This window comes from Microbulbifer bruguierae (assembly GCF_029869925.1).
GTDB lineage: Bacteria > Pseudomonadota > Gammaproteobacteria > Pseudomonadales > Cellvibrionaceae > Microbulbifer > Microbulbifer bruguierae.
This window is the reverse complement of sequence record NZ_CP118605.1, coordinates 1,153,283-1,383,968: the sequence shown is the minus strand read 5'-3', so window position 1 is coordinate 1,383,968 and position 230,686 is coordinate 1,153,283. Positions and strand designations below refer to the sequence as shown.

The window sequence follows — 230,686 nt, the reverse complement described above, 5'->3', positions numbered from 1 at the left end:
TCCTTTGTGGACATCACCGCGGAGGGATTGACCGAGCTGCTGGAGCTGGCCAAGCAGCATGCGGAGCGCAATGTGGTTCATCCCCGGGAAATTATCGCCGGGCGCTGTTACAGCAACGGCAAGCTGGGGCGACTGTGGAGTGTGCGCCAGGTAGTGGATGAGTCCAGTGAGCCACCGCCGACTCAGGACCGGGTGATCTACAAAGTGCTGGCGGGGGAGGGCGCCTACGATACCGGAATCTGTCTGCGGGATGAGTTCCGTCAGTGGGCCCGTTTCGAGGTCACTCTCAAAAATGGCCACTGGATGAAAACTGGTGAAAGCGTGGACGAAGCGCAGCGATAACTTTCGCCACGCATTCCAGCTTCTGCCTCACACCGGCTTTTACCCCCTACAGAATCCGTGTCAGCTCTACCAGCGGTTGCTGATCCAGAGGGTTTGATAGGGATCCAGGGTAATCGTTGTCAGCATATCCTCGTAGGTAGCCTCGCTGATCAGGTCTTTCCATTCGTCGGTGCCGATCAGATTAATGGCATTCAGCGAAATAGTCTGGGGCTGGTCGGAGATATTGTTGAGGCAGAAGATGCTCTGCCGGCGATCCATACTCTGGCGCCAGAACGCAAACACCTGATCACCAAGGTGCAGTGTGAATTGGGTGGCGTTGGGATGGAATGCCGGTTGTGTGCGGCGGATTTTTATCAGTCGTCGCAGCTGCTGGAATACCACGTGATGGTGGCTGTCCGGGTCCGCGAGTTTTTCATTCAGGTCGTGTTCCTGCCACTGCCGACGGTTGATGGCGCGGTTGTGGCCGTGCTCTTTCATGCGCTCGTAGTCGTTGGTGGTGCCCACCAGACTGTGCAGGTAAAACGCCGGAAGTCCTTCCAGAGCCAACATAATGGCATGGGCGCAGATAAACCGCCGCAGCTGCCATTCGTCCTCCCCTGCGGTGGTGCCCTTGAGGGCGTCAAACAGGGCAATATTGATCTCGTAGGGTTTGTTGCTGCCGTCGTCCAGCGCGCGCCAGGAAACCTGGCCACCAAAATTTTCCATGGTCTGGATCAGCGCTTCCAGCTCGCTGTCGTCCAGCAGCCCCTCTACCGGGCGCAGGCCGATACCGTCGTGGGAGGCAATAAAATTGAAATAGGTGGTGCCGTTCTGGGCCGGCGGCATGCTCATCAGCCAGTTTTTCAGGTAGCGGCAATTGCCGGTGACCAGGGTGTTGACCAGCAGTGGCGGTAGGGAAAAGTTGTAGATGCAGTGGGCTTCGTTGGCGTTACCGAAATAAGACAGGTTTTCCTGATTGGGAATATTGGTTTCGGTAATGATCACCGCATTGGGATTTGCGTGTTCGATCAGGGTGCGCAGCAGACGCACGATTTCGTGAGTTTCTTCCAGATTCAGGCAGTTGGTGCCCAACCGCTTCCAGATAAAGGCAACAGCATCCAGGCGGAATACACGCACGCCCATGTCCAGGTACAGGCGGATGATGTCGACGATTTTCGCCAGCACCTTGGGGTTTTTGAAATCCAGGTCGATCTGGTCATGACCAAAGGTGCACCACACGTGGCGTGTGCCCTGGGGGGTACTGGTGGCGCGCAACAGCGGGGTAATGCGAGGGCGCACCACTTTACTCAGGTCTTCACTCGGGTCCACCTCGACAAAAAAATCACTGCCGGGATCCTCACCCTTCTGATAGTTCAGGAACCAATCGTGTTGCGCGGAGCAGTGATTGATGACGAGGTCCGCCATCAGGTGGAAGTCAGTACTGATGCGCAATATGTCATGCCAGTCTCCCAGCGGCGGGTCCACCTGTTTATAGGCGGCAACGGCAAAGCCATCGTCACTGCTGTAGGGGAAAAACGGCAGTATATGCACCGTATTGATCAGCATCGGGAAGTGCGTCTGCAGAAAATGATGCAGGACTTTCAGGGGGGGCTGATTCTCGCCGAGGATACTGTTGCCGTAGGTAATCACGGCAATGTCGGTCTGATCCCAGAGGTTTTTGTGGGCCAGCGGACTCTGGCAGTCTTCGTCCAGCCGCATGGTGTGGATCAGTTCCTGGGCAATGGACTCGATACCGAGTTCCGGATAAATAAATGCCAGGTGGTCCACCACCTTCTGGTACAGCACTTCTTTAATGGGTAATTGCGCCGTTGAATGACTCACATCCCCTCCCTTTTTTAGGTTTTCAAAAACAGGCGATCAAGCGCTGTACTCTTCATAATCCGCTTCCACCGCCAGCCTCAGCCGCTGCAGAAAACCGGGTTCCGCACTGGTAATACGGTTCCAGCTGGGGATAAACGGCGTTTCCATGGGATTTTCCAGAAAGGCCATCCCGGCCTTGACCAGGTTGCTGGCAAACAGCTCCACAGTCTGCTCTTCTTTATGAATATCAAATTTCAGGCCATTTATGATGGCGTCGTTGCGGTAGGTTTCGACAAAGTCCAGCGCCACGCGGAAATAGGTGGCCTTGATGCTGCGGAATGTCTCGGAAGAAAACACCGTGCCCTGGGTAGCCAGTTTGCGGAAAAACGACTTGGCAATGTCGATGGACATTTTTGACAGACCGCACTGTTCGTCGTCAAAAGATACGTCCTGATGCTTGTGGTCGTAGGCGTGGGCGATATCCACCTGGCACAGGCGGTTGGTGGAATAGTTGCGGTGCATTTCCGACAGCACACCAATTTCCAGTCCCCAGTCGCTGGGAATTCGCAGATCGTTGACCACATCCCGGCGCAGGGAGAACTCTCCGGCAAGGGAGTAGCGGAAGCTGTCCATATACTCCAGATAGTCGGTGTGGCCGTAGATTTTTTTCAGGGTACGGATCAGGGGGGTAACCAAAAGGCGGCAGACGCGGCCATTGATTTTGCCATTGGCTACCCGGGAGTAGTAACCCTTGCAGAATTCGTAGTTGAAATTAGGGTTGGCCACGGGATAGAACAGTCGCGCCAGTAGCATGCGGTCGTAAGTAACGATGTCGCAATCGTGCAGGGCGATGGCCTCGCCGCGACCGGACGCGAGAATATAGCCCAGGCAGTACCAGACATTGCGCCCCTTACCGGCCTCCTTCGGGGCCAGGCCATCGCGTTGCAACTGCTCATCCAGCTCCTGTAGACGCGGGCCATCATTCCATAGCACGCGCACGTGTTGGGGGAGTACCGAGAACTGCTTGAGGGCGTCGCGATATTGGGATTCATCGGCGCGGTCGAGACCGATCACGATCTCCGAGAGGTAGGGGACTTCTGCCAATATTTTGAGAATCCTTGGGAGCGCCTCACCTTCGAGCTCGGAATACAGCGAGGGCAGCAGCAGTGACATGGGTCTTTGCCTGGAAAAACGCATCAGGTCTGCTTCCATGTCCTCCAGGCTGCGGTTCGACAGATTGTGCAGGGTGGTAACGGCACCGTTCTGGAAAAAATCGGTCACTGTTGACTCCTTATGAGTTTGTATTTGGCTGAGCCTCTAGCAATTGCTCATGAATGGCTTGCGACCACCCCTGAGGGCCTGTTTCGCGGGTGACGACGAGATTCGGGTGGCTTCGGAGGGTTGGGGGTGGGTGCGCGGGGGAGCGCACGATAATGGCGACGTCGGAGACTTTCAGCATGTCCAGGTCATTGGGCCCATCGCCACTGGCGATCAGCTTGCAGTCGCGGTCACTGTATTGCTGGTAGATCTTTTTCAGCAGCCGGGTGGCGATGCCTTTGTCGGTCTGGCCGAGCAGGTGCAGAAAGCGCCCTCCCTGCAGTGTTGCGAAGCCGGCGGCATTGGCGCGGGCGATGAACGCGGCCTTTTCCTGTTCGTCCCCCTGCCACAGCAGCGGTTCGGAATAGTCCCGCCGCCCCGCTTTCTCCGCTTCGGCGCTGGTCAGTCCGGTGGCGGTGACGATTTCGCGAGTGCTGGCGGCGGCGAAATTCAGATAGGGCGCGCCGTGGGTGTCAGCGTCGTGGTGTAGAAATTCGAGGATACAGTGACGCGGCACTCCCGGCTCCAGTATCCAGTAGCCGGCTTGGTCTCTTGCGCGGTGCGGTTTGTGGGGGAAATAGCCCTGGGGGATAAAAATCGCCGAGCCGTTTTCCACAATGAAGGGGTGGTGATTGTGCAGGGACTGGCGCAGTTCCAGTATTTCTTCACGGGTTTTGCTGCTGTTGAGGATCACCGGTATATCCAGGGACTCCAGCAGCACCAGTGTCGCGTCTGCAGGCTGGTGTGAGTAGGTGTAGTGATCCAGCAGGGTGCCGTCGAGATCGCTAATGATCAGCCATTGCTGTTCTGGTCTTGTAATTTGCGTCATTCGATTTGGGCTTTTGCACGGTTTTCCGGCACGTTTTTCCCGCGCCTTTTATTTGAATAATCCAAAAATAGTGCCAGTCACCGGAAAGCGTGCTGTTGCACCGGCTGAGGGCAGTCTTTTGGCGCAAATTTTAGTGAGTAGCCCCGGGGGAAATTCTGCGGCCTGAAATATTGCACGGAATTGGTGAGGCCTGTGTGTGGGTGTGCATTGTTTTGCACAAAATTAGTGCGATGATGTTGTCTGACGGAAGGGATCGTTTGCGAATACAGCTGTCGAGGGTCTCGGCAGCTGTATTCAGGTTATGGACGATGAATTAGAAGCTGGCGGAGGGGCTCAGGCTCTGTCCGGAAGTGAAACTGTTGTTGCTGCCGTTTTGCCACTCGATGCCGGCACTGGGGTTCTGCTCTTCCCGCTTCAGGCACTTCCACTCTACCGCCTGATCCGTGGGCAGGTTGATGCTGCCGTTCCAGCTGGGGTAGTTATCCGGATTGAGTTTTTGCGCGCTCGCCGGATTCCAGTTGCCCAGCTCGCTGATATTTCCCACTACATAGACGCTCTGGCCCCAGTAGGTGTAGCCGTTATTACAGGTAAACGCGGTGTCGATCCGACCACCACTGGAGCTGCTGCTGGAAGAGCTGCTTCCAGATGAGCTACCGCCGGAACTGCTGCCAGAAGAGGAGCTGCCCCCAGAACTGCTGCTTGAACCCGGGCAGTCGGAGCAGGGCTCACCTACCCGCGCGCCTACATGAATGGCAGACGCATTGTGGTAGTAGACCTGAAAGGTGCCGTTGCCATTGCCGTCGATGGTGACGGTGGGGCCACTACAGCTGCCGGTGAGAGTATCAAAGTCTCCCTGGAGGATGTCGCAGTAAATCCCTTCAGGCATACCGGTCTGGAAGCTGTGGCTAAGGTCATTTCCCTCCATGTTGATGGCGACGAAACCCAGGCCACCCCGGCCCCACGCCATCTGGTTGTTGCCGTTGTCCCAGTAATCGGTGACCCCCCAGTGTGCGGCGGTGTGGTTGCGGAATCCCACCATATTGGCGATGGCACGGTTGCGGTGTTCGCACAGCCAGCCGTTGTTACAGCTGCTGGCACCTTGGGGCGGGGGGCCCTGGTCGTGATCCTGCCAGTCATAGCTCGACATGATTTTCGGGTAGCCGTAGGGCCAGCCCAGCATAAATACATGGGCCATATTATTGGCATTGTTCCCGTCCTTGTGAGTAATGATATTACCGGTGTTCTGACGCTGGTTGTCGTGGTTGGCAACAAATACCACGGCGTCGGTACTCGGCAACCAGCCGGACCAGGAGCCGATATTGCTGATTTCCCGCAGCGGGCCGCGCAATTTGAAATAGTGCCCGAGGGTGTTGCTGAAATTGAATTCAGTAACATCTCCGATCCAGTTGTAATCCATTGTGGTAACGGGTTCCCCACCGGCACCGATTACTTCCTGAAAAATATACGGATTGCCGGTAAGGCGGCTTTTGATGCCGTTGATATCTGCTGCGGGGATATGTTTGGCGGCGTCGATACGAAAGCCCGCCACACCCAGGCTGGTGAGGTCGTTGAGGTAGTCGGCGATTTTCTGTTGTACGTAATCGGATTCGGTTTTGAGGTCGTTGAGACCCACCAGGTCGCAGTTCTGAATCGACCAGGTATTGCCGTAGTCAATATCGGATGTGCAGTTATGGAAGTCATTCGGACCGTAGGGCACTTCCGGAAAGTTGCGATCCCAGGCGGCCATATGGTTGATCACTGCATCCACGTATATATCGACTCCGACCGCCTTGCAGCGGCTCACCATGCTGGCGAATTGTGCACGGCTGCCGGAGCGCCCCTCAATGCTGTAACTGACGGGCTGGTAGCGGGTCCACCACTGGCTGCCGTCAACGGATTTTTGCGGCGGGGAAACCTGTACTGCGGAAAAACCTTTTGGGCCGAGTTGGTTTTCGCACTCGCTGGCGACGTCGTCCCATTGCCATTCGAACAGATGTACAAACGCCGTCCGCGGCGTTTCCGCTTTCGTGGCAGCGCAAGCGCCCGCGAGTGCCACAGACGCCATCATCGCTAGTATTTTTTGCATTCGGATCACCTTTTTTACGTTATTTTGCTGTGATCGATCCACCTGTGGTGGCTTTCCGGCAGCGCGGATCCATCCCGTTTTTTCCTGTACCGCGTACTTCCCAGGCGCTGCCTCAATCAGAGGCAACACCTGGGAAATTACGTGGCGGGAACCGCTGCAGAAACCCACTGCAGGCAGGGGGAGAGAGGGGAGTAGAAGGGCGATTATCGAATTGGGTGGGGCGTAGAAGAATTTTGCGCAACTTTTATGCGGTTTTTACGTAACTATTACATAACTATTCCGTGGCATTTACGTCGCTTTTACGCGAGTTTCGCGCAACTGGCGTCGCGGGCATAAAGCCCGCGAGGCTCAATAAAGGGAATGCCGCGTTGGCGGTAATCCACTCGCGGCACAGGGCTCTCAGGGCGCCATGCAGCTGAGACAGCGGACATACAGGGCCCGCGGATCTTTGAAGCTCTTCAGCTCCGCCAGTGGTTGCAGTGCCGGCTGAATGCTGCTGAACCAGGCGCCCAGGGGGAGGTTCTGTTCCACACTGGCGGCGATACGGGCGTCGACGTTTTCCGCCAGTGCACGCATCAGTTTTTCGCTCGGGGTCATTTCCCGCTGGATTTCCACCACCTCGTAGGTATCCAGCTTTGCGATCTGTGCAGCGTCGGCGATGGCGTCCTTGAGGTTGCCCAGTTCGTCCACCAGTCCCAGCTCCAGCGCGGCACGACCGGTCCACACCTGGCCCTGGGCAATTTTATGGATTTCCTCGGGGCTGCTGTGACGGGCTTCGGCGACCAGGCGCAGGAACTGTCCATAGGTGTTTTCCACGCTCTGCTGAATGATATCTGCTGCCGCCTCGGGCAAAGCGCGGTCCAGGCGCATGGTGCCTGCCAGAGCCGTGGTGCCGACGCCATCGTTGTAGATGCCGAGGTGTTCCAGGGATTCCTCAAAGGTCGGGAAGGCGCCGAAGACACCGATGGAGCCGGTAATGGTCGATGGAGAGGCCCAGATACGGTCACCACCGGCGGCGATCCAGTAGCCACCGGAAGCGGCCACGCTGCCCATGGAAATGATTACCGGAATGCCGGCCTCACGGGTCGCGAGCAGCTCCTGGCGAATGGCTTCCGAGGCAAAGGCGGAGCCGCCGGGGCTGTCGATTCGCAGTACCAGGGCTTTCACCGCTTTTTCCCGCGCTTCGGCGATCAGGCTGGTCAGTGTTGCGCTGCCAATCTGACCCTCTGGCGCTTCTCCATCAACGATGGCACCGACGGCGCTGATCAGGCCAATTTTGTCGGATTGATGGTGGGGGGCCGGCAATTGTGTGAGCTTGATGTGCCGCAGGTAATCCGTTGCACTGATGGATTTGTACTGGGATTTGTCGGCGCTGCTGACACCTACCAGCTCCTGTAGCTCCGCTTCGACGGCGCGGCGGGTAACCAGCTTGTCGACAAATTTGTTGGTCAACGCAGCTTGTGCCCAGTTGCCGTTTTCGTCGCGCAGTTTCTGCGGCATTTCGGCGATATAGCTGTCCACCGCGTCCGGTGGCAGGTTGCGCAGACCGGTTACCTGTTCGGTGTATTCAGTCCACAGCTGGTGCAGCCAGCGGGCGTTGTTTTCCCGCGAGGCCGGGGACATGTCGTCGCGGGTGTAGGGTTCGATATAGTCCTTGTAATCGCCGACGCGGAATACATGGAAGTTGACTTTCAGCTTGTCCAGGGCGCTTTTGTAGTAGTTGCGATAACTGCCGAACCCGGTGATCAGCAGGGAGCCCATGGGGTTCATGTATATTTTGTCGGCGTGGCTGGCGAGAAAATACTGTCCCTGGGTAAAGTTGTCGCCGATGGCGTAGACCGGTTTTTCACTGGCTTTGAAGCGTTGTACGGCTTCGCCGACTTCTTCCAGCTTGCTCAGACTGGCGCCGCCGAGATAGTCCAGCTCCAGTACCAGTGCGGCAATACGGTTGTCGTTCGCGGCGCGGTCGATGGCGTCCACCAGGTCCTTGACCCGGGTCTCCGGGGCTGTGGAGCGACCGCTGAGAAAGCCCGGCAGGCCGGTGGGTTGGCTCAGCTCGTCCACCAGCGCCCCTGCCGGAGCTACCTTGAGGGCTGCGCCCTGAGGTACGGTGATGCGTTCTTCGCCGCCGAAAATTGCCAGTCCGATAAACAGCAGAACCAGGAGAAACAGGATGTTGGTGAATACCCGGCGCAGCCAGGTGATAGCGCCGCCGATGGCACTAAAAATACGACGGACAGGGCCGCGTTGACGGGTTACTTCGCTCAAACCTGAAACTCCTTGTCGGTCTGTCTTTTACCGGTAAGTAATGTGTTTATGCACTTGGCTCGTGCAATGGCGGTCCCCTTAGCGGGTACCTGTAGGGGAATGCATATTCCGTCCAATTGCCGATCTAAGTGTTTGTATTCTGTAGCTGGACCTGCCAGCGACTGCTCATCATTGAGGAAACAAACAGGATAAGGCTGAGGACAGCCAGGACGCCATGCTGCCAGCCGCGTGTAGGCATCATTACGTCGACAATACCGGCGGTGATATACAGCAGCAGGATAAAACACAGCCAGAGATAGCTGCGCTGGTTCTGTTTGAGCAACCCCGGAAGTACCAGCAGCAGGGGGATGGTCTGTAGCAGCCACCATTTCACGGACCCGTCGAGAAACAGATTCCACACCGCGAACAGTAGCAGAAGGCCGCCGTAACAGACCCAGTTGAGTTTTCTGGCGGCTTCCAGCTTGCGGGCGACCTGTACGGTGTCGATGGCCTTGGTTTTTTTCGCCACGTTCAATCTCCCAGCTGCTGTGCCAACTTGCCGATGCGATTGCCAAGGGCACGGCACAGACTGATTTCATCGTTACTCAGTTCGCCGCCGTTGCCGGCAGCCCAGTGGGAGGCACCGTAGGGGGTGCCGCCGGTGGTGGTGTGCATCAGCGCGGCTTCGGAATAGGGAATCCCGGCGATCAGCATGCCGTGATGCAGCAGGGGCAGCATCATGGAGATCAGGGTGCTCTCCTGTCCACCGTGCAGGCTGCCGGTGGAAGTGAATACGGCGGCGGGTTTACCGGTGAGGCTGCCATCGAGCCACATGTCGCTGGTCTGGTCGAGAAAGTAGCGCAGGGGCGCGGCCATATTACCGAAACGGGTTGGGCTACCGAGTAACAGGCCGGCACAGTGGCGCAGGTCGTCTGCGGTACAGTAGGGCGCGCCGCTGTCGGGCACCGCTGGCAGGCTGGCTTCGCTGTCCGGAGAAACCGGCGGCACTGTGCGCAGGCGTGCGCTGAGCCCGGATGCTTCCACGCCGCGGGCCAGCTCTGCGGCTATTTTGGCAGTGGCGCCGTTGCGGCTGTAATAAAGCACGAGTACATAGGCCTCGGAGGCGGTCGGTGAAGCCATTTATAGCAGCTCCAGCGCGTTTTCCGGCGGGCGGCCGAGTACCGCCCGGTCGCCCTTGACCACGATGGGGCGCTCGATCAGCTTGGGGTGGGCGACCATGGCGGCGATCAGTTCGTTGTCACTCAGCGCATCGTCTTTGAGATTCAGCTCCTTGTAGGCGTCTTCCCCCTTGCGCAGCAGGTCGCGGGCCCCGATACCGAGTTTGCCGAGCAGAGCGCTTAGGGTGGCGGCATCCGGCGGCGTTTCCAGATACAGCACGATTTCCGGTTCGACGTTATTGTCCTGCAGGAGTTGCAGGGTCTGACGGGATTTTGAACAGCGCGGGTTATGGTAGATCGTCCACATCGAGGGGGTATCCTGTTAAGGTTTGGCGTATTCTAACAGGTGACTGTTGGTCGTCCATGAACCTGTCAGTTTGGTGGGCTACGCTGGGGTATGGCGTATTTTATAGACAGGTTGCACGGCGTTTTCCGCCGGGTTCGTTCGAGAATCCGGCGCACATGGCTATATAACAAACTGAGAAGACCCATGACTGAAATGGTGCACCGCTGGCGTCGTTTTTTTACCTCCCTGTGGAAGGTGTTCAACGAAAAGAATTGCCGGCAGAATGCTGCTGCTCTTACCTATATGACACTGTTTGCGATAGTTCCACTGGTGACGGTGAGCTACGCCATGCTGTCACTGTTTCCGGATTTCGCCGGCTTGGAAAGTAAAATCCAGCAGCAGATCTTCTCTCATTTCGTGCCCGAGAGCGGTCGTGAGGTACAGGAGTACATCAATAGCTTCTCTGTGCAGGCCCAGCGGCTGACCGGTGTCGGTATCGCCATACTGCTGCTGACCGCGGGCTTTATGCTGAAAAATATCGAGACCACCTTCAACGCCATCTGGGATATCCCCAAGGGGCGCAAGGGGGTTTCCAGCTTTCTGTTGTACTGGGCAATCCTGAGCCTTGGCCCCATCCTTCTGGGGGCCGGGATGGCCGCCACCACTTACCTGTTTTCGCAGAAAGTCCTCGCCCAGAACGACAGCCTTGGCCTGCTGCCGGTGGTGCTGCGGGTGCTGCCGTTCATTTTTACCGCCATCGCGTTCACGCTGCTGTTTGTGGCGGTACCAAACTGCCGGGTGCCGCTGCGGCACGGGTTTGCCGGTGGCGTGATTACCGCAATGGCGTTTGAGGCGGCCAAGTACCTGTTTGGCGCCCTTGTTTCACGCAGTTCCGTACAGGCGATTTACGGTGCTTTCGCCTTTGTGCCGATGTTTCTGATCTGGATCTACACCATGTGGATGATCGTGCTGGCCGGGTGCGTACTGGTGCGGACCTTGTCCGCATACCACGCCGCTGCGCAGGGGAGAAATTATTCCGATCTGGTGGCGACACTGGTGCTGTTGTCGAAATTCTTTACGAATTATCAGAAGGGCCTGTCAATTAGCGAGCAGGATATTTCCCGTGCGGGTATTGGACCGGTCCAGTGGCGGCGCATTCGCGAGATTTTGCAGGCTCACAGTGTGATCGCGCAAACCGATCGCAACGACCATGTGCTGGTGCGCGACCTGGATTCGGTGACCCTTGAACAGTTGCTTGACTGGCTGCATCCCATGCCGGTGCCTGCGAGCGGCCACCGCGAACTGAATTCGCGTCCCTGGTTCCGGGAAGTGGACGCGCGTTTCCGCGAGGCGCGGGACTTTTCGCATGAGCACCTCTCCCAGAGCCTGGGCGATCTGTTCCGCGAGTCCATGGCGGCGGAAATACTGGAGAAGACAGTGGAGCCGGTTGCAGAACCCGCTGAGTTGCCTCCGCCAGACAGAATCAACGACGACAACTCTGCCAATAAAGGAAGCCGCCGCGATGCCCGCAGCAAATCTTCGAGTCGTACCGCGAGTTCCTGAAAAATTTGCCCTGTTGTTTGCGCTGTGTCTCGCTACCCTGCTGGCGGGTGGGTGTGAAGGCCGCAACGGTGGCCTGCAGACCCTCGAAGGTGATTCGCTGGATACCGCCGGCAAGGTTCTGGTGGTGAATTATTGGGCGGAGTGGTGCGCCCCCTGCCGGGAGGAGATCCCCGAACTTAACGCCTTCTACCGTGAGCAAAAGGGGCGGGCAATCGTTGTGGGGATCAATTTTGACCAGCTGACATCGGAGCAGGTGACGGAGCAGGCGCGAAAGTTCGAAATCGAATTCCCATTGCTGGCGGCGGCGCCACCTGGCCGCTGGGGGCAGGCGGTCCCTCAGGTGTTGCCGTCCACCTTTATCATCGACGACCGCGGGCAGTGGCGACAGACCCTGGTCGGCCCGCAATCGGTGGCGTCTCTGGCTGAGGCGGTAGCCGCTGTTCATCCGCAGTAGTCTGCCGGTGTCATTTTCGGCACGGGTCGGCTGCTGACCCAACTCTCTCTTCTAAAACTATAACTAAAGCGTCTTTAAAGGAAATGCGCGCCAACTGATAGGATGCGTTCGGTTTTTTGTCGGTAAAAACAGCAAACTGGAACTAAAAATACATGCAATTGAGTGCATTGCTCCTTCTGGCGTTTTACTTTTTCCTGATGTGGCCACTGGCGCGCTGGCATCGCAGTCGCAATTCACTGGCTCCCGCAGTATTTGCGGGCCTGTTGCTGGGGGTTCTGTTGGGTGGGTTCATGCATCTGGCGGAAGGCTGGGGTGTGGATATTCCCTTCGTTCTTGACTGGGTCGGGTTGATTGGCGAAGGCTATGTCAACCTGCTGCACCTGCTGGTAATGCCGCTGGTGCTGGTCTGTATCCTGGGGGCAGTGGTGAAGGTCAGCAACACCCGCTCCCTCGGCAAAATCAGTGTGTCCGTCCTCGCTGTGTTGCTGGGCACCACCGCTATTTCAGCAGTGATGGGTGTGCTCATTGCGCAATTGTTCGGGCTGACCGCAGACGGGTTGGTGGAAGGTGCACGGGAAGCCGCGCGGGTGGAAGTGCTGAACGAGCGCATCGGTCGTGTTGCCGATCTCAGTATTCCGGAAATTCTCACTTCATTTATTTCACGCAACATTTTCGCCGACCTGGCCGGGCAGCGGGATACCTCGGTGATCGCCGTGGTGATTTTTGCCGTACTGCTTGGGTTGGCAGCGCTCGCGGTGCGTCGGGATAATCCAGAGCAGGGCGCGGCTATTGAACAGTTTGTGTCGGTGGCCCAGGCCTGGATCATGAAACTGGTGCGCCTGATTATGGCGTTTACCCCTTATGGGGTGATGGCGCTGGTGACGGCGCTGATTGCCAAATCCAGTTGGGCCGACATATTCAACCTGTTCAATTTTGTGCTCGCTTCGTTTGTGGCCATCGCCTTGATGTTCGTAGTACACGGATTGCTGTTACTGGTGAACGGGATCAGCCCGTTGCACTTTTTTGCCAAAGTCTGGCCGGTGCTGGTGTTTGCATTCAGCTCCCGCTCGAGCGCGGCGACCATTCCTCTGAATGTCGAAACCCAGATCGATGAGCTGAAAATCTCCCCGGCCATCGCCAACTTTTCCGCCTCCTTCGGTGCCACCATCGGCCAGAATGGCTGTGCCGGTATCTACCCGGCGATGCTGGCGGTCATGGTGGCCGTGCCCCTGGGTATCCATGTGTTTGATCCTGTGTGGCTACTGTCGCTGATTGCAGTGATTGTGATCAGCTCTTTCGGTATCGCTGGTGTCGGCGGCGGGGCCACCTTCGCTGCCCTGGTCGTACTGCCTACTATGGGACTGCCTGTGCAGATTGCGGCACTGCTGATCTCCGTAGAACCCATGATTGATATGGCTCGCACCGCCCTGAACGTCAACGGTGCCATGACCGCGGGTACCCTGACCCAACGCTGGTTGGGCGCGCGCGCTACACAGACCGGTGGTCCGCAAAGTTTCCCGGATTGAATACAGATACCGGGTCGCACATAGATAAATGTGTCTGAGTTCAGGAAAGATTCAGCCACACCGCCGTACATTGCTCCCATCGGCCAAACAGGCCAGTAAAAGGCGCCCGCCCCAACTGCAGGAACTGCCGGGGCGTTAGCAGCAGGGTGCCGCAGTCCGTTACAGGGAGCATCGAACATGGTCAAGATTCACAAACTCTTCAAGCGGTTGGCCTTTGTGGGCCTGACTGCCTCACTGGCGACCGTCAGCATCCACAGCGTCGCCGGCGACAGCGGCTACTACGAAGGCCAGGATGGCTACGACTATGCCATCGTGACCAGCGTTACCCCCATCTACCAGGATGTACAGATGGTAGAACCCCGCACCCAGTGCTGGGACCAGACTGTCTCTTACCAGCAGCCTTCCCCTGCAGGCGCCATTATCGGCGGCCTGATCGGCGCAGCCGTGGGCCGCGATGCCGCGCGGGGATATCGCCACGGCTATGGTCGCCACAGACATTACCACTCGGGCAACAAGGGCGCGGGTATGGCCGCGGGCGCCGCGGTGGGTGCGGTGATCGGCAGTGCTATCAGTCGTCACAATACGCCAGTGACCTACGGTACCGAGCAGCGCTGCCAGGTTGTCGAGCAGGTGAGCAGTCGCCGGGAGTTGGTCGGATATGACGTAAACTACCGCTACAACGGTCAGGAATTTCTGATTCGCACTGACCGCCATCCAGGAGATAGAATCCGGGTTCGTGTCGACGTAACGCCGGTTCTTTGATAAAGCCTGGCGGGCACTTTCAAAATAACAGGAGCTGCATTGTGAAATTCTCCGCTGCCCCTCTGGCCGCGTATGCACTGATTACCGGATTGTTTGCCGCATTATTGGCTGGCCCGCTGCTCGCCGCCGGGCCGGACACAAACGGCTATCGGCCGGGGCATTCACTGAATGTGCAGCCCCTGGCCACCATGCGTGTGCAGAATAAGGGGATTTCCAGGGACCAGGCCGCGGCGTTGGTGAAGCGCCGATTCGGTGGCAAGATCCTGGCGATCAAAGAGGTGCAGCGAGATGGCCGCTCTGTATTCAGAGTGAAGGGACTTTCCGAAAAAAGTCAGGTCTATGTGGTGTTCGTGGACAAGCAGACAGGGCAGATATCCCGCTGATCACGGTACCCGTTTCTTTGCCGTCCGCACCTGACCATCTGGACAAGAGGATAATGTATGCGCGCACTTCTGGTTGAAGACGAACACCTTTTACGTGAGCAGCTGGCGGCGTCACTACGTAAAGCCGGCTACACCGTAGATGAAGCACCGGACGGTGAAGAGGCTCTGTATCTGGGCCGGGAATATCCCTACGATGTGGCGGTATTGGATCTGGGCCTGCCGAAAATCGACGGTATCAACGTTATCGAAACCCTGCGCAAAGAAGCGCGGCACTTTCCCATCCTGATTCTCACCGCTCGCGGCCACTGGCAGGAGCGGGTGCGCGGCCTGGAGGCGGGCGGTGACGATTACCTCACCAAACCGTTTCACACCGAAGAATTACTGGCGCGGCTGAATGCGCTGGTGCGCCGCTCTGCTGGCTTTTCTTCTCCCACCATCACCGCCGGGGCTATCCAGTTGGACACCAGTTCCCAGCGGGTGAGTGTTTCCGGTAGTGAGCTGGAACTTACGTCCTTCGAATACAAGGTACTGGAATACCTGATGCTGCACCCGGATGAAGTGGTGTCCAAAACCACATTGACCGAACACATTTACGAACAGGACTGCGACCGCGACAGTAATGTGATTGAAGTGTTTATCGGCCGTCTGCGCAAAAAACTGGATGCCGCCGGTGGGATGAAACCCATTGAGACGCTGCGTGGTCGCGGCTACCGATTCAGCGCTGCGGACTGATTCCTTGTTGACGCGCGGGCTTCAGGTTCTGTCTCGCTGGTGGCACCGTTTATCCCGCTGGTGGCACCCGTTATCCCGCTGGTGGCACCCGTTATCCCGCTGGTGGCACCCGTTATCCCGCTGGTGGCACCCTCTATCCCGCTGGTGGCACTCGCTGTCCGGGCGCCTGTCCCTGATGGCGACGCTGGTGCTGCTGGTTTTTCTCGCGGTACTTTCCGGTGTGCTTGAGCGGGCTTACCGCACTTCCCTTGACGAGGCCAAAGCCCGTGAACTGCAGGTGCATATCTACACCCTGCTGGCCGTTGCCGAGCCGGACGGGGACAGCCTGCAGCTGCCGTACATTTTACCGGAGCAACGTTTCAACCAGCCGGATTCCGGTCTGATCGGCGCGGTGATCGATGCACGCGGGCGGGTGATCTGGCGCTCGCAATCGGCACTCAGCCTGCCCAACTTTTCCACTACACCGCTGCCGTTGCCCCTGCGTCAGGGGCAACAGGTTTTCGCAGAAATTCATTTGCCGGGTAACACTGCCGCCTACAGCAGCTTTCGTCAGGGTATTGCCTGGGGACTGGACAGTGAACTGCAATTCACCTTCATGGTTCTGGAGGATGCGACACCACTGTATGCCCAGGTCAACCAATTCAACAGTACCCTGTGGCGCTGGCTGGCCCTCGGTTCCCTGGCTTTGATCGCGGTGCAGTTGCTGGTGTTGCGCTGGGGGCTGGCACCACTGCGAGGGGTCGCACGCGCGCTGAAAAATATGCAACAGGGCGGCAGTGATACCCTGCAGGGCAATTTTCCCCGGGAGCTGGTACCACTCACCGACAACCTCAACCTGTTGATCGAAAATGAACGTCGCCAGCGGGAAAAGACCCGGCATACACTGGCGGATCTTGCTCACAGCCTGAAAACACCGCTTGCCGTGCTGAAAGGCATGGACGTAACGCGTGATCCCCGAGGTGCACAGTCAGCGCTGGCGGAGCAGGTTCAGCGCATGGACAGCATCATCAGTTATCAACTGAAACGCGCTGTGGCGGGTTCCCCCAAATCCATTCTGCGAGGCGTGGCCGTGCAGCCGCTGGCAGAAAAAATTTTTACCGCCCTCGACAAGGTCTATCGCGAAAAGCACGTGGATGCGGAGCTGTTGTGTGACGATGCCGTGCTGTTCTATGGCGATGAGGGGGACCTGATGGAAATGCTCGGTAATCTACTGGATAACGGTTACAAATATGGCGGTGGCAAGTTACTGGCAAAAATCAGTAACGGTGCCAATGACCGCGGCCTGGAAATTGTTATTGCCGACAATGGTCCCGGGCTCAGCGAAGCTCAGTGGCAGCAGGTAATTCAGCGAGGGGTGCGTGCGGACCAGCAACAGCAGGGACAGGGTATCGGACTTGCGGTGGTGGTAGATATCGTAGAGAGTTACCACGGCGAAATTGCCATAGTGCCTCCCGCGCAACGAGGCCTCGAAAATCTCGGAGGGCTTACCCTGCGGGTTGTGTTGTAAGCGGATATAACATCAATAATAAATAGGGATATCGCATGTTTTCTCCAGCAAAAAGGGCACTCCTCAGCGGTTTTTTGCCGGTATTTTTTGCAGTTCTGACCTCAACCTCAGGCACATTTGTGGATGCCTCACCAGCGATCTCCCCCTGGCCCGGTGGTGCGGACGTGGCGGTGGTGCTCACCTATGACGATGCACTGGACTCGCATCTGGATATCGCCATTCCTCAATTGAATCAGCGCAACCTGCCTGCGACCTTCTACGTCAGCGGAGCGCGCCCCGCCATTCGCATGCGCCTGGACGAGTGGCGCCAGGCTGCCCGGCGTGGGCACGAGCTTGGCAACCACATGCTCTATCACCCGTGTCGCAAGTCAATCTCCAATCGCGATTGGGTCAAGCCCTGGCAGGATCTCGACGGGTATACCCTGGAACAGTTCCTGGATGAGGTGCAGGTTACCAACAGCATGCTTGAGGCTATCGATGGCCAACAACAGCGCACCTTTGCCTACCCCTGCGGCGATATGATCGCGGGTGGTGAGGATGTGATTCCCGGACTTAAGAAACTGGTGTCCGCGGCGCGATTGTTTTCCATCGACGGTCAACACCAGCCCGGCAACAGCGACTTTTATCGTATCGCTTCTTTCGATGGTGCGGAAAAAAGTGCAGCGCAGCTGATCGCAGTTGTGGAAGCGGCGCGGGAAAATCACAGCCTGGTAGGCTTTATGTTTCACGGCGTGGGAGGCGATTACATTACTGTTTCTGCCGATGCCCATCGAGCCTTGCTCGAACACCTGGCGGCACACCCTGACCGCTACTGGGTGGCGACCATGCGCGAAGCGGTGGCGCACCTGCAGCGGGAGCAGTCGCGCGGGGAGCGCTAGTCTTTTACGCGAAGACTGGTTTAGAACCAATCCTCCTGCATCTCAAATGGCACCGGATTGCCCGATTGCAGCAGCGCAATTTGTGGCTGAATTTCCGGGAGCTCCCACTCAATATAGAAATGTGCGGCTTGTAGTTTGCCCCGGTAGAAATTCTGCTCTTCATCGCTGGGTGCGGTTTCCGCGTGTAGTTTTCGTGATGCGATAACCGCCTGACGGAGCCAGATCCAGCTCACCACCACCCGGCCGAACGTATCCAGATACAGGCTGGCATTGGCCAGTCCCCGATCGGTATTCGCTATCATCTGCCCCAGCAGATTTTCCGTGACGCCGTTCAGTTGGCTCAGCGCGTTTTTCAATGCGTCTGCCAGTGTTTCCAGGGTGCTGTTGCCGGTACATTCCCGCAGCGTTTTTTCAATCGCTTCCACCAGCAGTTTGTAGCCGGCCATATCGTTGCCGGGCACCTTGCGTCCCAGCAGGTCCACTGCCTGAATACCTTCAGTGCCCTCGTGAATCGGGTTCAGCCGGTTGTCGCGGTAGAGCTGTTCCAGCGGGTATTCGCGGATATAGCCGGAACCGCCGAGAACCTGAATCGCCAGATCGTTGGCTTTTAGGCAGTACTTGGATGGCCAGGACTTGACGATGGGCGTGAGCAGGTCAAGCAGGGTTGCGGCCTGCTGTCGTTCGCTTTCTGATTCCGCGGTGTGCGCATCCTCAAACAGGGATGAGGCGTAAAAGCACAGCGCCAGCCCTCCCTCGACGTAACTTTTCTGCATCAGCAACATACGTCGTACATCGGCGTGCTGGATGATGGACACTTGTCTCGATTGCGGGTCGCGGTTGGAGGGCAGGCGGCCCTGGGGGCGTTCTTTGGCATATTGCAGTGCATGCTGATAGCCGCGGTAGCCGAGTACTGCGGCACCGGTACCAACGCCGATACGCGCTTCGTTCATCAGCTGGAACATATAGCTGAGGCCCTTGTGGGCTTCGCCCACCAGGTAGCCCACGGCACCGCCGTTTTCACCAAAACTGAGTACCGTTGAGGTGGTATTGCGGTAGCCCATCTTGTGCAGCAGGCCTGCAAGCTGTACATCGTTGCGGGTTGCTTCGCTTCCGTCAGCCGCGGGTATAAATTTCGGCACCAGAAACAGTGATATCCCCTTAACGCCCACCGGTGCGCCTTTGATGCGCGCCAGTACCATATGCACGATATTTTCCGTCATCGACTGGTCGCCACCGGATATAAACATTTTCTGTCCGTGAATACGGTAGCTGCCATCGTCCGCGGGGGTGGCGGTGGTGCGGATATCGGCGAGGGCTGAACCCTGGTCCGGTTCGGTGAGTGCCATGGTGCCAGCGTAGCGGCCGTCCATCATCGGCGGCAGGTAGCGCTCCTTGAGTTCGGTACTGGCAAAACTGCGCACCAGGTTGGCAGCACCGAGTGTAAGGAAAGGGTAGGCCGCACTGCTCACGTTGGCAGCGTTGATATAGGCCATGGCGCTGCGCAGAATAATCTCTGGGAGCTGCATACCCCCTTCTTCGAAATCGTAGTGGGCAGCGAGAAAACCGGCGTCGGTAAACGCCTTCCATGCCTCGCGTGTTTCCGGGATCAGGGTGACCGTGTCGCCATCGAAGGTGGGCTCGCAGGCGTCGCCCTTGGCGTAGTGGTTGGCAAAATATTTTTCCGCGATGGCCTGGGCGGTGAGTAGCGTCGCGTTGAACACTTCACGGGAGTGCTCGCGGTAACGGGGGCGTTGCAACAACGCCTCGGTATCGAGAAATTCGTACAGCAGAAACTCGATATCCCGCTCTTTAAGGTACTGCTCACTCATAATTGCTCCACTGTATTCGAGTTACATCTTCAGTGGTTTCAGAGTAAGCAGGGGCGGTGCGGAGTGGCAATGATCTTTCAGGTAATGGCTATACAGGCCGCGATGGCTGCGTAGCCGGAGCGATTATGAAATTCCTCGTCTCTGGTCACTTTCGGTCAAGTGCTTTCGCTGCCTTCGATGCCATTCAGTTTTTCCTGCTTGGGGGTGTCGGTATTTTGTGCAGTGCGCCTGGCGCGGCCGGGTACTACCGACTCCCAGAGACTGTCGGCGAGTATCTGCGGGGTTGTCGGACGGCCTTCCGCTACCCAGTTGACAATGGCTGCCGCCACATCCGGCCATTGGATACGTACACCGAGAGGGTTGCCCGTCAGCCAGTGGGTGATGGTGGCAGCGTCGATATTGTCCACTACCCTGGCCAGTTGCAATTGATCCAGGGCCATTGCGTTGGCTTCCTGCTCAAACTGTCCTTTGAGCGGGCGGGTGAGGATCGGTTTGCCCAGGGTCAGGGTTTCCGCAATCAGCTCAAAGCCGCTGTTGCAGATGACTGCTTTGGCGGTGGCAACATCGCCGCGGAAGCCTTCCACAGAGGGTGCCTTGAGGGTGATGTTGTCGGCGCAGGGCAAATCGGTGGGCAGACCGTAAACGATGAATGTCTGCGACACCTGCGCCAGCTGCTTCAGCAGTGGCTCTGCGTACTCGAACGGCAGGTATACCAGCACATGGTCTTTTTCCTGTGGTGCTGGCTGTTCATGGGCGTGGGCGATTGGAGGCAGTATGGGGTGACCAAAGTGATACCAGTGCATTCCCAGACTGACCTGTACCGGTGCGAAGACTTTCATAATGCTGCGTGCAGTCCAGCCGAAAGCGGGGGTGGGGATCGAGTAATTGAATGCGTATTGGTGGCCCAGCCCCAGGCTCGGACATTTGCGTTTCTTCGCGGCCCATGCAGAGACCGGTTCGAAATCACTGATGACCAGATCGAAGTCCTGTACCGGTAGCTCGCGAATATCTTGCAGAAGGCGTCTTAAATTTAATTGTCGGGTAGTCGCCAGTTGATCAATTTTCCCTTCTTTGTGCACAAACGTCAGGCCTTCCCGCCACCAGTAGTCGCCAAACGCTTCCATGGCAAACAGCTTTTCCTGGGGGCGTCCGCTAAACAGCCACTGGACTTGCAGCTGCGGGAATTGCTGGAAGGCTTCCGCCATCGCCCGTGCGCGGGAAATATGCCCGTTACCGGTGCCCTGAACGCCGTACAGTATTTTCAAATGACTTCTCCGCTGGAGTAAAAACTGGAGTAAAAAAGTGCCGAATGCCGTGCGCAGCCTGTTACAGCAGTGCGCCGCTGACGGCAAAGCCTACACAGGTCCCTAGCAAGGCGCCGGCGCAGACGTCGGTTGGGAAGTGGACCCCAAGTCCCACCCGCGACGTGCCTACGCCCGCAGCCCAGAAATACCCCAGGGCCCAGAGTGGGTTCAGGCATTGGCTCAGCATAGTCACAAACAGGAAGGCGCCGGAGGTGTGGCCGGAAGGCAAGCTGAAGCGGTCGTTCGCCACAATGATCGAGCGCAGCCCGGGGATGGCTTCCGGTGGGCGATTGCGCTTGGTGGTATTTTTTATGGTCCAGTAGAGGGAGCGCTCAATGGCAAAGGCAGCGCCACAGGTGTAGAGAAACAGCAGGGCGGCACCGGCACTTTCCAGGGCGATCAGCAGCGGCGACACCAGATAGAGCCAGCCATCGGCAGATCGGGACAACAGCAGGTAATTCCTGCGGGAGGTTGGCCGGGTCGCCCGCTGCGCCATTCGCAGCACCAGGGAGACATCTACCGCTTTGAGAGTGATAGGTAAGCTTCGCATGGGTTAAAAGTACGAAGCTTAGATTGCACGGACTTGAACAAAATATGTCAGGACTGTGAAATCTCACCGGTGTGGGGGTATTGATGAACTGTGGGCGCCAGGGTGACTGTAGGAGCCTGCCTGCAGGCGAACCGGACAAGGCAGGCTCCTGCGGATTTCAGTCTATGCCGATCTTGATGGCGCCTGAGCCCGGCAGTTTTTCCACCAGTTCGGGACCACAGAGTTTGGATGGCGTGAAGTAACCGCCTTCGCCGTGGTAGGCGAGCAGGAACTCCATCACCGCGAGGGAGCCGTTCACGGTGACGTCATAGCCGTTGGCGGTAACCACGCGACCCACCCGGCGTTCGCCGCGGCGGTCATTGCGGACTTCTCCCCAAACCCAGGTTTTCTGCTCCGCGCGCTGGTTTTCGGTAGGGCCACGCACACTCTTGTCCACCTTGCCTTTCAGCCACTGCTGCATCCAGTTCATACGCAGCAGCCAGCGGAATTTGTTGAGTCCCTTCATCTTCTTCGCCCGCCTTGGGCTCATCGGGATATACACCTCGATGTTAGGAATCTCGGTGCTGTAGTAGGCGGTGGCGACGTCTCCCCAGGGAATGGCCACGGCAAATTTTTCACCGCGGCCGAAATTGATCTTGCGGGTCAGTTCCGCGTGGGGAATCACTTCGATCTTGCCATTGCGCCGTATTGCGCCGCCTACCCCAAGGCTCTCGATGGAGGTCTTGGCGGTACCGGGGCTGAGTCCGGAGTCGGAGTCGAACCCCAGGGTCAGGTGGGTGGCGCTGGTCATTTCCCGGTGCAGGGCGGCAGCGAGGCAGTCGGTGGGGATGACATCAAAGCCGGTACCGGGGCAGAGCACCACATTGGCGGCCTTGGCCTCCGCGTCCAGCGCGTGCGCCTGTTGGTACACGGCCATCTCGCCGGTAATGTCCTGATAGTGGGCGCCACTGGCAATACAGGCGCGCATCATCGGTTCCGCGGTCGCCGAGAAGGGGCCGGCACAGTGGATGACTACCGATACTCCCTGCAGCGTGCGCTTGAGCGTCTCCTCATCGTCCAGCCCGACGGCAATCGCCGGCAGGCCCAGCTCCGTAGCCAGGGGCTCCAGTTTGCTTGAGCTGCGGCCCGCCAGTATGGGTCTGAGCCCCTTGGCCACGGCCTTGCGGGCAATCAATTCGCCCGTGTAGCCATAGGCACCGTAGATCAGGATCTGTTTGTTGTTCACGGAGTGTCCTTGTTATATGCGGCCAGGTGACCTTTTATTCGTGCGACCTTCAGTCCAGGGCCTTTTCCAGGGCAAAGCGGGGAATCGTCTGGCCATCCTTTTCCAGGGCTTCTGAGAACATGGACAGCGGGCGGGCCCAGACACCAAAGTCATCATACAGAGCCCGGTAAATGGCCAATTGTTCCCCGGTTTCACTGTGGGTGGCAATTTCCATCAAGTGGTAGAGGTTGCCTTTGTAGTGGCGGTAAATGCCTTTCTGCATGGAGTTCCTTACGGGGTAGTGGTGTCGGCAGCGCTCAGGCCAGGTGAAAGGGGGAAAGCTGGATCTGGGTGATCCGCTGCCCGTGCAGTACCGCAATACCGCCGTAGCGACGCTCGCCGGTGGAGGTGAATTCAAACTCGTACTGCCGCTGCAGGCGCACCTGGCCGCTCCGGTCGCGCTTGAGGCGGGTGCGGTGGAGCATCACGGTATCGTCCAGCAGCTGTACGCCGGTGTCCGCGCAGTGTGCCTTTACGATCCGGCGCACACGGTCTTTTGCGGCCATGCCGGCCCAGAAGTACCAGGCTGCGAGAATCAGCAGGAACAGCCAGAACAAGTCGCCGAGTGAGTAGTACATACCGGTTTAATCTGTTTTCTTACGACCGCGCAAGAATACCACCAGCGCGCGGACTATGCCCGGCAGGATTCTCCATCCCGGGTGAGAGTACTTTGCGGTCTGGCGGTAAGCCCGGCGAACAGCGCCGGCAATGTCCGAGACAAGCACACGCTGGTCGCTGCGGAATCTACCATTTATGCAGGCCGGGCCAGATAGCGGTGCTGCCTGTTTTATCACACCGCCGCCTGTTTTATGGCGCCGCTGCCGGTGTTATAGCGCCGCGGCCAGTGTTGTAGCGCCGCCGCCAGTGTTATAGAGCCGCTCCCTATTCTGTGTCAGAATCCAGAGAATTTTATCCTCGCAAATGCCTGCCAACCCCATCAAGGACACGGTCATGCTCGCTACTACATTGTCATCATTAAACGGTATCCCTCCCTTTCTGGCTTATTTCGCGGTGGCGATTGTTCTGGTGCTTGTGTTTGTGTGCATATATATCTGGATAACGCCACACGCAGAGATGGCGCTGATTCGCGCGAATAACTCTGCAGCGGCACTGGCGTTTGGCGGCGCGATTATCGGTTTTGCCCTGCCGCTCTCCAGCGCCATTACCAATTCCCTGTCCCTGTTGGATTGCGCGGTTTGGGGCGCGGTGGCGCTGGTCGTCCAGATTCTCACTTTTGTGGTGTTGCGTGTGGTTCTCAGGCAATTGCCCGAGCGCATCGACAACGGTGAGATGGCTGCCGGAATTTTTGCCGCTACGGTGGCCATTGCGGTTGGCCTGATCAACGCCGCATGTATGAGTTATTAACAGATACAGGAAGAAAACGATGAAACGCAGTAAAAAAGCCGCGCTGGTATTGACCGTTCCTGTAGCGACACTGCTGATTGCCGGCTGTGAAAAAGAAGTGCAGGGCATGGTGTACAGCAATCCGGAGGAGTGCAGTGCCGGAGGGTGGAACACCGAACAGTGCGAAGCCGAATACGCCGAGGCCAAGGCGCTGCATCCTCAGGTCGCACCCAAATACGTGAGCAAGGAAGAGTGCGAAGCGGACTTCGGTGATGGCAAGTGTGAGACGGCGCCGCAGCAGACCACATCCGGTCACAGCGTTTTTATGCCGATGATGATGGGTTATCTCGCCGGGCAGATGATGAATCGCGGCGCCAGTTTCCAGCAGCCGGGCGCCGCCAGTGCAGGCACGAATACCGCCGCTACAGGTACTAAGGCCGCAGCTGCAGGCGCTAGCGTCCCCACGCAACCGCTATACAAATCCCGCGATGACCGTGGCACCTACCGTACCGCCCACAATACCCCGGTGGCGAAAGGGACAGGCCCAGTCTCGCTGAAGCCTTCGCAGATGCAGCCCCGAGCCGGGGGCCTGGTGCGGCGCGGCGGCTTCGGCCACCAGGCGGCAATGCGCAACAGCTACGGCGGTTAATACATGAAACGGATCAGCGTTGCTGAGCGCGCGAACTGGCGCACTTACGCCGAAGAAGTGGGATTCAATTTTCATACCTTCGACGGCGAGCCTTACTGGGATGAAACCGCCTATTACCAGTTCAGTCTGCAGCAGATTGAAGAGGATCTGGAGGCGCCCACGGAAGAGCTGCACCAGATGGTGATGGATATGGTGGGGGATATCACCCGCAGCGAGGAGATGCTCACCCAGCTCAATATCCCGCGGGATTACTGGAGCTATGTGTGGAATTCCTGGAATAACGGTGAGCCACATCTGTACGGCCGGATGGATCTGGTGTACGACGGCACCGGCCCGGCGAAATTGCTCGAACTCAATTACGACACACCCACGTCATTATTTGAAACCGGTTTTTTCCAGTGGGTGTGGCTGGAAGACCAGATCAAAAATGGCGTTTTGCCGGAACGTGCGGACCAGTTCAATTCCCTGCAGGACAAGATCGAGCAGGCGTTTATCGAGCTGGAATTGTCGACGCCGTTCTATTTCACCAGTGTGCGTGACAACGCCGAAGACCGCGGCACGGTCAGTTATCTGATGGATATTGCCGCGCAGGCGGGACGGAATGTGCACTATATTGCGCTGGAAGATATCGGCGTGATCACCGATGCCAAGGGCGAGAATCCGCAGTTTGTCGACCTGGATGATCACCCGATAAAGGGCTTGTTCAAACTGTACCCGTGGGAATTCATCGTGCAGGAAGATTTTGGCCGTGCCACGCTCGCCGCCAATACCCAGATGGTGGAGCCCGCCTGGAAAATGCTCCTTTCGAACAAGGGTATCCTGCCGCTGCTGTGGGCGCGCTACCCCGATCACCCGAATTTGTTGCCGGCATTTTTTGAAACTCCCGGAAGTGACCCGATGGCGGCCGGTTGGGTGCGTAAACCCCTGTTCTCCCGCGAAGGCGCCAATGTGGATCTGATTACCGGAACCGGGGAAAAACTTTCGGCCGAAGGGCCTTATGCCGACGGGCGCTATATTCGCCAGGCCTTCCATGCACTGCCCAAATTCCGCGACGAGCTTCGCGGTGGCGATGCCTACACCATGCTCGGTAGCTGGGTGGTGGGCGACAGTGCGGCGGGTATTTGTATTCGTGAGGATGCGACCCTGATTACCAAAGATTCTTCCCGGTTCCTGCCGCATATCATTCTGGATTGATTGCGCGGCAGCTGACTTGCACAGCCAACCCTGCCACGATTTTGCCTACACCGATTCCGGTGTGGGCAAGCTGAAGTGGCCCGCAATCAGGGCTTCCTTGCGCGCCTTGGGCCACTTCTTAATCTCGAGTTCCAGTTTCAACGCTTCCGACTTGTTCGCCACTTCTCGCTGGAATTCCAGCGTCAGCGGGCCGCGGCCGCGCAGTGCTTTCGCTGCCTTGGGGCCGCCGCTGTTGTGCTCCTCGAAGCGGCGCGCTACGTCCCGGGTGATACCGGTGTACAGGCTGTCGGAGCGGGTGCGGATCAGATAGACATACCAGTCGGACAAAACACTTCCCAAAAAATATTCACAAGCTAGAACAGGCTCTGTTGGTCCCCGGGCTGCGGGGGCAGGAAAAACCGGTTGCAGTCGAGCGCCAGCTTGCGTTCGTTCAGTCCCAGTTTGCGACAGCTTACTCGAAACCGCTGTTGCAGTAACTGGGCAAACACGCCGGTTCCCCGCTGGCGCTGGCCAAATTCACTCTGATAATCCTGCCCGCCCCGGCTCTGCTGCACCAGGCTCATCACATGTTCCGCGCGCTCTGGATAATGCTCTGCCAGCCACTGGCGAAATAGCGGTGCCACTTCGAATGGCAGTCGCAACAGGATATAGGCCGCGTATATGGCACCGGCCTCCGCCGCGCTGGCGAGGATGCTTTCCAGCTCCATATCATTTAGAGCGGGAATCATCGGCGCCGCCATCACTGCCGTAGGAATTCCCGCAGAGCCCAGTGCCTCAATCGTTCGCAGCCGCGCTGCTGGGCCCGCGGTACGGGGTTCCAGTTTGCGTTTGAGCTCGTTGCTGAGGGTGGTCACACTGACAGCCACATGCACCAGATTGTCCTGTGCCATTTCAGTCAGCAGCGGCAGGTCGCGCAGAATCAGCTGGCTTTTGGTGATGATGGTCAGCGGATGCTGATGGCGTTGCAGTGTCTCCAGAATCTGCCGGGTGATCTGCTTGTCTTTTTCCAGGGGCTGGTAGGGGTCGGTATTGCTGCCCAGGGCAATGGGACTGCACTGGTAATTCTTTTTGCGCAGCGCCTGCTCCAGCAAAGTTGCCGCATTGGGCTTGTAAAACAGCCGGGTTTCAAAATCGAGTCCGGGGGACAGGTCCATATAGGCGTGTGCTGGCCGGGCATAGCAATAAATGCAGCCGTGCTCGCAGCCGCGGTAGGGGTTTATCGACTGGCTGAAGGGCAGATCCGGCGACTTGTTGGTGGCGATGATGGTCTTGGCCTTCTCCGCGAGCGCCACGGTTTCCAGGCGCTCGGGTACCTCGGGCTCCAGTTGCCAACCGTCGCTCTCGCGGGTGCTGACCTGGTCCACAAAGCGCCCGGCCAGGTTGCTGACAGCGCCGCGCCCCTTGTGGGACTGGATAGGGTTGGTGGGGGAGTCGTTGGCCACGGCTGAGTTTTGATGGATCGGTTGGTTACTGTATGTTTGTACAGTTTATTGCCGGCCGGGAAACTGTGCAAGCCAGTATTCCTGCGCATACAATGACCGCTGAGTTTTAATAATAGAGTTTCACATAATAAGGATTACGGGAATGGATCTTCAGGCCGTAGCTGCCATTCACGCGTTTGCACTAAAAGTACTGCAAGTGTTCGCCATGCTGTTTGCCTTCGGGCTGGTGTTACTGGTGCTCTATGTGGTGTATCTGTATCTCTCCGATGTCAGCCAGACCAAGCAGGCGATACGGCGCAACTTCCCGGTATTGGGGCGTTTTCGCTACCAGTTTGAGCACCTGGGGGAATTCTTTCGCCAGTACTTCTTCGCGCTCGATCGCGAGGAGATGCCCTTCAATCGCGCCCAGCGCAGCTGGGTTTACCGGGCTGCCAAGAATGTGGATTCCACCCTGGCTTTCGGTTCCACCCGCCCCCTGAATCAGCCCGGTGACATTCTCTTCCTCAACCACCCATTTCCCACCCTGGCCAAGGACGCGGTGCCGCCGCGGGAGGTGACCGTGGGGGAGGGCGCGGCGCGTATACCCTATACCACGCGCGCCATTTTCAATATTTCCGGCATGAGTTTCGGTGCCCTGTCGGTACCCGCGGTGACGGCACTGTCCCGGGGGGCGGACAGGGCGGGGATCTGGATGAATACCGGGGAAGGTGGCTTGTCTTCCCACCATCTGTCTGGCGGTTGCGACATAGTGTTTCAGATCGGCACCGCGAAATATGGAGTGCGGGATGACGACGGCAATCTGTCCGATGAAAAATTGCGGCAGGTGGCGGCCTATAAACAGGTGAGGATGTTTGAGCTGAAACTCTCCCAGGGCGCCAAGCCGGGCAAGGGCGGGATACTGCCCGGAATCAAGGTCACCGAGGAAATTGCCCAGGTACGTGGCATCCCGGTAGGGGTGGATTCCATCAGTCCCAATGGCCACCCGGAATTCAGGGATGTGGATGGCCTGCTGGATATGATCGGACATATCCGCGAGGTCACCGGTAAACCCACCGGTTTCAAGTGTGTGATAGGTACCAGCAACTGGCTGCACGAACTGTGCGAATCCATCCAGCGCCGGGGCGTGGAATCCGCACCGGACTTTATCACTATCGACAGTGCCGATGGGGGCAGCGGTGCCGCACCCCAGAGCCTGATGGACTACATGGGGTTACCGCTCAACCGCAGCCTGCCACTGGTGGTGGATTTGCTCAGCCAATATGGCCTGCGTGATCGAATAAAGATTATCTGTGCCGGCAAATTGCTCACTCCCTCGATGGTGGCCTGGGCCCTGGCGATGGGGGCGGACTTTATCAACTGCGGCCGCGGTTTCATGTTTGCCCTGGGGTGTATCCAGGCCATGCAGTGCAACAAAAACACCTGCCCCACCGGGGTGACCACGCACAATCCGGATTTACAGCAGGGCCTGGACCCGATGGACAAGGCGGAGCGGGTATATAACTACGCGCGCAATATGGAATATGAGGTCGGTACCATTGCCCACTCCTGCGGTGTGCCTGAACCCCGCATGCTGTGCCGTTCCCATGTAGAAGTAATTAACGAGCGTGGCGTACCTGTACCGCTCTCGGATCTGGTGCCGGACGTACAGCCGAAGTCAGTGATTGCTTCTGATCGCGGCATTCAATAATCCTGATACTGCCCCCGGGAGATACACCGGTACGCAAAACACTTGGCAATTAAACCGCCCGACAACATTCTGGAGTTTTCATGACGCACACTGCGGACGGTGTAATTACTCTGGTCGGCCAGGGGTTGTATATGGCGCTGGCCGCCGTCATTGGTCTTGGTATCGCCAGGGTGTTAAAGCGGGACAATACCCTTGGCTGTCTGATCGCCGGCGTGCTCGCCGGAGTGCTGCTGCCGGTGTTCAATTACGATACCGGGCTACGCGCAGGAAACCTGCACCAGCTGGTATTTTTTGTCATCCTGCCCATTCTGATTTTTCAATCTGCCTGGAAAATCGATCCGGATTTCCTGCTCCGCTGGTTGGGTCCCATTCTTCTGTTTGCCACTCTGGGCGCGGTGATCTGTGCGCTGATCACAGCCCTTTTACTCTACTACGGCATTCACCACCCAAATGGTTTGCCCTGGATCGCCACACTGCTGACCGGCGCGATACTCGTGGCAACGGATCCTGTGTCGGTAGTAGAGCGGCTGCGCGTGCACCAGGGCAATGAGGAACTGTTGACACTGGTCGAGGGGGAGAGCCTGTTCAATGATGCTGCAGCGATTGTACTGTTTTCATTTGTGCTGGGGATTGCCAGCCACAGTGCCATGGAGGGCAGTGCGGCAACCGGTGAATCCATCGCTGGCCCAAGTGGTTTTGCACTTTATATTACCGTGGTATTTTTCGGTGGCCTTGTGGTGGGCTCCATCTGTGGCTTGCTCACGGCGATTGTGATTCTGTTTTTGCGTTCGGCGGGGGCGGCACTGATGGTACTGGTGCTGGCAGCATTCGGCAGTTTTTATTTTGCCGAGCACGTGGTTGGGGTTTCTGGAATTCTCGCAGTGATGTTGTGTGCGATTGTGTCGCGGGCCTGTTTGCGTGAGCAATATGAGACTTTCCTTGTCCACGCGGAGCCTACCTGGGAATGGTTGGGGCTGCTGTTTGCCGCATTGCTCTTCGTCATCATGGGACTGGTGATTACATCCGAGATGTTTTCCCGTCACTGGCTGGCGATGATCATTGCCATTGTCGCTGCGATTGGGGCGCGGGCATTTATGGTATTTCTGTTGTCGCCCGTCTGCAGATTCATTGGGCCACCGGTGCCGAAGAATTGGCGCATGGTTCTCAGTTGGGGTGGGCTGCGGGGCGTGATTGCGGTGGCGCTGGTGTTGTCACTGCCGACGGAGTTGCCTTACTGGTGGACGATTCAGTCGATGGTATTTGGGGTGGTGCTGTTTTCGCTGCTGGTGCAGGGAACTACGAGTACGCGATTGATTCGGAAACTGGAGTTGTAGCGGCGGTTGCCAGGTGATGGATCGGGAATGGGGCCCGGTGGCTGGTTTCTTCTGATGCTTTTCGGGAGTAGAAGAGGTGGGCTGCTATGGCTAACAGTAGCAGGGCGAAGAGGAGTACGCTGATGACTCTGAGCATAGTTTCACCTCTTGTGGGTTTTTCCGGTTTTGAGGTCTGGGCGCTCTGTTTTAAGTGTGTGGCGGCCAAGCACCGGGTGGAGCATTTCGAAACCGGGCTAGGCGCCCCCCTTCAATACATCCCTGTAGGCTGCGTCGCAAACGTCCCTGTTTGCGACGCTTTCGAAATGCTCCACCCGGTACTTGGCCTTCTATTCGGAACTTAAGCTCTGTAAGCCAAGCGAATATTTTACTGCCAGTTCAGAATAACTTTGCCGGATTCACCAGAGCCCATAGTGTCAAATCCCTTCTGGAAATCATCCACCGAGAACTGGTGCGTGATAATCGGTGAGAGATCGAGGCCGGACTGGATCAGGCTTGCCATCTTGTACCAGGTTTCAAACATTTCGCGGCCGTAGATGCCTTTCAGGATCAGGCCCTTGAAAATCACCTGGCTCCAGTCGATGGCCATTTCACCCGGGGGAATACCCAGCATGGCGATCTTACCACCGTGGTTCATGGCCGAGAGCATATCGCGGAACGCGACGGCAACACCGGACATTTCCAGGCCCACGTCGAAGCCCTCGGTCATGCCGATGTCTTTCATCACGTCTTTCAGATTTTCGCGGCTCACATTTACGGTGCGCGTCGCGCCCATTTTCTTCGCCAGCTCGAGACGGTAATCATTGATATCGGTAATGACCACATGGCGCGCGCCGACGTGGCGGGCAACAGCAGCAGCCATGATACCGATGGGGCCGGCGCCGGTAATCAGCACATCTTCGCCCACCAGGTCAAAGGACAGCGCGGTATGCACCGCGTTGCCGAACGGGTCGAAAATGGAGGCCAGTTCGTCGGAAATATTGTCCGGAATCTTGAACGCATTCAGCGCGGGGATTACCAGATATTCCGCAAAGGCACCCTGGCGGTCTACGCCAACGCCGTAGGTGTTGCGACACAGGTGGCGGCGGCCGGCGCGGCAGTTGCGGCAGTGGCCGCAGGTGATGTGGCCTTCGCCACTCACTCTATCGCCCACGTTGAAACCGGCCACTTCCTGGCCCATGCCAACCACTTCGCCTACGTATTCATGGCCCACCACCATGGGTACCGGGATGGTCTTCTGCGACCACTCATCCCAGTGATAGATATGCATGTCGGTGCCGCAGATCGCGGTCTTGCGAATTTTGATCAGCAGATCGTTGTGGCCCGGTTCCGGAATTTCTACATCGGTCATCCAGATGCCGGGTTCGGATTTCAGTTTGGATAAAGCTTTCATAGATACTTCTGTTTATGGTGGACACGTGTTGTTGCATGTCCACCCTAAGGCTTGGCGAATAAAATTAGCGACGTCAGAACCTGACTGGGGGATACGTTGTATCCGCCCAATCAAAATCAGATGATTTCGAGTTCTTTCCCCACTTCAATAAAGGCATCGATGCAGCGATCCAGCTGTTCACGGGTGTGCGCGGCAGACATCTGGGTGCGGATGCGGGCCTGGCCCTTGGGTACGACCGGGTAGAAGAAGCCCACCACGTAAATGCCTTTTTCCAGCATCTTGTCCGCCATCTTCTGCGCCAGCGCGGCGTCGCCGATCATGACCGGGATGATCGCGTGGTCGGCGCCAGCGAGGGTGAAGCCGGCTTCGCCCATACGCTCGCGGAAGTAGCGGGAGTTTTCTTCCAGTTGCGCGCGCAGTTCACCGCCTTCGATCAGCATATCCAGCACTTTCAGGGATGCGGTGACGATGGCAGGGGCCACGGAGTTAGAGAACAGGTATGGGCGTGAACGCTGGCGCAGCAGGTCGATGATTTCCTTGCGTCCGGAGGTGAAACCGCCGGAGGCGCCGCCGAGGGCTTTGCCCAGGGTGCCGGTGATAATGTCGACGCGCTCGATCACGTCGCAGTACTCATGGGTGCCGCGGCCGTGATCGCCGAGGAAGCCGACCGCATGGGAGTCGTCAACCATAACCAGGGCATTGTATTTGTCAGCCAGGTCGCAGATGCCTTTCAGGTTGGCGATCACACCGTCCATGGAAAAGACACCGTCGGTGGCAATCAGTTTGGTTTTTGCGCCGGCGGCGTCGGCAGCTTTCAGCTGTTCTTCCAGGTCCGCCATATCGTTGTTGGCGTAACGGAAGCGCTTGGCCTTGCACAGGCGCACGCCGTCGATGATGGAGGCGTGATTCAGCGCATCGGAAATGATGGCGTCGTCGGGGCCCAGCAGGGTTTCAAACAGGCCGCCGTTGGCATCAAAACAGGAGGTATAGAGGATGGTGTCTTCGGTGCGCAGGAATTCAGACAGCTGGAATTCCAGCGCTTTGTGGATGTCCTGGGTGCCGCAGATAAAACGCACGGAAGCCATGCCGAAGCCGTACTGGTCGAGGCCATCCTTGGCGGCCTGGATCAGGTCGGGGTGGTTGGCAAGCCCGAGGTAGTTGTTGGCGCAGAAGTTCAGAACCTGGGTATCGTTGTTCACCTGGATTTCAGCGCTTTGCTGAGAGGTGATGATACGTTCGCGCTTGTAAAGGCCGTCGGCCTCGATCTGCTTCAGTTCGTCGCGCAGGTGCTGGAAAAATTGCTCGGGCTTGGACATGACGTTGTTATTGGCTCCTGTGGTGCTTTTGGCAGTAGGACTATGTGCTTGGGGAGATCTTCCCGATTAACGACCGTTGTGGCGGTGCCGTCCCCTTCGTGGAGAATCCGCCGGCGAACTGCCGTAAGTGTAGGTTGGGGTGTCATTTATGACGATTACCCGACCTTCGCGATGAAATCTGGTTATCTGGCCAGCTCACAGGCCTTGTGGGCAGTGACTGGTACGTCGCTGGCTCGGCAATGAGTGGCGAAGGCCAGCGCATCTTCCGTCGAGTCGAACAGCAGTTGCCACAACAGGCGTCGATCGTTGCGTTTTACCGCCCGGACTGCCGTGCGACTGCGCTGCGGGGCAATCTGGATTTCGATAACGTCGGTGCTGGAAAGCGTAAATTCGGACATGGTCCCTCCAAAAATTCTGGAGGACTGACGGCGGAAGCGAGATGGGTACAAGAAACCCATCGCATCCCGGTAGGATTGCAACGCTGAAACCAAATCGGTCCAGCGAGAGCCCCATCCTCTACACAGACTGCACATTGATACAGTCTGTGACGAGAAACCACCTTGCCCCGGTAGGCAGGTTGGCGTTGGCGTCAGCCACTCTCTTGATGTCGCGGGCAAAGATAGCGATGGGTGCCTCGGCAGTCAACAGCGCCGCGACATGTGGCTGTGGGTCAGGATTTTATGTGGGAAGTTGTACCGATTTCAGCTCAATAAACTCGTCCAGGCCGGCGTTGCCGAACTCGCGCCCATTGCCGGAACGCTTTACCCCGCCGAAGGGCGCGTCGTAGTTGAATTCGCCGCCGTTGACGAAACACAGTCCGGCCTCGATTCGGCGCACCACGGGCATGGCGCTCTCGGCGTCCTTGGCCCAGACGCCGCTGGAAAGACCATACTCGGTGTCGTTGGCGATAGCGATGGCTTCGTCCATGTCCCGGTAGGGTATCAGGCAGGTGACCGGACCGAAGATTTCCTCGCGGGCGATAGCCATATCGTTGGTGACATCGGCGAACACCGTGGGCTTGACGTAGAAGCCCTGGTCGAGTCCCGCGGGCGTTTCACTGCCGCCGGTCACCAGGCGAGCCCCCTCGCTGATACCTTTATCGATATAGCCACGCACGATTTCCCGCTGGCGGGCAGAGGACAGGGGCCCCATAAACGCGTCGTCACCCGTGCCCATGGCGATGCCTTCGGCCACCTGTTTGGCGATCGCCACCGCTTCCTCGTAGTGCTCTGCCGGCACCAGCATGCGGGTGAGGGCGGTACAGGTCTGGCCGCTGTTGATGAAGACATCTTCACAGCCCCAGCGCACCGCCGCGTCGAGATCCGCATCTGGAGTAATGATCAGTGGCGACTTGCCGCCCAGTTCCTGGGTGACTCTCTTTACGGTGGGCGCGGCACTTTTCGCCACTTCGACACCGGCGCGGGTGGAGCCGGTAAAGGACACCATGTCGATGCTTTCATGGGCAGCAAGGGCGGCACCGACGACAGGGCCGGAGCCGGGCACCAGGTTGAAAACGCCGGCGGGTACGCCAGCGGCGTCGATGATTTCCGCCATCACATAGTCCTGCAGCGGCGTGGTCTCGGAAGGCTTCTGAATCATGCAGCAGCCCGCCGCCAGTGCTGGCGCCACCTTGCCAACGAACTGGTGCAGGGGATAGTTCCACGGAGTGATAAAGCCGCACACCCCGACCGGTTCACGCAGAATCAGGGAGTGGCCGGCTTTCTCGGTTTCCTCCATTACCGCGGCGCGGTCGGCGTAGTAGCGCATGGCGTAGATGGGACCGTCCACATGCAGCCACTCGGTAATGTGCGCGGGGCAGCCCAGCGCGAGTGAAACGGCATCCACCAAGTCCTGTTTGCGCGCTTCCATGCCGTCGGCAATCGCGTGCATCAGCGCCTGGCGTTTGGCTGCGCGGGTGTGGCGCCACACTTTGAAGGCATTTTTTGCGGCGGCCACAGCGTCGTCCACATCGTCGAGGGTGCCCTGGATGACTTCGCACAGGACTTCTTCCGTCGCGGGGTTGATCACCGGGTGCAGGTTGCCGCCTTTGGAGTCGCGCCACTCGCCGTTGATGTAGAGCTTGTGAGTGGACAGATTGCCAATTTCTTTCATGGGGTTTATTCCGCGTTTTCTGTGTTTCGTCTGTAGGAGCCTGCTTGCAGGCGAACGATTCGGAGCACTGCCCGGTTCGCCTGCAAGCAGGCTCCTACAGTCCAAGGCGCAGGCGCCGATTCAGGGCGCGGTGATTTCAATCAGAGTCGGGCCCTTGCGCGCAAACGCCTCGGCCACCGCTGCGCTCAATTGTTCCGGCTTGTCGATACGGCAACCCTCGGCGCCGAAGGCGCGGGCGAGGGCGACAAAGTCCGGGGCGTGCAGATTGACGCCTTCCTGCGGTACCGCAGCCTCATCCATGAAATCACGAATTTCGCCGTAGCCGCTGTTGTTCCAGACCAGAATCGGCAGCGGCAGCTGCTGTTCCACCGCCGCCGCCAGTTCGCCCAGGGTGAACATGATGCCGCCGTCGCCGATCAGGCCAACGACCGGGCGCGTGCTTGCCAGGCGCGCGCCGATGGCCGCGGGCAGCGCAAAGCCGAGGGTGCCGTAGCCAGTGGTGCAGGTGATATGGCTGCGGGGGTGGTACAGGGGCAGGGCGTGGTTGGTGTTGTAGGCAAGCTGGGTGGAGTCGGTCACCAGAATGCCGTCTGCCGGCAGGGCTTCCCGCAGCACCTGGACCCAGGGGAAACGCTCTTCGGAACCGGTCCACCATTCATTGCGACAATCGCGGATTAATGCCGCGACATCGCTGGCGACCTGCTGCTGGCGTTGTTGGTCGCCTGCGGGTAACGCATCACACAACTGCTGCACTACCGCGCAGGCATCGGCACAGATGGCGAGATCCGGGGTGGCGTTGCACACCAGTTGCGCCGGGTCGATATCCACGCGAATCAATTTGCCGCTAAAACGATAGTTGTCGCGGACCAGGTTGCGATCCGTTTCCGCCAGTTCGGTGGCAACGGCGAGGACCACATCGGCGTTTTCAATGCGCGCGCGCACATCGCTGAAACTCAGGTTGGCGCCGCCGCACAGGGGGTGGCGCTCGTCGACGATGCCTTTTGCTGCCAGCGACAGAAATACGGGCGCGGCAAGTTTTTCCGCCAGTGCGGTACAGGCTGCACCGCACTGCTGGGCGCCGCCGCCGACCAGGATGACGGGATTTCGTGCCTTGCTGAGCCATTTGGCGGCGCTGGCGATAGCATCGGCGCTGGCTGCGGGCAGGACCGGTGCCGGCGCCGCCCGGTAATCCGTCAGCACTCCCGGCATGGGGGCCGGAAAAAGGTCGACAGGAATTTCGATATGTACCGGCCCCGGGCGCCCGCCAACCATCATCTGGAAAGCCCGCGCCAGCACATCCGGTAATTGTTCGGCACTGGTCAGCGTATGTTGCCAGATACAGAACCCCCGGCTGACATCCTGCTGCCGAGGCAGTTCGTGTAATCGCCCGCGCCCCATCCCCAGATCCTCGCGGCGATTCACCGCGCTGATCACCAGCATGGGGACAGAGTCGGACCAGGCCTGGGCCATGGCGGTGGCGGCGTTGGTAACGCCAGGGCCGGTGATCAGGAAACACACACCGGGCTTGCCACTGGCGCGGGCGTAGCCATCTGCCATAAAGGCGGCGCCCTGTTCGTGGCGTGGAGTGATATGGGTCAAGCCGCTGCCGGGCAGGCCGCGGTAGAGTTCAATGGTGTGTACGCCGGGAATACCGAAGACCGTATCGATGTGGTACTGGCGCAGCAGGTGCATCAGAACCTGTGCGCAGCTGGGACCGGTACTGGGGCGGGGCGGCTGCTGATCAGTGCATTGCGGATCCGTTCCGTGCATGGGGCAAGCTCTTTCATCGTTATCGAATTTGCACCGAGCCTATCCGCCGTCACCAGGCGCTGCAAGCGTCCGCAGAGTCTGCGCTTGTGGAGCGGAATACGCAGGAAAATTGAGTGTAGTCCCCGGGAAAAAGAGAGAAAATTGCGCGGATTGGGAATTGGCACGCAACTGCGTAAACTTGCCGGGAAATCTGGAAATTGGTTTTTAGAATGGATAAAGGGGTATGACAGCGATGGAAATTGATCAGTGGCGGCGAGAATATCTGCAGGGGGGATTGCAGCGCGGCGATCTGGCGGATGATCCGATCACTCAGTTTCGGGGGTGGTTGCAGGAGCTGGTCGAGGCGGATATTTCCGACCCCAGTGCCATGTGCCTGAGCACGGCCGATGCCAGTGGCCAGCCATCCCAGCGCATTGTGTTGTTGAAAGGCTTTGATGAACGCGGCTTTGTTTTTTATACCAACCTGAAGAGCCAGAAAGCCTGGGACATCACCGCCAACCCCAAGGTGTCGCTGCTGTTCCCCTGGCATTTTCTCGAGCGTCAGGTCATCGTGCGTGGGAAGGCTGAGTTGCTGACGGACGCCGAAGCCGACGACTACTTCCGCTCTCGCCCCCGCGACAGCCAGGTCGCGGCCTGGGCGTCCCATCAGAGCGATGCCATTGTTTCCCGTCAGGTACTGGAAGACAAATTTGCCGAGTACCAGCAGAAATTTGACGGCAAGGAAGTGCCGCGGCCCGAGTTCTGGGGGGGCTACCGCGTGATCCCTCACGCGGTAGAGTTCTGGCAGGGGCGTGCTTCGCGTCTGCACGACCGTTTTGTCTACCGCGCGCTGGACGGTGGTGAGTGGCAGATTGAGCGACTCAGTCCATGATTTTACTCGCGGTTTAGTTGTTGATGCGGCTGTCGATAAACCGCCGGGTGTGGTAATCGGTGCTTCCGAACAGGTACTGGATGCTGGTCAGTCGCTTGAACAGATGCGCCACATCCAGCTCATCGGTAACGCCGATACCCCCGTGCAGCTGCACCGCTTCCTGGCCCACATGACGCGCGGCCTTGCCGATACGGCTCTTGGCTGCGGATATTGCGCCGGGAGCGGTACCGCCATTTGTATCCAGGACCATAGCCGCCATCATCAGAATGGATCTGGCTTGCTGGCACTCGATAAACATATCCGCCATGCGGTGCTGCAGAGCCTGAAAACTGGCAATACTCACACCGAACTGTTTGCGGGTTTTGGTGTACTCAAGTGTTTTTTCCAGCGCGCTTTCCATCGCCCCCACGGCTTCGGCACAGATGGCCAGGGTGGCGCGGTCGATGATTTTTTCGATGGCCGGCAGGGCCTCGCCTTCTTTACCTAACAGGTTTGCCCGGGGCACGAGTACCTGATCGAAGTAGATCTCTGCGGCATTGTGTCCGTCGACGGTTTTATAGCTGTTGCGCTTGATTCCGGGCGCTGCGGCATCCACCACTAACAGACTGACGGCGGGCTCCCCTTCCTGTCCAATGTTCGCGGATACCACCAGAACATCCGCGGCGGCGCCGTTCAGCACCACCGTTTTATGGCCGCTGAGCAGGTAGTGATCGCCATCGGCGACTGCGCGAGTGGCGATATTGCCTGGATCGAACCGGCTTTGGGATTCGGCGTAGGCGAACGCCAGCTGCAAATGTCCTTCCATCATCGGGAGTAGCCAGTCGCTTTTCTGCGCGGCTGAGCCGCACTCTGCGATCAAGCCGCCTGCGAGTACCGCGCTGGCGAGCAGCGGTTCTACCACCATTCCTTTACCGAATTCCTCCATCACCAGCATCAGATCCACGGCACTGCCCCCGAGCCCGCCGTCTTCTTCGTTGAATGGCACCAGCAGCCAGCCGAGCTCCGCAAACTGTTGCCAGTGGGCGCGATTGAATGGTTCATTGCCGGTAACGGTTTTCTGCCGTAACTCGAAGGTGTAGTCCTGGCGAATAAAGCGGGCCACGCTGTCCCGCAGTAGCACTTGTTCTTCGCTGAATGAAAAATCCATATCTGCGTTCTCCGGTTACAGGCCCAGTACGGCCTTGCAAATGATATTTTTCTGAATTTCGTTACTGCCGCCGTAAATGGATGATTTTCGATTGTTGAAATAGCGCAGCCAGCTGTTTACGGCTGAGTCACTGCCGACCGTGTCTCCTTCAAATTCCTCTTCCAGTTGCCAGGGCACGTAGGGCATGCCGCTACAGGCCGCAATTTCTGCATGCAGTTCGTCGATGGCCTGAGCCAGTTCGGTGCCCTTGATTTTCAATATCGAGGATTCCGGGCCGGGCGCCTGACCGGTGCGGATGGCGTCCAGGGTGCGCAGTTCGGTGTACTCCAGGGCCAGAAGCTCGATTTCAATTTCGGCGAATTTGTGCGCGAACACCGCATTGTCCATCAGGGTTCCGTCGCCGTCGCTGGTCGCACTGGCGAGGTCCCGGGCTCGTTGCAGCTGGCAGCGGGAGTGAGCAACCCGGGCGATATTGGTACGTTCGTGGGTGAGCAGTACCTTGGCGTAAGTCCAGCCTTTGCCTTCTTCGCCAATGCGATTTGCCACGGGGACACGTACATTGTCGAAGTGCACTTCGTTGATTTCCCGGTAGCCATCCAGCGTAAGTATCGGCGACAGGCTGATACCCGGGCTGCGCATATCGATCAGTAAAAAACTGATGGCTTTCTGGTTTTTTTCACCCGGCTCGCCGGTACGTACCAGGCAGAAAATCCAGTCCGCATACTGGGCCAGCGTGGTCCAGGTTTTGGTACCGTTGACGATGTAGTAATCGCCGTCGCGGCGGGCGGTGGTTTTGAGCGCAGCGAGATCGGAACCCGCATTGGGTTCTGAGTAACCCTGACACCACCATACGTTGCTGGCGAGAATATCTGGAAGAAAGCGCTGTTGCTGCTCTTCGTTGCCGAAAGTGAATATCACCGGTGCAACCATTTTCATGCCGAAGGGGATAACCTCCGGCGCGCCGGCGAGGGCGCACTCGGTTTCGAAAATATTTTTTTCACTGGCGCTCCAGCCGGTGCCGCCGAATTTCTCCGGCCAGTTCACCGCGGCCCAGCCCTTCTTGTGTAGGATTTTCTGCCAGCGCACGCAGTCGTCTTTGTTCAGGTGCATGCCCAGTAAGGTTTTTCTGCGGATATCCTGTGGCAGGTTTTCCTGAAGAAACTCTCTCACCTCCGCGCGAAATTCCTGTTCTTTTGGTGTGTACTCGCTGTTCACCGTTAGTTGTCTCCCGAGACTGTTTTCTGGTTGGTTTTTCCGGGAGGTAAAGAATGGTCCGGGCATCCGGCCCACACCACTACCACTGGGGTAATGGTGGGGCGGAGGACTGCGTCTGAAGATTGCAGTATGGCAATGCCGCCGCTTTTGAGGGGGGGGTGGGTAAACAGGTTTTACCCGGGTTGCGAAATTTCCCCTGCTGGAGAGATGGAACCCGACAAAACTTTACCGGTGAGGTTATGGCACCGCTCGGACAGGCGGAACAAACTCGTCGGTGTGGCCAAGTCCATTTGTGGATAGTGAAGTTGTTACCAAAAGGATCAACCGGTTGCCGGTCGTCAGGGTAAGCCGTGTTTTGGAGAATTTCGGAAACAAACGCTCGGGAATGTTATGTGTGACGATGAAGTCATGTTTGCTCGGCCGTTTTTGCGACTATCTTTCTCTGGATACGGTTTGTCTGGCGCGACAAAACCGGAACAAGTTACTCGGAAAGTTTCACTTTTGTAACGGAAAAACCTCTAGTAGTCTTTCCGCTGTCGGCGCCAGAGTATGGTGGCCGGCAGAAAACAGCGCGGTTGCTGATCGGATCGTCTGCTTAGACAAACGACGAACAGGTTGTACCGGTCGCGGTGTTTCTGTTGCTGGAAATTACATAAAAATAACTTAGTGCAATGGAGAGAAAATATGGGAAGCCCATTTGACGCTTTCACACCAACCCCCTTTCAATGGAATAAATCTGCTGCAACGAGCAAAAAGCTGGCGTTGTCCTCTGCCTGTTCTGTTGCTGCCATGTCGCTCGCCTGTGGTGTAGGCAGCGTTCAGGCCGCGGAGAATTCGGTCAGCACCCTGCTGGAAGAAGTGCAGGTTGTTGCCCGTAAGCGCGGCGATGCTGAGAGGCTACAGGACGTGCCGATTGCGGCTACAGCCTACTCTTCGGATCAGCTGGAAGCGCTGCAGACCCGCGATCTGGAAAGCCTCGCCTTCAAGATGCCCAATGTGCAGATGGATGATGCCGGGACCATTAAAAGTACCGCCAACTTCACCGTGCGCGGCCTCGGGGTCAGCAGTTCCATCCCCTCCATCGATCCCACGGTGGGTGTATTTGTGGATGGTATGTACATGGGCATCAATGCCGGAGTAATTCTGGATCTGTTTGATCTGGAGGGTATCGAGGTATTGCGTGGCCCTCAGGGCTTGCTGTTTGGGCGCAATGTTACCGGCGGTGCGGTCGTTGTCAAAACGGCGAAACCCACGGAAGAGTTCACCAGCAAGGTACGCTTTTCCACCACCGCACAAGAGGAAACCAATCTGGCGGGAACGATTTCTGGCCAGATCAGTGAAAACGTCAATGGACGACTCACGGCTTACTATAGCGATGACCAGGGCTGGTTTGAAAACAAGGCCACCGGCAATGACAATCTGGGTGCTTCCACTACCTGGTTTGTGCGCCCCAGTTTCACCGTCGAGATGGGTGAGTCCGCCGATCTGATCGTGCGTATGGAAAAAGGCCATGTGGATGCAGACGGCCCTACCGGGCAAAACCGGGGTGCCAGCGCCCAGGCATTTGCTGCGTCGGTTGGGGTCACCGACTGGGACAACAGTGAAGACTCTTTTGAGCTGGCAATCGATGAGGAAGGTTGGGCGGATACCGACTGGAGCCAGGCGATTGCCGAGTACAATCAGGACGTCGCCTTTGGCAATGGTACCATCACCAATGTACTGGCGTGGCGGAGTTATGAAACTGACGGTGAAGGGGATATCGATTCCTTACCGATTCATATTTTCCACTCTTACAGTTTGATCGACCAGAGTCAGCTCAGCAATGAACTGCGTTATTCCGGCCGCTTTGGTGCCGCCGCTATCACTACTGGCCTCTACTGGTTTAGCCAGGACCTGGAATATATCGAGCAGCGTAGCTTTTCCGGCGGCTCTTTGTTGATGGCAGGCGGTGGTGTGCAAGATCACAAGGCCGTTGGAGTCTTTACCCAGGCAGATATTGACCTAAATGAATCCTGGGTGCTCACACTAGGCGGTCGCTATTCAAAAGAAGATAAGTCAGCGGATATCGCCACCATTCTTCCCAGCAATGGCTGTGATAGAGATGGTTGCTCTGCTTACGATTTTTCGGATAGCGAAGAGTGGAGCGCATTTACCCCCAAAGTGGGCTTGCAATGGTTGCTGAGTGACTCTGCTCAAGCCTATGCGGTATGGACCAAGGGTTTCCGCAGCGGCGGCTATAACATGCGCAATACCGGGGTTGACCCCAGCAACGGATTGCCCTATCTCCCAGGGCCGACCGATCAGGAAGAGCAGAACAGTTTCGAGATCGGCAGCAAGGCGCAATGGCTCGGCGGCCGGGTCAAGGCCAATATGGCGCTGTTCCACAATACCATCGAGGATATGCAGCGGGAGTTGAATCTGCCCAACGCAATATCCGGTGTTACCCAGTTGATCCGCAACACCGCTGACGCCACCATTCGCGGCGCTGAATTCGAAATGATGGCGGCGGCTACCGACAATCTTCTGCTGACCATGAATGTGGGTTATGTCGATGGTGAGTACGATGATATCTGGCTGGATATCAGTGGTACTGATGGGGTGGTGGATTCTGCGGATTATGCGCTGGAAATTCCCCGTCTCGCCCCCTGGACCTATGGGGTGGGTATGGTGCACGACCTTCAGCTCGGCAGTTGGGGTACCTTGACTTCCCGTCTTAACTACAACCACCGCGACGCCTCTGCCTACACCGAAGACAATCGGGGGATGTTAAGCGAGGTGGAAATGGTGGACTTCAGTATCGGAATCACTCCGGATGCCGGCAATTATCGCGTGGCATTGTTTGGCAAGAACATGCTGGATGAAGTCAGCGAAGGTAATGACACGCAGCTTCCCGAAACCATTGGGGGTGTGGGGGCCAGCTTCACACCGCTCAATCGCGGACGCATTGTCGGCATTGAGTTGAATTACGAAATCTAAGCGTTACCTCACCTCCTCCAAGCTTTGCTTAGCCCGGCCCAGCCGGGCTTTTTTTGTTGTAGGATCTCCCCCAGTTCATTTGCAATCGTTGTTTACATCGGGGAGTAACTGTATGCGCTATATCGATCTGCCGGAGTACGGTGGCCCGGAAAGCATGGTGCTGGCGGAAGGCCACAGGCCGGAGCCGGGCGCGGGTGAGGTATTGATCCGGGTTGCCGCGGCGGGTGTTAACCGCCCGGATATTGTACAGCGTGCAGGCTTTTATCCGCCGCCGCCGGGCGCCTCTCCGATACTCGGGTTAGAGGTGGCGGGTGAGGTAACCGCAATCGGCGATGGTGTCAGCCGTTGGCAAGTGGGCGATCGTGTATGTGCGCTGACCAATGGCGGAGGCTACGCGGAATATGCGGTGGCACCCGCAGGGCAGTGCCTGCCTGTCCCCGATGGTTTGACCGAGGTTGAGGCGGCAGCACTGCCGGAAACTTTTTTTACCGTGTGGAGCAATTTACTCCACCGGGCACACCTGAAGGCGGGGGAGACCCTGCTGGTCCATGGCGGTTCTTCCGGTATTGGCACTGCCGCTATTCAGATTGCGGCCAGTCTCGGTGCTCGGGTATTTGCCACCGCAGGTAGCGCAGATAAATGCGCGGCCTGTGAGAAGCTCGGGGCCGAGCGCGGAATCAATTATCGTGAAGAAGATTTTGTCGAGGTTATCAATCAAGCCACCGATGGCAATGGGGCAGATGTCATTCTGGATATGGTTGGCGGTGGTTACGTAGAGCGCAATATCCAGTGTGCGGCGAAGGATGGTCGCATCGTCAATATTGCGTTTCTTGCCGGTGCCAAAGTCGAAGTGAATTTGTTGCCGGTAATGTTGAAGCGGCTGACGCTTACCGGCTCAACCCTGCGTCCGCAGCCACCGGAGGTGAAAGCAAAAATCGCCCGTGACCTGGAGTCGCAGGTGTGGCCTCTGATTGCCGCCGGCAAAATCGCGCCCCAGATAGCGGCTACTTTTCCGCTGCAATCGGTTGTCGAAGCACACCGGCTGATGGAGTCGAGTCAGCACATTGGCAAGATAGTGCTGACCCTCTCCTGACGCAGTTACCGGGTAGTGGTGTTTGGGTAATTAATCCACCGTCGCCGCAATGTCACCCTGGGCCAGCCTGGCATGGATGCGCTGTCCAGAGCGGACCTGGCTGGCATCGCGGATCACCCGTTGCTGATCGTCGCGCACAATGGCGTAGCCGCGGTCCAGTACGGCCAGAGGGCTGACACTGTGCAACAACTGACTTGTGTGCTGGCTCTGTTCCCGTTTGTGTTGCAGCAGTAACTGCATGGATTTGTGCAGGCGCTGTTGTTGTTGGGACAGGCTGGTCTGTGCGCGCCCTATCCTATGTTGCGGATGCACGTGTGTCAGAGCGCGTTCCAGCTGTGAGAGGTGCTGGGCGCGGGCGACCGTCTTGTTGCGGATGGCCGATTTAAGGCGCATTTCCAGGTGGTCAAGGCGCTGGGCCCGATTCTGAAGCTGCTCCCTCGGGTGGCGAATACGGTTGCTGATCAACTGTACCTGCTGATGCAGATGACGTAGCTGTAGCGTCATTGCGCGGGTCAGGCGCCGGTGGGCGCTGTCAATTTCCTCGCTGAGAGCTGCCGCATTGGCGCTGGCGATTTCCGCCGCCGCCGAGGGCGTGGGTGCGCGCACGTCCGCCACCAGATCAGCAATGGTCGTGTCGGTTTCATGTCCTACCGCCGAAATGGTGGGGATGGGGCAGGCGGCCAGTGCACGGGCTACGATTTCCTCATTAAAGGACCAGAGGTCCTCCAGAGAGCCACCGCCGCGGCCCACGATCAGGAGGTCGTGGCGCCGCAGGCGCCCGGCCAGATCAATGGCCTCGACGATCTGTCGCGCGGATCCCTGACCTTGTACGGCAACCGGAATCAGTTCGATGTGGGCGGCCGGGTAGCGGCGGCCGAGCACCTGGATCATGTCCCGCACCGCAGCACCGGTGGGCGAGGTAATGATGCCGATGGTGGCAGGCAAGTAGGGCAGGGGCTTCTTGCGCTCCAGATCGAACAGGCCCTCGGCCTGCAGCTTGGCTTTTAGGGCTTCCAGCTGGCGCATCAGTGCGCCAAAGCCCGCCTCCTCCAAATGCTCGATGATCAACTGGAACTCGCCGCGCCCTTCATACAGGCTGACTCTGGCCCGGGCCAGTACTTCACGACCGTTAGCGGGCTGGAAGCGCACGCTGCGGTTGCGTCCACGGAACATGGCGCAACGCACCTGGGCGCGAGCGTCCTTGAGGGTGAAGTACCAGTGCCCGGAGCTAGGAGCGGCAAAATTGGAAATTTCGCCACCTACCCACAACAGTGGCACGCTGCCTTCCAGCAGGTGTTTCACTTCCCGGTTGAGCTCGCTGACGGTGAGGACAGGTTTTCCGTCGGTGGGAAGCGGGGAGGCGATTCCGGGCGGGGTATTTAGCATTTTGGTCTCATGTGATCCGGTTTGGGCGGCCAATATTGCAGGGAAGGCGGCACAGGTAAAGGGATTTGCCGGTCCACACCCGTCGGCTGCGAAATAGTCTTTTGTTTCTGCGGATGTTGCGGCTATAATCGCGCCGATACCCATTCCCGCTCCCTTGAGGTTTGAGTGTCCATGTCTGAATCTCTGCGCATTGCGCGCGAAGCCCTCACTTTTGACGACGTCCTGCTGGTGCCCGGTTACTCCGAGGTTACCGCCAAAGACGTTTCCCTGAAGACAAAACTGTCTCGTAATATAACCCTGAATATTCCGCTGGTGTCCGCCGCGATGGATACCGTGACCGAGTCGCGCCTGGCCATTGCATTGGCTCAGGAAGGCGGTATCGGCATTATCCACAAGAGCATGTCTATTGAAGAGCAGGCTCTGGCGGTGCGTGCGGTGAAAAAATTCGAAGCCGGTGTCGTAAAAGACCCGATTACCATCGAATCTGACGCTACCGTGCGTGAGCTGATTGCACTTACCGGTCACCACAACATTTCCGGTGTACCGGTGATGGAAAAAGGCGACCTGGTCGGTATTGTCACCAGCCGCGACGTGCGCTTCCAGACCAACTTGGACGTTTCTGTCGCCAGTATCATGACGCCAAAAGAGCGTCTGGTAACCTGTGAAGAAGGCGCTGCTCCAGAAGAAGTACGCGAGCTGCTGCACAAGCACCGCATCGAAAAAGTACTGGTAGTAAACGACAAGTTCGAGCTGAAAGGCCTGATCACGGTCAAGGACTACAACAAGGCTGAGCAGTACCCCAACTCCTGTAAAGACAGCGATGGTCGTCTGCGCGTGGGTGCCTCCGTAGGTACCAGCCCGGATACTGACGACCGCGTAGCAGCACTGGTCGAAGCCGGTGTCGATGTACTGGTGGTAGATACCGCTCACGGCCACAGTAAGAATGTGATCGATCGCGTCCGCCGTATCAAAGAAATGCATCCGCAGGTCGATGTGATCGGCGGCAATATTGCCACCGGAGAAGCGGCTACTGCCCTGGCGGAAGCCGGCGCCGACGCGGTGAAAGTGGGAATCGGCCCCGGTTCCATTTGTACCACCCGCATCGTGACCGGTATCGGCGTTCCTCAGGTAAGTGCCATTGCCGAAGTGGCCAAAGCCCTGGAAGGTACCGGTGTTCCGTTGATTGCCGACGGTGGTATCCGGTTCTCCGGCGATATTTCCAAAGCCATCGCTGCAGGTGCCTATGCGGTAATGATGGGTTCCATGTTCGCCGGTACCGAAGAGGCGCCGGGTGAAGTGGAGCTGTATCAGGGACGTACCTACAAATCCTATCGCGGCATGGGTTCGCTGGGCGCCATGTCGCGCACCCAGGGTTCTTCCGATCGCTATTTCCAGGATGCCAGCCAGGGCGCGGAAAAACTGGTGCCGGAAGGCATCGAAGGGCGCGTACCTTACAAAGGTCCGATTTCCGCTATCGTTCACCAGATGATGGGTGGACTGCGTTCTGCCATGGGTTATACCGGCAGTGTGACCATGGAAATCATGCGTACCAAACCGCAATTCGTGCGGGTAACCGCGGCGGGAATGGGCGAGTCTCACGTTCACGACGTGCAGATCACCAAGGAAGCTCCGAACTATCCGGTCGGTGGCCGCTAATCCCGAGGTGCGGAGCCCCAGCTCCGCACAATAGCCATGATTTTTAGGGCGGGCTTCGCGCCTGCCTTGCGGAGCTGGGGCCCCGCGCTCCCGGGGAGGCTCTCAACGTCGAGAGTACTTCCCGGGGTCGAATTTAATAACAAACGGACCCGGTGGGTCCGTTTGTCTTTTCAGGCAAAACTGATCGAGTAAGCCATGAGCCAAGATATTCATTCCAGCCGAATCCTGATTCTGGACTTCGGTTCCCAGTACACCCAATTGATCGCCCGCCGCGTACGGGAACTCGGTGTGTTCTCCGAAATTCGCGCCTTCGACATGAGCGACGAGGAAATTCGCGAGTACAACCCCAAGGGCATCATTCTCGCCGGCGGGCCGGAATCCGTGCCGGAAGAGGGTTCCCCCCGCGCACCGCAAGCCGTATTTGATCTGGGTGTGCCGGTACTGGGTATCTGTTACGGCATGCAGACCATGGCGCACCAGCTGGGCGGTGCGGTGGAAGGCAGCAACGTGCGCGAATTCGGTTACGCACAGGTAAAAGTCGAAGGTGATTCTGCGCTGCTGCACGACATCAAGGATCACCTGGACGATGCCGGCAATGCATTGCTGGACGTATGGATGAGCCACGGCGATAAAGTGGTGAAAATGCCGCAAGGCTTCGAGCTGATGGCCTCCACACCGTCCTGCCCGATCGCCGGCATGTACCACGCAGAAAAGAATTTCTTCGGAGTGCAGTTCCACCCGGAAGTGACCCACACATTGCAGGGCACCCGCATTTACGAACACTTCGTTATCGAGCTGTGCGGCTGCGAAAAACTGTGGACTCCGGAAAACATCATCGAAGACTCCATTGCCAAGGTGCGCGCGCAAGTCGGCAGCTCGAAAGTGCTGCTGGGCCTTTCCGGGGGTGTCGACAGTTCCGTGGTGGCGGCACTGCTGCACAAGGCGATCGGCGACCAGCTGACCTGCGTTTTCGTGGACAACGGCCTGCTGCGTAAAAACGAAGGCGATCAGGTCATGCAGATGTTCGCCGATAACATGGGGGTGCGCGTGATCCGCAGTGATGCGGAAGAGGCCTTCCTGTCCCGCCTCACCGGTGTGGACGAGCCGGAAGCCAAACGCAAAATTATCGGCAACACCTTTATCGAAATTTTCGACAAGGAAGCCACACAGTTGCAGGATGTGAAGTTCCTGGCCCAGGGCACCATCTACCCGGATGTGATCGAGTCCGCCGCCGCCAAAACCGGCAAGGCGCACGTAATCAAGTCCCACCACAACGTGGGTGGCCTGCCGGAAGACATGGCGTTTGAGCTGGTGGAACCGCTGCGCGAACTGTTCAAGGACGAAGTGCGCAAGATCGGTCTCGAACTGGGCTTGCCTTACGACATGGTCTACCGCCACCCCTTCCCGGGCCCGGGTCTCGGTGTGCGTATTCTCGGCGAAGTGAAAAAAGAGTACGCGGATATCCTGCGCGAAGCGGATGCGATCTTTATCGAAGAGCTGCACAAGGCGGACTGGTACCACAAAACCAGCCAGGCGTTTGTGGTGTTCCTGCCAGTCAAATCCGTGGGCGTAGTGGGCGACGGCCGCCGCTACGAGTACGTGGTGGCGCTGCGCGCGGTAGAAACCGTGGACTTTATGACCGCACGCTGGGCGCACCTGCCTTACGAGCTGATCGAGAAAGTGTCCAACCGCATCATCAACGAGATCGAAAATATCTCGCGGGTGACCTACGACGTCTCTAGCAAGCCGCCTGCCACGATTGAGTGGGAGTGAGCGCTATTACCGGCCGCGTCTGGCAATAGCAGCTACTAAAAACAAAAAGCCCGGCGATCACGCCGGGCTTTTTGTTTTACATCGCCAATACATAACGGAAATCGCTGGATTACTTAGCCCAATCTCAGTGCATCGACAATCCACCGTAAATTGCCTGTCGCTATGTGCTAATTCCCTGGTTTTGGTTCTGTGCGGGGCGCGCTTATCGGTCACGCTGCTGCATCATGCGTACTGGGGCCCGCAGCGCCTCATTCCGGTCCCAAGGGCAGAGCGATCATGTCTTCCGGGACGGTACAGCCATAGCGGATTCCCGCGTCAAACCCCTCTTTGACGACGTCGATTATTCTGTCGTCGACGGACAACTCCAGCCTGACTTCCGGATAGGTTGCCGTGTATTGCGCAAGAATCGGCGCGACGACCAGCCGTGCTGCATCACTGAGCACATTGATCCGCAATTGGCCGGCCGGGCGATCTCGATAGTTATTCAGAGCCTCCAGACCATTTTCGATCAGCGCAAAGCCCGCCTGAAGTTCTGTAAGTAGGTCCCTCCCCGCGGGGGTCTGACTGTTACTATTTGTTCAACCCAAAAGCCGATTTGTGCTGTAAAGGGGAAACCTCTCGCGAGCCGTTTTGAACCCTGGTGGTTTGCCATGAATTTCAGGTGCATTGCCACTGTTGCCTCTCACGGATTTGTTCCGGAAAGCTGAGGGAATAGGTATGACTGAACGAATGACTGAAATACTTGGGCTTGGCAAGGTCGCGGTGATTACCGGCGCCGCAAAGGGGATAGGTTCCGCACTTGCCCAATCACTCGCCAGGCGAGGAATGCGTCTGGCGTTGTTCGACCGAGATGAACGCGCTCTGCGCGCGATGGTCCAGACGCTGGAAACCGAGTTGGTGTGCGTCACTGGGGATGTCGCAAATTACGCAGACCTCACGCGCTAGCGTGACACAACCATTGACCGCTTCGGCTCGGTACAGTTACTGATCAACAACGCCGCCATTATCGACAGTGCTACCCAGCTCAAGCCCGAGGCACCCTGGAGTGCGGAGCAGGTGGTCGACTATTTCATTCCCAGGTTAATCGAGGAGGACTTCTACATTCTGTGCCCAGACAACGAAGTGACACCGGCGATGGACGCCAGGCGCATTTTGTGGGCCGCTGATGACATGATCCAGAACCGCCCGGCGCTGTCGCGCTGGCACCCTGACTATGCCGAGAGGTTTAAAAAATGGATGACAATATGATCAATCGCCCGCTCGCACTTATCACCGGAGGCTCAGCCGGAATTGGGCTGGAACTGGCTCGCCTGATGGCGCGGGATCATTATGATCTGATTATTACCGGTGCCAGTGATCGTGTTCATGCCGCGGCAGCAGAACTGGAGCAGGAAGGGGTTGTGGTAACGCCCGTTCAGTCGGACCTCTCTACCAAAGAAGGCGTCGACGTTGTTGTGGCGGCCGTGAAACACACGGGGCGACCATTGGATGTGCTGGTGCTGAACGCGGGTATCGCCATCGGTGGTGCTTTTCTTGATATTGAGTTGCAGCGGCACCTGCAACTGCTGGATCTCAATATTGGTTCTACCGTGCGGCTCTGCCACGCCCTGCTTCCCGGAATGGTGGAAAATGGCGGTGGAAAAGTTCTCTTCGTGAGTTCGCTCTCTGCAACCACGCCTATCCCCTACGAGTCGGTGTACGGTCCCAGCAAAGCCTTTATGACTTCTTTTGGGCACGGATTGCGCGAAGAGCTGCGCGGAACTGGTGTTCAGTTCACGCTCTTGCACCCCGGGGCTACGGCGACAGAGTTTCACGCCCGCGCCGGAATGGGGAACACAAGCTTTGGCGACAACAGCTGGAAGAATGATCCTGCACAAGTCGCACTGCAAGGGTATGAAGCCCTGCAAGCGGGCGTAACCAGTCTTGTCGGCGGGGACGAAGCTACGCAGGCCGCTGGTCGCGAGCACAAAATTCTGGCGGAAGAAGAGAAGGCAAAAACGCCATGCGCAAATGGCTAAGCCGCGAGATTCCAAAACGTTAGCGAACGGGAAACAGGAGTAGGTAGGCACAACATCAAAGCGAAGGGAAGATCCCGGTGCTCGGGATTGGTACTTACCTTTTATCTGACAAGGAAGTTGCTGAGGTACTACCGGAAGCGCTGAAACTCGGTTTTCGCCACATCGATACCGCTCAAATTTATGGTAACGAAGCCGCGGCTGGTGCGGCTATCAAGGTATCCGGTATCCCGCGGGATGAGATATCACATATGGCCAAGGATTGGACGACAGAATTTGGCAAGGATGACTTCCTGCCGTCTGTTGAGGAGAGTCTGAAGAAACTTGATGTTGACCACGTGGACCTTTTGTTACTTCACCTGGCCACTCGTGAGTCTGGAGCCAGAGTAATCCGTCCCTTCTTGCTTCGGCGGGAATTTCCTCCTTTGATTCCCCAGCCCGCGTTAATCTGAGTTTTCGGGAAAAATTTCGGCAGGGCGCGTGCGATCAAAGTAGAATTCGACGCCTATTTTTGCTGTTGAATAATTACCCGGGATCATAGCTACTGGACTTGGACAAAAATGGCATTTAATCTGCCGATACGCTCAGCGGTATTAACTGGGTCACATCTTTTTTGGGGGTGTGTCACGTTTATGGCCTGGGCGAATGTCTGACCTCTCATTTTGGGGGCCTGATTTAAAGGCCGTACGACCGCCATGGTTACAGGCGCCCCTTTAAACTTTGCAGTTAATTGTAGAGCGATCTATTTGAGCGGGACTTATTCCCTTTCATAGATGTTGATAAATATAAAGAATGTTTGAGTAGCACGCAGGATGCTGAAAATGGACACTGATTCGTATTGTGGATCAGAATTTGAATGGATGCTCGCTGAGAAGCAGCGGTATTTACTTGGACCAAATCAATGAAAAAGTATGTATATGCCAGTTTGGCGGTGTTGATGCTTTCTTCACCTTTAGCGTTAGCTGACGGTGGGAACGGTGGCAAGCACCGTGATATTGTTGGCAGTCATGATAGCTATAAGCAACATGATGGCAATAAGCACAATGGTGGTGCTAAGTCTGCTAGCCGCCACGGATCTTCCCCGAGTGGTAAGTATGACGGAGACAAAAAAATGCATGCTGCTCCGGAAATTGATGTTGCCGGGGCAGGTATTGCGTTCGCATTACTCGCGGGGTTGGTTGCTGTTCGTCGTGAAAGACGTGCGTCAAAAAAATGTTGATTTTTAGTTGAATGATGTAAGAGCCCCGGTTTTCGCACCGGGGTTTTTTTTTGAATGGAATAGTGATTTGGATAATTTCGCCAGGGAACGTCTTTATTTACCAATACATCCTAGGGCTGTATTGCAGGCGGGGATAGCGTTGCTGCTGGTGCTCCAGCTACTCTATATCAGCCAGCGCTTTGATGCTTACACCCTGGTGATGGACGGTGCCGCTCAGGGGTGGCGTATATCCTTTGGCTATATGGGGCAGGTTGCCAAAATTGCTGTGCTGTTTCTTGTGATTCTGTGTGTATTACTGCAGCGGGAATTGCGCACGTTGTGGAAAATTATTCAGTTTGAAGCCAATGTCAAACGCGCTGGTATATATTTTCTGCCACAAATATTAAGTTACTGGTTTTTCCTGCAGAGTTCTGCCGTGATTTTTGATGACGCCAGTGATGGAAATCAAGCAGCCTTATCTGAATTTCTGCTTTGGTGCGTTGAACTTTCGGCGTGCCTGTTGTGTTGGACTCTTATGTCGGCACCTATACGGTTTTGGCTGGAAATCCTGGCGCGTTATCGCAAGCGCGTGCTTGCCGCAGCGCTAATCTCGGTAATAGTCTGGCTTTTTACTGCCTGGGCGAACCGCCTCTGGACGCCGCTGAGTACCTTGACGTTCCTCCTGAGCTCAAATCTGCTGACCCTATTTAATCCCGAGCTGGTAGTGGTGGAACCTGGTCAGAAAATACTTGGTCTGGGCGACTTTATTGTCAGTGTGGCGCCAGCCTGTTCTGGTTATGAAGGTATTGGATTGATTACGGCGTTTCTTTCACTGTACATGTATATCAACTTTAAAGAGTTTCGCTTTCCCCGCGCTTTCATCCTGTTTCCCCTGGGGATTTCGATTATATGGTTGTTGAATGTGGTGCGGATTACCGCGTTGGTTGCCTTGGGCTATCACTGGTCTGCGGATGTCGCCATAGGTGGCTTTCACTCTCAGGCCGGGTGGATTGCATTTATCGTGACCTCATTGGCGCTCTTGTGGTTTGCTGGTCGATGGAGTTTTGTGGCGAAGCCAAATGCGGGCAACTCGGGAATGGTGCAGCTCGGTTCACCGGTATCCAGGTCTCCTGATAACAGCGAGCAGGCTGTTGCGACACTCATGCCTTTGATCGTGTTACTTGGAACGGTATTGGTGACATCAGCAATATCGTCCGAATTCGTTTGGCTGTATCCATTGCGAGTGATTGCGGTACTGCTTGCTCTCATCTGGGTTTTCCCAACACTGCGCCTGGTACCATATCGCCCGAATCTGCTCGCATTTGGTTGTGGCATTGGCGTTGCCCTGATCTGGATAGTGATGTTGTTTAACTCCGCACCACAAACCGATCGGATATTTACTGAAAACCTGCTGGACGCACCCGTGCTTTGGTCTGGTTTGTGGTTGTTGTTTCGTTTTTTAGGGGCGGTAATCGCTGTACCAATTGCAGAGGAACTGGCCTTTCGGGGTTACTTGTTGTGCAAGCTCAGCCGCTCGTCCAGCTATACCCGCGGGAGATTGGCTCTGTCGGGAGTGGCGGTACTGGTATCTTCACTTACCTTTGGTGCGATGCATGATGCCTGGGTAGCAGGCACGGTTGCCGGGCTTGTCTATGCATTTGTGCGTTTGCGTTCTCAACATATCGGCGATGCTATTACAGCGCATGCTGTGACGAATCTCGTTGTATTTTTATTCGCGGCTTACAGTGGTCAGTGGAGCATGATTTAGGGGCAACACGGGTGCGGTTACTCGGGACTTGGTGGTTGCGCACGAGAAGGGTGCCTGTTTGTTCTTTTTTGGTGCGCAGTAGCGTCTCTCCTCCTGTTCTTTTAGACCAGAATGGCCGCTTATCGCCTGCCTTGGTGGTTTTTAGCGCTTGGCATACATGTTGAATGTATTTAGAGTGCAAGACTCTTGGCATTAGTGCCATTGAGACAATCTGTTCAATAGGACGCTAGGGTTCCGGTCAATGAAACGTTGCTTTCCTTGATGTCTGGTCCGAGAGCATCCGACCTGTTTGGCTGATCGATTGGAATCTCCAGTCCGATTTCCAGAGGGGTTACACGGCGGGATAAAAGCCCGGGAGACCTGTTTGGCGCGTTAGCGTTGCCAAGAGCTCTCTGCGTAACCCAAATAGCAAGCGCCATTGAAGCTGAAATGCTGCGACTGCTGTGAACCTGGAATATAAACCGGAAAACACTGGAGGTCTGCGATGCAGCGTCTCGCCATTCTACTTTTTACCCTCACACTCTCTTCTGCAGCCTGCGCGAAAGAAAGCTTCAAGGTCTGTTGGTCTATCTATGTTGGCTGGATGCCGTGGTCCTATGGTGCCGAACAGGGCATTGTCAAAAAATGGGGCGATAAATACGGGATTGATATCGAAGTCGTACAGATAAACGACTATATCGAGTCTGTAAATCAATACACCATGGGTGAGTTCGATGCCTGCACCATGACCAATATGGATGCGCTGACGATTCCCGCCGCTGGTGGTGTCGACAGTACCGCACTGATTGTCGGAGATTTCTCCAACGGCAATGATGGCATCGTATTGAAAGGCGGCAAGGATCTCGCGGAAATAAAAGGACAGAGTGTCAATCTGGTGGAGCTCAGTGTTTCCCACTACCTGTTGGCGCGTGGGCTGGAGTCCGTCGGTCTGAGTGAAGCAGATATCACCGTCGTGAATACTTCAGACGCAGACATGGTCGCCGCCTACGGTACCGATGGCGTCACTGCGGTTGCTACCTGGAATCCGTTGCTCGGCGAGATTGAGGCCATGCCCGAAAGTCAGACGGTGTTCGATTCTTCAAAAATTCCCGGCGAAATTATCGACCTGCTGGTGGTGAACACCGAAACCCTGAAATCCACACCGGCACTGGGCAAGGCCTTAGTAGGCGCCTGGTATGAAATCATGGAATTGATGTCCGGTGAGCAAGACGCCTCCTCTGCAGCAAAAACGCATATGGCCACCGCCTCGGGCACCGATCTGGCCGGCTATGAAGCGCAGTTGGCCAGTACTGAAATGTTCTACACCCCTGCACAAGCACTGACACTCACTAACAGTGAGAAGTTGCTTGCGTCGATGAAAAGTGTTGCAGAGTTCTCCTTCGATCACGGCCTTCTGGGCAACGGTGTACCCAGTGCCGAGTTTGTCGGTATCGAAATGCCTGCAGGCACTTACGGTGACGAAACCAATATCAAATTTCGTTTCGATCCCACCTATATGCAGTTGGCGGCCGATGACAAGCTTTGATGTGTTTTGGCAGTAGCGTTGCGACAATCTGGAAGATAACGTGATGATGAGAGAAGCCCGATGAAACGCCTGATAAATCTGAAGCCTGGCAAAAGCGGCGCGCTGTTTCTGGGTCTGCTGCCGTTTTTGTTGATCCTGATGATTTATATGGCGGGCTCACAGGCGAGGTTGGCAGAAAACGAAAAAGACAAGCTGCTACCTTCGTTTTCCCAAATGGGTGATGCGGTACATCGAATGGCGGCAGAGCCCAGTAAACGCACCGGCAAGATCATTTTCTGGCAGGATACGGTGAGCAGCCTGAAGCGCCTGGGTCTTGGGGTACTGATCGCGGCGACCATTGGTTTGCTACTGGGAATGTTCACCGGCGCCATTCCCCTGGTTGGCGCTTCGGTATCGCCTCTACTGACGGTGATTTCACTAGTACCACCTCTGGCCTTGTTGCCAATCCTGTTTATCGTTTTCGGGTTGGGGGAGATTTCCAAGGTGGCGTTGATCGCTATCGGTATTACCCCGTTTATTGCCCGCGACATGCTGCAACGTACGGGAGAAATCCCCTTCGAGCAGCTGGTCAAAGCCCAGACACTCGGTGCCAATAGTACTCAGATTCTATCCCGGGTAATTCTGCCGCAATTATTACCGCGGCTGACAGAATCCGTGCGCCTCGCACTGGGTGCGGCCTGGTTATTTCTGATCTCGTCCGAAGCCATCGCTTCGACCGATGGCCTTGGCTATCGCATCTTTCTGGTTCGCCGTTATCTGTCAATGGACGTGATTCTGCCTTATGTAGCCTGGATAACGTTGTTGGCATTTCTATTGGACTATGCCCTGCGCGTGATGAATAAAAAACTGTTTCCCTGGTACTTGCCGGGAGGTGCGGCGTGATTGAATTGAACAACGTCTGGAAGAGTTACGGCGATACCCAGGTGCTGGAAGGACTGAACAACACTGTTTCAGAGGGTGAGTTCGTCACCATGGTGGGCAGTTCCGGTTGTGGTAAAAGTACCTTTCTGAAAATGCTACTGGGTACGGAAAAACCCACTCGCGGGCAGTTGTTGCTGGACGGTAAGACTATTCCTGACGAGCCGGGCCCGGACCGCGGTATCGTATTTCAGCAGTACTCGGTTTTTCCCCATATGTCTGTGCTCGACAATGTGATCGCTGCCTGCGCCATGTCCCGTCCGGGAATCACCGGGTTACTTTTTGGTGCGGCAAAAAGAGATGCGCGTAAAAAAGCGCTTGAGCTACTGGAGCGCGTGGGATTACAGCACACTCTGGATAAATATCCGCATATGCTTTCGGGCGGTATGAAGCAGCGTCTCGCCATCGCCCAGGCACTCATCAATCGCCCGCGTATTCTATTGCTGGATGAGCCCTTCGGTGCCCTCGATCCCGGTATACGCGCGGATGTGCACAAACTCGTATTGCAACTTTGGCGGGAAAACGCCCTAACCGTATTTATGGTCACTCACGACCTGCAGGAGGGATTTTATCTCGGTACTCGCTTGTGGGTGTTTGACAAAGTTCGTCAGGATCCACACGCACCGGGGCGCTACGGAGCATCCATTACCTACGATTTGCCTGTAGGGAAAACCGATGGCGATCTTTACCGGAAAATCGAGAGTGATATCGCCGAAGAGGCGATCCGTCTGGATGCAGTGGATATGTTTCCAACCGAAATCAGTGATCTGAAAAAGCCCGGCACCAAAAGCAAAAAGCAGGAACTGATCAATGAATGAATACCAGTACAGCACCGAAATTCCCGGGGGGGGGCACTGGTCGTTCCGCATGCGTCGAGGCACCCAGCTGCGCCTGACGGATCTGCACGGAGGGGGCAATGCAGGTATGCTGTTTTACAATCCTGAAAACCTGCTTGAGCGCTATAACGCACCGGATACACTGAAATGTCAGCACACCTTTCGCCTGTCCCGGGGCAATTGTCTCTACTCCGACATGGGGAGGATATTCGCTTCGATCATCGAAGATGACCATGGTTGGCACGACACAGTATGTGGTAACACCCGCTATTCACACATTGCCGAAAAATGGGGAGCACGCGACTATCAGCACCATCGCAATGGGTGGTTCCAGAATGGTCACGACGCGTTCCTGGTGGAGATGGAAAAGTACGGTCTCAATCGCCAGGATCTGGCGGCAAACGTCAACTGGTTCAGCAAGGTCGCCACGGATAAGGAGGGCAATCTTTATCTGGATGACACCACCGCCCGTGCCGGCGATCGGGTGGTGTTGCGGTTTGAGATGGACACTCTGGTCATTCTCCATTCCTGCCCACATCCCCTGAGTCAGGCTGACAGCTATCCAGCACTGCCAATACAGGTGGAGCTCGGTCTCGCTGCACCGATAGCATCAGATGACGTTTGCCGCAACTGGTGCGAAGAAAACCAGCGGGGTTTCCAAAACAACGCGCTCTATCATCTCGGCACCTGAGCTTCCGGTTAGCAGAACAAGAGAGAAGCAATTCATGATTACCGAATCCCAATACGACGATAAGGCAGTGGATTTCCGGGAAATGGTCGCTGCCGGCGACTACTTCCTACACACATTAAAAAAAGGCCAGGTTATTCGTATTCTAGACCTGGAAGGTAACCAGGCCGCGGACACCCTGTTTTTCAACGCTGAAGACCCCGGTGAACGATACTCTGCGATGGATACAATTCGCGAGCAGGGTAATGTATACCTCACTGCGGGCAGTGTGCTGCGCTCCAATGAAAATAATCCCATGCTGGAGATCATTGCCGATACCTGCGGACGTCACGATACTCTAGGTGGCGCCTGCGCGACCGAAAGTAATACCGTGCGTTACGCACTGGAAAAACGCTGTATGCACGCCTGTCGGGATAGCTGGATGCTGGCCATTGCCGAGCACCCGGAATACGGACTCGACAAGCGAGATATCTCCCACAATATCAATTTCTTCATGAATGTACCGGTGACGGAAGCCGGTGGACTGACGTTTGCGGATGGCATTTCCGCACCGGGAAAATATGTGGAGATGCGTGCATGTATGGACGTGATCGTGCTGATTTCCAATTGCCCGCAATTGAACAACCCCTGTAATGGTTACAATCCTACCCCGGTCGCAGTACTGATCTGGGACCAATAGTGCTTGAGCTGTCGTCTTCCTAGCGAAATTTTCAAAAACTTCAGTGGACGGCCACTGTCGCACTTCACACCGGGACGGCCCGGGCAGGACGCAAAATGTTTAGCAAAGTTCTGATTGCCAATCGCGGCGCTATTGCCGTGCGTATCATTCGCACCCTGAAAAAAATGGGTATCGGTTCGGTGGCGGTTTACGCAGAATCGGATGCGGAGAGCCTGCACGTGCGCGCGGCCGATGAAGCCTGGCCATTGGGTAGTGGCGCAGCATCGGATACCTATCTCAATATAGATAAACTGTTTGCCATTGCGCGGGAGTCCGGCGCTACGGCCATTCATCCCGGTTATGGTTTTCTCAGTGAAAATGCCACGTTTGTGCGACGTTGTGAACGTGAAGGCATTGTCTTTGTGGGGCCGACGGCTGAGCAAATCGAGATCTTTGGATTGAAACACCGCGCGCGGGATCTGGCCCGACGAGCCGGTGTGCCACTGCTGGAAGGCAGTGATCTGCTGGAAAGCCTGGACGCAGCCAAGCGGCAGGCTGGGTTTACCGGTTACCCGGTGATGCTGAAGAGTACCGCTGGCGGCGGCGGTATCGGTATGCAGGTGTGTCGGATGGAGTCAGACCTGACCGATGCCTTCGAATCCGTGAAGCGCCTGGGCGCGAACAATTTTTCCGATGATGGTGTATTCATCGAAAAATTTATCGATCGCGCACGCCATATCGAGGTACAGGTATTCGGTGACGGCTGCGGTGGGGCGCTGGCTATTGGCGAACGCGACTGCTCGTCTCAGCGTCGCAATCAGAAAGTAGTGGAAGAATGCCCTGCGCCGGGGTTGACCGACGAAGTCCGCCGCGAGCTGTATGCCACGGCGGAAAAGCTGGTTGCCAGCATTAAGTATCGCAATGCGGGCACGGTGGAGTTCATTTACGACGCGGATACCGGCCAGTTTTATTTCCTCGAAGTGAACACCCGCCTTCAGGTAGAACACGGGGTGACCGAGGAAGTCTATGGAATTGATCTGGTGGAGTGGATGCTGCGTCTGGCCGCGGGCGAGGTGGCAGACCTGTTTCAGCGACGTGCAAAATTGCAGTCCTCGGGCCACAGTATTCAGGTGCGTATTTACGCAGAAGATCCCTATCGGGATTTCCAGCCCTGTGCCGACTTGCTGACGGAAGTGCAATTCCCTCAGTACGAAGGTGTTCGTATCGACCACTGGATAGAGGCGGGTATCGAAGTATCTCCCTATTTTGATCCCATGCTGGCCAAGGTGATCGTGCTGGCAGCGAGCAGGGCGGCGGCACTGGAGAAGCTGCGCGCTGTCCTCGGAGAAATACGTCTCTACGGGTCTGAGACCAACCTGTCGTATCTCCGCGCACTATTGCAGGACGAAAAACTGGTCGCCGGCGAAGTCACTACCCGCTATCTGAACGATTTCAGTTGGCACCCTGCGCGGGTGGACGTATTGCAACCGGGAACACAGACCACTGTGCAGGATTACCCGGGGCGTGCGGGCTACTGGCATATCGGGGTCCCCCCTTCCGGTCCGTTCGACAACTATTCGTTCCGCCTCGGCAACCGATTACTGGGCAATGACGAGGATGCATCGGGACTGGAAATTACCCTGCAGGGGCCATCGCTCAGATTCAGTTGCGATAGCCGGGTAGTGATTACCGGTGCCGACTGCGCCCCTGCGCTGGATAAAATACCGGTTCCGTTGTGGCAGGTGATTTCTGTGCGTGCAGGTCAGGTACTGGAATGTGGGCGCATTCGTGAAGCAGGTGCCCGTACTTACCTGCTTGTACAGGGCGGGTTTGATTGTCCGGCTTATCTCGGATCCCGCTCCACATTCACTCTCGGTCAGTTTGGCGGCCACAATGGACGCGCATTGCGTACTGGCGACGTTCTGCATTTGCGGGAACGCGAGGTCCCGGTGGGGACGGGCACGGAGGTGCCGGAAGCACTGCGCCCGGAAATCTCCAGCCAGTGGGAATTGCGGGTGATTTACGGCCCTCACGGAGCGCCGGATTTTTTTACCGATAAGGATATCGACACTTTTTTCGCCAGCGAATGGAAAGTGCATTACAACTCCAGCCGCACCGGCGTGCGCCTGATTGGCCCGAAGCCCGACTGGGCGCGTCAGGATGGCGGCGAGGCTGGCCTGCATCCTTCCAATATTCACGACAACGCCTACGCCTTTGGTACGGTGGACTTTACGGGCGATATGCCGGTGATTCTCGGCCCGGACGGCCCTTCCCTTGGTGGCTTCGTGTGTCCCGCGACGGTGATTCAGGCGGATCTGTGGAAGCTCGGACAGTTGAAAGCCGGAGACAGCTTGCGGTTTGTACCGGTATCGCCGCAGGACGCGCGGGCGCTGGAGCGGGCGCAGCGAGATCAGATCGCGGGTCTGACGGTGGTTGATCAGAGCTGGGCGTCGGTAGCACCGGTAACCCCAATTCTGAAAACCTTCGGCGCAGGCAGGTTTGGCGATGAGATTGTGTACCGCGCCGCTGGCGATCATTTTCTGCTGGTGGAATACGGAGAGAAGGTCCTGGATATCCGCCTGCGTTTCCGCGTTCATGCGCTGATGCGTTGGCTGCAACAGAATCCGCTGTCAGGCATGCGTGAATTGACTCCAGGTATTCGTTCCCTACAGATACATTTTGATGGTTTGCAGGTTGATCAGGAGACGCTGCTGGCCCATCTGGAGCGTGCGGAAACGGAATTGGCCCAGCAGCTGGAAGAAATGCGCGTTCCGTCGCGCATCGTTCACATACCTCTGTCCTGGGACGATGAAGCGTGCCGCCAGGCGATCGAGAAATACGATCGCGCGGTGCGGGCGGGTGCCCCCTGGTGTCCCAGTAATCTCGAATTCATTCGCCGTATTAACGGCCTTGAATCCATCGACGACGTCAAACACATAGTGTTCGACGCCTCCTATCTGGTGATGGGGCTCGGAGATGTTTACCTGGGCGCGCCGGTGGCTACACCAGTTAACCCTGCACACCGCCTGGTAACCACCAAATACAATCCGGCGCGAACCTGGACGGCGGAAAACTCCGTAGGTATTGGCGGTTCCTATCTCTGTGTATACGGCATGGAGGGCCCCGGGGGGTATCAATTTGTCGGACGTACGCTGCAGATGTGGAATCGTTATCGGCAGCCCCAGGTGTTTAGCCAGCCCTGGCTATTGCGCTTCTTCGACCAGATTCGTTTTTACGAGGTGAGTCATGAGGAGCTACAGCAGATTCGCCGGGATTTTCCTCTGGGTAATTATCCCCTGCGGATCGAGGAAACCGAGTTCAGCCTGGCCGAGTACAACGCCCTGTTGGACGATGCCACAGACGAGATCGGCACTTTCCGCCAACGGCGCCAGGCTGCATTCGAGCAGGAGCTGAAAGATTGGCACGCACAGGGTCAGTTCCATTTTTCCGTTGAGGAGTCGGAGGTTGCGGAGGCTGCGACGGACTGGCCGGAAGACTGGACCCCGGTGGATGCACCGGTATCCGGCAGTGTGTGGAAGGTATTGGTAAAAGAGGGGCAGCAAGTCAAAGAGGGGGAGCTCCTTATGTTGCTTGAGTCGATGAAAATGGAAATGCCGGTGTTGGCGCCAGAGGCGGGCACGGTGACTCGGGTATTGCTGGCTGAAGGAGGGCGTGTCAGTGCAGGACAGGTGTTGCTGTTGTTAAGTGAATCGTTAAGTGAATCGTTAAGTGAGTCGATGAGTGAACACGCGTTGGATAACGTTGAACGTGAATATGGGGAGATTGCCTGATGAATATGAATATAGCAGCGTTGAAGCAGGCATACGGCAGCGGCGAACTGACCCCGCGTGTACTGATCCAAAATATACTGGAAAAATCCCGGCAAAAGGCGGAGCACAATATCTGGATTTATCAGCTCTCCGAAGCGGAGCTGGAAGGGTATCTACAGGAAATCGAACAGCGCTCTCCGGACGAACTTCCCCTGTGGGGCATCCCCTTCGCCATCAAGGATAATATCGACCTGGCCGGCGTACCCACGACGGCCGGATGTGAAGCGTACGCCTATCTGCCTGAGCGTTCTGCACCGGTGGTGGAACAGTTGATTGCCGCCGGCGCCATTCCATTGGGGAAAACCAACCTCGATCAGTTTGCCACGGGCCTGAACGGCACCCGCTCGTTTCACGGTGCCTGCCGCAATGCCTTCGACCCCGACTATATCAGTGGAGGTTCCAGTTCAGGCTCCGCTGTGGCGGTGGCACTTGGCCTCGCGAGTTTCAGTCTCGGGACTGACACCGCGGGCTCTGGAAGGATACCTGCCTGCTTTAATAATTTGGTGGGACTGAAGCCCACCCGCGGATTGCTATCCACCCGAGGCGTAGTGCCTGCCTGCCGCAGCCTCGATTGTGTCAGCGTGTTTGCGCTAAATGTCGACGATGCCAATCAGGTACTTGCTGCTGCCGAGGCGGAAGATCCGCAGGATGGCTTCAGTCGGGCCAACCGGTTTGCCAACAGCGCGCGGCATTTTGGCATACGCACCGGAACTCTGCGTGTCGGGGTGATCCCGGAACGTCAGCTGAGCTTTTTCGGTGATGCGAGCTACCAACAGGCCTATTTGGACACACTGGAAAAGCTGGAGGACGATGGATTTCAGTTGATCGAAGTCGACTACGAACCCTTCGATGAAGTCGCGCGCCTGCTCTACGAAGGGCCCTGGGTCAGCGAGCGTTATATCGCCATGGAGGCAGTACTCAAGCGAAGTCCGGACGCGGTTCATCCTGTGGTGCGCAAAATTGTTGAAGCAGGAGAGTCACCGGCGGCCACCGCGTTGTTCCGCGCTCAGTACCGGTTGGAAGAGCTGAGAAAACACTGCCTGGGCCAGTTGGAGACCCTGGACTGTCTGCTGACCCCAACGGCGGGAAGACTGTTCACCATTGACGAAATGCTGGCGGAGCCGGTGCAGTACAACAGCCAGCTGGGGTATTACACCAACTTCATGAATCTGCTGGATCTTGCCGCTGTCGCCGTTCCCACTGCGTTTACTGCCGCCGGTCTGCCATTCGGAATCAGTCTGGTGGGCAAGGCGTTTTCCGATCGCGCGCTGTTGACCATGGCCAATCGTATCCAGCGGCTTATTCCGTTACCTCAGGGACGTGATCAGGTTCACCACCAGTCTGTCGCGGCCACAGTGACAACTTCGAGAGAAAATATTGATGTGATGGTGTGTGGGGCCCATCTCGACGGTCAACCGCTCAACTGGCAATTGCGGGAGCGGGGCGCAACACTGAAGTCGGCCACGCGCACCGCGCCGATATACCGGATGTATGCGTTAGCCGGCGGCCCGCCTCTACGCCCCGGATTGGTGCTGGATGAAGCTGCGGGGACCGCGATTGAAGTGGAAGTGTGGTCTGTACCTGCGCAAGAGTTTGGCAGCTTTGTCGCCGGGATTCCCGCGCCGCTCGGCATCGGCAAGGTGCAGCTGGAGCAGGGCGGTGAAGTCAGTGGCTTTATCTGCGAGCCTTACGGCCTTGAGGGCGCAGAAGAAATTTCTGCCTTTGGTGGCTGGAAGCGATGGCTTGCCTCGCGGTGAGGTTTGAATATCCGTGATCGGAAGCGGGCTGTTGAAATATTCAATATCGGCAGCCCGTACACTCACTTTCCTTGCGTTGGATTGTGTTCCAGCTCGCTCATTTTTTTCAATTTGCGAATCGCCGGGAATATAAAGTAGCCACTGATCGCCACACCCAGTGCCATCACGCCACCGAGTGCCACCGTGACAGGGGCGGGAATCACTGAGGCGACAGCGCCGGCGCGGTAGTCGCCCATCTGGTTTGATGTGGCGATAAAGATCGAGTTGACCGCACTGACGCGCCCGCGCAGGTCGTCCGGTGTCGCCAGCTGAATCAGGGTAGAGCGGATATTGACGCTGATCATGTCCGAGGCGCCGTACACAAACAGCGCCACCAAGCTCAGCCAGTAGTTTTTCGATACCGCGAATAGCAGAATGGAAAAGGCAAAAATCACCAGCGCCAGAAACAGGCTGCGACCGGTGTGATTCAGGGAAAGACGGGTCATGATAACTCCGACCACCACAGCCCCGAGTGCCGGCATGCCGCGCATCACGCCCAGGGCGTCCGCACCCACCTTCAAAATATCCACGGCGTAAATGGGCAATAGCGCCATTACACTGCCGAACAGAACGGCAAACAGGTCGAGACTGATACTGCCCAGGACAAAGGGATTTCGACGAATGAAATGAATGCCTTCCAGCACCTGCTCAATACCTCGCCCCAGAGGGCGTGTATGCGCAATAGGTGGCAGGGTTAAATAGAGCAAAGCGCCAAGTAGAGCCAGCCCTCCCAGTAGCCAGTAAATATCCTGATCCATCCACACCAGAAACAGACCGGCTACAAAAGGGCCGCTGGTCGAGGCAGCATTCCAGACGGTGGTGGTAACCGCGACCGCCCGGGAAAGTGCCTGGGCGCTGACGATGTTTGGCAGAATGGCCTGTTGCGCGGGGCTAAAAAATGCGCGCACGCATCCATGCAGAAATAGCAGTGCAAAAATTGAGGTTTTGTCATAAACCCCGTCGTGCATAAAGGCTGCCAGCCCGAGCAGTATGAACCCTTCCAGCACTGAACAAAGAATCAGGATGCGCTTGCGGGAAAAGTGGTCGACTGCCCACCCCGACACAATGAATAGCATCAGCATCGGGATGATCTGCACCAGACCGACCAGGGCCAGGTCGTAAGGGTCGCCGGTCAACTGATACAGGTGCCAGCCAATGGCGACGGTCAGCATGGTACTCGCCAAGCTCAGGCTGGCTCTGGCGAGCAGGTAGGGAATAAAAACGGAATAGTTCATGGAGTGGGGTGGTTGAAGTTCTGCGGCGGATTTTTTTACGGTGTACTGGAAGGTATCGACAGGGCCTTGAGGTTTTCCAGCACTTTTTCCGCGCGGAGGATGTTGCCCAGCAACTCGATATTGTCGGGGGCGAGTATTCTGGTCTGGCGCCAAACCTCCAGCGCGGGCTCAATTCTCCCCTGGCTGTATAAATCATTGCCCTGCTTGATCGCGGCCTGAACCCGGTTATTTAGCTGGATGTGAAACCGGGATTGCAGCGGCAGTAATTGTGGGTGCTCTGGCGATTGTTGCTGTAAACGGTTGAGATGTTGTCTTGCGCTAACAAGGTCTCCGGTTTCCAGAGCCTGTTGTAATTCCGTCACCGTAATGTCGTCGTTGACTTTGGGAATGCTGACGGGTTGCGGTTTCGGTGGTTGAAGTTGGCGATTGATCATCGCCAGGTCGCGTTCGATTTGTTCGAGCTGATCGCTATCCTTCTGAGCGTCTTCGCTGTACAGGCGTTGCGCAATCTCCAGGCCGCGCCGGGCCAATACGTAGTCCTCCCGCGCCAGCGCGCGCTGAGAATACTTCTGTAGTGCCTGCGCGGATTCACGGCTTTTGCGGAGATGGTGCTTGAGCTCCAGCCAGTTCAGCAGGCCAGGCCCTTGAAGTTGCCGCAGTTGCTGGTAGGCCTCGGCGTCCTTCAGCAACTGCTCGCCCTGCTGGATTGCCAGCTCCATACGTACACGCTCTTCGCGCAATTGACGGCGCTCTGCCAGTTGCCGCTGTGTGCTGACCAGCAGCTGGCTGTCTGGATATACCCGAGTGGCGCCCCGTAACAGTTGTTCGGCCCCATGCCAGTCGCTTTGTTTTTCGAGGCGGATTGCGCTGTGGATTACTTTCCGCTCGAATTTTTGCAGGCTGGTGTGTAACCGCGTGATTTGCTGTTGCTGATCCTGCGTCGCGGTATCCAGTTTCTGCAGCCGCTTCAGTTCTGCGGACTGCTGGCGAAGTGTTCGCAGAGCCTCCGGTGAAAAACCTTCCATCGCCATCTGTTGCTTTGGTATCAGACTGCACGCCGGCAATAGCGGTAGTAGAAATAAGCCAAATAAAAATGAGACAAGTGTTAACCGGCGATCAGGCATTTTCGATGGCTCGTCGACTCGGTTGACGGACGGGTATATCCAGAATTTTTTTCAGGTTGGCTTGCAGCAGCAAATGATAATTCAGATGAATATCCTGTACCGAATAGATCATCACGGGAGTCGATTTTCCGCGAATCGGCAGCGTTTGTTCGGCTTGTGCAGTGATGCGCGGTTCCAGCATGGTAAACAGTTGTTGGCGAATGATAATTTGATCCGGCTGGGCTTCGGAACACAGTCGGGAGGCCAGGTTGACGGCATCGCCAACCACCGTGAACTCCATTCGCTCGTCGGAGCCCAGATTGCCGGCCAGCATCGCACCGGAGTTGATACCAATACGGAAGTGCACTTCAGGCTTTCCATCAGCGCGGCGCTGTTGGTTTAACTGAGCGGCCAGCTGCTGGATCAATACTGCGCAGCTGACGGCGTTGAATGCGTGGTCATTGTCGTCTTCCAGGACCCCGAATACCAGCATTGCACAGTCGCCGATAAATTTGTCGACCACCCCGCCATACAACGCACAGGCTCGGGAAATATACGAAAAATATTCGTTTAGCAGCGCGGAGACCTGGCTCGGTTGCAGCTTTTCCGACATCGCGGTAAAGCCGGTGATGTCGGCAAACAGCACGGTTGCCTCGATCGGTCGGTCCACCAGCCGCACTTCGTCGAGGTTGGCCAGCACCTTGTCGGCGACGCTCTTCGACACATAGCGGGAAAAGACCTCTTCAACCTGGGACTTTCTCAGCAGGCCGGCGGCCATATTGTTGAAGCCCTCGAATAAAAAGCCGATTTCGTCGTTGCGTTGCTGATCGATCCTTGTCGCCAGGTCGCCGCGGTCAATCGCCCGGGTGGCCTCCATCAGGCGGTGAATGGGTAGGGACAGGCGCCGGCTCAGCCAATACGCCAGCAGTGATGCCAGCAGAGTCATGGCAAGAGTGGCGTAGACAATGGCGTGGCGGGCCCTGGTGGCGGCTTTGTCCATTTGCGAGGCCGACAGGGTTACCACAGCCGAGCCGACCCGGACGCCCTGGTAGTTGGCGGGGGCGATAAAGCTGATGAGCCGTTCCTGAGATCCGTTTGCGCGGTGCCTGAACCAGGGGCGGGACAGGACTTCAGGCACATCGGGAAGGGGGGCGGAGAGATCGGGCTGAATCCCGGTCGCCGACAGTAATTTGCCATCGTGCGCGTATACACCCGCACCCAGAACCTTTTGGTCGCCATCCAGATTGGCGGTCAGCATACGCAGGTTCAGACTGTTTTCCGACAGGATCGGCTCACTGGCCTGCTTTGCCAGCTGCTGCGCCATGGTATTGCCGAAGTCGTGCAATTGGGTGCGGATCAGGTGGTTCTGGTTGTCGCTGATAAACAGGCCCAGACTGGCCATTCCCAGTACCAGCAGCAGGGTCATGACCAGCGCCAGTTTGAACGCAATGGGGATATGAGTGGGCAACAACCGGATCAGGCGCGTTTGTAGACCGCCAACAGCGTGCCGCAGAGTGGCTTTGGTCTTAGTGATCAACGGGAGCGCTCTTCATTAGTTGTTACTGGAGTCTTTGCTGGAGTGGTTACAGGATTCCGGGCGAGGGGACTGTGATGGGGGAACTATACCAGCTCTTGGGGCTCCAGCCTTGCGCGGGAATCTTTTTGTGGATCTTTCGGCGGCTGAAATCAATCGAACAGGGGCTGGGGTAGAAGGTGAAATACCGGCCTCGGACTGCTAGTATCCCGCCGGCATTGCAAGGGGCACCGGTCAATCCTTGAGCTGCCCCCCGGGCCCTTGCCTGGCAGGCGCCATCCGGGCCCGCAAGAGACAGAGAATTCCTTAAAAACTGTACTTTATTCCATCTTTGATAATGAGTATCATTTGCGCAATTTTGACGCAAAACGAGTGGACACGTATGCAAGCTAAATCTTTTGTAGGGAAATATCGCGCACTGAGCCTCGCTATCGGCCTGTGCGCCCTGTTCACCGCTGGCCAGGTATCCGCGAATGGCGCCATCGGTGATCACGTCAATGACCTGAAGGCACATATCGGTTCCTATTCTGAGGAAGTGAGCTGGCTGGTGGCCAAGTACGGCGAAGTGGTTGACACCTACGAGAAGAACGGCGTGAAGGGCACCGACACCAATGTGATGGTGGAGCACTGGGAAGAAGTGGACTTCCACTCCGCGATTGAAACCAACTACGTTCCTGTGTACGCCAATATCTGGCAGGGCATTTTCGGGGTGAAACAGGCAATTGAAGCCGGTGCGCCAATTTCCAAGGTACGTGCGGAACAGGTCAAGTTGAATCAGGCCCTGTGGCAGGGGCTGGGTGCGGTGAAGCTTGCCGCCCAGTTCCAGGAAAAAGGCTTGCTGGCGAAGGTGCAGACCACCGAAGCAGAGCCCACTACCATGCCGGAGACCCTCGACGATATCAAACACCGTCTCGACCGGGTGGTGGCCAAATACGCAGAAAAACTGCCGGAAGCCGCGACCAATATCGTCCACGACACCTACCTGCACCGCTTTGAAGGTGTGGAAGGCGCACTGATCGAGCAAGATGCCGCACTCGTCGAAGACCTGGAAAAAGATTTCAATGTAACACTGCCGCAGGCGCTGGATGGCAAAACCAGTGTGGATGACGTGCGCAAGGTAGTGGAAGCCATGCAGGCCAAGCTGGACAAGGCCAAAACCCTGCTTATGGATGCGGAAAAGAAACGTAAAGACGTCTTTTAACGGTACGTCAATTCGTTAAAGATCCCGCTCGATAGTAGGTGTTCAAACGATAAGGATCAGTAAGGATTATCTGTGCAGCGTAGAGATTTTTTGCATAGCCTGGCCGCGGTCGGCGCCCTGAGTTGCCTACCGTCCGCCAGGGCCCTGGCTGCAAGCCCGGTGGCCAGTGCCATTTCCGTGGAACAGTTGCCGGCACTGGAAGGTGAGCTCACCCTTTACCTCGGGCGCGGGGAGGGTGGTCTCTACGAGAATGTCCTTGAGGCCATCAAAAAGCGTAACCCCAAGCTGAACCTGCAGATTCGCCGCGGTGTTACCGCGGCGCTCGCGAATACCATTGTGGCGGAGGCCAAGGCCGGTGTGCGTCGCGCCGACGTTTTCTGGGCGGTGGACTCTGGGGCCGTTGGCCTGGTAGCGGAGGCCGGACTGGCTCGGTCGCTGCCGGCAGACCTTATCGGGCAGCTCAAACCCGGTTTCCGGTATCCCCAGTGGGCGCCAGTGACCGGCCGCATCCGCACCCTGCCGTTTAACACGGAGCGACTCACTGCCGAGCAGATCCCTGACAGCATCATGGTGCTGCCAGACAGCAACCTGTCCGTCGGCTGGGCACCGGCATACGCGGCCTTTCAGTCTTTCGTCACCGCCATGCGCCTGCAGGAAGGAGACAAGGCGACTGGCGACTGGCTGCGGGCGATGAACAAGCAGGCCAAGAATTACGCGGGTGAACTCGGCGTGGTGATGGGCGTGGAACGCGGTGAAGTGGATGTGGGTCTTGCCAACCACTATTACACTCTCCGTCTGAAAAGCGGCAAGCCCGATGCCAAAGTGGACCTTGCGTTTACCAAAAACGATGCTGGTTGCCTGGTGAATGCCGGCGGTGTTGTGGCGTTGAGTGATGGCGATCTGTCGATCAATTTCATCCGCTACCTGCTGACCCGGGAAGTGCAGTCCTACCTCGCTTCCGAGGCCTTCGAAATCCCCCTGGTCAACGGCGTCAAACCGCCCCAGGGACTGGTGCCGCTCGACACCATATCTCCACCCAAGGTGGACCTGACCCAGCTTGCGGACCTGCGTCCGACGCTCAAGCTGATGCGCTCTGTCGGCGTACTGTAATGCGCCGAATGTTCGCCCGCTGGCCGGCGTCTTATCCGCTGGCTCTGATCATTGCGCTGGTGGCGCTAGTGCCCGTGGGGGTACTGGTCGGTCTCGCGTCGGATGAGGTGCAGCTGTTTGATGCGCACAACCTCAAGGTTCTGACCAATACCCTGCTCCTGATGGTATTTACGGTACTCGGGTCGGTGCTGATCGGGGTGCCATTGGCGCTGCTGACCGCCTACGTGCAGATGCCCTGGCGCAGACTGTGGCTGATTCTGCTCGCGGCCCCCCTGGCGATTCCCAGTTATATCGGAGCCTTTACCCTCTATGCGGCCTTTGGCCGTGGCGGTGAGATCGAAAATATACTCGGTCTGCCGATGCCGGCAATGGATGGGCTGGTGGGGGCCACCATTGTGATGATCCTGTATTCCTACCCCTTTGTGATGCTCACCACCCGGGCCTCGCTGCTCAGTCTGGACGCCAGTCTGGTCAATGCCGCCCGCACCCTGGGCATGACCCTGGGGGTCAGTTTGTGGCGTGTGGTATTGCCACGAGTAGTGACCGGCATCGCCGCCGGCGGCCTGCTGGTGGCGCTGTACACCCTGTCGGATTTCGGTACGCCGGCGATCATGCGGCTGGATACTTTTACCCGGGTGATCTTCGTTGAATACAACGCGTTCGGACTCAGTCAGGCGGCGATGCTGTCACTGCAACTGCTGGTGATTGTAGGGCTGGTACTGTTTCTGGAATCCCGTGTGCGCGGTAGCCGTGAGCGGCCCGGGCGACATCTGACGATCTGGCCGAAACCCTGGCAGCGGCTGCTCATTGCACTGGGGGTGACTCCGGTGCTGATGCTGGCGATAGTGCTGCCGCTGGCGGTATTCGGCATCTGGCTGGCACGGGATGGCGCAGGAGGTTTTGAACTCAGCTACGCCTGGAACTCCGCACACGCTTCCTTTTTGGCGGCGATCTTCGCGGTGGTACTGGCGGTACCCGTGGCCCACGCGGCCATTGCCGGGCGTGCCGGACGCCTGATGGAGCGTATGACCTATTTCGGATTTGGGGTGCCGGGTATTGTGATGGGCACGGCGCTGGTGTACGTCGGTTTACAGCTGCCGTTCCTGTACCAGACCCTGGGACTGTTGGTCGTCGCTTACGTGCTGCGTTTTCTGCCGCTGGCGGTTGGCTCTGTGCGCTCCACCGCGGAAGGTCTGGACCCGAGTCTGGTGAAGGCGGCGCGATTGTTGGGTGCCAGCCCACGGGAAGCTTTCCAGCGCGTCACCCTGCCGCTCACGGTGCGGGGAATGGTGGCCGGTGCGGCGCTGGTATTTCTGGAGGCGATGCGCGAACTTCCCGCCACCCTGATGCTGGGCCCCACCGGATTTGAAACTCTGGCCACCTACTTGTGGCGAGTGTATGAAGCGGGGTATTTTGGTCGCGCTGCCATTCCCGGCTTGCTGCTGGTGTTGATGTCCGCTCTCGGACTTGCACTGATGTTGTCCGGCGAGCGCCGGGCCGAATTTGATGTAACTGAGAATACCCATCCCTGATGCTGAAGGTTAGCAATCTGTCCGTTCACTACGGCTCTACCCCGGTAGTGAAAAACCTGAACCTCGCGCTGGCGGAGGACGAAGTCCTGATGCTCGTGGGGCCGACGGGCTGTGGCAAAACCACTATTTTGCAGGCCCTGGCCGGACTGATCCCCATTTCCGAGGGAGAGATTGCGCTGGGCAACTGGCGCGCGACAGCGGACAAGCTGGTACCACCGGAAAAACGCAATGTGGGTATGGTGTTTCAGGACTTTGCACTGTTTCCCCATTTGACGGTGGAGCAGAATGTCTGCTTTCGCCTGACCGATACCACACTGGCGGATCACTGGCTGAAACTATTGGGACTGGAGCCGTTCCGCCATGCAAAGCCCGCGCGTCTTTCGGGTGGGCAGAAGCAGCGCGTTGCACTGGCGCGCACTCTGGCACACGAGCCGGCGTTTGTGCTGCTCGACGAACCCCTTTCCAATCTCGATGCCGCGCTCAAGGACAGCCTGCGCTGGGAAATCCGCGAGGCGCTCAAAGAGGCCGGTGTCCCAGCCATCTGGGTGACCCACGACCAGGAAGAGGCGCTCTCCGTAGGGGATCGCGTCGGGATCCTCAATGGCGGCAAACTGGAACAGCTGGATACCCCGGAGAAGTGTTTTGCCGAGCCCGCGAGCCGGTTCGTCGCCCGCTTCCTGGGCGAGGCCAGCTTTCTCCCCGGAACATTGCAGCAAAACCAGGCGATCACCGCTCTTGGTCCCGCGCCGGGTATTCCCATCAATGGTGCCTCTGGTGAGGTGGATTTGTTGTTGCGCCCGGACGATCTGTCACTGGTGCCCTCGGATATGGGTAATGCAGTGGTCGACTGGGTGCGCTATGAAGGCTGTTCGCGGCTGTATGCGGTCAGTATTGAAGGTGGCACGCAGCTGCGGGTGCGCACCAGCCATGAAGTGAAAGCCCGGCACGGCGATCGAGTGCAGATGGCCATCACCACCACACACCCCCTGGCGGTATTTTCACGGGAAGCTTGAAGGGCCTCTTAACAATCTGCCGGGGGTGAAATCGCTTAATGAAATTTATGCGAAATTAACCCTTCTTAACGCGCAACTGCGGCATGCTTTAGCTTTCCAGCATAAGACCGCATTTGCCCGTGAAAACCCCTCCGAATTTTCTTTGCCGATCGCCCCGACTGTTGGCGCTCGCACTCTGTATGGCATTACCGTGCACGGCGATCAGCCACGCGGAAGAGTTTTCTATCGCGGCAGGCTCTGAACCCGGCAGCGGGTCTGATCTTGAATTTCCCGAGGTGCACGCCGACTGGTGGCAGCGCTTTGACGATCCACTGATGGTGGATCTGATCAGTGATGCGCTGGCGGCCAACCCGGATCTACGCAGTGCACAGGCAGCCCTGAAGTCGGCCCGCGCCCAGAGTGCCATTGCCGGCGCAGCTCTTTTACCGGAAGTAAACGGTGGCAGTTCGGCGTCGCGCAATGACGACAGCAGCCGCTATGGGGCGGGTGTGGATGCCGCTTGGCAGTTGGATATCTTCGGCGGTAACCGCGATAGTGCCCGCGCTGCGCAGGAAGACCAGCAGGCGACCAACGCCAGGCTGGAAGATACGCAAGTGGCGCTGGCTGCGGAGGTGGCGAGCAATTATGTGAACCTGCGCCGCGCCCAGGCGCAGTCCAATATTCTCCATCGCAATCTGGCGGCACAGCGGGAAACGGCGGAACTGATTGAGGCGCGTTATAACGTGGGACTCGACAGCGAGCTGGAATTGACTCAGGCGCGTCTCAGTGTCGGCCAGTTACAGGCCCAGGTGCCGGATCAGGAGGGCGCCGTGCGCCAATCCATGCATGCGCTCGCAGTCCTTTCGGGGGAAGAACCCCGGGCTCTGTACCAGCGTCTGCAGGCAGTTACCGGGGTGCCCTATGTGGCGGCACCCCTTGCAATCGACACCCGCAATATTTCTGCCGATCTGGTGCGTCGTCGCCCGGACCTGCGCGCTTCCGAACACGCAGTTACTGCGGCCAGTTACCGCCGTGATGCCGCTGAAGCCGCGCGCTATCCCAGTTTTCGCCTCGGCGGTGGGCTTGATTTCAGCAGCCTTGATGCTGCAGATCTATTCGATACCGCGAATCTGGCCCGCTCCCTGTTAGGTTCTGTCAGTGTTCCCCTGTTTAACGCCGGCAAGCTGCGTGAACAGGTCACGGTACGTGATGCACAGTACGAACAGGCACTCAATACGTATCAGAAAACCCTACTTGCCGCCCTCGCTGACGTGGCCGATGCCTACGTGGCGCTCGACAGTAGCGAGCGCCGTATTCCGCAGTTGGCAGAAAACCTGAATTTAGCCCGCAACAGTCAGGACCTGGCATTTGTCCGCTACCAGACCGGGGCTGTGAGTTTTCAGACCGTGCTGGATGCCCAGCGACAGGTGTTGAGTGCCGAAGAGAGCCTGCTGCGCGCGCGGGCAGAGAATAGCCTGGCAATGATCAGTCTGTATCGGGCACTCGGTGGCAGCTGGTAAGCGGGAGACGCAATCCATGGAGAGCAATTTGATGAGTGGCAGCGATACCTCTGTACAGGACATGTTGGCAAAATCCCGCAAGCAGGGGGGCATTGCCGGTATCTTTTCCTTAAAGGATTCCGTTACCGAGAATCGCGCCGGGTTTTCCCGCAAATTGATGATTGCTGGTGGACTTGCCGGAGTCGCGGTTGTCGGTTACTGGGCTTTTGGCGGCTTTTCTGCCGCCGCAGACGCACCGCAGTTTTCCACGGCGTCCGTCGGACGCGGCAATCTCGAGGTAACGGTTACCGCCACCGGAAACCTGCAGCCGCTCAACCAGGTGGACATTGGAACCGAGGTTTCCGGCACCGTGGAAACCGTATCCGTGGACTACAACGATCACGTTAAAAAAGGTCAGGAGCTGGCCCGCCTGATCACCGTGCAGTGGCAGGATCAGGTGCGCAAGGGTAAAGCGTCTCTGGCTTCCGCCGAAGCCCGCCTGCAGCAGGCCGAGGCCACCGTTATTGAGGCCTCTCGTGAGTACCAGCGACGCAAGGACCTGCATGCAGCGACCGAAGGTCGCCTGCCGTCACAGGCAGAAATGGATAGCGCGGAGGCTGCGGACCGCCGCGCCCGCGCCGATCGTGCGGTGGCCGCGGCAAATGTGGAATCTGCCAGCGCGGACCTGGCGTCGGCGGAAACCAACCTGGCCAAAGCCATTATTGTGTCGCCCATTGACGGAGTGGTTTTATCCCGGGTGGTGGAGCCCGGACAGACCGTGGCCGCCTCCCTGTCGGCGCCGACCCTGTTCACACTGGCGGAAGATCTCTCGAAAATGGAACTTGAGGTGAGTGTCGACGAGGCCGATATAGGACAGGTCAGCAAAGGGTTGAATGCGCGTTTTTCGGTGGATGCCTGGCCTGGAAGGGAATATCCCGCGTACGTCACCCGGGTAAGTCTCGGTTCCAGTATTGTCGATAACGTCGTTTCCTATTCGACCCTGTTGTCGGTGGCGAATCCGGATGAATCCCTGCGTCCGGGGATGACGGCGACCGCAACCATCACCACTCAGTCCCGCGAGGACGCGCTGCTGGTGCCGAACGCTGCACTGCGCTTTACCCCGCCGGTGGAATTGATGCCCGAATTTTTCCTGGATATGAGCGATGGTCCCGGGGGCCCAGAGGGCGAAGGACCGGAGGGCGTGCCAGGGGACTGGGATCCTGGCATGGGGCCGGGAATGGGCATGCCCCCCGGTGCAGGACCAGGTGAAGGACCGCCCGAGCGATCCGGCGAGCGTGGTGGCAATCGCGCGCGGGAAAGCGGCGGTATTCTTTCGCAACTGATGCCGGGCCCGCCGCGTTTTATGCGGGGGCCGCGCAACCGCAATCGCGGGAATGACGATACCGGGTCGAATCTGCCAATGAAGGGGCCGCGCCGTCTCTGGGTGCTCGAAGACGGGATTCTCAAGCCTGTGCGGGTGCGCACGGGGATCAGCGACAGTCGCTACACCGAGATTGTTGACGGCGACCTGCGCGAAGGTATGCGCGTGGTTACCGGACTTTCAGGGGCCCGCGGATGAGTGCGCTGCTGGCGTTTTCCGGCGTTACCAAACGCTATGGCCAGGGGACGGCCGCGTTCCAGGCTCTGCAGGGTGTGGACCTGATCGTCGAGGAGGGAGACTTCGTCGCGGTGATGGGGCCCAGTGGCTCGGGTAAGTCGACGGTGATGAATATCATCGGTTGTCTCGATATTCCCACCAGTGGCAACTACCGGTTTCGCGATGTCAGTGTGGAAAAGCTATCGCGCAATGAGCGGGCTCTGTTGCGTCGGCATTTCCTCGGTTTCGTGTTTCAGGGGTTCAACCTGCTGGCGCGCACGTCGGCGCAGGAAAACGTTGAACTGCCGTTGCTGTATCGCGGGGAACCCGCAGACGTGCGCGCCGCAGCAGCCAGGCGTGCGCTGGCCCAGGTAGGGCTGGCGGGATGGGAGCATCACACGCCGGCGGAGCTTTCCGGTGGCCAGCAGCAGCGAGTCGCCATCGCCCGTGCCATTGTCACCAATCCCACACTGCTGCTCGCCGATGAACCTACCGGAAATCTGGATACCCGTCGCAGCCATGAAATCATGGAGTTACTGGTCTCCCTGAATCGCGACAGTGGCATCACTATCCTGATGGTGACCCACGAGGAAGAGATGGCAGCCTACGCTCGTCGCACCGTGCATTTTGTGGATGGCAAAGTGGCAAGGGATGAATCAGTCCGTGATGCAGGAAGGGAGCGCTCCGATGCTGTGGAGTAGTTTTCTGCTGGCGGTGCGGGAAGTGCGTCGCAACATACTGCGGTCTTTCCTCACGGTACTCGGGATCGTCATCGGCGTGTCCGCGGTCATCACCATGGTTACACTGGGCAATGGCGCCACCGAGTCGGTGCGTCAGCAGGTGGAAAGCCTGGGTAGTAATCTGCTGATGTTGCGCCAGGCGCGCTTTCGTCGCGGACCGCCCGGCAGCGCCGGCTCCAGCGGTCCTCCTCCGTTCCGTATGGACGATGTGGAAGCGATTCGCGCAAGGATTCTTGGCATTGCCGCGGTCGCACCGGAAATTGAAGTGGGTGCCACCTTGGTCGCGTATTCCCGAAACTGGACAACGGAGGTGGTGGGTACAACCAGCGACTATTTCATCGCCGCGAACTGGGAGCTCTCCGCGGGGCGTTTTTTCAATGAGCAGGAAGCCAGACTCGGATCCACGCTGTGTGTGATCGGCGAAACCATTCGCAGTGAGTTGTTCGGCAGCGAATATATGCCGGTAGGCGATGTACTGCGGGTGAAGAATTTTTCCTGTGAAATTATCGGTGTGCTCAAGTCCAAGGGGCAGTCCGCTATGGGCGATCAGGATGACAAGATCGTGATGCCCCTGGGCGCGGTGCAGCGCCGGCTCGCAGGCAGCCGCCGCAATATTTCGGACATCATGATCTCGGTGGCCAATGCGCCGGATATTGATCGTGTTAAGGAGCGGTTGACGCAACTGATGCGGGAGCGCCGACGCCTGGCGGATAAGGAAGATGACGATTTCAATGTGCTGGATACCCGTCAGATTGCCGATGCACTTTCCGGCACCACCCAGGTACTTACCGGATTGCTGGGCGCTGTTGCCTCGGTCAGCCTTCTGGTCGGGGGCATCGGTATTATGAATATCATGCTGGTATCGGTAACCGAGCGCACCCGCGAAATCGGCATCCGTCTTGCCATTGGTGCCTTGGAGCGGGAAGTGCTGCTGCAGTTTCTGATCGAGGCAGTAGTACTGGCGGCGCTGGGTGGTTTGCTGGGCATCCTACTGGCCACCATCGCCTCAGTAGTGCTGGCAGCACTGATGGGCCTGCCCTACCACTTTGATATCGGGATCAATTTAATTTCCTTTGTGTTCTCCGCGGGGATCGGCGTACTTTTCGGCTATATGCCGGCGCGACGGGCGGCGCGGCTAGATCCCATTAATGCGCTGCGACACGAATAAGGCGGGCGGATCGCGAGAGCGATGGAAACTGCAATTTAGAATCGGTAACCTGCAGGACTTACGTTCCCCTGAATACACCGTATTGATTGCCAACAGGTGCCGCAGTGAATTTAACCCAGCAAGGATCCGCTCGCCGCTTTCCTATTTCCACTTTCACCACGCTGCTGTTGATTGTCGCGGGCGTTGCCGGCTGCAAAGGCGATAGTGACACAACGCTTTTAAAACGTGATGTCCCGGCGCAGCCCGTCGTCACTGAAGTCGTGGAGTGGCATCCGCGCAAGGTCAATATCGAGGCCGTAGGGACTTCCCGTGCGGTCAAAAGCGTGACTTTGTACCCGGAAGTCAGCGGCGAAGTGGTGGAGGTCGCCGTTACGGCGGGAGAGCAGGTGAAAGCAGGGCAGGCTGTTGTTCGCCTGGATGACCGGGACCAGCACCTGGCGGTGAAAATTGCCAGTGTCGAACTGGAAGATGCCCGGCGGCTGCTCGGCCGCTACGAGCGCACCCGCGCTTCCGGCACGGTAACAGAGAGTGCTCTGGACGATGCCCGCAGTGCGGTCGAGCGCGCACGTCTCAATCTTGATCGAGCCCAGGTGGCACTGGGTTATCGCACCATAGCGGCACCGTTCAACGGCTTTATCGGCATCACTGACCTGGATCCAGGTGCCCGGGTGGACACCTCCACCGCCATTACCACCATTGATGATCGCAGCAACCTGCTGGTGACTTTCCAGGTGCCGGAGCTGTTTCTCGGCCAGATTCAGCAGGATCAGACGATCGCCGTGTCCACCTGGGCTAATGGCAGCCCGCAGCATCAGGGCAGGCTGGTGGAAATCGACAGTCGAATCAATCCGCAAACCCGCACCTTTGCCGCGCGCGCTTTGGTAGACAATTCCCAAGATCTGTTGCGTCCCGGTATGAGCTTCCGCGTGTCTCTGACGTTGGTGAGTGGCCGCTATCCACTGATTCCCGAGGTGGCCCTGCAGTGGGGCAATGACGGTGCTTTTGTGTGGGGGGTGGACGACGGCAGGAGCAAACGTATTCCCGCTACGGTAGTGCAGCGGGTACCGGGGGCGATTCTAGTGGATGCCGAGTTGCCGGAAGGCATCCAGGTGGTCACCGAAGGTACCCAGCGTATGCGCGAAGGGCTCAGTGTCACGAGCATGGCGGGGTTGTGAATCGATGAGCGAGCGAAGCCTTGATAATTCCGTGGACGCGCACCGCAACGATATTGCCTCGCTGGCCATCCGGCGGCCGGTGCTGATTCTGGTACTGAACCTGCTGATCGCCATCGCCGGTATCGCCGCCTTCAGTGCGGTGGAAGTGCGCGAGCTGCCGGATGTGGATGTGCCCATCGTTTCCGTGCGCGGGGCTTTGCCCGGTGCCTCGCCGGAAACCATGGACGCGGAGGTCGCCAGTATCGTCGAGGGGGCGGTGGCCCGGGTTTCCGGGATCAGGCACATCGAATCTTCCAGTGAAGAAAACAGTTTTCGTATTCATATCGAATTTAATTCGAGCGTCGACCTGGATACCGCCGCCGCGGATGTACGCGAGGCCGTGAGCCAGGCGGAGCGCAACCTGCCGGAAGATGTCGAGCGGCTGACGGTGATAAAAGCGGCGGATCAGCCGGAGCCGATCATGCAGCTGGCCGTGACCAGTGACACCCTGCGCGATGAAGCGCTCACCTACATCATCGAAAAAGATATTATTCCCGAGCTGATTTCCATCGACGGTGTGGCGGACGTGCCGATCTCCGGACAGCGCCAGCGGGTGTTGCGGGTGGTTCTGGATCCACTGCGCCTGACGAGTTTTGGCCTGACGGTCAGTGATATTGCGGCGGTGCTGCAGAACGCACCTTTGGATGTGCCCTCCGGCAGTTTCAATTCCGAAGACCAGCAGTTACTGGTGCGCACGGATGCGTCCACGATCACCGAAGAACAGGTGCGCGATACGATTATTCGTGGGGATATACGCGTTGCTGATGTTGCCCACGTGTCTTTTGCTCCGGAAGATGTACAGTCCCTGGTATTTCTCAATGATCGCCCGGTGATCGGCCTTGGTGTCGTGCGCCAGGCCCAGAGTAATACCATCGAAATCAGCGATGGCGTTTACCAAAAAGTCGCGGCGCTCAATGCTCGCTTCGACAACCTCAAGATCACCATCACCGAAGATCGCGCGGTATTTATCAAGGGCTCGGTGAAGGAGGTGGTTGCCAGCCTGTGCTATACGATATTGATTGTGATTGCCGCCATCTGGCTGTTCTTCGGCAATATCCGCACGACTCTGGTACCAAGTACGGCGATTCCCATCGCGCTTGTTGGCACTCTTGCGGGTATCTGGTTGATGGGTTTTTCCATCAACATTCTGACCCTGCTGGCGATTGTATTGGCGACCGGTCTGGTGGTGGATGATGCGATCGTGGTGCTGGAAAATATTCAGCGCCTGCGCAGTACGGGTATGGGCGCGCGCGCGGCTGCGGTACTCGGTACCCGCCAGGTAATTTTTGCGGTGCTGGCGACCACGGCGGTACTGGTGAGCGTCTTTATCCCCATTGCGCTGTTGCCCAGTACCGCCGGGCGAATGTTCCGCGAATTTGGTCTGGTATTGGCCACCGCGGTGGCGCTGTCGTCTGTCGTGGCATTGACACTGGTGCCGATGCTCACTGCACGAATCACCCGCACTGCCGGGAGTGAACCCAACTCAACCCTGTATCACAGCGTGGTAAAAATGGGGGAACGGCTGGGGGATATGTATCAGCGCAGCCTGGTCTCCTGCCTGCGCCACGGCTGGTTGAGTTTTGCCGTGGCCATGTTACTCGCGGTTGGCGCCGGTGCGCTCTACACCGTGCTGGGTAAAGAGCTGCTACCGGAGGAAGACCGCGGCATTCTCTACGTGAATGCTACCGGTCCCGACGGTGTGGGCCAGAACTATATTGCCCGCCAGGCGGAACATATCGAGGATGTGGTCAGACCTCTGGTTGAGCGCGGGGATGTTACCGACGTGATGACCAAAATAGGCCAATGGGATCCGAACCGCGCGCAGATCACGCTGCCCCTGGCTGACTGGGATCAACGCACCATTTCTCAGCAGGCATTAAAGGACGAAATTCAGGGCCCCCTCGAACAGATTCCCGGAGCGCGTATTCGCGTAAGCAGCCCCAACAGTCTGTCCTTGCGCGGTGGTGGCGGTGGTATCAAAGTGGCACTGGTGGGAAATGATTATGAGCGCATTTACCAGGCCTCCCGAAACATGGTCCGCGCCATCGAAGATCGGCTGCCGTACCTGAGTCGCCCGGAAATCAGTTATCGCCCGACCCAGCCACAGCTGTCCATTGAAATCGATCGTCGTCGCGCCGCCGATCTTGGCGTACCGCTAACCAATATTGCCACCACACTGCGCGCGGTTGTCGATGGCCTTGATGTGGTGGACCTGAATGTGGGGGACCAAGCGGTACCCATTATGTTGGAAACGGCGAACAGTACGATTTCCTCTCCGGAAGATCTGGTCAATCTCTACGTGAAGAGTGAACGCGGTGATCTGTTGCCGCTCTCGAGCATGGTCACTCTGCGAGAAGAGAGCGTGGCCGCAGAGCTGGATCGCCATGGCCAGCGCCGTGCTATAGAAATCGATGCCGGACTGGATTCAGGTTATCCACTGGCGAGCGCGGTTGAGGATATGAGGCAGCTTGCCAGTGAACTGCTACCGGAAGACGTGGGGATTACGTTCCTCGGCGAGGCGAATTCACTGGAGGAGAGCTCACGGGAAGTGGCGATGACCTACGCCATTGCCGCACTGGTGGTCTTTCTGGTGTTGTGCGCCCAGTTTGAAGGCATCAGCAGCGCGGTGATCGTGATGGTGACCGTGCCTTTCGGTCTTGCCGCGGCAGTTTATGCGCTGTTTTTTACCGGAACCACGATTAATATCTTTTCCCAGATCGGACTGGTGATGTTGATCGGGTTGATGGCCAAGAACGGGATTCTACTGGTGGAGTTTGCCGATCAGCTGCGGGACCGAGGCTACAGTGTGTACGATGCGGTAACCGAAGCTGCCCGCGTGCGCCTGCGGCCTATTGCCATGACCATGCTTTCCACTGTGCTCGGTGGTTTGCCGCTGATTCTGAGTAGCGGTCCCGGTGCAGAGGCGCGCATGGCTATTGGCTGGGTGATGTTTGGCGGACTTGGCCTCGCGGCACTCTTTACCCTTTATTTGACCCCGGTAGTGTATCTGGGGCTCGGTCGTTTTCACAAATCACGTGCGCTCGAAACCAGCAAGCTGGCAGCGGAGTTGCAGGACGTATAACAGGGGTGAAGCGGTTCTGTAGAGGGAAGAAGAATAAGGTTCTTCCATGCTTCCATGCCGGTTTCGAAATAGTGATGTAACGCTGTGCCCTTTGAAATATTCAAAGACAGGAACTATGCACTGTATCTTGGGGACAATACCATCTACTGGGTAGGTATCATCTCCTCGCCCACTACTTGCCTTTGGTGTTTATCGCACCCGTGTTCCCTGCAGGTCGTGGACATCCGCCCTGCTGCGCGCAACATCAAAGGCGGCGGTGTGCTGTTCCAGTTGGCAGAAGGGCTGCGCTATCTAAAATGCGTTCCGAAGTTTCTCGAACTGTTTATTTTCTCCATTCTCTCCATCGCCGCCTTCGGGCGCGGACGCTGAGTCTACCTTTAATATCAGATCATCTTATCGCCATGATCATAAATGGCGATTGGTATTATATCTGGCGATGGCTAATATGCGGGGCATCCGAGAGTCGAACCCTGCCATCGAGGTACAGCCATGAATACCCTGAGTGCGATTATCTGGCCGGAAAACTTTCTGCCCGGCACCACCGACAATTTTGTCTCCAACGAGGTGATCGTTGCCGGCCTGAGCGTGGCCGACGTGTGGCCCTATCTGAATACGGCGACTGCCTGGCCCACTTACTACAGCAATTCTTCCGATATCGAATTTGACGATGGCGCGGGACCTGAACTGCGTGACGGCCTGCGCTTCCGCTTCAAGACCTTCGGCTTCCCGGTGGAATCCAGCGTGGTGGAACATGTGCCGCCGGTTGCCGGTGAGGCCGCCCGTGTGGCCTGGCACGGCTGGGCCGAGGGGGATGAGACCACGCGTCTGGACGTGCATCACGCCTGGTTGCTGGAAGACCTGCCGGGCAATCGCGTGCGCATCCTGACCCAGGAATCCCAGATCGGTGCCCCCGCACGTGAGATGGCCGCGACGCGCCCGAATCCGATGCTGAACGGTCATCAGGAGTGGCTCGACGGACTGGTTGCTGCAGCGCGCAGTCGCGCGGCAATTTGATCCGGTCTCACGCCTCAAATTTCCAGACCAAAATTTCCAAATTTGAACAGCCCGAATTTAAGCAGAACGAGCGGAGTTATCGGAATGCCAAACCTGTTTTCAACCTATCGCCTGAAAGATGTGGATCTGCGCAACCGCATCGCCATTCCGCCCATGTGCCAGTACCAGGCCGAGGACGGCTTTACCAACGACTGGCACCAGGTGCACTACGCGGCACTGGCCCGCGGCGGTGCCGGCCTGGTTATTGTGGAGGCCACGGCGGTGGCGCCGGAGGGGCGCATCACCCCTGCCTGTACCGGACTGTGGAATGACGAGCAGGCTGAGGGCATGCAGCGCATTGCTGCGGCTATCAAGCAGAGTGGCGCGGTGCCGGGTATCCAGATCGCCCACGCTGGCCGCAAAGCCAGTGCCAACCGCCCCTGGGAAGGGGACGACCATATTCCCGCGGAAGATGCCCGCGGCTGGCAGCCCATCGGCCCGTCCGCGGTGGCCTTCGGCGAACACCTGCCGCGGGTGCCGAAAGCGATGACCCTGGAAGATATCCGCCGGGTAAAAGCGGACTTTGTCGCCGCCGCCAAACGCGCGCGGGACGCGGGTTTCGAGTGGCTGGAACTGCACTTTGCCCACGGCTATCTCGCCCAGAGTTTCTTCTCCGTACACGCCAACCAGCGCAGCGATGAATACGGTGGCGATGCCAAAGGCCGCGGCCGCTTCCTGCTGGAAACCCTGGAAGCGGTGCGCGAGGTGTGGCCGGAAAACCTACCGCTCACCATCCGCTTCGGTGTGATCGAATACGACGGCCGCGACGAGGAGACCCTGGCGGAATCCATCGACCTGGTGAAAGGATTTCGCGAGGGCGGTACCGATCTGGTGAGCGTGAGCCTCGGTTTCAATACCCCGAAAGCGCAGATTTCCTGGGGCCCGGCATTCCTCGCGCCCATTGCCGAGCGCGTGCGCCGCGAAGCGGACCTGCCGGTGGCCACCGCCTGGGGTGTGGGCGAACCGCATCTTGCGGACAAGACCGTGCGCGACGAACAGCTGGACCTGGTGATGGTGGGGCGCGCGCATCTGGCCGATCCGCACTGGAGCTACAAGGCGGCACTTGCGCTCGATATCGAACGCCCATCCTGGGTGCTGCCGGCGTCCTATGCGCACTGGTTAGAGAGATATAAATAGACGCGGTACAAATAATCCGAAGATCGAAATAAAAACGGCCACTGAAAAGTGGCCGTTTTTTTAATCGGAATCGCAGAATCGCTCGAACAGAATCTGCCGCACCCAGGCCTGGCCCGGGTCGCGATGCGTGCGCTCGTGCCACGCCGCCACTTTGGTAAATCCGGGCACCGCAATGGGTGGCTCCACCTGGGTCAGTCCCTCCACACCTTCCAGCAGTTTTTCCGGCAGCAGCGATATCAGGTCGCTGTTGCGCAGCAATTCCAGCAGGGCGAGAAAGCTTGGCAGAGACACGGCCACGTGACGACGGTGGCCGAGTTCCGCCAGGGTGCGGTCGGTAACACCGTGGAAGGGGTCGCCCACCAGGGACACCAGCGCGTGGTCCAGCGCGCAGAATCGCTCCATGCTGATCTGCTCGCAGTGTGCGTCCGGGTGGCCGCTGCGCAGCACGCAGATATAGCGCTCGTCGAACAGGCGACGGCTGTGCAGATTGGGGGCGACGGATTCCGGCATGAGCAGCGCCAGATCCACCTCGCCGCGCTCGAACTGCGCGGCGAGCTGATCCTGTTGCAGCACCCGCACGGCGACGCGGAGATTGGGCGCCTGCTGGCGAAGCGCGGGCAACAGCGGCAACACCACCGCCCGCAGCGCGTAATCCGTGGCTGCGATATGCACGGTAAAACGGGCACTAGCCGGATCGAAATCCTGTGGCTGCAACAGCGCGCTCACCTCGAACAGAATCTGTTTGATTGGTGCCGCTGCGCCGGATATTGATCGTGTTAAGGAGAGGTTGACGCAACTGATGCGGGAGCGCCGACGCTTGGCGGATAAGGAAGATGACGATTTCAATGTGCTGGATACCCGTCAGATTGCCGATGCACTTTCCGACACCACCCAGGTACTTACCGGATTGCTGGGCGCTGTTGCCTCGGTCAGCCTTCTGGTCGGGGGCATCGGTATTATGAATATCATGCTGGTATCGGTAACCGAGCGCACCCGCGAAATCGGCATCCGTCTTGCCATTGGTGCCTTGGAGCGGGAAGTGCTGCTGCAGTTTCTGATCGAGGCAGTAGTACTGGCGGCGCTGGGTGGTTTGCTGGGCATCCTACTGGCCACCATCGCCTCAGTAGTGCTGGCAGCACTGATGGGCCTGCCCTACCACTTTGATATCGGGATCAATTTAATTTCCTTTGTGTTCTCCGCGGGGATCGGCGTACTTTTCGGCTATATGCCGGCGCGACGGGCGGCGCAACTCGATCCGATCGATGCGCTGCGACATGAGTAAGGTAGGCAGAACATTGGCAATTCATTCGTGCGCCATGTCAATTGCTCGTTCGTCAAACAGTCTGCGAAAGGCAACTAACTGTTCACAACTCGCATTTTGATGGTAGTGCCTCGCTTTGCGAGTTCCCGCTTCACGCACGCGTTCCTTGAGAGCGGTATCTTCAAGTATGCGGCGCAGGTGGGTCACTGCGCTTTCAATATCGCCGTCTTCCGCCACCAGAGCGGTCTCTTCGTGGAACATGAACTCGTCTGCTCCACCTCCAGTAAACCCCACTACGGCGGCACCACAGGCCATGGCTTCGAGCGGCGGCAGACCAAAGCCTTCGGGGTAGCCTGTTGCAAGAAAAACATCGGCGCGCTGATAGGCATTGATGATTTCTGCTTCTGATACTCCATCAATTAGCTCGAACTCGAACCCCTCCGCATGCAAAATTGCCATGATTGCGGCGAGGTCACGAGGATTTTTGCGGGGCAGCGCCATGATGCGTCCATTGATGCGCTTTGCTGGCTCCGGGTGGAAGCGCGACAGGTCAATAAAGTTGGTGACCTGCTGCACGCGATCTGAGGGTTCGCGACTCAACAGTTTACTGATGTAGTTACTGCAGCTGAGTACGTAATCGTAGCCAAGATCCACATAGGAACTGTGTTCATCGCCGGGTTCGAGGTGACGATAGATATGCCTCCAGTTCTGTACGAACAGAACCCGTTTGCAGCTATCAAACTTCAGCCCCAGATAGGGGATAAGCTCGGGGCAGACCAGCACATCGTTGGGACGTAGACGGCGTTCAAGCTGGGCAGGCGAAAGAGGTGTGATATCGAAACCAAAAAAATTGCCGCGATATTTACCGAGCACCACCAGTTCGGCCTTGAACCCCCGCTCCCTTAGCATCTGGCAGTGCTGGTACATGACTTTCACCCCACCAATGGCTTTGTGTTTGCGAATCCAGCGCTTGCGAATATGGCGCCAACCCTGGCCGCGTTTGATGGATCGCAACAAGGGGGTCAGTGAAAAGTCCTTCTTGTATGCATCGGGAATTAAATAATAAAAGACCGGTTCTGTATGCTCTGACATTTCGAACGGCTGGGATTCGAATTCGGACCCCTGGAACTTCAGATTACTCAAGGCGCAACTCCCTTTGCGTTTGGACTTGCGGGAATAGTCGGCTTTGATTTTACCGATGTCAACTGACGGAGGAAGCCGGCGAGTGACCACGGCAACGGGAATCAGGTCAATATCGAAGCCGGTTCTTCGCACTTGATGAGGGCGGGCGCTGAGTATTTCCCGGTATCAGCGCCCGCCAAAGGAATGCATCCTGTCGAGCCGGTGAACTAGTTTAGTGTTTCGGCAGATTTAAAGGGCTTCGTCGGAATAAATGTGGACACCAACGCGCAAGCGCCCAGCAGCCAGCAGTAATGGATGCTTCCCGCCAGTGCGAGTGGAGACACTTTGGCAAGGGAGGACGCGAGTAGTACCTGCGCGCCGTACGGCAGCATGCCCTGTACGGTGCAGGAGTAGATATCCAGCAGGCTGGCGCTGCGGCGCGGGTCGACCCGGTAGCGTGCCGCCATGTCTTTCGCCAGCTGTCCGGTAAGCAGAATGGCTACCGTGTTGTTGGCGGTACATATATTGGTCAGCGCTACCGCGGTGCTGATACCCAGCTCGCCGGTTTTACGTCCCGGATTGCGGTGGCCGCCAAGGCGACCGATGCGGTCGATCTGTTGTTCTAGCCAGCGAATCCCCCCACCAGCCTGCATCAGGGCACCGAGACCACCGATCATCAAGGACAGGAGCAGGATTTCCTGCATACCGGTATAGCCGGCATAGATATCTTGCGACAGGTTAACCAGTGAATAGTCCGGTTGTAACCCAAGGCCAATAGTTCCCGCCAGCAAGATACCGATAAACAACACCAGTAATACATTGACGCCGCTCACCGCCAGCACCAGTACCGCTATATAGGGCAGCATCCGCACCAGGTCATAGTCACCGGCGGGCGCAATTTGTGCGGTGGCGGCAACGCCCCGGCCAGAGATGTAGAGCCATATCAATGCAATCAGTGCCGCGGGCAGGGCGATGCGCAGGTTCATCCGGAATTTGTCCCGCATCGTTACACCCTGGGTGCGGGTGGCGGCGATGGTGGTATCGGAGATGATCGAAAGGTTGTCGCCGAACATGGCACCGCCAACCACAGCGCCAATGGTGAAAAGAACCGGTAGTTCCGTAGCGTCGGTCAACCCTACGGCAATGGGTGCAATGGCGGCAATGGTTCCCATGGATGTGCCCATGGCGGTAGCGACAAATGCGGTGATTACGAACAAACCCGGCAATACCAGGCTCGGGGGGATGATGCTGAGACCGAACGCCACCGTGGCATCCACACCGCCAACCGCCTTCGCAACGCTCGCGAAACCGCCAGCGAGAAGATAAATCAACACCATGGTAATGATGGTGGGGTCACCGACACCGCGAATAAACGTGTCGATACGACGGCTGAGAGGGCCCTGGGCCAACAGGATGGCGAGGGCGATGGCTGGCAGTATCGCCACCGGTGCCGACACCTGATAAAACGCCATTGCCGCGCCCTGGGACTGATACCAGAGTCCGGCGCCCACAAAAAGAGCGAGAAAAACCAGCAAAGGAAGCAGAGCGAGAGGGGAAGACTTGGTCATGGATACAGCTTTGACTCAAATGGGGCGCGCAGTTTAACCACGGTAGTCAGGTTTATACCAATTTTCGATTCTGATGCAGACCTGGCAGTCACGTATCGGGGGCTGTCGAGGCGCCACTCTGCCACTCTCGCTTATTCAGGGTTGCAACTGTGGCTGACCAGTCACAAGATTTGCCAGTGACTGCCAGTAAATTTGGCTTTACAAAAGTGCGGCCGCCGTTTTCTTTTGTATTTCGTGCACTCCTGCTGTGCAACGTCCACCAGGCCGCCATTTATCCCGGCGAAACGGTACTTTTCAGTAGCCCTTTGGGACTAACGCAAAAAGCTTTCCACAGCACCAGATAAACCTGCGGGCGCTATCAGTTACCGCTGAAATTTGTCAATGCTGATTTGGATTAATTCGTAACTCATTGATTATTAAGTAAAAAAGTTTTTGGTTAAATTTTCTTCACAAAGTGGTTACAACGGAACAATGGGGGCTGGCGGCGTTTTCCCGTTGCTTGTGCACAGACATATCCACAGATTCTGTGGATTGTGAATAAAAAACCCGGCAATTTGCCGGGTTTTGTACTACCACCAGTGGGTTTCCGCTACCTGTGAGGTAATCGCTCCCGAACTGGCTGACCACCTTGGGGAAAATGGGTCAGCGGAAGTTCAATTCCACACGGCGGTTTTGTGCCCGTCCCGCTTCTGTGGCGTTGCTTGCGACGGGCTGAGTCTCGCCATATCCCCGTGCGCTGATACGGGTGGTGTTGACGCCGTTCTCCACCAGATAGCGACGAACGGATTCTGCGCGCTGGCCGGAAAGTCGCAGGTTGTAGCTGTCATTACCCTGGCTATCAGTGTGGCCTGCCACTTCGACCATGGTGTTGGGCTGGCTGCGCAGGGACTGCACCACTAGGTCCAGGGATCTCTGGGCGGGGACGGTCAATTTCGCGGAATTGAACTCGAACTGGATGTTTTCCAGGGTGATGGTCTGGTCTGCTACAACGCAGCCGTATTGGTCGACCTGGGCGCCCGGCAGTGTATTGGGGCAGCGATCATTCTGGTTGAGGACACCGTCGTCGTCGTCATCGAGATTGACCACCTGTGGCTCAGGTTCCGGGGGCGGTGGGGCGGCTACCGGTGCGGCGACGGGCGGGCAGGACAGGGGAATGCTGAGGCCGATACCGAATTGCCAGTCGTTCATATCCCCGGCAAAGAAGTCGCGCATATAGCGCACTTCCGCACGCACCTTGAGCCCGTTGTCACTGATGGCACCACTGGTGAAACCGACACCGACATTGATAAAGGCGTTGGTTTCCTGCAGCCCATAGTTGTACTTGGTGTTGTTATGGGACGCGCCCACTCCCCCCAGGATAAACGGGGAATAGCCATCGCGCCCGGCAAAGCTGTAAACCACATCGACCCCGAGCCCGGACAGCTCAAGGTCGCCGCTGGGAATCAGCTCACCGGTGTAGATGTAGGGCGAGTTCACCGGCAGTGGGTCTTCATCAAAGCGGTTGTCTCTTTCATCGAGCAGAGCGCCAAACAGCTGGACCTCGGTAAACCAGTTGTCATCGGTTTGCCAGCCAAAGGTACCTCTAAGCCCCCCGCCCTGGCGCTCGGTATTGCGATCATCATCCACGCGGGTAATGAACGGCATGATATCGATGTAGCGGTCTTCCTGGGCGATCACCGGCGTGCTGGCGGTCACGGCGGCAACCAGCGCGATCCCCATTGTCGTTTTCACTGGGCTGGGTTGGTGCGGCATAAGTTCTTCCTTGGATTTATTGTTTCGATGGCTGAGTAGAGGGTCAGAAGTCGAGCTGGTGAAGGTGCTCTGAATTTTTCAAGTGGGTGGCAGCACGCTCTATTTATGGTCGTTTTCAAAAGCCCGTGGTTATTCCCGTTATCGGTTATTCCCGTTACTTATTAGTTGAGCTTGGCGGCTTTTCCAGTTGTGAAGCTGCGGAAGGGCTATTAATGGCGTCGGTTTTGACTTGTTGCGGCCGTTGCGACGTGCTGGTGGGCGGCGCAGGTTGTGGGGAGTGGAAAGCGAAACGTGGAAAGTGGGGAGTGGAGAGGGTGACTGGCGGAAGCTTGCCGCCAGTGCGCGCATTGAGGGAGATTTGGGAGTGACTTCCCGGAAATCAGAATTGGTGACGGAAGCTGATCAGTGCGGCGGTAATCGCAACGTTGAGACTCTCGACACCGTTCTGCATGGGAATCCGCAGCCTGTTGGTGCAGGCGTTATCGACCGCTGGGCTGACGCCGTGGGTTTCGTTGCCAAGCACAAAAATATTCGGCGCCGCGTCGTCAATGGTGCGCAGGGTATCACTGGCATGGGAAGACAGTGCACAAACCCGGGCGCCCCGCTCGGCGAATTTTACCAGCACGGGTGCCAGCTGATCACAACGCAGGATACGCGTCTTGAACAGGGTGCCGACGCTGGCCTTGATCACCAGCGGATCAATCTGTGCACAGCCTTTGCGCGGCAACAGAATACCGTCGATACCGCCGGCGCAGGCCGAGCGGATGATCATGCCGAGATTCTGCGGATTGGTGATGCCATCCAGCGCCAGTAATTCGTAGCGACCGTCCCTGTTCTCTTCCAGGAAGGCTTCGGCGGTGCCGTAGCGGGGCAGGGCCAGGTCCAGCGCCACGCCCTGGTCCTGGCGGGCATTTTTCGAAATCCGTGAGAGCCCTTTGCGGTCCCAGTGGGCGATCTCAATGTTTCGTGTTTCCGCCAGGGCTTCAATGCGGCTGATGAACGCATCTTTGCGGTTACTTTCTGCGAGGTGCAGCTTGTGCACCGGCAGGCTGGGGTCTTCCAGGGCTTCGAGTACAGGCTTGCGCCCGTAGATAGTGAGCAGGCTGTCGAAGAAGGCGCGTTTTTTCAGGTATTCGGGGGAGTCAGTCACAGGTGGTGTCGGATGCCGGTAGTGGGTTTTCAGGTTGTGGGTTTTCAAAAAGTAATTGCAGTTTTTCCCGGGTGGCGGGCTCTAGCCGGGTTTCTGCCAACGGTAGTGCCGACTTGCCGAGTAGCCGGTAAACCTGTGACAGGTGCTGCTGGGGCAGAGCGTCCAGTGCTTTGAGTTGCCGCTCTATCGTCTGCACATCGCCCCGCACCAGTGGGCCGGTCAGCGCCCGCTGCGGGCCCAGGGCAAAATTGTTGTTCGCGGTCTGCCGCACGATGGGCGCCAGTAATCGGGTTGCGGTATCGCGCTCGATGCCCGCTGCGGCAAATATCTGCAGGCTCAGCTCCAGCAGGACCGTCAGGTAATTGCAGGCCATGACCGAGCCAGTGTGGTACAGCACTTTCTGCTCGGGGCTGAGGCGAATGCTGTGACAGCCCAGCATGGTGAATGCTTTTTCCAGGTATTCCTGTGCCTGCTCTGTCCCTTCCAAGGCGACTGTGGTGCCGGAAAAGTCGGCGAGTGAGCGCTCCGGGTCGGCGAAACTGTGTGCCGGGTGCGCACTAGCAAGCTCCGCTACCGCACACGCGGCCAACACCGATGCCGGCAACGCGCCGCTGCAGTGAAATACAATCGGCCTGTACTGAGGCCGGTCTTGCTGCAAATGCGTCAGCGTTGCCGCCAGCTCAATCGCGGTGGGTTCGATGTCATCGTCCGGCACCGCAATCAGCCACAGATCTGCTGGTGGCATGGAGGTGATATGTTTCACCGCCTCGCCGGCACCGATAAAGTCGCGGGCCTCCTTGCTGCTGGCAGTGGTGCGATTGCACAGGGCGCCAATCGTAAACACCTGCTGCTGATGCCAGAGTCTTGCCAGGGTGCGGCCCAGCTTGCCGGCACCGATTATATTCAGAGTCAGCAATTAATTGCCCGCCAGGCAGTTCACATAGGCAGCGACGGCGTTGGTGAGTCCCATGTTGATCGCGTCGACGGTCAGCGCATGGCCGATAGAAACTTCCTGCAGCCCCGGCAGGGTGCGGTAGCGGGGCAGGTTGATCAGGTTGAGGTCGTGGCCCGCATTGACGCCAAGGCCGAGGAACAGGGCGTGTTCGGCGGCGGCGCAGTGGGCCGCGAAGATGCTGTCGAGATCCGCGCTCTGCTGGCTCACGGCTTCCGCGTAGGGGCCTGTATACAGCTCGATGCGATCGGCGCCCACATCCCGGGCCAGGCTGATCTGTTGTTTGTCCGGATCCATAAACAGGCTGACGCGGACGCCTGCATCTTTCAGCTGCTTGATGATGGGCTCCAGGCGCGCGCCGTCCTTATTCAGGTCGAACCCGTGGTCCGAGGTCAGCTGTTCGTTGCTGTCCGGTACCAGGGTGCACTGCTGGGGGCCGGTTTCCAGAACCAGGGGTAGCAGGCCGGGGTAGTTGCCCATGGCGCCGGCGAAGGGGTTGCCTTCCACGTTGAATTCAACACCGCGGCCGGCGCAGAGGGTGGCGAGGTCGCGTACGTCGCCCGGGCGAATATGGCGCTGGTCGGGTCGCGGGTGCACGGTAATACCATCGGCGCCGGCATCCAGGCAGGTGCGCCCGTGGGCCACCACATCGGGGAAGTTGCCTTCGCGGGAGTTGCGGATCAGGGCGATCTTGTTGAGGTTGACGCTGAGGGCAATCACTGCTCGCTTTCTCCGGTGCCTGTCGCTGTTTCGGGTTCAGAATCTTTGCGCCTGGCTTTCAGTATACGCACTGCCATGTTGGGGGCATCGCGGAAGGCCTTGTGCTGGCCGCGGGGTTCGGCGGCAATCTGCTGTACCACACTCATGCCGAGCAATACCTTGCCAAACACGGTGTAGCCAGGCTGGTCGGCGCCGCCATCCAGGCGACTGTTGTCGACCAGGTTGATGAAGAATTGCGAGGTGGCGCTGTCGGGTTCGCTGGTGCGGGCCATGGCGATGGTTCCGCGGGCGTTGGAGAGGCCGTTGGCAGACTCGTTTACCACCGGGTCTTGCGTGGGCTTTTCCTGAAAGTCGAAGGTGAAACCGCCGCCCTGGGCCATAAAGCCAGGAATTACCCGGTGAAAGATGGTGCCATCGTAAAAGCCGCTGTCCACGTAGGCGAGAAAGTTTTCCACGGTTTTTGGCGCCTTGTCGGCGTACAGTACCAGCTCAATAGTGCCGAGATCGGTTTGCAGCTCAACCCGCGGATTGTTGGTAATGGCCTGCGCAAGATTGGCAAAACACAAAAAAATGGCGGCGCAAAGGGAATAAAAAATCGGTAGGCGTTTCATGTTGTTATCCGTGGTCGCAAACAAAAAGGCCCGGTCGCTGACCGGGCCTGATGGGCCGGTTCTGAAATTCTAACCGGCCAGCCGTTCTGCACAAAGTGAAAGCCGCTTAATTGGCCCACTCGGAATGGCGTTTGCGCGGGCGGAAGTGCGGGGCAACCATCGCCAGAATTGCGCCCATCAATACGGAAATGGCGCCGTACATATACCACTTCTGGGTTTCGCTGCTGGAGAGGCGCTGGATTTCCGCCTGGTCCATGGCCTGCTTTTGTTTCAGCAGTTCGTGCTGATTGAGCAGCTTCTGGTGACGCTGGTTCAGCGCAACGGCATCTGCAGAAAGGGTCTTCAGTTCTTTCAGCTCTTTCGCCAGGGTTTCGGCGCGCTCCTGCGCAGTGGCCAGCGCGGCGGTCAGTTCACTGTTCGCGGTTTCCAGCCGGCGCACTTCGCCACCGAGATTTCCCTGCAGGCTTTCGATGTGTTCGAGGCGCTCTTCCGCCTGTGCCAGTTTGATTTTCGCAACCGGTTCGCTCTCCAGATACTGACGACGTACCCAGCCTTCCTCGCCACCGGGTGTGCGCACCTGCGCCCATCCGGTATCCGGGGAGTCCTGCAGCAGGGTCAGTTTGGTGCCGCTGGGGAGGCCGCGATGCAGGATGCGGAATTCATTTCCCTGGCCGGAGCGCATGGGTACGTGTAGCTCGTCCGTGATGTAGCGATCGGAGGTGATGGCCTGGGCGTGGGTGGTGCCCAGTGCGATCAGGGCGGCGGCAAGGGTATTCAGGAATCTGTTCATGGTCCGGATTAAGTCTGTTGAGGTCGTTTTTATCGTGTTGGAAATTGGTGCTTGACGGGCAATCGTCAGGGCAGCACCAGCTTGTAGGGTTTTACCGTGACTGCCGCATACACGCCAGCTGCCACGTACGGGTCTGCATCGGCCCAGGCTTGCGCCTCTTCCAGAGAGGGAAATTCGGCAACGACGAGACTGCCGGTAAAGCCGGCTTCGCCCGGATCTTCGCTGTCGATGGCCGGGTGTGGGCCAGCAATCAGCAGGCGACCCTGGTCCTTGAGGATATTCAGGCGGGCGATATGTTGCGGGCGCGCGGACTGGCGCAGGGGTAGGCTGTTGTCAACGTCCTGACTGATGATGGCGTACCACATAGGCGATTTCTGCTTCCTGGGCTTCGGTTTATCGGTTTGTTGTTTTCACGGTCGTGGCTTGTTTTCGCTCTCGCGGTTACTGCTGCACGACGATCTCTTCCAGTTTGAGGCCGGTGAGCTTGCCGATTCTGCGGAACAGGAAAAACAGCACCAGCATCAGGATAATGGTGGCCGGCAGGGCGATCACCGGGAAGCTGAGGGCGGTCATTTTGCCCAACTCTTCGTTGAACGCCTCGGTGCCCGGAGGGCTTTTCAGCAGTACTTCGGCAAGGATGTAGTTCAGTGCCGAGGACACAAAAAACGAGCCGGCAATCATCCAGGATGCCTGTTGCAGGGTGCGATCGAAGGCAGACTCGTTGCCGTTGGACTGAAGGCTGCGGGCGATTTTCGCGGTATCCAGAATACGCTCGTTGTAAATCAGGGTGCGTACCAGGGGCCAGCGGGTATACAGCGAAACAATGGTGGCAATGCCCAGCAGGCCGGGAATGGCCGCTTCCTTGATGGCGATGTACTTGGCGTCCAGCTCCAGCAGGCTCATGCTGCCGGTAAGCAGAATACTGATGACCCCGAGCGCTGAGAAAAAGTTGACCTTGCCGGAGCGGATCAGATCGCGGGCACCGTAAATCAGGGGGAAGGCCAGGGCCACTACAATTGCCCATTTGGCGCCCAGCCAGTGGTCACCGGAGAGTTTGGTGAGAATCAGGGTGGGGATAACAATGTTGAGCAGCAGATTGCCCAGCAGGCTTTCTTTCTGCGGCTTCTGTTGTGCCGATTCCGGCGCGGCGCTGGATTCCTGCGCGCCGACGGTATCGGCCGGCTCGGGATTGGAGTGTTTGCTATCGGTCATGTTCTGTTCCGGTGATAATGCCCGCTGGCTGACGCTACAGCTGTCAGCGGCGCTGGTAGTTCCCCGTCCTCGGGGCTTTATCCCTGAAACCGGTGGGTCGGCTTTACGCACAAATTGCAGGCGGCCGGGGCAGATTCCCGCTCTTGCCGTCTCACCTTCCATTGACTGAGCACCGCATGGGGTTCCGTTTGCGGTCAGATAAGACAGTGCCAGCTTGCAACAGTTCCGCTGCACTCCTAATCTGCCCGTCCAAGACGAATTGCCCACTGCATCCGCTGCCGGCAGGAAAAGGGAGTGCGGTTCTACAGAACGCGCATTTTCCAGAATACGGTAGTCGTGCCAGTGGCCTGTTGCCGATGAAAACCGAGTATGAACTCAGAAATCCTCTCCACCTCACTGTCGTTGACCGCCAGGTCCCAGCCGTTCTCTGCTGAGGCTTTGTCGGGTCAGGTCGATCTGCACTGCCACAGTACCGCGTCCGACGGTATTTTAAGCCCTGCGGCGCTGGTGTCGAGGGCGAAATCCGCAGGTGTGACGCTGTTGGCGCTTACCGATCACGACACGGTAGCGGGCATCGCCGAGGCGCAGGCCGAAGCCCACAGCCAGGGGGTTACCCTGTTGCCCGGTATCGAGTTCACGGCCCTGTGGGGCCGGCGGGTGGTGCATATCGTCGGGCTGAATATTGACTGTGAAGCCACCGCTTTGCGTGAAGCGATTTCAACCCGAGACCGTCTGCGTGTCGAGCGCGCTCATCAGATCGCCGAGCGGCTGGAAAAGCGGGGTTTCGCAGGTGCCTGGGTCGGGGCCAGGACTCTGGCGGGGGACGGCGTGATCGGCCGGCCGCACTTTGCCCGCTGGCTGGTGGACGCGGGGTACGTGGCGGATACCGGCAAGGCATTCAAGCGCTACCTGGGCGCCGGCAAAATCGGAGATGTCACGGTCTCCTGGCCAGACCTGCGCGCTACCGTCGCGAGTATCCGCGAAGCGGGCGGCGCCGCAGTGTTGGCGCATCCGCTCAAGTACGGACTGACCAGAACCCGGTTGCAGGCGCTGATTGCTGACTTCCGGGATGCCGGTGGCGATGCCCTGGAAGTCGTGTGCGGTCAGCAGAATCCGGTGCAAACCCGGGAAGTGCTGGCCCTGCTGGCGCGACTTGGTGACAGCGGCGCTTCCCTGCTGGCCTCTCTTGGCAGTGACTTCCACCAGCCCGATCAGCCATGGAGGAAGCTGGGAGGGGTGCATCTGCCTGCGGGCGTCGAGCCCGTGTGGAATCTGTGGCAAACTGGCGCCGGTCTGGCGCCCTGACATGCGGCGCCGTGAAATTGAGAGATTACAGGGGGTAATAGTGGCGCAGTTTTTCCAGATTCATCCGGACAACCCGCAGGCAAGGCTGATCAGTCAGGCCGCCGATATCGTTGCCGCCGGAGGGGTGATTGTATTTCCCACTGACTCCGCTTACGCCATTGGTTGCCGGCTGGGGGAAAAGCTTGCGGTGGAGCGTATTCGCGCCCTGCGCCAGCTGGACAAAAACCACAACTTTACCCTGATGTGCCGGGATCTTTCGGAGTTGGCGAGCTACGCCAAGGTGGACAATCAGATGTTCCGTCTGCTGAAGAACCACACTCCCGGTCCCTATACCTTCATTATGCCCGCCACTTCGGAAGTGCCGCGCCGCCTGGTGCAGGCGAAGCGCAAAACCATCGGCCTGCGAGTGCCGGATAACGCCATTGTACAGGGGCTGATCGCCACCCTGGGGGAGCCCCTTATGAGCTGCAGCCTGATCATGCCCGGTGACGAGCAGCCCCTCACAGACCCATACGATATTCGGGATACCCTGGAGCACCAGGTTGAGCTGGTGATTGATGGTGGCTTCTGTGGTCTTGAGGCCACCACGGTGGTCGACCTGACCGGTGATGAGCCAGTTCTGGTGCGGCAGGGGTGCGGTGCGATTGATGAAATTCTCGGCTGACACTGATGTATAATCGCCCGTTTGGTTTTGCCGAAGGACTGCAGTGTGTCCAGTGAAGAATTATTAGAAACTGTTGTACCCGGCGATGCCGAAGAGGCGGCGGTGGAAGCCCTGCCCGGCGATGCGGTCGACGATGTCAACGATACTGATGTTATAGACGCTGAAAAATCCGGCGCTGAAACATCTGCTGGAGCTGGTGAGCCCTCGTCCGACGCAGGCGCCCAGCCCACCGGGCCGCGACAGGGCGAAATGCCTTTCGCCATGGTAGCGGGCAAGGCGTTTACCGATCTGCCCAGTGACCTCTATATCCCACCAGATGCCCTGGAAGTCATTCTTGAGGCCTTCGAAGGGCCGCTCGACCTGCTGCTGTACCTGATTCGTCGCCAGAATCTCGATATTCTCGAGATCAACGTGGCCGATATCACCCGCCAGTACATGGGCTACGTGGAAATGATGACCTCCATGCGCTTCGAGCTGGCGGCGGAATATCTGGTGATGGCTGCCATGCTGGCGGAGATCAAGTCCCGGATGCTGCTGCCGCGCCCGCCGGAAGCGGAAGAGGAGGACGGGGAAGACCCCCGCGCCGCCCTGATCCGTCGCCTGCAGGAATACGAGCGCTTCAAAACGGCCGCCGAAGACATGGACGAACTGCCCCGTATGGGCCGAGACATCCATCAGGCCAGCGCTACCGGTCCGGACCGCAAGCTGACCCGGCCGGAACCGGAAGTGAACCTGAAAGAGGTACTGGTCGCGTTGGCAGACGTGTTGCGCCGCGCCGACATGTTTGAAAGCCACCAGGTGGAAAAAGAAAAGCTTTCCACCCGTGAGCGGATGACGCAGGTTCTGGACAAAATCCGCCACGGCCAGTTTGTGCCGTTCGTCAGCCTGTTCCGCGCAGAGGAAGGGAGACTGGGGGTTGTGGTTACCTTCCTCGCGGTTATGGAGCTGGTGAAAGAATCCCTGGTTGAGCTGGTGCAGAACGAGTCGTTTGGCGCGATTCACGTGCGCGCTCGCGGTGAGGTGGAGCGCCCCGCCGACGACTGGGACGATTTGGACGATGAGGACGAGCAGATAGCTCCGGTATTTGCCGACGCTGAAGAAAGTGTGGAAAACGATACCGCAGACGATTCGCTGGCTGTCGAAGTTTCCGCAGATCAACGCGAACCCGGGACCGATGAGTCCGGCCTCGAGGAAGCCGACCTGGCCGATCTGGAGGAAGTGGATACTGCCGGCGAGGAAGTGCGCTACCAGTACAGCTATGAGCTGCTCGAGCCCGAAACCGAACAAGAACAAGAACCCAGTGCTGAAACCGCGCAAGATCCGCAGGACTTCCGCTGATTTATGAGTGAACGCAACGAGATGAGTATTGCCCCGGAATTATTGCGCCGGATCGTGGAAGGCGCCCTGCTGGCTGCGGCCCAGCCTCTGTCTGAAGATCGCCTGCTGTCGCTGATCGACGAGGGCGAGCGTCCGGAAAAGGCCGAGTTGAAAGCCGTACTGGAGCAAATCGCGGAAGACTGCGCCGAGCGCGGTTTTGAGCTTCGCCAGATCGCCAGCGGTTGGCGCTTCCAGGTGCCCGAGGACCTGGCGCCCTGGGTCAACAAATTGTGGGAGGAAAAGCCCCAGAAATACTCCCGCGCCACGCTGGAAACCCTTGCCATCATTGCCTATCGCCAGCCGATCACGCGCGGTGATATCGAGGAAATCCGTGGGGTTGCGGTCAGTTCCCATATTGTCAAAAGCCTGTCCGAGCGAGGCTGGATCAAGGTGGTGGGGCACCGGGATGTTCCCGGCAAACCATCGCTGTATGCCACCACCCGGGAGTTTCTCGATTACTTCAATTTGAAGAGTCTCGAAGAGCTGCCCACGCTCGCGGAGATCCGGGATATCGAGAGCCTGAACGCGGCCCTGGACCTGGGGGGAGAGGTGCCCGCCGCTGCCGAAGGCGCAGAGGAGGAATCCGATGCGGACAACAACCCTGCAGACGGCGCAGCGACCGATTTACCTGGCCATGACGTTGAACAATCCGACGCAGAACAGGACTACCCTGTAGAGACGGAATACGAAGGCGAAACCGCCGAAACGGAAGGGGAATCCAGCGCGCAGGCGGGGCAAGCACCGCAGCCATTGGATGAAGACGAACACAATTCCCCGGAATCACACAATTCATCGGAAACTCTCAATACATGAGTAATGACGCAGCGCCAGTTGGCGAAAAACTGCAAAAAGTACTGGCCCGCGCGGGCCTGGGCTCGCGACGGGAAATGGAGCGGGCCATCGAAGCTGGCAGAGTTACAGTCAACGGTCAGGTTGCCGGTCTAGGCGAGCGGGTTACCGAAGACGACAACATCGAATTTGACGGTAAGCGTCTCTCCGGCGGCGAAGAAAACCGCCTGCGGGTTCTGTTGTACAACAAGCCGATCGGCGAAATCTGCTCCCGCCATGATCCGGAAGGCCGGCCGACGGTCTATGACCGGCTGCCGAGACTGAAAAGTGGCCGCTGGATTTCCGTAGGGCGACTGGACTTCAACACCAGCGGTCTGCTGCTGTTCACCAACAGCGGTGAGCTGGCCAACAAGTTGATGCATCCGTCGTCGGTGATCGACCGTGAATACCTGGTGCGGATTCAGGGGCATGTCGATGATGAAATGAAAAGGCGTCTTACCAAAGGTGTATTGCTGGATGACGGCCAGGCACGCTTTACCGATATTGTGGAGAGCGGCGGCGAGGGTACCAACCGCTGGTTCTACTGCGTAGTCATGGAGGGGCGCAACCGCGAAGTGCGACGCCTGTGGGAGTCCCAGGGGGTGCGGGTCAGCCGCCTGAAGCGTGTGCGCTACGGCAGCGTATTTATCCCCTCCCATGTGCGCGTGGGACAGTGGATAGAAATGGAGCCGAAGGAGATCGACGACCTCTGTATCACTGCCGGCCTGCCAAAGCTGGGGCAGCGCCCGCTGACGCAATCGGAAAAGGAAACCCTCCAGCGCCAGCGCCGCAAACTGCGCAAACCGACCGCACCTGCGGGAAGCCGCGCGCCGGTCAAGGATGCGCCGGCGAAACCGGCTCAGAGCAGGGCGCCGGGAAGGGCATCGAGAGATGTACCGAGAGAGACATCGAGCAGAGAGACATCCAGGAGAGATGCATCAAGGAGAGATGCACCGAGAGAGGTACCGAGAGAGGTACCGGGTAAGACTCCGGGCAAGTCTCCGAGTAAAAAGAGCCCGCCAAAAAGCGGTGCGCAGCGCCATACAAAACGCTCCGGCAAATAGCGCCGCCTTGTATTCAGATACTCATTCAAGCCGGAATACGGAAAGCACGAACAGAATTCAGGAATGACAGTGGAAGAATTTATTGTCGACGTAACGGCCCATAACGCCCAGCAGGTACTGATCGAAGAGTCCATGAAGCGCCCGGTTGTGGTCGATGTATGGGCCGACTGGTGTGAACCCTGCAAACAGCTGATGCCGGTGCTGGAAAAATTGGCTGCGGAATATGCCGGTCAGTTCCTTCTCGCCAAACTGAATGCGGACACCGAACAGGCTCTGGCCGGACAGTTGGGAGTGCGCAGCCTGCCGACGGTGATGGTGCTGAAAGACGGTCAGCCGGTAGACGGTTTTGCCGGTGCGCAACCGGAGAGGCAGATTCGCGAGATGCTGGACAAGTACTTGCCTGCCCCCTGGGACATCCAATTGCAGCAAGCGCAGCAAATGATCGGGGAGGGCAATCTCGATGAAGCCTTGCCAATCCTGCGCCAGGCCTACTCCGACTCCGGTGAGCGCGCGGATATTGCCAAGCAATACGCCGCGGTGCTGCTGGAGAAAAATCGGGTAAAAGATGCCGAGCAGATACTGGGTAAAATCCTGATGGCCGATCAGGATGCGGATTACCAGCAATTGCTGGCGCAGCTGGAACTGAAACAACAGGCTGCAGATTCCCCGGAAATCAAATCACTGCAGCAGACACTGGCGGATAACCCAGACGACCAGGAAGCCGCCTACAAGCTGGCGGTACAGCTGAGTCAGGCGGACCGTCATGAAGAAGCGCTGGAGACGCTGTTGCAACTACTGCGCAAGGACCTGGGGTTCGCCGATGGCGCCGCCAAACAGGCCTACCTGGATATCGTCAAGGCGCTGGGCGCCGGTGATCCAGTGGCCACGACTTATCAGCGCAAGCTGATGACCCTGTTGTTCTGAGCGGCGAACGGTCAGTGTCCGGGGCCATGTTCAAGCTCTGTGTCTACATCCCCGAATCGCACCTGGAGCCCGTCAAGCAGGCCCTGTTTGCCGCGGGTGCCGGGCGCATCGGTGATTACGACAGCTGTTGCTGGCAGGTGCTTGGCACCGGCCAGTTCCGCCCCCTGGATGGCAGTCAGCCATTTATCGGTCAGCACGGGGAGGTGGAACAGGTGGCAGAGTATCGCGTGGAAACGGTGTGCGCAGATGAGGTGGTGGATGCCGTGCTGGCGGCCATGCGCAGTGCGCATCCCTACGAAGAGCCTGCGTTTGATTTATGGAAACTGGACGAACGCTGCGCTTAAGTGGGCAGAATCATCCCGGCAAAAGCCTGGAGCCAGCGTCCAGATCGGTTTAAAGCTTGCGCTCAATCACTCCCCGGTGTAGCCCGAAAATCCCTTTCGCTCGATCACTGAAATAGTGCCTGAGGGTCTGCGTCATCACCGGAAAGGCCATTTCCTCCCAGGGGATGTGTTTTTCTTCAAACAATTCCACTTCCAGCGACTCGGGTCCGGGTCCGAAATGGGTGTCGGTCAATTCGCCCCGGTACATCAGGTACACCTGATTGATATGGGGAATGTCATACACCGAGAAAAGTTCGTCGACGCGAATCTTAGCGCGGGCCTCCTCCCAGGATTCTCTCAGGGCGCCCTGTTCACTGCTCTCGCCGTTTTCCATAAATCCCGCTGGAAGAGTCCAGAGCCCGTAGCGGGGTTCTATGGCGCGTCTGCACAGTAAAACCCGGTCGCCCAGGTAGGGTAACACGCCGACGATGACCCGCGGGTTTACGTAGTGAATGGCTCCGCAATCCGGGCACAGGTGGCGGGGGCGGTCGTCCCCGGCGGGGATCTCGAAAACAACGGTATGGCCGCAATGGCTGCAAAATTTCATGGCGCAAGTATACCCGCGGAACCGGACTGTGCCAGCCCGATGGCAGCGTCTTGCCTATAGTGGAAAGAGGTCATTCCACTTAGTAGGCAGGCAGTGGTTGTTAGCCCATGGCGCGTTTTCCGATATTTCTGATGTTGTCGCTCGCCATTTTTGGCTGCGCAAAAAAAATGGAGCCGCCTGCACCGAAAGCGCCACCGGTTGAAGTGCTCGCCGTGCGCACCCATCAAGTAGTACCCCGTTACGAATACGTTGGCCGCGTCGAGGCCACCGACGAGTTCAAGGTGCGTCCCCGGGTCGAGGGGTATATCGAAAGCCGGAATTTCATTGAAGGGCAGATGGTGCAGCAGGGGGAGCTTCTATACCAGATAGACCCGAAACCCTATATCGCCGCACTCGACAACCAGCGCGCCAATCTCGCCCAGGCGCGCTCCGCGCTGCAGATTGCCAAGCGCAATTTCCAGCGCGGACGCCAGCTGGTTGAAACCGGAGCCATCAGCAAGGTGCAGATGGACGAACTGACGGGCACCTTCGAAGAAGCGGAATCCAGGGTGGCCGCCACACAGGCGGACGTGGAAGCCGCGCAGCTCAATCTCTCCTATACCGAAATCCGCGCCCCCCTCACCGGCCTGATCGGTCGCTCTGAATTCACCGAGGGTTCCCTCGTCGGCCCCAGTACAGAACCCCTTACCTCCATCGTGCGCATGGACCCGATTTACGTGTCCTTCGACGTGCCGGAAAACCGCCTGTTTGCGGTGCAGTCCGAGGCCGAACTGCGCCGGCAGGCGGGACAGACACCGGTTACGCGGGATGTGCGCATAAAGCAGCCCAACGGGGTGTATTACCCCTATCCCGGCTTGATTGTGTTTGTGGACAACCAGATCGATCAGACCACCGGCTCCGCGAAGGTGCGCGCGCGCTTTCCGAACCCCGAGCGGCTGTTGGTACAGGGACAATTTGCCCGGGTTTCCATCAGCGTGTTTGAGGGCAGTGACGCCATCAAACCTCTGGTGCCGCAGGCGTCGGTGCTGGAAGACATACAGGGACGTTTCGTATACGTGGTGGACGACAACAATATCGCGCACAAACGCTATCTGGAATTGGGGCAGCGGGAAGGGGATCTTTGGGCCGTTGAAAAGGGCCTCAAGGCCGGCGAACGCGTAATTGTGAATGGTTTGCAGCGGGTCGCCAACGACAAGCTGGTGGCGCCGCAGAACACCGCGCTCAATCCCTACAAAGGGCTGAAACAGGAGACGCCGCCGCAGCAGAAGAGCCCAGTGCCGCAGTTCAGGGAAGGGGAAATTTCCCCCGAAGAGCGACGCGCAGCCGGTGCGCAGGAGGAGACAAATATCAAACAGCTGGAGTCGGAAATGCGCCGCAGTGCCCGCGAAGGTGTCAGTGGCGAGGGCGAGTTGTCGAAAGAGCCGAAAAGTGATCAGGAGCCAGATGCGTATTTCGATAGTAAGTGAGCGCAATGCGCAGGGAATGGAAGGTATGTAGCCGTGATCAGCGCCACCTTCATTCGGCGCCCGCGATTTGCCCTGGTGATCTCGATTCTGATCACTCTGGCGGGCTTGCTGTGCCTGCCGCAGCTGCCGATTGCGCAGTATCCGGATATCGCACCTCCCACCGTGGTGGTCAGCGCCAGTTATCCCGGTGCCAGTGCCGAAGTGATGCGCGACAGTGTGGCGGTACCGATCGAGTCACAGGTCAACGGCGTGGAGGGCATGCAGTACATGTCTTCCACCAGCAGCAATGATGGCACCTACAGCCTGACGGTAACCTTCGAGAGCGGTTACGACGGCGATATCGCCCAGGTCAATGTGCAAAACCGCGTGCAGCAGGCAACCCCCAGCTTGCCGAGCGAAGTGACTCGCAGTGGTGTCACTGTGGAAAAACGCTCCAATACCATCCTCTTGATGATCAGTCTGACCTCCAACGAGGACCAGTTCGATACCCTGTTTCTTGCCAACTACGGGGAAATTTTCATCAAGGACCAACTGGCGCGTGTCGATGGCGTCAGTGATGTGTCGATCCTCGGCTCGCAGCAATTCGCCATGCGCCTGTGGCTGAACCCGGACAAGATGGCGGCGCTGGATGTGACCGCCGGGGATGTGATTGCCGCAGTCCAGACCCAGAACGTGCAGGTGGCCGCGGGAAAAATCGGCGCGCCGCCGATCAAACAGGAGCAGCAGTTCCAGTACAACATTATCGTGCAGGGGCGGCTTAAAACCGCGGAAGAATTTTCCAATATCAGCATTCGCGCAAAGCCGGACGGCGGCATGGTACGTATCGGCGACATTGGCCGGGTGGAACTCGGCAGCGCGAGCTACAGCGCTTACGGCGTGCTGGACGGCAAGCCCGCGGCCAATATCGCTGTTTATCAATTGCCGGAGGCCAATGCGCTGGCGGTGGCCGAGGAGATCAAGGCCAAAGTGCAGGAACTTTCCCGGCAGTTTCCTGAAGGGCTTGAAGCGGTCATTCAATACGACACCACCAGTTTTGTGCGCGCGTCGATCCGCGAGGTTGTCGAAACACTGATCATTGCACTGGTGCTGGTGATTGTTGTGGTGTTCGTTTTTTTGCAGGACTGGCGCGCCACCCTGGTGCCATCCATTGCTATCCCGGTATCCCTGATCGGCACTTTTGCGGTGATGTACGTCCTCGGTATGACGATTAATACGGTCACCCTGTTCGCGCTGATTCTTGCCATCGGCATTGTGGTGGACGATGCCATCATCGTGGTGGAAAACACCCAGCGTTTGTTGAGCGAAGGGCTCGCACCGCGCGACGCGGCGTTGGAATCCATGCGTGAGGTGACCGGACCGGTTATTGCCACCACGGCCGTACTGTTCGCGGTATTTGTGCCGGTGATGTTGATGCCGGGGCTCACCGGAAAAATGTACCAGCAGTTTGCGCTGACGATTTCGATCGCCGTATTTATTTCCAGTATCAACGCGCTCACTCTGAGTCCATCGCTGAGTGCCATTCTGTTGCGCCCGGCCCGGGGAGAGGGGGAGCATGGGGAAAAACTCACCGGCCTGTTCGGGCTTTTCAACCGTTTTCTGCGTGGTGGCACCCATCTGTACCAGCGCATCGTGCACTTCTGTGTACGACGTCCACTGCTCGGTCTGTTGGCCATTTTCGGTTCGGCAGGACTTTGTATCTGGCTCTTCTCCACGGTGCCCACCGGGTTTATTCCCAATGAAGATCAGAGCTCTTTTATGATGAACGTGCAACTGCCAGACGGTGCCTCGCTGAAACGCACCGCTCCGGTAGTTGATCGACTTTCGGAGCAGATCCGCAAACTCGACGGGGTGGAACACGTGATGGCAGTACCCGGTTTCAGTCTGCTATCGGGCAGTCTCGCATCCAATACCGCCTTTATGATCGTGACCCTGGCTCCCTGGGAGGAGCGCACGACTCCCCAGCTCAATCAATTCGTGATTCTGAACCAGGTGCAGCAGCTGGCGTCGGCTGTGTCCGAGGCACAGGTGCAGGCTTTTCCGGCGCCGGCACTGCCCGGGCTTGGTTCTATCGGTGGCTTTGAATATGTGCTGGAAGACCAGCAGGGGCGGGATATCCAGGAATTTACCGGGGTTCTCTACGGCCTGCTGGGCGAGGCCAATCAGCGCGCGGAAATTGCGCAGGCGTTTACCACCTACCAGGCGGCGTCACCACAACTGCGGTTGGACCTGGACAAGGACAAGGCCCACATTCTCGGCCTGAACCTTTCGGATGTGTATCTGACTTTGCAGACTTATCTTGGCAGTTACTACATCAACGATTTCAACCTCTACGGAAAGCTTTTTCAGGTAATGGCGCAGGCGGATGCGGAGTATCGTGATACCGAGCAGGATCTCAGTGGATTTTTTGTGCGCGCCAACAGCGGCGGTCTGGTGCCGGTAAGCTCGGTGGCACAACTGGAACCCATCATCGCGCCGCAGGCGGTCAATCGTTACAACCTGTATAACAGCATCAATATCAACGGCGCCGCAGCCCCGGGCTATTCCAGTGGTGAAGCCATGCGGGCGATGGAAGCACTGGGGCGTCAGTTGCCTGAGGGCTACAGCTTCGAGTGGACCGGTTCGAGCCTTGAGGAAATCAGTGCGGGCAATATGGTCCCGATCCTGTTTTCGCTGGCGGTGTTGTTCGCCTATTTATTTCTGGTTGCCCAGTACGAGAGCTGGACCATTCCCATCGCGGTGCTGTTGGCAATTCCCATCGCGATTTCCGGCGCGCTGCTGGCGTGTTGGCTGGTGGGGCACGAAAACAATCTATACACGCAGATTGGACTGGTATTGCTGATCGCAATGGCGGCGAAGACGGCCATTCTGATGGTGGAATTTGCAGTGGTGCAGCGCAATGCGGGCCTCTCCATCGAAGACGCCGCGCTGCAGGCCACACGCCTGCGCTTTCGCGCGGTGCTGATGACGGCACTGTCGTTTGTACTGGGCATTTTTCCGTTGGTCATTGCCACAGGTGCTGGCGCCGCCAGCCGCGTTTCACTCGGGCTAGCCGTATTTGGTGGCATGCTTGCTGCAAGTATTTTTTCCACATTCCTGGTCCCGATTTACTATGCCCTGGTGCAGTCACTGCGGGAAAGGATCAAAAGTAAGCCGGGCGATGACTAGTGCTCAATAGAGACAGGTGAGTGAAATTTTGCCAATGGCTTCACGTAGCAGCCATGGCTCCGGGCTGGCCAAATCTGCTGTGGCAGGTATATTGAAAAGCGTAAGTAAGATAGACCGTGCCTAGACAGCGGCGGTGGTAACAAAAAGCGATGCTGAATTTCATAGAACAAAAGTTTTCTGCGGTAAAAGACCAACTGGTTGCACGGGTTCCCCAGGGCCCCAACCTGCACGGGCATGCGGCAGTATTACTGGCGCTGACCGACGAGCCTGACCCGCAGGTGATACTCACCCTGCGCTCTCAGCAACTCTCCAGTCACTCCGGTGAGGTTTCGCTGCCCGGTGGTCGCTGGGACGAAAGTGACCCCTCGCTGGAATACACGGCACTGCGGGAAACCCACGAAGAGATCGGGTTACCGGCGGAAGATGTGCGCATATTGGGGCCGCTGTGGACCCGCACCACCCGCTGGCAGGTGGAAGTCACACCCTGGCTGGGGGTGGTTCCCGCCGACGCGCCATTGACCCCAAATCCGGGGGAGCTGGATGCCATCTTCCGCGTACCGCTGTCTTTCTTTCTGGATGACCCGCGGATACGCACGGACCGCATCACCATCGACCAGCGCCGGATCTACCTGCCAGCGTATGAGTACGAGGGTTATGAAATCTGGGGGTTTACTGCCGGTGTACTGACGGAATTCCTCATGCGCGTGCTGGATGTTCCCATCGGTCGAAGAGATGACGTGCCGGTCAGAGCCCTCAGCTGACGGCATCGTCTATTGCTCTTGCATTTGAGCATTGATCGACCACAGGCTGCCGGTATGCGGCGCGAGTCCGGTATAATGCGCGCCTGTTTTCCCGGGAATTACCATGCCAAGACCCAAATCCACCGTCGCTCTGGATGAAGTCCACTGGAGCGCGCTCAAAACCCTGTTTCCCTACCTGCTCGAATTCAAACGCCCGGTGCTGCTGGCACTGCTGTGTCTGGTGGGGGCCAAGGCCGCCAGCGTAGGTTTACCGTTCCTGCTCAAACATATTGTCGATGATCTCGACAATGCCGGAGGCGTGGCGGCGGCCATTGCCTTGCCCCTGGGGTTGTTGCTGGCATACGGCCTGGTGCGTTTTTCCTCTGTATTGTTCGGGGAGTTGAGAGATGCCATTTTCGGCCGCGTGACCGAGCGCGCGCAGCGGCGGATCGGGCTTGAAGTTTTCCAGCACCTGCACAACCTGGACCTGGAGTACCACCTCAATCGCCGCACCGGTGGTCTTTCCCGGGATATCGAGCGGGGTATTTCCGGTATCGGTTTTTTACTGCGCTTTATGGTGTTCAATATCGTGCCCACACTGGTGGAGATCGCCATGGTGGTGGGGCTGCTGTGGTGGAACTACAGCATTGGTTTCGCACTGCTGGTACTGGGGGCCGTCGTTTTCTACATTGGCTTTTCAATAGTTGCCACGGAGTGGCGTACACGCTTCGTGCGTGAACTGAACCTGGCGGAATCCCGCAGCAGCAGCCGCGCGGTGGACAGCTTGTTGAACTATGAAACGGTCAAGTACTTCGGTAATGAACGGCACGAAGCCGGGCATTACGATCGCGAGTTGGCCGAGTGGGAGGTCGCCCGCCGCAAGAACCGGTTGTCGTTACTCGGCCTGAATACCGGGCAGGCACTTATCATCGCTGCTGCCATGTGTGGTGCCATGGTGATGGCCGCAGTCAATGTCACCAAAGGTACGATGACCATCGGTGACTTTGTGCTCATCAATGCGGTGATGATGCAGATTTTCATTCCGCTGAATTTTCTCGGCTTCGTGTACCGGGAAGTGAAGGGCTCGCTCGCCAATATCGAAAAGATGTTCGACATACTCGATGTGAAACCGGCGATTGCCGATCAGCAAGAGGCCGCACATCTGGCAATTACCGAGGGTGCCATTACCTTTGACGATGTACATTTCGGCTATAGCCCCGACCGAGAAATCCTCAAGGGGGTGAGCTTCAGCATCGCGCCGAAGCAGAAGGTGGCGATCGTCGGCGCCAGTGGTGCCGGCAAGTCCACCCTGTTCAAGCTGCTATTTCGTTTTTACGACGTGACCGGTGGCCGCATCCTGATCGACGGCCAGGATATCCGCGAAGTCAGCCAGGATTCCCTGCGCCGTGCCATCGGTGTGGTTCCCCAGGACACGGTATTGTTCAACCAGTCGATACTGGAAAATGTGCGCTACGGGCGTGTGGATGCCCGTGATGACGAGGTAATGGCTGCAATCCGCCACGCACAACTGCACCGGTTTATCGAACAGCTGCCCGAAGGCGTCAATACCATGGTGGGCGAACGGGGCTTGAAACTTTCCGGCGGTGAAAAGCAGCGCGTGGCGATTGCCCGTGCCCTGCTCAAGCACCCGCCGATCATGGTGTTCGACGAGGCTACTTCATCACTGGACAGCCATTCGGAGCAGGGCATACTCGAGGCTTTGCAGGAAATTTCCCGTGAGCAGACCACCCTGGTCATTGCCCACCGGCTGTCGACCGTGGTGGATGCAGATATGATTCTGGTGATGGAACAGGGGACCATTGTAGAGCAAGGTAGTCATCGGGAACTGGTGGCCGCCAATGGTCACTATTCGGCGCTATGGCGTATGCAGCAGAGTGAACGCAACGTTGAGTCTGTCGCGGCTCAGGCTGCGGCGCAGTAACTTCCAGCTGTCTTTATTCGTGACGTGAATTGTTTTCTGTCGATCAGTTCACGCCACCTAATTTCCTTCCCTCCTGCATAATTGCAGTCAAAAATCTGGCGCCGTGATCAGGTACTCTGGTGCCGCTGGACTTATGCTGGGGCCACATTTAATGTGCCCTTCACGCCTTTGGGTCGTATTCAATAAAACTACAGGCAGGAATCCGAATGAAAACTGCAATTTTCGCCGCCTCCGCACTGGCACTAGCCGTGCTCGCCGGCTGTTCTTCTGATGAAAAAAACACCACTGAATCCGCCGTGATGTCGGATACGGCCGTTAGTGCACCGTCGGCAAATGCAGAAGCGGCGCAACCGGCAACCGGCCCACAGGCCGGGGGGATTGCCAAGGGCGTGGATCCCGCCCGTTTCAATATCTATGCACCGGTGGCCCTCAATGCAGACCTTTCCTCCCTGTCCGATAATCAGCGCCAGCTGATCGGCAAATTGATCGATGCCAGTAAAATCATGGATCAGCTGTTCTGGCTGCAATCCTATGGTCCCGCGCAAGAGCTGCTGAGCGGAATAGATGACAGTGCGGCGCGCAAGTTCGCCGACATCAATTATGGCCCCTGGGATCGACTGAACGACAACAAGCCATTTATTCAAGGCTATGGAGACAAGCCGCTAGGTGCCGAGTTTTATCCGGAAGATATGACCAAGCAAGAGTTCGAGGCTTGGAAACAGCCGGGCAAGGAAGGCCTGTATTCCCTGGTACGTCGTGACAGCAACGGCAAGCTGATACTGGTTCCCTATCATCAGGCCTACAAGGCTGAACTGGAAAAGGCCTCCGCACTGCTACTTGAAGCGGCGGAATTGGCCGAAGACGCCGAGTTCGGAGCCTATCTGAAACTCCGCGCTGATGCGCTGATGAACGACCAGTATCGCAACAGTGATATGGCGTGGATGGACATGAAGAATAACCGCATCGATGTGGTAATCGGCCCGATCGAAAACTATGAAGATCAGCTGTTCGCCTATCGCACGGCTTATGAAGCTTATGTGCTTCTGAAAGATATGGCATGGAGTGAAAAGCTGGCGAAATTCGCCGCCTTCCTGCCAGAGTTACAACGCGACCTGCCGGTAGATGACAAGTACAAGACGGAGACTCCGGGAACCGATTCCGACCTGAACGCCTACGACGTGCTGTATTACGCTGGCCACAGCAATGCCGGTTCCAAAACCATTGCCATCAACCTCCCGAATGACGAAGAAGTACAGCTGCAAAAAGGCACCCGTCGCCTGCAATTGAAGAACGCCATGCGCGCGAAATTCGACCAGATCCTGGTGCCCATCAGCGGCGTGTTGATCGCAGAAGATCAGCGCAAGCACATCACCTTCGATGCCTTCTTTGCCAACACCATGTTCCACGAAGTGGCTCACGGCCTGGGTATCAAGAAGACCGTTACCGACGGTAGTAATGTTCGTCAGGCCCTGAAAGAAACCTCCTCTGCACTGGAAGAAGGCAAGGCGGATATCCTTGGTCTGTACATGATCACCAAGCTGCATGAGAAAGGTGAGCTGGAAGAGGGCGAGCTGATGGACAACTACGTCACCTTCCTCGCCGGCATCTTCCGCAGCGTCCGTTTTGGTGCGGCCAGCGCGCATGGCAAGGCCAACATGATGCGTTTTAACTTCTTCAAAAACGAAAACGCGTTTACCCGCGATGACGCTACCGGCCAGTACAGTGTGGATTTTGAGAAAATGCAGGCAGCGATGACCAAGCTGTCGAACGTAATCCTGACGGTTCAAGGTAACGGCGATTACGCGAAAGCGAAGGACCTGCTGGATAACATGGGTGTGATCAGCTCCGAACTGCAGGGTGACCTGGATCGTCTGGCGGAAGCGGATATTCCGGTGGATGTCACGTTCATCCAGGGCAAAGAAGTACTGGGAATTAACTAATCCTAAGGACAGGCCCGCGATTGCGGGCCTGTCCAAATACCACAAGACGACAGACTGTTAAGCATAGTTGGGGGCTCAACGCAGCATGTCGAGAGGGCTTACCGCCCCCGCTTTGTGTAGTCCGAGTACGTGGGTATAGATCATCGTAGTACTTACGTCACTGTGCCCCAACAGCTCCTGGATATCGCGGATACTGGTTCCGGCAGCGAGAAGGTTGGTTGCAAACGAATGGCGAAAAGTATGGCAGCTGGCAGATTTAGCAATTCCCGCGTGCTGGATAGCTCTGCGGACTGACCGACGTATCTGCTGCTCCCGCAAGTGGTGCCTGCGCACTACTTGCGTAACCGGGCACAAGGCGCGCTCGGTTGCAGGAAACAGATAAAGCCACTCGGTACCCGGCTGTGAATTGCTAAATGATGGCCCTCCCGGCACATAAATAGTGCCAAATCCCTCTTCAACGTCACGGCGGTGCAATGCGGTCGCCAGATCAACCTGTGACTTAAGCGAAGAAACCAACGATTCGGGTAAAAATGTATTGCGCCATTTGTTTCCCTTGGATTCGCGCACGATTAGCGAGCGACCCTCAAAATCGAGATCCCGCACCCGTAACCTCGCGGCTTCCATAACCCGTAAGCCCGACCCGTACATCAGTGACGCCGCAAGCTTCATAGAGCCGGCCATCAAAGCCAGCACACTTGTCGCTTCCTCATGAGTAAATACCACCGGCAATTTTCGCCCTTTATTGGCGCGGCGAAACTGCAGCTCGCCGATATCCTGCTGTAAAAACTGACGGTATAGAAACACCACAGCGTTCAGCGCGGTTTTCTGTGTATTTACCGATACCCCACGATCGCAAACAAGGTGTGAAAGCCACTGGTCTATATGCCCAGCGGTCAGGCCTTCGGGCCTTTGCATATTGTGAAAGCGGATAAAGTCACATATCCAGCGGCAGTAACCATCTTCAGTCCGGTAGGCCAGTCTTTTCGAACGCATAAATGCTCGCAAGCGATCCATAAATCGCACTGGCGAGGCTGGAATAGGGCGAGGCAAGTATTCCATGAAATTCCCTTTAACTGTTTATATATACAGTATTCTATATGCATTTGGGAATTTTCCAATTACACACGATTACACTGCCCTATATTTTGATCTTCAGGTTTGATTCGGAAATTTTACTTTAAAATCAATTAGTTGGATGGTGTCGCAAAATAGGGGATAGTGGGCACGGAGGCTGTTTTTCTGGTTGGATAAAAAGTGAAAAAACGACATGATTGTTGACGTGTTGGGGGTTGAGGGGCATTCTTCGAAAGATAACTAAATAGGGATAGTGGGCAGTAGAATATGAGCCACTTTGCCCACTAAGTAACTGTTATAACGAAATGAATTCATGAGTAAGTCAGTTAAAGGAATAGCTTGGTATTTTAAGTGGGTTTTCGCTTCCTATGCAGCGGCGTTTGGCTTGTACTTGCTAGTCTCTATATTGCTTCTTCCGTTGGTTGGGTACGAATTACTTCTGAGCATGACTGGCCCCAAAGGGCCACTTTATCTCTTAGGCCTAATGGTGGTTACGGGCCCTATAATTTTTAAAAGGTTAAAGTAAGTGCCGAGCCTACGTTATAACAAGCCGCAGCAATCGCTCCCGTTGGTCGCTGGGACAGTCAAAACGCTGCGCTTTTTTGCCTGCCCCTGTGCGGGGCGTTAAGCATCACAAGTAATGAAATTCTTACCGCTCATAATTGGAATTTTTCCTGGCCTGTTGCTAGCCAGTACGACCCCTTTAGATAAGGAAATTGTCCAAGTAAGAGAATGTGGCATGGAACAAAGAGATGGCCGTGGGCAGTTGCTTCCAATAGCTGTTTCAACTCCGCTTGAGTTAAATTGCCTCAATTGCAAAATTGAGTTCAATTTTAATGTGGCTGCAGGTGGAGGCTATCCAACCAATGTGAGTGCCAAATCCAGCGGCATATCAAAAAAGCAGGAAAATCGGTATAAAAATACGTTTTCTCGTGGCTGGGCATTTCCAGGTTGTAGCCATAAAGGCAAAGCCAGAGGTTTTCAGGGAGAGCGCAGGGCCTTCAATGCTTAACAAGGCGAGGCAATTCGTTCCGGCCCTGCGGGCCTCCACCGGACAGCTTACTTTGTGCACTTTATGCGCAGGTCGCTTCTCTCCCATTTTCGCGCATAAAGCGCCCAAAGTAAGCTGCCGCTGCTCGCGGTGTTAAGTGTCTATGAGCGTTGAAAATCCAAAAGAATTTTTTGTCCTGATTTTAGTGGTGTCGATTGTCGCTCCACTTTTTGTGCGAAAGTTGGCGCTAGATATTCTCCGATTGTTCTATGAAGACGACTATCCCGGAAATTACTGGGCTGATTACGTGGAGAAGGGGGAGTATCGAAAATCTAAGCATGCTTTTGAAAAGGTTGTTATCGAAGTATATTTATTTCTAGATAAAGTGTTGCTAGCGAAAATAAAGAGTATTCCTATATTAGTCGCTATTTTTTCGGGGTTCTTTTGTTTCTGGGTAATCTACAAAATATTGAACACTTAACAAACGCAGGCAGTTTGCTACGGCCCTTCGGGCCTCCGCGGGACGCCCAACGCTATGCACATTTTGTGCGGGTCGCTGCGCTCCCAGTTTCGCACAAAATGTGCATAGCATTGGTCGCCCCTGCTGCGGGCGTTATGGCTCGCAAAGGAATTCGAGTATGGAAACTAGATCTAATAGAAAATGGATGTATCAAGTAGGGCTTATTTTTCCAGTCGTTTCAGCAGCACTTTTTATCCTGGCCTTCTTGAGCGGATCACAGTCGATATTACGGTTGCACCTAATTTCGTTTGGGTATTTACCCTTTTTGGGGCTAGCTTTTGCAGTATCCTATCTATGTTTTTGTATTATCGATAAAATTCGATATGCCACCTCTGGCTCTAGAAACTTACTTGCCGGTTCTCTACTGGTACTACTTTATGGGTTATGGTTGTGGGCACTTTCGAAGTACTGAGTGGCCTCAGCCATAACAAACAGCGGCAGAGCGACAGCCAACGCTACGCACCTTTTGTGTTACTCGCTGGCGCTCAAACATTAACACAAAAGGCGCTCCGCGCTGGCTGCGCCTGCGCTGGGCGTTATGGTGCCGGTCGCTAAAAATTAATATTTGTGCGGCTTCAATTTTTGCGCACAGTTTTGGCATCCAGCATTTGGCATTTTGCTAGGGCACATTCAAGCGGTTTCGTTCCTAGAGTGTTCGCTAGGGTTCGGTAGAATAGGGAAAATCCGCTGCAGTATTGTGGCGTGCTAATAAGATAAAAACAGGTGGGGGAAATTGCGGTATTCTTTCCTCGTTTTACTCGGGCAGTGGCCAGCCAAGCCGTGGCTGGCAGCGTGCCAGTAAGTGGGTCCGCAGCGCGGCCAGCCATAACCAGGCGCTGCAGGGGACGGCTTACTTTGTGCACCTTTTGCGCAGGTCGCTTCGCTCCCATTTTTGCGCAAAACGCGCCCAAAGCAAGCCGCCCCTGAGCGCGGCGTTATGAAGCTTCTCAACTATGAGCAATAAACAAAAAGAAGTAGTAGAGGAAGTGTTGGTAAAGGATGCCCGCCGTGCTCTGTGGGTATTGGGTTGCATCAATTTACTAGTACTGTTCTTCTTTCTAGCCGAAGGTTTCGAGAGCGAAATAGTGATTGTCGGATTGGTGGCGCAGGGAATAATTTTTGTATTTTGGCTAGTGCCAGTTTTTTTGTACCAGGTATTGAGGCAAAAGCTATCCCTCAAAGTGGCTACCTATAAAGCTCTTTCTTCGTACAGGAATGCCATGGATCAAGTCTCGTGGTAGGGCTCCATAACAAGGCCGGGCAATTTACTCCGGGCCTGCGGCCCTCCGTGGGACAGCTTACCTTGTGCACGTTTTGCGCAGGTCGCTGCGCTCCCATTTTTGCGCAAAAAGCGCACAAGGCAAGCTGCCCCTGCCGGCAGCGTTATGTTTCCGCTGTAATGAGTAAGTAGTAAATGGAAAACGGTCTTTTTTATTTTGCAATTGCCGGCTTTTTCGGGCTTGCCGTTTGGCAACTTTTCACAAAAAACGGTAGGGGCAAGGTCTTAGGCGGCTCAATAGTCGAGACTCTATCAGAGCAAGTTGTGTACAAAAAAGGAGCAAAAACAACAGAAATCACAGTCCATGTAATTGCTCATGGTATGCCTCAGAAGTTGGTCGGCATTGAGATAAAAGAAAAAGCATTCGCAGGGTTTAGTCTGAAACCCATTTCTTTATCCAAGGCTGAAGCCCTTCGTCTCGCTAAACTATTGACCGAAGCGGCGCAAAAAACATAACAATCGCAGGCAGTTTGCTACGGCCCTTCGGGCCTCCGCGGGACAGCTTACCTTGTGCACGTTTTGCGCAGGTCGCTACGCTCCCATTATTGCGCAAATCGCGCACAAGGTAAGCTGCCCCTGCTGGCGGCGTTAAGTTTTTCTAGTCATGAAGCTAGCAAAATATTTATTTTCAGCATTGGCCTCAGTATTTGCCGTGGCGGTCGGAAATCACTGGTGGTTCGCCAAAATCTGTTTGCATTCTGGCGGTGTGTTAAGTGAAATCGGTTACGGTTGTATGCGTAGCAACGGGTATGAACCAGCTAGAGTCGTAGAGCTGGGTGTTTGGGTACTCAACGTTTATGTTTTGGTGGTTCTTTTCTTTGTTGTTTCATGGTGTATTGGTAAGGTTACAGCTCTGAGTGGCCCCAAAACTTAACAAACGCAAGCAGGATGCTCCGGCCCTTCGGGCCTCCGCGGGACGCCCAACGCTATGCACATTTTGTGCGGGTCGCTGCGCTCCCAGTTTCGCACAAAACGTGCATAGCATTGGTCGCCCCTGTTGCGGGCGTTATGTGATAGTGCCATGAAAAACCAGACGGAACTGAGAACATTTATTGGTATAGCGCTAGTCATATTCGGCCTATCATGTTTGATCTGGACGATATTGTCGCTTTTTGGTCTAGGTAGGTGTTCGGAAAGCGCAGACTCATATTGTACCGGCTGGGCCAAGCTAGGAATTTTCTTATTGGCTCCACCAGCTCTTGGGTTGCTGTTTGGTGGGGTAGCGGTACTCAAGAAATGGAGCAATTGGTTTCTTTTGGTCCCAATTTTCGGGGTGGTGTGGGTTGTATATTGGCTCTAGCAGTAAGTGCACATAACAAGCAGCGGCAGAGCGACAGCCAACGCTACGCACCTTTTGTGTTACTCGCTGGCGCTCAAACATTAACACAAAACGTGCTCCGCGCTGGCTGCGCCTGCGCTGGGCGTTATGCATCACGTAGGAAGAAGTGAATGGCAATAAAGTGCCCTCAGTGCAAGTCGAAAAAAGTAGATGAAGTGGTACCATTTAGTTTTTCTAAATCGCGCTGTCCGGATTGCGGTTTTGAGTACATATTAAGTATTTGGTATCGCCTATCTATCCATGCATTCTTGTGGTCGTTACTTATCTTTTTAGTAATTCCTTTTAACTTTATTGTTTCAGCTGATAGTGTATCTAATGCGGTAGGGTTTACCTTGGTCGGATTGATGATGGTTTGTCCTATGGTGTACTGGTATGTCACGTATACATACTATCGAGTAGAGAGTCCCAATAAGGTAAGTACAGCCAACTTTTTGATTTTTTGGATTCTTACCGCGGCAACGTTTGCCCCGGCAGTGATCTACGTAGCAGGCTCCAATGCATAACAAACAGCGGCAGAGCGACAGCCAACGCTACGCACCTTTTGTGTTACTCGCTGGCGCTCAAACACTAACACAAAAGATGCTCCGCGCTGGCTGCGCCTGCGCTGGGCGTTATGTGTAGTCGAGTATGAAATTAATCTTCTCCACCATAGTTCTTGTTTTATTGATGGCGATATCTTTTTCCTTAGGCATGAAGTGGGAAAAATATCGAATTTTGGAGTCGGATAGCTTGGAACTTAAGACTCCGTTCGTTCTGCAATCGGAAAAAGGCAAAGGCCAATTGCCTGTCGGTACTATTTTGTATCCATATTCATCTGGGCCTAGCATAGATACATTTGTTATCTTCGTTAACACTAAGAACTTGAATGCATTAGAACCATTTTCATTTGAGAAACCTTTTACCATGGTTCCATTGGATGCATACCAAAAGTGAAACACATAACAAGGCCGGGCAGTTTGCTCCAGGCCTACGGCCCTCCGCGGGACAGCTTACCTTGTGCACATTTTGCGCAGGTCGCTGCGCTCCCATTTTCGCGCAAAATGCGCACAAGGCAAGCTGCCCCTGCCGGCGGCGTTATAGCGCAGTTAAAAATAACTTCGGTAGAGGGATTGTATGAGTGGGCCAGCTAAATCAGGGGCAATAGTCTATTCAAATAATTTTATAGAGCTATCTAAGTTCTACAGAGAATTTTTTGAAATGTCAGTTTTAAGAAAAACAGATGATTTTGTGAGCTTGGATAAGGATGGTTTTAATATCATTGTTCATTCTCCTCCATTTGAATTGCCTCCATTGGAATTTAGTGCTGTTAAATTATTCTTCACTGTCAGTAGTATTCAAGAGGCTAAGCGGAAGATCGTTGAGTTCGGAGGGCAAGCCTTCGAAGGTGAGTGGTCAAACCCGATATTTAAAGTGTGCAACATTTCGGACCCTGAGGGTAACCAGATTCAGTTGCGGGAGTTCACGCTATAACAAAGCGCTGCAGGCCGACGGCCAACTTTGTGCACTTTATGCGCGGTCGCTGCGCTCCCATTATCGCGCATAAAGCGCCCAAAATTGTCCGCGGCTGAGCGCGGCGTTAGGCAGCCTTATTTCGGAGTATTTATGCAGGGATATGCAAAGTGGTTAAAAAATTACTGTAAATCCTCTGAAGATCCCTATATTGCGGATTCAGAAAAGATGCTCACCTACTTCTATGGGATGGACAAAAAGATACCTGATAAATATGGTTGGAAATATACGAACGTAGATTCATTTAAGAATGAGTTACAAGCCGCCAAATCCGTAAGTGAGGCGAACCGAATCTATTGGGAAGATCAGTTTAGAAATATAGAATCCTTTAACATCGCAACTGTATGGAGGACGTCTGAACTTCTGAGATGCGCGGTTAAGGCTTTAAATTCAAAAGATCTCGTGCCCGCAGCTGTTCTTTCAAGATCTTTATTAGAAATAGCCGCCTCACATATTTATAATGCAAATATCATCCGTAAGGAGTTTGTTGATATTACTTTTCCGGAGAATGCCTTGGTGATGAGTGAGGAACTGGAAAAGCTGATACTGAAAATGGTTTGGGGTACTAGGTATGGTGATCCTGAAGAGTACCGGAAGCAAAAAAACGTTCTTACCTATATACAAAAAATATCAAAAAATAAGAATGCGGTAGATCTTTTGGATATTTATGAATACCTTTGTGATGTGGCTCATCCAAGCTATTTAGGTTCGGCGAAATATTGGTCTTCAGTAGATAAAAAATATCCAACTGGCGCAGAGTTGAGGCGCATAGAAAGGAACGCAGAAGGCCCCGGATCAGATGGGATACTTTATCGGGTGGTTTGGAGTTTAGGTTGGTCTTCTGCAACTATTAGGAATGCCTTTGAGATGATCCAAGAGGGTGGTGGGATTCTGCTCTCTAAGGTTCGTGGCGCCTAACAAGCGGTTGTAGGCGCCGCGAAACGCGCGGCTGGGACGGCTTACGCTGCGCTTCAGCCGCCCCTAAACCGAGCGTTAGGGCTTTTTTCTAATAAGGAGAATAGAAATGTCTTTTAAAGAATTGCCGAATTGGATTTTGGGCTGTGCTGGGGTTCTAATCGCTTCCATTGTTATTTGGATGGCAGTAACAGGAACCAAGGTTGTTATAGGTGACAAGGATATTGGATTTGTGAAGCCCGCGCCAATTGTGCCTATAGATGATGCAGAATCGGTCTGGGCATTCGAGTCCCTAGTCTTAAATGTGCTTGAAGTGGAAAAATATTTAAACTCTAAAAAAGTCCCTCCTGAGGCCCTTCAGGCATCGTTTAAAAATATTGAGAATAAAAACTGGGTTAACCTTTGGATTAGAAGCGATTTCGAGCCAAATGATAAAAAATGGAAAATCGAATACATACCAGCATCAACGGGGCATGGAAATCAGATTTCTTTGCTTTTGCGTAAAAAAAATGTAGTGCTAATTGGATATACGCATAATTCAAAGCATTTTTATTACGCGATAAACTCTTGACCCGCAGCCCTAACAAGGCAATGCAGTCGACCCTCAAAGCTATGCTTCGTTTTTGTGGTCGCTGCGCTTATACCACAAAACCTCACTCCGCTTTGGGGCGGCTGATTGCGGCGTTATGTGTAAATCGAGATTCTGACTTATGGAAGCAAAAGTAGCTGTATTCGGGATATTAAGATTTCCGCCTGAGAATGTTCAAAGCGTATTACCTCACTTGAAAGAATTCGTTCAGGCTACACAAGACAATGATGGCTGCATTCTCTATGAGGTAGCCGAAGACCCTTTCGATCAAGGGCTAATACGTTTTTCTGAAGTGTGGCCTGATCGTGAAAGTTTGGAAAAACACTTGGTCGCTCCTCATATCGGGCCGTGGAGGGAGCAAGCTAAAAAATATGGCCTAATGGAACGAGTATTTAATTCTTATGATATTTCATCAAGATCTATACCCGTTTAAAGTAAAAACACATAACAAACCGGTCAAGTCCCCTCCGGGCCTTCGGCCCTCCGCGGGACAGCTTACCTTGTGCACGTTTTGCGCAGGTCGCTGCACTCCCATTTTTGCGCAAAACGCGCACAAGGTAAGCTGCCCCTGCTGGCGGCGTTAGAACTTAATCGGGAATTTACATGCTATTGGGAAGAATTTGCGGAGTGGTTTTAGCGATAGTCTTTTATCTCTCGCTTTCTGGAAGAATTGACGGATTTAATGGCTTGCATGAGGCAGTAAATAATTCCGCCACATTTCCCTATACTAGATGGAGCTCATATATATGGGCAGTACATTTCATGGCGATTGGTAGTGTCATATTCCTCATATTTCCAGGCTTTTCAGCAGATAAGCTGAGCCCCAAAAATTCTGTAACTGGCGGTGACATTCTTACAGGTGGTATATGGCAATTTTTCGGTTGTTTGCTGGCTGTTCTGGTTTTCCTAATTTTATGGCTATTTCAGAGCAATACGTTCTAACAAGTGACTATGGCTCTGAGTCAACCGCTTAGATCATATTTCCCTCCCAGGCAGTACCATTTCGTACCATGCTGTTGAGGATAACAATCATCTTGCGCATGCATGCCACCAGAGCAACCTTCGGCCGTTTGCCGGCTGCTCTGAGTCGCTCATAGTAGTCTTTAAATTTCTTGTTGCACTGGATGGTCGACATCATCGCCATAAACATAACCGTGCGTATCTGATGACGTCCACCGCGTATTCGGCGAAGGCCCTGGTAGCGGCCGCTCTCTCGGTTGATCGGTGCCACCCCGACTAGTGCGGCGATCTCTTTGTTATTCAAGGTGCCGAGTTCTGGAAGGTCGCTAAGTAATGTGTAAGCCATGACTTTGCCCACACCGGGTACACTTTGGAGAATTTCATTTTTCTCTTTCCAGTCATCAGCTTGGGCGATCATGGCATCAAGGGCAGCGTCAATCTTATCGATCTGCGCTTTGATAGTTTTCAACATGGTATTAATGTTGGTGCGGAGTTCTTTGGGCATGATGGATAGACGGTTCTTCTCCATTGTTTGCATTTCCATCAGCTGCCGACGGCGAACCAGTAAGTCACTGATTTTTCGGTCGTTTTCTGGTGCCACAGCTGTTTGAGCGGGCTTGATGCTCTCGCCAAAGTGGGCGATCAGCTGAGCATCGATTTTGTCTGTTTTCGCGAGCTGCCCAATGGCTCCAGCAAACCGCCGTACATGAAGAGGATTGGCGACAACTACAGGTAGCTTATGTTTTGCAGCGGCGAACACGAAGGTGTGCTCCAGGCGGCCTGTGGCTTCAATAACGATACGTGTCGGCGTATGTACTTTGATGCGCTTGATTGCTTCGCGTACACCTTTAGCATCATTGCTGACAGTAAAGTATTCGCCGAGAGGGCGGATATAGATATCGAGCTGGCTCTTGCCGGTATCTATCCCTACATTGACTTCATTGTCTTGTGAGTAGTTCATTGGTAAGTTAACTCTTGCTTGCTATACGAGCTCGAGGCCCTGATGACTATTCGAGTTGTTACTTTGAGTTTATGCGGCGTTCCCACTTGTTAACGGTCTCTCGACAGAGGAGCCAGGCAGGCATCGAACTACCGCATAAAAGGCCTCTGGTTGCAGCCAGAGGTGGGCCTCAATTTTGCCCGTTTGAGAGAGCATGTACACCATACAATCGCAGGCAGCTTACTAGGAACCTAACCCGCTTTTGCACACACCTCCATCTAACTGAATTGGAGGTGTCAAATGGCACGAAGAAAGCACTACAACCGCTACGACGATGATTTCAAGGCAACAGCGGTCTCGCTATCCGAGATTCCTGGCGTGTTGGCCAAGCACGTGGCTTAAGCTCTCGATATCCATGAGGTGATGCTTTATCGTTGGCGCATGGAGATGCGGCGGGGACAGATCATGGCCAAAAAGAAAAACATACAGATAGATCCTGAGGTTAAATCAGAGCTGAAACGACTCAGGAAGCTGGAGCGGGCGCATAACCTGCTCCAGGAAGAGCATGCCCTTTTAAAAAAAGCCATCCAATTCTCTTTACAACAAAAAGGGAAATCTTCGAATTCATAGACGAGCACCGGGGAAAGCACAGCATTAGCATGATGTGCCGGCTTTATGGTGTTACCCGGGATGGGTACAACTCGTGGCGTCGCCGCGGTGCATCTAACCGTGAGCGAGAAGATAGCGAGTTATTTGAGCATGTAAGGTCAATATTTAACCGACATGACGGTTGCTATGGCAGCCCTAAAATCACGCAGGAGCTTAAAAAGAAGGGTATTCACGTTGGCCAAAAGCGTGTCGCGAGAATCATGCGAAATCACGGTCTCAGAGCTGTTAAATCAAGGATTTACACGGCTAGGCCGGGTACGTATAAGCATGTCTACGGGATCAAATGCAAGATAGAAGGCATTAAGTTAACACGGCCGAATCAGCTCTGGGTGGGCGACGTCACCTACATCAAACTGAAAGATGGTAGCTGGCAGTATTTATCTGTAGTCATGGATCGCTTTAGCAGGAAGGTTGTTTCTTGGTCTCTGAGTGATCGCAGGGACGTATCTCTGACGCTATCTAGCATCGATAGGGCGGTACGAAACCGCGGGCATCACCGGGAGCTGATCTTCCACTCTGACCGCGGCAGCGAATATCTATCAGGGCAGTACCGCGAGCGCTTACGACGGTATGGTATCAGCCAGAGTATGAATCGCTTTAAGAATATGAATGACAATGCCTTCATGGAGTCATTCTTCCATCAGTTTAAGACTGAAAGGATTAAGCGCCAGGTCGTCGAATCGGCAAAACAGCTAAGATCGACAGTGACCGAATATATGCGCTACTACAACAATCAGAGATCGCATTCTTCAATTGGGTATGTTTCCCCTCAAGAATTTGAGTGTAGAATCAATTGCTAACAACTAGGTGTGTGCAAAAGCGGGTTAAGTTCCGAGTCAACCGCTTAGGTCATATTTCCCTCCCTGGCAGTACTGTAGCGGCACACTGAATTTGCGGGAATCTTGACGTATAAAGTGCAGAAGGGCATTCTTTGAGGAACTCGTAGTGTGGGAATTGTACGCAGGACTATGTAGTTCAAATTGGCTACTGAATAGTGATTAAATGTAGTCAGCTTGACATGTTTGACTGTAGTTTTTTCTTTTCTGCCATGCATAACTTTTGTTACGTTTGAAACTGTTTGGGTGATACAGGATTTTTAGTCCTTCCGATAGTGAAAAAAAGCTAGCTTAAAAATTGATTATGGATGAACAATTGCATGGACAATTTGGGTGATTTCTATATTTATAGCTCACGACATAAAAAGAAAGCACCTGCTCGGTGCTGTATTGTTGAGCTGGAAGACGTAATTATAGATGAATTTAATGCCAAGTTGGTTTCCGCTGGAAGTGAAATCGAGCAAGGTGGCATCCTGTTTATAGCTACTCTCTCTGTATATGAAGTAGTAAATGCTTTGAAATCTCTCCCGCTATCAAAGTTTAGCCGGATTTATGTATATGTATTTGATGCGTTTCCCGACTCGGTAGAAATAAAGCGGTCTCGGTGGAGTAGAGAGCTTTCGAGTAGTTATCGCATAATCAGAAAAATTACTCATATGTTTGTGCCCTTCAAACATTCATTAGACTCTTTTCGAGAGTTATTTCAAATTCCTGTTTCATACGTACCGATGGCTGCTGATGTGGTTAATTATGGCGGCTACGATGAAGGTAAGGTGTTTGATGTTAATGGATATGGTAGGCAGCCAAAGGAATTAACCAGTTTGCTGTCAGAGAAATTTAATATGCGGGAAAGTGATCGTGTTTTCTTGCACACCAATCACGCGGGTATTTCAGCGATACATAATTTATACCAGCATAGGAAGCTGTTTTGGAAGTTGTTAAGGAAAAGTCGGATTTCGTTATTGTTTGATTCGCTGCATACCCCACTAGATAGAGGGTTTCCTTTTTCATTTGTTCCTCAGAGAATGTTTGAATCTATCGGTGCCGGCTGCGTTGTCGTAGGCAAGCGTCCCACTTGTCCCGAAATGAATGAATTGTTCAATTGGCCTGATTCGGTAATTGAACTTCCCGACGACAGTACGGAAATGGTCGATTTTATAGAATATTTGCTGGATGAATATGATCTTGAATCAGTAGGTCGACGCAATTATGAAAATGCTTTGGCTCTCCATGACTGGAGGCACAGAATTCAGGATATGCTAGGGTTTATGGAACGGTAGCCTTAGTAAGCCAATGGCTAGCGGATATAGGTGGTTGCGGGCGTATGGCTGGACTTTTTAGAATGGCTTTACGATTCGTTGTCTGATGATTTTTGATTTGATGCGGTTATTTGAATTCCGCGAAGAAAATAACATTTAGAGGAGAGGGTTTTAGTGCTATTTGTTGTTTTTGAATTTACGCATAATTAGTGGCAGAAGTTTAAATTTGGGACGATGTATAGGTTTCCTTGTTGAGTCCATGTTCTGGCATTTATATCCATACATTCCAAATGTTTCTCGTCTGCAAAGGTTGAATTCTTTCGAATTCTAGGCGATTGAGGAACTCTGTCAGCTGCGCGCCACCGTGCACGAACAGGTGGTCCTGGAAGCTGGTCAGTTCAAAGTCGAAGTGCGGCTCATAGGCGGGGGGAATATCCCGCCTAGCCCAGCGGTTGCCGTCCGGGGCCAGTGTCGGCCGTCTTCCGAGTACCAGACATCATTGGTCTCGTGGTTGTAGTAGCCGACTTCATCCGGGACATAGCCGCTGGTGATCCACAGCTTGTCGGCAAACGCGGCCATGGCGAAGTTCAAGCGTTCCTCGAATTCCGCGCTGTCGGCAGCGTAGGTACCGTCGGCCGCCTGGTTCGCCGTGATGATGGTGGAATCCGGCGCGACCGCCGTGATAGCGCCTCTCTCATCCACCGTGGCTACTGATGTATTACTGCTGGAATAAAGGATGGCACCAGTACCGGAGCCGCCGGCAGGATTGAAAATTGCCTGGCCAACCACCAGGTGCACCGCGTCTCCCTGTAGTGGACTGGGACGCCGCTCAGTACTTTTACGCTGGCTCACAAGAAAGAAGTAACGGGCGCCAACGTTCAAGCCTATCATGGGACCGGTGAAAAATACCTGACCGCTCCCAGGGAAAATTAGAGGAAGGCGGGGCGCAGGGTAGACTGCTGGTATATATGCGCCGGATAGTGGCGGCTAATGCAAACTGTCAGGTGTGAAGGCCGGACATTACGCTCCGTGCGAATGCCGGACTTTCGGAGCGGACCAGGGAAAGGACGATGAAATTCACCCGATCATATCTATTGATGCATTGCTGATTATTTCAGTACTCGCTCTAGCGCAGGATGCTGGACCTCAGCTAGTTTCTGTTCAACCGGCTCCACTTGAGAAGGCCCCTGGCAAGCGAGACTTAAGCAGCTGTCGCCCCCGTTGGCGATATCTGGATGGAATCCATGGCGCAGCGCCCGGATCTTGACCTCTATATGCCGGATAGCCATCACCCCTACCTTTCGGCGGCGTTAAACAAAGGAGTGTCAAAATGCTTGTTACCATTTTAGGGTGCATGATTTTTTTCATAAGCGTTCTACAAATCCGATTTCCCAATTTAGCGGGTGCTTTGAAAGAATCTGAGCCGGTAATGTGGAAAACCGTGGGTTCGCCTTCAGGCTTTTCATTTTCCGACCTGGGAAATACGCTATCGCTATACAGCTGGGTTCTCTCTCGAAAATTTTTAGGTTCAGATAGCTCGAGAGTCCTGAGAGAAGGGGAGAGGGCTTTTATAAAAGCTCGCCGAATCCAATATCGTTTAATTTTAGGTCTCGCCTTTTCTTTTGTCGGGTTGGTGATGAGTCTTGTGCAGTCATTCGTTTAACATTCACAGGTAGTTTGCTGCGGCCCTTCCGGTGTCGCAGTCGTCAGTTCCGAATCTGACTAGTCTGTGGGCGTGTCAGCCCATACACTGTCGATATGTCATAGCCAGAGCAGTGAACAGACAGTGCAGCCAGATCCAGTCATTTGTCACAGCGCCCGCCTCGCCAGGGACAGGCGCTTCGACGGTCGCTTCTACACCGCGGTAAAGACTACGGGGATTTTTTGTCGCCCTGTATGCCCGGCGCGTCCGCCGCTGGAAAAGAATGTGGAATATTTCGTGACCGCTGCAGAAGCTGCCGCCGCGGGCTATCGGCCGTGCCTGCGTTGTCGCCCGGATGCCGCTCCCGGCAGCCCGGCCTGGGGGCTGGTATCCACTACGGTGAAACGGGCCCTGAGCCTGATGCGTGCGGAGCGCGAGGCCCAATCCATCGAACAGCTGGCAGAACGCCTGGGTATCACCAGCCGCTATCTGCGCAAACTCTTTGCTGAACATATTGGCCTGAGTCCGCTGGAGGTCTGGCAAACGGAACGGGCGCTGTTTGCGTTCAGTCTGTTGCGGGACACCAGTCTGCCGATTGCGGAGATTGCGTTTGCGGCGGGGTTTAACAGTCTGCGCCGGTTTAATGGCGTGTTCAAAAGCATCTATCAGCGTACTCCCACTGAGGTGCGTCGAGAGTCTGCCACTGACAATGGTCCAGGCGAGCGCGCCAGGCCTATCCAGATTTACCTGAGTTACCGTCCACCCTTCGATTGGCCCGCATTGCTCGCGTTTTTCGCCGCGCGCACCCTGCCCGGAGTGGAGCAGGTCATTGCCGGGGAAAGCCCGGAGCAGGGTAAATATCTGCGCAGTTTCCAGTTGCTCGGCCAGCGCGGAGTGTTGTGTGTGGCCCATGAGCCGGACAGGGGGCGGTTGCGGGTCAGTGTCCATGGCGATGGTTGTGGTGCGGTACTGTATCCGCTGCGGGAGAAACTGCGGCGGCTGTTCGACCTGGATGCCGACAGTGAGGAAATTCGCGAGCACCTGCAGGTGGATCCGCTGCTGAAACAAGTGTTGAGGGTCAGCCCCGGTGTGCGCCTGCCGGGGGCCTGGGACCCGTTCGAATACACGTTGCGGGCAATTCTCGGGCAGCAGATTTCGGTTGCAGCGGCCACCACCATCGCCGGACGTGTGGCCAGCCGCTATGGCGAAACCTTCAATGGGCCTGAAGGTGAGGCGCTGCTGTTATTCCCAACCGCAGAGCAGCTGCGAGGTGCGGATTTCTCGGATATTGGCGTGACCCGAGCGCGAGCAAAGACGCTGCAGACATTTGTCACTGCCGCGCTCAGTGGCGAGGTCGATTTCAGTGAGCCTGATCTGGAGACTTTCTGCGCACAGATGACGGCTCTACCGGGTATCGGCGACTGGACTGCGCATTACACCGCGATGCGCGGGCTTTCCATGCCCGATGCGTTTCCTGCATCGGATCTCGGCATCCTGATCGCTCTCGGCGATGGCGAACGCAAGGCGACGCCCAGGCAGGCCCTCGCCCGTGCGGAGGCCTGGCGCCCGTGGCGGGCCTACGGTGCACTGCTGCTGTGGCAGTCACTCAAACTGGATACAAAGAAAGGGGAGTGAACATGATCCGATATCAAATCTACCCCAGCGCCTTCGGTGAACTGGGGATCGCTGCCAGCGATATTGGCCTTGTTGGGATTGATCTGCAGGCGGGCAAGCGGCCTCTGCCGGTGAAAGCTGGTTGGCAGCTGGGGGCTACCCGCCTTACCGATGCGGCGTCGGAGCAGTTGGCTGCCTATTTCAGCGGTGAATTGCAGTCCTTCGACTTGCCCCTGGCTGCGGCCGGCACGCCGTTCCAGCAATCCGTATGGCGCGCGCTGTGCGCGATACCCTTTGGCGAAACCCGCAGTTACCGTGAGCTGGCAGAGGCCATTGGCAACCCGAAGGCGGTGCGGGCCGTGGCGAGGGCCAACGGCGCGAACCCGCTCTCGATTGTGGTGCCCTGTCACCGGGTGATTGGCGCAGACGGCACTCTGACGGGCTATGCAGGCGGGCTGGAGATGAAGGCGCGGCTGCTGGCACTGGAAGGGGCGCTGATCGGTTGAGTTGTCTGATTGGTCACAGGCCGGAATGGTACCCCGAGGGTGGCAATCGGGGGCCTTGGGCGGGATAATGCCCGGCTGATTTTCCCGTTTACCCACGCTTCTCCCGGAGGTCGAATGCTGTACAGGTTGGGCGATAAACAGCCGAGGCTTGAAGGCGAGGGCCACTATATTGCGCCCGGTGCCCGGGTGATCGGCCATGTGCTGATGGAGTCACACAGTTCGGTGTGGTTCAACGTGGTGATTCGCGGGGACAATGACCTGATTACCGTTGGTGAGCGGGCCAACATCCAGGACGGCTCTGTGCTGCATTCGGACCCGGGCATGCCTTTGGTGGTGGGTCCCGGGGTGACGGTGGGCCACAAGGTGACGCTGCACGGTTGCCAGATTGGCGAGTATTCGCTGGTCGGCATGAACGCGGTGGTGTTGAATGGAGCAAAAGTCGGTCGCTGTTGCATTATCGGTGCGAATGCGCTGGTGACGGAGAATGCGGAGATTCCGGATTTTTCGCTGGTGCTGGGTAGCCCGGGCAAGGTGGTGAAGACGCTGGACGAGTCCATGTTTGAACTGCTGAAGGCGAGCAGCGAGATCTATGTCGCAAATGGCAAACGTTTTTTGGAAGAGCTGGTGCCCATTGAGGTGTGAGCGATGACTGAGAGCGATTGGAGCAAGGTGAAAGATAAAGAGCTGGAAGCTGCGTTTGAGTTTCCGGTGAAATCCCCGTGTGTATCGGTTTGCGCGTTGAATCGCGACGACATATGCGAGGGCTGTTTCCGCTCCGGCACTGAGATCAGTCAGTGGGGGCGGATGAGCAATACCGAGAAGACGCGGGTTTTGCAAAAGTGCCACGAGCGGGCGGTGCAAATGCGCCGCGTCTGGTGGACGGACTGAGCCAGCGCTAGCTTCGCTGAAAAGCCTATTGCCTGTTTAATTTTCAGATTTGCACTTCGCCAGAATTGCATTTAGCCAGAATTGCATCTTGTACCGGGGGATACAGCCTTCAGTACATACCCGGGTCAGCGCTTAAAACTGCCTCCGGGCCAGGAAAAGAACGATAGAGAATGACCCAACCCTTCGTACATCTAAGAATCCACTCCGAATATTCCCTGATCGATGGCCTGGTGCGTATCAAGCCCCTGATCGGTCGTCTGGCTGAGCTGGAAATGCCCGCGGCGGCGATTACGGACCAGACCAACTTCTACGCGCAGGTGAAGTTTTACAAAGCCTGCCTCGGAGCTGGGATCAAGCCAATTACCGGTGCGGATTTCTGGTTGCGTGAGGGTGGGGAAGAGCAGCCGACGCTGCTGACGCTGTACGCACTCAACGGTACAGGGTATCGCAATATCACCGAGCTGATCTCCCGTGCCTGGATGGAAGGGCAGTACCACGGGCACGCGTATATCCAGCGCGAATGGGTGAAAGAGTACGCGGAAGGTGTGTTGATGCTCTCCGGCGCCAAGTACGGCGATGTGGGGCGTGCGCTGATTGCCGGGCGTACCGCGCAGGCGGAAGTTCTGGCGAATGAGTGGGCGAGTATTTTTCCGGACCGTTATTATCTGGAGTTGCAGCGGACTGGGCGCCAGGGCGATGAAGATTACCTGCATTCGGCGGTGAAACTGGCTGGCCAGCTCAACCTGCCCGTGGTCGCCACCAATGATGTGCGCTTCCTCGAAGACAGCGAGTTTGAAGCCCACGAAGTGCGCGTGTGTATCCGCGAGGGCCGCGCGCTGGATGATCCCCGTCGCGAGCGCCGTTATTCTTCCGAGCAGTATCTGCGTACACCGGAAGAAATGCAGGAGCTGTTCAAGGATATTCCGGAAGCTCTGGAAAATACGGTAGAAATTGCCCGCCGCTGTTCCTCGCCGATCCAGCTGGGTAAATACTTCCTGCCCCAGTTCCCGATTCCGGAGGGCATGACGGAGAACGAGTTCTTCGAAAAAGTTTCCTTCGACGGTCTTTACGAGCGGTTGGAGACTATTCTCGATAAATCCGCGCCGGATTATGAGGCGCGCAAAAAAGAGTACGAAGATCGCCTGCGTTTCGAGCTGGATATTGTTATCCAGATGGGATTCCCCGGTTACTTCCTTATCGTGATGGACTTTATCCAGTGGGCCAAGGATCACAATATTCCCGTTGGCCCTGGGCGAGGTTCCGGTGCCGGCTCGTTGATTGCCTATTCGCAGAAAATTACCGATTTGGATCCGCTGCAGTATGACCTGCTGTTCGAACGATTTCTAAACCCGGAACGGGTTTCCATGCCCGACTTTGATGTTGACTTCTGTATGGAGAAGCGCGACCGGGTAATTAACTACGTTGCGGAAAACTACGGCCGCAACGCGGTAAGTCAGATCATCACCTTCGGTACCATGGCGGCGAAGGCGGTGGTACGGGACGTTGCACGGGTACAGGGTAAGTCGTACGGCCTTGCCGACAAACTGTCGAAAATGATTCCCGCCGACGTGGGCATGACCCTGCAGAAAGCCTTCGAACAGGAAGAGATACTGCGCGAATTCCTGGAGAATGACGAAGAAGGCCAGGAAATCTGGGAGATGGCCCTGCAGCTGGAAGGTGTTGCCCGTAACGTGGGTAAGCACGCCGGTGGTGTGGTTATTGCGCCCACCAAACTCACCGACTTCGCACCGCTGTACTGCGACGAAACCGGTGCGGGCCTGGTTACCCAGTTCGACAAGAACGACGTGGAAGATGCGGGCCTGGTGAAGTTCGACTTCCTTGGCCTGCGTACTCTGACCATCATTGACTGGGCCAAGGTAATGGTGGACGAACAGCGCGCACGGGAAGGCAAAGAGCCGCTCGTGATTGAAGCGCTGCCGCTGGACGATGTGGAAACCTTCAAGCTGATCAAGCGCGCAGAGACCACCGCGGTATTCCAGCTTGAATCCCGTGGTATGAAGGACCTGATCAAGCGCCTGCAGCCGGACAACCTGGAGGATATGATCGCCCTGGTGGCCCTGTTCCGCCCGGGTCCGCTGCAGTCGGGCATGGTGGACGACTTTATCAACCGGAAGCACGGTCGCGCCCAGGTCGCCTATCCGGATGCCAAGTATCAGCACGAAAAACTGAAACCCATTCTCGAACCCACCTACGGCGTTATCGTTTACCAGGAACAGGTAATGCAGATCGCCCAGGAACTTGCCGGTTATACCCTCGGCGGCGCGGATATGCTGCGCCGGGCCATGGGTAAGAAAAAGCCCGAGGAGATGGCCAAGCAGCGCAGCACTTTCGAAGAGGGCGCTAAGTCTGAGGGTGTCGATCCCGAGCTGGCGATGAAGATCTTCGATCTGGTGGAGAAGTTCGCCGGTTACGGCTTCAACAAATCCCACTCCGCCGCGTACGCACTGGTGTCTTACCAGACCGCCTGGCTGAAAGCGCACTATCCGGCGCAGTTTATGGCCGCGACCATGTCGTCGGACATGGACAAGACGGATAAGGTGGTGACGTTCATCGAAGAATGCCGGGCGATGAAACTGGACCTGGTGCCGCCGGATGTGAACCTCGGCAACTACCAGTTCTCCGTTCCTGTTTCCGACAATGGCGACAACCGCATCATCTACGGCCTCGGCGCCATCAAGGGGCTGGGTGAAGGCCCGATCGAAAACATCATCAGCGAACGGCAGAAAAACGGGCCGTTCAAAGACCTGTTCGATTTCTGCTCCCGCGTTGACCCGCGCAAGGTCAATAAGCGTGCACTGGAGGCGCTGGTGCGCTCCGGTGCCCTCGACAGCATCGGCCCGGATACATCCAGTGCCGACGGCCTGGATTATTCCCGCGCGGTGCTGTTCAACGCGCTGGACGAAGCGGTGAAATCCGCGGAGCAGCAGAGCAAGAACGACAGCGCCGGCATGATGGACCTGTTCGGCGAAGTGGTGCGCTCCGCTTCCGATGGCGATGTCTATGAAGACTTCCGCAAGGCGCGTCCGTGGAGTATCCGCGAGCGCCTGGAGGGCGAGAAAAATACTCTTGGTTTGTATCTTACCGGGCACCCTATCGATGAGTACGAGGAAGAACTCAAGCACCTGGTGAAGGCGCGCATTGCCGACCTGAAGCCCGGGCGCGACAACCAGAAAGTTGCCGGCCTGGTGGTGGGCATGCGAGTGATGAAGACCAAGCGTGGTGATTCCATGGCCATTGTCACCCTGGACGACCGCAGCGCACGAATCGAGGCGGCGGTGTTCAGCGAGGCCTTCGGGGAGCACCGGGAGAAGCTGGTTAAAGACTCGCTGCTGGTGCTGGAGGGCTCCATCTCTCATGACGATTACAGTGGCGGCTTGAAAATGAGTGTCAACAGCGTGTCGACGCTGGATGACTTGCGCAGTGGCAGCGTGATTGGGGTAACCCTCAAGGTTGATTGTGCCCAGGCGATGCCGAAGCTCGGCCAACGCCTGAGCAGTTGTCTGCGCCCCTATGTGGGGGGCAGTTGCCCGGTTCACGTGGAAGTGGAACGCAGCGATGCCCGCGGTACCTTCCGCTTGCCCGACGAGTGGAAAGTGGAACCAAACGACCAGCTGATCCAGTCCCTGCGGGAAGTGGTGGGCAGGGAGAGGGTGCAGCTCAACTACACTTCTCGGCAATGAGTGCGCTGTGCACTCGACTGAGTGGTCCTATCCCGGTAAGCTAGCCGCCATTTGAAGTAGACGAGGCCTGTTTGCGACCATTTTGGGTACATTGGTCGCATTTCCCAGCTTTTTGGCAGGTCCATAGAATGATCAAGGCGCGAAATAAATGAACTTCAGTTTTCTTGAGTTTGAACAGCCGATTGCGGAACTGGAAGGCAAGATCAAGGAACTTCAGCATGTGGGCGACGATAACGAGCTCAATATTGCCGAAGAGATCACCCGCTTGCGGGAAAAGAGCGAAAAGCTCACCGAATCCATCTATGCCGATCTGTCGCCCTGGCAGGTTGTGCAGGTAGCACGCCACCCGCAGCGTCCCTATGCCAAGGATTACATCGAGCGTATTTTTACCGACTGGGACGAGCTCCACGGCGACCGCCACTTTGGTGATGACAAAGCGATCATCGCCGGTATCGCCCGCCTCGAAGGCCGCCCGGTGGCGGTCATCGGCGAAGAGAAAGGGCGTAACGTCAACGAAAAGGTAAAGCGCAATTTCGGCATGCCGAAGCCTGAGGGTTACCGCAAGGCGCTGCGTGTCATGGAAATGGCAGAGCGCTTCAGGATGCCGGTACTTACCCTGATTGACACCCCCGGAGCCTACCCGGGGATCGACAGTGAAGAGCGCGGCATCAGCGAGGCGATTGCAAAAAATCTGGCGGTAATGTCCCGCTTGCGCACGCCGATCATCTGCACCGTAATCGGTGAGGGTTCTTCCGGTGGCGCGTTGGCGATTGGTGTAGGTGACCAGCTGAACATGCTGCAGTACTCCACCTATTTTGTGATTTCTCCGGAAGGCTGCGCGAACATTATCTGGAAAACCGTGGAGAAGGCGCCGCTGGCAGCTGAGGCCATGGGGGTGACTTCTGGTGTGCTGGAAGAGCTGGGTATTGTGGACGAAACCATCCCCGAGCCCCTCGGGGGCGCCCACCGCGATCCGGACCTGATGGCGGCGCGTCTGCGGGATCGTTTGTCCGAGCAGCTGGACAAGCTCAGTGCCGTGCCCATCGAGGATCTGCTGGCGAAGCGCTATCAGCGTCTGATGAGTTACGGCAATGTGACTGGCTGATAGCGGAAAGCAGCAATTGCGGGCGCTATTCGATAGCGCTAAAACAACAACGGCAACTTCGGTTGCCGTTGTTGTTTTAGCTATGCCAATTTTCTAATTAACGGCTTGTAACTACAGGCGGTAAATACTCCGATATTGCGCGACCCCTACCTGAAAAGGTGTATGGTCCTGCAGGTACAGCCGCAGGCAATCTGCCGCATCAGGTTCACCGTGTACCAGCATGATCCGAGTGTCCGCGTTCAGTTTCGAATTTAACAGCCACTCACAGAGTTCCACATAGTCCGCATGGGCCGACAGTCCTTCCAGCACTTCAATTTGTGCCTTGCAGGGGACGTATTCGCCGTGGATTTTCACACTGCTTGATCCCGCCAGCATTCGCGCACCGCGGGTGCCGCCCGCCTGATAACCGGTAAACAATACCGTAGCGCGATGATCCGGCAACAGCCGTTTCATATGGTGCAATATGCGGCCGCCGGTCGCCATACCGCTGCCGGCAATGATGATGTGCGGGTAGTGAATATTCTCAACGGCCTTGGATTGGTCGACACTGCGGGTGTACTGGATACCGGTACACATAAAGGTGCAGTTCTCGGAGCTGAGCCGGTGCTGGTCCGGATAGCGGGAATAGATTTCCGATGCGTCGATCGCCATGGGGCTGTCGAGTATGACGGGCAATTGGGGAATCTTTTTCTCATGCATCAGGGAAAGCAGAAGGAACTGTAAGGTCTGTGCGCGGCCGACAGCGAAGCTGGGAATCAGCAATACACCACCGCGAGCTGAGGTCTGATTCACGATCTCGGCCAGCTGCGCTTTTTGGTCGACCCGCGCATGGCGGCGGTCGCCGTAGGTGGATTCCATCAGCAGCAAGTCGAGTTCCGGCAGCGGGCTGGGTGGATGCATGATGAGGTCGTCCGCACGCCCCACATCGCCGGAAAATCCCACCCGCTTGCCCTCCGCATGCACAATGGCACTCGCCGCCCCCAGAATATGTCCCGCGGGCTGGAAGTGCAGTTTTGCACTGCCGATATGGAAGGGCTGATCAAAGCCAACCGGCTGAAACAGTTCCATACAGCGCTCGGCGGTGTCACCGGTGTAAAGCGCTTCCGGGTGGCTGTGTTTTCCGAGCTTGTGGCGCTGGTAGTACTGGGCATCCTCTTCCTGAATACGCCCGGCATCCGGAAGCAGGATTGAGCACAGATCCATGGTGGCATGATGGCAGTAAACGGGTCCGCGAAATCCCATGGAGTACAGACGGGGAATAAATCCCGAGTGATCGAGGTGCGCGTGGGTGAGTACGATCCCTTTGAGTTTTCGGTAATCGAATAGCGGTGTTTCCCAGTTGCGCTCGCGCAACCACTTGTATCCCTGGTACAGGCCGCAGTCGACCAGAAATTCTGTTTTTCCCTCGTCAATGGAGACGAGAAATTTCGAACCGGTGACTGTCCCGGTACCGCCCAGAAAAGTGATATTCATGGCTGCCGCTCCACAGCGGGGATCGGGGTCATAGCTGTAACTTCAAAAAGATCCCGGTTCTGGTGAAAGTATTCACGAGCGTAGGCCAGCTCGCCCGGCGTCGCTGCATATAACGTCGCGAGCGATTGATGGGCCTCAACACGGTCTCCCACTTTCACCCGCAATCTAAGTCCGGCTTCCGGTGAAGAGGGGGCGCCGGCAACCTTCGCCAGATGGGCGAGGCGACGATTGTCCATGCTGTGTAACCTGCCAGCACACTTGCTGCGCAGTTCGATATGGTGGCTGGCGACAGGCACTTCACGGAGCCCTCCCTGAGCCTCGCAAATTGCACGGAACTGCAGCCAGGCCTGCCCGGAATACAGAATTTCCCGCGCCTGCTGCAATGCCTGAACGTCGTCTGCGCCGGTTGCCATCGACAGCAGCTGGCCGGCGAGATACAGCGCGCGTGCCTCGAGGTCTGGTGGAGCGTTTTTTTCATTGCGCAAAACACTCAATACATCCCTGGCTTCCTCCGCCGGTCCTATGCCATTACCAATGGTTTCAGTGCCGTCGGTCACCACGCATCGCACCGTCAGTCCGAGTGCACTCGCGACGACCCGGAATAACTCCGCCAGCATCTCCGCCTGTTGCTGAGTGCGAAGCTTCGCCGTCGGGCCGACCGGCATGTCAATCAGGATATGTGTGGAGCCGGCAGCCATCTTTTTAGACAGTACCGAGGCAACAAGTTGGCCTTCACTGTCGAGATCCAGCGCGCGCTCAATACGTATCAGCAGATCGTCTGTGGGACTGAGTCCCACCTTGCCACCGGCCGCAAGACAGGCGCCGGTGCGGGTGATGACTTTGCGCAAGCGATCGAGTGTCAGATCAACGTTGGTCAGTACTTCCATGGTATCGGCGGTACCCGCCGGTGAGGTAATGGCGCGGGAAGAGGTTTTCGGGATGATCAGCCCTGCGGCACTGACTATGGATACGACGATGGGCGTGGTACGGTTTCCCGGCAGGCCGCCAATACAATGCTTGTCGAAGACCTTTTCGTGCTCTGGCCAGTGCAGCTGGTTGCCGATTTTTGCCATCGCGCTGGTCAGTGCTGTGGTCTCTTCCGAAGACAGGCGGCCGCCGGCACAGGCGGAAATAAATCCCGCAATTTCGATATCGGAATAGAGGCGCCGGCTGATATCGCGAATAATGCTGCCAATCTCATCGGCACTGAGTGCGTGGCCGTAAATCTTTTTGCGCAGTGCGCTGAGTGATCCAACCTGGGGGACATGGTGTACTGTTACCGGCTGTCCGTGGTGTAGCGCGAGAAATTCCCAGGCGCTATCGGAAAAGCCGATGCTGCCGGGAGGCAGGATTTCTTCCGAGACGGTATTGAGGGTTGCGATCAGGGTCCCGGATTCTGCTTTGATCTGTAGCCTAGTATTGGCGGTATATCCTTCGGCGCGACAGATCGAGCAGTCGGTGCGCATGTAAACCAGCGGCTCCTGATGGGTATCAATTCCCAATTTGTAAGCGTAAAGCGTCGTTGCCCGGGACATGCCGTCTCCCTGGAAATTCATGTCGGGGTCGTTGATACGGGAAGGCGGACACATCCATTTATTCTGGCGCTATCCATCCCGTTGGAACATTTTGCCCGCTCTTTAATTCAAGTCCGATTATGCGACACCGGCAAGTTGATGTCTCGTTTGCCGCCCATAGTGGCTTTCTTACATCACTTCGCAGCCGTTCGCTCAGGCGCAATCAACCCATTTGCTGTGATCGCCTTGTGAATCCTGGTGCAGGTCCTGGCGAAATTGTTCACATCCCCTAGCGTGGGCTTCTCGTTGGCATCCAGCCGTTTTTCCCAGTCTTCTATTTCCATATCCAGATACTCCAGTAACTTCTTCGCGCACCCCTGACAGGGGCCTGCGCAAAGTTCCGCTGCCGGCATGGAAAAGGGCAGGGTAGCGCGGACTTCCGCGATAATGTTGCGCATGGCGGTGGTGGTGTCGGGTTTCACGATCTCAGTTTAGGGTCGTCAGAACCCCTGTTGTGTCCTCAAATGACCAGCTTCGGGCCCGTGACTACTGGGTTTGGTTGAGGCTTGTGGGTAGACTGGCGATCGCTCAAAAACCGTTCGATGGAACGCAAAGATTAGGGGAATCTCTTGGCCGAGTTGGAGGCGCTTTTTAGTCTGATTCCGAGCCAGACACCCGGTCTTACGCTCGGACTGCTGTTGCTGGTCTGCGTGGTCAGCGCGTTTATCTCTGCCGTCACCGGTGGCGCGGGGGGCATTCTGATGTTTGCCGCGCTCAATGTCGTCATTCCCCTGCGCGCCCTGGTACCCATTCACGGCGCAGTTCAGCTGCTCAACAATCTCGCCCGTGTCGTCTACGTGCGCGAACATATCCGCTGGGACCAGTGCATCCCGTTTTTTGTCGGTTGCACCCTCGGCTCCGCTGTCATGACCCTGGGGCTCGCCAACCTCGACTGGCAACAGCTGCCGCTGGTGCTGCTGGCGGTATTGATTTTTTACACGGTGTTCAAACCGAAAAAACTCCCGGAAATCCGCCTCCAGCCGCGGAATTTTTTCTGGGTGGGTATCGCCACCGGTACTCTCGGTATCGTCGCCGGCGCCGTGGATCCGTTGCTGGCCGCGTTTTTTGTGCGCAAGGACATGACGCCGAAAGAGATCGTGGCGAATAAATCCGTAATGCAGGCCTGGTGTCACGCGCTCAAGGTACCCGCATTCATCTACCTTGGCTTTGCCTTCTCCGAACACCTCGGATTGATCCTGCTGCTGACCGTGGCAGCAGTAATCGGCACGCGCATCGGTATTGCGCTGTTGAACCGGATCGACAGCGAGCTGTTTTTTAATCTTATGCGCGCCGCACTACTGATTGCCGGTGCCCGCATTGTTTACCAGTTATTTGCAATATAAAAACCTACAGGTATTTCCATGGCTGATTACCAGATTATCAATCCCTACAGTGGCGAATTGATCGAAGCCTACGACTTTCACACCAAAGAACAGGTGGCAGAAGCCATTCAAATACTGGTGGAAGGGCGCAGCAAGCAGCTGGCAACCCCAGCCTTCGAACGCTCGAATATCCTGCTGAAGCTCGCGCAGCTGCTGCTGGAGCGAAAAGAAGATCTGGCCCGTGCCATCACCGAAGAGACCGGCAAAACCATCAGCGACAGTCGTGTAGAAATCGACCGCGCGTATAACACCGCTCTTTCCAGTGCCATGGAAGCGCGCAATATCAACGGCGAAGCCCTGGACTCTGATGCCTTCCCGCCCATGCGCGAGAAAATCGGCGTGGTCCTGTGGAAACCGCTGGGTACCGTGCTCTGTATTACACCGTTCAACTTTCCCATTAACATTGCCGTACACAAAATCGGCCCTGCATTTGCCGCTGGAAACACCATCCTGTTCAAACCTGGCCCGCAGAACAAACGCTCCGCCGAACTGCTGGTAGAACTGTGCTACGCCGCAGGTATGGACAAATCCGTGCTGCAAATGCTGATCCCGGACATTGAAGCCACCAGCTTTGCTGTATCGCATCGCGAAATTCACGCGGTCAATTTCACCGGTGGCACCGCCACTGCTAATGCCATCGCCGCCAATGCCGGCTACAAGAAAATGCTGTTCGAACTGGGTGGCAATGATCCACTGATCGTCATGCCGGATGCCGACCTGGATGCCGCTGTTGCCGCCACCATCAACCAGCGCTTCGCCACCGCGGGCCAACGCTGTACTGCCGCCAAGCGCCTGTTCGTGCACAGCCAAGTGTTTGATGCCTTCGCCGAAAAGCTGGTGAGCGCCACCGCGAAACTCAAGGTTGGCGACCCCGCTGAGGACGACACTTTTGTCGGCCCGCTGATTCACGCGGCTGCTGCCAACGAAGTAGAAGGGCGCATTGCGTCTGCAGTAGATGCCGGTGCCAAGGTGCTGTTTGGACACAGGCGCGAAGGCAATATCCTCTGGCCTACGATTCTCGAAAACGTTGCCGATGAAGCGGAGCTGGTGGCAGAGGAAACCTTTGGTCCCGTCGTACCACTGCGAAAATTTGATGATGAATCGGAGCTGGTTTCACTGATCAACAACTCGCCGTTTGGTCTGCAGGCAGGTGTATTTACCCAGAACCTGGCGCTGGCCAAACGCCTCTACAACCAGCTGGATGTAGGTCTGTTGGCGGTCAACGACGGTCCCGGCTTCCGTGCTGAGCACTTCCCATTTGGCGGCGTAAAAGAAAGCGGTGTGGGCCGGGAAGGCGTGCGCTATGCGATTCGTGAAATGAGTTACCAGAAAACACTGGTGATTTAACCATCCCAATTCGAAGCTCGAACTGAAAGGCGAAGGGCGGGGACTGGGTGGAAGGTTTCAGGAGCGTCGGCGACATGGACGTCGCCGCCGCAGCGCCCAAGGATGGGTCTACAGCGGCCCTGAAACCTTCCACCCAGTGCCCGACCGCCACGGCCCAAGTTAAGAACCATGAAAAAACATGGTCTTGGCCATCCACTCAAATTTCCCCTATACTCCGCCCCAACTTGTCGGAGTGCCTTTGGGCTGAGATCGCTGTCGCGAGATCCGTTGAACCTGATCGGGGTAACCCCCGCGTAGGGAACAAGATCTGAATTCGCTATTGTTCGTGTGCATGTGAAATCATCGCGCCCGAAATCCGCTCTCTCCCCCGCCAGTACCCCGGCAATCCATTCACGGAATCATTAATGGAAGCAAGCGTCAGGAAATGACGTAAGGGGTAAGCATGTCTCAAGTCGCCGAAGCACAGAATAAAACCAGCAAAAACACTCGCGCCGCCCAACAGGAACGCGCCAAAAATTTCCTCGATAACCTCACCGCCCAGCAATTCCCCAATTCCCGCAAAGTCTATCTGGAAGGGGAGACAGAAGGTGTCAAAGTCGGCGTGCGCGAAATCTGCCTCGGCCAAAGCCTCGTCGGCGGTGACGAACAAAACCCCGTATTTGAACCCAACGAACCCCTACAGGTGTACGACACCGCCGGGCTATACTCCGACCCGGACTACAAACCCAACGTCCGCGAAGGCCTGCCCAAACTGCGCCAGCATTGGATTGAAAGCCGCGGCGACACCGAAATTCTCGACACCCGCCAAGCTGCCTATAGTCAGAAGCGCATGGCGGACCAGGGTCTCGATCATATCCGTTTCGACAATCTGCCCGCGCCGCGTAAAGCCAAAGCGGGTAAAAATGTTACCCAGATGCACTACGCCCGCCAGGGCATCATCACCCCGGAAATGGAATTTATCGCCATCCGCGAAAATATGGGGCGCGCCGCGCTCGCCGAACAGCTGAGCGAAGCCGATTATCAGAAAGCCCGCGAAGGTATTTATATTCCGCCGCAGGTCACCCCGGAATTCGTCCGCCGTGAAGTCGCCGAAGGTCGCGCGATTATTCCTGCGAACATCAATCACACTGAACTCGAGCCGATGATTATCGGCCGCAATTTCCTGTGTAAAGTAAATTCCAATATCGGTAATTCCGCGATTACTTCCTCCATCGAGGAAGAGGTGGAAAAACTCGTCTGGTCCATCAAATGGGGCGGTGACACCGTCATGGATCTTTCCACCGGCCAGAATATTCACGAAACCCGTGAATGGATCCTGCGCAACAGCCCTGTCCCCATCGGCACCGTGCCGATTTATCAGGCGCTGGAAAAAGTAAACGGCATCGCCGAAGACCTCAATTGGGAAGTATTCCGCGATACCCTGATTGAACAGGCTGAACAGGGCGTTGACTACTTCACCATCCACGCCGGCGTGCTGCTGCGCTACGTGCCGCTCACTGCCAAACGCGTCACCGGCATCGTTTCCCGCGGTGGCTCGATTATGGCCAAGTGGTGCCTCGCTCACCACAAGGAAAATTTCCTCTACACCCATTTCGAGGATATCTGCGAAATTCTCAAAGCCTACGACGTCAGCTTCTCCCTCGGCGACGGCCTGCGCCCCGGCTGTATTGCCGACGCCAACGACGAAGCCCAGTTCGGTGAACTGCGCACCCTCGGTGAACTCACCGAAATTGCCTGGAAACACGATGTCCAGACCATGATCGAAGGCCCCGGCCATGTACCCATGCACAAGATCAAGGAAAACATGGACGAACAGCTGGAACACTGTCACGGCGCGCCTTTCTATACCCTCGGCCCATTGACCACCGATATTGCACCAGGCTATGACCACATCACCTCCGGCATCGGCGCCGCCATGATTGGCAGTATGGGCTGTGCCATGTTGTGCTATGTAACGCCCAAAGAGCATCTGGGATTGCCGAACAAAGAGGACGTAAAAGAGGGCCTGATGGCCTACAAGATTGCCGCTCACGCCGCCGACCTCGCCAAAGGTCATCCCCGCGCCTACAAACGTGACAATGCTCTGTCCAAAGCCCGTTTCGAATTCCGCTGGGAAGACCAGTTCAATCTCGGTCTCGACCCCGAACGCGCGCGCATGTACCACGACGAAACCTTGCCGAAGGAATCCGGCAAGGTCGCCCACTTCTGTTCCATGTGCGGTCCGAAGTTCTGTTCCATGAAAATTACGCAGGATGTCAGGGAATACGCAAAGCAGCAGGAGGCGGAAAGAGGCATGGAAGAAATGTCGATCAAGTTCAAAGATCTCGGCGCCGAGATTTATCATAAAGGCTGAAGAAATCATCAAGTAATTGATTGGTCGACGTGAAGGTGACGATGCCGGTACACGTTTGCGAGACCTTCTAAAACAGGGATGTTTTAGAAGAGCCCCCAGGGATGGGTTCACGGCGTGTCTCGAAAACGTGTACCGGCAGCGGCACCGCCCGGATCTTTCCAAGTACGTAGCAGGACTGGGTCGTGAACACTGAATCCCAACAAAATATCGCGATTGCAGGGGCTGGCCTGATGGGGCGGCTTCTTGCATGGCGCTTGTCAGAAAAAGGCCACCAGATCACCCTGTTCGAGTCGGACAGTCTGGATAAACCTGTGGGTGCCTGCCACACCGCCGCCGGCATGATCTCGCCACTCTCCGAATTATTTCACTGCCCACTCCCTATCTACCAGCTGGGCATGCAAAGCTTGCAATACTGGCCCCAATGGGCAAAACAGCTGGAGTTACAAACCGGAATGCCGGTTGGCTACCGCCGCTCCGGCAGTATTCTCATTGCCCATCCTCAAGACCGCAATGAACTGCTGCAATTCCAGCAGGAACTCAATGCAAAGCTCGGTATCGAAAACAGCCATCAACTCCAATGGCTCGATAACAACGCACTGCGCGAACTGGAGCCGGAACTCGACCGCTTCGACCAGGGCCTGTTCCTGGCCACCGAAGCAGACATCGACAACCGAAAGCTATTGCCGGCACTGCTGAAGGCACTGGAGTTAAACAAGGTACAACTGAGGGAGCACTCCCCGGCAGAGTGTTTTCCGGGGAAAGTGCACACTGAAAACAGCACACAAGACTTTGATCTGGTTATCGACACCCGCGGCCTCGGTGCAAAAAAGGAAGTCGACGGCTTGCGCGGCGTACGCGGCGAAGTCATGGTGGTAGAAACACCCGAGGTGCAACTCAACCGGCCCGTGCGATTATTGCACCCGCGCTACCAGCTCTACGCGGTACCCCGAGCCAACAACCAGATCGTGATCGGCGCCACCGAAATCGAGAGCGAAGATATGAGCCCCATATCCCTGCGCTCCACCATGGAACTTTCCAGTGCGCTCTACTCAATCCACCCTGCGTTCGCCGAAGCTCGGGTAATCGAAACCCGCGTTAACTGCCGTCCAGCCACCATGGACAATTTACCGGTTGTAGATGGCGAACCAGGATTATTACGTATCAACGGGCTCTTTCGTCACGGCTATCTGCTGGCTCCGGCACTCGCGCTGCAAGCCGAGTCCGAAATTTCCAGAGTAAACCAACCCACAGAACAGGTGACCTGATGCAACTACTGGTCAACGGTGAACACGTCCATTTTGAAGAGGGCAAAACACTCGCCGGTCTATTGCGACAACTGGGCTACAGCGGTGAAACCTTCGCCGTGGCACTGAACGGCGACTTCGTCCCCCGCACCACTTACGAGAAAACTTCACTGACCGCTGGCGACAATCTGGATATTGTTGCTCCGGTAGTGGGAGGCTAAGGATGCACGACAAACTGAAACTCTACGGCAAGGCATTCGACAGCCGTTTGCTGGTAGGCACCGCACTCTATCCGTCACCAGCGATCATGCGCGAATCCATCGCCGCGTCCGGCTCGGAAATCATAACTCTGTCTCTGCGTCGCCAGAGCCCTGGGCAGCAACAGGGAAAAATGATCTGGGACTATATCCGTAAGTCCGGCTGTCAGCTGTTGCCCAATACCGCTGGCTGCAAAACCCCCAAAGAAGTCATCGCCCTGGCAGAAATGAGCCGGGAAATTTTCGGCACAGACTGGCTCAAGCTGGAAGTGATCGGCGATGACTACAACCTGCAACCGGACCCTTTCGGACTGATCGAAGCGGCGCGAGAGCTGGTGAAACGTGGATTCAAGGTGTTGCCGTATTGCACCGATGATCTCGTGGTGTGCCGCAAGTTACTTGATGTCGGCTGCGAAGTCCTGATGCCCTGGGGGTCCCCTATTGGCACCGGTCGTGGCCTGATGAACAAATACAATCTGCAGACCCTGCGCGAACGCCTGCCGGATACCCCGCTGATTATCGACGCCGGAATCGGAGCGCCTTCCCAGGCCTGTGAAGCGATGGAAATGGGGTTCGATGCGGTGCTGCTCAATACGGCCATTGCCAGGGCCCAGAACCCGGTACTGATGGCCGAATCATTCAGGCAGGCGGTGGCGTCCGGTCGCGCTGCGCGCAATGCCGGCCTGATGCTGAAACGTCAGACCGCCAGCCCCAGCACGCCGACGCTGGATATGCCGTTCTGGCAGCAGACGGTGAGCAGCGGAGAAGGATTATGAGTGGTATAGAGCAAATCCGGCCGATCGTCTGGACCATCGCCGGCAGCGATTCCGGTGGCGGTGCCGGAATTCAGGCGGACCTGCTCACCATGCACGATCTCGGGGTTCACGGTTGCAGTGCCATTACCGCGAACACCGCCCAGAATACCCTCGGTGTGCCGGCGATCAATGTGGTCGCAGATGGGGTTCTGCAGTCCCAGCTGGATGCGTTATCTGCCGACCTAAAGCCCTCTGCCATCAAGATCGGACTGCTTGCCAATGTGGCGCAGGTGCGTCTGGTGGCCAACTTCTTGCGAGAGCTGGAGTCTCGCGGCGAAGCCGTGCCGGTGGTTTATGACCCGGTGGCGGTCGCCACCAGTGGTGCCCAGCTTACCGAAGACAGCACCGGGGCGGCGGTCATGAACGAGCTGCTGCCGCTGTGCGATCTGATCACACCGAACAGTATTGAGCTGGCATGGCTGGCCGGGGGCGTTGCGGATTGCGCTGAGTCGATTCTCGCAGCAGCGCGAAAAATACGTGATGGCTATAAATCCGCGCTACTGGTCACCGGCGGCCACGGCGAAATTGAACCTGGCACCACGGCAGATCTGCTGTGCACTGGGTCGGGAGAACGCATCCGCGAACACTGGCTGATCGGTAAAAAAATCGAAACACGGGATACACACGGCACTGGCTGTACCCTGTCGTCGGCGATCGCTGCGCTGCTGGCGCTGGGGTATCCGTTAAAAGATGCCTGTGTCGTGGCGAACGCCTACGTGCGGCGTGGGTTGCGGCTGGGAAATACTGGGCATATCGGCACGGGGGCCGGCCCGGTGGGACACTGCGGCTGGCCTACCGAGCTGCGGGACTACCCCGAAGTACTGATTGCCGGCAGCGAAAGGGCCAGGTCGTATGGGATCTTCGATATTTCTGCCGCGGCCAGCTTCGCCGCGGAATTTGCTCAGCCTGACACCACTCGGCTGGGCCTGTATCCGGTGGTGGACACCGTGGAGTGGATCGAAAAGCTGGCGGAGGAGGGCGTGCGTACCCTGCAATTGCGTATCAAGCACGCCAGAGATGACCTGCGGGAGCAGATCGAGCGCGCCGTCGCCATTGGCCGCCGTTACGACCTGCGTTTGTTTATTAACGACCACTGGCAGCTGGCGATCGAGTGCGGGGCTTACGGGGTTCACCTCGGACAGGAAGACCTGCACACCGCCGATCTGAAAGCCATTCAGGCGGCTGGCCTGAAGCTGGGTATCAGTACCCACGGTTTTTTCGAGCTGCTCTACGCCTGGCAGTACCGTCCCAGCTATCTTGCCATTGGTGCCATTTATGCCACCACTACCAAGGATATGAGTGGTCAGCTGCAGGGTCCGCAAAAGCTCGCCCTTATGGCTGCGCTTCTGCCGGATTATCCGCTGGTGGCGATCGGTGGGATCAATTTGCAGCGGGCGCCCGATGTGACCGCGAGCGGTGTCGGCAGTATCGCCGTGGTTACCGCAATTACCGACGCGCCCGACTACCGCCAGGCTGTGGCACAATTGCGCGCAGTGATTGAATAGTCGGAGCCAGGCCTTGTTGAGTCGCAAACAGTTACAGCGTTATAGCCGTCAGATCATGTTGCCGCAGATTGGCGAGACGGGGCAGGAGAAATTGTCGGCTGCGCGGGTGCTGATCATCGGCCTCGGTGGCCTCGGCAGCCCGGCAGCGCTATATCTGGCGGCAGCAGGCATTGGTGAATTGCATCTGGTGGATGGCGATACGGTGGAAATCTCCAATCTCCAGCGCCAGGTGCTGTATAAAACCAACCATCGCGACAAGGACAAGGCGCAGGTAGCCGCACAGCAACTGACTGCCGCCAACCCGGAAATCCGCATTCACGCTCATTGCCGTATGGCCGATCAAGCCTGGCTGTCCTCCCTGCTGTCTCAACAGTCTTTCGATCTGGTGCTGGACTGCACCGATAACCTGAATATCCGTCACACCATCAACCGTGTATGCAGGGTGCAGCGGGTGCCTGTGATCATGGCTTCCGTGCGGGGTTTTTCCGGGCAGCTGGTGAGCTTTGATTTTGGCAGCGAATCCAGTCCTTGCTATGCCTGCCTGTTTCCTCCGGCAACCGAACAGAGTGAGCTGCCGGAAGCGGAAAACTGTTCTACCGTCGGGGTTGTTGGCCCGGCACTGGGGATGGTGGGCAGCGCACAGGCGCTGGAGGCGATCAAAATGATTGTGGGCTTGCCAGTTTCCAGCCTGAATAGGTTGCAGCTGTTTGAGGCGGCCTCGCTGGAGTGGCGGGCGCTGACCTTGCCGGCAAACAGCGCTTGCCCGGTATGCGGATAAACAGTAAAACGGGTGGGCGGTTTTACATTTGATCCAGTGAGGGAAATCTCATGCGTAAATCTGACAGTGTCTCCGGGGTGTGTGTTTTTTTACTTGTTCTTTTTGTGACCGGTTGCTCTAAAAGTGAGGGACCATCGGCTCAGGAACCTGAAAAGCTCGCTGTTGCCGTTGATGGCCCGCCGGTGACAAGCCCATCAGCTGCAGGGACTGACGCTGCGCAGATTTCTGAACAATTACTCGCGACTTACCAGCAGACCTGTGGGAATTGTCACGAGCGCGGGATCGTCGGTGCCCCGGCAACCGGCGATGTCGCCGCTTGGGCGCCACGGGTAGCCCTGGGAATGGAAACCCTTGTGGGGCGCGCCCGGAATGGTTTCAAGGCAATGCCTCCCGCAGGTCTGTGTTACAACTGTAGCGATGAAGATTTTGCACAGTTGATCCGCTACATGTCTTCGGAAAAATAGTTGCGCTTTTCGTTAATTACTCGCTTGTGAGATCGAATTGAAAAAAATCCCGGCCTTGCGACCGGGAAAGGCTCAACGAGTATTTAAATTGATCAGTCAGCTTTCGCGATTTTGTGTGTCGCAAAGTGCTATTAGAAACTGGCTTCTGCCGTCAGCCACAGTTTGTCAGTGTCGACACTGAAGTCGTCGGCGCTGTAAGCGCTGTACTTCATGCTCAGGTTTACACCCGCCAACTTTCCAGCGACGAGAAAACCCGCTTCGCTGCCGAGCTTGTCCATACCGGAAACGCCGCTGTCATCGGAACTGAGCTGATGGTAGTTGAGGGCGAACTTGACCCCGCCGAGACTGGTGCCGAGTGACAGGTATACATCTTCAATTCCCCCCAGAATATTGCCGGTGCCGCCTCCCAGGAATTTGTCATTCCAGCCCTGAAATTTGTGCAGGGTGGCGAGGGGCGTGATGAACTGGCCATCGGCGCCGTCTGCACCCAGCAATTCGTAACCGCCGGCGAGGGTAACCGGGCCCATTTTGTAGCTGCCTTCAGCGAGGAGGTAGTCTGCGTCGTAGTCCGCCGGGTTGTTCGCTGCAGAAGATTGCATGGCGTATTCCAGCGCGTACGCGAAGCCGGCCTGGCTGCCGGCAAAACGCAGGCCATAGGTGTCGGTGGAGAAGGCTGCAGCATCTTCGTTGTCGATCAGATACGCATATCCGCTCAGTGCGCCAGCGGAAAGGCCTGCGTACTTCGCATTCAGTAGGTAGGTATCGTTCGCGTGGTCACCTGCGGGGCTGTCTTCGCCGAAAATCCGGTTTACGTTGTGGATATGGGCGAGAAACAGTGTGGTGTCCGCCAGGCTTGTATTGCTTGCGCTGAACCCGTCGTAGGTCTGTTCATTCTGACGGAAACCGACACCACCGACGAATCGCTGGTTATCCAGCAATATCCGTTGACGGCCGTATTTGAAGGTGGTGCCGCTGGTGGTGTAAGCGAGGTAGGCCTGATTTACCTCGGTACCTTCGGGGTCGCCAACGCCACCTTCAAAGTCGGTGATATGGGTGACGTCGTCCATTTCAATCAGGGTGCTGAAACCCTGATAGGCCGCGGAAGAATAGGTCAGGCGCGTTTTCAGGCTGGTGAGATCCACATCGCTACCGTCGGTATCCACCAGTTCTGTGCGGGCGCGAAAGCTCAGTGTTACATCACCCTGTGCCAGCGCATCACCGAGACTGGTTACGGCGGGAGCTTCCGGTTCCACGCTCTCCTGTGCCGCGACCGGCAGATTGATGGCAGCAAGGGACACTGCGCCGATGGCTGCAGCCAGAAGCTGACGGGGCAGGCGTTGTGAGGTCTGAAGTGCAGAAGTTGCTGATTTCATTTTCGGTTCCTGTTTTGGTTATTCAAAAATTCTTTTGTCTGAACATGTTCCGGTGATTCCCGGAAATTCGTTTTTTCGGAGCGAAAAGTTCCCCGGCGGAGCGAATTACTGCTCCGTGTATCGTTCAATCTGGAATCAGAAGGCGTTTTTCAGGCGGCGTCTTCGACCGTCGGTTTCGCGGCCTTTTGAGGCGTTGGGGTTGCCACCTTCTGAGAGGCTTGCTCGGTATTGCGTTTTTTTACCGGTACGTCGGGTTTGCTGTGTCGCTCGTGGAGGAACTTCAATACCCGTGCCCGGTACTGGTTGTAGAGAGTGTCATCCGCGAGCTCTAACCGGTGGCGCGGGCGCTCCAGATCTACGTCGAGAATTTCTCCGATGGTGGCGGCAGGTCCGTTGGTCATCATGACAATGCGATCGGACAGCAGTACCGCTTCGTCTACGTCGTGGGTAATCATGATGACGGTATTGTTGAGCTCTGCCTGGATTTCCATCAGAGAGTCCTGCATGTGAGCGCGAGTCAGTGCGTCGAGCGCACCAAAGGGTTCGTCCATCAGCAGTACTTTGGGTTGCATGGCCAAAGCGCGGGCGATACCGACACGCTGTTTCATGCCACCGGAAATTTCGCCCGGGCGCTTGTGCATTGCGTGGCCCATGTGCACCAGTTCCAGATTGTGTTCTATCCAGGTGCGCATTTCGGCCCTGGTTTTTGTTTTGCCGAACACCTGCTTTACCGCAAGCTCGACATTTTCGTAGGCCGTGAGCCAGGGCAGCAGTGAGTGATTCTGGAATACCACGGCGCGCTCGGGGCCGGGCTCAGTCACTTCCTTGCCATCCAGAATCACCCCGCCGCGGGTGGCCTGGTAAAGGCCCGCTACCACATTCAACACCGTGGATTTGCCACAACCGGAGTGGCCAATCAGGGAGACGAATTCCCCCTTGGCAATTTTCAGGTCGACATCCCGCAGGGCGGTAAACGGCCCCTTGGGTGTCGGGAATTCCATATCGATATGGCTGATGTCCAGGAGGATGCTCATGGTGTTGATCTCCGAAAAAACGTTGCTGTGTTATTGATTGGCGGCGGTGTCCCAGGACACCAGGTTCTGCAGCATCAGCATGCCGCGATCCAGCAGGAAACCGATAAAGCCAATGACCAGTACTGCAGCCATGATGCGGGCGAGAGAGTCGGAGCTGCCATTCTGGAACTCATCCCACACGAATTTTCCAAGCCCCGGATTCTGCGCCAGCATTTCCGCGGCGATCAGTACCATCCAGGCCACACCCAGGGACAGGCGCATACCGGTGAAAATCATCGGCACCGACGCGGGCAATACGATTTTCTGGACATGGCGCAGGGCCGGAAGGCGCAACACCTTGCTTACATTCACCAGATCCTGATCGATCCCGGCGACACCCACGGAGGTGTTGATCACCATCGGCCACAGGCAGCACAGGGTGACGGTGATCATGGAGTTGAGAAAAGACTTGGCAATCAGCGGATCGGGGCTGGTGTAGAGCGCGGATACCACCATGGTGACCAGCGGCAACCAGGCCAGCGGAGAGACCGGTTTGAAGATCTGCACAATCGGATTGATGGCACTGTTGAGGGTCTTGCTCAAACCGATGGCGATACCGAGCGGTATGGCAATGGCTACGGCCAGGAGAAACCCGCTCATTACCGTGATCAGGCTGGTAACAATCTGATCGATAAACGTTTCCTTGCCGGTATAGGCCCGAACCTTGGGAACATAATCGGGATCTGCGGCCGCGCGTTCGGCATTGCGTATTTCCTGGCGCTCGTAAAATGCATGCTCTTTGTCCCGTGAGCGCTGGTGTTCGTCATACAGCGTACCGAACTGTTCCATTACTGCGACCGGGCCCGGAAACTTGCCGAGTGAGGTATCGATCTTTTGTGCGGTAACGGACCAGAGCAGCAGAAAAACCAGGATGCCGGTCACAGGCAGTACTACCAGGCGAAGTGCATTGCCAAAAATACCGGTATCCAGTTGCGGCAGTTTCAATCCGTAAAACTTTCCGGTGGTTGCGGCTGTGATGTTCATGATTCCTTACCTCGCAGTTCTCGATACGTTCATTACTGATTCGGGGTGGTCAGGACGGATCAGGTGATTGCAGCGATTCCTGATCCGCCTCTGGGTTAGAGCTTCTGCCCCGATTTCAGACCGATGGAAAATTTGTTGATGTATTCATTCGGCTTCTGGCCGTTGTAGACGATGCCATCGATAAAGTGGGTCTGCGGATCGCGGAATCCGTCCTCGGTGGCGAAGTCGGGGAATTGCTGAGTGGAGGCCAGTTTTTCTGCAATCAGGGATTTGGCGGCGGCCTGGTAAATGTCAGGACGGTAGACCCTGGCGGCCAGTTCCTTGTACCACTCATCCGACTTGTCTTCGGAAATCTGGCCCCAGCGACGCATTTGGGTGAGGTACCAGATGGCGTCGGAGTAGTAGGGGTAGGTGGCGTTGTAGCGGAAGAACACATTGAAATCGGGCACTTCACGCTTGTCGCCTTTTTCGTATTCAAAGGTGCCGGTCATGCTGTTGGCAATCACATCGTAATCCGCGCCGACATAGTTGGACTGGGACAGGATCTTCACCGCTTCAGGACGATTTGCGTTGTTGTTTTCATCCAGCCACATGGCGGCCCGGATCAACGCGCGAGTGATACGCACGGTGGTGTTGGGGTACTTTTCGGCAAATTCCCTGGTGATGCCAAATACCTTTTCCGGATTGTCTTTCCAGATTTCGTAGTCGGTAACCACCGGTACGCCGATGTCCTTGAATACGGCCTGCTGGTTCCAGGGCTCACCCACGCAGTAGCCATATATGGTGCCGGCTTCCAGGGTGGCGGGCATTTGCGGGGGCGGCGTTACCGAGAGCAGCGCGTCTGCGTCAATCTGGCCGGAAATGTCGCCCTTGTGCGGGGCGTAGTAGCCGGGATGAATGCCACCGGCTGCGAGCCAGTAGCGCAGTTCGTAATTGTGGGTGGAGACCGGGAATACCATACCCATATTGAAGGGCTTGCCGTCGGCCTTGTATTTCTCGACCACCGGCTTCAGGGCGTCGGCCTTGATCGGGTGCACCGGTCTGCCGTCTGCCTGTTTGGGGATATTCGGTTTCATCTGTTCCCAGATGGCGTTGGAAACGGTAATGCCGTTTCCGTTCAGGTCCATGGAAAAGGGCGTGATAATGTCAGCCTTGGTGCCGAAACCCATGGTGGCGGCAATGGGTTGGCCGGCCAGCATGTGTGCTCCGTCGAGGCGTCCATCAATGACACCGTCCAGCAAAACTTTCCAGTTTGCCTGCGCTTCAATCGTGACGTAGAGGCCCTCATCTTCGAAAAAACCTTTCTCATAGGCGATGGCAATGGGGGCCATGTCGGTGAGTTTGATAAAGCCGAACGTCAGTTCTTCCTTCTCTGGATAGCCCAGCTCCTCAGCCTGTGTCGGTAGTGCGAGCGTGGAAAACCCTGTGAGTAGTAACAGTGAACTGGCTATTTTTCTGAAAGGCTTTTTCCATTGCATTTTGTCCATCTCCAAGTTTTCGGCTGTATGTGTAAAAGGTTGTGTGGTTCGGGTCCGAAATTTTGAGCAAAAAAAAGCGCTCATCGATTGACTGCACTGGGGCAGTTATCGATGAGCGCCTCTGCTCAAAGGGCAAACGCAGTAGCGTCGCCTAACTGATTTTTATACGGGCAAGTCCATCTGCCCTGATTTCAACGGAAGCCAGATTCCAAATCTGGTGCGAAATCAATTTGATAAATTCCACTTTACTCTCCCGCTGCACTGCATGGGCCATGCCAACTTTTTTCCATGTTTTGAATATTATTTTTTTCGTAATGGTTTTCTGGGGGGCGGGAATCCGGTGGTGTGATGTCACGGTTAGTTCACAAGTTGTTGTTAAACAAGATTTTTTTGAATTTGAGAGAGGAGGGTGGATGGCGTGGAGCGGTTGAGGTCGACGACATAAGAAAAAATGATGTGACGTAAAATTCTGCGCCATTACCTGTTTTTGTGACGCGCTTGTAGTGGCATGGCTGCCGCCAGCTACGGTGTAGGAGCCTGGTAACAGGTGAATTTTGGGGCAGGGTAACGGCGCGTTAGGGAAATTATCGGTGCATCAGATGGAATGAATTGGTGCATCTGCCATTTATGGGGGCAAGTATTTAGGGTGCCGGATGTGGGAAGGAACCTGCAGTGAGGGAGTAAAACAGGTGAGGCAGAGAAAGCGAAGGGGCCGGACAAGGTTGTCCTGCCCCTGTTTTTTAGTTCCGTTAGCAAGCGCTCGGAATCAGAATGAATAGTTCAGCGATACACCTGCCAGCCAGGCTTCCAGGTTCGTGGTGCCGCCATTGAAGTAGGTGCCAAGTCCTGCGTTACTGGTCAGTGGCAGTGCCTGAAATTCCTGAATGGTCTCGTCGTCGCCCCACAGGTAAGCGAGGCCGCCGTCGATACTCAACTGGTTGTTGAATTTGTAGGTGCCGCCGAAGGTAACCCATTGGCGATCAGCATCCGGGATAGACAGGGTGCGCCAGGTAACAGGCAAACCAAGGCCGTCTCCCAGCCCGTAAGCCGCCGATTCTGCAACTCCACCTTCATATAGTCCGTCGCGAGCCGCACCTTCGTCATAGGCGTAGCCCACGCGCCAGGTCACCTCTTCACAGGGGTAATACTCCAAGCCGAGGCTGTAGCGCCAGCCGCTTTTGAAGTTTTCTTCCTTGATATGCAGCGGGTTGTAATCCGGGAATGGCTCGCCGTTGACTCGCTGATCTGGGAAGTAGGCTTCCAGGCGTTCGAAGTCGTCCCAGTCGGTCCACACGGCCCCAAAGGCTATGCCCCACTGATCGTTGAAACGGTGATAGATCCCCAGCTCGGCCATGTCCGGCAGATCCAGGGTCAGGTCGGCGGGTTCATTGCGGAAGGGCAGGCCGGTTGTGACAGAAGTCAGGAGGTCTGAGTCCACATCCGCTTCGATTTCCGGGTCCATCTCGGATTGATACGACAGGCCGATACGGGTGCGGCCGTCAACACTGCGCCACAGAGCACCGATACTCCAGCCGTAGTCCCAGTCGTCACCATCGGCATCCAGCAGTCGCGCGTTTGAAACCGGGGTGCCCAGCACCTGCTCCGCCAGTGGGTCCAGCAGGAAGTCGTTGGGTACCTTGCTCTTGAGCGTGGCATCTGCATAGAGGAAGTTGGCGGAAATGCCGATACTGAACTGATTGTTGTAATCGAAGGCTACAGACGGTGCGATATTGACCGAGAGCAATTCTGTTTTGTCGGCGATGTGAGTTACCGGCCAGCTGGATGCAAAATCGGTTTCCAGGCCGTAATCGGTGTTTACTGCCAGGCCGAATGACCAGCAGTCATCAAAAGGTACTGCCAGGTACGCGTTGGGTACCCAAGCGCTGGTCGCGTAATCGTTCGCTGTGTCATAAACGGAGCCCTGCAGACTTGGACCGGCAGCGGTCAGTAAATAGTAATCGGTATACCCTGCTGCATCGATTTCCGGATTGACATAAGTCACGCCTACCGACAGTGCAATATCGCTGAACAGCGCGGAGCCCGCGGGATTGCGGGCCAGAATCGCCGCGTTGTCACCGATGGCGTTTTCTGCGGCAAACGCGCGCCCGAGACCGGAAGTACTGGATTCCTGAAGGGCAAAGCCTGCGGCCATGGCGCCGCCTGACACGGCGCTAATTGCTGTGGCCAGTGCAGCTTTACGCAGAATATTGATAGTCATGAGGTCCCACTCTTTTGCTGAAAATGGTGCCGTAGGGTGCAATTTGTCTGTTGCCGGCTGAAATACTTTTCCAGAAAATTTTTTGCAGTAAGCAAATGTTTTCTTAGTAGCTTGAGTCTAGCAGCGCGTATTTTGCACGCGAGGGAAAAGCGGCGACTTTATAGTGGCCTGCTGCGGAAAAATCTACAGGTTGTCGTAAATTTTTAGGGAAATGTGAAAAGTTTTTCCAAGGGATTATTTTACGCTGACTTCCTTGCCGTTTATGGAGAGTTTGGTCAGGGTGATTTGATAGCTTTTGCCATTATCTTCCCGCTGCATAAGCTTCACCAGGGCGTAATTCCATTGGGGGGCGAACCAGATATTGGTAATGCGTTCTGCATCCTGGCCGCGCACTCTTTGTACCTTGACGGTTTCGATTGGCCCCATGGGGGTATTGAGTGTTTCCTTTCCTGTAATTTCAAATTCGTAGTCGCGGATTTTTTTTCCGTCGGCCACCGCATATTTCAGCGGTGTTTTTCCGTTGGCGATATCAATGGCCAGCTGCAACTGGTAGCTGATTTTGTCCTGGATATTGGCGGGTGCATTTTCGATGCTCTGGGATTTATCGTAGACATTGATTATCCGTTTGCCGCCGTCTTCAAAACTGAGCGCGGTATGGCGATCTTTGCCGAGACCGGACTTCTGGTAATCGTAGTGTTGTGGCTCCAGGTTTTGCCCCTGTTGCGCGAAACGGGAGTACTCCTCGATCTTGGCGAACATGGAGTGGGCCGAAAAATCCAGGCGCCAACTGGCGGGGCTTCCGGTAAGTTTGCGCTCTGCGGTGACACCAAATCCGCTGAACTCAGCCTTATAGGTCGCGTTGAATGGGACAAGAATATCTGCTGTGTGGTTTTTGGTCTTGGGCTTGGCTTCGGTAGAGGTGGACAAATAAGACGGTGCCGGGGACGAGGGGGCGTTTGAGGTGGTTTGTGCCTGAGCAGTGGGGATAATCAGCAGAACAGAAAGGAATAGTGCGGAGAAAGCAGTAAAAAAAGCGTAGCGATTCAAGGTTCGACCTCCGGCCTGAGTTGTGTATTCCATTGCTTCAGGCCGGAAGGTTAGCCGGCCCTACAAACGTTTTCCGCTCCGAGGTAGCAATTCACCATCCAGTTCGGCGCGATCGCCCACCATTTTCAGTCGCCCCTGGGCAAACCAGGTGGCGGCCAGCGGATAGATTTTATGTTCCTGTACCAGCACCCGCTGTGCAAGGGTCTCGGCGGTGTCGCCGGGCTCTATTGCTACAGCGGCCTGCAGGATCGGTGGGCCGCCATCCAGCTCTTCAGTAACGAAGTGCACCGTTGCGCCGTGTTCACTGTCGCCCGCGTCCAGTGCCCGCTGGTGGGTGTGCAGTCCCTGATACTTCGGCAACAGAGATGGATGAATGTTCAACATCCTGCCGCTGTAGTGGCGCACAAACCCCGGGGTTAAGATGCGCATAAAGCCCGCCAGAATTACCAGGTCCGGCTGGTAGGTGTCCACCAGTTCGGCCATGGCCTGGTCGAAACTCTCCCGGTCACCGAAATTTTTGTGGCTCAGCACTTCCGTGGCAACACCGGCGTCCCTGGCCCGCACCAGGCCGTAAGCATCCCCCTTATTGCTGATGACGGCAGCCAGGGAGTACGCGCAAGCGCTGTCTGCGGCAGCGTCCAGAAAGGCCTGCAGGTTGGTGCCGCTGCCGGAAATAAGAACGACTGCGCGGCACTTGTCCGCGCCAGTGGATACGCTGTCCGGCGAATCAAAACTGCTCATTGATGAATCAGATTCCCGCCAGCTCTACGGCTTCACCGCCATCGGCGGCTTCGATGCTGCCAACGATAAAGGCGTCTTCGCCCAGATCCTTCAGGAGGCTTACTGCTTTGTCGGCCTCAGCAGCCGGTACGCAGATGACCATGCCAACACCGCAGTTGAAGGTGCGGTACATTTCGCGGCTCTCGATATTGCCGGCCTCTTGCAACCAGCGGAATACCGGCGGCAGTGCCCAGCTCTTGGTATCGATGACTGCGCGGGCATTGTCCGGCAGCACGCGGGGCAGATTTTCCAGCAGGCCGCCACCGGTGATGTGGCTCAGGGCGTTTACCTGAACTTCTTTTTGCAGCGCCAGCAGGTTCTTCACATAGATACGCGTGGGGGCCATCAGGGACTCGGCCAGAGTTTTGCCTTCCAGGTCTTTCTGCAGGTCGGCGCCGCTGATCTCCAGTACCTTGCGGATCAGGGAGTAGCCATTGGAGTGGGGGCCAGAGGAACCGAGGGCGATCAGCTTGTCCCCGGTCTGGACTTTGGAACCGTCGATGATTTCCGACTTCTCCACCACGCCCACACAGAAGCCGGCGAGGTCGTAATCTTCACCCTCGTACATTCCGGGCATTTCGGCGGTTTCACCGCCCACCAGTGCCGCGCCTGCCAGCTCACAGCCTTTGCCAATCCCACTGACAACGTCGGCCGCAATGTCGACGTTTAGCTTGCCGGTGGCGTAATAGTCGAGGAAGAACAGGGGTTCGGCACCAGCCACCACCAGATCGTTCACACACATGGCAACCAGATCGATACCGATGGTGTCGTGGATACCAAGGTCCATAGCCAGGCGCAGTTTAGTGCCTACGCCGTCGGTGCCGGAGACCAGAACCGGTTCTTTATAGCCGCTGGGCAGCTGACACAGGGCGCCGAATCCGCCCAGCCCGCCCATTACCTCAGGGCGCGCAGTGCGCTTGGCCACATGCTTGATGCGCTCAACCAGGGCGTTACCCGCATCGATATCGACACCGGCATCTTTGTAGCTGAGGGAGGGAGAGGTGGGCTTGGATTCGCTCATGGTTCAACCTGTAAGGGCCTGATTGGAAGGGCGCGTATTCTAGTGGAAAAAGTACGTAATGTGCGAACTGAAGGCTGGGAGAAATAGCCGACACTGATACAATAGCCGCTAATTGACTGCCCGGGGTGTCCCCGGCGCAGGAGCGCACAGTGGAATGTCGGCTTGCGTGGCGGGCGGCCGGGTGCGAATCTATGCATATATATAAGAGGTAAGGGGACCGAGAGCCGATGCCATTGACGATGACCCCCAGGGTGCTGCTGTGCTTTACGCTGTTACTGGCCGCACTGACGCTGGCGATGCCGTCTTCTGCACGGGTAATGCCGGATCTGTATGAAGTCAGCGAAGCCGTGCCCAGCCGCGGCACAACGGATCGAACCGTCGCCACCAGCCGTGGTCTCGAGCGTGTTTTTGTGCGTGTGACTGGCGACCTGGAAATTGCCAGTCACCCCAAACTGGCACCGGAGCTGGAGCAGGCCCGCAAGTACGTGCAGGGTTACCGCTACGAGAGCGACAACAATCAGCTGTATCTTCACCTAAGCTTTGATCCTCAGGCCGTGAACGACCTGATTCACCAGCTACAGCTGCCTCTGTGGCCGAACAACCGCCCGGGAACCCTGGTGTGGATGGCTGTGGATACCCTACAGGGAGGGCGCGACACCCTGCGCCAGGAAGACTATCCCGAGCTCTTCGGGCTGCTGGATGGTCTCGCTCTGGAACGCGGGTTGCCGCTGGATTTTCCGGTTATGGATCTCAATGACCAGCGCAATATGCCCCTCGGAAGCCTGTGGGCGCAGGACGAGGGCGCGGCGGAGCGCGCCGGGGTTCGCTATCGACCCGATGCTACTCTGATGGGGCGCCTGCTACAGACCTCCGGTGAGCGTTGGCAGGCCAACTGGCTGCTGATTCACGGTGGTCGCAGCTACGCCTTCGATGCTACCGGAAGCTCACTCGAAGAGGTGGCGCTGCGCGGGGTGAATGAAGCGGCCAATCAGCTGGCGGAACGCTATGCGGTGCGCTCCAGCGATACCAACATTGCCAGTGCGGTAGTGGTGGAGATTTCTGGTATTCGCTCTTTTGCCGCCTACTCTCAGGCCACGAGTTACCTGCAGGGACTGGCTCAGGTCAGCAGTGCGGATGTGGTGGCAGTGGACGGGGATCGCCTGTTGCTGTCGCTCACCTCCAGCTCGCAACTACAGACCCTGAGGGATGTGCTGGCCCTGAACCGCAACCTGCAATTGGCAGGCGAAGATGGCATGGTCGACCTGACGGGCTACCGTGCTCCCCTTGGCAGCGCCCAGAATCCATTGCGCTACAGCTGGCATTAACCCGTGACTGGAAGTACCTCAACAGGCGGCACGCCGCAGCAGCTTTCCCTCGGTGTATCTCTGCGGGACGACGCTACTTTCGTTAATTTTTTCCAGTCTACGGACGCAGTGAACAGGCAGGTAGTCGGGTTGCTGCAGGCCTTTGCCAGCGGTGAGAACCCGGAACCGGCCATCTATCTGTGGGGCGAATCCGGTAGCGGTATCACGCACCTGCTGCAGTCGGTGTGCCAGGGGGCCGAGAGTGCCGGGCGCAGTTTTCAGTATCTGCCGCTGGCGGACCTGATCGAGGCGGAGCCGGAAGTGATTCTGGACGGTCTCGATTTTCTGGACTTGGTGTGTATCGACGACCTGCATTTGATCGAGGGGCGCAGGGAGTGGCAGACGGCCATATTCCATCTGTACAACCGCCTCCGGGACAGTGGCCGCCAGCTGTTGTTGGGCGCGCGCAAGTCTCCCAGAGCGCTGGAGTTGGGTCTGGCAGACCTGCAGTCGCGATTGCAGTGGGGGCTGACCTTCCAGCTCCACCCGCTGAGCGATGAGGACAAGTTGTCGGCCCTTTGCCAGCGCAGTCGCCTGCGCGGGTTTGACCTGCCGGAAGATGTGGCCCAATACATACTGCACCGTGCGCCCCGGGATACCCGCGCCTTGTTTGCCTGCCTGGAGCAATTGGACCGGGCCTCGCTGCAGGCTCAGCGCAAGATCACCATTCCGTTTGTAAAGCAGGTTCTCAATTTCTGAGTCGGGCTGAATCGCCTTGTTTGGGGTTCAATTAACCGTTGCCTGGACATCGACAATCGGATTTTTCCCGCAGTGAAAATGAAAAAGGCCCGGCTGGTTTATCCAGCCGGGCCTTTTCGTTATGGCGTGGTTACTTTAGTTTGCGACACCTGCGCCGCCGTTCGTTTCCTCGACCCACTCGTTCACCAGCTCTTCCAGCACATTCAGCGGCACCGCGCCATTGGCCAGAACCACATCGTGGAATTTGCGGATATCGAACTGGTCCCCCAGTGCCTGTTTGGCATTTTCACGCAGTTCGACAATTTTCATCATGCCGATTTTGTAGGCCGTCGCCTGACCGGGCATAACGATATAGCGCTCGATGGCTTTGACCACATCGCCCTGAGGGTTCGGGCTGTTTTCGGCCAGCCAGTCGATGGCCTGTTCGCGGGTCCACTTTTTGCGGTGAATGCCGGTGTCCACCACCAGACGGCAGGCGCGCCACAGCTCCATGGCCAGGCGGCCGAAGTCGGAGTAGGGGTCCTGATAGAAGCCGATTTCCTTGGGTACCAGCTCGGAATAGAGACCCCAGCCTTCGGTGTAGGCGGTATAGCCGCCGAACTTGCGGAAGGAGGGCACACTCTCCAGCTCCTGCATGATAGATAGCTGCATATGATGCCCGGGAATGCCTTCGTGGTAAGCGAGTGCTTCCATCTGGTAGGTGGGCATGCTGCTCATCCGGTACAGGTTGGCGTAGTAGATACCAGGGCGGGATCCGTCCGGCGCGGGCCGCTGATAGAAGGCCTTGCCTGCGGATTTTTCCCGGAAGGGCTCTACCGCTTTAACCACCAGGTCCGCTTTCGGTTTGGTGATAAACAGCTCGTCCAGGCGCCCTTTCATGGTGTCGATGATGGCGGTGGCTTCGTTCAGGTAGCGCTGCTTGCCTTCGTCGGTTTCCGGGTAGTAGAACTGTTTGTCAGTGCGCATGAATTCAAAGAATTCCTGCAGGCTACCTTCGAACTTGACCTTCTGCATGATCTCACGCATTTCGTCGTGAATACGTGCCACCTCGGACAGGCCCACCTGGTGAATTTGCTCGGCGGTCATGTCTGTGGTGGTGTAGACATTCAGGCGATGCTGGTAGTAAGCGTCGCCGTCGGGGAATTTCCATGCGCCGTCATTCGTGGTCGCCGTTTTCTCCAGCTCCCGGAGGTAGTTGTTCAGTTTTTCATAAGCCGGTTTGACCTGTTCCTGCAGCGCGAGTTTGGCTTGTTGGATCAGCTCAGCTTTTTGCTCGCTGCTGATGCTCAGCTTGTCGACCTTGCCTTTGAAATCGGCGAACAGGGTGCTGTCTTTACCGTCACCAAAAGGGGCACCGGTAACCAGGTTCTCGCCATCACTGATGACATACGGGAAAACAAACGCGGGCACCGTAACACCCGCATCGGCACGCTCTTTCAGGTTTTCGACCAGTTGATCAAAATGCGCTGGCAGGCCCTGGAGTCGGGCTACATAAGCTTCCGCATCTGGCAGGCTGTCGATTCGGTGCTGGTTGATTAGCAGGGAGGCGACGCCGGTATGGACTGCATACATCTGGTTGACGGGATATGTGTGCAGGCGCCACTGATAGCCCTCAATCTCCTGCTCGAGATTACGTATGGCCAGCCGCAGCGACAGGCGGGTGGCGTTGTCCAGCTGTTCAGGATCGATCTTCTTCAGCGCTTCCAGCTGCCGTTTGTTGATCTCAAGGGTTTCCTTGGCGAATTTCGGAGAGATGTCGTCCCACTTGTCGTAATCCTCCTTCATTCCAAGGAACGTTTTGAATTCCGGGCTGCGGCTGACCCGGGTCTGGAACTGATCCTCGAAAAGCTGATTGGTGCTGGCGATGACTTCGGGATTGCCACTCAGAGTATCGTTGGCAGCCTCCAGTGCTGCAGCGCTGCCTGTTTCCGCGCTGGCAACCTGTGATTGTTGCTTGTCCGTTTCGGGAACTTCCCGTTCGCATCCTGTCATGGCCAGAGTGCTTATGGCAGCGGCCAGCAAGGTGATTTTCAGCTTCATGTATTTTTCTCAGCTTGTTATCGAGGGATAGTCGGGCGTTGGTAAAAGCCCGCTACGAAAAAATGCGCACCAGTATGTAACTATTTTGAAGAAACTATTTTGAAGTAACTATCTGATGTAACTGCCTGCGCCAGTGACCGCGCTCCCGGAGCGCTCGACATCGGAACCCCAGGGCCAGATGGTCCGGAAAGCACCCGAAATAACGGGGGCAATCCAGGGCGGCATTTATGCTAATGCGGGGAGGCCTGGAGGACAACCGGCACTCAATAGCGCATATCAATGACGCTAATGAATCAGCCCCGATTGATCGGGCGAAAAAAAAGCGGGCCTTGGCCCGCTTCTCGCCGCACCGGAGTGCGGCCGCCTGGTATTGATCAGGCGAAATTCTGGTTGGCGAACTCCCAGTTCACCAGAGCCCAGAACGCTTCCATGTACTTCGGACGCGCATTGCGGTAGTCGATGTAGTAGGCGTGTTCCCAAACGTCGCAGGTCAGCAGCGGAGTAACGCTGCTGTCGGTCAGCGGGGTTTCGGCGTTAGAAGTGTTGACGATGGCAACAGAGCCGTCGGCTTTCTTCACCAGCCAGGTCCAGCCGGAGCCGAAATTGTTCACTGCGCTGTTGGTGAACTCTTCCTTGAACTTGTCGAAGGAACCGAACGCGGCGGTGATGGCATCAGCCACAGCACCAGTGGCTTCGCCACCGCCGTTGGGGCTCAGGCAGTTCCAGTAGAAGGTGTGGTTCCAGATCTGGGCGGCATTGTTGAATACGCCACCGGAGGAAGACTTGATCACGTCTTCCAGGGATTTTTCTGCTTCCGGGGTGCCATCCAGCAGGCCGTTCAGCTTGTCAACGTAGGTTTTGTGGTGCTTGCCGTAGTGGTACTCCAGGGTTTCCTGAGAGATGTGCGGCTGCAGCGCGTCCATAGCATAGGGGAGTTCGGGGAGAACGTGTGCCATGTGTCATTCCTTCCTTTGTCTGGGACCTGTACCGACCCAAGAACGGTGGCAGGTCAGTTATTGGTGATGGGCATTCTACACGCGCTTGATTCCATTATTAAGCCATTGGACAGGCCAAATGTTCCATCCGAACGCGAGATTGGAGCGGTTCTTGAAACAAATCTTGAAAAGAGTAGTTAGTGACGGAGCGGTCGGCGCCTGGCAATGTCCTATTCTGATAACAGTGCCCGCTTACTTTTTCGTCAGTTTTTGGTATAACTGCCGCAGATTTCTACCGAATTTTGGTCCCCAGTGACCACCAGCCAACGCAGGACAACAGCATGCAACGCAGAGAGCCCACATTCGATGGCAGCAGCTCATCTTCTATGGACCCTCAGATCCCCAACGGTCCCATTGGCGGAGGTCGACAGCGTCACGCGGCGCCTCAGCCTACGGCCCCGGTGCCGGTTCCTGAGTCCTCCGGAGGCGGTTCGTCATTTCTCGCCATCGTCGCTCTGCTACTGGCGCTTGCAGCGCTCGGCGGGGCTGGTTTCCTGTACACCCAGTGGCAGGATACCCGTGCCCAGCTAGTGGATGCGGAAAGCCGCATCGTGCAGTTGGAAAAGCGCTTCGAGATGTCTGGCGAAGAGTCCGCGGCGTCTGTTGAAGTGCTGAATGCCAAGGTCAAAGAGAACGCATCTGAAATCCGTAAGCTCTGGGGTGTGTCTTACGACACCAACCGCAAGAACATTGCGGATAACAAGGCCACTGCCGATGCCGCCAAAAAAGAAGTGGCGGCGCTGTCTGGCAAAGTCAGGGGCCTGGAAACCAGCCTGAATAAACTGACCGCGCTGGAGAGTGAAATGGCGAAGCTGAAAGAGTCTACCGTCACCGCTTCCCGCGAAACCAAAGACAAGGTTGCAGGCCTCGAGCGTCAGCTGTCCTCGGTGCGGGCTGACCTGACTGCGCGCGTCGGCGCCAACGAAGAAGCGGTGCAATCCATCGATACGTATCGCCGCAGCGTGAACAAGGATCTGGTGCAATTGCGCGATGCAATCCGCAGCCTGCAGTCCAGTTCCAGTACTGCATCCGCTCCCTGATGGGAGCCCCGGGGCCGAGATCTGCTCTCAGTCCCGGTCTGGTTAGCGGTGGCAACAGCTGTCGCTAATCATTCTCATTCCCGCCTGTATCTGTTGTTTATCATTTTTTCCCGATTTCCTCCCTTCGCAGAATCCAACACCCGAAGATAATTCGTGTAAAATCGCCGCCTTCGAGACGAGACGACAACCGGAGCCGGCAATGACCATAATCCGCCAGGACGACCTGATCGACAGCGTGGCTGATGCGCTGCAGTTCATTTCCTACTATCACCCTCAGGACTTTATTCAGGCCCTCAACACGGCTTACGAGAAGGAAGCCAACCCGGCGGCGAAAGACGCCATGGCCCAGATCCTGATCAACTCCCGCATGTGTGCCCAGGGCCACCGCCCTATCTGTCAGGACACCGGTATCGTGACCGTGAAACTGAAAGTGGGTATGAACGTGCAGTGGGACGCCGACATGGGCGTCTCCGACATGGTCAACGAAGGCGTACGCCGCGCCTACAACAACCCGGATAACGTTCTGCGCGCGTCTATCCTCGCAGACCCGGATGGCGCTCGTAAAAATACTGGCGACAACACTCCGGCGGTGATCCACTACGAAATCGTGCCCGGCGATACTGTTGAAGTCTACGTGGCAGCCAAGGGTGGCGGTTCAGAAGCCAAGAGCAAGTTTGCCATGCTGAACCCCTCCGACTCTGTGGTCGACTGGGTACTGGAAATGGTGCCGAAGATGGGCGCTGGCTGGTGTCCGCCTGGCATGCTGGGTATCGGTGTCGGTGGCACTGCTGAAAAGGCCATGTTGCTGGCAAAAGAATCTCTGCTCGACCCGATCGACATTCAGGACCTGCAGGAGCGCGGTGCTTCCAACCGCGCAGAAGAGCTGCGCCTGGAACTGTACGACAAGGTCAACAAGCTGGGCATTGGTGCCCAGGGCCTGGGTGGTCTCACCACCGTGCTGGATGTGAAGGTCAAGGATTACCCGACCCATGCCGCCAACAAGGCCGTGGCCATCATCCCCAACTGTGCCGCCACCCGTCACACCCACTTCACCCTCGACGGTTCCGGTGCTGCGCGCCAGACTCCGCCGAAGTTGGAAGATTGGCCGGAAATCACCCGCGAAGCCGGTGCCAACACCCGCCGCGTGAACCTGGATGAAGTGACCGCGGAAGACGTGCTGAGCTGGCAGCCGGGCGAAACCCTGTTGCTGAACGGCAAGATGCTGACCGGCCGCGACGCCGCACACAAGAAAATGGTCGACATCCTGGCCTCTGGTGAAAAACTGCCGGTGGACCTGACAGGTCGCTTTATCTATTACGTGGGCCCGGTCGATCCGGTACGCGACGAAGTGGTTGGCCCCGCTGGCCCCACCACCGCCACCCGCATGGATAAGTTCACCCGCACCATGCTGGAACAAACCGGCCTGCTGGGCATGATCGGGAAAGCCGAGCGCGGCCCAACCGCCATCGACGCTATCCGCGATAACAAAGCGGTATATCTGATGGCGGTAGGTGGTGCAGCCTACCTGGTGGCCCAGGCCATCAAAGATGCAAAAGTCATCGCCTTCCCGGAACTCGGTATGGAAGCCATCTACGAGTTCGATGTGCAGGATATGCCGGTAACCGTAGCGGTGGATAGCAACGGTGAATCTGTGCATAACACCGGCCCGGTGATCTGGAAGCACAAGATCGAAGAGGGTGCGGTGTAAGCCCGAATCTCTGCGAACCTTAAAAAGGCCGGTTCCCGCTTGGGAACCGGCCTTTTTTTATCTTACAGTTTCAGCTGCACTTCTGGAGACAGTGCTAGTGTCGACGCCGGAAATATAATGCCACGGCTCCTAATTCCGGAAGACCTTCCGTAAGTCATTGACTTTCAAGAGCTTCAAAATATGCTCAATAGCCATTGGCGAGCCGATATAAATAAGACTGTGTCTATATGTTTCCGGAAGAATAAACTGTGCTAACCATAACCCGTTGATTTTATTGGTGGATTTTTGGCGGTTCTAAAATGCGCCAGTAAATGGTGGGGAAGGAGATATAAGGCCATAGGCTTTTGAATAAACTGTTATGCATCTTTACAATTGAGCAAGTCTAAGCATGGATATAAAGACAGCTAAAGAATCTCTAAACTATGCGATAATCCCGTTCGCAGTAGGAATCCTTGAGGTTCTGACTAATGGTTTTCTGGGGCGTGAGTCCGATACAAAATTAGTCCTAATCACATGTTTTGTAATGGCAATCATAGTTTATGTTGCCAGCTATGCTTCAAAAATTTATGTATTAAAAAATAAAGAAAATTTCGGCCGTGCAAATCCAATAGTATTCTTTCAGTCTCCAATTTTTTGGTGCACAGTTACTTCTGTGCTTATTTTGGGCGCCGTACTTCGTCATAATGCATAACAACCATACAAGGCCGGGCAATTTGCTCCGGGCCTGCGGCCCTCCGCGGGACAGCTTACCTTGTGCGCGTTTTGCGTTGGTGTTGTAAGCGGATCGACAGCAAGGAATTTTAAAATTGTCTGAGAATCAAGGTAGATTGGCAATTGTGATATATGTAGTGTTTTGTATCGTTGCTCTCCTAGGTGGTGCTTTTCAAGCAGTTAGTCTTACCTCTGGAATGATGGACGTTACTCCCAAAAGCCAATGGGTACACCAGCTAGTTATCCCGTCATTTATTACTATGGTGGTTATGTTCTTTGGCGGATATATAGTGGCCCCACGGGAAAAATCCTGGATAGTATTCTATTTATTTTCGAGTGTTCCGATAGGGCTGGTATCGCTAATTATCCTGCCGCCACTTGCTCTTGCTCTATTCCCACTACTTTTTATTTCAGTTGGGCTAACCTCCTTCTTGGGTCATGAATTTAGAATGAGGGAGCAACGAGGTCGCGTATAACAAGCGACTGTGGTATCAACCTCCCCAAATTTAAGTTGCACACCACGCTTGTTTTTCTCGAATCATCGCATTCAGAATGGTAATGAATTTCCGTATACACGCGGTCAAGGCAACTTTCTTGTGCTTCCCTTTAGCCACTAAATTTTTGTAGAAAGCCTTGATCGCTGGGTTACATTGAGTTGCGCTCAGTGTCGCCATATATAGCGTTGTACGGACCGAAGCTCGGCCTCCCTGAATTCGTCGTTTCCCACGCATCTTTCCGCTATCACGATTGATCGGTGCCACCCCGACGAGCGCAGATGCCTGTTTATTCGTCAGGCTGCCAAGTTCTGGCATGTCGGCTAACAGGGTAAACGCAAGCGTTTTCCCGACGCCAGGTGCGGACTCCAGAATGTCTCGCTTCTCTGACCATTCCGACTCCGCTTCGACAAGCTTCTCAAGCCGCTTTTCGACCCAAGCAATCTCAACATCAAAGTACTTTATCAGTCGGCGGCAGGGACGCTTGATCCCACCGTCCATAATGTGTCGACGATTGATTTCTTGAGTCCGAAGACTCAGTATCTGACGACGCCCGGCAAGTAAGTCTTTGATCGCTATAAGATTTTTACTTTTTTCAGGCGTCACGCGAGGCCTGATTACTGCCGCATACTCTGCAATTACCTGAGCGTCAATACGATCTGTCTTCGCCAGTTGCTCTATAGCGCCAGCATACTTCCTGACTGAAGTGGGCTTCGCCACACATACCGGTAAGCCCTTAGCATAGGCCGCTTCCGCCAGCGCGAATTCATATCTGCCGGTCGCTTCCATAACGATTCGTTCAACGTGATATCGTGAAAGACGGTTCATTATTGAACGTATGCCTTCTGGCGTGTTCCCCACCTGCCATACCAGACCCTTCTCGTGGATACAGATATCCAAACTCCACTTCCCAACATCGACACCGACATTAACCCTGGACTTCGTTAGCTTTTGGTTTGTCATGATGACTCTTCCTTGCTAAATTCGGGCTCGAGGCCCATTCGACTGTTCGAGTTTTTAAATCGGGTCGGCCCGACGCCCACGCTTGTTAACGGTCTTTAGACCTATCGCTCATCGGGCTGCCGGGCCGGTAACTTATAGCGGTAAGTTACGGGTCTCACCTTACCGAATATTTGGGGAATTAGGCCATACAAGGCGCTGTAGAGCGACGGCCAACTTTGTGCACTTTATGCGCGGTCGCTTCGCTCCTATTTTCGCGCATAAAGCGCACAAGGTTGGCCGCGGCTGAGCGCGGCGTTAAGTGAGTAAAGGAGTACCGATGAAGTCATTTATATTTAATCTGGCCGGCCTTCTTGGCTCTTGGCAATTTATTGAGCTTTCTTCTGAAGATTCACTCAATTCAGTCCTTGCACCTATCGTTTTTGGCGGCTTTCTCATATCTAGTATTCTTTGGTTCATTGTTAAATTTGGTGTGAATCAGCGAACCAATGGCGGAGCATATTTTGGGGGAGATGCCGGTGGTCATGGCGGTGGCGGTGACTGCGGAGGTGGGGGAGATGGCGGGTGCTAGCCCCCACTTAACAATCACGGGCATTGATGCTGCGGCCCTCCGGGCCTCCGCGGGGCGTTACGTGTCACGGAAGCATCGATGAAGAATTATAAGTTTGAATTATTCGCAGACTACTTTCAGGTTTACCTCATGGATACTGAGGCAGATGACGATATTTCTGAAGTATGGACTGAAGAGGCACTTGATCTAAAATTAGGTGCGCTACCAAATACTCTTGCAATTGGGACATTCCGTAATGTTGATGTGCCAGTTGAGGTAGAAATCCGCGATAGTGAACCATATGTCGATCTCGAAGAGTGGGATCATGCTTCTAAGGGGCACGTCACTATTAAGTCTGGTAGGTGCGTAGTATTCTGTTGCACAGATTTTCTACCTGATGCGCAAAGATTGAAATATCACCAGGCGAGTATGCAGTACTATCTCTAGCTAAAGGGCTTGATTCATTAACCGAGGAATGGGAAGACGCAGATGATATTTATAGAGTCATTCTTTAGCCCTCATCAAGCAAAGATTACAAAGCACTAAAGAGCTATGAAAATACGTGACGAGGTTATCAACTTCGCGCCTTCGGCGCCGGACGCAGAAAAGCTGCGCCGGTTGCAGCGGCGTTAGCGAGCCGAGTTAGAAACTATGAAGATATTTATAATAATTGTTACCGCACTCGTATCTGCATGTAGTGGTATTACCTTTAATGCCAATCTAGGGCCATACACAAAAAATAAAGTAAAGACGATAATCGTAGAAGAATTCTCTCCGGCGGAGATCTCAAGGTACGATGCCATAACCCTAGGTATTGTCGAGGCTTCTTACTGCCAAGAGCGCCTAGATCAACCAAAACCAAGTAAGCGTGCTTTGGTGAATGATCTAAAAGTCAAAACGCACAGTTTAGGTGGTAACGGAGTTGTCCTAGAGGTATGTGGAAACGCAGTAAGTGGAATGTGTACTCAATACTTGGAATGTCGGGGTGTCGCGTACTCTGTACCACAACGGCAGAGCAGGCCATAACAAGCGCTGCAGGCCGAGAGCTGACTTTTTGCTTTGAGCGCAGCGTCATACGAAAACGGAATTCGAGGATGTGGTTAATTTTCTTTGTGTTGGTGATAGTGTCTTGGACTATTAGCACGATCGTAGTTCTAAAGCTAAAAGAACGCTGCCCTAAAGCATATAAAGATGCGGGTTGTAGTGGCACACTCAATTTGGCCACCTGACTAGGGTTCGGAAACGGTTATCGGCCTTTAGTCTCTATTTCCGCCAGCATCAATTTCCGAATCACCGGCACCGGGGCATTGCCGAAGCTAAGAAACTTCTCGTGAAACTGCTTGAGGTCAAACTGGTCGCCCAGTTTTTTCTTGATTTCATCCCTTAGCTCAATGATGTCCATATAGCCGGCAAAATAACTGGTGAGCTGTACCTGACTCAACGTGGCGCGGCGCCATTTCCCCAGCGCTTCTGTCTTCTGCTGAAAACCCTGGTCCATCAGCAGGTACATGGCTGCGGGTTCTTGCATGCCCTTCACCTGGATCGAGTAATCAAGCAGGGTATTGATCACCGTGCGCAGGTTCCATTTGTAATACATCATCCAAAGTTCCGGTGAAAAATTCCCGTAGCCGGCCTCCAGCATCATGCGCTCTGCATACACCGCCCATCCTTCGATCATGGCGCCATTCCCGAGAATCGTCTTGATGAGACTGGGGGATTTATTGGCGTAGACCAGCTGGGTGTAGTGACCGGGGATCGCCTCGTGGATGTTGAGGATCTGCATCAGGTAGGTGTTGTATTCGCGCAGGAAGCTCTCTGCACGTTCGTCGGTGAGGCCATCCAGTGGCATCACGTTGTAGTAGGTGTTGGCACTTTTGTCGTAGGGCCCCGGTGCATTGATGGATGCCACCGCAAAGCCTCGCAAATATGGTGGAGTGGTGCGGACTACCAGCGGCTTGTCCGGGTCCAGGGTCAGCAGGTCTTTTTCGTTGACGAAGGCCACCAGTTCCGGAATTTGCGCTTCTACAGAGGCCTTAAAGTTCTCTCTGCTGGCATGGTGTTCCGACAGTTTGTCCAGTACACGGGCTATTTTTTCCAGGATATCTTTCGGGCGTGATTCGCCGGGAAAATATTTGGGCCAGAGCTGATCTGCCAGCTCGTCCATTTTCAGGTGCAGGCGGTCCTTCTCCCTCAGTGCCCGCTCATAGAGCTCCCGGCCGCTCATGCCGATCTGGATGTCGTACGCGAATTTCTCTTCGTACTGTTTTTCGCCAATCCGGAAGTTGCGGAAGCTGTCTGCTTTTTCCATGGTGGCGTGCAGTGTCTGCAGGTAGGCCACATATTCCTGAATGGCTTTGCGGCTGGCTTCAAGCCTGTCCTGGAACAGTTGTTTTTCGTTGTCGGAAAGACCGCTGTTCTGCACTTTGGTTTCCAGTTCCTCGCCGAATACGGACAGGGCCCCTTCGTTCTGCTGGATTGCGAGCATCAGCTGCGGTGCTGGCGGATTCTGTAGGGATTTTTCCGCGGCAGAATAGTACGCAGGAATCGATTGCATACGGTTGTTGAAGGTGCGAAGCCGCTCTTCCAGCGGCGCGTAGTCAGTGTTGAGGATCAGGGCAAAACCCTGGGAGACGTTGTAATTCGCCGGGTTCCATTCGTAAGATTTGAACTCGGTGAGATCCCAGATGGTTTTATCCAGGAAGTTGTTGATGAGGGCCAGGTCTGAGCGCGCACCGGAATCCATTTTTTGCGGGTGTAGGCGCGCAAATCGATTGCGGTAGTCACGGGCAAAACTGAGAACTTTCTTGCGATAATGGGCGTCCGGGATTTCCAGTAACTCTGCGACCTGATAATACCCGTTCTCTATAGCCCAGGACGGAAACAGGTGCCACATGCGCTCGACCATCTGGTTGCTGAGGCTCTCGAACGTCTGTTGTGTTTTGGTGTCCTTGCCTCTGTGGGGAGATGCATCCGTTGTGTTTGCGGAAGCGGTAGGCGCATCGCTGGCACTGGAAGTTTCTACTGCCGCAGATTTTTCCGTGCGCACGTCTTTTTCACTGCAGCCGCAAAGTGTACTGATCAGTGCCAGGGCAGTTATCAGGTATTTCATTGGTTTCTCGAATTTTTCTCGCAATCAGCCCAAAAATTAGCACAGTCCTCTTATAGTTATCCTCCGATCCGGCATTTATTTTGTGTGATCCAGGTCGCCTTGTTTCACATCTGGTGGGCGGCTAAAGTGGCAAAAAACGAATTTGTGGCCGAGTGCCGGGATTCATCTCTTTCAACTTAGTATTCTTCCCGCAATAAAGGAGTCAGGTATGACCGAACTCGCAGCACAGGCCTGTGAGGCCTGCAGAGCCGATGCGCCACTGGTGTCCGATGATGAACTTGCTGAACTGCTCCGGGAAATACCGGACTGGACCCCGATTGCCCGTGACGGTGTGATGCAACTGGAGCGTGTGTTCAAGTTTCGCAACTTCAAGCAGGCGTTAGCGTTTACCAACCGCGTAGGCGAGATAGCGGAAGAGGTAGGCCATCATCCGGCGCTGTTGACCGAATGGGGCAAGGTAACGGTTACCTGGTGGAGTCACGAGGCAGGCGGTCTGCACAAGAATGATTTTATTATGGCGGCGCGCACTGACAAGCAGTTGGATGCAGACTAGAGGCTGCTGCAATCGTTGCAACGGTCTCTGACAAGTGAACGGCACCGGCGTTGGCAGTATGCAATAAGCCGCCGGTATCCGCTTTTTTCGGAAATACGGCCATCAGGGCGGTGTGACGCCGAAGCCGATACTTCCTGGAAGCAATGAGCAGGAGTAGGAGATCAGTATGCTCAAGATGAAAGTTTCCTGTGAGCGGTGCAGTGCCAGACTAGGCCTTTCCGACCACGCCTATATCTGTTCGTTTGAATGCACATTTTGTCCGACGTGCGTCGAAGAACTCAATCAGGTCTGCCCGAATTGCCAGGGTAATCTCGTTCTTCGCCCGTTCCGCCGTACCTCTCCCACGGAAGTGGCGAAAACCGGGTTCAAAGCCAAGCTGGAAAAAATTCTTCCCTGATCCTCTATACCCCCAGAGCGGTTACGGGGTTGTCGGCTTCCGGGCCCATAGCAGGAATTCCCGGTTGCCATCACCGCCTTTGATCGGGCTTTCGATATAGTCTTTTATCTCGAGGCCCAGGTCTTCACAAAGCGCGTATATCTTTTCCTGAACACCCTGATACAGAGCCGGGTCGCGCACCAATCCGCCCTTGCCGATATTTTCAGGGCCCACTTCAAACTGCGGTTTGACAAGGCTGAGCAGGTGGCCGCCACTTTTCAGCAGGGGAGGCAGCTGCGGTAGTATCAGCGTCTGGGAAATGAACGATACGTCCATCACCACTGCGTCAAACCCACCGTCGGCAAAAGGGGACAACTGGTCGGCGGTCAGGTAGCGGGCGTTGATCCCCTCAAATAAATGCATGCGCGGGTGTGCACGCAGAGGCTCTGCCAATTGGTCGCGCCCGACATCTACACCCACCACCTGTTCCGCGCCACGCTGTAACAAGCAGTCGCTGAAGCCCCCTGTGGAGCAGCCCACGTCCAGCGCATGCCAGCCCCTGGGGTTGAGGCCGGTGTGGTCGAGAATCCCCGCCAGTTTGAGTCCGGCGCGCGAGACGTACTGGTCTTCGGGCAGAGGCTCCACTTTAAGCTGGATGTCTTCGCTGAGTGACTGGCTGGCCTTGGTCGCCGGTCGCCAGCTGTGCCCGTCGGACTGCATTACCCTGCCGGCGTCGATAAGCTTGCGGGCGTGGGTGCGGGAGCTGGCGAGTTGCCGCTGGACTAACAACAGGTCGAGACGGGTCATGTGTGGCACTATAGTTTTTCGGTTGGCAGTTTTTCGGTTGAAGTTTGCTGTCAGGCAGGTGAAAGCGGGTGCATGCTACCTTCCGGCGTAAGTACTGGGAAGTTCCAGGGGGATGTTTGCAGTAGTGGCTTGCCGGTCGCAATGTGTTGAAATTACAGGGAATGGGTTCAATCTGCCGTCGTTATAGCCAGAGTGAATAGAGGGAGAGAGTATTAGATGGCAAAGAATGTTCTGAGCAAGTTCAGAATTCGCAAGGGCAACGTATTTGAAGCGCCTTTGGAGAATGCGTTGGGTCGACTCGTCACTCCATTTGAAGAGTTTATTCACCGCCAGAGCAGCAGTGGTCTGCTGCTTATGGCCTGTGCGCTTATCGCGCTGGTGATTGCCAACTCCCCATGGCAGGAGGCCTACAAGCACCTGCTGCACCTGCCGGTCAGTTACAATTTTGGTGACTGGTCGCTCTCCATGAGCTTCCATCACTGGATCAACGACGGTCTGATGGCCATCTTCTTCCTGTTGGTTGGGCTGGAGTTGAAACGGGAGTTTCTCGTCGGCGAGCTTGCAGAACTGAAGCAGGCAGTATTGCCGGTGATGGCGGCGATTGGCGGTATGGTGGTGCCCGCGCTGATTTTCTACCTCTTCAATGGCGATACGCCGTCGGAGCGTGGCTGGGGTATACCCATGGCCACAGATATCGCCTTTGCGGTCGGCTGTATCGCCATTCTCGGCAACCGGGTGCCGCGGGCGGTGGTGACTTTTCTGGTGGCGCTCGCCATCGTCGACGACCTCGGTGCGATTATGGTGATTGCAATCTGGTACACCGAGAGCGTCAACACCAATGCGCTGATCGCTGCGGTTATCCTGGTGGGGGTGTTGTGGCTGCTGAAATTTGCCGGCGTGCGTCGCCTGGCCGGCTACCTGTTTGTGGGGGTATTGCTGTGGTACGCACTCTACCGGACCGGTGTGCACGCAACCCTCGCCGGCGTGATTACGGCGATGGCGATCCCTGCGCGTCCCAAATACGATCCTGTGGCATTCAGTACCTTTGTTAAGGACATTATTCGCAGCTTTGATCGATGCTTTCGTCCCGGGGACAAGATTATCGCCAACGATGCTCTGCTGACGCGGGTGACCGCGCTGGATAAAGGCGTCCACCTGGTGCAGTCCCCGTTGCAGCGTATGGAAACCCGTCTGCATACACCCGTGGCCTTTATCGTGGTGCCGATTTTTGCCCTGGCCAATGCGGGTATTCCCATCGACAGTTTTACTAACCCGACTGCGGTGCTCAATCCGCTGACGTTGGGTGTGATCTGTGGTCTGGTAATCGGGAAATTAATCGGAATCGTGGGCGCGACCTGGATTGGCTGGAAGCTGGGGCTTGGGGATTTACCCAGGTCGGCGACCTTCCATCACATCATCGGTGTCGCGCTGTTGGGAGGGATCGGCTTTACCATGTCGATTTTTATTTCGGAGCTGGCGTTTGCCGGTAACCCGGAAATGCTGATCCAGGCCAAGGCTGGGGTGCTGCTGGCCTCTCTGATCGCGGGCATCGCTGGTTTTCTGGTATTGCGGCGCGCGCCCATCGAGCAGTCGACCCAGAAGGACGATCAGGGGCATGAAGGGACGCTGGAAGTGCCGATTCAAATGGAAGACAAGCAAAAGTAATCGAGAGCGACGGCGGTAGCGGGTTGCGGCCATCTCAGGGGGGCAGCGCAAGCCAGCCAATTATTGCCAGCGACAACCAGGCGATCACCGCGCAGCCAAGCTGCCAGTTGCGCGGTGTTTTAGCGAGAATCCCCGAGCCGTAAATTACGCCGACACAGAGTCCCAGCATCAGCATACTGGTTTGGCCGGTGCTGGGCGGCATGTCGTTCCTGTAGAGCAACAGAGGCCAGAAGGTGATGGCCAGACTTGCGAGTAGCGAAGCGGCAAAGGTTACCACTCTCAGGGCTTGCATGTAGTGTGACGAGGTCGGAGTTGAAGTCATCGTTGATGGAGAAGTTGGGGGTGAGGGCGTGGCAGTTGTCGACACCCCGCCGCCCGCTTTACTACCGATCGAATTCGGCTTCATTGCGGTCCATGTTCTCGGTGACTTCAAGCCACAGGGCGTTGACCACGCCAAACATACAGGCGAGAAGAACGCCGAGTATCCAGGTGAAATACCACATATGGTTCTCCGTTGTTTTTTCCGTTTTGTTACTTTCCGTTTTGTTACTTTCTTCGGCGCTTCCTGCGGATTTTTTCCAGATCACCTTGCCTAGTAACTGCTGTGCGAGTTTTCTTCGATATATTCCCGGGTCACGCGGCCAAACATTTTGCGGTAACACCACAGGGTGTATAGCAAAATGATGGGGACGAATATCACCGCGGCAGCGAACATCAGCCCCAGTGTCAGTTCGCTGGAGGTCGCGTCCCACAGGGTGAGGCTTATGTCTGGGTTCCGGGAAGAGGGCATGACGAAGGGGAACAGGGCGATACCTGCCGTCAGGATTATCGTGGTTACCGTCAGTGAGCTGGTGAGGAACGTCAGCGGGCTCTCACCGCGGGACAGCAACCAGGTGGCAGCGGCCATCAGGATACTCAGCAGCGGGATGGCCCACAGCAGAGGGTAGTGCTGGAAGTTGTCCTGCCAGCCGCCATTGCCATAGGTGACGGTTTTCATCAGCGGCGTGAGTTTATCCCCCAGAGGCTTGATATCGGTGATTTGCATACCGTCGATGCCGAGCAGCAGCCAGATACCGGCGAGAATAAACAGCCCTATTACCGCCAGCGCGCAAAGTTGCGTGGCCCTTTGGGCGCGCAGTAGCAACAGGCCCTGGGTTTTCAGTTGCAACCAGGCGCCCCCCTGCATGGCGATCATGGCCACGGACAACAGTCCGCAGATCAACGCAAAAGGTTTCAGCAGTGCCCAGAAAGAGCCGTGATAGCTGGCGCGCAACAGATCGTCCAGTTCAAACGGCAGCCCCAGCATCAGGTTGCCGAAGGCCACACCGAAAATCAGTGCGGGGACCAAACCGCCAATTGTCAGTCCCCAGTCCCACAGGTTGCGCCAGCGAGGGTCATCGATTTTTGATCGGTAATCAAAACCTACCGGGCGAAAAAACAGCGCGCACAGGGTGATGATCAGGGCGGCGTAGAGCCCGGAAAATGCTGCGGCGTAGACCATTGGCCAGGCGGCAAAAATTGCACCACCGGCGGTGACAAACCATACCTGGTTACCTTCCCAGTGCGGGCCTACGGTATTGATCATAATACGCCGGTCCATGTCGGTTTTGCCGATCATGCGCAGCAGTATACCGACGCCCATATCGAAACCGTCGGTGATGGCAAAACCAATTAGCAGTACACCAATAAGGATCCACCAGATGAATTTCAGCGTTTCATAATCCATTGCGCGTGTCCTTCCGGGTCAGGCCTGAGCCGACGGTTTCGGTGGTGTCAGTTCGAAATGATATTTACCGGTGCCGAGACTGGAGGGGCCCAGCCGGGTAAAACGCAGCATCAGGTAAACCTCGACCACCGCCAGTGCTGTGTAGAAGAGGATGATGGCGGTGAGACTGCCAATGACCTCGCCGCGGGTGATTGAGGATGCCGACATATAGGTCGGCAACACCTCGGCAATGGACCAGGGCTGGCGTCCGTACTCGGCGACGATCCAGCCACACTCGGCGGCGATCCAGGGAAGCGGGAGTGACCAGAGACAGGCGTAAAGCACCGCGCGGTTGCCGGCGCTGCGATGTCGGGCGGACTGAATAAAGGCGGCCAGGAACACGAACAGCATGATAAACCCTGACCCCACCATAATGCGGAAGGTCCAGAACAGCGGTGCGACTCTCGGGATTGAATGTTCCGTGGCGAGTTTGATCTGCTCTTCCGTGGCGTCGGTGATATTTTCGGTATAGCGACGAAGTAATAGGCCGTAACCCAGGTCATATTGCAAATCGGCAAAGGCGTTGCGGGTTTCCTGGCTGGTGTCGCCGCTGCGCAGTTTTTGTAACAGGGCGTAGGCCTCCTGCCCGCGTCGGATGCGCTGTTCATTTTCTGGAAGTATGCGGTCAAATCCAGCGACCTCTTCGTTGATCGAACGGGTGGCGATGATACCGAGAGCCCACGGGATTTTTATTTCGAAGTGATTTTTTTTCTGCTCCTGGTCCGGAATCGCAAACAGCGTAAATCCTGCGGGCGGCTTCTGGGTTTCCCATTCTGCTTCCACCGCAGCCAGTTTCACTTTTTGTACGTCACCTACGGTGTATCCACTTTCATCCCCGAGCACGATAACCGACAGAATGGATGCCAGGCCAAAACTGGCGGCGATGGCAAAAGAGCGTCGGGCGAAAGGGATATCGCGTTTTTTCAGTAGATAGTAGGAAGACACGCTGAGTACAAACATTGCACCGGTCACGTAACCAGCGGCGACCGTATGCACAAATTTCACCTGCGCCACCGGGTTAAACAGGACGTCGCTGAAACTGGAGAGCTCCATGCGCATGGAGTCAAAATTGAACTCTGCGCCAATGGGGTTCTGCATCCAGCCATTGGCGATCAGAATCCACAGGGCCGACAGATTGGAGCCGACGGCAACCAGCCAGGTGCAGACCAGATGCTGGACTTTGGTGAGTCTGTCCCAGCCAAAGAAAAACAGACCGATAAAGGTAGACTCGAGGAAAAATGCCATCAGTCCTTCAATGGCCAGGGGCACACCGAAGATGTCGCCGACATAGTGGGAGTAGTAACTCCAGTTGGTGCCGAACTGGAATTCCATGGTTAGCCCGGTGGTTACACCGAGGGCGAAGTTGATGCCGAACAGCTTGCCCCAGAATTTGGTCATGTCCTTGTAAATGGCTTTGCCGGTCAGGACGTAACAGGACTCCATGATTGCCAGCAAAAATGAAAGGCCCAGGGTGAGGGGGACAAACAGAAAGTGATACAGCGCGGTCAGGGCAAACTGGAGTCGGGATAAGTCGACTACGGCTTCATCGATCACTTAACGCTCCTTGTGTTCGCGCTGGGGCTCGTAGGGTTGCGGGTGAGTAATAGTGGGGAGCGGCGGATTCTCGGGGAAAAAACGTTTGGGGACAGGCTCCGTGCGTTCCGGGTCCGGGCTGAAGTAGTGAATCTTGATCAGGGTAATCAGAATGAGCTTGATGATCAGAGCCGCGCCCAGTTCGATCAGCAGGCGACGGTCGGAAAGCGTCATATTGAGTCCGCTCGGTTAACCACGAAAAGAGGCGCCACCGGAGCGTAAGTCTAGCAGCGACAAAACCACCCACCGGCGGCGGAGGGCAATTTGGCGGGGAGGTCCAGGTTTTGACGCGGGAATGATGGTATTTGTCGATCCTGTGCTAGTATCGAGGACCTCCGTTTTTGGTAAGTCCAAAAATGGGGAAAAATAATAATTGGCCTACCATCTGTTGTAGGGGAGGGCATTCAATGTTTGAATTTGACGAGCACAAAATTGCGCCCGCTGGGCTGCGTTGGAAACTGCTGGTTCACTGGGGCGCTTTACCGGTAATCACCTTGTTGGTCGTGCTGCTGGTGCTGCCATCGATTTCACGAACTGGTGCACAAGTACCGTTAGTGGCGGATGCCATTTCCGCTGAGGGCTCTTTATCCGCTGAGGGCTCTTCTCCCGCTGAGGGCTCATTCCCCGTCGATGCCACTTTCCCGGTTGATGACTCCTTCAACATTGACGCCGCGTTTGCAAAGGCCCGCAAGGAATATCCGGATATCACCGTTGCCAAGGTGGCTGCGGCTGCAGAACTTGTCGTAAAGCGGGATGTTGTTTATCGGCAGCTTGGAGATCGCGAGCTGCATCTGGACCTATTTTACCCCCGGCCGGGGGCTGAACAGGACCTGCGCCCGGCAGTGCTGCTGGTTCATGGTGGCGGCTGGCGGTCTGGCAATCGCACCCTGCAGGAACCCCTGGCCACTTACCTGGCTAACCGCGGATTTGTGGCGGCCACGGTGGAGTACCGGCTTTCGCTGGAGGCCCGCTATCCTGCGGGCGTACAGGACGTGAAAGCGGCACTGGGGTGGTTGCGGGACCACGCCGGGGAATACGGGATGGATCCCCGGCGCGTCGCCATCGTGGGGGCATCTTCTGGTGCTCAAATGGCAACACTGGTGGGGGTGACACCGGGGCTCGACGTATTCGAAACGGCGGCCTCTGCCGGCAAAGATTCCGTTCAGGCGATTGTGAACCTGGATGGCGTGGTGAGTTTCACCACACCCATGGCCCTGAAATATGAAAACGATCCGCGCAAAAACCCCTCTGCGGCGGGTGCCTGGTTTGGCGGTCGCTTTGAGGATGTTCCAGCGCTCTGGCGCGAAGCCTCGCCGCTGGAGTACGCCGGCGCCGGTTCGCCGCCGACCCTGTTCATCAACAGCAGCAGGCCCCGGTTCCACGCCGGCCGCGATGAGTATATCGAGCGGCTTGCCGCTGCCGGGATCTTTAGCGAAGTGATGACCCACGACGACTCCCCGCATCCATACTGGCTGTTTGAACCCTGGTTTTCACCTTCCGCAGAAAAGGCGACGGAGTTTCTGCAGCGGACGCTCGAGAGGGCTCGTGAGCAGACGTAAATAACAGTCGCTAACCCGGGATTTTGCTGGATATACTCCCGCAAATATTCGGATCATATCGGGCGTCGCCGTCCCGATATGGCCAGTTCCTGAATTCGTGGGGAGTCCCGGGTCAATGCAACAGGCTGAACAATTTATCGACCTGCTCAAACTGCTGGTGCGTAGTCCCAGTGTCGTCGGTGCCGAGCACTCATTTTTTCGCGTGCTGCAGCGCGAGCTGGAAGAGCGTGGTGCCCACGTCACCTGGTATGAGGGGTTGCTGGTGGCTCAGGGACAGCGCCCTCACACTGCCAAGTTCTCCGCCCATATCGACCGCCACGGCCTGATCTGCACGGGCCCGAACGAATTCCAGTACGCCGCTTTCGTTTCCGGGCGTCGCTCCGACCTGTTGGGCAACTCAGTCTCCGAAAAGCTGATGACCAAAATCGTAGACCGCTTCCAGGGCGTGGCCGTGACCGCCTACGAGCCCTGGTCCGGGTCTTATTTCGGTTCCGGGGTGATCCGCCGGGCCTACGTATGCGGCTATCGCAACAACCTCATCTTTGAAGTGGCGGGGCTCGAGCACGTGGTGGCGGGTACCCCGGTCGCTTTCACCGATCGGCTGAAACTGTCTGACGGCATATTGAGTGCCCAGCTGGACAATGTCCTCACCGCTGCCCACCTGGTTCACCTGTATGCGTTGGGATTTCAGGGCACAGCCTTCTTTACTGCCCAGGAAGAGTCCGGCAGTAGCTGGCGCTACCTGCTGGAATGGTTCCGCCGCTTTAACGGCGGTACTGAAAAATTGATCGTAGTGGATACCAGTCCCTATCCCGATCGCGCCAGTGCCGATGCGCAGAAAGTGGTATTGCGCCGGCGGGACGCGAATGCAAATTTCCACCCGCAAACCACCGAGCGCCTGGCGGCGCTATGCGAGTCGCTGGATATTTCCTTCAGCTACAAAGACAGCTATATCGAGGTGCAGAACAGCAAGGCGATCGCCGAAGGGCAGGAGCCGCAGTCCCTCGGTAGTACCGAGTTGGGGCGGATTGTCGCCGCTTCATCCGGGTTTGTGCAGGGTACTACTTTGCAGATCCCCACCACCGGTTATCACACCATGCAGGAGTCCGCCTCACTGGAAGCCAACAGTGCATTCAGCGACCTGCTGGTGGCGATTGCCGCCGATAGCTGATGCTCAGAACTCATCGCTGACCTGATAGCGGTTACAGCGGTTGTTACAGTAGGGGCTGTCTGAACGAATCGCGCCGCTCTCCGGGTGTACCAGCAACTGGCGTTTTTTGTTGCCGTGGTACGCCACCACATTCCAGTAGCCATTGCGGAAGTACATACTGCCGAAGGAGTGGAAGCCCAGCTGCTGCAGGCGGACTCTCACCGCGCCGGCACTGAGGGCAACTTCCGACGGGGTGTCGCCATCCAGATCCGGGCCATACAGGTGTGGCGGTATCTGTGGCTGCGGGGAGCCGGAAAACTGGAAATCGTTGGCGGAGAATGGTCCTGGTTGCTGGGCCCTGGTAGTGGCGCTAAAGGCCAGCAGCAGCGCCATGGCCAGAAGTGTGGCTGCAAGACCCGTGACCGAAACCAACTTCGGAGCCAGCACAACTGGCCGGCCTGTCTTTCGAGTGGCAAAAAGCATGGATTTCCCCAAATTGCCCTTATCCAAGAATTTCTAAGATGGCGTGGGGCGATTCCCAAGTGCTGAATGCGCCGAAGTGAATGATGACTGAGATGTCTGCAGAGCCGTGGAATGACCGGTCACTGACTGGCTGGTAGAATGGCGCGCTGTTTATCATTTAAATGAAAATGGCGCCAACCATGACCATAAAGACTTTCTGTCGACGCCTCGGTGCGGCACTGCTCGGATTTGCCGGCAGTACCGGCGCTCTCGCCGCGGACCCCCTCAATGTCACCGGTGACAAGTTCCGCCAGCTGGAAGAACTGCTGCCTACCCCAAACACCTACCGCGCCGCCTCCGGTGCCCCGGGTCACGCCTACTGGCAGCAGCAGGCCGACTACGACATCAAGGTCTCCCTGGATGACGACAAGCAGCGTATCACCGCGTCCGAAGTCATCACCTATCAGAACAACTCCCCGGATACCCTGCGCTATCTGTGGCTGCAGCTGGACCAGAATCGCTTCAAGCCCGGTTCCGCGGGTAACCTGGCTGCGCCGGTGGATGTACAGTCCATCGCGCCGGACACCATTCCGTTTGGCAGCTTCCGCCGTGAAGTAGTCTCCGCAGAGTTCGACGGCGGCTACAAGATCACCAAAGTGGCCGATACCGGCGGCCGCGACCTGCGCCACACCATTGTTGATACCGGCATGCGCATCGATTTGCCGCAGCCGCTGAAGTCCGGCGACAAGGTGAGCTTCCGGGTGGACTGGGAATACAACATCATCGAGCAGAAGGCCCTCGGCGGTCGATCCGGTTACGAGTATTTCGAGCGCGATGGCAACTACCTGTACGAGATCGCCCAGTGGTTCCCGCGCATGGCGGCCTACAACGATGTAAGTGGCTGGCAGAACAAGCAGTTCCTCGGTCGCGGCGAATTCGCACTGGAATTCGGTGACTACCGTGTGGCCATCGAGGTGCCGGCGGATCATATCGTCGCTTCCACAGGTGTACTGCAGAACCCCGGTGATGTACTGAACCGAGAGCAGCGTGCACGCCTGAAAAAGGCCAGAACCGCGAGCAAGCCGGTGATGATCGTTACCAAGGAAGAGGCGCTGGAAAACGAGAAAGTCAAAGCCAAGGGCCGCAAGACCTGGGTGTTCGAAGCGGAAAACGTGCGCGATTTTTCCTGGGCGTCCTCACGTAAGTTCCTGTGGGATGCTCAGGGCTACAAGAAGGGCGGCACCGACACCATGGCGATGTCCTTCTACCCGGAAGAGGGCACGCCGCTGTGGGACAAGTATTCCACCGCGTCAATCATTCATACCATGGATGTCTACAACCGCTACAGCTTCGACTACCCGTATCCGGTTTCCATTTCCGTAAACGGTCCCGTGGGTGGCATGGAATATCCGATGATCACCTTCAACGGTCCGCGCCCGGAGATCGACGAGGAAGACCGTAGCAAGCGCACCTACTCCCGTCGCACCAAATACGGCCTTATTTCGGTCATCATTCACGAAGTGGGCCACAACTACTACCCGATGATTGTGAACTCCGACGAGCGCCAGTGGACCTGGATGGACGAGGGCCTGAACACCTACGTGCAGTTCCTGGCGGAGCAGGAGTGGGAAGAGAAGTATCCCTCTCGCCGTGGCGATGCACGCAAGATTACCGAGTACATGAAGAGCGAGAACCAGGTTCCGATCATGACCAACTCGGAATCCATCCTGCAGTTTGGTAACAACGCCTACGGCAAGCCGGCCACGGCGCTGAACATCCTGCGTGAGTCCATCATGGGCCGCGAGCTGTTCGACTTCGCTTTCCGTGAATACGCCGAGCGCTGGAAGTTCAAACGCCCGATGCCGGCCGATTTCTTCCGCACCATGGAAGACGCTTCCGGAATGGATCTGGACTGGTTCTGGCGCGGTTGGTTCTACACCACCGATCACGTGGATATCAGCCTGGATCAGGTGCGCCACTACAACGTAGGCACCAAGAACCCGGATATCGAGAACCCGTGGAAGCGAGAAAAATTCGAGCAGGAGCCGGAAACCGTCACCAAGCGCACCAACCGTGCGAACAAGCTGACCCGGATTGTGGACGGCAAGCCGGAACTGTCTGACTTCTACAACGAGCACGATGAGTTCGACGTATCCAACGCTGACCGCAACAGCTACGCCGGAATGCTGGAAGGCCTGGAGGACTGGGAAAAGAACCTGCTCAACGTTGAAAGCAATGTATACGTGCTCGACTTCAGCAATATCGGCGGCCTGGTTATGCCGTTGATCCTGAAACTCGAGTACGAAGATGGCAGCAACGAAGAGCTGCGTATTCCGGCTGAGATCTGGACACGCAATGCCCAGAAAACCTCCAAGATGCTGGTGCGCGGCAAAGACAAGGTGCTGACGTCTGTGGTACTGGACCCCCACTGGGAGACTGCCGATGTGGACGTGGAGAACAACTATTTCCCGCGCCGTATCATCAAGTCCCGTCTGGAGCTGTTCAAAGACGAGAAGTCCCGCAACCTGATGAAGGACTGGGAAGTCGAGCTGAAAGACGAAGACTGATCGGTTTTTCCATCCCGGGGCGGCCATTCTGGCCGCCCCTATCCCGCCTTACACTTTTTCCGTTTTTTGAATGTTCCGATTGCAGAGGTTTTGCCATGCGCGCCGCAACCGCACACTTTTTTAAATTTGCCGTTCTGGCCATGATTATGTCTATGGCCACTCAGGCTCACGCCCATCGCTACCATTTCGGCCTGACCGAGTTGTCGCTCAACCCGCGCACGCAGACGCTGGAGATCAGTCATCGCTTCTTCGTGGCGGATATCGAGCGTGCGCTGCAGTTGAGTGCGAGCAAGGAAATGAAGGATGCGAAGGCGCAGGCGGAGTCTTATGTGAATGAACATTTCCAGATCCAACTGGCAGATGGCTCACTGCTCAAGCCAACGTGGGTTGGTATGGAGTCCGACGTGCACGATGTGTGGATTTACCAGGAAATCCCGCTGGCGGAAGTTGAGGGAAAACAATTTCAGGTACGGCAGTCGATGCTGATGGAAATTGAGCGGGACCAGGTCAATACCCTGAACCTGACCCGGGACGGCAAAACCGAGAGTTTTACCCTCAAGCCGGGCGCGAGTCAGGTTTCCATTCAGCTGTGATACCGGCTTTGTGAGCGCTCGCTTATTTCGTCAGCCGCAACTGCAGCAGCGACGGAGCTTGTCGGTCTTGCCGATACCGGGGTTGAACGTGTTCGTGGGGTCCAGCTGTTCGAAGAAGAGCCGTTGGGCTTCCGGGGCATGGTACATGTGCCCCACGTTGTGCTCTGCAGGGTAGCGGGCACCGCGCTGGTCGAGTAGTGCCAGCATGGCCTGCTTGACGGCGTTGGGGTCTGCGTCTTTCTTGAGGATGTAGTCCTGGTGGAATACATTGCAGAGAAAGTGGCCGTAATACAGCCGGTATTCCAGCTGTTCGTCGATTTCCGGCGGCAGCTGTTCCTCCCAGTCCTGGTCGTTGCGGCGCAGGGCAATATCCAGTGGCAGAAGTTCGCCCACCTCGCGGAAATGCACCGATTGATAGCGCATGGCGGCGCCGGCGGAAACAAACCGGTGTAGCATCGCCTTGCGGGCTTCCTCGTCGTTACAGGCAAAAAATGCCCCCGAATTTTCCGGCCGCTGGAAAAATCCTCTCAGCCACTCCTGTGCTGGTGCAATGCCGTCGTCGGCCATTTTTACGATCAGGTGATGCTGGTATTTGCTGCGGTATTCGAGCATCCGCTTCGGCAGGTGCTGCGGCAGGACTTTACTCAGAGCCTGTAATACCCGCTCACTCAGAAAGCGCGGCAGGAAGGCGCGCTTTTCCAGCCAGGCGTCCAGGCGTCCCTTGAGGCTGAAAAACGCCGGCATTCTACGGGTGCCAAGTTTTTCAATAGTGTAGAAACTGTCTTTTCCATATTCGGCCGCCAGGTCGAACATATCCTTGTGCAGGTATTCCCCGAGTACCGGTAACTGTGGCAGTTCACTCAGCAGGCCGCGGCGCAATCGCGCGAACACGTTGGGATCATTGCTGCCGATATAGAACGTCTGGATGTGCGTCGGGGTCGGGAAGGTATCCAGGCGCACCGCGAACACGGCGACCTTGCCGGCGCAGCCACTGGCTTCAAACAATCGCCTGGGGTCGGCGTTGAAGCGCGCCGGTGTGTCTGCATCCACATCGCGGATACGTTCCACATATTCGCGATCCGATGCCATACGGGGTCTGTTACTGGTGTGGTTTGCCTCGACTATTTGGAGAAAGGTCCCACGTTCCAGATTGGTAAGTATTTCTTCGCTGCTTTTGCCGAGGTCGATGCCCAGATGGTTGATCAATTGCAGTTGTCCGGACTCATCAACGCGGGCGTAGAGTGCGAGTTCTGTATACGCGGGGCCCCGTTGGCACAGGGCGCCACCGGAATTATTAGCGATGCCACCGACGATGGAGGCACCGATGCACGAAGAGCCGATTTCCGAGTGGGGCGCACGTTTTAGCGGGGTGAGCAATTTTTCCAGGCTGTGCAGGGTGGCACCGGGAAGTGCAACCACTTGCTTGCCGCCATCCAGCAGATGGATGGCGTTCATTTTCAGGGTGTTGATCACCACCAGTGGCCGATCGTAATCGGAGCCGCTGGGGGTGGAACCCTCGGTAAGGCCGGTATTTGCCGCCTGCAGGATAATGCCCGCTCCGGCATCAACGCAGACTTGCAGTGTTTGCCAAAGCTGCAACAGTTTTTCTGGAAAAACCACCGCAAGGGCATCGCCCTCACCGGAGCGAAACCCTTTTCGGTAGTGTTCGTTACGCTCTGGGTCGGCAATGACTCTGTCGGCGCCGAGTACTTGCTCAAGCTGTTGGAGTAACGTCTGATTGCCGTCGTTATGCAGGGTGTTCAGTCCTTGTCTTCCTTCATCTGCAGGATTTCCCCGCTGTTGGGGTCCACTTCAAGATCGTATTTTTTGCCTTCCTTGTAGGCTTCCACCTCCCAGCGTCCCTGTTCCAGGGAAACATCCACCACGGGGGTGTACCCCTGTTGCTCCAGCTTCGTCAGCAACATGGAGAGTGCCATGGCCCCGGGTGGGGGCTTTTCATCTTTGGCGTTTGCCTGGGTACTGCTGAGGGCGGCAAAGCCACCGAGTGTAATGGCGAGCAGAGAGTTTTTCACATTTTTCATCGAATGCTCCCGGTTATTAGCTCGTTTACTGGTGCAGTGTTTCAGTCGGTGTTACCGAGTCGTTGCTGCATCATGAAGCACCACTCATCACTGCCACCATCCGGGCCGTGGGCGCCGTCGCCTCCGGTCAATTTATCCACTGCGGTAAACCACTCATCACTGCCGACGTCAGGTAGCCCGGTGGGGTATTGCAGGGCAATGGCTTCACTCTGAGTGCTCATTACCTGTTCGTTTACCCACTGGAACCACTCCGGGGTGCAAATCAATTGCCCCTCGCTATTGGGGTTGTCGCCTGTTGAAGAGGGTGATGAATTTTCCTGTGCTCTGACTTCCCTCTTTGTTTCGGCCTCGGTCGTGGCGATGTCCTCCATCGCCAGTGTTGCCGCGTCCGGCGTGTGGTCCGGATCGTGAGTATCTGATTTGCGGCCGCATCCGTTGATCGCGATGGCGGTAACCAGGCCCGTGAGTAGCGTGGTGAAGAGTAGGGGGCGAATCATGGGAACTCCTTTTAGCTTCCAACTTTAGCTTTCAAGTTTGACGCCAAATAGCTTGGTACTTTGGGAGTAAGAATAGGTGGGATTTGGTGACTTGCACGAAGGGCCCCTGAGGGAAGGGCAGATGCGGCAACCCTCTTCGGCGGCGGAGCGTTACATTGCTGATGGAGGGTTACATTAACGTTGCGTCAAACAAGCTGTATCAAAGCGCCGAAGCGGATCCGGCAGCCTCGGCTGCAGGCACTTCCGCCAGAGCTTCACCATCGTCATTGGCGGCTGCGGCGGCCAGGCGCTGCTCTTCGATACGGTTGTTCCAGGTCAGCAGCGCCTGGTAGTGGCGAATGTTCTGCACGTAGGTCACTGGTTCCCAGCCGCGGGCATAGCCGTGTTTCAGGTGCTTGTAGTACTGGCGCTTTGCCAGTAGCGGCAGGTGGTCCCTCACATCGGCCCAGCGGTCGGGGTTGCCACCCATTTGCTGGGTAAGTATCCGTGCATCTTCGAGGTGGCCGTAGCCAACGTTGTAGGCGGCCAGGGCCATCCAGGTGCGATCCGGCTCGCGGATGCGCTCGGGGATCTTGTCGCGCACCTGTAAGAAGTAGCGTGCGCCACCGTCGATGCTCTCCTGTGGGTCAAGTCGATTGACGCCCATTTCGCGGGCGGTGGCCAGGGTCAGCATCATCAGGCCCCGCACCCCGGTCGGGGATTTGGCGCGAGGGTTCCAGTGGGATTCCTGGTAGCTCAGGGCTGCCAGCAGCTCCCAATCCAGTTCGTATTTGTCCGCGGTGCTCTGCATTTCTTCCCGCCATTTGGGTAGGCGCTCTCTGGTCAGTTGGGCAAATGTCTGGGCGCCGCCCACGTTCATTTTGCTGACATGGCCGAAATGTACTTCCCGAAGCTCTGCCACCAGGCCGCTGGTATTTGCCCGCAGCATAAAATTGCGTGCTTTGCGGTAGAGAGTGTCGTCATCGCCCTTGGGAAAGGCCCAGGAAACCGGCTGATACTGGGTCAGGTTGAAGGCAATATTGGTTTTTGGATAGATGCCCCGGTGTACCGCATAGGCATTGGAATCGACAACTGCGTAGTGGTATTTGCCCGTGTGGACCAGCTCCACCAGTTCCAGCGCGTCCACATCGGAAACCTCTTGCCAGGTGAGGTCGAGGTCAGGATAACGCTGGGCGAGTTTGCGCAGCTGCTCCGCGTGGGCACTGCCGGCGATGACGGCGATATTCTTGCCGGCGAGGTCTTTGACTGTGCGTGGGCGGCTTTCACCCAGGCGGTAGATGACCTGCTGGCGAATCTCAAAATAGGAGGGGGCGAAGCGGACCTGTTCGCGGCGCTCGGGAGTTACCGTGAGGCCGGCAGCGGCGAGATGGGCCCCGGATTCCGGATTTGCCAGTTCATTGAACAGGTGGCCGAGGTCGTGAACGTCACGGATCTCCAGCGTTACCCCCAGCTCGCGGGCAAACGCCTTGAGCATGCCGTATTCAAAGCCGGTGTAGTTGCCGTTGGCATCTTCGAAATAGGTGGTGGGGCCGTTCTGTGACAGTACGATCAGTTTGCCCGAGGCTTTGACCTTTTCCAGCAGGCTGGGAGGCTTACTGGCTACCAGCAGAGAAGCACAACAGGCCAACGCCGCAACCTTAAACAGGCGGCGGCTGTATCGCAGCAGTCGGCTTTTCATGATCATAGACAGCTCCCTCGAGTCCGTTCTTTGCTTTATTTTCGGCGCTCTTTATAGGGGAAAGCGTGTAGCTGAAACTTTCCCGGATGCACCGTTTTCTGCGGGTGGTAACTCCATCACACCCGCTCGCAAAGCCTGGTTGTACGTTTTCTGTGCAGGCTTGGGTCAAAAGCGCGGCAATTCTACCCCAAACCCCTGTGCACTGACCAATTTTTATCAGTGGCGTCTTTTACTTTGTGACTGGCCGGCTTGTTTTGGCCGTACAAGTGTAGTAGATCGCGCCGCAAATGGATAAATTCAAGTCCTTTTTGACGTCGTTCAGGGTGCCAGTCTGGATTTCTCCCACGACTGCGGGCTGGTCGCAGCGGTTCCCTTCATCTTTACTGCATTTGTGGCAGTGTTGGAGTGGCGAAGCTTCGGGTACAATGCGCGCGCTCACGACACCCCTCGTTCCTGTACGGCCCCCGTAGCGTCACTTTCAACAGCTGACTGCTTCCGCCCACAGGTACTCATATCCAGACAAGAGGCAAACTCCCGCGATGCTAGTTCTGCGTGGTGCTCCCGCACTGTCGAAATTTCGCCATCACAAACTCCTTTCCCAACTCCGCGCTCTGCAGCCCGCTATAGCGGATGTATACGCAGAGTTTGTGCACTTTGCCGACAGCAAAAAGCTCGGCAAAAAGGATCAGGCTCTGCTGGAGCGGCTGCTGCAGTACGGTCCCACCGAAGAAAAGCACCAGCCGGAAGGCGAGTTGCTGCTGGTGGTGCCGCGCCCGGGTACCATTTCGCCCTGGGCCTCCAAGGCCACCGACATTGCGCACAATGCCGGCCTGACCCAGGTCCACCGCCTGGAGCGGGGAGTTGCTTACTACATTACCGGGGTCAAATTAACCGAAGCTGAACGCAATCTGCTGGCGGCGGAACTCCACGACCGCATGGTGGAATGCGTGTTTTCCCAGCTGGAGCAGGCAGAGCAGCTCTTCCAGGTCGAAAAGGCGCGCCCAATGGGCCGCGTCGACGTATTGAAAGGCGGTCGCGAGGCGCTGGCGGAAGCCAATGTCAGCCTTGGCCTGGCCCTGGCGGAAGATGAGATCGATTACCTGCTCACCAGCTTCGAAGAGCTGGAGCGCAATCCCACCGACGTAGAACTGATGATGTTCGCGCAGGCGAACTCCGAGCACTGTCGCCACAAGATCTTCAACGCCAGCTGGACCATCGACGGTGAAGAGATGCCGAACTCCCTGTTCGGCATGATCAAGAACACCTATCGTCTGGGCGGTGAGGACGTACTTTCCGCCTATGCGGACAACGCTGCGGTGGTGGTTGGCCATAACGCCGGCCGCTTCTACCCGGATCCTGAGACCAAGGAATACGGTTTCAGCCAGGAAGCCATCCATCTATTAATGAAGGTGGAAACCCACAACCACCCGACTGCGATCGCCCCGTTCTCCGGTGCCGGTACCGGTGCCGGTGGCGAGATCCGCGACGAGGGCGCGGTGGGTCGTGGCTCCAAGCCCAAGGTGGGCCTGACCGGCTTCACCGTGTCCAACCTGCAGATCCCCGGCAACCTGCAGCCGTGGGAAGTGGACTACGGCAAGCCCGAGCGCATCGTCACTGCACTCGACATCATGATCGAGGGCCCCATCGGTGGTGCCGCGTTCAACAACGAATTCGGCCGCCCGAATATCTGCGGTTATTTCCGTACCTTTGAAGAAGACTTCGACGGCGAGCGCCGCGGTTACCACAAGCCGATCATGCTGGCGGGTGGATACGGCAATATCCGTGAAGAACATATCGAGAAACCGGAATTCCAGCCCGGCGCCAAGCTGATTGTGCTCGGCGGCCCGGCGATGCTGATCGGCCTCGGTGGCGGCGCAGCCTCCAGTATGGCCAGCGGCTCCAGCTCCGCGGACCTGGATTTCGCCTCCGTACAGCGCCAGAACCCGGAAATCGAGCGTCGCTGCCAGGAGGTCATTGACCAGTGCTGGCAGTTGGGTGACAAGAACCCCATCGCCTTTATCCACGACGTGGGTGCCGGTGGTCTGTCCAACGCCTTCCCGGAACTGGTGAAAGACGGTGGTACCGGCGGCAAGTTTGAACTGCGCAATGTGCCCTCCGACGAGCCGGGCATGAGCCCGCTGGAAATCTGGTGTAACGAATCCCAGGAACGCTACGTGATGGCGGTGATGCCGCAGGACCTCGAGCGTTTCCAGCAGATCTGTGAGCGTGAGCGCGCGCCTTTCGCGGTCGTGGGCGAGGCCACCAGCGAGAAGCACCTGACCCTGAACGACAAGCAGTTTGACGCCAAGCCGGTAGACCTGCCCATGTCCGTGCTGTTCGGCAAGCCGCCGAAGATGCACCGTGTGGCAGAGAAGCGCGAGGCCAACACAACTGCGTTCGACACCAGCAACATCGACCTGAACGAAGCCGCCGAGCGCGTACTGCGCCTGCCGACCGTCGCCAGCAAGAACTTCCTGATCACCATCGGCGACCGCACCGTAACCGGTCAGGTGTCCCGCGATCAGATGGTCGGCCCCTGGCAGGTGCCGGTGGCGGACTGTGGTGTGACCACGGTGGCCTACGACAGCTACGCCGGTGAAGCCATGTCCATGGGCGAGCGCACCCCGGTGGCGCTGCTGGACGCGCCTGCTTCTGGCCGCCTGGCGGTGGGTGAAGCCATCACCAACATCGCCTGTGCGCCGATCAAGCAGCTGTCCGACATCAAGCTCTCCGCCAACTGGATGTGTGCCGCCGGCCACCCCGGTGAAGAAGAGAAACTGTACCGCACCGTGGAAGCCATCGGCATGGAACTGTGCCCGGCGCTCGGCATCACTATCCCGGTGGGCAAAGACTCCATGTCCATGCGTACCGCCTGGAACGACGGCGGTGAAGACAAGGCCGTTACCGCGCCCCTGTCCCTGGTGATTTCTGCGTTCAGTCCGGTCAGCGACGTGCGCAAGGTAGCGACGCCGCAACTGCGTCGCACCAAGAAGGGCGAGAGTGAACTGATCCTGGTCGATCTGGGCGCGGGCAAAAACCGTCTTGGCGGTTCCTGTTTGGCTCAAGTGTACAACCAGCTGGGTGATAAACCCGCGGACCTGGATGATGCCCGCCGCCTGAAAGGCTTCTTTGAAGTCATGCAGGAATTGCTGGAAGAAGAGAAGGTCATTGCCTACCACGACCGCGCCGACGGTGGCCTGTTCGCTACCCTCGCGGAGATGAGCTTTGCCGGCCGCGTGGGGATTGATGTGGAAGTGTACGACCTGGGCGAAGATGCGATTGCCGCACTGTTCAGCGAGGAGCTGGGTGCCGTGCTGCAGGTGCCGGCGTCCGAGGCGGAAATGCTGGTTATGCGCTTCGCGTCCGTGGGCGTGCCGGCTCATCAGATCGGTGAGCTGAACGACAAAGAACAGCTGCGTATCACCCGTAACGGTAAAGAGCTGTTCAACCGATCCCGCGCCGAGCTGCAGCAGATCTGGTCTGAGACCAGCTATCGCATCCAGGCCCTGCGCGACAACGCAGACTGCGCCAAGCAGGAATTCGAAGCTATTGCCAAAAACGCTCAGGAAGATCCGGGTCTATCCGTAAACCTGAGTTACGACATCAACAAGGACATCGCCGCACCCTACATTAAGAAAGGCGTGCGTCCGAAAGTGGCAATCCTGCGTGAGCAGGGCGTCAACAGCCAGGTGGAAATGGCGCACTCCTTCCATCGCGCCGGCTTTAATGCGGTCGATGTACATATGAGTGACATCCTCGCGGGCCGAGTGGAGCTGGATCAGTTCAAGGGTCTGGTGGGCTGTGGTGGCTTCTCCTACGGTGACGTACTCGGCGCCGGTGAAGGCTGGGCCAAGACCATCCTGTTCAACGACCGCGCCCGCGACCAGTTCGAAGGTTTCTTTAATCGCGAGGACACCTTCGGTCTCGGCGTGTGTAACGGTTGTCAGATGTTCTCTGTGATCAAAGAGCTGATTCCGGGTGCAGGTCACTGGCCGCGCTTTGTGCGCAACCTGTCGGAGCAGTACGAGGCGCGTTTTGCGCTGGTTGGCATTGAAGAGTCTCCGTCAGTGCTGTTCAAGGGTATGGCGGGTTCCTATATGCCGGTAGCGGTTGCCCACGGTGAAGGCCGCGTGGAATTCGCAGACCAGAAAGCGCTGGAAGTCTGTGAAAAATCCGGCACCATTGCCATGCGTTTCCTGAACAACAACCAGCAGATTACCGAAACCTACCCGGCCAACCCCAACGGTTCGGTCAACGGTATTACCTCGCTGTGTTCCGAAGACGGCCGCGTGACCATCATGATGCCGCACCCGGAGCGTGTCGCCCGCGCCGTCAGCAACAGCTGGCACCCGGATGACTGGAAAGAGGACTCCGGCTGGATGCGCCTGTTCCGCAATGCGCGGGTTTTTGTCGACTAAGACGACCCCGAGCAGTAGGAGCCTGCCTGCAGGCGAACCAAAAAGCCCCGATTCTTCGGGGCTTTTTGCGTTTGCTGGGGTGTCAAATACTCAGGGCTATCCCGGTGGAGGCGCATCACTGGGCTGTGAGCTTCGACAAATGTCTTTTCAATGCTTGGTTATCCATTTGCCTAACAGAAACCTTCATCCCTATACACACGCCTCGCTAGAGAAACCGAACACCCAAAACCCCGGCGATTTTCTTATTCTTGTCTACACTTAAAACAATAACGGCAATAACTTTTCACGCATGGCTAAGATTCCGCAATTGCTTGCTGAATATTTGTCACCGCTTCCACCGAAACGTGAGCGGGTTCAGGCGTTGCGCAAATTTATTGTCGCGCAGTATCCCGAGGCACAGTTTTCCTCAAAATACAAAATACCCACCTATAAGTACGGCGGCGGGGTTTCAGTGGCCCGTCAAAAGCACTATGTCTCGCAGTGCATCTGCGCCCGGAAATATATCCAGCCCTATATCGAAGTCGAAGCTCACCCTGACGTTAAATTCGGCACCGGTTGCCTGTACTTCCGTGGCAGTGACGCTATCCGAGAAAAAGATCTGATCCTGCTTCTGCAACCTGCCTTTGGGAGCGGAGAGCCGGGGTCTGCAATTGGGGGCTGAATAGGCAAGGACTGTTAATCAGTAAGGAGACGGTGATGGGTTACAGCAAAGCACTCGCAGATAAGGTTCGGTACCTGCTCGGGCAGAATGATGCCCTGACGGAAAAACAGATGTTTGGCGGCCTGGCTTTTATGCTCAATGGCAATATGGCCTGCGGTGTCGTTGGTGAAGAGTTGATGGTGCGGGTCGGGCCGGAGAATTATGACGAGGCCCTCAGTGAGCGCTATACCCGCCCCATGGACTATACCGGTCGACCGTTGAAAGGCATGGTATATGTGGAGGAAGACGCGATTCAGCAGGATCTGGATGGCTGGATCACCAAAGGAGTTGAATTTGCGGGTTCACTGCCACCGAAGTAAACGCAAGAAAAAGCGCTCGTTCATACCGCCGGGCAGGGCGTCTAGAATGTCAGCAGCCCGGCTGGTATTCCAATTAAGCGGATGTATTCAGTTGCCCCGGATCATCCAGTTTCGAAGGTGCAGCGATACCGTCAATTTCGATGGTTAGGTGAAATACACGCGGGCACCGTTTTTTCAGCTCGGCTTCCAGTTCATCGATGACCTGTTCCGTGGCTTCCAGTGTAGCCTGAACGGTAGCGCGGGTTTCCGCATATTCAACCACCGCCTCTGTGCGACGATGTTCTGGTACCCGATCCAGCAGTTCTTGCTCGTGTGCTTCGATGCGCTCGCGCATGTTGCGCATCAGCACTTCCTCCCGCAACTCGATTTCCGCTACAACCACCGTGTGAGTGTCGTCAACAATCACCGAGCGCAGGTCGTGGTAGCGCTCGATTTCCCGATGACTTTTTACGATGTCGTGAAACGCGCGCTCCGCACCGGGATCGCGCACACTGGTGAGATAGCGCATATTAATCTTTCCGAGAAAAATAGCCGTGAACCCTAGCATCAGTGCGATCAGCACAGAGAACCCTATATCCCATTTGGGGTTGCCGGTAGAGTAAGTCATACCGATACCAGTAGCCGCCAGAATCACACCGGTGACGGCGATAGAATCTTCCATCAGTACCGCGAGCAGGGTCGGATCATCGGCCTGCATCAGGTAAGCAAACGGATTGCGTCGACCCGCAGCGCGCATACGTGAAAAGAACTCCTTACTGGCCACCATCAGCACATACCCCTCCAGTAAAAATGCGATGACCAATACCGCTGCGGATATCCATACCGGTGCTATTTCCAGACCCAGAATGGAAATCGATTCCGGTGGTGTGGTGTGCCCCAGCCTGTGCCAGGAGTGCCAGGCGTGCGCCAGACCCAGGCCGCAGCCGATAGAGAAGAGTCCAATGGCGCTCCACAGGTTCCACAGATACTTTTTCTGCCCATGACCGAAGGCGTATTCCTCATCGGCCGGAAGTCCGCCGCGCTTGAGACCGATCAGTAGGAATATCTGATTCAGCGTATCCATCAGACTGTGCACCGCCTCGTTCATCATCGCGGCGGAATGGGTTGCCAGTGCGGCTACGGTTTTCAACAACGTAATAATGGCGTTGACACAGATCGCGTAAAGAACGGCTTTCTTCGACCCTTGAGCCATGATTCCCCCCGGGTGCTGGAATACTTCGGATTACTTTTTTTGAATCTTACGTCTGCGCGCCAACCGGGAAAGCTGTTGCGCGGGGACAAAAGAGTATAGAAAACCATGGTTAATTCCATCCCTGAGATTAAATAAATTCTCCTGCGCCAATCCGGCCAGCAAAAGATACCGCATGCCTATACTTTCGGTGGCCGAATGCCGACACCACTGATGGCTTCGTCTTTTAAGTATGTGGAGCTTGTTTATGACCGGGCTATATCGATTTTTTGTAGGCGTTGTATTGCTGTTTGTCATCTCTTTGGCCAATGCAGCAGACAAACCAAATATTCTCATCATCTGGGGCGATGACATCGGCATGTGGAATGTCAGCGCCTATCACCGGGGAATGATGGGGGGATCAACGCCGAATATTGATAGCATTGCCAAAGACGGCATGATTTTCATGGATCACTATGCACATGCGTCGTGTACCGCAGGGCGGGCGTCTTTTATTACCGGCCAGTATCCCATGCGTATCGGTCTCAGTACTGTGGGGCTGCCCGGTGCTGAGCAGGGGCTGAAAGCAGAGACCCCAACCCTGGCGGAAATGCTCAAGCCTCACGGCTATGTCACTGGGCAGTTTGGCAAAAATCACCTGGGCGACCGGGATGAGCACCTGCCGACGGCACACGGGTTTGATGAATTTTTTGGCATCCTCTATCACCTGAATGCGGGTGAATACCCCGAGCAATACGATTACCCAAAAGATCCGCAAGTGCAGAAGCAGTTTGGGCTGAAAATGCGCGGTATTATCCACTCGAAGGCAATGGCCGATGGCAAGCAGAAAATCGAGGACATGGGCGCCTGGGGTAAGGAGCGGCAGCGCAATATCGATCAGGAAGTGCTGGAGCAATCCAAGCGTTTTATTACCGATGCGGTGAAAGCCAAAAAGCCATTCTTCGTTTGGCACAACACAACACGCATGCACTATCGTACCAATCTGAGCAAGGAATATGCGGGGAAAAGTGGCTATGGCATCTACGCCGACGGCATGATGGAACTGGATGATGACGTCGGCGAGCTGCTGGATCTACTTGACAAGCTCGGCGTGGCGGACAATACGCTGGTCATGTTCTCCACCGACAACGGCGCAGCATCGAATTCCTGGCCGGATGGCGGCAACCAGCCGTTCCATGGGGAAAAAGGCGTTGGTGGCTGGGAAGGTGGTTTCCGTGTGCCGATGCTCGTGAAATGGAAGGGGCGCATCCCGGCTGGTGTTTCTACCGGCGAATTTATGGCGATGGAAGACTGGGTCCCCACCATCATGTCCATTGTTGGTGACAAAGACATTAAAAAGAAACTGCTGTCGGGAACCAAGATCGGCGACAAGAGCTTCAAGGTGCACCTGGATGGCTATGATCAGACCGACATTCTGCTGAAACAGGGTAAAACCAAGCGTAAGGAATTCTATTACTTCACGGAAACCACCTTCCACGGTATGCGCTACGGCGACTGGAAGTTCCTGTTTATCGACCAGGAAGAGTGGTTCCGGGCCAGCCAGATACCACTGACCACACCTTATATCATCAACCTGAAACTGGATCCGTTTGAGCGCTTCATCGATGCGCGCGGCTACGATGAGTGGGCCGAAAACCGCAGTTGGACATTGGGCCCGGCGGGTGGCCAGATCAAGCAGTTTGTTAAAAGCTTTCAGGAATTTCCGCCTGTGCAGAAGAGCTTTTCTGCGCAGGTTGGGGAGGTCAGCACCCTGATCAATTCACTTGCTGGTCAGCAACGGTAGCAGCATGTAGGTTGATAACGCACTAAAGGCGTAATTTCTGCCCCGTCACTGTACGCGATTGCCAATGAATCTGGCGTTGCCGACAGTGCGGGGCAAACTTCTTTAAGCACACGGTAAATATCGAAGGCCGGCATGAATAAGCAGGGATGGAGTTTTTCGGTTCTCGCCGCGGTCATTGCACTCTCTGCCTGCAGTGGAGAGAAGCACGACAAGGCCACGACTGAAGTCGAAATTACAAAAGAAACGACACGGGCGGAAGGGAAGCCTCAGGTTGATTCTGAGGCGCCGCCTGACGCCGATAATTCGACGAAAAATGAGCAAATCATTGGTGAAGAGCTTGGCTCTGATACAGCCGAAGTGAATGCAAATGGCAGTGCCAGTTCCAGCTATCCAGTCCAGGCTTATTTCGGCGATACCCATGTACATACAGGCTGGTCTGCGGATGCCGGGATGGATGGTGCCATTCTCACACCGGAAGATGCCTACCGTTTTGCGCTGGGTGAGGAAGTAAAGTCGAACAGCGGACTGAAGGCCAAGCTAAGCCGACCCTACGACTGGTTTATGATCACCGACCACTCCGACGGTATGGGGGTCATTAACGAGTTGGTGGCAGGTAACCCGGAAATGATGGCGAACCCGGTCCTCAAGGGTTGGAATGAAGCGCTGAATTCCGGTGATGAGAAAAAGGCTGCCGCAGCCAAAAGTGAACTGATCGTCATGCAGTCCGAAGGCAAATTGCCCAAGGAAGTGATGGATCCCAAGTGGATGAAATCCGCCTGGGAAAAGACTGTGGACGCGGCGGAAAAATTCTACAAGCCAGGCGAGTTCTCCACCTTTATTGCGTACGAATGGACGGTGAATGCGGACGGCGGCGACAACCTGCATCGCAATGTAATCTTCCGTGACGATGCCAGTAAAACCCGCAGCCTTTTGCCGCTCACCACTTTCCAAACTCAGGACCCTGAGAAACTCTGGGCGTGGATGAAAGCCTACGAAGACAAGACCGGCGGCCGGGTGCTGGCCATTCCCCACAACGGCAATATGTCCAATGGCCGCATGTTCGAAGAGAAACGCTTCGACGGTTGGCCCATGACTAAAGAGTGGGCGGAAATGCGTGCCCGCTACGAGCCGCTTTATGAAGTCACCCAGATCAAGGGCCAGAGTGAATCCCACCCGAACCTGTCGCCCGAAGATGAGTTTGCCAACTGGGACCTGTGGGATCGCGGCAACCTGATTTTGAAGCCGAAGCCGCCGGGCTCCTTCCCCTACGAATACTGGCGCCCCGCGCTCAAGGCAGGGTTGCGTCTCGAAGCCGAACTGGGTACCAACCCATTCCAATACGGGGCTAATGCCGGCACCGATACCCACACCGGGTTATCCACCGCGGACGACGATAACTTCTTCGGTAAATTCAAAACCCTGGAGCCGAGTAATAAAACCCGCTGGGATTTCCCGCTGTTGAGTGGTCCCACCGACACCTATATGGGCTGGGAAATGGCGGCCTCCGGTATTACCGGTGTCTGGGCCGCAGAAAACACCCGTGAAGCCATCTGGGACGCGATGATGCGTAAAGAGACCTTTGCCACCACCGGCCCGCGTATGACGGTGCGCTTTTTTGGTGGCTTTGATTTCGACGAGTCAGACGCGAAAGGGGATCTTGTTGCTGCCGGTTATGGGAAGGGTGTTCCCATGGGGGCCAAGTTAAGCGGCGCTAAAGAAGGGCAGAAACTCAAGTTTCTAGTCGCCGCGATGAAGGACCCGGAGGGTGCCAATCTCGACCGGTTACAGATCATCAAGGGCTGGGTAGGTGGAGACGGCGAGACCCACGAAAAAATATTCAACGTCAAATGGTCCGGTGATCGAACGGTAGATGCGAAGGGTAAGCTCCCGCCCGTGGGCGACACGGTGAACCTGGAAACAGCCGAATACAGCAACGATATTGGTGATTCTCAGCTGATCGGCTATTTCGAGGATGCCGAGTTCAACCCCGAGGACAAGGCGGTGTACTACGTGCGGGTTCTGCAAATTCCCACGCCGCGCTGGACCCTGTACGACAAGGTGCGAAACAAGATCGAAATGGACAAGAAGGTACCCATGGTTCAGCAGGAGCGCGCTTTCTCCAGTCCCATTTGGTACACGCCCTGAACGAAAGCACACGCTAAAAATCCGCTAAACGAGGACTCGCCATGAGATACATGATCTGCTTACTGACGGTGGTTTTGTTAACTGCGTGTGGTAATAAATCGGAACCCAAAAACGTGGAAACTGAGGGCGCGATCGGGCTGGATGCCACGGCGGAGGTCGAGGATCCCGAAACGGCGGAATCGGCTACCACCCCGATACCGGCAGACGCCACGACGACCACGGCAGAGAGCACTAGTGAATTCCCCACGAATCCTCTGCGCGACGCCTACTTCGGCGAATTGCATATCCACACCGCTTACTCGCTGGATGCCTTTATCTTTGGGAATGCGCTGAACGATCCCTTTCTGGCTTATCGTTTTGCCAAAGGCGAGACGGTGAAATTGCCCACCGGTGTGGAGAAAAAGATTGTGGCCCCCCTGGATTTCGCCGCAGTGACCGATCATGCGGAAGCGCTGGGTGAGTACGAGATCTGTACCAATCCGGAAATGAAGGGGTACAACACGGAAACCTGTAAAGGGATGCGTGCCAACGAGATCAAGTATTTTCAGGAAGTGTTTGCCGGCATCGCCAAGTCGCCGGCAAAGCGCCTTGTGGAAATCTGCGGTGAAGATGGCAAGACCTGTGTGGACGCGGTAACCGGTCCCTGGGGGCGTGTTCAGCAGGCGGCCGCAGAAAACTATGAGCCGGGCAAGTTCACTTCCTTCGTCGCATTCGAATTTTCCGCCAATGCGCCGGAAGGCGGTGGCGGCATGATGCACCGCAATGTCATTTTCCGTAGCGCCAAGGTACCGGATACGGTGTTTTCCGCGTTTGAAGGTACGGGTGAAGAGTTACATAAATGGCTGGAAACCAATTGCGACGGCGAATGCCAGGTTTTGACTATTCCCCACAACCCGAACTTTTACTGGGGACGACTCTACTGGGGTAAAAACAGTGATGGCTCGGAGTGGACCCAAGATATCGTCGAGCGCCGCGAACGCATGGATCGCCTGGTGGAGGTGATGCAGGTAAAGGGCAATTCAGAATGCCAGACCGGGATCATGACCACGGATGAAGCCTGCAACTTCGAGATGGTATTCCAGAAATGTACCGGAGATAACACCGTTGGCTGTACCAACGAATATGGACTGGTACGCAACGGCCTGAAGTACGGCCTGCGTCACCAGGCGGATATGGGGGTAAACCCGTTCAAGCAGGGCATCATCGGCTCTACCGACAACCACAACGGTACGCCCAGCGATACCACCGAGAGCGATTTCGAGGGCCACTACGCGAATAATGACGGCGCGCCAGAAGTGCGCTTGGGCCTCAAACCCAACCCCACCGCGCTGGCCATGGGCCTGAAGGCTGAGGACGATCCCACCAAGCTCTACAATCCGGGCGGTATTGCCGGCGTATGGGCCGAGAGCAATACCCGCGAGGGCATCTGGGATGCGCTGCATCGCAAGGAAACTTTCGGCACCAGTGGTACCCGCACCAAGATCCGCCTGTTTGCCGGGTACGATTTCCCGGCTGACCTGTACACCAAAGATAACTGGGTAGAAGTCGGTTACCAGAGCGGTGTGCCTCAGGGTGGCGATCTCGGTGCGGCGCCAGAAGGCAAAGCGCCGACATTAATGGTGTGGGCGCAGCGCGACCCGAACAGTGCGCCGCTGGCGCGGCTGCAGGTCATCAAGGGCTGGCGCACCTCCGACGACCAACTGGAAGAAATGACCTACGACGTCGCCTGCTCCGATGGCGCCACACCGGATGCGAAAACCCACCAGTGCCCGGACAATGGCGCCACCGTCAATCTGGACGATTGCTCCATCAGTACCGACAAGGGCGATGCACAACTGGCCGCCACCTGGACAGACCCCGATTTTGACCCGGCAGAACACGCCTTCTATTACGCCCGCGTTCTGGAAAATCCGGTATGTCGCTGGAGCATGTACGACGCAAAGAAAGCTAACGTGGAGTATCCCAAGGAACTCAAAAAGACCATCCGCGAGCGAGCCTGGTCTTCGCCGATCTGGTATACGCCCTGATTCACGTTTGACTGAGGGTATGAAGCGATGCGAGAGAGGAATTTCATCACAAAGTGTTTTGGTGTCGCGGTATCGGCACTGGTAGTTTCTCTGTCGGTCGGTGGTTGCTCCCGGGAGGTTGCGCCACCAGCCTCGAAGACGGAACCGCCCGTGGTGGAGGTGATCAAAGAAGCGGAACAGATTACCCATTCCGATAAAAAGAGTCTGGCGACAACCACGGATAAATCCGACGGCGGTTCCTGGCCAGATCGCAACAACCTACCTAATGACCTTTCGCCCTTTGAGGGCAAGATTGGAAAAACCTACAAGGACTCCGAGGCCAGTTGGCAGCAGGTGCCCACGGCACCAGAAGGCGCGCCCAATGTCATCGTTATTCTGCTGGACGACGTCGGCTTCGGTCAGACCTCCACCTTCGGTGGCCTGATTCCCACGCCCAATCTGGACGAGCTGGCCGCGCAGGGGCTGCGCTACAACCGCTTCCATACCACCGCCATTTGCGGGCCCTCTCGCGCGGCACTATTGACCGGTCGCAATCACCATCAGGCCGGCAGCGGCTTCCTGATGGAGTGGGCTACCGGTTTCCCAAGCTATTCCTCTTACATTCCTAAAAACACCGCGACGATTGCCGAAGTACTGAAAGACAACGGTTACAGCACCTGGTGGTACGGCAAAAACCACAATACCCCGGACTGGGAAGCGACGATCTCGGGTCCCTTTGACCGCTGGCCTACCGGGCTGGGCTTTGATTATTTTTACGGCTTCAACGCCGGTGAAACCCACCAGTACTATCCCGTGCTGTTTGAAAACACCATACCGGTGGAGCCGGACAAGTCGCCGGAAGAGGGCTACCACTTCATGACGGATATGACCGACAGGGCCATAGCGCGCATGAAATTCGCGAAATCCGTGGCCCCGGAAAAGCCGTTCTTTATGTACTTCGCCCCGGGCGCCATGCACGCGCCTCATCATGTTACCGCCGAGTGGCGTGACAAGTTCAAGGGCAAGTTTGACATGGGCTGGGACAAATACCGTGAAGAGGTATTTAAGCGCCAGAAAGACATGGGCATCGTGCCGGCCAACACCGAACTGACGAAGAGGCCAGACTGGGTGCCCGCCTGGGACTCCCTCAATGACGAGCAAAAGAAGGTCTACAACGCACTGATTGAAAACTTCGCCGGTTACTTTGCGTTTACGGACCATGAAATTGGTCGACTGATCGACGCGGTGGACGAACTGCCGGACGCAGACAATACCCTGGTGATCTATATCGTTGGCGACAATGGTGCATCGGCCGAGGGCGGCCCGGATGGCACCCTTAACGAGATCAAGAATCTGAGCGGTTTCCCCACATCGCTCGACGAGGTTCTGGAAAACCTCGACAAATTGGGCGGGCCGGAATCCGAACCGCACTATCCCGTAGGTTGGGCCTGGGCCGGCAATACCCCGTTCCAGTGGGTAAAACAGGTGGCCTCACACTTGGGCGGCACCCGTAACCCGATGGTGATCCGCTGGCCAGCAAAGATACGGCATGACGACCAGCCTCGCGACGCCTTCCTGCACCTGGTCGATGTCATGCCCACCATTCTTGAAGCGGCCCACGTTCCGATGCCGGATACGGTTAACGGGATCAAGCAGAAACCACTGGTGGGCCAGTCATTTCTGGACAGCTTTGCCAACGCGGAATTCACCGGGCGCCCGCAGCAGTACTTCGAGGTATTCAGCAACCGCTCCATGTACGCGGATGGCTGGAAGGCCAATGCTCAGCACACCTTGCCGTGGAGGCAGGATCTGGCGCCGGGTAACTGGGAGAAAGACCAGTGGGAGCTCTACAACCTCGATGAGGATTTTTCCGAGGCGAACGATCTCTCCGTAGATAATCCGGACAAGCTGGCAGAGTTAAAGAAAAAATTCGACGAAGCCGCGGAGAAAAATGACGTCTATCCACTGGATGACCGCGGCGCAGGCCGGCTGGCAATACCCAAGCCGCCGGTACCGGGCTCGAATCCCAAGTCGAAAACCTACACCTACTATGCCGGTGCCACTCGCATACCGGAAGTGGCCGGGCCTTCGATGAAGAATGCCTCCTGGACCCTGACTGCCAATGTGAAAGCCGATGGTGCCAAGACCGAAGGCGTAATCCTCGCCGTGGGTGGCGTAGCTGCGGGTCTGGTGCTGTATCTCGATAAGGGTGTGCCGGTATTCGATTACAACTTCTTCGAAGATCACACCGTCCTAAAAGGCAGCAAGCCGGTTTCCGGGGATGCCTCCATCGAGGTGGATTTCGACTATATGGGTGACAAACCCGGTGGACGCGCAAACCTGACTCTCAAGGTCAATGGCGAATCCGTGGCCACCGGTGAAATGGAGCAGACCATTGCAGGTCGATTCGGGATCGATACCTTTGGTGTTGGTGAAGACACTGGACAGCCGGTGACACCGAAATATCAGTCGCCGAACAAATTTACCGGTGAGATTGAGAAGGTCGTGGTTGAAATGAAGTAAACCAGTCCGTGGTGAAAAAGCTCCAGTTTGATAGGGTGTGTTGCAATGTACTGTTATGAAAAGGACTGTCATGAAAAAAAGGAAACGCATAATTTCGACCACGTTAGCGATATGTGCGTCGAGTTTACTTTTATCCAACAGCTGCCTGGCAGATAAGAGTGTTTTCGACGAGACCGTCGTCGAGCGGAAAAACTTTGAGCCTGCGATTCCCAGACCGGAACAGGAAAAATTGGCGGCAAAAAAACTCGCGGATCTTCAGTCAAAGACCGGGCGTAAACCTAATATCCTTATCTTCCTCGTCGATGATATGGGCTGGGGCGATCCAGGAGCCTTCGGCGGTGGTGTCGCCATTGGTGCGCCAACACCGCATATAAATAATCTGGCGAGCCAGGGTTTGAAACTGACTTCAATGTATTCTCAGCCAACCTGTACGCCTTCTCGGGCGGCATTGACTACTGGGAGACTCCCGGTGCGGAGCGGGTTGGTCAGACCCATCCTCACCGGCGACAAAGTCAGCAAAAACCCCTGGAAAATTGAGCAATCCAGCGGAAAGATGCTTTCTGCCGCCGGCTATAGGACCGCGCTTATCGGCAAATGGCATGTTGGTGAAGCCGAAGGCATGCTGCCCCACGAAGTCGGTTTCGACTATTTTTACGGGCTTCCGTCGGTGCAGTCTGACTACACACAATTTCTGGTAAGCCGTCAGTACTCCGACATGATCAATAATCCGGCGCTGCATAAAATGGCGTTCACGCTGCGCCCGGAAGGTCTTATTGAAGGCAATAAGGGCGGCCCAAGAAAGGTGGCTTACCCGATAAACAGCATTGACGAAATCCGCATGGTCGATCAGGTATTGCGTGACCAATCGGTGAAATTCATCAAGGAAGCTGCAAAGGACTCAAAGCCGTTTTACCTGATTCACTCGTTTTCCAAGCTTCACAACGATTCATATGTTGCGCCCCAATATATTGGCAAAAGCCCGGCGGCAATGCCCATAAGAGATGCACTGGTCGAGCTGGATGACATCGTTGGAGAAATCATGAAGACTCTGGAAGACACCGGGCAACTGGACAATACCATTGTGTTTTTTACCTCGGACAACGGTGGTAACGAGGATGTGTGGCCAGATACAAGCTACCATCCCTGGCGCGGAGGTAAAGGTACTACTTGGGAAGGTGGTGTCAGAGTTCCGGGTATCGTTTATTGGAAGGGTATGATTGAGCCCGGGCAGGCAAGCAATGAACTGGTGGATCTGATGGATCTGTATATGACGTCATTGCGAATGGCTGGTGTGCTTGATGATCTCCCCGATAATCTCTATTTCGATGGGATCGATCAAACCGCATTTTTTCTGGCTCCCAATGGTCATTCGCGCAGGCAGGTCGTCTATATGTGGAACCGCAGTGATTTTTGTGCGCTGCGCTGGAGAGACTACAAGGTGCACTTCAAGATCTTTGACATAAAGGCGCCGCGGAGAAATATCGATGCAGCATTGGTTTCAGATATTGGCACTGCGCCCTGGGTGTTCAACCTGAATGTGGACCCCAAGGAAATGTCGAGTACCGGGCACCAGTTCTTCGAATGGGGATTACCTCAGGCATTACGTTTTTCCATGCAGCACCAGGCGACGATGAAGGAGTACCCTAATACGGATATTGGACTGGGGATTTAAGTCGATTGTTGGGGCTCAATATGGGCGGCCGAGTGTCCCAGTGCTAAAAGGTGGTAATGAAGTTAAGTTCTGCCGATTTCCCGCCTGTGGATGAAAAAGGAATTTTCATATGCGTGCGCTATTTTCTCTCTTGCTCCTTCCGCTAGTCATCAGTGGATGCGGTGATGGAGGTGTGGACTCCGGAACCAGAGCCCGGCTACCGGGGGTTGCCGTTGCGCAGGCTGCGCAGCAATTGGAAGAGTCGGTTTCAGAAACTGAGCTAGTGCCGGAACCAGAACTGGCTCAGTCCAACCCAGTTACCGTCGATACCACGAGCACCAATGCCAGTGGCAAGCCGAATATCCTGCTGATCGTGTCGGACGACACCGGCTATGGTGACCTGGGTCCTTACGGTGGTGGTGAAGGTCGCGGCATGCCGACACCGAATATCGACCGTATGGCAGAAAATGGAATGACCTTCTTTTCATTTTATGCTCAGCCCAGCTGCACCCCGGGGCGCGCGGCGATCCAGACTGGGCGCATTCCCAACCGCAGCGGTATGACTACGGTTGCGTTTCAGGGCCAGGGTGGCGGCCTGCCCAAGGCCGAGTGGACGCTGGCATCGGTATTGAAAACCGCGGGCTACAAAACCTACTTTAGCGGCAAGTGGCATCTGGGTGAGTCGGATTATGCGCTCCCCAATGCCCAGGGCTACGACGTGATGAAGCACGCCTTCCTCTATCACGCCAATGCCTACACCTACGCCGACCCCACCTGGTTCCCGGATATGGACCCGAAACTGCGGGCTATGTTCAAACAGGTCACCAAGGGATCTCTTTCCGGTAATGCGGGCGAAACAGCGAAAGAGGACTGGAAGGTAAACGGCCAGTACGACAACACCCCCGGCAAGGGTGTGGTCGGCCTGCCGTTCGTGGACAGCTATGTAGAGAAGTCTGGGATCGAATTTCTTGAGGACGCGGCGAAAAACCCCGGGACACCGTTCTTCATCAACATCAACTTTATGAAGAACCACCAGCCCAACATGCCGGCGCCGGAGTTCAAGCATACGTCGATGTCGAAATCCAAGTACGCCGACGCGGTAGTAGAGTTGGATACCCGTATTGGCCATGTCATGGACAAACTGCGGGAGCTCGGGCTGGATAAAAATACCTTGGTGTTTTACACCGTGGACAATGGTGCCTGGCAGGATGTGTTTCCCGACGCGGGCTATACGCCATTCCGCGGTACCAAGGGCACAGTGCGAGAAGGTGGTAACCGGGTGCCGGCGATCGCGGTGTGGCCCGGTAAAATCAAACCCAATGTACGCAACCACGATATTGCCGGTGGACTTGACCTGATGGCGACCTTTGCCTCGGTTGCCGGTGTGACGCTGCCGACCGAAGATCGCGAAGGCCAGCCGATTATTTTCGATAGCTTCGATATGACCCCGTTACTGACGGGAAGCGGCAAGAGTGAGCGCACCTCCTGGTTCTACTTTACCGAAGATGAACTATCACCGGGTGCCGCACGGGTAGGCAACTACAAGGCGGTGTTCAATCTGCGTGGCGACGATGGGGCGCATACCGGTGGCTTGTCTGTGGACAGTAACCTGGGCTGGAAAGGGCCATCAAAGTATGTTGCCACAGTGCCGCAGGTGTTTGATTTGTGGCAGGATCCGCAGGAGCGCTACGATCTGTTTATGAACAACTTTACCGAGCGTACCTGGACCATGGTGACGATCAGTAAAGAAGTGGAGGATCTGGTGAAAACCTACATAAAGTATCCGCCGCGCAAGCTTCAGAGCGAAACCTATACCGGACCTATTACGATTAGTGGCTACCAGCGTTTCAAGTGGGTGCGCGAGCAGTTGGAAAAAGAAGGGGTAAGAATTCCACTGCCAACGGGAAACTGAATAATACGCCTCCGCAAATAGTGAAAAGGCCCCGTATCGCGGGGCCTTTTTTTTGTACCTAGTGGGTTACACCCTCGGTGCCCCTCTGTAGCTGTTCCTCGATTTTTTTCAGGTTGAAGGAGCCCGGTGTCTGACTCGGGGGATATTCCTGCATGGTTTTCAGGAACTGGCCGGCCATCTGCTGCAGGGGTACCAGAACGAACGCGCGGTCCATTAGCCAGTTGTAGTAGCCGTTGGCGTTGTGTTGGGCGCGCTCCATGGGATCCCGGCGCAGGTTGAATATCAGCGGCACACGCAGCTCAGTGAAGGGTTCCATCCACACGCCGAAGGCCTTGCCGCGGTTCTCCAGGAAGACGGCTTTCCAGGCGTCGTAGCGCATGGCCACAATATGGCCGTCATCATTGACGTAGATGAACTGTTTGCGCGGTGATTCGTCGGTTTTACCGGTGAAGTAATCCAGCATGTTGGTACCGTCGATATAGTTGCGGTACTTACGGCCATTCAGGTTTACACCTTTGAGTAGCTGATCCTTGATGTTGGTGTTTCCGGCCACGGCGGCAAAAGTAGGCAGCCAGTCCTCATGGCCGACGATACCGTTCAGGGTTTTACCCGCGGGAAATTTGCTCGGCCAGCGCACGAATGCTGGAACACGATAAGCGCCCTCCCAGTTGGAGTTTTTCTCGCTGCGGAAAATAGTGGTGCCCGCATCTGGCCAGGTATTGAAGTGGGGGCCATTGTCGGTGGAGTAGAAAACAATGGTGTTGTCCGCAATTTTCAATTGGTCCAGGAGATCCAGCAGCTTCCCTACCTGCTGGTCGTGTTCCACCATACCGTCGGCGTACATATTACTTTGCGGGCCGGCCAGGTTTTTGTGCGCGTCCTTCACATAGGTGGGGAAGTGCATGCGCGTGGCATTCCACCATACAAAGAAGGGTTTGCCGGCATTGACCTGCTGCTTGATAAAGTCCATGGCGGCAGCGAGGGTTTCCTCATCGACGGTCTCCATACGCTTCATGGTCAGCGGTCCGGTATCTTCGATCTTGCCGTCAGCGCTGGCCTTGATCACGCCGCGGGGGCCGAACTTTTTGCGAAACTCCGGACTTTTCGGATAGTCCCGGTTTTCCGGTTCCTGCTCGGCATTCAGGTGGTAGAGGTTACCGAAGAACACATCAAAGCCGTGGTTGGTGGGCAGGTGTTCGTCGCGGTCACCAAAGTGATTTTTGCCGAACTGGCCGGTAGCGTACCCCTGGCTTTTCATGACGGTGGCGACGGTGACATCGGTCTCCTGCCAACCCTCTTTGGCGCCGGGCAGGCCGACTTTCGTCATCCCGGTGCGAATCGGTACATTGCCACCCACAAACGCCGCGCGGCCGGCGGTACAGGACTGCTGGCCGTAGTAGTCGGTGAACGAGAGGCCTTCTTTGGCGATACGGTCGATGTTCGGCGTCTTGTATCCCATCATGCCCCGGTTGTTGAAGCTGATATTCCACACACCGATGTCGTCGCCCCAGATCACCAGAATATTGGGTTTGTCCTGAGCCTGGGCAGCACTGTTGCCGAGGCACATCAGGGCGACGGAGGTAGCCGCGATCGGCACTCGTAGTAAGCGTTTGAGGGAAGTAGGAAGCATTTTTTCCTCCCGGAGGAATACATCAACAGGTTTTCAGTGACAGGGTTACTGCTTGCTTGGAGGGAAGACGGTTTTCCAGTCTTTTTGCATGTCGATGACGGTCCAGCCTTTTTTGCTGGCATCGTCGAGGCCCTTGTTTAGTTGGCCGATGTGAGAGTCACGATCATAGGCCCACTCGCGTTTGGCATCTGTGTGATGGAGGATGATGCCGAAACGCGGTCCCTTACCGGCGGTGGCCCATTCGAGCATCTGGTAATCACCATCGGAATTGCCAGCGACAAAAATGGGGCGCTGGCCGATGTACTGGTGAATACCAACGGGCTTGCCTTCCTTGTCATCCACCAGATTGATTTCCGGCAGTTTGACGATCACCGGTTTGCCGTCGCGCACTTCGTATTTGGCCTTGAGACTGGTGCCCACCACCTGGTCCGGGGGAATGCCGTACGCCTGCTCTGCGAATACGCGGATAAAATCTGCACCTCCACCGGAGACGATAAATGTCTTGAAACCATTCGCGCGCAGGTAGTCCAGCAGCTCGAGCATGGGCTGGTAGATCATTTCAGTATATGGACGGTTGGTTTTCGGGTGACGTGCGGTCTTGAGCCAGTCGGCTGCGTTCGTGCGAAATTCCTCTGCGGTCATATTGGCGTGGGTGGCGGCGATGACTTTCATCAGGCCTGCCTCGCCACTCGCCAGCACCTTTTTAGTGTCGCCCTTGAGAATGGAAGCAAAGGGCTCCTCTGTTTTCCACTCCGGATGCTTGGGGGCCATTTTCCTGACCTGATCCCGGCCATAGATGAACTGGAAATACAGCGGTTGTTCCGACCACAGGGTACCGTCGTTGTCGAAGACGGCGATGCGCTGGTTTTCCGGTACGAAGTCCGGGGATTCTTTCCTCGTCACTTTTTCCACAAATTCGACAATCGCGGATTTGGTCGGCCCTGTGTTCCAGGAGGGCAGTGGATCTGCGGCCTGGACCGCAGAGACGTTGGCCAGGCACAGGAAAAACAGGATGGCGACGAGCCATGAGTGAATCTTGAGTCGATCAATCATGATGGTTCCTCTATACAGCATGAGGAGTTGGCGGATATAGCCTTGCTTCTATTTACCCTAGACGGAATTTTCGACTTGCGTGTGTAAAGTTGCGCAAGGAATTTCGGCGCATGTATCTGTCAGGGGTTCAGGGGAGGGAGTGCGGTCTGACGGTGATGGATCGCAGCGGGCTTCAGCGCGTCAATGGCCTGCGCCAGTTGTTGCCAGGCCGCGTCAAGGTTCGTGTCCGTGGAGACCTGGCGAAACTGCGCTGCGCCCAATGTTAGCAGGGCGGGCTGCAACGTTCTCGCGGAAGCCCGCTGGTGTACTTTGTATTCGGACAGCGCCTGCAGTACTGCCGGATAGTCGCGCGCGGCGCAGGCGCTTTGCAGTTGTTGCCAGGCGCGTTTGCCGGAGGTTCTGGCGCGCTGCTCACGCTGCTTTTGCAGGGCATGAATTTTCGGTCGCGCCCATTGAAATAGTAGCCAGATGGCGAGGGCCGCGGCGAGCAGGATGAGAAGTTTTTCCCACAGGCTGGTTCCCGTGAGTGGCCCTGGTCCACGGGCGTGCACTTTGACGGCTTCCACACTGCTGGTTTTGATGGTGCCGTCGTCCAGGTCGTACCAGCGCAGTGTCACCGCGGGCAGTGTGCCGCGCACGCCGCTTTCCGCTACATAGGTGACGCGCTCGCTGCGGATACCGGTGGTCTCATCCGTACTGGTGTCAGTTTTGTCTTCCGCCTTGTGAGCGTCGGCATAGGCGGCGAGACCTTCCGGACTGCGAGAATTGAGCAACCGGGGAATAAACATCACCGTCGACCCCTCGATGGTCGCGGTGACGGCGCGGGAAAAGGCATCGCCCGCGCGCAGCTTTTCTGGTTCCCCTTCTATTTCCTGGGTAAGGGTAAGGTCACGGGCGGCGATAAACGGATTCAATCCTTCCGCACCTTGCGGTGCGCTCACAACAATTGGCGGCGGTGCGAGCTTAAGCGTGGTCTGCAGGTCGTCGCCACCGTCGGGATTTTTGTAGGCTACCTTGATGTCCCCGGCGGGGAGACGGTAGCTACCCGGTGCCAGCGGTATGATCAGGTATTCGCGGGTGACCCCGGACCAGGTGGTGCCGTCGATGACCTGGCTGACAGCCTGTGACGAGCGGGACGGCAGGGTGACGGAAAGATTCGGTTGGTCGAATTCAGGAAAATCCGCCGGTTGGGTCATCCAGGTCGGGACCAGTATGGTGACGAACAGGGAAATGGACTGGCCCGGCACCGCTTTGTCGTCTGACAGCTTCGATTCAATCCGGGGTGTATCCGCGGCCACGACCTGTGTACTGGTAAACAGGCAGAAAGTAAGCGAGAGAATCCATCGTTTCACGGGCGATTCTCCCGGGTATTTTCGTTACGGCTATTCGCACTGCTGGCTTCCGCGGCAAAGCGCTGTTTGAGGTACTCGCTGGTACTGGTGTCGAGGGTGGACATCCACTGGTCTTCGCTGACCGGTTTGTCTTTTTTTGCCTTGTCCTGTTCCTGCTGCTCCTGCTCGGGCTGTTCCAGTTCGGATTCTTCGCCTTCATCGTCAGATTTGGTCAGTTCTTCGTCCTCCTCGCCGCGGGTCTCTTCCATATAGGCGAGAATTTTTTGCGTCAATGCCAGGTTTTTCTGTGCGCCGGGAAATTCCGGGTCCAGTTGCAGAACATGCTGAAAAGCGGCGATGGCGCCCTCGTACTGTCCGGTTTTGGCCAGTGCCATACCACGGGTGAACACGGCTTCGGGGGTGTTCAGTTCGGCGAGGGCCAATACGGCATCCTCAAACTGCCCGGCCTGGTAGAGCGCGTAGCCTTTTCGATATGAATCCTGAAAACTACTGGCAGCGCGGCGATAGTCTTTGCGAAAAGTAAACCACTGACCCTGCTGGTCCGGCGTGAACAGCCACCCGAGCAACCCGCCGCCCCTGGTACTTGTTTGTGCAATGGCACTGTCGGGGGAAAACTGCAGGCACAGCATAATCAGAATCAGGCTGGTGCTGACGGGGGCGGCTCTTCTGGACATGGCCCAGCCGCGGCGGAACCACAGCAGGGCCAGTAACGCCGCTGGCCACGCCAGCCACCAGCCGCGGTCTTCCCACTGCAGGTTTTTGTCGGACGCCAGTGCCTGGCGGAAGGCGCTGTCGAAATAGCGGTTGAGTGCAAACAGGTCGCTTTGGTTGGGCGTCACTCTTTCCACCCTGGCACCGCGCACTTTGGAAACCGCACCGCCATTCGCATTACCGGGCGCCACCAACAGAAAACCGAGGCCGTTTTTCTCACTCCGTTGGGACATGGTACTGGCATCGCCATCGCTGAGAGTGTCGAGCAAAAACAGGATGCCACCGGGCGTCTCGTCCTTGGCGAGTATCTGTTCTGCGAGCTTGAGTGCCGCAGCGGCGTTTTCTCCTGTTACTGGCATCACCTCGGGACTCAGTCCGTCAAGATAGGGGCGCAACAGGGCCGGGTCGTCGGTGAGGGGCACCACACGGTGGGCACTGCCGGCGTAGGCCACCAGTGCGGTGGGCGCACCGTCGCGGGTTTCCAGCAGGTCGAGTATTTTCTGTTTGGCGCGGGCGAGACGTTGAGGGGGAACATCTTTTTCCAGCATGCTTTCGCTGACTTTCACCACCACCACCAGCGGCGTGGTTTTTGCCATCAGTGGGTCGGGCAGGCGGGTCCAGCTGGGGCCGGCGGTGCCGAGGGTCAGCAGCGTGAGCAGCAGGGCAATCAGGTCCACCGGTTTGAAATGGCGCTTGATGCGATCACCAACCGTCAGGGCTTTGGCGAGGTGCGGGGCGATCTGTTCGCTGGCTTCGGCATCGCGGCGACCATCGCGACGCAGGTACCACCAGAGCAACAGAATCAGTGGCAACAGCAGCAGCCATACCGGGCGCAGAAAGTGGAATGCGGACAAGCCCGCGAACAGGTCGCTCATGGTGCCGTCCTGCGCTGTCCGGATGCGCGCCAGCCCGCGCGCGGCAGCATACGGCTGGCCAGTCCGAGCAGGCTTAGTAGCAGGGCGAGCCCCATGGGCCAGTGCGCCAGGGAGTGATGAGGACGGTAGGTTTCGCTGTCGACCATTTTCGGCGCCAGCTTGTCGATCTGGTTATAGACCCCGGCCAGGGCCTTTTCGTCGTTGGCAAAAAAGAACTGGCCACCGGTGCGTTTGGCGATGGCCTTGAGGGTGTCCACATCCACCCGGTTTTCTTTTTCTTCGCTGTTGGGGTCACCCACACCGATAGTGAGAATCTTCACCTTGCGCTGGGCGGCAATGGCGGCGGCATTGACCGGGCTCATGGTACTGGCGGTATCGCGGCCGTCGCTCAGAAGGATCAGCAGGCGCTGTTCCACTTCACTGCTTTCAAACTGGCGGATGGCGAGGCCGATGGCATCGCCCAGTGCGGTGTGCGGGCCGGCCATGCCCACGTCGGTTTCCTGCAGTAATTCCAGCACGGTATCCAGATCGGTGGTGAGGGGCGCCTGCACAAAGGCCTTGGTGCCGAACACAATCAGTGCCACACGCTCGCCTTCGCGGCCTTCCAGAAACGGCTTTAGCACCTGTTTGACGCCGTCGAGGCGCTGCATTTTTTTGCCATCACTGGCAATGAAATCTTCCTGCTCCATAGACCCGGAAATATCCACGGCGACGATCAGGTCCCGTGCCGGTTTCTGCAGGCTCACCGCATCCCCCTCGTATTCGGGGCGCGCCAGCGCGGTAACGATCAGTGCCCAGATCAAGGCGCCCAGCAGCCACTGCCAGCGGCTGCGGTCGAGCACCACCGCGCCGGAGCCGGGCTGGATACCGATGGCGGCTACCAGCTGTCGGAAAAACGGCACGCGCAGGGCGCGCACCCGTTCGCGGTGGGCGGGTGCAAATTTCCACACCAGAAACGGCAGGGGCAATATTAGAAAGGCCCATGGTGCGGCAAAGGTAATCACGGGGTTTTCTCCATCGGCTCCGCGGCCTCCACGACGTTTCTCCGAAGAAACGAACTGAACAGCGTCGGGCGGGTAACCCTGTGCCGGCGAATCCAATCCCGAGCGGTCCGTGCCAGTTCACTGGATTGTGCCGGGGCGGCCTTGCGGTAGGGCGCCTGCAACAGGGTACGGCCCACCTCACCGCTAAACGCATTCCCCGGGTAGCTTTGGTTGAGAAACGCGAGCCAGTCGTCTCCGGTCAATCCAGCCACTTGCTCGCGGGGGTAGGCGGCCAGCGCGGTGCGGCGCAGTATTTCGGCGACCTGCGCGGGATCGTCCTGTGACTTCACCAGTTCGGCGAGGGCGGCGCGGCGATAGGCGTTGGCGCGATAGATCTGTATTTGCCGCCAGATAAGCAGCAGCAACAGCAGGAGCAGTAGTGCACTGAGACCCTTTGCGGCGGGTGTTACCGGCCACATGGAAACCGCCGGTGGCGCCGGCGGTGGTACCAGCTGCGCGAGTATATCCGGCAGTGTTTCCTCCCCGGCGGCGGGGTTTGTGTTTGCGGGATCGGTGTTTGCGGGATCGGAGTTTGCTGGATCGGTGTTTGCCGGATCTGGGCCCGCATCGGTTTCCTGCGGGGGAGATTGGGGCGTAGGCTCCTGCATCTGCGCTCAATCCTTTCCGGCTTGTGCGGAGCGGGGAATCAAACCCAGAAGCCGCTGCAGCTGTGGCAGGGTGTCTTCGCCGCTGGACAGTTGCGCTACCGGTATGCCATAGCGCAGGTGCCAGTCGTGAATGATCTGGCGGCGCTGGCGGTTGAACTGGTCCATGGCTTGCTGGGTGCCGGTGCTGCGGGTATCCAGGGTAGCCTGCTGGTCGCCATCGGAAATGGCGCTCACCAGTGACCTGGGTACCGTCTCACCGCTGGGGTCGACCACCGGTACCAGAATCACATCGTTGTGGCGGGCGATACCGCTCAGCAGCCGCTCGGTGCCGGGGCCCACCACATCGAAATCGCTGATCAGCAGTACCAGGTGATCGCGGCGGGCGATATTCGCCACTGCCTGCAGCACCTGGTCGAGGGACGTGGGCTCGGCCACCGGGGCATCGGCATTCAACGCCTGATTGGCGAGGGCCAGTTCGGTGAGAAAGCGGGTGAGGGCGCGGCGATTGCGCTGTGGGCGCTGGCGCAGCAATTGGGTGTCGGTCACCACAATGCCGCCCACACGGTCGTCCTGTTCGAGAATCGCAAAGGCCGCCAGTGCGGCGGCTTCTGCGGCGGTAACGGATTTCATCGCGTGACGGGTGCCGAAGAACATGGACATCCGCTGGTCCACCACGATCAGCGCGGGGCGGTCGCGCTCTTCGGTATATACGCGCACATGGGGCTCGCCGGTGCGTGCGGTTACCTTCCAGTCGATGGTGCGCACATCGTCCGATGGCCAGTACTCGCGCAGTTCCTCGAAGTTGAGACCGCGGCCGCGCAGGGACGACCCGTGGCGCCCGCTCAGTACGCTGCGGGCCTTCTGGCGCGGCAGCAATTGCAATTGGCGCGCGCTGGCTTCGAGGGACTGCAGGTGTGCCAGATCCACATAAATGCGCCGGTCCTGTCCGGTGTCCTGCGCCTGTTTCGGCAGGACATCGGCGCGGGCACGATTGCGGAAGCGGTCGTAGAGGCTGAACATAACTTACAGCAGCACCACAGGTTTAGACGGAGCGGTTCAGGGTAAGGCGACGTGGCGCAGCAACTCGTCGATGGCGTCGTTGGCACTGATGCCTTCGCCCTGGGCTTCAAAGGTGAGCCCGAGTCGGTGGCGCAGCACGTCGTGCGCGATGGCCTGGACATCCTGCGGGTCGACATAGTCGCGTCCTTCCAGCCAGGCGTTGGTGCGGCCGCATTTGTCCAGTGCGATGGAACCGCGCGGGCTGACGCCGATATCGATCCAGCGCGCGAGGTTGTCGGAGATGTCCGCCGGCCGCCGGGTGGCGTCCACCAGATCGGCCATGTAGCGCACCATGGCATCGGACACGTGAATGGTGGCGATTTCCCGGCGGGCATCGAAGATCGCCTGCTGCGCAACCACGCTTTCGGGCTCGGAGGTGGCACCGGTCTGCGCGGCATTCTCTGCTGCCAGCACTTCCTCTCCGCGCACCAGGTTGATGACGTCCACTTCGTCAGTCACCGGCGGATAGGTAATCAGCACATGCATCAGGAAGCGGTCCATCTGCGCTTCCGGCAGGGGATAGGTGCCCTCCTGTTCGATGGGGTTCTGGGTTGCCATCACCATAAACAGCGGCGGCAGCTTGTGGGTTTTGCCGGCCACGGTAACCTGCCGCTCTTCCATTGCTTCCAGCAAGGCGGATTGCACTTTTGCCGGCGCGCGGTTGATCTCATCCGCGAGCACCAGGTTGGCGAAAATGGGACCGGGGTGGAAGCGGAATTCTGAACCGGACGCCTCCTTGAACAGCACATCGGTACCGGTGACATCCGCCGGCAACAGGTCCGGGGTGAACTGGATGCGGCTGAAGTCCGCCTCCAGGTTTTTTGCCATGGCCTTGATGGCGCGAGTCTTGGCCAGCCCGGGCAACCCTTCCACCAGTAAATTGCCGTTCGCCAGCAGACCGATCACCAGCCGGCGGATGACATCGCGCTGGCCGATGATCGCCTCGCCGATATTGGCTTCCAGTTGCGCTATTTGTTCCCGTGCGGACATGCATAAACCCCGGAAAATAATCGGATGTCACTCATAAAAATTAGCAGAGCGAGGGCACAAAGGGGCTTATAAAGGACTGATGTTGAAGTCCGCGACGCAGAGGCTGATACCGGCGAGAGATGTGACGACACATAGCTATACTCAAAGACCGCTACGGAACCTGCGGGCGTCCCCGGCCCGTTACGATAAATGAATAACAATGTCTGGACGCCCTATGCGCAAACTGTTGTGTTTCATGCTGCCCGCACTGTTGTTACTTGGCTGTGATAAGCAGAGTTCAACTTTCGATAGCGGGGCATCCGAAAACCGTGCATCGGTTGAACGTAAAAAAATTCTGGCACCTGTGGCGGAACACACACCGGCATTGGCCAAACGTACCAAACGTACTTATGCAGGGGCTGAGGCCTGCGCTGGTTGTCACACCGAAGCGTTCCAGTCCTGGCAAAACTCCCACCACGATATGGCGATGAAACGGCCAACGCCTGAAACGGTAATGGGGAATTTCGATAATGCAGAATTTGATTACTTCGGCACGGTTTCGCGCTTCTCCCGCGACGGAGACAAGTACATGGTGCGCACCGATGGAGCGGATGGAAAACCTCAGGATTTCTCAGTTGCCTACACCTTCGGTGTCGAGCCGCTACAGCAATACCTGATCGAATTGCCGGGTGGCAAGTTACAGGCGCTGTCCGTGGCCTGGGATGCCCGCAGCAAGGAAGCCGGCGGTCAGCGCTGGTTTCATTTGTACCCGGATGAGGAGATCAAACCCGGTGACCCTCTGCACTGGACCGGGCTGAATCAGAACTGGAATTTCATGTGCGCCGATTGCCACTCCACCAACTTCCAGAAAAATTACGATACGGCGTCAAAAACCTTTGCCAGCGAATGGTCCGAGATCAATGTAGGCTGCGAGGCCTGCCATGGCCCGGCGTCCCGGCATGTGGAGTGGGCCAATGCACCGGAAGACCAGAAAGCGGTGTACGGAGAACATCTCGGACTGGAAGTTTCCTATCGGGACCGACTCAAGGGTGCCTGGCAGATGAATTTGGAAACGGGTATCGCGCAGCTGGTAAATGACGGGGGCAGTGCGAATATCCAGAAAGAAATCCAGACCTGTGCCCAGTGCCATTCCCGCCGCAGCACCGCATTCCCCGGTGCCCATCCGCAGAGCAAATTCCTCGACCATTTCAATCCTGCACTGTTGAGCGACGGTCTGTATCACGCGGATGGCCAGATCAACGATGAAGTTTATGTCTACGGCTCCTTCCTGCAGAGCAAAATGCACGGCGCGGGGGTGACCTGCAGCAACTGCCACAACCCACATACCCTGAAAATCCGTGCTGAGGGCAATGACCTGTGCGCCCAGTGCCATCTGCCGCAAAAGTTTGATACAGCAGAACACCACTTGCACAAAACCGGAGGCGACGGCGCCCTGTGCGTCAACTGCCATATGCCGGAGAAGACGTATATGCAGGTGGACGCGCGCCGGGATCACAGTTTCCGCGTGCCGCGCCCGGACCTGTCGATGTCCATTGGTTCGCCCAACGCCTGTACCGACTGCCACACCGACCAGCCGGCGAGCTGGGCGGCAAACGTGCTGGAAGAGAAATTCGGCAAGCCGGAGCCCCATTACGGGGAGGCGCTGTTTGCGGGACGCTACGGGCTGCCGGACGCGGAAGGCCGGTTGCTGAATGTGGTTATGGACGAAGCGCAGCCGGAGATAGTGCGCGCTACCGCGGTGTCGCTGCTGCCGCGCTACCTGTCCCAGACCAGCGCCCAGGTACTGCAGGTCATCGCCCAGGGCGACGACGCGCTCTTGCATCTGGGGCTGGCGCAGGCGCTGGAGAATGTACCGCAGCGGATTCGCCCGGCGGTGGCGATTCCACTGTTGTATGAAGATGAAAAGGTAGTTACTGCACTGGCTGCCAATGCCATGGCTGGGGCGCCGATGGAGCAGTACCCGGAAGAGGTGCGTCGACAGTTCAATACTGGCCTGGAAAATTATCAGATCTCGGAAATTTTCAACAGCGATCGCCCCGAGTCACTGGCGAATCTAGCTGGCATGTATTTTCAGCAGGGGCAGTCGGCAAAGTCGGAAAAGTATTTCCGCGATGCTATCGATCTTGAACCGGGCTATAGCCCGGCGTACATCAACCTGGCGGACCTGTATCGCGCAACCGGACGCGAACAGGAAAGTGAGCAGGTGTTGCGCGATGCCCTGGTAACGGTTTTCGACAAGACTCCGGTGGAACACTCGCTGGGCCTGTCCCTGGTGCGTCAGAAAAAAATGTCGGAAGCACTGGGATTTTTACGCGCTGCAGCCCACAGCGATACGGCACCGTTGCACTATGTCTACGTGTATGCCATCGGTTTGAATTCACAGGGGAAACCGCAAGAGGCGATCAAGGAGCTTGAACAGGCGCTGGTGCGCTTTCCCGGCGACCGGCAGATTCTCTCGGCACTGGCGTCGATCCATCACGAACAGGGCAATGAGGAGGCCGCGCAGCAATATCAGCAGCAGCTGCGATAGTCGTTCGGGGAGTACACATAAAAAAAGCGCGGCCAGTTAGCCGCGCTTTTTGGTTCCAGCGTAAAGTGGAGTTAATGGTTTTCCTGCGTCTGCATTGCCGCCTCAATCGCCTTGTTGATATTGAGCGATGCAGATTTATGCCGTGGTGGGAACTTTTTAAAGGTGGCCAGATGCTCGTTCAGGATCTGAATCGCCGGCTGGAACACCCAGCTTTTGCGCATGATCTGGTGGAAGCCGGTAATGCCGTCGTAGTGCTCCAGTGGATCTTTGCGCAGGTTGAACAGCTTGGGCATGGTGTGAAACACCAGATCGCCAAAATATAGTCCGTCGGGTTTGGTGGCGAAGTGCATTTTCCACGGGCCCACGCGCAGTGCGGTCAGCTGTGATTCGTAGTAGTAGAAGATTTTGTTGCGCGCAGATTCCTTACTTTTCCCGGTCCAGTAATCGAGGTTGTTTTCACCGTCGATATAGACCTTGTCGGATTTCATAAGCTTTTCACGCAGATTCGGCTCTCCCAACGCTGCGGCGATGGTGGGGAATACGTCTTCGTGGGAAGAGATACCGTTCAGTGCAATGCCGGCTGGAATATGCCCTGGCCAGCGCACCAGGAAGGGTACGCGTACACCGCCTTCCCAGGTCGTCATTTTTTCACCGCGAAATCCGGTGGTGCCGGCGTCTGGCCAGGTGCTCTGCTCGGGGCCGTTGTCGGTGGTGTAGATGACGATGGTGTTATCGGCGATACCCAGCTCGTCCAGCTTGTCCAGCAGTTTGCCGACCTGGGCGTCGTGCTCGATCAGGCCGCTGCCGAAGAGGTCGTCTTCTGAGCTGATTTTGGTGGCCAGGTGACGGCTTTCCGGCTTCAGGTGGATATACACATGCATACGGCTGGTGTTGTGCCAGATAAAAAATGGCTTGCCGGCCTTTTTCGCCTTCTCCATAAAATTCACGCTGCGCTGAAGGATTTCCTCGTCGAAGGTTTCCATGCGCTTGCGGGTCAGCGGGCCGGTATCCTTGATACGGCCGTCCGCATAGGATTCGATCACGCCACGCGGGCCAAATTTCTTTTTGAATTCCGGGTCTTTCGGGTAGTCCTCCTGTTCGGGCTCCTCGGACACGTTCAGGTGGTAAAGGTTGCCGTAAAACTCATCGAACCCGTGTTTGGTGGGCAGGTGCTGATCCAGGTCACCCAGGTGGTTCTTGCCATACTGTGCAGTCATATAGCCCTGGGCTTTCAAGAATTCTGCCAGGGTGGGATCTTTTTCATCGATACCCAGCGGATTGCCCGGCTGCCCGACTGTGGCCAGTCCCGAGCGCACCGGCAACTGGCCGAGAAAGAAGGCTGCGCGACCGGCAGTACAGCTGGGCTGTGCATAGTGGTCGGTAAACAGCGCGCCCTCTTTGGCGATACGGTCGATATTGGGGGTGGGGTAGGTCATGCCGTGGGAGTAAGCGCTCAGGGAGAGTGAGGCCACATCGTCCACCATAATGGCGAGAATATTGGGTTTCTCGGCCGCCTGTGTTACTGCCGCGGCGCCGAGCCCGGCCAGCAGAGCGATGGAAGCGAATTGCTTACGTAAACTGCCCAAAGGATGTCCTCCTCTATTGGGTAAGGGATTTCACTATCGGTGATGTTTTTTAGCATAGTTGAGGAAATCCAGAGATTTGGAAAATTGCGCCGAGAGTAGGCTAATAATTTTGGGATCGGCGGAATGATTTCCTATAAGGCAGAGTGGCGCAGTATGGAAATTTGGAATAAAAGAAGGCAGCGTAATCGTGATTTTTTCTGGGGATTTAAATTACGATAACGTCGCAGAGAATAAATGGAGGAATGGCTTGCTAGCCGAAACCTTTGTACTGGCGGCGTCTTTCGACCATCGATGGTGGTATTCCAAACCAGCGCCGGAAACTCCGGCTGAATACCGCGAGATCCGCATAGCCCAAATTGAGCGCGATACTGGTGAGGGACATGCTGCTTTTGTATACCGCGGTTTCCGCGACTTCCCTGCGTGTTTCCTCCAGCAACATGCGAAAACTGGTGTTGGAAGATTCCAGCGTACGCTGCAGTTTTTTCGGGTGCATGTCTAGGCACAATGCGACGTTGGTTTTACTGCAGTCTCCGGTGGGCAACAGACCGAGGATGGCGTGTTTCACCAGGGGCGTCAGGTCATTGTCGGAACTGGTTTTTATCTGTTCGAACTGACTGAAGATAATTTCATTCACCAACCCTTCCAGGGCACGAGGTTTTTTCCTCAGTGTTTCGCGGTCGATATAGAAACCGTCGTGTTCCGCATTAAATTCCACGGGGCAGGAAAACAGCTGCGTGTACAGGTCTTTACCCTTCTCTGGCGGTGGGTGTCGGAAGAACACCCGACTTGAATGCCATTGGTGGCCGGCCATATCGCGAATAAGCTGGTAAACCAGCCCGATGCTCAAAGCCATCAGTTGAGGAAAACGGCCAGTCTGGGCGATCAGAATATCCAGCTTGAGTTCGGTATCGCCCGTTTGCGTGGGCTCCATAGTCAGTATTGCGCCCTGGGCGTGCAGGTGGGTGTGCTTACTGCCCACGGCAAGAGCGTTTGTAATATTGTCCTGACGGGACATGTAGGCGCCGAACAGCCCGAGTATACGCAAGCCTTGGCCGATACCGAGCCGCAAACCGAAGGTTTGAGCGGTCTCGCGGGCAGTGAGCTCCATCAGCTTGCCGAGCTTTTCATAGGGGATCAGGTTGTCGGGATCGCGCAACTGGCTGGAGGGTAATCCAACGGATTTCTGTAACTGCACCGGGTTGGCACCCATTTTACGTGCGAGTTCGTCATATCCATTGAGGGATCCAGCCCTGACAAATTCAGTCATGCTCGTCTCTCTCATCGCTTGATTATTGTTATTAGGCGCTATGTCCGCGGTCTGTCGCCGCTTTTTGCTTCACGTGGCACTAGGCTTGGCTACGTCTAGCTCGCATCGTGGCACAACTTTGGTGTCACGGGTGACGAGCTTATCCCCTGTGTCCCGTTTTGCAAAGTGGGTGTCTCAAAAAATCAAACCGAAGATCGCGGCCTCCATTAATCTCGGCATCGTTCCTATAGCAGCACATGGGCAAGACCGGCATCAGACCGGCGAGACCCGAACCTATAAAAATAACGCTAAACGAGGACGCCTAGCGATGATTCAGTCACATCTCAGTACAAAACGTACGATTCTCAGCAGTCTGATTTTTACCCTGATCCATATGCCCGCACTGGCGCAAACCACCGCCGAAAGTGACGAACGGGATAATAATGGTCGTGTTCTCGAAAACGTGACGGTAACGGCGCAGAAGCGGGAGCAGTCCCTACAGGATGTGCCACTGTCGGTATCCGCTATGACCGGAGAGTCCATTCAGGAAGCGGGTATTGAGCGTTTCGAGGATTTCTCCGCGTACATTCCCAACATGTCGGTTACCAAGAGTTCCATTTCCGACAAGATCAATATCCGCGGTATGCAGTCCGGTGAACAGGCCGGGTTCGAGCAATCCGTGGGTACCTTCGTCAACGGTATTTACCGTGGCCGAGCGGCGCAGTCGCGCTTCTCGTTTGTAGACGTGGAGCGTGTGGAAGTACTGCGCGGGCCGCAAAGTATTCTGTTCGGGAAAAACACCGTGGCTGGTGCATTGAATATAACCAGTGCGCGCCCTACCGAAGAATTCACCGCAAAACTGAGTGCCGGTTATACCCCGGAGTTCGAACAGACCGAGCTGGAGGGTATGGTGTCTGGCGAACTGGCCGATGGCGTGCGCGGCCGGCTGGTAATACTCTCCCGAGAGATGGACAAGGGCTGGGTACACAACGAGTTTTACGGTACCGACGATCCCCGCAGCGACGAGATGATGGGACGTGCGACACTGGAGTGGGATGTTTCCGATCGCACGGTGATTACCGCGATTGCGGAAAGTGCGGACTTTGACATGGGCGCCTTCCCCCATGCCACGAGAGAGGCTGGTCCGCTGGCGGCGCTGGGCGCAATCGAGGGCACCGACGTCACCAGTATGGGCAACACGAACCCCGTGCTGGACTTCGGCTCCACGCAGCAAATGACCGGTAGTCATAACGAGTTCACTGTCATGAGTGAAACGGAGTTTGAATCCGGAACATTGAATATTGTTGCCGGTCACTCCGCTTACGATTACGAACGCTATCTGGACGCAGACTATTCCCCGCTGGACGGGCTGCGATTTGATGATACCGAAGACTTCTCCCAGAGCAGTCTGGAAGTGCGCTTCAACGCGAGTGTCGGCGATAGCTTTGAATATATGACCGGGCTTTACTGGCAGAAGCAGGACATGACGGTAGATGGCCTGTCGCTGTTCAACATTCCGGTATTGCAGCAGGTACTGTACGGCGGCTGCGCCGCCGGCGTGGGCGCGATGGGTGGCGACCTGGCTTCCATTTATGTTGGTGGTGATGCCGTGGCGACCGGTGTGGGTGTAATTGGTCTCGGCGGTCCAGCGGGGCTGGTGAATGCCTGCGGTACTGCCGCTGCGTTTGATGGTGTTCCCGACGGTGTGGGCCGCTATGCGCGCCTGGACCAGCAGACCGACACGCTGGGCGCCTTCGCTCAGGGTACCTGGAATATTACCGACAGTTTCCGCACCACCCTCGGCCTGCGTTTCACCAGCGAAGAAAAGTCTGCTTCCAAGGCGACCTATGCGGTCGACTTTGCCGAGCGCAATACCACACCTTCCGAGGTGGCCTGGGTAAATGCGGTCGCTACCGGAGTAGGGGAGTTCACCAGCCACACTTTCACACCCGATGACCCGGGTATGACCCGCAAGGAAAACAGCCCCACCTGGTCTGTGAACCTGCAGTATGACCTTAACGACAGTGTCATGACCTACGCTACGGTATCCACTGGCTTCAAAGCCGGCGGTTTCAACTCCTTCTATATGCGCAGCCCGACCCGCGGCAATGGTGCTTTCTCCGAGGACGTGAGTTTTGAAGAGGAAAAAGCCACCTCGTTTGAAATTGGTCTGAAGTCAACTCTGCTGGGTGGCGCAGCAGAATTGAATGTGGCGGCCTTCCAGACCCGCTTCGAAGATTTGCAGGCGGCGATCTTCAGTGGCAATACCACCTTTGAAGTACAGAACGCGGCGGAGGCCACTTCCCAGGGGATCGAAATCGATGGCCGCTGGCTGGTCACTGATAACCTGACCTTGTCCGGCGCGCTTGGCCTGCTGGATTTTGCTTACGACAAGTTCCCCAACCAGGCGTGTACCAGTCCGCAGTTTCTGGGTGAGCGCGAGGCATTGTTCCAGGCGGCGGGTGCGGCTGGGGATATCGCCGGCCAGTTGGGCGCGGCGCTGGGTTACAACAATGCGCTGTGTGCGGCGGCCGGCACCAACGATCTCTCCGGTCGCCCCGCGGCCAATGCCCCGGAAACCACTGCGTCCCTCGCAGCCAGTCATTACCTCGCTCTGGGCGAGTACGAGTTGAAATCCAATCTGGCGGTCAACTACTACAGTGACACCTACCGCTCTGATGATCTGGATCCCATCAGCCTGGAGCAAGGTAAAGCGTTCCTGAATGCGGGCTTGATCTTTATGCCGACGGACGGAAGCTGGCAGCTCGCCCTGACCGGTAAAAACCTGACCGACCGGGATCACTTCAACTATATCAACGACGTGCCGCTGTTTGCCGGTGCTTACAACTATATGCCGCTGGCTGGCCGCTCGTGGACGGTTAAGTTCGCCTACACCCTGGGTAATTAATCACTCCCGCGGTAACGGTGCCTGCCCGCATTGTTGCCGCGGCAAATCGCTTCATCATCAACGATAAAAATAGAGCGAGAACAATCTATGCAAACCATGCAATCGGTAGTGCTACGCAATGGCAGCATCGAACTGGAATCCGTCGCTATCCCGCAGCCGGGACCGGGCCAGGTATTAGTGAAATCCCTCGCCTGCGGTATTTGCGGTTCCGACCTGCATCTCACCCGTCACTCAGGCGAAGTGTTCGGCCTGTATAAAAAAATGGGACTGATGCCGGCGGATCTCGCAGTGGACCCTGACATCATGTTAGGGCACGAGTACAGTGCCGAAGTGGTGGCTTATGGCTCTGACACCAAAGGTGCATTGCCCGTGGGAACCCGGGTGACCAGTGTGCCGATCCTGATGTCCCAGAACGGCGCCGGTATCGGCGTGACCCCGGGTGTCAATGGCGCTTACTCGGAATATTTCCTGCTGGACGAAGCATTGATGCTGCCGCTTCCGGAAGGTGTTTCTCCTCAGGCAGCGGCGATCACGGAACCGCTGGCAGTAGGCCTGCATTCGGTCAATCGCTCAGACATCGGCGAGAACGAGGTGGCACTGGTAGCGGGCTGCGGCCCCATCGGACTGGCGGTGATCGCGGCGCTGCGCCTGCGCGGTGTGCGGAATATCGTCGCCTCCGATCCGCAGCCGTCGAGCCGCGCCATGGCACTGGAATTCGGTGCAACCGAAGCCGTCGATCCAACCCGGGAAGATGAGGTGGCGAAGGCCGCGACACTCGCCGGTGAAAACCGTGTGGTGATTTTTGAATGCGTCGGTATTCACACCCTTTTGACCAGTTTCATCCAGCGCGCACCGGCAAAGGCCCGTCTTGTAGTGACCGGTGTTCACACCACGGAAACCCCGGTGAACTTTGCCTTTGCCCTGGTAAAGGAAATGGATATCCGCTTCACCTACTACTACACCCCGGAAGAATTTGCTGAGTGTCTCGACCGCATCGCCAAAGGACAGGTGAACTGGAAAGCACTGTGGACCGGCACCGTCGGTATCGACGGCGTACCCGCGGCCTTCAAGACCCTGATGCAGCCCAATTCCCATATCAAGGTGATTGTCGAGCCTTGGCGCTTCGGCGAATTGGAACACGCGGAATAACCCGAGGTAATCCGCTATGAAAAATGTTTTTGTTACCGGCGCCGGCGGCTTTATCGGCCGCCATCTGGTCGCCCAATTGCTTGCGCAGGGCTGCAATGTCACCGCGCTGGTGCTGCCCGGTGAGCCTGTTCCGCAAGCATGGGCCGGGCGTGTGCATACTGTCACCGGAGATGTGCGCAAACTGGATGTCGTCAGTGAAGAAATTGGTCAGGTAGATACCATTTTCCATCTGGCGGCGGTGGTGAGTGACTGGGGGTCGCGCCAAGAGCACGTGGATATCACGGTGCATGGTACCGAGCAGGCGATTCTGCTGGCGCTCAAGTGGAACGCCCGATTTGTGGTGACCACCAGTATTGCGGCGTTCGCCAGTGCCATGGGTACCGGCAGATTGAGCGAGTCCACCCCGCGCGGTGCGCCGGCTTCCAGTTATGAATATGCGAAGCAGTTGCAGGAAGACGTGACCCTGCAAGCGGTGCGCGAACAGGGATTGCGCGCGGTGATTATCCGCCCGGCCAATGTGTACGGCGTGGGCAGTGTGTGGGTGAACCGCTTCCGCGAATTTCTCGCCGAGAAAAAGCCGTCCCTGATGGGCAGTGGCGACTGGGATGCAGGACTTGTTCATGTGCACAACCTGATCAATGCCCTGACACTCGCAGGTGCCAATGGGGACATCGAAAGTGGAGAAATTTTTGTGATCTCTGACGGTCACGGGGTGACCTGGAAGCAGTACCTCAATGCGCTGTCGCAGACGCTTGCCCTGCCGGCGCCAAAAAGTATTCCCAATGTTGTGGCGTGCGCGCTAGCGCCGGTACTGGAGTTTTTCGGTAATCTGTTGCGCCTCAAAAAGGCGCCACCGGTAACCCGTCTCGCGTATCGGCTCACGGGCGTCGAGAGTATTTTCGATGCATCCAAGGCACAGCAGATTCTCGGTTACCAACCCACCGTAACCCTTGATGAAGCCATGCAGGAAATTCGTCAGGCTTACACACAATCTTGATAACAATTACGCAGAAAGACAGTGAGAGGAAAATAACATGGTACTTCCAATGCCGATTCACCCGCAGGATTCCCTGCTGACCCTGGACACCAGCAAGTTGCCCCTGATCAAGAATGTATTGCCGGGTGTGCACGTCTATCCCTGCTTTCTGGATCCCGAAAATGGTGTGTGGGTTTTACGTGTGCTGTTTGAACCGGGCGTGACCCTGCCCAAACATTTTCATACCGGTGCCGTGCACCTGTACACCATGACCGGCAGCTGGCACTACATTGAGTATCCGGACCAGCCGCAGACCGCTGGTAGCTACCTGTACGAACCGGGTGGTTCCATCCATCAGCTGCACGTGCCGGAGAGTAATACAGAAGTAACCGACACCTTCATGATGGTGACCGGGGCGAACATCAACTTTCATGAAAACGACGAGTTCATGAATGTGATGGATGCGGGCTGGATTGAAATGATGATCCGCGAAGCCGCCAAGACCCAGGGCATCATCCCGCGCTATATAAAGCCGGCTTCCGGTGCAGGTTACTCGGACGAGTGATGCGCTAGTCGCAAGAGTTATTTTCGCGTCGTCAATATTTGCGACCGGTTTCTGCCAAGAAGCGGTCGCATTTTTCTATCCGCGGCGACTCGCATAATAAATTTATCCAGTAATAACTACTAACTAACGAGAGAATACGGATGCGACATATTTCTGGAGCCTGCCTATTGGCCCTCGGCCTTGTAGGTTGTGGTGAGCAGGTGGCGAACGATAAGCAGCAATCAACAGCAGCAGAGGTTGTCGAGCAAACAGCGTCAATCGAGAGCAGTGAAATTTCGCCCGGCTCCAGCGAGGCCGCGGGCGATGCGCGCTTCGCAGAAAATGTCTACTTCGGGAATTTTCACGTTCACACCAGCTATTCTTTTGACGCCCTGACCAACGGTGCCAATACCACACCGGCCGATGCCTATCGCTGGGCGAAAGGCGAGGCGATTCCCGCCGCGGCGGCTGCAGGCGCAATGCAGATCAAGCGCCCACTGGATTTTTACGCGGTTTCAGACCACTCGGAATACCTCGGTGTTTTCAAAAAAATGCAGGACCCGGAAAACCCGGCCAGCAAATTACCCATCGCCAAAGAAATTCTCTCCAAGGACAAAAAAGTTGCGTTCGATGCTTACGCGCGTGTTCTGGATACCATGACTCCGGGCATGGAGGACCCAGCGCTGGCGGACCCGGCAATCATGAAGCCGATCTGGCAGGAAGTGATACGCACCGCTGACGAATATTATGAACCGGGAAAGTTCACTACCTTCCCCGCGTTCGAATGGACTTCCACTCCGGCGATGCGCAATTTGCACCGAGTGGTAGTATTCGAGACCTCAGTTGGCGTACCCGAGTTGCCCTTCAGCACCAATGAATCGGAAGATCCACAGGATCTGTGGAAATACATGGACCGCGCCCGCGCCAATGGTGCAACAGTGCTGGCGATTTCCCACAATGGTAACGCCAGTGATGGATTGATGTTCCCGACCGCCACCGCTGACGGCGAACCGCTGTCGGCAGAGTATATCGAGGCGCGCATTGCTAACGAACCGCTATACGAGGTGAGCCAGATCAAGGGATCCTCTGAAACCCATCCGTCGCTGTCGCCGAATGACGAATTCGCCGATTTCGAATTGTGGGATTACCTCTTGGCTGCGAGCGTTGCGGCGGTGCCGGAAAACAAGAAGGGCGGCTATGCCCGTCAGGCGTATCTCGACGGTTTGTCGATGGCGGATGCTGGTCGTTCCAATCCGTATAAATTCGGTCTGATTGGCGATTCGGATACCCACAACGCAGCTGCCTCGGTGGAGGAAGATAATCACACCGGCAAGTTCGGCTTCGAAGCCACTGCGCAGAAACGCCTCGACGGCCCGCTGCCTGGAGACGAAGTCAACAACCGCCGCGTGCGCGAATTCAGCTCCGGAGGCCTCGCTGCGGTGTGGGCGCCGGAAAATACCCGCGAAGCCATTTACGCGGCGCTGATGCGCAAGGAAACCTACGCAACCTCCGGCACCCGTATGAAACTGCGCTTCTTTGGCGGCTGGAATTTCAACGAAAACAGCCCCGGGAACAGCGACTGGGTCGCACAGGCCTACCGTGACGGGGTGCCCATGGGCGGCGACCTGCCGGCGTCTGAAGGAGGCAAGGTACCGGTATTCCTGATCAGCGCGATGAAAGACAGTGCTGGCGCCAACCTGGATCGGATCCAGGTAGTGAAGGGTTGGGTGGCGAACGGCGAACAGCATGAAGAGATCTTCGATGTCGCCCTGTCGGACGGCCGCACCTTGGGTGACGATGGCAAGGTGCCGCCGGTAGGCAATACCGTCGATCCGGAAACCGCCACCTACACCAACGATATCGGTGACAGCCAGCTAACGGCGGTATGGCGGGACGACAGCTTCAAACCGGATCAATACGCCTTCTACTACGTGCGCGTGCTGGAAATTCCGACCCCGCGCTGGTCTACCTACGACGCCAAGGTCCTGGGGCGCAAACCCCGCGAGGACCTGCCCGTATCGATCCAGGAGCGTGCCTGGAGTTCACCCATCTGGTACACGCCAGAGTCCAGGTATTTCACTGACGCATCGGTTGGTGGCGAATAAGTGGCAATTAAGAGTTTGAAAAAAGTCCCGCTGCTGCGGGATCCCCTGCTGCACTTTGCGCTGATTGGCGGCCTGCTGTTTGCGATCGACAGTTTGTTCAATACAGAAGGCGGCAGTGCAGAAGACATCGTGATTACCCCCAGTGGTGTCGAACACCTGGCCTCGGTGTTCGAGCGTAACTGGCAGCGCCCGCCGAATCGCGAGGAAATGCAGAAGCTGGTGGACAATTATGTGCGCGAAGAAGTGCTCTACCGCGAAGCATTGAAGCTGGGGCTGGAAGCGGACGATACGGTAATCCGCCGGCGTCTGCGGCTGAAAATGGAATTCTTCGCGCGGGATCTGGTGGATGGAGTAGAACCGGCGCCAGAGGTACTGGTCCAGTTTTTTCATGACAACCACGCACGCTACCGGGTTCCGGCACGTGTCAGTTTCCGTCAGATCCTGTTCGGCAGTGATCACCGTGCAGCGCCGGCAGAGGATGCTCGTAAATTACTTGCGACATTGTCGTCGGGTGCCGTTACTGACGGAGAGGGTGACAGCCACCTTCTGCCACGACAATTTGCCCAAGCGTCCGCGGAGGAGGTGGATAAACAGTTGGGGGAAGGGTTTGCGGAACAACTAGAGCCGCAGCCTCAAGGGAAGTGGGTTGGTCCCATCCGCTCGGAATACGGCGAGCATCTGGTGTTTATCGATGCCTACCAGCGGGCAGCGAATGCGGCCTTTGCCAGCGTCAGGTCGCAGGTACTCCGCGACTGGCAGGCGGAACGGCACAGCGACATGCTCGAACGCCAGTATCAACTTCTGCGTGAACATTATCGGGTGCGTATGGAGGGGAGCGTCGGCGATCCGCGCGATGATTCCGCGTCGGCGCGAGAGGTTGTCGGGCGATGACGGCGAAGATGATCCGTGCTTTTTCCTTGCTCATTCTTTTCACCGGGAGTTTTTGGGGCAGTCATGCCTTCGCCCACGAATTGCGCCCCGCCTATCTGCAAATCACCGAGGACCGCGCGGGGGAGTTCAACGTGGTGTGGCGGGTGCCGGCCCGCGGCCAGATGAAACTGTCGCTGGATGTCGGTTTTGAGGGCCCGGTG

196 protein-coding genes, 2 pseudogenes and 2 riboswitches (2 of these 200 cut by a window edge) are annotated in these 230,686 nt (G+C 56.5%); of the genes and pseudogenes, 118 read left to right on the top strand and 80 right to left on the bottom strand.

Annotation, left to right across the window (positions count from 1 at the left end; genetic code table 11):
• Positions 1–342: the final stretch of an HPP family protein gene (locus PVT68_RS05900; protein ID WP_280321737.1), read on the top strand. 663 nt of this gene lie to the left of the window's left edge; only the last 342 of its 1,005 coding nucleotides appear in the window; the start codon falls outside the window, past its left edge; the stop codon is at positions 340–342.
• A gap of 66 nt (positions 343–408) precedes the next feature.
• On the opposite strand, the gene PVT68_RS05895 is transcribed toward PVT68_RS05900, so the two are convergent.
• From PVT68_RS05895 to arsC, 8 genes are all read right to left on the bottom strand, one after another.
• A complete protein-coding gene (locus PVT68_RS05895) occupies positions 409–2,163 on the bottom strand; it encodes a sugar phosphorylase (protein WP_280321736.1) in 1,755 nt (584 codons plus the stop codon).
• Between the two features lie 36 nt (positions 2,164–2,199).
• Positions 2,200–3,423 (bottom strand): glycosyltransferase family protein, encoded by a 1,224-nt coding sequence (locus PVT68_RS05890; RefSeq protein WP_280321735.1) that lies wholly within the window; start codon positions 3,421–3,423, stop codon positions 2,200–2,202.
• A gap of 10 nt (positions 3,424–3,433) precedes the next feature.
• Positions 3,434–4,288 (bottom strand): HAD-IIB family hydrolase, encoded by an 855-nt coding sequence (locus tag PVT68_RS05885; RefSeq protein ID WP_280321734.1) that lies wholly within the window; start codon positions 4,286–4,288, stop codon positions 3,434–3,436.
• A 313-nt stretch (positions 4,289–4,601) separates the two neighbouring features.
• Positions 4,602–6,374 carry a carbohydrate-binding module family 20 domain-containing protein gene (locus tag PVT68_RS05880; protein WP_280321733.1) on the bottom strand — a complete coding sequence of 591 codons (1,773 nt, stop codon included), beginning with the start codon at positions 6,372–6,374 and terminating at the stop codon, positions 4,602–4,604.
• A 399-nt stretch (positions 6,375–6,773) separates the two neighbouring features.
• Positions 6,774–8,642 (bottom strand): signal peptide peptidase SppA, encoded by a 1,869-nt coding sequence (gene sppA / locus PVT68_RS05875; protein WP_280321732.1) that lies wholly within the window; start codon positions 8,640–8,642, stop codon positions 6,774–6,776.
• A 124-nt stretch (positions 8,643–8,766) separates the two neighbouring features.
• Complete coding sequence (locus tag PVT68_RS05870; RefSeq protein ID WP_280321731.1) at positions 8,767–9,150, bottom strand: DUF2069 domain-containing protein; 384 nt, start codon at positions 9,148–9,150, stop codon at positions 8,767–8,769.
• 2 nt (positions 9,151–9,152) lie between these two features.
• Positions 9,153–9,761 (bottom strand): NAD(P)H:quinone oxidoreductase, encoded by a 609-nt coding sequence (wrbA, locus tag PVT68_RS05865; protein WP_280321729.1) that lies wholly within the window; start codon positions 9,759–9,761, stop codon positions 9,153–9,155.
• On the bottom strand, positions 9,762–10,106 hold the full coding sequence (arsC, locus tag PVT68_RS05860; RefSeq protein ID WP_280321727.1) for an arsenate reductase (glutaredoxin): 345 nt from the start codon (positions 10,104–10,106) through the stop codon (positions 9,762–9,764).
• Positions 10,107–10,289: 183 nt separating this feature from the next.
• Here arsC and PVT68_RS05855 point away from each other — a divergent pair, with 183 nt between their 5' ends.
• From PVT68_RS05855 to PVT68_RS05820, 8 genes are all read left to right on the top strand, one after another.
• Entirely contained in the window at positions 10,290–11,648 is a 1,359-nt protein-coding gene (locus PVT68_RS05855; protein WP_280321726.1) for a YihY family inner membrane protein, read from the top strand.
• Positions 11,608–12,102: a TlpA family protein disulfide reductase gene (locus tag PVT68_RS05850; protein ID WP_280321725.1), complete on the top strand. Its 495-nt coding sequence runs from the start codon at positions 11,608–11,610 to the stop codon at positions 12,100–12,102. Before PVT68_RS05855 ends, PVT68_RS05850 begins: the two co-directional genes overlap by 41 nt.
• 152 nt (positions 12,103–12,254) lie before the next feature.
• A complete protein-coding gene (locus PVT68_RS05845; RefSeq protein WP_280321724.1) occupies positions 12,255–13,628 on the top strand; it encodes an L-cystine transporter in 1,374 nt (457 codons plus the stop codon).
• Between the two features lie 177 nt (positions 13,629–13,805).
• Entirely contained in the window at positions 13,806–14,390 is a 585-nt protein-coding gene (locus tag PVT68_RS05840; RefSeq protein ID WP_280321723.1) for a glycine zipper 2TM domain-containing protein, read from the top strand.
• Positions 14,391–14,431: 41 nt separating this feature from the next.
• The gene (locus PVT68_RS05835; RefSeq protein ID WP_280321722.1) at positions 14,432–14,773 is read left to right on the top strand and encodes a PepSY domain-containing protein; all 342 of its coding nucleotides are present in this window, start codon (positions 14,432–14,434) and stop codon (positions 14,771–14,773) included.
• A 57-nt stretch (positions 14,774–14,830) separates the two neighbouring features.
• Positions 14,831–15,505, top strand: coding sequence for a response regulator transcription factor (locus PVT68_RS05830; RefSeq protein WP_280321721.1), 675 nt, complete (start codon positions 14,831–14,833; stop codon positions 15,503–15,505).
• A gap of 4 nt (positions 15,506–15,509) precedes the next feature.
• A complete protein-coding gene (locus PVT68_RS05825) occupies positions 15,510–17,012 on the top strand; it encodes an ATP-binding protein (RefSeq protein ID WP_280321720.1) in 1,503 nt (500 codons plus the stop codon).
• Between the two features lie 119 nt (positions 17,013–17,131).
• Entirely contained in the window at positions 17,132–17,890 is a 759-nt protein-coding gene (locus PVT68_RS05820) for a polysaccharide deacetylase family protein (RefSeq protein WP_280321719.1), read from the top strand.
• Between the two features lie 20 nt (positions 17,891–17,910).
• On the opposite strand, the gene PVT68_RS05815 is transcribed toward PVT68_RS05820, so the two are convergent.
• The 6 genes from PVT68_RS05815 to PVT68_RS05790 all read right to left on the bottom strand — a co-directional run bounded on the left by PVT68_RS05815 (position 17,911) and on the right by PVT68_RS05790 (position 23,415).
• On the bottom strand, positions 17,911–19,719 hold the full coding sequence (locus PVT68_RS05815) for an acyl-CoA dehydrogenase (RefSeq protein ID WP_280321718.1): 1,809 nt from the start codon (positions 19,717–19,719) through the stop codon (positions 17,911–17,913).
• Between the two features lie 155 nt (positions 19,720–19,874).
• Entirely contained in the window at positions 19,875–20,984 is a 1,110-nt protein-coding gene (locus PVT68_RS05810; protein WP_280321717.1) for an MJ1255/VC2487 family glycosyltransferase, read from the bottom strand.
• A gap of 61 nt (positions 20,985–21,045) precedes the next feature.
• Positions 21,046–21,573 (bottom strand): phosphatase PAP2 family protein, encoded by a 528-nt coding sequence (locus PVT68_RS05805; RefSeq protein WP_280321716.1) that lies wholly within the window; start codon positions 21,571–21,573, stop codon positions 21,046–21,048.
• 157 nt (positions 21,574–21,730) lie between these two features.
• Positions 21,731–22,798 carry a saccharopine dehydrogenase family protein gene (locus PVT68_RS05800; protein ID WP_280321715.1) on the bottom strand — a complete coding sequence of 356 codons (1,068 nt, stop codon included), beginning with the start codon at positions 22,796–22,798 and terminating at the stop codon, positions 21,731–21,733.
• A gap of 49 nt (positions 22,799–22,847) precedes the next feature.
• The gene (locus PVT68_RS05795; protein ID WP_280321714.1) at positions 22,848–23,060 is read right to left on the bottom strand and encodes a DUF1653 domain-containing protein; all 213 of its coding nucleotides are present in this window, start codon (positions 23,058–23,060) and stop codon (positions 22,848–22,850) included.
• A gap of 34 nt (positions 23,061–23,094) precedes the next feature.
• The gene (locus PVT68_RS05790; RefSeq protein ID WP_280321713.1) at positions 23,095–23,415 is read right to left on the bottom strand and encodes a DUF3301 domain-containing protein; all 321 of its coding nucleotides are present in this window, start codon (positions 23,413–23,415) and stop codon (positions 23,095–23,097) included.
• A 373-nt stretch (positions 23,416–23,788) separates the two neighbouring features.
• On the opposite strand from PVT68_RS05790, the gene PVT68_RS05785 reads away from it, so the two are divergent.
• The 3 genes from PVT68_RS05785 to PVT68_RS05775 are packed head-to-tail and all read left to right on the top strand — an operon-like array spanning position 23,789 to position 26,024.
• Positions 23,789–24,202, top strand: a complete 414-nt coding sequence (locus tag PVT68_RS05785) for a DUF350 domain-containing protein (protein ID WP_280321712.1) — start codon at positions 23,789–23,791, stop codon at positions 24,200–24,202.
• 19 nt (positions 24,203–24,221) lie between these two features.
• Entirely contained in the window at positions 24,222–24,830 is a 609-nt protein-coding gene (locus PVT68_RS05780) for a DUF1190 domain-containing protein (RefSeq protein ID WP_280321711.1), read from the top strand.
• A 3-nt stretch (positions 24,831–24,833) separates the two neighbouring features.
• Positions 24,834–26,024: a glutathionylspermidine synthase family protein gene (locus PVT68_RS05775; protein ID WP_280321710.1), complete on the top strand. Its 1,191-nt coding sequence runs from the start codon at positions 24,834–24,836 to the stop codon at positions 26,022–26,024.
• Between the two features lie 45 nt (positions 26,025–26,069).
• On the opposite strand, the gene PVT68_RS05770 is transcribed toward PVT68_RS05775, so the two are convergent.
• Positions 26,070–26,351: a GIY-YIG nuclease family protein gene (locus PVT68_RS05770; RefSeq protein WP_280321709.1), complete on the bottom strand. Its 282-nt coding sequence runs from the start codon at positions 26,349–26,351 to the stop codon at positions 26,070–26,072.
• A gap of 26 nt (positions 26,352–26,377) precedes the next feature.
• The gene (locus PVT68_RS05765) at positions 26,378–27,466 is read right to left on the bottom strand and encodes a PA0069 family radical SAM protein (protein ID WP_280321708.1); all 1,089 of its coding nucleotides are present in this window, start codon (positions 27,464–27,466) and stop codon (positions 26,378–26,380) included.
• A 142-nt stretch (positions 27,467–27,608) separates the two neighbouring features.
• Here PVT68_RS05765 and PVT68_RS05760 point away from each other — a divergent pair, with 142 nt between their 5' ends.
• Positions 27,609–29,153, top strand: a complete 1,545-nt coding sequence (locus PVT68_RS05760; protein WP_280321707.1) for an FMN-binding glutamate synthase family protein — start codon at positions 27,609–27,611, stop codon at positions 29,151–29,153.
• An 80-nt stretch (positions 29,154–29,233) separates the two neighbouring features.
• Positions 29,234–30,487, top strand: coding sequence for a cation:proton antiporter (locus tag PVT68_RS05755; protein WP_280321706.1), 1,254 nt, complete (start codon positions 29,234–29,236; stop codon positions 30,485–30,487).
• Between the two features lie 364 nt (positions 30,488–30,851).
• Here PVT68_RS05755 and tdh read toward each other — a convergent pair whose 3' ends face one another.
• The 5 genes from tdh to PVT68_RS05730 form a co-directional block, all read right to left on the bottom strand.
• Positions 30,852–31,877: an L-threonine 3-dehydrogenase gene (tdh, locus tag PVT68_RS05750; protein ID WP_280321704.1), complete on the bottom strand. Its 1,026-nt coding sequence runs from the start codon at positions 31,875–31,877 to the stop codon at positions 30,852–30,854.
• 116 nt (positions 31,878–31,993) lie between these two features.
• Entirely contained in the window at positions 31,994–33,193 is a 1,200-nt protein-coding gene (locus tag PVT68_RS05745) for a glycine C-acetyltransferase (RefSeq protein WP_280321702.1), read from the bottom strand.
• Between the two features lie 182 nt (positions 33,194–33,375).
• A complete protein-coding gene (locus tag PVT68_RS05740; RefSeq protein WP_280321701.1) occupies positions 33,376–33,591 on the bottom strand; it encodes a hypothetical protein in 216 nt (71 codons plus the stop codon).
• Between the two features lie 280 nt (positions 33,592–33,871).
• Positions 33,872–35,305: an aldehyde dehydrogenase family protein gene (locus PVT68_RS05735; RefSeq protein WP_280321700.1), complete on the bottom strand. Its 1,434-nt coding sequence runs from the start codon at positions 35,303–35,305 to the stop codon at positions 33,872–33,874.
• 120 nt (positions 35,306–35,425) lie between these two features.
• Positions 35,426–37,075 (bottom strand): 5-guanidino-2-oxopentanoate decarboxylase, encoded by a 1,650-nt coding sequence (locus tag PVT68_RS05730; RefSeq protein WP_280321699.1) that lies wholly within the window; start codon positions 37,073–37,075, stop codon positions 35,426–35,428.
• Between the two features lie 232 nt (positions 37,076–37,307).
• Here PVT68_RS05730 and pdxH point away from each other — a divergent pair, with 232 nt between their 5' ends.
• On the top strand, positions 37,308–37,946 hold the full coding sequence (gene pdxH / locus PVT68_RS05725; RefSeq protein WP_280322473.1) for a pyridoxamine 5'-phosphate oxidase: 639 nt from the start codon (positions 37,308–37,310) through the stop codon (positions 37,944–37,946).
• Between the two features lie 13 nt (positions 37,947–37,959).
• Here pdxH and PVT68_RS05720 read toward each other — a convergent pair whose 3' ends face one another.
• Positions 37,960–39,093 (bottom strand): acyl-CoA dehydrogenase family protein, encoded by a 1,134-nt coding sequence (locus PVT68_RS05720; RefSeq protein ID WP_280321698.1) that lies wholly within the window; start codon positions 39,091–39,093, stop codon positions 37,960–37,962.
• Positions 39,094–39,108: 15 nt separating this feature from the next.
• Positions 39,109–40,308: an acyl-CoA dehydrogenase family protein gene (locus PVT68_RS05715; RefSeq protein WP_280321697.1), complete on the bottom strand. Its 1,200-nt coding sequence runs from the start codon at positions 40,306–40,308 to the stop codon at positions 39,109–39,111.
• A gap of 684 nt (positions 40,309–40,992) precedes the next feature.
• Between PVT68_RS05715 and PVT68_RS05710 the strand changes: the two genes are divergently transcribed.
• Both PVT68_RS05710 and PVT68_RS05705 read left to right on the top strand, forming a co-directional pair.
• Positions 40,993–43,284 carry a TonB-dependent receptor gene (locus tag PVT68_RS05710; protein ID WP_280321696.1) on the top strand — a complete coding sequence of 764 codons (2,292 nt, stop codon included), beginning with the start codon at positions 40,993–40,995 and terminating at the stop codon, positions 43,282–43,284.
• 112 nt (positions 43,285–43,396) lie between these two features.
• Entirely contained in the window at positions 43,397–44,377 is a 981-nt protein-coding gene (locus PVT68_RS05705; RefSeq protein ID WP_280321695.1) for an NAD(P)H-quinone oxidoreductase, read from the top strand.
• Positions 44,378–44,407: 30 nt separating this feature from the next.
• Here PVT68_RS05705 and xseA read toward each other — a convergent pair whose 3' ends face one another.
• Positions 44,408–45,763 (bottom strand): exodeoxyribonuclease VII large subunit, encoded by a 1,356-nt coding sequence (gene xseA, locus PVT68_RS05700; RefSeq protein WP_280321694.1) that lies wholly within the window; start codon positions 45,761–45,763, stop codon positions 44,408–44,410.
• Between the two features lie 171 nt (positions 45,764–45,934).
• Between xseA and guaB the strand changes: the two genes are divergently transcribed.
• Positions 45,935–47,419: an IMP dehydrogenase gene (gene guaB / locus PVT68_RS05695; protein WP_280321693.1), complete on the top strand. Its 1,485-nt coding sequence runs from the start codon at positions 45,935–45,937 to the stop codon at positions 47,417–47,419.
• A 195-nt stretch (positions 47,420–47,614) separates the two neighbouring features.
• Entirely contained in the window at positions 47,615–49,192 is a 1,578-nt protein-coding gene (guaA, locus tag PVT68_RS05690; protein ID WP_280321692.1) for a glutamine-hydrolyzing GMP synthase, read from the top strand.
• A 248-nt stretch (positions 49,193–49,440) separates the two neighbouring features.
• Here guaA and PVT68_RS05685 read toward each other — a convergent pair whose 3' ends face one another.
• A complete protein-coding gene (locus PVT68_RS05685) occupies positions 49,441–49,680 on the bottom strand; it encodes a LysR substrate-binding domain-containing protein (RefSeq protein WP_407666143.1) in 240 nt (79 codons plus the stop codon).
• A gap of 229 nt (positions 49,681–49,909) precedes the next feature.
• Here PVT68_RS05685 and PVT68_RS05680 point away from each other — a divergent pair, with 229 nt between their 5' ends.
• From PVT68_RS05680 to atzF, 13 genes are all read left to right on the top strand, one after another.
• On the top strand, positions 49,910–50,137 hold the full coding sequence (locus tag PVT68_RS05680; protein ID WP_280321689.1) for an SDR family NAD(P)-dependent oxidoreductase: 228 nt from the start codon (positions 49,910–49,912) through the stop codon (positions 50,135–50,137).
• 111 nt (positions 50,138–50,248) lie between these two features.
• Positions 50,249–50,440 (top strand): hypothetical protein, encoded by a 192-nt coding sequence (locus PVT68_RS05675; protein WP_280321687.1) that lies wholly within the window; start codon positions 50,249–50,251, stop codon positions 50,438–50,440.
• Positions 50,437–51,210, top strand: coding sequence for an SDR family NAD(P)-dependent oxidoreductase (locus PVT68_RS05670; protein ID WP_280321686.1), 774 nt, complete (start codon positions 50,437–50,439; stop codon positions 51,208–51,210). Before PVT68_RS05675 ends, PVT68_RS05670 begins: the two co-directional genes overlap by 4 nt.
• Positions 51,211–51,287: 77 nt before the next feature.
• Positions 51,288–51,659 carry an aldo/keto reductase gene (locus PVT68_RS05665; protein WP_280321685.1) on the top strand — a complete coding sequence of 124 codons (372 nt, stop codon included), beginning with the start codon at positions 51,288–51,290 and terminating at the stop codon, positions 51,657–51,659.
• Between the two features lie 449 nt (positions 51,660–52,108).
• The gene (locus PVT68_RS05660) at positions 52,109–52,426 is read left to right on the top strand and encodes a hypothetical protein (protein WP_280321684.1); all 318 of its coding nucleotides are present in this window, start codon (positions 52,109–52,111) and stop codon (positions 52,424–52,426) included.
• A gap of 67 nt (positions 52,427–52,493) precedes the next feature.
• On the top strand, positions 52,494–54,173 hold the full coding sequence (gene xrtE, locus PVT68_RS05655) for an exosortase E/protease, VPEID-CTERM system (RefSeq protein ID WP_280321683.1): 1,680 nt from the start codon (positions 52,494–52,496) through the stop codon (positions 54,171–54,173).
• Positions 54,174–54,388: 215 nt separating this feature from the next.
• Positions 54,389–54,533, top strand: a riboswitch (guanidine-I (ykkC/yxkD leader).
• Positions 54,534–54,657: 124 nt separating this feature from the next.
• Positions 54,658–55,698, top strand: a complete 1,041-nt coding sequence (locus tag PVT68_RS05650; RefSeq protein WP_280321682.1) for a putative urea ABC transporter substrate-binding protein — start codon at positions 54,658–54,660, stop codon at positions 55,696–55,698.
• Between the two features lie 60 nt (positions 55,699–55,758).
• Complete coding sequence (locus tag PVT68_RS05645) at positions 55,759–56,580, top strand: ABC transporter permease (protein WP_280321681.1); 822 nt, start codon at positions 55,759–55,761, stop codon at positions 56,578–56,580.
• Positions 56,577–57,434: an ABC transporter ATP-binding protein gene (locus PVT68_RS05640; protein WP_280321680.1), complete on the top strand. Its 858-nt coding sequence runs from the start codon at positions 56,577–56,579 to the stop codon at positions 57,432–57,434. The genes PVT68_RS05645 and PVT68_RS05640 overlap by 4 nt, the downstream gene beginning before the upstream one ends.
• Positions 57,427–58,143: an urea amidolyase associated protein UAAP1 gene (locus tag PVT68_RS05635; protein WP_280321679.1), complete on the top strand. Its 717-nt coding sequence runs from the start codon at positions 57,427–57,429 to the stop codon at positions 58,141–58,143. Before PVT68_RS05640 ends, PVT68_RS05635 begins: the two co-directional genes overlap by 8 nt.
• 34 nt (positions 58,144–58,177) lie before the next feature.
• Complete coding sequence (locus PVT68_RS05630) at positions 58,178–58,819, top strand: urea amidolyase associated protein UAAP2 (protein ID WP_280321678.1); 642 nt, start codon at positions 58,178–58,180, stop codon at positions 58,817–58,819.
• Between the two features lie 95 nt (positions 58,820–58,914).
• Positions 58,915–62,589: an urea carboxylase gene (gene uca, locus PVT68_RS05625; protein WP_280321677.1), complete on the top strand. Its 3,675-nt coding sequence runs from the start codon at positions 58,915–58,917 to the stop codon at positions 62,587–62,589.
• Entirely contained in the window at positions 62,589–64,385 is a 1,797-nt protein-coding gene (atzF, locus tag PVT68_RS05620; protein WP_280321676.1) for an allophanate hydrolase, read from the top strand. The genes uca and atzF overlap by 1 nt, the downstream gene beginning before the upstream one ends.
• 62 nt (positions 64,386–64,447) lie before the next feature.
• Here the strand turns inward: atzF and PVT68_RS05615 are convergent, their stop codons facing one another.
• The 3 genes from PVT68_RS05615 to PVT68_RS05605 all read right to left on the bottom strand — a co-directional run bounded on the left by PVT68_RS05615 (position 64,448) and on the right by PVT68_RS05605 (position 68,299).
• Entirely contained in the window at positions 64,448–65,659 is a 1,212-nt protein-coding gene (locus PVT68_RS05615; protein WP_280321675.1) for an MFS transporter, read from the bottom strand.
• 35 nt (positions 65,660–65,694) lie between these two features.
• Entirely contained in the window at positions 65,695–66,684 is a 990-nt protein-coding gene (locus tag PVT68_RS05610) for a tetratricopeptide repeat protein (RefSeq protein WP_280321674.1), read from the bottom strand.
• A gap of 91 nt (positions 66,685–66,775) precedes the next feature.
• Entirely contained in the window at positions 66,776–68,299 is a 1,524-nt protein-coding gene (locus tag PVT68_RS05605; protein ID WP_280321673.1) for an adenylate/guanylate cyclase domain-containing protein, read from the bottom strand.
• A 379-nt stretch (positions 68,300–68,678) separates the two neighbouring features.
• Here PVT68_RS05605 and PVT68_RS05600 point away from each other — a divergent pair, with 379 nt between their 5' ends.
• The 13 genes from PVT68_RS05600 to PVT68_RS05540 all read left to right on the top strand — a co-directional run bounded on the left by PVT68_RS05600 (position 68,679) and on the right by PVT68_RS05540 (position 84,621).
• Positions 68,679–69,497, top strand: a complete 819-nt coding sequence (locus PVT68_RS05600) for a hypothetical protein (RefSeq protein ID WP_280321672.1) — start codon at positions 68,679–68,681, stop codon at positions 69,495–69,497.
• Between the two features lie 72 nt (positions 69,498–69,569).
• Entirely contained in the window at positions 69,570–70,607 is a 1,038-nt protein-coding gene (locus PVT68_RS05595; protein ID WP_280321671.1) for a substrate-binding domain-containing protein, read from the top strand.
• The gene (locus PVT68_RS05590; protein WP_280321670.1) at positions 70,607–72,139 is read left to right on the top strand and encodes an ABC transporter permease; all 1,533 of its coding nucleotides are present in this window, start codon (positions 70,607–70,609) and stop codon (positions 72,137–72,139) included. Before PVT68_RS05595 ends, PVT68_RS05590 begins: the two co-directional genes overlap by 1 nt.
• Positions 72,139–73,152, top strand: coding sequence for an ABC transporter ATP-binding protein (locus PVT68_RS05585; RefSeq protein ID WP_280321669.1), 1,014 nt, complete (start codon positions 72,139–72,141; stop codon positions 73,150–73,152). Before PVT68_RS05590 ends, PVT68_RS05585 begins: the two co-directional genes overlap by 1 nt.
• Positions 73,153–73,331: 179 nt before the next feature.
• On the top strand, positions 73,332–74,651 hold the full coding sequence (locus PVT68_RS05580; RefSeq protein ID WP_280321668.1) for an efflux transporter outer membrane subunit: 1,320 nt from the start codon (positions 73,332–73,334) through the stop codon (positions 74,649–74,651).
• A gap of 16 nt (positions 74,652–74,667) precedes the next feature.
• Complete coding sequence (locus PVT68_RS05575) at positions 74,668–76,209, top strand: efflux RND transporter periplasmic adaptor subunit (RefSeq protein ID WP_280321667.1); 1,542 nt, start codon at positions 74,668–74,670, stop codon at positions 76,207–76,209.
• Positions 76,206–76,928 (top strand): ABC transporter ATP-binding protein, encoded by a 723-nt coding sequence (locus tag PVT68_RS05570; protein WP_280321666.1) that lies wholly within the window; start codon positions 76,206–76,208, stop codon positions 76,926–76,928. The genes PVT68_RS05575 and PVT68_RS05570 overlap by 4 nt, the downstream gene beginning before the upstream one ends.
• Complete coding sequence (locus PVT68_RS05565; protein WP_280321665.1) at positions 76,879–78,135, top strand: ABC transporter permease; 1,257 nt, start codon at positions 76,879–76,881, stop codon at positions 78,133–78,135. The genes PVT68_RS05570 and PVT68_RS05565 overlap by 50 nt, the downstream gene beginning before the upstream one ends.
• Positions 78,136–78,239: 104 nt before the next feature.
• Positions 78,240–79,310 (top strand): efflux RND transporter periplasmic adaptor subunit, encoded by a 1,071-nt coding sequence (locus PVT68_RS05560; protein WP_280321664.1) that lies wholly within the window; start codon positions 78,240–78,242, stop codon positions 79,308–79,310.
• Between the two features lie 4 nt (positions 79,311–79,314).
• A complete protein-coding gene (locus PVT68_RS05555; protein WP_280321663.1) occupies positions 79,315–82,431 on the top strand; it encodes an efflux RND transporter permease subunit in 3,117 nt (1,038 codons plus the stop codon).
• Positions 82,432–82,515: 84 nt separating this feature from the next.
• On the top strand, positions 82,516–82,800 hold the full coding sequence (locus PVT68_RS05550; protein WP_280321662.1) for a hypothetical protein: 285 nt from the start codon (positions 82,516–82,518) through the stop codon (positions 82,798–82,800).
• Between the two features lie 120 nt (positions 82,801–82,920).
• The gene (locus PVT68_RS05545) at positions 82,921–83,445 is read left to right on the top strand and encodes an SRPBCC family protein (RefSeq protein WP_280321661.1); all 525 of its coding nucleotides are present in this window, start codon (positions 82,921–82,923) and stop codon (positions 83,443–83,445) included.
• Between the two features lie 84 nt (positions 83,446–83,529).
• Positions 83,530–84,621: an NADH:flavin oxidoreductase/NADH oxidase gene (locus PVT68_RS05540; protein ID WP_280321660.1), complete on the top strand. Its 1,092-nt coding sequence runs from the start codon at positions 83,530–83,532 to the stop codon at positions 84,619–84,621.
• Positions 84,622–84,681: 60 nt separating this feature from the next.
• Here the strand turns inward: PVT68_RS05540 and PVT68_RS05535 are convergent, their stop codons facing one another.
• A complete protein-coding gene (locus PVT68_RS05535) occupies positions 84,682–85,347 on the bottom strand; it encodes a LysR substrate-binding domain-containing protein (protein ID WP_280321659.1) in 666 nt (221 codons plus the stop codon).
• 16 nt (positions 85,348–85,363) lie between these two features.
• On the opposite strand from PVT68_RS05535, the gene PVT68_RS05530 reads away from it, so the two are divergent.
• The gene (locus tag PVT68_RS05530; RefSeq protein ID WP_280321658.1) at positions 85,364–85,903 is read left to right on the top strand and encodes an ABC transporter permease; all 540 of its coding nucleotides are present in this window, start codon (positions 85,364–85,366) and stop codon (positions 85,901–85,903) included.
• Positions 85,904–85,924: 21 nt separating this feature from the next.
• Here PVT68_RS05530 and PVT68_RS05525 read toward each other — a convergent pair whose 3' ends face one another.
• The 10 genes from PVT68_RS05525 to PVT68_RS05480 form a co-directional block, all read right to left on the bottom strand.
• Entirely contained in the window at positions 85,925–87,025 is a 1,101-nt protein-coding gene (locus tag PVT68_RS05525) for a glycosyltransferase family 4 protein (protein WP_280321657.1), read from the bottom strand.
• Positions 87,026–87,231: 206 nt separating this feature from the next.
• Entirely contained in the window at positions 87,232–88,572 is a 1,341-nt protein-coding gene (locus PVT68_RS05520; protein ID WP_280321655.1) for a Na+/H+ antiporter NhaC family protein, read from the bottom strand.
• A 642-nt stretch (positions 88,573–89,214) separates the two neighbouring features.
• Positions 89,215–90,324, bottom strand: coding sequence for an OmpA family protein (locus PVT68_RS05515; RefSeq protein ID WP_280321654.1), 1,110 nt, complete (start codon positions 90,322–90,324; stop codon positions 89,215–89,217).
• Between the two features lie 379 nt (positions 90,325–90,703).
• Positions 90,704–91,474: a TrmH family RNA methyltransferase gene (locus tag PVT68_RS05510; RefSeq protein WP_280321653.1), complete on the bottom strand. Its 771-nt coding sequence runs from the start codon at positions 91,472–91,474 to the stop codon at positions 90,704–90,706.
• Positions 91,467–92,390 (bottom strand): Rossmann-like and DUF2520 domain-containing protein, encoded by a 924-nt coding sequence (locus tag PVT68_RS05505; RefSeq protein WP_280321652.1) that lies wholly within the window; start codon positions 92,388–92,390, stop codon positions 91,467–91,469. Before PVT68_RS05505 ends, PVT68_RS05510 begins: the two co-directional genes overlap by 8 nt.
• Positions 92,391–93,146, bottom strand: a complete 756-nt coding sequence (locus PVT68_RS05500; RefSeq protein WP_280321650.1) for a pyridoxine 5'-phosphate synthase — start codon at positions 93,144–93,146, stop codon at positions 92,391–92,393. It lies immediately after the preceding gene.
• Complete coding sequence (locus PVT68_RS05495; RefSeq protein WP_280321648.1) at positions 93,143–93,757, bottom strand: peptidylprolyl isomerase; 615 nt, start codon at positions 93,755–93,757, stop codon at positions 93,143–93,145. Before PVT68_RS05495 ends, PVT68_RS05500 begins: the two co-directional genes overlap by 4 nt.
• Positions 93,758–93,863: 106 nt before the next feature.
• A complete protein-coding gene (locus PVT68_RS05490) occupies positions 93,864–94,547 on the bottom strand; it encodes a TIGR04211 family SH3 domain-containing protein (RefSeq protein WP_280321647.1) in 684 nt (227 codons plus the stop codon).
• 65 nt (positions 94,548–94,612) lie between these two features.
• A complete protein-coding gene (locus PVT68_RS05485; protein WP_280321646.1) occupies positions 94,613–94,912 on the bottom strand; it encodes a YciI family protein in 300 nt (99 codons plus the stop codon).
• A gap of 76 nt (positions 94,913–94,988) precedes the next feature.
• Positions 94,989–95,759 (bottom strand): VC0807 family protein, encoded by a 771-nt coding sequence (locus tag PVT68_RS05480; protein WP_280321645.1) that lies wholly within the window; start codon positions 95,757–95,759, stop codon positions 94,989–94,991.
• A 369-nt stretch (positions 95,760–96,128) separates the two neighbouring features.
• On the opposite strand from PVT68_RS05480, the gene PVT68_RS05475 reads away from it, so the two are divergent.
• From PVT68_RS05475 to PVT68_RS05445, 7 genes and pseudogenes are all read left to right on the top strand, one after another.
• On the top strand, positions 96,129–97,064 hold the full coding sequence (locus PVT68_RS05475; protein WP_280321644.1) for a PHP domain-containing protein: 936 nt from the start codon (positions 96,129–96,131) through the stop codon (positions 97,062–97,064).
• A 40-nt stretch (positions 97,065–97,104) separates the two neighbouring features.
• Positions 97,105–97,728, top strand: coding sequence for an L-threonylcarbamoyladenylate synthase (locus PVT68_RS05470; protein WP_280321643.1), 624 nt, complete (start codon positions 97,105–97,107; stop codon positions 97,726–97,728).
• A gap of 153 nt (positions 97,729–97,881) precedes the next feature.
• A pseudogene (locus PVT68_RS05465) lies at positions 97,882–98,748 on the top strand (segregation and condensation protein A); the annotation flags it as partial.
• A 321-nt stretch (positions 98,749–99,069) separates the two neighbouring features.
• Positions 99,070–99,918 (top strand): SMC-Scp complex subunit ScpB, encoded by an 849-nt coding sequence (gene scpB / locus PVT68_RS05460; protein ID WP_280321642.1) that lies wholly within the window; start codon positions 99,070–99,072, stop codon positions 99,916–99,918.
• Positions 99,915–100,736 (top strand): annotated as a pseudogene (rluB, locus tag PVT68_RS05455) (23S rRNA pseudouridine(2605) synthase RluB); the annotation flags it as partial. The gene scpB and the pseudogene rluB, both read left to right, overlap by 4 nt.
• Before the next feature lie 330 nt (positions 100,737–101,066).
• A complete protein-coding gene (gene trxA / locus PVT68_RS05450; protein ID WP_280322472.1) occupies positions 101,067–101,921 on the top strand; it encodes a thioredoxin in 855 nt (284 codons plus the stop codon).
• Positions 101,922–101,947: 26 nt separating this feature from the next.
• Positions 101,948–102,265 carry a YqfO family protein gene (locus PVT68_RS05445; protein WP_280321641.1) on the top strand — a complete coding sequence of 106 codons (318 nt, stop codon included), beginning with the start codon at positions 101,948–101,950 and terminating at the stop codon, positions 102,263–102,265.
• A gap of 49 nt (positions 102,266–102,314) precedes the next feature.
• On the opposite strand, the gene PVT68_RS05440 is transcribed toward PVT68_RS05445, so the two are convergent.
• On the bottom strand, positions 102,315–102,851 hold the full coding sequence (locus PVT68_RS05440; protein WP_280321640.1) for an NUDIX hydrolase: 537 nt from the start codon (positions 102,849–102,851) through the stop codon (positions 102,315–102,317).
• 107 nt (positions 102,852–102,958) lie between these two features.
• Between PVT68_RS05440 and PVT68_RS05435 the strand changes: the two genes are divergently transcribed.
• The 5 genes from PVT68_RS05435 to PVT68_RS05415 all read left to right on the top strand — a co-directional run bounded on the left by PVT68_RS05435 (position 102,959) and on the right by PVT68_RS05415 (position 112,104).
• Positions 102,959–104,317: an efflux RND transporter periplasmic adaptor subunit gene (locus PVT68_RS05435; protein ID WP_280321639.1), complete on the top strand. Its 1,359-nt coding sequence runs from the start codon at positions 102,959–102,961 to the stop codon at positions 104,315–104,317.
• Positions 104,318–104,350: 33 nt separating this feature from the next.
• A complete protein-coding gene (locus PVT68_RS05430; protein ID WP_280321638.1) occupies positions 104,351–107,482 on the top strand; it encodes an efflux RND transporter permease subunit in 3,132 nt (1,043 codons plus the stop codon).
• 149 nt (positions 107,483–107,631) lie between these two features.
• The gene (locus tag PVT68_RS05425; RefSeq protein WP_280321637.1) at positions 107,632–108,243 is read left to right on the top strand and encodes an NUDIX hydrolase; all 612 of its coding nucleotides are present in this window, start codon (positions 107,632–107,634) and stop codon (positions 108,241–108,243) included.
• A 103-nt stretch (positions 108,244–108,346) separates the two neighbouring features.
• Complete coding sequence (locus tag PVT68_RS05420) at positions 108,347–110,164, top strand: ABCB family ABC transporter ATP-binding protein/permease (RefSeq protein ID WP_280321636.1); 1,818 nt, start codon at positions 108,347–108,349, stop codon at positions 110,162–110,164.
• Positions 110,165–110,370: 206 nt separating this feature from the next.
• Entirely contained in the window at positions 110,371–112,104 is a 1,734-nt protein-coding gene (locus tag PVT68_RS05415; RefSeq protein WP_280321635.1) for a dipeptidyl-peptidase 3 family protein, read from the top strand.
• Positions 112,105–112,179: 75 nt separating this feature from the next.
• On the opposite strand, the gene PVT68_RS05410 is transcribed toward PVT68_RS05415, so the two are convergent.
• Positions 112,180–113,118 (bottom strand): integron integrase, encoded by a 939-nt coding sequence (locus tag PVT68_RS05410; RefSeq protein WP_407666128.1) that lies wholly within the window; start codon positions 113,116–113,118, stop codon positions 112,180–112,182.
• A 799-nt stretch (positions 113,119–113,917) separates the two neighbouring features.
• Between PVT68_RS05410 and PVT68_RS05405 the strand changes: the two genes are divergently transcribed.
• The 10 genes from PVT68_RS05405 (at position 113,918) to PVT68_RS05360 (ending at position 120,753) form a co-directional block, all read left to right on the top strand.
• Positions 113,918–114,190, top strand: a complete 273-nt coding sequence (locus PVT68_RS05405) for a hypothetical protein (RefSeq protein WP_280321633.1) — start codon at positions 113,918–113,920, stop codon at positions 114,188–114,190.
• Positions 114,191–114,332: 142 nt separating this feature from the next.
• Positions 114,333–114,650 carry a hypothetical protein gene (locus tag PVT68_RS05400; RefSeq protein WP_280321632.1) on the top strand — a complete coding sequence of 106 codons (318 nt, stop codon included), beginning with the start codon at positions 114,333–114,335 and terminating at the stop codon, positions 114,648–114,650.
• Positions 114,651–115,642: 992 nt separating this feature from the next.
• Positions 115,643–115,930, top strand: a complete 288-nt coding sequence (locus tag PVT68_RS05395; RefSeq protein WP_280321631.1) for a hypothetical protein — start codon at positions 115,643–115,645, stop codon at positions 115,928–115,930.
• A gap of 173 nt (positions 115,931–116,103) precedes the next feature.
• Positions 116,104–116,424 carry a hypothetical protein gene (locus PVT68_RS05390; protein WP_280321630.1) on the top strand — a complete coding sequence of 107 codons (321 nt, stop codon included), beginning with the start codon at positions 116,104–116,106 and terminating at the stop codon, positions 116,422–116,424.
• A gap of 148 nt (positions 116,425–116,572) precedes the next feature.
• Positions 116,573–116,842, top strand: coding sequence for a hypothetical protein (locus PVT68_RS05385; RefSeq protein ID WP_280321629.1), 270 nt, complete (start codon positions 116,573–116,575; stop codon positions 116,840–116,842).
• 1,092 nt (positions 116,843–117,934) lie between these two features.
• A complete protein-coding gene (locus PVT68_RS05380; protein WP_280321628.1) occupies positions 117,935–118,240 on the top strand; it encodes a hypothetical protein in 306 nt (101 codons plus the stop codon).
• Between the two features lie 180 nt (positions 118,241–118,420).
• Positions 118,421–118,777 carry a VOC family protein gene (locus tag PVT68_RS05375; protein WP_280321627.1) on the top strand — a complete coding sequence of 119 codons (357 nt, stop codon included), beginning with the start codon at positions 118,421–118,423 and terminating at the stop codon, positions 118,775–118,777.
• A gap of 132 nt (positions 118,778–118,909) precedes the next feature.
• Positions 118,910–119,734: a hypothetical protein gene (locus PVT68_RS05370; protein WP_280321626.1), complete on the top strand. Its 825-nt coding sequence runs from the start codon at positions 118,910–118,912 to the stop codon at positions 119,732–119,734.
• A gap of 106 nt (positions 119,735–119,840) precedes the next feature.
• The gene (locus tag PVT68_RS05365) at positions 119,841–120,302 is read left to right on the top strand and encodes a hypothetical protein (RefSeq protein WP_280321625.1); all 462 of its coding nucleotides are present in this window, start codon (positions 119,841–119,843) and stop codon (positions 120,300–120,302) included.
• Positions 120,303–120,441: 139 nt separating this feature from the next.
• Positions 120,442–120,753, top strand: a complete 312-nt coding sequence (locus tag PVT68_RS05360; protein ID WP_280321624.1) for a putative quinol monooxygenase — start codon at positions 120,442–120,444, stop codon at positions 120,751–120,753.
• A 537-nt stretch (positions 120,754–121,290) separates the two neighbouring features.
• Here PVT68_RS05360 and PVT68_RS05355 read toward each other — a convergent pair.
• Positions 121,291–122,241, bottom strand: coding sequence for an IS110 family RNA-guided transposase (locus tag PVT68_RS05355; protein ID WP_280321623.1), 951 nt, complete (start codon positions 122,239–122,241; stop codon positions 121,291–121,293).
• Positions 122,242–122,685: 444 nt separating this feature from the next.
• Between PVT68_RS05355 and PVT68_RS05350 the strand changes: the two genes are divergently transcribed.
• From PVT68_RS05350 to PVT68_RS05345, 3 genes are all read left to right on the top strand, one after another.
• On the top strand, positions 122,686–122,850 hold the full coding sequence (locus tag PVT68_RS05350; protein ID WP_280321622.1) for a hypothetical protein: 165 nt from the start codon (positions 122,686–122,688) through the stop codon (positions 122,848–122,850).
• Positions 122,811–123,689: an IS3 family transposase gene (locus PVT68_RS18400; protein WP_407666142.1), complete on the top strand. Its 879-nt coding sequence runs from the start codon at positions 122,811–122,813 to the stop codon at positions 123,687–123,689. Before PVT68_RS05350 ends, PVT68_RS18400 begins: the two co-directional genes overlap by 40 nt.
• 356 nt (positions 123,690–124,045) lie before the next feature.
• On the top strand, positions 124,046–125,005 hold the full coding sequence (locus PVT68_RS05345) for a glycosyltransferase (RefSeq protein WP_280321621.1): 960 nt from the start codon (positions 124,046–124,048) through the stop codon (positions 125,003–125,005).
• Between the two features lie 372 nt (positions 125,006–125,377).
• On the opposite strand, the gene PVT68_RS05340 is transcribed toward PVT68_RS05345, so the two are convergent.
• Positions 125,378–125,875: an Ig-like domain-containing protein gene (locus PVT68_RS05340; protein ID WP_280321620.1), complete on the bottom strand. Its 498-nt coding sequence runs from the start codon at positions 125,873–125,875 to the stop codon at positions 125,378–125,380.
• A 439-nt stretch (positions 125,876–126,314) separates the two neighbouring features.
• On the opposite strand from PVT68_RS05340, the gene PVT68_RS05335 reads away from it, so the two are divergent.
• The 7 genes from PVT68_RS05335 to PVT68_RS05305 all read left to right on the top strand — a co-directional run bounded on the left by PVT68_RS05335 (position 126,315) and on the right by PVT68_RS05305 (position 134,440).
• Positions 126,315–126,647 (top strand): hypothetical protein, encoded by a 333-nt coding sequence (locus PVT68_RS05335; RefSeq protein ID WP_280321619.1) that lies wholly within the window; start codon positions 126,315–126,317, stop codon positions 126,645–126,647.
• 66 nt (positions 126,648–126,713) lie between these two features.
• Entirely contained in the window at positions 126,714–128,261 is a 1,548-nt protein-coding gene (locus PVT68_RS05330) for an AlkA N-terminal domain-containing protein (protein ID WP_328517463.1), read from the top strand.
• A 2-nt stretch (positions 128,262–128,263) separates the two neighbouring features.
• Complete coding sequence (locus PVT68_RS05325; RefSeq protein ID WP_280321617.1) at positions 128,264–128,746, top strand: methylated-DNA--[protein]-cysteine S-methyltransferase; 483 nt, start codon at positions 128,264–128,266, stop codon at positions 128,744–128,746.
• A gap of 114 nt (positions 128,747–128,860) precedes the next feature.
• Positions 128,861–129,388 carry a gamma carbonic anhydrase family protein gene (locus PVT68_RS05320; protein ID WP_280321616.1) on the top strand — a complete coding sequence of 176 codons (528 nt, stop codon included), beginning with the start codon at positions 128,861–128,863 and terminating at the stop codon, positions 129,386–129,388.
• 3 nt (positions 129,389–129,391) lie between these two features.
• Positions 129,392–129,634, top strand: coding sequence for a DUF1289 domain-containing protein (locus PVT68_RS05315; protein WP_280321615.1), 243 nt, complete (start codon positions 129,392–129,394; stop codon positions 129,632–129,634).
• Positions 129,635–129,804: 170 nt separating this feature from the next.
• Positions 129,805–133,335, top strand: coding sequence for a DNA polymerase III subunit alpha (gene dnaE / locus PVT68_RS05310; protein ID WP_280321614.1), 3,531 nt, complete (start codon positions 129,805–129,807; stop codon positions 133,333–133,335).
• A gap of 148 nt (positions 133,336–133,483) precedes the next feature.
• Complete coding sequence (locus PVT68_RS05305) at positions 133,484–134,440, top strand: acetyl-CoA carboxylase carboxyltransferase subunit alpha (protein ID WP_280321613.1); 957 nt, start codon at positions 133,484–133,486, stop codon at positions 134,438–134,440.
• A gap of 111 nt (positions 134,441–134,551) precedes the next feature.
• Here the strand turns inward: PVT68_RS05305 and PVT68_RS05300 are convergent, their stop codons facing one another.
• From PVT68_RS05300 to PVT68_RS05290, 3 genes are all read right to left on the bottom strand, one after another.
• Complete coding sequence (locus PVT68_RS05300) at positions 134,552–135,913, bottom strand: MBL fold metallo-hydrolase (RefSeq protein ID WP_280321612.1); 1,362 nt, start codon at positions 135,911–135,913, stop codon at positions 134,552–134,554.
• On the bottom strand, positions 135,910–137,502 hold the full coding sequence (locus PVT68_RS05295) for a thymidine phosphorylase family protein (RefSeq protein WP_280321611.1): 1,593 nt from the start codon (positions 137,500–137,502) through the stop codon (positions 135,910–135,912). Before PVT68_RS05295 ends, PVT68_RS05300 begins: the two co-directional genes overlap by 4 nt.
• Positions 137,503–137,621: 119 nt before the next feature.
• A complete protein-coding gene (locus PVT68_RS05290) occupies positions 137,622–137,909 on the bottom strand; it encodes a hypothetical protein (RefSeq protein WP_280321610.1) in 288 nt (95 codons plus the stop codon).
• Positions 137,910–138,056: 147 nt separating this feature from the next.
• On the opposite strand from PVT68_RS05290, the gene PVT68_RS05285 reads away from it, so the two are divergent.
• The 9 genes from PVT68_RS05285 (at position 138,057) to PVT68_RS05245 (ending at position 147,632) form a co-directional block, all read left to right on the top strand.
• On the top strand, positions 138,057–138,830 hold the full coding sequence (locus PVT68_RS05285) for a sulfite exporter TauE/SafE family protein (protein ID WP_280321609.1): 774 nt from the start codon (positions 138,057–138,059) through the stop codon (positions 138,828–138,830).
• 18 nt (positions 138,831–138,848) lie between these two features.
• The gene (gene safD / locus PVT68_RS05280; RefSeq protein ID WP_280321608.1) at positions 138,849–140,216 is read left to right on the top strand and encodes a sulfoacetaldehyde dehydrogenase SafD; all 1,368 of its coding nucleotides are present in this window, start codon (positions 138,849–138,851) and stop codon (positions 140,214–140,216) included.
• Between the two features lie 218 nt (positions 140,217–140,434).
• Positions 140,435–140,533, top strand: a riboswitch (TPP riboswitch).
• A 125-nt stretch (positions 140,534–140,658) separates the two neighbouring features.
• Positions 140,659–142,569, top strand: coding sequence for a phosphomethylpyrimidine synthase ThiC (gene thiC, locus PVT68_RS05275; RefSeq protein ID WP_280321607.1), 1,911 nt, complete (start codon positions 140,659–140,661; stop codon positions 142,567–142,569).
• Between the two features lie 182 nt (positions 142,570–142,751).
• Entirely contained in the window at positions 142,752–143,834 is a 1,083-nt protein-coding gene (thiO, locus tag PVT68_RS05270) for a glycine oxidase ThiO (protein WP_280321606.1), read from the top strand.
• On the top strand, positions 143,834–144,034 hold the full coding sequence (gene thiS / locus PVT68_RS05265) for a sulfur carrier protein ThiS (RefSeq protein WP_280321605.1): 201 nt from the start codon (positions 143,834–143,836) through the stop codon (positions 144,032–144,034). Before thiO ends, thiS begins: the two co-directional genes overlap by 1 nt.
• Before the next feature lie 2 nt (positions 144,035–144,036).
• Positions 144,037–144,846 carry a thiazole synthase gene (locus PVT68_RS05260; protein WP_280321604.1) on the top strand — a complete coding sequence of 270 codons (810 nt, stop codon included), beginning with the start codon at positions 144,037–144,039 and terminating at the stop codon, positions 144,844–144,846.
• Positions 144,843–146,390 (top strand): thiamine phosphate synthase, encoded by a 1,548-nt coding sequence (gene thiE, locus PVT68_RS05255; RefSeq protein WP_280321603.1) that lies wholly within the window; start codon positions 144,843–144,845, stop codon positions 146,388–146,390. Before PVT68_RS05260 ends, thiE begins: the two co-directional genes overlap by 4 nt.
• 13 nt (positions 146,391–146,403) lie before the next feature.
• A complete protein-coding gene (locus PVT68_RS05250) occupies positions 146,404–147,168 on the top strand; it encodes a HesA/MoeB/ThiF family protein (protein WP_280321602.1) in 765 nt (254 codons plus the stop codon).
• Positions 147,169–147,218: 50 nt separating this feature from the next.
• Complete coding sequence (locus tag PVT68_RS05245) at positions 147,219–147,632, top strand: c-type cytochrome (RefSeq protein WP_280321601.1); 414 nt, start codon at positions 147,219–147,221, stop codon at positions 147,630–147,632.
• 131 nt (positions 147,633–147,763) lie between these two features.
• On the opposite strand, the gene PVT68_RS05240 is transcribed toward PVT68_RS05245, so the two are convergent.
• The 8 genes from PVT68_RS05240 to purM form a co-directional block, all read right to left on the bottom strand.
• A complete protein-coding gene (locus tag PVT68_RS05240) occupies positions 147,764–149,005 on the bottom strand; it encodes an alginate export family protein (protein WP_280321600.1) in 1,242 nt (413 codons plus the stop codon).
• A gap of 149 nt (positions 149,006–149,154) precedes the next feature.
• On the bottom strand, positions 149,155–150,039 hold the full coding sequence (locus PVT68_RS05235; RefSeq protein WP_280321599.1) for an ABC transporter ATP-binding protein: 885 nt from the start codon (positions 150,037–150,039) through the stop codon (positions 149,155–149,157).
• 30 nt (positions 150,040–150,069) lie between these two features.
• Positions 150,070–151,062 (bottom strand): ABC transporter permease, encoded by a 993-nt coding sequence (locus PVT68_RS05230; protein WP_280321598.1) that lies wholly within the window; start codon positions 151,060–151,062, stop codon positions 150,070–150,072.
• 95 nt (positions 151,063–151,157) lie between these two features.
• Positions 151,158–152,540: a CmpA/NrtA family ABC transporter substrate-binding protein gene (locus PVT68_RS05225; RefSeq protein ID WP_280321597.1), complete on the bottom strand. Its 1,383-nt coding sequence runs from the start codon at positions 152,538–152,540 to the stop codon at positions 151,158–151,160.
• Positions 152,541–153,306: 766 nt separating this feature from the next.
• Positions 153,307–154,758, bottom strand: coding sequence for an OmpP1/FadL family transporter (locus PVT68_RS05220; protein ID WP_280321596.1), 1,452 nt, complete (start codon positions 154,756–154,758; stop codon positions 153,307–153,309).
• A 234-nt stretch (positions 154,759–154,992) separates the two neighbouring features.
• Positions 154,993–155,805 carry a DUF3108 domain-containing protein gene (locus PVT68_RS05215; RefSeq protein ID WP_280321595.1) on the bottom strand — a complete coding sequence of 271 codons (813 nt, stop codon included), beginning with the start codon at positions 155,803–155,805 and terminating at the stop codon, positions 154,993–154,995.
• A gap of 60 nt (positions 155,806–155,865) precedes the next feature.
• Entirely contained in the window at positions 155,866–156,546 is a 681-nt protein-coding gene (purN, locus tag PVT68_RS05210; protein ID WP_280321594.1) for a phosphoribosylglycinamide formyltransferase, read from the bottom strand.
• Positions 156,547–156,553: 7 nt separating this feature from the next.
• Positions 156,554–157,606, bottom strand: coding sequence for a phosphoribosylformylglycinamidine cyclo-ligase (gene purM, locus PVT68_RS05205; protein WP_280321593.1), 1,053 nt, complete (start codon positions 157,604–157,606; stop codon positions 156,554–156,556).
• Positions 157,607–157,833: 227 nt separating this feature from the next.
• Between purM and PVT68_RS05200 the strand changes: the two genes are divergently transcribed.
• Together PVT68_RS05200 and hda are read left to right on the top strand one after the other, a co-directional pair.
• Positions 157,834–158,931: a DUF2066 domain-containing protein gene (locus tag PVT68_RS05200; RefSeq protein WP_280321592.1), complete on the top strand. Its 1,098-nt coding sequence runs from the start codon at positions 157,834–157,836 to the stop codon at positions 158,929–158,931.
• Positions 158,932–158,934: 3 nt separating this feature from the next.
• On the top strand, positions 158,935–159,669 hold the full coding sequence (gene hda, locus PVT68_RS05195) for a DnaA regulatory inactivator Hda (protein WP_280321591.1): 735 nt from the start codon (positions 158,935–158,937) through the stop codon (positions 159,667–159,669).
• A gap of 135 nt (positions 159,670–159,804) precedes the next feature.
• Here hda and PVT68_RS05190 read toward each other — a convergent pair whose 3' ends face one another.
• Together PVT68_RS05190 and PVT68_RS05185 are read right to left on the bottom strand one after the other, a co-directional pair.
• Complete coding sequence (locus PVT68_RS05190; protein WP_280321590.1) at positions 159,805–161,709, bottom strand: DUF885 domain-containing protein; 1,905 nt, start codon at positions 161,707–161,709, stop codon at positions 159,805–159,807.
• A 374-nt stretch (positions 161,710–162,083) separates the two neighbouring features.
• Positions 162,084–162,665, bottom strand: a complete 582-nt coding sequence (locus tag PVT68_RS05185; protein WP_280321589.1) for a superoxide dismutase — start codon at positions 162,663–162,665, stop codon at positions 162,084–162,086.
• A gap of 320 nt (positions 162,666–162,985) precedes the next feature.
• On the opposite strand from PVT68_RS05185, the gene PVT68_RS05180 reads away from it, so the two are divergent.
• From PVT68_RS05180 to PVT68_RS05170, 3 genes are all read left to right on the top strand, one after another.
• The gene (locus PVT68_RS05180; RefSeq protein WP_280321588.1) at positions 162,986–163,744 is read left to right on the top strand and encodes a hypothetical protein; all 759 of its coding nucleotides are present in this window, start codon (positions 162,986–162,988) and stop codon (positions 163,742–163,744) included.
• A gap of 199 nt (positions 163,745–163,943) precedes the next feature.
• Entirely contained in the window at positions 163,944–165,452 is a 1,509-nt protein-coding gene (locus tag PVT68_RS05175) for a fumarate hydratase (RefSeq protein ID WP_280321587.1), read from the top strand.
• Positions 165,453–165,840: 388 nt separating this feature from the next.
• The gene (locus PVT68_RS05170; protein WP_280321586.1) at positions 165,841–166,143 is read left to right on the top strand and encodes a hypothetical protein; all 303 of its coding nucleotides are present in this window, start codon (positions 165,841–165,843) and stop codon (positions 166,141–166,143) included.
• A gap of 526 nt (positions 166,144–166,669) precedes the next feature.
• On the opposite strand, the gene PVT68_RS05165 is transcribed toward PVT68_RS05170, so the two are convergent.
• Entirely contained in the window at positions 166,670–167,620 is a 951-nt protein-coding gene (locus PVT68_RS05165; RefSeq protein WP_280321585.1) for an IS110 family RNA-guided transposase, read from the bottom strand.
• A 316-nt stretch (positions 167,621–167,936) separates the two neighbouring features.
• Here PVT68_RS05165 and PVT68_RS05160 point away from each other — a divergent pair, with 316 nt between their 5' ends.
• Both PVT68_RS05160 and PVT68_RS05155 read left to right on the top strand, forming a co-directional pair.
• Positions 167,937–168,188 carry a hypothetical protein gene (locus PVT68_RS05160; protein ID WP_280321584.1) on the top strand — a complete coding sequence of 84 codons (252 nt, stop codon included), beginning with the start codon at positions 167,937–167,939 and terminating at the stop codon, positions 168,186–168,188.
• A gap of 78 nt (positions 168,189–168,266) precedes the next feature.
• A complete protein-coding gene (locus PVT68_RS05155; protein WP_280321583.1) occupies positions 168,267–168,614 on the top strand; it encodes a hypothetical protein in 348 nt (115 codons plus the stop codon).
• A gap of 799 nt (positions 168,615–169,413) precedes the next feature.
• Here PVT68_RS05155 and PVT68_RS05150 read toward each other — a convergent pair.
• Positions 169,414–171,276 (bottom strand): DUF885 domain-containing protein, encoded by a 1,863-nt coding sequence (locus PVT68_RS05150; protein ID WP_280321582.1) that lies wholly within the window; start codon positions 171,274–171,276, stop codon positions 169,414–169,416.
• 208 nt (positions 171,277–171,484) lie between these two features.
• Between PVT68_RS05150 and PVT68_RS05145 the strand changes: the two genes are divergently transcribed.
• Entirely contained in the window at positions 171,485–171,829 is a 345-nt protein-coding gene (locus PVT68_RS05145) for a 4a-hydroxytetrahydrobiopterin dehydratase (RefSeq protein WP_280321581.1), read from the top strand.
• Between the two features lie 166 nt (positions 171,830–171,995).
• Complete coding sequence (locus PVT68_RS05140) at positions 171,996–172,226, top strand: DUF1272 domain-containing protein (protein WP_328517462.1); 231 nt, start codon at positions 171,996–171,998, stop codon at positions 172,224–172,226.
• Positions 172,227–172,247: 21 nt separating this feature from the next.
• Here PVT68_RS05140 and PVT68_RS05135 read toward each other — a convergent pair whose 3' ends face one another.
• A complete protein-coding gene (locus tag PVT68_RS05135; RefSeq protein WP_280321580.1) occupies positions 172,248–173,012 on the bottom strand; it encodes a TlyA family RNA methyltransferase in 765 nt (254 codons plus the stop codon).
• Positions 173,013–173,228: 216 nt separating this feature from the next.
• Here PVT68_RS05135 and nhaA point away from each other — a divergent pair, with 216 nt between their 5' ends.
• Positions 173,229–174,677 (top strand): Na+/H+ antiporter NhaA, encoded by a 1,449-nt coding sequence (nhaA, locus tag PVT68_RS05130; protein ID WP_280321579.1) that lies wholly within the window; start codon positions 173,229–173,231, stop codon positions 174,675–174,677.
• Positions 174,678–174,711: 34 nt separating this feature from the next.
• On the opposite strand, the gene PVT68_RS05125 is transcribed toward nhaA, so the two are convergent.
• The 5 genes from PVT68_RS05125 to PVT68_RS05105 all read right to left on the bottom strand — a co-directional run bounded on the left by PVT68_RS05125 (position 174,712) and on the right by PVT68_RS05105 (position 178,209).
• Positions 174,712–174,969 carry a cyd operon YbgE family protein gene (locus tag PVT68_RS05125; protein WP_280321578.1) on the bottom strand — a complete coding sequence of 86 codons (258 nt, stop codon included), beginning with the start codon at positions 174,967–174,969 and terminating at the stop codon, positions 174,712–174,714.
• A gap of 91 nt (positions 174,970–175,060) precedes the next feature.
• Positions 175,061–175,180: a cytochrome bd-I oxidase subunit CydX gene (gene cydX, locus PVT68_RS05120; protein WP_280321577.1), complete on the bottom strand. Its 120-nt coding sequence runs from the start codon at positions 175,178–175,180 to the stop codon at positions 175,061–175,063.
• A gap of 89 nt (positions 175,181–175,269) precedes the next feature.
• Positions 175,270–176,403: a cytochrome d ubiquinol oxidase subunit II gene (gene cydB / locus PVT68_RS05115; protein WP_280321576.1), complete on the bottom strand. Its 1,134-nt coding sequence runs from the start codon at positions 176,401–176,403 to the stop codon at positions 175,270–175,272.
• Between the two features lie 18 nt (positions 176,404–176,421).
• A complete protein-coding gene (locus tag PVT68_RS05110) occupies positions 176,422–177,996 on the bottom strand; it encodes a cytochrome ubiquinol oxidase subunit I (RefSeq protein ID WP_280321575.1) in 1,575 nt (524 codons plus the stop codon).
• Positions 177,997–178,209: a hypothetical protein gene (locus PVT68_RS05105; protein ID WP_280321574.1), complete on the bottom strand. Its 213-nt coding sequence runs from the start codon at positions 178,207–178,209 to the stop codon at positions 177,997–177,999.
• 233 nt (positions 178,210–178,442) lie between these two features.
• On the opposite strand from PVT68_RS05105, the gene PVT68_RS05100 reads away from it, so the two are divergent.
• Positions 178,443–179,594 (top strand): alpha/beta hydrolase, encoded by a 1,152-nt coding sequence (locus tag PVT68_RS05100; protein WP_280321573.1) that lies wholly within the window; start codon positions 178,443–178,445, stop codon positions 179,592–179,594.
• 115 nt (positions 179,595–179,709) lie between these two features.
• On the top strand, positions 179,710–180,765 hold the full coding sequence (locus PVT68_RS05095) for a peptidase M42 (RefSeq protein WP_280321572.1): 1,056 nt from the start codon (positions 179,710–179,712) through the stop codon (positions 180,763–180,765).
• A 3-nt stretch (positions 180,766–180,768) separates the two neighbouring features.
• On the opposite strand, the gene PVT68_RS05090 is transcribed toward PVT68_RS05095, so the two are convergent.
• Positions 180,769–181,191, bottom strand: a complete 423-nt coding sequence (locus PVT68_RS05090) for a hypothetical protein (protein WP_280321571.1) — start codon at positions 181,189–181,191, stop codon at positions 180,769–180,771.
• A gap of 215 nt (positions 181,192–181,406) precedes the next feature.
• Here PVT68_RS05090 and PVT68_RS05085 point away from each other — a divergent pair, with 215 nt between their 5' ends.
• Both PVT68_RS05085 and PVT68_RS05080 read left to right on the top strand, forming a co-directional pair.
• Entirely contained in the window at positions 181,407–183,773 is a 2,367-nt protein-coding gene (locus PVT68_RS05085) for a M1 family metallopeptidase (RefSeq protein WP_280321570.1), read from the top strand.
• Positions 183,774–183,868: 95 nt separating this feature from the next.
• The gene (locus PVT68_RS05080) at positions 183,869–184,366 is read left to right on the top strand and encodes a DUF6702 family protein (RefSeq protein WP_280321569.1); all 498 of its coding nucleotides are present in this window, start codon (positions 183,869–183,871) and stop codon (positions 184,364–184,366) included.
• A 30-nt stretch (positions 184,367–184,396) separates the two neighbouring features.
• On the opposite strand, the gene dld is transcribed toward PVT68_RS05080, so the two are convergent.
• From dld to mltF, 4 genes are all read right to left on the bottom strand, one after another.
• Positions 184,397–186,055, bottom strand: coding sequence for a D-lactate dehydrogenase (dld, locus tag PVT68_RS05075; RefSeq protein WP_407666141.1), 1,659 nt, complete (start codon positions 186,053–186,055; stop codon positions 184,397–184,399).
• A 71-nt stretch (positions 186,056–186,126) separates the two neighbouring features.
• Positions 186,127–186,408, bottom strand: a complete 282-nt coding sequence (locus PVT68_RS05070; protein WP_280321568.1) for a PepSY domain-containing protein — start codon at positions 186,406–186,408, stop codon at positions 186,127–186,129.
• Between the two features lie 41 nt (positions 186,409–186,449).
• Positions 186,450–186,905, bottom strand: a complete 456-nt coding sequence (locus PVT68_RS05065) for a hypothetical protein (protein ID WP_280321567.1) — start codon at positions 186,903–186,905, stop codon at positions 186,450–186,452.
• Between the two features lie 199 nt (positions 186,906–187,104).
• The gene (gene mltF / locus PVT68_RS05060; protein ID WP_280321566.1) at positions 187,105–188,589 is read right to left on the bottom strand and encodes a membrane-bound lytic murein transglycosylase MltF; all 1,485 of its coding nucleotides are present in this window, start codon (positions 188,587–188,589) and stop codon (positions 187,105–187,107) included.
• Positions 188,590–189,122: 533 nt separating this feature from the next.
• Here mltF and purL point away from each other — a divergent pair.
• The 3 genes from purL (at position 189,123) to PVT68_RS05045 (ending at position 194,021) form a co-directional block, all read left to right on the top strand.
• Positions 189,123–193,001, top strand: a complete 3,879-nt coding sequence (gene purL, locus PVT68_RS05055; protein WP_280321565.1) for a phosphoribosylformylglycinamidine synthase — start codon at positions 189,123–189,125, stop codon at positions 192,999–193,001.
• 289 nt (positions 193,002–193,290) lie between these two features.
• Positions 193,291–193,662: a DUF1801 domain-containing protein gene (locus tag PVT68_RS05050; protein WP_280321564.1), complete on the top strand. Its 372-nt coding sequence runs from the start codon at positions 193,291–193,293 to the stop codon at positions 193,660–193,662.
• Positions 193,663–193,697: 35 nt separating this feature from the next.
• The gene (locus PVT68_RS05045) at positions 193,698–194,021 is read left to right on the top strand and encodes a TfoX/Sxy family protein (protein WP_280321563.1); all 324 of its coding nucleotides are present in this window, start codon (positions 193,698–193,700) and stop codon (positions 194,019–194,021) included.
• A 73-nt stretch (positions 194,022–194,094) separates the two neighbouring features.
• On the opposite strand, the gene PVT68_RS05040 is transcribed toward PVT68_RS05045, so the two are convergent.
• Positions 194,095–195,213, bottom strand: coding sequence for a cation diffusion facilitator family transporter (locus tag PVT68_RS05040; RefSeq protein ID WP_280321562.1), 1,119 nt, complete (start codon positions 195,211–195,213; stop codon positions 194,095–194,097).
• A 244-nt stretch (positions 195,214–195,457) separates the two neighbouring features.
• Here PVT68_RS05040 and PVT68_RS05035 point away from each other — a divergent pair, with 244 nt between their 5' ends.
• From PVT68_RS05035 to PVT68_RS05010, 6 genes are all read left to right on the top strand, one after another.
• The gene (locus PVT68_RS05035; protein ID WP_280321561.1) at positions 195,458–196,993 is read left to right on the top strand and encodes an arylsulfatase; all 1,536 of its coding nucleotides are present in this window, start codon (positions 195,458–195,460) and stop codon (positions 196,991–196,993) included.
• A gap of 132 nt (positions 196,994–197,125) precedes the next feature.
• On the top strand, positions 197,126–199,138 hold the full coding sequence (locus tag PVT68_RS05030) for a DUF3604 domain-containing protein (protein WP_280321560.1): 2,013 nt from the start codon (positions 197,126–197,128) through the stop codon (positions 199,136–199,138).
• Between the two features lie 113 nt (positions 199,139–199,251).
• Complete coding sequence (locus PVT68_RS05025; RefSeq protein ID WP_280321559.1) at positions 199,252–201,165, top strand: DUF3604 domain-containing protein; 1,914 nt, start codon at positions 199,252–199,254, stop codon at positions 201,163–201,165.
• Positions 201,166–201,315: 150 nt separating this feature from the next.
• Positions 201,316–203,667, top strand: coding sequence for an arylsulfatase (locus PVT68_RS05020; RefSeq protein ID WP_280321558.1), 2,352 nt, complete (start codon positions 201,316–201,318; stop codon positions 203,665–203,667).
• A 70-nt stretch (positions 203,668–203,737) separates the two neighbouring features.
• Positions 203,738–205,339, top strand: coding sequence for an arylsulfatase (locus PVT68_RS05015; protein WP_280321557.1), 1,602 nt, complete (start codon positions 203,738–203,740; stop codon positions 205,337–205,339).
• A gap of 109 nt (positions 205,340–205,448) precedes the next feature.
• Positions 205,449–207,230: an arylsulfatase gene (locus tag PVT68_RS05010; protein WP_280321556.1), complete on the top strand. Its 1,782-nt coding sequence runs from the start codon at positions 205,449–205,451 to the stop codon at positions 207,228–207,230.
• Positions 207,231–207,288: 58 nt separating this feature from the next.
• Here the strand turns inward: PVT68_RS05010 and PVT68_RS05005 are convergent, their stop codons facing one another.
• From PVT68_RS05005 to PVT68_RS04970, 8 genes are all read right to left on the bottom strand, one after another.
• Positions 207,289–208,860: an arylsulfatase gene (locus PVT68_RS05005; protein WP_280321555.1), complete on the bottom strand. Its 1,572-nt coding sequence runs from the start codon at positions 208,858–208,860 to the stop codon at positions 207,289–207,291.
• 45 nt (positions 208,861–208,905) lie between these two features.
• Positions 208,906–209,913, bottom strand: coding sequence for an HAD family hydrolase (locus tag PVT68_RS05000; RefSeq protein ID WP_280321554.1), 1,008 nt, complete (start codon positions 209,911–209,913; stop codon positions 208,906–208,908).
• Positions 209,914–210,032: 119 nt separating this feature from the next.
• Positions 210,033–211,265, bottom strand: a complete 1,233-nt coding sequence (locus PVT68_RS04995) for a BatD family protein (protein WP_280321553.1) — start codon at positions 211,263–211,265, stop codon at positions 210,033–210,035.
• A complete protein-coding gene (locus PVT68_RS04990; protein ID WP_280321552.1) occupies positions 211,262–212,851 on the bottom strand; it encodes a VWA domain-containing protein in 1,590 nt (529 codons plus the stop codon). Before PVT68_RS04990 ends, PVT68_RS04995 begins: the two co-directional genes overlap by 4 nt.
• Complete coding sequence (locus tag PVT68_RS04985) at positions 212,848–213,855, bottom strand: vWA domain-containing protein (protein WP_280321551.1); 1,008 nt, start codon at positions 213,853–213,855, stop codon at positions 212,848–212,850. The genes PVT68_RS04990 and PVT68_RS04985 overlap by 4 nt, the downstream gene beginning before the upstream one ends.
• Entirely contained in the window at positions 213,852–214,502 is a 651-nt protein-coding gene (locus tag PVT68_RS04980) for a DUF4381 domain-containing protein (protein ID WP_280321550.1), read from the bottom strand. The genes PVT68_RS04985 and PVT68_RS04980 overlap by 4 nt, the downstream gene beginning before the upstream one ends.
• Before the next feature lie 6 nt (positions 214,503–214,508).
• Positions 214,509–215,522, bottom strand: a complete 1,014-nt coding sequence (locus PVT68_RS04975; protein ID WP_280321549.1) for a DUF58 domain-containing protein — start codon at positions 215,520–215,522, stop codon at positions 214,509–214,511.
• Positions 215,523–215,558: 36 nt separating this feature from the next.
• The gene (locus tag PVT68_RS04970; RefSeq protein ID WP_280321548.1) at positions 215,559–216,551 is read right to left on the bottom strand and encodes an AAA family ATPase; all 993 of its coding nucleotides are present in this window, start codon (positions 216,549–216,551) and stop codon (positions 215,559–215,561) included.
• A gap of 199 nt (positions 216,552–216,750) precedes the next feature.
• Here PVT68_RS04970 and PVT68_RS04965 point away from each other — a divergent pair, with 199 nt between their 5' ends.
• Complete coding sequence (locus PVT68_RS04965) at positions 216,751–219,081, top strand: tetratricopeptide repeat protein (RefSeq protein ID WP_280321547.1); 2,331 nt, start codon at positions 216,751–216,753, stop codon at positions 219,079–219,081.
• Positions 219,082–219,152: 71 nt separating this feature from the next.
• Here PVT68_RS04965 and PVT68_RS04960 read toward each other — a convergent pair whose 3' ends face one another.
• The gene (locus tag PVT68_RS04960) at positions 219,153–220,667 is read right to left on the bottom strand and encodes an arylsulfatase (protein WP_280321546.1); all 1,515 of its coding nucleotides are present in this window, start codon (positions 220,665–220,667) and stop codon (positions 219,153–219,155) included.
• Between the two features lie 250 nt (positions 220,668–220,917).
• The gene (locus tag PVT68_RS04955; protein WP_280321545.1) at positions 220,918–221,934 is read right to left on the bottom strand and encodes an AraC family transcriptional regulator ligand-binding domain-containing protein; all 1,017 of its coding nucleotides are present in this window, start codon (positions 221,932–221,934) and stop codon (positions 220,918–220,920) included.
• Between the two features lie 307 nt (positions 221,935–222,241).
• On the opposite strand from PVT68_RS04955, the gene PVT68_RS04950 reads away from it, so the two are divergent.
• From PVT68_RS04950 to PVT68_RS04920, 7 genes are all read left to right on the top strand, one after another.
• The gene (locus tag PVT68_RS04950) at positions 222,242–224,821 is read left to right on the top strand and encodes a TonB-dependent receptor (RefSeq protein ID WP_280321544.1); all 2,580 of its coding nucleotides are present in this window, start codon (positions 222,242–222,244) and stop codon (positions 224,819–224,821) included.
• A gap of 87 nt (positions 224,822–224,908) precedes the next feature.
• Entirely contained in the window at positions 224,909–225,970 is a 1,062-nt protein-coding gene (locus tag PVT68_RS04945) for a zinc-binding dehydrogenase (RefSeq protein ID WP_280321543.1), read from the top strand.
• A 16-nt stretch (positions 225,971–225,986) separates the two neighbouring features.
• Complete coding sequence (locus tag PVT68_RS04940) at positions 225,987–226,967, top strand: NAD-dependent epimerase/dehydratase family protein (RefSeq protein ID WP_280321542.1); 981 nt, start codon at positions 225,987–225,989, stop codon at positions 226,965–226,967.
• A 37-nt stretch (positions 226,968–227,004) separates the two neighbouring features.
• Positions 227,005–227,511, top strand: a complete 507-nt coding sequence (locus PVT68_RS04935; RefSeq protein ID WP_280321541.1) for a 2,4'-dihydroxyacetophenone dioxygenase family protein — start codon at positions 227,005–227,007, stop codon at positions 227,509–227,511.
• Between the two features lie 140 nt (positions 227,512–227,651).
• Positions 227,652–229,595, top strand: a complete 1,944-nt coding sequence (locus PVT68_RS04930; protein ID WP_280321540.1) for a DUF3604 domain-containing protein — start codon at positions 227,652–227,654, stop codon at positions 229,593–229,595.
• Positions 229,596–230,486, top strand: coding sequence for a peptidylprolyl isomerase (locus PVT68_RS04925; protein WP_280321539.1), 891 nt, complete (start codon positions 229,596–229,598; stop codon positions 230,484–230,486). It begins immediately after the preceding gene.
• Positions 230,483–230,686, top strand: partial view of a HupE/UreJ family protein gene (locus tag PVT68_RS04920; RefSeq protein ID WP_280321538.1) — the start only. It continues 834 nt past the right edge of the window; only the first 204 of its 1,038 coding nucleotides appear in the window; its start codon is at positions 230,483–230,485; the stop codon falls past the right edge of the window. The genes PVT68_RS04925 and PVT68_RS04920 overlap by 4 nt, the downstream gene beginning before the upstream one ends.

What these genes read in the sequence shown, in the direction of transcription:
- PVT68_RS05885 (WP_280321734.1), bottom strand. Translation starts at nt 4,288, where the DNA reads ATGACGCAAATTACAAGACCAGAACAGCAATGGCTGATCATTAGCGAT.
- PVT68_RS05880 (WP_280321733.1), bottom strand. Translation starts at nt 6,374, where the DNA reads ATGCAAAAAATACTAGCGATGATGGCGTCTGTGGCACTCGCGGGCGCT.
- wrbA (WP_280321729.1), bottom strand. Translation starts at nt 9,761, where the DNA reads ATGGCTTCACCGACCGCCTCCGAGGCCTATGTACTCGTGCTTTATTAC.
- arsC (WP_280321727.1), bottom strand. Translation starts at nt 10,106, where the DNA reads ATGTGGACGATCTACCATAACCCGCGCTGTTCAAAATCCCGTCAGACC.
- PVT68_RS05855 (WP_280321726.1), top strand. Translation starts at nt 10,290, where the DNA reads ATGACTGAAATGGTGCACCGCTGGCGTCGTTTTTTTACCTCCCTGTGG.
- PVT68_RS05850 (WP_280321725.1), top strand. Translation starts at nt 11,608, where the DNA reads ATGCCCGCAGCAAATCTTCGAGTCGTACCGCGAGTTCCTGAAAAATTT.
- PVT68_RS05845 (WP_280321724.1), top strand. Translation starts at nt 12,255, where the DNA reads ATGCAATTGAGTGCATTGCTCCTTCTGGCGTTTTACTTTTTCCTGATG.
- PVT68_RS05840 (WP_280321723.1), top strand. Translation starts at nt 13,806, where the DNA reads ATGGTCAAGATTCACAAACTCTTCAAGCGGTTGGCCTTTGTGGGCCTG.
- PVT68_RS05830 (WP_280321721.1), top strand. Translation starts at nt 14,831, where the DNA reads ATGCGCGCACTTCTGGTTGAAGACGAACACCTTTTACGTGAGCAGCTG.
- PVT68_RS05815 (WP_280321718.1), bottom strand. Translation starts at nt 19,719, where the DNA reads ATGAGTGAGCAGTACCTTAAAGAGCGGGATATCGAGTTTCTGCTGTAC.
- PVT68_RS05805 (WP_280321716.1), bottom strand. Translation starts at nt 21,573, where the DNA reads ATGCGAAGCTTACCTATCACTCTCAAAGCGGTAGATGTCTCCCTGGTG.
- PVT68_RS05795 (WP_280321714.1), bottom strand. Translation starts at nt 23,060, where the DNA reads ATGCAGAAAGGCATTTACCGCCACTACAAAGGCAACCTCTACCACTTG.
- PVT68_RS05790 (WP_280321713.1), bottom strand. Translation starts at nt 23,415, where the DNA reads ATGTACTACTCACTCGGCGACTTGTTCTGGCTGTTCCTGCTGATTCTC.
- PVT68_RS05785 (WP_280321712.1), top strand. Translation starts at nt 23,789, where the DNA reads ATGCTCGCTACTACATTGTCATCATTAAACGGTATCCCTCCCTTTCTG.
- PVT68_RS05780 (WP_280321711.1), top strand. Translation starts at nt 24,222, where the DNA reads ATGAAACGCAGTAAAAAAGCCGCGCTGGTATTGACCGTTCCTGTAGCG.
- PVT68_RS05775 (WP_280321710.1), top strand. Translation starts at nt 24,834, where the DNA reads ATGAAACGGATCAGCGTTGCTGAGCGCGCGAACTGGCGCACTTACGCC.
- PVT68_RS05760 (WP_280321707.1), top strand. Translation starts at nt 27,609, where the DNA reads ATGGATCTTCAGGCCGTAGCTGCCATTCACGCGTTTGCACTAAAAGTA.
- PVT68_RS05755 (WP_280321706.1), top strand. Translation starts at nt 29,234, where the DNA reads ATGACGCACACTGCGGACGGTGTAATTACTCTGGTCGGCCAGGGGTTG.
- tdh (WP_280321704.1), bottom strand. Translation starts at nt 31,877, where the DNA reads ATGAAAGCTTTATCCAAACTGAAATCCGAACCCGGCATCTGGATGACC.
- PVT68_RS05745 (WP_280321702.1), bottom strand. Translation starts at nt 33,193, where the DNA reads ATGTCCAAGCCCGAGCAATTTTTCCAGCACCTGCGCGACGAACTGAAG.
- PVT68_RS05740 (WP_280321701.1), bottom strand. Translation starts at nt 33,591, where the DNA reads ATGTCCGAATTTACGCTTTCCAGCACCGACGTTATCGAAATCCAGATT.
- PVT68_RS05735 (WP_280321700.1), bottom strand. Translation starts at nt 35,305, where the DNA reads ATGAAAGAAATTGGCAATCTGTCCACTCACAAGCTCTACATCAACGGC.
- PVT68_RS05730 (WP_280321699.1), bottom strand. Translation starts at nt 37,075, where the DNA reads ATGCACGGAACGGATCCGCAATGCACTGATCAGCAGCCGCCCCGCCCC.
- pdxH (WP_280322473.1), top strand. Translation starts at nt 37,308, where the DNA reads ATGGAAATTGATCAGTGGCGGCGAGAATATCTGCAGGGGGGATTGCAG.
- PVT68_RS05720 (WP_280321698.1), bottom strand. Translation starts at nt 39,093, where the DNA reads ATGGATTTTTCATTCAGCGAAGAACAAGTGCTACTGCGGGACAGCGTG.
- PVT68_RS05710 (WP_280321696.1), top strand. Translation starts at nt 40,993, where the DNA reads ATGGGAAGCCCATTTGACGCTTTCACACCAACCCCCTTTCAATGGAAT.
- PVT68_RS05705 (WP_280321695.1), top strand. Translation starts at nt 43,397, where the DNA reads ATGCGCTATATCGATCTGCCGGAGTACGGTGGCCCGGAAAGCATGGTG.
- xseA (WP_280321694.1), bottom strand. Translation starts at nt 45,763, where the DNA reads ATGCTAAATACCCCGCCCGGAATCGCCTCCCCGCTTCCCACCGACGGA.
- guaB (WP_280321693.1), top strand. Translation starts at nt 45,935, where the DNA reads ATGTCTGAATCTCTGCGCATTGCGCGCGAAGCCCTCACTTTTGACGAC.
- guaA (WP_280321692.1), top strand. Translation starts at nt 47,615, where the DNA reads ATGAGCCAAGATATTCATTCCAGCCGAATCCTGATTCTGGACTTCGGT.
- PVT68_RS05680 (WP_280321689.1), top strand. Translation starts at nt 49,910, where the DNA reads ATGACTGAACGAATGACTGAAATACTTGGGCTTGGCAAGGTCGCGGTG.
- PVT68_RS05670 (WP_280321686.1), top strand. Translation starts at nt 50,437, where the DNA reads ATGATCAATCGCCCGCTCGCACTTATCACCGGAGGCTCAGCCGGAATT.
- PVT68_RS05660 (WP_280321684.1), top strand. Translation starts at nt 52,109, where the DNA reads ATGAAAAAGTATGTATATGCCAGTTTGGCGGTGTTGATGCTTTCTTCA.
- PVT68_RS05650 (WP_280321682.1), top strand. Translation starts at nt 54,658, where the DNA reads ATGCAGCGTCTCGCCATTCTACTTTTTACCCTCACACTCTCTTCTGCA.
- PVT68_RS05645 (WP_280321681.1), top strand. Translation starts at nt 55,759, where the DNA reads ATGAAACGCCTGATAAATCTGAAGCCTGGCAAAAGCGGCGCGCTGTTT.
- PVT68_RS05635 (WP_280321679.1), top strand. Translation starts at nt 57,427, where the DNA reads ATGAATGAATACCAGTACAGCACCGAAATTCCCGGGGGGGGGCACTGG.
- PVT68_RS05630 (WP_280321678.1), top strand. Translation starts at nt 58,178, where the DNA reads ATGATTACCGAATCCCAATACGACGATAAGGCAGTGGATTTCCGGGAA.
- uca (WP_280321677.1), top strand. Translation starts at nt 58,915, where the DNA reads ATGTTTAGCAAAGTTCTGATTGCCAATCGCGGCGCTATTGCCGTGCGT.
- atzF (WP_280321676.1), top strand. Translation starts at nt 62,589, where the DNA reads ATGAATATGAATATAGCAGCGTTGAAGCAGGCATACGGCAGCGGCGAA.
- PVT68_RS05615 (WP_280321675.1), bottom strand. Translation starts at nt 65,659, where the DNA reads ATGAACTATTCCGTTTTTATTCCCTACCTGCTCGCCAGAGCCAGCCTG.
- PVT68_RS05610 (WP_280321674.1), bottom strand. Translation starts at nt 66,684, where the DNA reads ATGGAAGGTTTTTCACCGGAGGCTCTGCGAACACTTCGCCAGCAGTCC.
- PVT68_RS05600 (WP_280321672.1), top strand. Translation starts at nt 68,679, where the DNA reads ATGCAAGCTAAATCTTTTGTAGGGAAATATCGCGCACTGAGCCTCGCT.
- PVT68_RS05590 (WP_280321670.1), top strand. Translation starts at nt 70,607, where the DNA reads ATGCGCCGAATGTTCGCCCGCTGGCCGGCGTCTTATCCGCTGGCTCTG.
- PVT68_RS05585 (WP_280321669.1), top strand. Translation starts at nt 72,139, where the DNA reads ATGCTGAAGGTTAGCAATCTGTCCGTTCACTACGGCTCTACCCCGGTA.
- PVT68_RS05580 (WP_280321668.1), top strand. Translation starts at nt 73,332, where the DNA reads ATGGCATTACCGTGCACGGCGATCAGCCACGCGGAAGAGTTTTCTATC.
- PVT68_RS05575 (WP_280321667.1), top strand. Translation starts at nt 74,668, where the DNA reads ATGGAGAGCAATTTGATGAGTGGCAGCGATACCTCTGTACAGGACATG.
- PVT68_RS05570 (WP_280321666.1), top strand. Translation starts at nt 76,206, where the DNA reads ATGAGTGCGCTGCTGGCGTTTTCCGGCGTTACCAAACGCTATGGCCAG.
- PVT68_RS05565 (WP_280321665.1), top strand. Translation starts at nt 76,879, where the DNA reads ATGAATCAGTCCGTGATGCAGGAAGGGAGCGCTCCGATGCTGTGGAGT.
- PVT68_RS05555 (WP_280321663.1), top strand. Translation starts at nt 79,315, where the DNA reads ATGAGCGAGCGAAGCCTTGATAATTCCGTGGACGCGCACCGCAACGAT.
- PVT68_RS05545 (WP_280321661.1), top strand. Translation starts at nt 82,921, where the DNA reads ATGAATACCCTGAGTGCGATTATCTGGCCGGAAAACTTTCTGCCCGGC.
- PVT68_RS05540 (WP_280321660.1), top strand. Translation starts at nt 83,530, where the DNA reads ATGCCAAACCTGTTTTCAACCTATCGCCTGAAAGATGTGGATCTGCGC.
- PVT68_RS05520 (WP_280321655.1), bottom strand. Translation starts at nt 88,572, where the DNA reads ATGACCAAGTCTTCCCCTCTCGCTCTGCTTCCTTTGCTGGTTTTTCTC.
- PVT68_RS05515 (WP_280321654.1), bottom strand. Translation starts at nt 90,324, where the DNA reads ATGCCGCACCAACCCAGCCCAGTGAAAACGACAATGGGGATCGCGCTG.
- PVT68_RS05495 (WP_280321648.1), bottom strand. Translation starts at nt 93,757, where the DNA reads ATGAAACGCCTACCGATTTTTTATTCCCTTTGCGCCGCCATTTTTTTG.
- PVT68_RS05490 (WP_280321647.1), bottom strand. Translation starts at nt 94,547, where the DNA reads ATGAACAGATTCCTGAATACCCTTGCCGCCGCCCTGATCGCACTGGGC.
- PVT68_RS05485 (WP_280321646.1), bottom strand. Translation starts at nt 94,912, where the DNA reads ATGTGGTACGCCATCATCAGTCAGGACGTTGACAACAGCCTACCCCTG.
- PVT68_RS05480 (WP_280321645.1), bottom strand. Translation starts at nt 95,759, where the DNA reads ATGACCGATAGCAAACACTCCAATCCCGAGCCGGCCGATACCGTCGGC.
- PVT68_RS05475 (WP_280321644.1), top strand. Translation starts at nt 96,129, where the DNA reads ATGAACTCAGAAATCCTCTCCACCTCACTGTCGTTGACCGCCAGGTCC.
- scpB (WP_280321642.1), top strand. Translation starts at nt 99,070, where the DNA reads ATGAGTGAACGCAACGAGATGAGTATTGCCCCGGAATTATTGCGCCGG.
- PVT68_RS05445 (WP_280321641.1), top strand. Translation starts at nt 101,948, where the DNA reads ATGTTCAAGCTCTGTGTCTACATCCCCGAATCGCACCTGGAGCCCGTC.
- PVT68_RS05440 (WP_280321640.1), bottom strand. Translation starts at nt 102,851, where the DNA reads ATGAAATTTTGCAGCCATTGCGGCCATACCGTTGTTTTCGAGATCCCC.
- PVT68_RS05435 (WP_280321639.1), top strand. Translation starts at nt 102,959, where the DNA reads ATGGCGCGTTTTCCGATATTTCTGATGTTGTCGCTCGCCATTTTTGGC.
- PVT68_RS05425 (WP_280321637.1), top strand. Translation starts at nt 107,632, where the DNA reads ATGCTGAATTTCATAGAACAAAAGTTTTCTGCGGTAAAAGACCAACTG.
- PVT68_RS05420 (WP_280321636.1), top strand. Translation starts at nt 108,347, where the DNA reads ATGCCAAGACCCAAATCCACCGTCGCTCTGGATGAAGTCCACTGGAGC.
- PVT68_RS05415 (WP_280321635.1), top strand. Translation starts at nt 110,371, where the DNA reads ATGAAAACTGCAATTTTCGCCGCCTCCGCACTGGCACTAGCCGTGCTC.
- PVT68_RS05410 (WP_407666128.1), bottom strand. Translation starts at nt 113,118, where the DNA reads ATGGATCGCTTGCGAGCATTTATGCGTTCGAAAAGACTGGCCTACCGG.
- PVT68_RS05405 (WP_280321633.1), top strand. Translation starts at nt 113,918, where the DNA reads ATGGAACAAAGAGATGGCCGTGGGCAGTTGCTTCCAATAGCTGTTTCA.
- PVT68_RS05400 (WP_280321632.1), top strand. Translation starts at nt 114,333, where the DNA reads ATGAGCGTTGAAAATCCAAAAGAATTTTTTGTCCTGATTTTAGTGGTG.
- PVT68_RS05395 (WP_280321631.1), top strand. Translation starts at nt 115,643, where the DNA reads ATGAGCAATAAACAAAAAGAAGTAGTAGAGGAAGTGTTGGTAAAGGAT.
- PVT68_RS05390 (WP_280321630.1), top strand. Translation starts at nt 116,104, where the DNA reads ATGGAAAACGGTCTTTTTTATTTTGCAATTGCCGGCTTTTTCGGGCTT.
- PVT68_RS05385 (WP_280321629.1), top strand. Translation starts at nt 116,573, where the DNA reads ATGAAGCTAGCAAAATATTTATTTTCAGCATTGGCCTCAGTATTTGCC.
- PVT68_RS05380 (WP_280321628.1), top strand. Translation starts at nt 117,935, where the DNA reads ATGAAATTAATCTTCTCCACCATAGTTCTTGTTTTATTGATGGCGATA.
- PVT68_RS05375 (WP_280321627.1), top strand. Translation starts at nt 118,421, where the DNA reads ATGAGTGGGCCAGCTAAATCAGGGGCAATAGTCTATTCAAATAATTTT.
- PVT68_RS05370 (WP_280321626.1), top strand. Translation starts at nt 118,910, where the DNA reads ATGCAGGGATATGCAAAGTGGTTAAAAAATTACTGTAAATCCTCTGAA.
- PVT68_RS05365 (WP_280321625.1), top strand. Translation starts at nt 119,841, where the DNA reads ATGTCTTTTAAAGAATTGCCGAATTGGATTTTGGGCTGTGCTGGGGTT.
- PVT68_RS05360 (WP_280321624.1), top strand. Translation starts at nt 120,442, where the DNA reads ATGGAAGCAAAAGTAGCTGTATTCGGGATATTAAGATTTCCGCCTGAG.
- PVT68_RS05355 (WP_280321623.1), bottom strand. Translation starts at nt 122,241, where the DNA reads ATGAACTACTCACAAGACAATGAAGTCAATGTAGGGATAGATACCGGC.
- PVT68_RS05350 (WP_280321622.1), top strand. Translation starts at nt 122,686, where the DNA reads ATGGCCAAAAAGAAAAACATACAGATAGATCCTGAGGTTAAATCAGAG.
- PVT68_RS05345 (WP_280321621.1), top strand. Translation starts at nt 124,046, where the DNA reads ATGGACAATTTGGGTGATTTCTATATTTATAGCTCACGACATAAAAAG.
- PVT68_RS05340 (WP_280321620.1), bottom strand. Translation starts at nt 125,875, where the DNA reads ATGATAGGCTTGAACGTTGGCGCCCGTTACTTCTTTCTTGTGAGCCAG.
- PVT68_RS05335 (WP_280321619.1), top strand. Translation starts at nt 126,315, where the DNA reads ATGCTTGTTACCATTTTAGGGTGCATGATTTTTTTCATAAGCGTTCTA.
- PVT68_RS05325 (WP_280321617.1), top strand. Translation starts at nt 128,264, where the DNA reads ATGATCCGATATCAAATCTACCCCAGCGCCTTCGGTGAACTGGGGATC.
- PVT68_RS05320 (WP_280321616.1), top strand. Translation starts at nt 128,861, where the DNA reads ATGCTGTACAGGTTGGGCGATAAACAGCCGAGGCTTGAAGGCGAGGGC.
- PVT68_RS05315 (WP_280321615.1), top strand. Translation starts at nt 129,392, where the DNA reads ATGACTGAGAGCGATTGGAGCAAGGTGAAAGATAAAGAGCTGGAAGCT.
- dnaE (WP_280321614.1), top strand. Translation starts at nt 129,805, where the DNA reads ATGACCCAACCCTTCGTACATCTAAGAATCCACTCCGAATATTCCCTG.
- PVT68_RS05305 (WP_280321613.1), top strand. Translation starts at nt 133,484, where the DNA reads ATGAACTTCAGTTTTCTTGAGTTTGAACAGCCGATTGCGGAACTGGAA.
- PVT68_RS05300 (WP_280321612.1), bottom strand. Translation starts at nt 135,913, where the DNA reads ATGAATATCACTTTTCTGGGCGGTACCGGGACAGTCACCGGTTCGAAA.
- PVT68_RS05295 (WP_280321611.1), bottom strand. Translation starts at nt 137,502, where the DNA reads ATGTGTCCGCCTTCCCGTATCAACGACCCCGACATGAATTTCCAGGGA.
- safD (WP_280321608.1), top strand. Translation starts at nt 138,849, where the DNA reads ATGGCTGATTACCAGATTATCAATCCCTACAGTGGCGAATTGATCGAA.
- thiC (WP_280321607.1), top strand. Translation starts at nt 140,659, where the DNA reads ATGTCTCAAGTCGCCGAAGCACAGAATAAAACCAGCAAAAACACTCGC.
- thiS (WP_280321605.1), top strand. Translation starts at nt 143,834, where the DNA reads ATGCAACTACTGGTCAACGGTGAACACGTCCATTTTGAAGAGGGCAAA.
- PVT68_RS05260 (WP_280321604.1), top strand. Translation starts at nt 144,037, where the DNA reads ATGCACGACAAACTGAAACTCTACGGCAAGGCATTCGACAGCCGTTTG.
- thiE (WP_280321603.1), top strand. Translation starts at nt 144,843, where the DNA reads ATGAGTGGTATAGAGCAAATCCGGCCGATCGTCTGGACCATCGCCGGC.
- PVT68_RS05245 (WP_280321601.1), top strand. Translation starts at nt 147,219, where the DNA reads ATGCGTAAATCTGACAGTGTCTCCGGGGTGTGTGTTTTTTTACTTGTT.
- PVT68_RS05240 (WP_280321600.1), bottom strand. Translation starts at nt 149,005, where the DNA reads ATGAAATCAGCAACTTCTGCACTTCAGACCTCACAACGCCTGCCCCGT.
- PVT68_RS05235 (WP_280321599.1), bottom strand. Translation starts at nt 150,039, where the DNA reads ATGAGCATCCTCCTGGACATCAGCCATATCGATATGGAATTCCCGACA.
- PVT68_RS05230 (WP_280321598.1), bottom strand. Translation starts at nt 151,062, where the DNA reads ATGAACATCACAGCCGCAACCACCGGAAAGTTTTACGGATTGAAACTG.
- PVT68_RS05225 (WP_280321597.1), bottom strand. Translation starts at nt 152,540, where the DNA reads ATGCAATGGAAAAAGCCTTTCAGAAAAATAGCCAGTTCACTGTTACTA.
- PVT68_RS05220 (WP_280321596.1), bottom strand. Translation starts at nt 154,758, where the DNA reads ATGACTATCAATATTCTGCGTAAAGCTGCACTGGCCACAGCAATTAGC.
- purN (WP_280321594.1), bottom strand. Translation starts at nt 156,546, where the DNA reads ATGAGCAGTTTTGATTCGCCGGACAGCGTATCCACTGGCGCGGACAAG.
- purM (WP_280321593.1), bottom strand. Translation starts at nt 157,606, where the DNA reads ATGAGCGAATCCAAGCCCACCTCTCCCTCCCTCAGCTACAAAGATGCC.
- PVT68_RS05200 (WP_280321592.1), top strand. Translation starts at nt 157,834, where the DNA reads ATGCCATTGACGATGACCCCCAGGGTGCTGCTGTGCTTTACGCTGTTA.
- PVT68_RS05190 (WP_280321590.1), bottom strand. Translation starts at nt 161,709, where the DNA reads ATGAAGCTGAAAATCACCTTGCTGGCCGCTGCCATAAGCACTCTGGCC.
- PVT68_RS05185 (WP_280321589.1), bottom strand. Translation starts at nt 162,665, where the DNA reads ATGGCACACGTTCTCCCCGAACTCCCCTATGCTATGGACGCGCTGCAG.
- PVT68_RS05180 (WP_280321588.1), top strand. Translation starts at nt 162,986, where the DNA reads ATGCAACGCAGAGAGCCCACATTCGATGGCAGCAGCTCATCTTCTATG.
- PVT68_RS05175 (WP_280321587.1), top strand. Translation starts at nt 163,944, where the DNA reads ATGACCATAATCCGCCAGGACGACCTGATCGACAGCGTGGCTGATGCG.
- PVT68_RS05170 (WP_280321586.1), top strand. Translation starts at nt 165,841, where the DNA reads ATGGATATAAAGACAGCTAAAGAATCTCTAAACTATGCGATAATCCCG.
- PVT68_RS05165 (WP_280321585.1), bottom strand. Translation starts at nt 167,620, where the DNA reads ATGACAAACCAAAAGCTAACGAAGTCCAGGGTTAATGTCGGTGTCGAT.
- PVT68_RS05160 (WP_280321584.1), top strand. Translation starts at nt 167,937, where the DNA reads ATGAAGTCATTTATATTTAATCTGGCCGGCCTTCTTGGCTCTTGGCAA.
- PVT68_RS05155 (WP_280321583.1), top strand. Translation starts at nt 168,267, where the DNA reads ATGAAGAATTATAAGTTTGAATTATTCGCAGACTACTTTCAGGTTTAC.
- PVT68_RS05150 (WP_280321582.1), bottom strand. Translation starts at nt 171,276, where the DNA reads ATGAAATACCTGATAACTGCCCTGGCACTGATCAGTACACTTTGCGGC.
- PVT68_RS05145 (WP_280321581.1), top strand. Translation starts at nt 171,485, where the DNA reads ATGACCGAACTCGCAGCACAGGCCTGTGAGGCCTGCAGAGCCGATGCG.
- PVT68_RS05140 (WP_328517462.1), top strand. Translation starts at nt 171,996, where the DNA reads ATGCTCAAGATGAAAGTTTCCTGTGAGCGGTGCAGTGCCAGACTAGGC.
- PVT68_RS05135 (WP_280321580.1), bottom strand. Translation starts at nt 173,012, where the DNA reads ATGACCCGTCTCGACCTGTTGTTAGTCCAGCGGCAACTCGCCAGCTCC.
- nhaA (WP_280321579.1), top strand. Translation starts at nt 173,229, where the DNA reads ATGGCAAAGAATGTTCTGAGCAAGTTCAGAATTCGCAAGGGCAACGTA.
- PVT68_RS05125 (WP_280321578.1), bottom strand. Translation starts at nt 174,969, where the DNA reads ATGCAAGCCCTGAGAGTGGTAACCTTTGCCGCTTCGCTACTCGCAAGT.
- cydX (WP_280321577.1), bottom strand. Translation starts at nt 175,180, where the DNA reads ATGTGGTATTTCACCTGGATACTCGGCGTTCTTCTCGCCTGTATGTTT.
- cydB (WP_280321576.1), bottom strand. Translation starts at nt 176,403, where the DNA reads ATGGATTATGAAACGCTGAAATTCATCTGGTGGATCCTTATTGGTGTA.
- PVT68_RS05105 (WP_280321574.1), bottom strand. Translation starts at nt 178,209, where the DNA reads ATGACGCTTTCCGACCGTCGCCTGCTGATCGAACTGGGCGCGGCTCTG.
- PVT68_RS05100 (WP_280321573.1), top strand. Translation starts at nt 178,443, where the DNA reads ATGTTTGAATTTGACGAGCACAAAATTGCGCCCGCTGGGCTGCGTTGG.
- PVT68_RS05095 (WP_280321572.1), top strand. Translation starts at nt 179,710, where the DNA reads ATGCAACAGGCTGAACAATTTATCGACCTGCTCAAACTGCTGGTGCGT.
- PVT68_RS05085 (WP_280321570.1), top strand. Translation starts at nt 181,407, where the DNA reads ATGACCATAAAGACTTTCTGTCGACGCCTCGGTGCGGCACTGCTCGGA.
- PVT68_RS05080 (WP_280321569.1), top strand. Translation starts at nt 183,869, where the DNA reads ATGCGCGCCGCAACCGCACACTTTTTTAAATTTGCCGTTCTGGCCATG.
- PVT68_RS05070 (WP_280321568.1), bottom strand. Translation starts at nt 186,408, where the DNA reads ATGAAAAATGTGAAAAACTCTCTGCTCGCCATTACACTCGGTGGCTTT.
- PVT68_RS05065 (WP_280321567.1), bottom strand. Translation starts at nt 186,905, where the DNA reads ATGATTCGCCCCCTACTCTTCACCACGCTACTCACGGGCCTGGTTACC.
- mltF (WP_280321566.1), bottom strand. Translation starts at nt 188,589, where the DNA reads ATGATCATGAAAAGCCGACTGCTGCGATACAGCCGCCGCCTGTTTAAG.
- purL (WP_280321565.1), top strand. Translation starts at nt 189,123, where the DNA reads ATGCTAGTTCTGCGTGGTGCTCCCGCACTGTCGAAATTTCGCCATCAC.
- PVT68_RS05050 (WP_280321564.1), top strand. Translation starts at nt 193,291, where the DNA reads ATGGCTAAGATTCCGCAATTGCTTGCTGAATATTTGTCACCGCTTCCA.
- PVT68_RS05045 (WP_280321563.1), top strand. Translation starts at nt 193,698, where the DNA reads ATGGGTTACAGCAAAGCACTCGCAGATAAGGTTCGGTACCTGCTCGGG.
- PVT68_RS05040 (WP_280321562.1), bottom strand. Translation starts at nt 195,213, where the DNA reads ATGGCTCAAGGGTCGAAGAAAGCCGTTCTTTACGCGATCTGTGTCAAC.
- PVT68_RS05035 (WP_280321561.1), top strand. Translation starts at nt 195,458, where the DNA reads ATGACCGGGCTATATCGATTTTTTGTAGGCGTTGTATTGCTGTTTGTC.
- PVT68_RS05030 (WP_280321560.1), top strand. Translation starts at nt 197,126, where the DNA reads ATGAATAAGCAGGGATGGAGTTTTTCGGTTCTCGCCGCGGTCATTGCA.
- PVT68_RS05015 (WP_280321557.1), top strand. Translation starts at nt 203,738, where the DNA reads ATGAAAAAAAGGAAACGCATAATTTCGACCACGTTAGCGATATGTGCG.
- PVT68_RS05010 (WP_280321556.1), top strand. Translation starts at nt 205,449, where the DNA reads ATGCGTGCGCTATTTTCTCTCTTGCTCCTTCCGCTAGTCATCAGTGGA.
- PVT68_RS05005 (WP_280321555.1), bottom strand. Translation starts at nt 208,860, where the DNA reads ATGCTTCCTACTTCCCTCAAACGCTTACTACGAGTGCCGATCGCGGCT.
- PVT68_RS05000 (WP_280321554.1), bottom strand. Translation starts at nt 209,913, where the DNA reads ATGATTGATCGACTCAAGATTCACTCATGGCTCGTCGCCATCCTGTTT.
- PVT68_RS04990 (WP_280321552.1), bottom strand. Translation starts at nt 212,851, where the DNA reads ATGAGCGACCTGTTCGCGGGCTTGTCCGCATTCCACTTTCTGCGCCCG.
- PVT68_RS04980 (WP_280321550.1), bottom strand. Translation starts at nt 214,502, where the DNA reads ATGCAGGAGCCTACGCCCCAATCTCCCCCGCAGGAAACCGATGCGGGC.
- PVT68_RS04975 (WP_280321549.1), bottom strand. Translation starts at nt 215,522, where the DNA reads ATGTTCAGCCTCTACGACCGCTTCCGCAATCGTGCCCGCGCCGATGTC.
- PVT68_RS04970 (WP_280321548.1), bottom strand. Translation starts at nt 216,551, where the DNA reads ATGTCCGCACGGGAACAAATAGCGCAACTGGAAGCCAATATCGGCGAG.
- PVT68_RS04965 (WP_280321547.1), top strand. Translation starts at nt 216,751, where the DNA reads ATGTCTGGACGCCCTATGCGCAAACTGTTGTGTTTCATGCTGCCCGCA.
- PVT68_RS04955 (WP_280321545.1), bottom strand. Translation starts at nt 221,934, where the DNA reads ATGACTGAATTTGTCAGGGCTGGATCCCTCAATGGATATGACGAACTC.
- PVT68_RS04950 (WP_280321544.1), top strand. Translation starts at nt 222,242, where the DNA reads ATGATTCAGTCACATCTCAGTACAAAACGTACGATTCTCAGCAGTCTG.
- PVT68_RS04945 (WP_280321543.1), top strand. Translation starts at nt 224,909, where the DNA reads ATGCAAACCATGCAATCGGTAGTGCTACGCAATGGCAGCATCGAACTG.
- PVT68_RS04940 (WP_280321542.1), top strand. Translation starts at nt 225,987, where the DNA reads ATGAAAAATGTTTTTGTTACCGGCGCCGGCGGCTTTATCGGCCGCCAT.
- PVT68_RS04935 (WP_280321541.1), top strand. Translation starts at nt 227,005, where the DNA reads ATGGTACTTCCAATGCCGATTCACCCGCAGGATTCCCTGCTGACCCTG.
- PVT68_RS04930 (WP_280321540.1), top strand. Translation starts at nt 227,652, where the DNA reads ATGCGACATATTTCTGGAGCCTGCCTATTGGCCCTCGGCCTTGTAGGT.